Below are 230,686 nucleotides of genomic sequence, written 5' to 3' on the forward strand. Positions count from 1 at the left end.
AAACGCATCGGCGTCGAGCTGGTCGATCCCCTGATCCGGGTAGCTGTTTTGGAGTTCATACTGGAAAGCCGCGAGGCTGGCCCCGATGTTCAGGGTCCATGTCTTGTCCTGGCCCTGAACGAGAGCCATGGTAGAAAGCTGCGGATTATGGGCCCGGACGCCCAGCGACGCAGTGAGGAAAAGAAGTAGGACAATACGCGCCATGACCAGTTGATCGGATACGGGCTGCGCTGTTGGTGAGAGGCAGCTCCTGAGTTTCCTGAATTACAGACTGACGGAGAATGACCCCTGGGCACCTCTGAATCCTGTAATGAAGCGGTTGGCGCCGGGGGCCGCTACGTGGTAATGGTACCCTCGGGTTGCGTCGTAATGGCCCCGGTTGGCATCCAGATCGGCAGGTTCTTTACCGCTGGTATCGAGCAGTTCATACATACCGTATCCGTCCATGGCATACCCGATCATAGCCGCATGACCATCGGCCTGGGCTATTTTTTTGCTCTTGCCGGTAGCCGCATGATAATGGTAGCCCGCAGCCGTATTGACGTGCCCCCCCGCATCGTCCATAGGCGCCAGGGTATGAGCTCCTAATATGGCGGAGGTTGGCGCAGGCGGGTCGAAATTGACCCCGTTAAACGCGATGCCCACAACAGCTCCCATCCCCCCGATCGAAGCCGGGCTGCTCAGCTTCACGGGCTTCACCGGTATGTAATAGGTTTTTTTGATACCCGCCGAATAAGACGGCTGGCATTCTACGCAGTAGTTGTTGTAGGCCGGATCTACGTTGGGGCGGGCGGCTGCTTCACAGGCCGCTTTGGTAGTGGTCACTTTAATAGTGCCGTCGGCATTGTATAGTTTCCAGAACGCGTCGTTGTAGAAGGTAGCCAGATTCTGGATAAAAGCCCCGTCTACATCGTATAGCTTACCCCCTTCGAACCATATACCCCCTTTGCTGGCATCGTCGGTAATCGTAGTCGGACACCAGGGCCCCATCGTATGGTCTGTTGGGGTGTTGTTGGTCACAATTTTGTAGCATTCGGCCGAGGTGCCGTTGCTCAGGGTCCGGGTAACTTTGGTAATGGGTTCGGCAAGGCCGGCGGCTATGAACAGGGTGGGGTCAACGGCCACCGTAACCGCATCCGCTGTTGTATCGGACGGGGTTGGGTCGTTATCCTGACAACTAATTACGAATAAGGCAATGGTTGCGCTCAGCGTCAGGGTTGCCAGGCTCAATAAGGGTCGGTTCATGGTCTTGCAGGCAGGCGATTTAGTGTCGCTATACCTCCCTGGACGACTTTTCTCCGCAACTCCTACGGCCTCCCCCAAAAAATAGGGGCCGACACAGGTTTCATTCCGTGTCGGCCCACAAGCTGATTGCGTTGGTTTAGTCGGTTTCGAGCAGGCCCGCCGAGTAGAGCCGGCTTTGCATAACGGCCGCAATGGCCTGAGCACGCAGCAGCGCTTCGCGGGCGCGTTCGCCGGCAAAGCAGTCGGTCAGGGTTTGCGTAAAGAGGGCCAGCCACCGGTCGAAGTGGGCGGGGGTGATGGGGGTTTTGCGCGCCAGATCAACGTGAGCCCGCATGGGGTTTCCCTGGTAGCTGCCATCGCCCCCGAGCAGCAGATTGGTCCAGAAGGCATTGATGCGGGGCAGGTGCTCGGGCCAGTTGACCTGGGCTACACCATCGAAAATATAGCCCAGGTCGGGGTCCTGCCGAACGCGCTCGTAGAAACGATCCAGCAGATACGCGATGTCGGCTTTGGTGTCGATGTCGTGCAGGACGGGGGCTGTTGTATCAGTCATGAGGAAAAGGCTAGAACCCTAATACTACATATAAGCTTCGTCGCGGCCGAGCCGAAGCTTCAGCACGCCCATCCGGTCGAGGAGCCGGATAAGCGGATAAGCCGGGTCGAACTCGTGCCAGCGGAACCCGCCAAAGTTAGGGCGTCCGCCAAACTTGTGGTGGTTGTTGTGATACGATTCGCCCATCATCAGAAAATCGAACGGCAGCAGATTTTTAGCCGTATCGGCCAGTTCGAAATTGGTGTAGCCGTAGCGGTGGGCATACCAGTTGATAATAGCGCCGTGGACCGGCCCCATCAGGAAATGAACCGGCAGCAGCAGAAATAACCAGGGGGAGGTCGCAAACTGAATGTAGAACAGGGTGTAGGCCGTTCCCCAGGCGAGCCGCACGGGCCAACGATCGCCCAACCGTTCCATCCATTCCCAGTTCGGTACTCCCTTTTTGAACTTCGCCGGAATCGAGTCGCGGTTGTTCAGGATATCGTTGTAGAAAATCCGCGTTTTCCACATCATGTCGAAGAGGTTTTTGGAATACTCCGGCGAGTGCGGATCGTGCTCGGTGTCGGCATGGGCGTGGTGCAGGCGGTGCATGATGCCGTACGCGCGCGGACTCAGGAACGACGACCCCTGTCCGATAAAGGTCAGCACGTAAAAGAACCTCTCCCAGCCGGGACTCATGGTAAACATCTGGTGGGCTGCGTACCGGTGCAGAAAAAACGTTTGCATCAGCACCGAGAGGTACCAGTGGCCCAGAAAAAACGCAAGAATAAGCATGAAGTACAAAATGGTGTCGGCCGGGTGGGGGTACGCCATCACCACCGGACCGATCGGCGGTTAGATTAAGTTAAGCCGTACCAGCCCCGACAGGAACTGATAGCAGGTAGCGCGTACGGTATTGAATTCGTCGTTGAGGAGGGAAAAAGAAAGAGGAAGGGCTTCGTGACGACCAAACAGCTTCTCGTGGCAGATGGCCCCGCAGGTGCTGCTGGTGCATAAATACATACTGCGAATCTGTCTGAACCGGCCTTTCAGTCGAAACAGCTGTCCGTAATAGCGGACGGCCCGGCTGTGTACCGCCTGATAGGCAGGCTGCTCCAGCAGGTCGGCCAGCAGGCCCAGCAGCCCGTCAATGTCCGCTTCGTTCATCGACAGCGCAGCGGTCCAGCGCTGATTTTCCTGACGGCAGGTCAACAAAGCCGTTATGGCTTCGTCGGACGGAGGTGGGGTGGGGGCAGCTTGCATGGAGAGGTGGTTTCAGATCAATTCTGGCTGTAAAACTCCGCCCCCCGCCCAGCCTTATCCCTGATGTACGTCAGCCCACCGGATGAGTTTTGTTACGGCGCTGTTTCGATTGTCCGCACAAAACGTTCGTTTCTGAACAAGGCCTGTCCGATTCCGTACAGCGTATTAATGGGGTTTTGGCGATAAGACGTTGATAGTCAGTGGGTAAATTTTGTGGCACGTGGTTTGGCATATAAGAGGAGAACAGTAAACAACATTCAAAACACATAAAGCCATGATCACCACAATCCTCCAAACCAGCGCCCTGATGGGCTTCAAGAATCTGATGGGCGGCCTCCTTATCGGCGCCACCACCTTACTCGGCAATCCGGACAAACCGGCTAAGCCGATGTCGTTCGATGCCAGCGTATACGTAACGAAGCAGGGTAAGATCAAACTGTCTATTCAGAAGGTGGCTCCCGGCTCCGTATCCGTTGCGCTCCTCGACCAGAAGAACAACGTGCTGTTTGCGAACCGGGTCGCCAAAAAAGAGATGAAAGCCGCCCTGCTCTTCGACATGAGCGAGGTAGAAGATGGTTTGTACACGCTGGAAATAAGATCGGACGAAGGGGTTATTCAAAAGCAGGTCAACCTGGGCACATCGAAGTCAGAACGCCTGGTTGCGATTAACCTACAGTGACTGATTGCTCCTGTTATCGCCCTCCTCATCATTGACTACTGGCTAGCTCCCGACGGCCATCCCCATTGGAACAATAGTTTATCGTAGGTTAAGATTAACACTCGAAAGGTTGGCTCGCACTGCGGCCAACCTTTTTTTATGCGTTGTTTTCGCAGCCTGCCCCGTAGAGACGCGACCCTTCGCGTCTCGTGTCCGGATGGTTTTACCGTCTTGTCGGGCTGGTATTGTTGCTGAAGCGGATGAGACGCGAGGGATCGCGTCTCTACGGGGGAGATGGTTTTACCGTCTTGCTGGGTTGGTCTTGTTGCTGACGCGAATGAGACGCTAGGGCAGTCCGCCGTTGCGCCGGGCCGCCGTTGCGGTCGCGTCTCTACGGGGGAGATGCGACGCCTACGGTTAGGCTGCGTCGTTCCAGCAGGAGCACGTCGCGCCAGACGCCCTGCCGCTGGCCTAGTTTTTCGCGGTAGCCTACCGTACGGAAGCCCGCCCGGTGGTGCAGGGCAACGCTGGCCAGGTTCTCCGGGAAGATACCGGCCTGCAGCGTCCAGAACCCCTGGGCTTCGCTGTCGATAATGAGTTGCTCGAGTAGTTGGTGACCAATGCCTTTGCCGCGTTCGCTGGCCCGCACGTACAGGCTCACTTCGGCAACACCGCCGTATACGCAACGGCCCGATACGCCGGAGAGCAGCGCATAGCCAACGAGCGTGCCGCCCTGCTCCGCAACCAGCTGGGGAGCCGACAGGTAGTGCTGGGCCATTACATCGGGTGGGGGCGCTTTTGTCTCGAACGTAGCGTGGCCGGTGTCGATACCCTGTTGGTAGATGTCGGCCAGGGCGGGCCAGTCGGCGGGCTGTACGGGTCGGATGAGTAGCATAAACACATGTAAGGAAAGTAGGTGACGGGCGGGTAGGCTAAAGATAACGATTCTCTAAGGGATCGCAAGAAGGCAATACTAGCTGATTACCACTTCACAAGTGCGCGAGCCCCCAGCTGAATTTAATCAGCCCGATGTCTGATCAATCTCATCGTTGACCCGGTCAGCGACACTCACTTTTGTGACTGTCAAACGCCAATGGGTATGTCAGTTCTCTTTTTTATGATCGGAATTAGTCTGTTGATGGCCCTGGGGTTTCTGGGTGCTTTTGTCTGGTCGATGCGTACCGGACAGCAGGACGATCTGTATACACCGTCAATGCGGATGCTGCTCGACGACGCCCCGCCCGACCAACCGGCCGCGTCGGGTACCAAAAGCCCACTGCCCGCTGCGTCCCTGACGCCCAGCCCTACCTGTCGGATTACCTCTAAAATCACCGTTACTGCCGTATGAACGCTACGACGAACCAACCCCCTCTGATCATCTCTCCCGATAGGTCGGCTATTGGGCAGCCCCCGCCGGGGGAGCACCGCCCAGGCCAGCCACCTGTGGCCGAGCGATTTACCTACGACAATGCCATTGTCCGCAATTTTGCCGTGGCCACCATTATCTGGGGGGTTATTGGTATGCTGGTGGGCGTCATCGTGGCTACGCAGCTGTTTGCGCCAGCCGCCAACCTGGGTAACCAGTATACTACCTTCGGGCGTATCCGGCCGCTGCATACCAACGCCGTCATTTTCGCCTTTGTCGGCAATGCCATTTTCATGGGCGTTTACTACTCCCTGCAACGGCTCTGCAAAGCGCGTATGTTCTCCGATCTGCTCAGCAAGCTTCACTTCTGGGGCTGGCAGCTGATTATTCTGTCGGCGGTGGCAACGCTGCCCCTCGGCATCACGACCTCCAAGGAGTACGCCGAGCTGGAATGGCCCATCGATATTGCCATTACGCTGATCTGGGTGGTGTTTGGGATCAACATGTTCGGTACCATCATCAAACGGCGCGAGCGGCACCTCTACGTGGCCATCTGGTTCTACATCGCCACCTTCGTAACCATTGCCGTGCTGCACATCGTGAACTCGATGGAGATGCCCGTTACGTTCCTCAAAAGTTACTCGCTCTATGCCGGTGTGCAGGATGCGCTGGTGCAGTGGTGGTATGGGCATAATGCCGTAGCGTTCTTCCTGACAACGCCGTATCTGGGTATGATGTATTACTTCCTGCCCAAAATGGCCAACCGGCCCGTGTACTCGTACAAACTGTCGATTCTGCACTTCTGGGCGCTGATTTTTATTTACATCTGGGCCGGTCCGCACCACCTGCTGTACAGCTCGCTGCCCGACTGGGCCCAATCGCTGGGGGTAGTGTTTTCGATCATGCTCATCGCACCGTCGTGGGGCGGTATGATCAACGGGCTGCTGACCCTGCGCGGGGCCTGGGATAAGGTTCGTGAAGATGCCATCCTGAAGTTCATGGTCGTCGGGCTGACCGCCTACGGGATGGCCACCTTCGAAGGTCCCATGCTGTCGCTCAAGAACGTCAACGCGATTGCGCACTTTACCGACTGGATCGTGGCTCACGTACACGTTGGGGCCCTGGGCTGGAACGGCTTCCTGACGTTTGCCATGCTGTACTGGCTCATCCCGCGTATGTATCACACCCCGCTGCATTCCAAGCGTCTGCTCAACCTCCACTTCTGGATCGGCACGCTCGGTATTCTGTTCTATGCGGTGCCTATGTACATCTCAGGGTTCACCCAGGGTATGATGTGGAAAGAGTTTACGCCGGAGAGCACGCTACGGTACAGTAACTTCCTCGAAACAACGCTGCAGCTGTTGCCCATGCACCGGATGCGGGCCATCGGCGGAACGTTCTACCTGGCCGGGGCGATCATCATGGCCTACAACCTCTTCAAGACCATGGCCGCTGGTACCCTTACCGCCAACGAACCCGCCGAAGCCATGGCCCTGCCCAAAGCCTATACGCCAACGGGTGGCGATACCTTCTGGCACCGCTCGCTGGAGCGCAAGCCGTTCCCGCTGCTGGTTGGCTCGCTGGTGGTGATCCTGATCGGGTCGCTGATCGAGCTGATTCCGACCTTCATGGTCGAGAGCAATGTGCCCACTATCGTGGCGGTGCAGCCTTACACGGCGCTCGAAGTGGAAGGGCGCGATCTGTACATCCGTGAGGGGTGCGTCGGTTGCCACAGCCAGCTGGTTCGTCCGTTCCGCTCCGAAACCGAGCGCTACGGCGAGTACTCCAAAGCGGGCGAGTTCGTATATGACCACCCGTTTTTGTGGGGTAGTAAGCGAACCGGACCTGACCTCCACCGCGAAGGCAGCAAATACCCCGACTCCTGGCACTACCACCACATGCGTGACCCGGAATCGATGTCGCCGGGGTCTATCATGCCGCCCTACCCCTGGCTGCTCGAACAAAAGCTGAACGTGGCCAGCACCTCTGCCAAACTCAAAGCCCTGCAAAGCGTAGGCGTGCCCTATGACGACGTAACCGTTCGTTACGCGGACGAAGACCTCAAAAAACAGGCTGCCGAGGTCAGCAGCCGACTCGCTAAAGACGGCATCAAGGTACCCGCCGACCGCGAAATCATAGCCCTCATTGCCTACCTGCAACGCCTGGGCACCGACATCAAAAAAGCAGAAACCGCTGTAAAGTGAGTGATGAGCGATGAATGATAAGCGATGAGCGTCACCGTGGTCCGTGTCCCCACCGGGACGCGTAGTCGGACCACCCATTCATCGCTCATCACTCCTCACTCATCACTAAAAAATCGACTGCCATGTTCAAGCAATTCATTGACAAGATTCCCGGGGCCGACGTCTACATGGTCGCTTCGTTTCTGACCTTCTTCGTCTTTTTCGTATTGGTGGGGCTGTATCTGTGGCGGGTCGACAAAGGCCATATGGGACAGATGAGCCGCCTGCCGTTCGATGATTCTCCCACCGATTAACCGACTGTATTCCATGAACCTGCATTCTATTTTACTGGCTGCCGATCCGGGAAAATCCATCTGGAGCCTCCAGACCGGCGAAGAGCTCGTACTCCTTGTCGTGGTTATTTTGCTGCTGACCGGTATGGTTATCGTCGGCGTGGTGGCCCTGTATCTGCTGCTGACCCTGCGGAAGATGGTAACGCCACCGGCCGCCACCCAGCCCCGCGATACGCGTACGCTCTGGCAGCGCTTCACCGGCCTGCACGCACTCAGTCAGGAGAAAGACCTGATGATGGACCATGCCTATGACGATATTCACGAACTCGACAATCCCACTCCGCCCTGGTTCATGGGCCTGTTCTACGGGACGATCGCCTTCGGGGTCGTATACCTGCTCATCTTCCACGTTATCGGTACCGGCGATCTGCAAACGGCCGAGTATACGCAGGAAGTAGCCCTGGCCGACCGGCAACGCGACGCGTACATCAAAAAAGTAGCAGGCTCGATCAACGAAAATACGGTGGCCGTAGTCGGTGATGCCAAATCGCTCGACGCGGGCAAGGCGGTATTCATGCAAAGCTGCGTAGCCTGCCACGGGCAGCAGGGGCAGGGGGGCGTGGGACCTAACCTCACCGACGAATACTGGCTGCACGGCGGTTCTGTAAAGGCTATTTTCCATACCATCAACGAAGGCGTGCCCGAGAAAGGAATGATGTCCTGGAAGAAGCAGCTTAACCCGTTACAGGTGCAGCAGGTAGCCAGCTTCATCTTATCCCTGCAGGGTACCAAACCGGCGGGCGCTAAAGAACCACAGGGCGACAAAGAAGCTCCCGCTGCCGCCCCCGCCGATAAACTGGCAACCCGGTACTAATGCAGCCAGCTCCAGCGAGGCCCGCGCGTGACAGAATAGGCATCAGCGCCGGTCAGTAATCCATACTTCAGCCGCTCCTTCCATGGTAACTCAACAAACGCCCGTCGACGATTATTTCCGGTCCCATCTACCCAATCAGTACGAACAGGGCGGGCGGAAATGGCTCTACCCCCGCGCTACGTCGGGGTGGTATACGCGCTGGCGTACGGCGGTAGCGATTGTGCTGCTGCTGGCTCTGCTGGCGGGGCCGTTTGTCTGGGTCGATGGGCATCCGTTGTTTCTGTTCAACATACTCGAACGGCGGTTTATCTTTTTCGGGGTGACGTTCTGGCCGCAGGATTTCTACCTGGTAGCCATCGGGCTGATCACGTTTATTGTCTTCGTAACGCTCTTTACGGTCGTATATGGCCGCGTGTTCTGCGGCTGGGCCTGCCCGCAGACCATTTTTATGGAGATGGTATTCCGCCGGATAGAAAGCTGGATCGAAGGCGATTTCAAAGCCCGCCAGCGGCTCGACGCCGGTCCCTGGACTGCCGAAAAAATGCTGAAGAAGACCGCCAAGCATGCCCTGTTTTTCCTGATTTCGTTCGTCATCGGCAATACGTTTCTGGCCTACATCATCGGCCGTGACCAGTGGCTGACCCTGATTACCGACAGGCCTTCGCAACACTGGGCCGGCCTGACCGCCATGCTGGCTTTTACGGGCGTCTTTTATGCCGTTTTTGCCTACCTGCGCGAAATCGTCTGTACAACCATTTGCCCATACGGCCGCCTTCAAAGTGTGCTGCTCGATAAACACTCCCTCGTGGTGGCCTACGACTATGTTCGGGGCGAACCGCGCGGCAAGAAGCAACGGGAGCAGATAACACAGGATACGGGGTCTGGGGGAGGGCGTCTGGAGCCGCCTGTGGTAGCCGCCCACGCTTCTGCTCCGCGCCCCCTGCCCCAGACCCCCAAAGGCGATTGTGTCGACTGCAAGCTGTGCGTACAGGTATGCCCAACAGGGATCGATATCCGGAATGGCACGCAGATGGAATGTATCAACTGCACCGCCTGTATGGATGCCTGCGACGAGGTGATGCACCGGATCGACCGGCCGCAGGGCCTGATTCGGATGGATTCGCTGACGGGCATCGAAACCCGCGAGCCGTTTCGGTCTACGACGCGTATCAAAGCCTATTCGGGCGTGCTGCTGGCCTTGCTGGCGGTACTCGGCGGTCTGCTGGGTACCCGTCCGGCCCTCGATACAACGGTATTGCGGGCGCCGGGTCAACTGTTTCAGCGCGAGGCAAACGGACGAGTTGCCAACCTGTATTCGGTAGAGGTGATCAATAAAACCTACCAGCCGATGCCCGTACGGTTTCGGTTGAGCCATCCGGCCGCCCGGCTGCGGTTCGTACAGCCCCTGGCAGCGGTACGGCCCGGCGAGCTAACCAAAACCATGTTTTTTATCACCCTGCCCGAAACCGCCATTCGGCAAAGCAACACGCCCCTGACAATCGACATCCTGTCGGGCAACACCCTCATCGACCAGGTCGAAACCAACTTCCTGGGACCGGAGCATTGAGTGAATGGGTGATTGAGTGAATGAGTGAATAGACGGGCACGGCGCAGACATACACTCAATCGCCAACTCGCTTAATCACTCAACGAAACATTGACTCAAAAAATACCTACCAATATGAACTGGGGAAAAGCGATTGTACTTGTTTTTATTCTGTTTGCCGGCTTTATCGGCACGATGGTATTTCGGATGAGTCGCCAGCGCATCGATCTGGTGCGCGACGATTATTATCAGGACGAAATCGCCTATCAGCAACATATCGACCGCGTAGCGCGCACGGCTCATCTCAAGCAGGGCCCTGTGTTGCAGATTGACCATGTCCGGCAACAGCTCGCCCTCCGGCTGCCATCGGGCTGGACGCAGGGCCAGCTGACGTTTTACCGCCCGGCCGACCGGACGCAGGACCGGACCCTTACGCTCAGCCCCGGCCAGCAGACCGTGTCTACGGCAGACCTGGGCAGCGGGCGCTGGCGGGCTCAGTTCAGCTGGTCGGCCAACGGACAGACCTTCTATCACGAACAGTCCTTTACCAAACCCTGATGGCTATTACCTGGATACTGGCAGCTCTCACAACGGGCCTGGTAGGAAGCCTCCACTGCGTCGGTATGTGTGGACCACTGGCTATGGCGCTACCCGTTGGTCGGTTGCCCGTAGCTCGCCGGGGGCTGGGTATCGGTCTCTATCATCTGGCGCGGGTTAGTGCCTATGCTGGCATTGGGCTTGTAGTTGGGAGTGTCGGGCAGGGCCTGTTGCTGCTGAATCTACAGCGGCCTGTGTCCATCGGGGCCGGGCTGTTTCTGGTGGTCTGGACAATGGTGGCCCGGGGTAAATTCGGCAGTCTGTCGGGTCGACTGCCATCCCGATGGCTGGTTGGCTCCATGGCGCGCTTTCTGCACGAGCCGTCGCTGCGGGCGTTTGCCGCCCTGGGTTTGCTGAACGGGTTACTGCCGTGCGGATTCGTATACGTAGCCTTGGCGGGCGCTGTCGTCACCGGCAACGTAGGGCAGGGGGCGCTTTACATGATCCTGTTCGGGGCCGGTACGGTACCGGCTCTGCTGGCTGTTCGGTCCATTCCGGCATTGTTTCCGGTTGGGCTGCGTCAGCGCTTTGTTCGGATCATACCGCTGGCCACGCTCGCACTGGGCGTTTTGCTGGTTGTGCGCGGGGTCTACGTAGCCCCGCCCGCCAGCCCCGATCAGCCGCCTATTCCACTTTGCCACGGTAAAACGACGTCGGCGAAATAAGGTGCCGACCAGATGCCCGGTCAGCCTAGCGAAAGCAGCACCGGTTCATTCTCAGAACGAGTTTACGTTTTGGAGCAGACCGGGCAGGGCGGCCATCACATCGGTTGAGCAGACGCCCTCTTTCCGCCAGTACTCAATGCCACGCCGAACGAGAACAAAAGCCGGGAGCTGCTGCAGGTTGAAACTTTTAACGACCTCCGGATGCAGCGACTCGTCTACTTTTAAAATCCGTACGGTGCTGGGCAGCAGTTGCTGAAGCCGGGCCGTGAGCAACATCCGTTCCTGATACACCTCCGGCGAACTGGCCGTCGGTAAGAAACACAGCAACACCGCTGTGCTGGCCGGAATAAGAAGGGGAGAAGTGCGGTTCGCTTCCATACAGGTACGGACATTGGTCGGGCCAGCGCGCAGCCGAAAAAATTTATGTAAAAATGGTATTGTTACCAGCAGGTAGGTATGACGACTATCAGAATAGAAGTTGATTTTTGCTGGAGCAGCGGCTGTCTATAAAGTAAAAAAGACAATACCAGCCGTTATGCTACAAACCAGCCCGTTGTCTCATGCTAACATCCAGCGGTAATCCGGCCCTTACAGAGTTGCTTTTCGAGCAAAGTGAGGATTTCATTGGCCTATACGATGTCGATCTTGGGCGCTTCGTTCAGGTGAATACGGCGGGTATCCAACTGCTCGGATTCGAGACAAAAGAAGCGTTTCTGAACGATCCCGTCTGGTCGCGCTCGCTGCGGGCCAACCAGCTTAGCGAGTCTGAACGGACCCGCCTTCTTAATCTCATCGCCCGGGAAGGCCACTATGATGAGGTGACCGAACTGCGACGGGCCAACGGAGAGCTGTTTCTGGGTCGGCTAAAAGTCACATCGTTCAACAACGAAGGGCACCTGTTTGTAATGGTACGGATGCTGGATCAGGAACGGCTGCACCGGGCCGAGCGCGAACTCAAACAAAGTGTGCTGCGCTACGAAGCGGTGTTTACCAATGCCACCATCGGAATTATCGTCTCCAACCAGCAGGGCCGAATCGTATCACTCAATCAGATGGCCGGGCAGCTGTTCGGCTACGAGGGCGACGAGCTAACCGGGCAGTCGATCGATATACTGGTACCGATGGATGTCGAAAACTATCATGAGCGGCTTCGGCAGTCGTTCGTCGCTAATCCGCAGGTGCGCGCCATGGGGCACAACCGCGACCTCCACGCCCGCCGGAAAGACGGGTCGGTGTTTCCGGTTGAGGTCAGCCTGAGCTACTTCCGGCTCGACGACGAGCTGCACGTAGTGGCTTATATTATCGACATCACGTTCAAGAAAGAAGCCGAGCGCGAGCTAGTGGCGGGCCGGGACCGGATCGAGCGGCTCAATGCCGAGCTGGAGCAGAAAGTGGCCGATCGGACGCACGCGCTGCTCAACACCCTCGAACAGCTCGAGCAGTCGAAAAACGAGCTGGCCGTGGCGCTGGCCGCCGAACGGGAGCTGGGCGAGCTCAAATCGCGCTTTGTCTCGATGGCATCGCACGAGTTCAGAACGCCCCTGACCACGGTACTGACGTCGGCTACGCTGATCGAAAAATATCCCGGTGGCGACCAGCAGGACAAGCGGCAGAAGCACCTGTCGCGGATTCGGGCGTCGGTCAACCACCTGAACGATATTCTGGAAGAGTTTCTGTCGGTGGGGCGGCTCGAAGAGGGGAAAATCGAGGCCAACCCCGCTGTGGTCGATTTGCCGGAGCTGGTGGCCGACGTAGTGGCCGATATGCAGGGCATGCTCAAACCCGGCCAAACGGTGCAGCTGTCGCTGGGTAACCTGGGGCGGGCCTGGCTCGACCCCTCGTTGCTGCGCAAGGTGATGGTTAACCTGCTGTCTAACGCCATCAAATATTCCGGGCCCGACTCGGTCGTAACCGTTACGGGGGGGCAGGTCGATAAACAGATTACTCTCACGGTCGAGGATCAGGGCGTTGGCATTTCTGCCGATGATCAGGAGCATTTGTTCGAGCGCTTCTTCCGGGCCAAAAACGTGACCAATGTGCCCGGTACCGGGCTGGGGCTGCATATCGTAGCCAAATATATTGAGCTGATGGGCGGTACCGTTGCCCTCAGCAGTGAACTGGGTCAGGGAACCACCATTACCTTAACGCTGCCGTATGAAAACCATCCTGCTAATTGAAGATAACGACGCCATCCGCGAAAACACCGCCGAAATACTGGAGCTGACCGGCTATCGGGTACTGACCGCCGAGAACGGAAAAGTGGGCGTCGAAAAAGCCCTCGAGACCCGGCCCGATCTGGTCATCTGCGATATTATGATGCCCGTGCTGGATGGATACGGGGTGCTGCATATTTTCAACAAAAACCCGCAGCTGGCCAGTGTGCCGTTTATTTTTCTGACGGCGAAAACCGAACGAACCGATTTCCGGAAAGGCATGGAGCTGGGCGCGGATGACTACCTTACCAAACCCTTCGATGAGTCTGAGCTGCTCAGCGCTATAGAAGGGCGGCTGAACCGATTCCGCCACGTGGGGCCACCGCCGGGTCAGCCCGCCACCGCCGACGATTTGAACGAGTTTATCAACGAGGCCCGGCAGGTAGCCGACCTGAAAAGCCTCCCGGCCGACCGCAAGGTGCACACGGTTCGTAAGAAACAGTATATCTATACCGAAGGCGATGAACCGACGCGGCTGTATTTCGTGCAGTCGGGTAAGGTCAAAACCGTACGAACGAACGCCGACGGAAAGGAGCTGATCACCGGGCTCTACGGTCCGGGCGACTTTTTCGGGTACCTGCCGCTGCTCGAAACCACCGAATACACCGACTCGGCCGTAACGCTCGACGACTCGGAGCTGATCTATATCCCGAAAGAAGATTTTACCCAGCTGCTGACGGCCAACGTGGAGGTGGGCCAGCAGTTCATCCGCCTGCTGGCGGGGCGGGTGAGCGAGCGCGAAACCCAGTTGCTCGGTATGGCCTACAGCTCGCTGCGTCGGCGGGTGGCCGATGCGCTGCTGCGACTCCACGACCAGCATCCCGGCGAACTGATTCAGCTCTCGCGCGACGATCTGGCGTCGGTGGTGGGTACGGCTACCGAGTCGCTGATCCGCACGCTGAGCGAGTTCAGGCAGGATGGCCTGATTGAGCAGACAACGGTAACCGGTGGATCGGCCACGACGGGCATACGGGTGCTGCAACCCGACAAGCTGCGCCGGGCCAACTGGTGATCAGCGCTGCAGCTGACCAGAGTCAGCCGACCAACTGACAGGACTCATCAATGCTAACGGCCCGGAAACGTAGGTTTGTCTGACCATCTGTACGTCGTTCCGGTTTATGAAAAAAGCGCTCTTCGTTACCAACTGCTCGGTCGATTCGGCCCTGGCCCTCTGCAACTGGGCGGTCGAAAACGATCCGGAATCCATTGCCCTGACGGTAGTACATCCGTATGATCTGGAATCGTGGGAGCTGAACAAACAAGCGATCAAAGAAGCTAAGCAACGGGCTCAGGATCAGCTGGGCAGCTGGCTGAAACTGCTCGACGGTACCGACGGCTGGCCCGGTACCCTGCAAACCGAAACCCTCATGGCCTCGCCCCGGCTGGCGGCTACCATTCATCTGCTGCTGCGCACCTACGATTACGTAGTTGTCGAAGATCCCTGGCATCAGACGCCCCTAGTATCGGCCGAACTTCTGCGTCGGTCGGGGGCGCAGCTATGCCCGCTTGCCGAGTCGGCTGGCGTACTCCGGTAACTGAGGGCTGGCGCTAGAAATACGCTTTCATGGCTTTCGGGTACTGCGGAATCACCTGTTCCGGATCGGCAATGTCGGGGTGCCACAGCTTTTCCCATTCGAAACTATAGAACCCCTGATAGCCCCCGGCCCGAAGTGCGCCGATGGCCTCGCGCAAGGGAGCCACCCCCTGCCCAACCGCTACGTAGTGATGGGCCGCCCCCTCAATCCTGGCATCTTTGATGTGCACATGCCGGATAAACCGGTTTAGTTGCTGGTACACGGCCGTGGGCGTTTCGTGCGCATCGACCCACATATTGAACACATCCCAGATCAGTCCCACGTTCGGATGCTCGGCCGCGGTCATGATCTTAAGCAGCCAATCGCTTTTGGTCAGTTCGCCGTGCGATTCGAGCAGGACCGTGACGGAGCGATCCTTGGCATACCCGCCCAGTTCGAGGAGGCCCTGGCTGATGAGGTCGAGCGTTTTGGCGCGGTCCTGGTCGGGTGGTAGCTGATCGGGAAAAACGCGAACGAAGGGGCAGTCGAGTTGCCGGGCCAGATCGATAAACCGCCGGGCTTCGTCGAGGTGTTTGGCTCGTTTGGCGGGGTCGGCATGGTGGAGCTGGGTCGATGCGCCCAGGTTACAGATTCGAACGCCCTGGCTGGCAAAGCGGTTTTTGACGTCGGCAGCGCGTTCGGCCGTGCTGAAGTCCGGACTTTTGGTCAGGTCCAGCTCGCCCATGAGCCCCCGAAACTCGACGCCCTGATAGCCCCCGTCGACGGCTGTTTTCAGGATGGTAGCCAGCGACCATTTCGGGCAGCCCAGCGTTGAAAATGAAAACCGGGGCGCAGCTGCGTCAGTCCCGAAAGCCGGTGTCATCAGGGCGGTAGCCAGACTGGACAGGGTCGTTTTCAACGCCGACCGGCGGGTTATCGTGTGCATCGGAGTAGGAGAGTAGCGGGTGAAAACAGCGGTGAAATAGTCTACAGCTGGCGGGCTTTCAGCTGCCGAACCGCATAGTTGGCCGCCCGGGCGGTCAGCGCCATATACGTCAGCGACGGGTTCTGCGTTGAGGTGGAGGTCATACAGGCGCCGTCGGTCACGAACACGTTCTTGCAGTGATGCAGCTGGTTCCAGCTGTTCAGCAACGACGTTTTAGGGTCACGCCCCATCCGAACGCCCCCCATCTCGTGGTTCTCACTGCCGGGCAGCCGACCCGTATCGATGGGCTTTCTGGCCGTGAAGCCCGCCCGTTCGAACATCTCGCTAAACTGCTCGAAAAAATCGCGCAGCATTTTCGCGTCATTCTCATCGTAAGCGACCGATACCCGCAGCAGTGGAATCCCCCACGCATCGTTCTGCATCGGGTCGAGCCGGACGGTGCTGTGTTCTTTCGGGATCGTTTCGCCCATCATGCTGGCCATGACCGACCAGGGGCCGGGCGTGTACTGGGTGAGCCGGTCCTTGAGTTCGGCACCAAAGCCGTTTCGGTCGGGCTGCGAGGGTCGGCCGGCCGAGAAGGCCGTGGCGTAGCCGCGCAGGAAGTCCGTCTCCTGCCGATGTACGTTGCGGAAGCGGGGCAGGTAGCTGCTGTTGGGGCGCCGTCCCCAGGTAGTCGAGTCGGCAAACCCGTCATACTGGGCCGACATACGGCCGCGGTAGCTATGAAAAGCCATGAACTTGCCCAGCAGTCCGTTGTCGTTACCGAGCCCGTTGGGAAAGCGGTCGGAGGTCGAGTTGAGCAGAATCCGGTTGGTGCTGAGCGCCGACGCGTTCAGGAACAGCACGTCGGCAAAATACTCGGTCATGCTGCCCGTTTGCCGGTCAACAACCCGCACGCCCGTGGCCCGCTGTTTGGCTGCGTCGTATAGAATCGAGTGGACCACGGCGTCGGTTTGCAGAGTGAGTTTACCGGTTTTCATGGCCCAGGGGAGCGTTGACGAATTGCTGCTGTAGTAGCCGCCGTAGGGGCACCCCCGTTCGCAGAGCGTGCGGTGCTGGCACTGGGCCCGGCCCTGTTGGGTATGAATCGCGCTGGGTTGGGTCAGGTGGGCCGCCCGACCCATAATAACCGGTCGGGTAGGATAGTGCTGGCTCATCTGCTTCTGGAAGTATTTTTCCACGCAGTTCATCTGATGTGCCGGTAAAAACTCGCCATCGGGTAAGGTAGCCAGTCCGTCGCGGTTACCCGAAACGCCGATAAACCGTTCGACATAACTATACCAGGGCGCCAGATCAGCGTAGCGGATTGGCCAGTCGATGGCGAACCCGTCGCGGGCGGGGCCGGTAAAATCGAAGTCGCTCCAGCGCTGTGTCTGGCGACCCCACAGCAGCGAACGTCCACCCACCTGATTGCCCTGAATCCAGTCGAAGGGTTTATCCTGCAGGTAGGGGTTCTCGGCGTCGCTGGCGTAGAAATGCTTACTCCCTTCGTAAAAAGCGTAGTTTCGGCTGGCTACCGAATACGCCTGCCTGGTCTCCAGCGGAACCTGGCCCCGGTGGTCAAAATCCCAGGGGTTTAGCGTAGCGGTGGGGTAATCGGTAACGTGTTTTACATCCCGTCCCCGCTCCAGCAGCAAGGTGCGCAGGCCTTTGCCCGTCAGTTCTTTCGCAGCCCAGCCACCACTCATCCCCGACCCAACCACAATGGCGTCGAAGTGATTGGGCAGATCGGCATTGCCGCGCAGGTTACTCGTAATCAGGTGTGCCATGGTATCCTTATACGTCATCAGACCGAGCGTACCCGAACTCCGCCCGATGGCTATACTAACGTAAACAGCTGCCCGACCCTACAGGCCCCAGCAGCTGAAAAAGCATATTTTAGCTCATCTATACTACTGCCATTTTAACAGATAAGGTTGCTTTGAGAATACGATACGCACCTGTTGGCGTGTCTCCACGCCGACCCACGCGACACCAACAACTCCATCCGGTCAGGTTGGCTTGGAGACACGCCAACGGGCGAGAGCGCACCAACCAATGCATCAGCAAAAAAACACCCGGTACCGCGTGGACACGGTACCGGGTGAGTAGTTCATCAGTTACGCTGATCGGGGGCTACTGCTGCACTTTGTTCAGAAATTTGATGGACGATACAGACATCAGCGGCTGAATGGCTTTAGCCTGCTCGTTTTTAAAGACAAAATACACATCGTGAACGCCCTCCGTCGGCTGAAGCGTCAGGAAAACCGGCGGCCGCGCAAAAGGGTTGAAATTACCCCCGCCCTTGCCGCCAGCCGCTGGGCTTCCGGCTTTGGGAGCGGCACCCGAGGCTGGGGCGTTGGCTCCGCCAGCGGCTGGTGGTTTCTGACCAGACTCCATCTGAGCCATGAGTTTTTCAATGTCGACTTCAGGCGCCAGCTCCAGCGTGGTAGTACCAATGAGCGGACCCGTCGGCGAGTTTAGATGCACTTCAATAGTGCCGCCTGCGCTACCCTCGCGTCGCTGGGCCGAAGCTGCCAGCTCCAGCTGCCGGATACCGGTCAGGTCCAGTTTCTGGAAGCCGATGTAGCTATTCTGATAGGGGATAACATTTTCGCCTTTGCCCATACCCTTGGCTTTGACGTCGGCCCCTTTGATGACAGCTGCTGTTGACGCATCCATTTCGGGACTGCGCAGCACCAGCATCTGCTCGGCCGTCTGGGCCGGAACCGGTTTGCCGCCCTTCACCTGACTACCCCGGTCAGTATAGGCCGCCCGAATCAGCACCGACCCTTTACCTGGATCGCCCTCGGGGAGTTTAACCGTATAGCTGCCCTGCAGAGGCAGGCTGCTGAACGTTTTCTCGGTGCTGTGCAGGATGTAGTTGACCAGAATACGGGCATCGGCAACCGACATGGCCGGGTGCCCCGGCATGGCTACGTCGCCCCAGTTGCCAACGCCCCCCTGCCGGATTTTGGTGATCAGGCGGTCGGGTGCCGCTGCGTCGTTTTTGTATTTGGCCGCAATCGCCGTGAAGGCAGGCCCTACCGATTTGGTTTCGAGCTGATGGCAAACCTTACAGTCGCTCTGGTTGATCAGCGCCTGCGCTACGGCATACTGGGTCGACGCATCGACGCTGCGCTGGCGCTGGGCAACCTCGGCATAGTCGAAGCCCTCGGAGGTATAGTCGATACTCATGGCCACGCGTGCCGGGCTGATCTGGCCCGGAGCCGCCGTCGACCGGGCCAGGCTGCCATCTTCCTGATCCGTTACCTGAACGGCGTACTGGATGGGCTGGTCGGGGAAGAAGAACGTCTGGTTGCTGGTCAGGTTGACGGCTACGGTTGGGGCTTCGTTACCGGCAATGATCCGCACCGACTGGCTGTTGGCGGCTCCTTTGGCGTCGGTAACGGTCAGCGTCGCCGTGTATACCCCCGCTTTGTCGAAGGTGACGGCCGGGTTGGCGGTTGCCAGGGTGCGGGCCGGCTGGCCGGGCGACGTGATTTTCCACTGGTAGGTAAGCGGATCTCCGTCGCTGTCGCGGCTGCCGTCGGCCGAGAGGGTGAGCTGCAGTGGCACCTTACCACCGGGCTTGCTGGCCGATGCCTGTACAATGGGTTTGCGATTACCACTGTTGTACTCGATCCGGACCAGCCGGGCATTGTCGCTCTTGCGGAACCAGTTGCTGCCGTATTCGAGTACATAGAGATCGCCGTCGGGGCCGAACTTCATATCGATGGGCTCAACTGGGTGGTAGCTGGGTAAAAACCGTTCCATCGACTGGTAGTTACCGTCGGCATCCATGGTGATGGCCATGATCCAGCCGCGCGAAAAATCGGTCACGATCCATTTGCCTTCGTAATAGGCAGGCCAGGGCCGTTTGGCGTTTTTGAAATCGGCCTGCCGGTATACGGGCCCACCGGTAGCCGACCGCGAGCCGGTTCCAACCAGCGGAAACTCTTCGGAAACCGCGTATGGGTAGTAAACGAACGAAGGTGCCGTTGGGGGCAGCTCCGTGAGGCCGGTGTTGTTGGGCGAGTTGTTGATGGGGTGGGCGGGGTCTTTCTTCTCCAGGGGCTTCTTGTTGGCGTAATCATAGACCGGGAAGGCCTGGTTGTTTCCAACGAACCACGGCCAGCCGAAGTTACCTGGCTTGCGGGCCTGGTTCAGCTCATCGTAACCGCGCGGACCGATCTCCGAATCTTTGGTAGCATCGGGACCAACCTCGCCCCAGTAGATGTAGCCCGTCTGGCTGTCGACCGAGATTCGCCAGGGGTTACGGTGGCCCATGGAGTAGATTTCGGGCCGGGTTTTGGCGCGGTCGGCAGCGGCAGTACTTTTCGGGAACAGGTTTCCGTCGGGAATGGTGTAGGTGCCGTCGGCTTCGGGGTGGATCCGAAGAATTTTACCGCGCAGGTCGTTGGTGTTGCCCGCGTGGCCCTGGTCGTCCCAGCTGCTGCGGTCGGGGCGCTCATCGGTTTGGGCCGCCTGCTGGTTGCCGGTATTGTTGCCAACGGTCAGGTACAGATTACCGGCTTTGTCCCAGGTCATGCCTCCGCCCGTATGGCAGCAGACCTCGCGCTGGGTCGGCACTTCCAGCATCACCTTCTGCGAGTTCTCCACCAGCTTGTCGTTCCGGTATTCCCAGCGGGTCAGGATGTGTTTTTTCTCCGTCGGATGGGCGTAGTACAGGTACATCCAGTGGTTCTGATCGAACTTGGGGTCCAGCGCCAGGCCCATCAGCCCTTCTTCGGCCTCCGACACGCGACCCTGGGCGGAGGTGTATTTGGTGTTGACCGGAATCGTAGCGATGAGGTCTACCGATTTGGTGACGGGGTCGTACTTCTTCAGGGCTCCTTTGCGCTCGATGATGAAGGTAGTCCCATCATTGGCCACTTCGAAGACCATGGGTTCATCGAGGTCTTCGGCCAGCACGACCGGCGTAAAGCGGGTTTCGTCGGGTTTGGCGGGGTCGTCCTGGATGACGAAAGAGGCCAGGGCCATCAGCAGGCAGGCCTGCAGCGGCAGCATGGCCAGGCGCGACAGACGACCTGACCAGGGTGTTGAGGTAGCGGGTTGGTTCATAGCAGGGTCGGGTTATAGAATCTTTTTCAGATTGGTGTAGCTGGTGGTGATGCTGTCAATCCCGCCGGGTGCCATATCCTGTTCCACGAAAATGTATTTCAGGCCAGCTTTCCGGGCTGCGGTAAACGCTTTTTTGAAATCGACCACGCCGTTACCGACTTCGGTAATTGTTTTCAGGTCGCTCTTAATGTCTTTGATGTGCCAGAGCGGAAAACGGCCGGGCTGCTCGCTGAACAAGGCTACCGGGTCTTTGCCAGCTTTGGTGGCCCAGGCCAGGTCCAGCTCCATCTTGACCAGGTCTTTATCTGTCTGCGACAGAATCAGCTCGTAGGGCGTTTTGCCGCCGTCGACCGGATCGAATTCGGTGGCGTGGTTATGATACGCAAAGCCAATGCCGGCTTTTTTGGCGGCTTCGCCCGTTTTCTGGAATACCTCGATCGATTTATTGATCTCGTCAACAGTGCCAACCGGCGTACTGGAGCAGACCAGATAGGCCAGTCCGCCTTCTCCGGCTTCGTCGATCAGCTGCTGGTAGTTGTCGCGGAGGTTCAGCATAGGCGGCATCTTCGAGAAATCCATGGCCGGGCGCTGCGTTGTACCGGCAGGAGCACCCGCCGGTGGAGCCTGCTGCGGCCGCGGCCGGAACGGTGCGCCACCCGCGTGGTGGGCGCGCCAGGTCATGCCCAGGTCCGATACCAGCGCTCTGAAGTCTCTGGCCGAGTAGCCGTAATAGCCACCGCGCAGGTTAAACGCCGATTCGATTTCTTTATAGCCCGCTGTCGCCACTTTTGCCAGGGTCCCTTTCGGATCTTCGTTCATGGGACCAAATAGAGTAAACAATTGGATGCCGATGGGGTAGGCGGGGGCATTATCCAGTACATCCCGTACGCTGGCAAAACCAGGTAACACGGCACCGCCCAGGGTTAGGGTACCAGCCGTGCGTAGAAAATCTCGTCTTGTTGTCATAAAATCAGAAACCGGGAAAAGGAGCTAAGAAAACGAATTGAACGGCCGCCCCCTGTTACCAGGACGGAGCGGCCGGGAACTGTGCACTGACGCCTACTGCCCAGACCAGCCGGGCAGAGGTTATTTTTTGTCGGCAACCGTATTATCCTGCCGGGCAAACTCACCGTTTAGTTTAATCTCCACTTCGTCGCTAACGACCACTACGGGTATGGTACCTACGCCGAAGTCAGAACGCTTCAGGGTGCCCCCTACCTTAAAGCCTGCTTTGTCCTGTTCTTTACCGCCCATCCCTTTCATGGCAACAGGACCTGTCATAGTTATATCGAGCGTAACCGGTTTGGTAACGCCATGCATGGTCAGATCGCCGACCATCGTGTACTTTTTGCCCTCTACTTTCCGGAACGACTTACTCCTGAACGTTATGGCCGGGTATTTGGCTGCATCGAAAAAATCGGGTCCCTTCAGGTGCCCATCGCGTCGGTCGTTGTCGGTGTTGATACTGTTGACATCGGCCGTGAATTCAAAAACCGCATCCGACAGGTCTGCTTTTGCCGCAGTGATTTTTGCGTCAAATGTTTTAAAGTTTCCGTCGACCTCTGCCAGCAGATTGTGAGTGATTGTGAAGCCAGCCCGTGAGTGTGCTTTGTCGAGCGACCAGGTTTGGGCGTAAGCGGTTGAGAGGGTGAGCAGGGCTGCTACGGTGAATACAGACGATTTCATGGATGTTGGAAAATGGATTGGTGAACGATTTATTGAACTGGGCAAAGAACGGATTACTGCTGACCCTATCGGGGGCGTCCGCCCGCCGGGGCGGCTTGTGGCTGGCTGTCGCCACTACCCTCGCTCTTCACATCATCGTTGTTGACGGAGCGGACTTTACGCCGGGGTTCCTCAAAAGTCATTTTACCGATGCGATAGGTGAAGGTTACTTTCAGGTTCGAGTTGTAGAGATTCATCGTGCTGGACTGGGTCAGCAGGGGCGAATTCAGGTTGGTTCGTATGCTAATGCCATTACCCAGGAAGTTCTCGGCGGCCAGACCGATGCTGCCCCGCTTGTTGACCAGATCTTTCCGAAGGCCAAGCGAGTACATGTAAAAGCTGCCCATCGTTCCCTGCAACTGCGGCATGGGCCCACGCCAGAAGCTGAACAGCTGTGCGCTCCAGCCTTTGTTCATCTGCAACTGGCTCATTAGCCGACCACCAATGCTGACGCCCGAGTTGCTGATCGTGACCGACCGCCCATCGGCGCCGGGCGTAGCGCCCTGCATGTACACGTAGTAGCCGTCCAGCCCACCGTTCAGGCTCCATTTGGGTGTGATGTTGGTGTTGAAGAACACATTGGCACCGAACGTACGCTGCACACCGATGTTCTGAAAGGTGGTAATGATACCCCCGGCCAGCGTATCGGACGGAATCCGGATCTGCGTAATGGCGTTGTTGGTCAGTCGGCCGAAAAGGGAAGCGTTCAGGTAGGTTTTTTTGATGGTAGAGCTCAGGCTCAGCTCTACATTGTCGGTCAGCTCCGGCCTCAGGGTCGGGTTCCCAACCGAGATTGTCTGAGGATTGGCCGCGTTGGGGTTGGGGTTGAGCTGCTGCAGGCCGGGGCGCTGGATTCGGCGGTTATAGGCAGCTTTTACGGTAGTGCCACCCTTCAGACTTTTCGATATGTTCAGGCTTGGTACCAGATTGCCGTAGTCCGGAATAGCCAGTGGTGTATCGCCGTTGGCCGTAGCCGTTATGCCGGTAAATTCGTAGCGCGTGCCGGCTTTGATCGTGTATTTGCTGCGGGTTATGTACGTGTAGGAGAGATAGCCCGCGCCGATAGTCTGGCTGTAGGCCAGCGAACCGGGTGGATTGGTTGGGTCGATACTAAGTGCACCCGCATCGCTGCCGATCAGATATCGAAAGTCGCTGTCTACCTGGCGCATGATGGCTTTGCCGCCAAACTCCAGCAACTGATTTTTTCGGAGAGGAGTCTGATAATCGGTCTGGATCGTGAACTCCTGGTTGGTATTGTTATTAATATTCTGCTGCCGGGCGGCCAGACTGCCAGCGTTGTCGAGAATATCGGCGCTGAAATTATTGACCAGGCCCGTACGGCTGTACTGGGTCGAGATGGTCCACTCCTGCTGGGGTTTGAACGTGCGGATGTAGTCGAGATTCATATCGACCGAGTTCGACAGATCCTTCCGGTCAACGTCGCGGTTGGTGGCTCGCAGCAGCGAGTCGCCAATCGATGCGCTGGTGAGCTGGTTCTGCTGCTGGATGAAGTTACGGGTGCCAAACCGAATGTTGGCCGACAGGGACTGGTTCCTGGCCAGATCATAATCGAAGCCCAGCGTATACTGACCGAAAAGCGGATTGTCGAAGGCGGTTCCCTCCTGGCTGGTGCGCTGGAGCTGGTTGCCAACCCGGGTGGTCTGTTCCAGCGTCGATGAGGCCCGGTTGTACATAGCCCGGCCAAAACCGCCGAGCGTAATGCCCAGCTTACCCTGCCGGTACGAACCGTTCAGGCCCAGGTTGGACGCCCGCAACCCCACGCCCGCGTCGACGTTCAGGGTCAGGCCGTGTAGCGTGCTTTTCTTGGTGATGATGTTGATGATCCCCGCAGCACCTTCGGCATCGTACTTGGCCGATGGGCTGGTAATGACCTCTACCGACTTGATCATATCGGCCGGTAACTGTTTCAGCGCGTCGGCTACGTTGGCAGCCACAATAGTAGAGGGTTTGTTGTTGATGAGCACCCGGATGTTCTGGCTACCCCGTAGGCTGACGTTCCCGTCAAGGTCGACCGAGAGCATCGGTACCCGCTTCAGTACGTCTGATGCGTCTCCGCCCTTAACCGTAAGGTCCTTGTCTGCGTTGAACACGAGCCGGTCTACCTTTTCTTCAATGAGGGCTGCCTGACCCGTAACTACCACCTCGCCCAGCGTCCGCACATCGGGTGACAGCCTGACCGACCCCAGCTTCAGATCACTGCCTTTAGCCATGGTGAACGGCCGCGAATCCTGATTTTTGTAGCCGATAAACGAGTACTGGAGTCGGTAGTCGCCCGGGGCCAGTCTGGTCATCGTAAAATTGCCGCTGGCGTCTGACGTGGTACCGTCGATAGGCTTGTTGGTTCTGGTGTTGATAAGCGCAACGGTAGCGAACTCGATCGGTTTGCCCGAGAGTGAGTCGATGAGTAGCCCGCTTAGTTTGCCGTTGCCTTTGGGCGTGTCGTCAGCAACGCCGGTAAACTCTTTTTTGCGCTGGTCGTTCTGGCCGCCCATACCCGGTGGGCCACCCCCCGGCGGGCCAAACTGAGCAAAAGCCGTGAGTGACCCGGCCAGGCCGTATAACATGCCTAGTTGTACAAGCAAACGGAAACGGTGCATACTCATGAAATAGCGGATTGATCAGCCAAAACAACAGCCTGTTCTGTTCCCGTAAAAAGCCAATCGACCGTGAGCCGGAGAACGTCGGCAAACTGCCCATTTCTGCCGACGAAGCCAGCGGATAGAGACGCCGGTTTCGGGCAGGGCATTTCGTCGGCAGAAACGGGCTACCGGTCGGTAGATTCGGGTTTGTGGGCGATTGCTGGTAGACCGGGGCCGAATTTGATGTAAACTTGTTGTGTTTCTACGCTGGTATGGCCGTTGTTCCTTTTCCCCGCCGATACGTATCGATGCTGAGCCACCTGCTGGGCTGGGTGCTGCTGGGCTATCTGCTGTTTTTTTACAAACCGTTTAGCTCTGATGTGGTTCTGCCCAACCTGTTCTGGGTCCGGCAGGCTATCTTTTTCGGACTGATGGCGGCTATGTTTTACCTGAACGCGCTGGTACTGGTGCCGCGGCTGCTGCTGGCCGGCCAGACGAGTCGGTACCTGATAGCTCTGGCGGGGGTTATGGTGGTTATTTTTGCGATACTGACCGGTGTTGAATTCGGGTTCAATCTGCCCGTACTGGTTCACCGGGCTTTTCATCCAGATGGAAGCGGCACGCCCAAGCTGTACGGCTGGGTTCAGCCCAACCTGTTTACGGCCCTGCTCATGCTGGGGTCCAGTACCAGCCTGGCTATGTTGCAGAAGTGGCAGACCGATACCAACCTGCGGCTCATGCTCGAACAGGCCAAAACTACCTCCGAGCTCTCGTTCCTGAAGGCCCAGATTAACCCGCATTTCTTCTTCAATACGCTCAATAATATCTACGCCCTGACGCTGATCGATGGCGATACCGCCCGGGAAGCCCTGCACCGGCTGTCGCGCATGATGCGGTACGTACTTTACGAAACCCAGTCCGATGCTACCCTGCTCAGCAAAGAGCTGGCGTTTATCAGCGACTACATTCAACTGATGCAGCTCCGGCTCACCGATAAGGTAGATGTTGTTGTCGACTTTCCAGACCCCCTGCAGGACCGGCTTATTGCGCCCATGCTGCTGCTGCCCTTTGTCGAAAATGCGTTCAAACACGGCGTCAGTGCCAGCCAGGCCAGTCGTATCCATATTGTTCTGGGCCAGCATCCCGATCATCTGTCGCTGGACGTATACAACACCGTATTCAGTACCAATATGCTTTCGCTCGAAGCCGCCGGTGGCATCGGGCTGGCTAACACCCGTCGGCGGCTTGATCTGCTGTATCCGGAGCAGTATCTGTTGCAGATCGATGAACATACGCCCGCCGGCGAATACCATGTGCACCTGACCCTGACGCTGCCATGACCCTGACCTGCATTGCCGTCGACGATGAACCGCTGGCCCTGGGGCTGGTCTGCGCCTTCATCGAAAAAACGCCCTTTCTCAAACTGACAGGCCGGTACAGCAGCGCCGTTGAAGCTTTAGAGGGCCTGTTGTACCAGCAGGTAGATGTAATTTTTCTGGATATTCAGATGCCCGACCTGACGGGGCTGGAGCTGGCCCGGGTTCTGGAACGGACCGGCCGGGGAGCTCATACGACCCGCATTATTTTCACAACCGCTTTTGATCGGTTTGCCCTCGACGGGTTTCGGGTCGACGCGCTGGATTATCTGCTGAAACCGTTCAACTACGAGGAGTTTCTGCGGGCGGCCAGCAAAGCACGCCACTATGCGGAGCTGCTGCACCGGCCCGAACCGCTGCCCGCTGCGCCATCGCCCGAGCTGGCTGCCCTGCCTGCCGGAACAGAAGATTATCTTTTTCTGAAGGTAGAATATCAGCTGGTTCGGATTGCGCACAACGACATTCTGTACGTGGAGGGGCTGAAAGACTACGTGAAGGTGTACCGGCAAAGTGATCCCGACAAACCCCTGCTGTCGCTGACCAGCCTGAAAGCGCTCGAAGAAAAGTTGCCGAATCGGCAGTTTATGCGCATCCATCGGTCGTTTATCGTAGCCCTCAACCGCATCGATGCCGTAACCCGAAATTCGGTGCAGATCGGCCCGACCACCATTCCCGTGAGCGATCAGTATAAAGATGGGTTTAGTCAGTTTATCAGCCGCTGGCTGTAGCCCGGCCCGGGTGGTCGTATAACCCGGTCTAAATCGGGCTGGGGTTTCTGCTTTCTTCGGTTTTCTTTGCTGCTTACCTTTATGGCCAAACCAGTAAAAACCAATGGAAACAAATCCGAAACCCACCGCTGCTGAGCAATTACAGGCGGCCAAAGCGGCCGCTGCCGAAAAGCTGGATGCCTTCAAAACCGAAGCTGGTGAGCACCTGCACGCAGCCGCAGCCCACCTCGACGAACTCCGCGATCAGCTGGTCGCCAAAGCCCAGGAAGTCGGCAAAGACATCGATATCGAGAGCCTGAAAGCGCAGGCTACCCAACAGCTGGACGTCGTTAAAGCCACCGCGTCCGAAACCCTGTCGAATCTGCAGGCGCAGGCCGAGACTACCTTTGCGGCCGCGGCTGCCAAAGCCGACGAGCTATCCGATGTGGCCGAAGATAAAATTGATGAACTGAAAGCCGATGCAGCCGTACAGCTCGAAGCAGCGCAGGTCAAACTGGATGAGCTGAAAGCCGAAGCGACCCTGCGGATCGAAGAGGCCAAGGAAAAAGCCAAAGGCATGTGGGATCAGCTCTTCGGTAACTAGCCGTTATCGGGACAATTAGCTCATCCCCCGGGTCGGCTCTCTGCCGGGCGGACCCGGGGGATAAGCGGGTGTTTGTCGCGGCCAGGCTGGGCTCTTTCTCGCCGGGGGCTGCGTAGCTTCTGGCGTTTCCCGTAACTTTGCCGGTATGCGGCTCAGTCTTCGAAAACCCGCGCAGGCCCTTCATAAAGCCTATGCCAAACAATCGGTTCCCCAAGGCCGTCTGGACACGTTCAGGCGCGCACTGGCCCGGCTGTTTTCGCGGCTGGACGAACACGAATCCGAAGAATACCAAAAATCAATCGTAGCCGGTTTTCTGATCGACGCCTTCTCTGCCGAGGGCGATCCGGCCCATCCGTTTGCCCGCATCAGCCGCCATCCGTTTGGACTGGTTCTGCAACCAGACGACGCATCAGACCAATCGGCCCGTGTGGTCATCGGTACCAAAAAGGTGTTTGCGGGGGAGATGATGACAACCCTCAAAAACAACGTCAGAGCCCTCCACGAGCTGATTCTTTATTATTTCGACCAGCAGACCAGCCCGCCCGGCCCGCCGATCAGCCAGTTGATCATTACCGATGTCTACAACTGGTTCATCTTCGATGCGGACGACTTTCGGCGCTATTTTTACCAGAATACCCGGCTGCAGAGACTCAATCAGCTTCGGCAGCAGTCGAAGCGCGATCCGGCCTTTTTTTACGGCGAAGTGGCCAAAGTGCTGCGCGACATGCCCGACGAGGTACCCGTCACCTGCCTCGATCTGCGCAAGGTAGCCGATGCGCTCAACCTGCCGCCCGCCGAGGCTAACCCGCTGCTGATTCCGGTCTATAAGCTTCTCTCACCCCGGCACCTCTACCAATGGCCGGTTACGAACGAAGCACCCGCCATCAGCCCGGCCTTCTATCACGAGCTGCTGCATATTACCGGCCTTTACGACGCTACCCACGACCCGAACTCTGTGCCGGGACAGCCGCTCGTTGGGCGCCGACCCGAAGGCGACCGGCACGATGGGTCTCTGCTGGAGAGTCTGATCCGGCTGGCTCAGGCGCAACCCGCCCCCATCGATCCGGACCAGACCGCCGAGTCGGTTGCGCTGACGCTTTGCCTGACCTGGCTGGCCCGGATCCTGTTCGTGAAACTGGCCGAAGGACAGCTCATCAGCTACCACCGGGGCGACCGGTCGGTTCAGTTTCTGACGCCCCGCCATATCCGAACGTTCGAGGAGCTGGATGAGCTGTTTTTCGACGTGCTGGCCACGCCTGGCCTGAACCGATCGGCCAGTCTGGACGCGCGTTACGGGCCGGTGCCGTACCTGAACAGTGGCTGGATGGAGCCTACAGAGGCCGAACGGCAGGGGCTTCGCATCAGTGCGCTGACCAGCCAGCCAGAATTGCCTCTGTTCGGACAGACTATCCTGACCGATCAGCAGGGTAACCGGCTGACCGAACCACTGCCTCTGCTTCAGTACCTGCTGTCGTTCCTGAATGCACACGATTTCCTGGCCGACGGACCGGCGGGGGTGCTGCCGGAAAACAAGTCGCTGATCAGTCCGGCTACGCTGAACGATCTGTTCGAACGCTTCAGCGCCGAAGCTGGCCAGCCACCGCTGGTCCCCAGCCCGGCCATAGACTATCTGGTGCGGCAAACGATTCGTAAGCTGGTCATCAGCCGCTTCAACGAGCAGTTTGGATGGGATTGTACGGCGGTGGCCTCGCTGGCCGATCGGCTGAAAGAGGTCGATCTCAGCGAAGCCAACGCACTGGTGAACCGGGTGCGGCTGGTCGATCCGGCCGCGGGCAGTGGGCGCTGGCTCGCAGCGGCCCTGAACGAACTGGTGGCGCTCAAAGCGGAGCTGGGTATCCTGATCGATCCGGCTGGCCGGCGACTGAGCCAGTATGACATAACCGTTGCCGATACCGAGCTGATCATTGCCGATGCCAGTGGCGAACTGTTTCGCTATCAGGTGCCCCAGTCTGGCCCGACGGGAATTGGCGGGGCGCGGTCGACCGGCGCGACGCAAAGCCCGCGCCAGTCCGAAATTCAGCGCGTTCAGGAGGCTATCTTCTGGGAAAAACAAACGATGCTGACGCAGTGCCTGCTGGGCGTCGACAGCCGCATTCGGTCGGTGCTGGCATCCCGGCTGCGGCTGTCTGTCGAACTGCTGCGGCACAGCTACGTCATCATGCCAGCTGCGCTGCCAGCCACCGCAGTCAGTCGTACCAACGGCGCTTCGCCGTTATCGGCTACGCTGCTGAACGAGCCCGCCGGCGAGTGGCTCGAGCCCATTCCCAATCTGGACATGGTCATCTGGCACGGCAACGCGCTGGTGAGCCGGTTTGCGACTGATTTCCGGGTGGAGAGCGTACGAAACCAGCTGCTCCGCGATCGGTTTCCGGCGGCCTGGCAACAATACCGACACGATGTAAACGCCTTCGGGCAGGAGGCCGACCCGGTTCGGAAAGACCAGCTTCGCAACCGGCTCCGGCAGTTTCGGGAGCTGACCGAGCAGCTGGCCCTCGTCGATCAGAAAGAATATACTGACATCCGGCAGCTCGAAACCCGGCTGGCCCAGGCTACCCAAACGTTCGATTTCGTGACTCCGGACGAGGCTGTACAGGGGCTGACCCAACAGCTTACCCGTAAAAAACGGGCGTATCAGCAGAAACAGACCTTCTATCGGCAGGGGTTCGACTGGCGGTTCGAATGGCCGGCGGTACTTGATGAGGCAGGCACTTTTGTGGGGTTTGACCTGGTGATCGGGCAACCCCCAACCGGTCGACCAGACGAATCGGGCGAAGGGCGCTCGCTATTCAGGAAAACCTACCCTAATACCTACACCAGCCGGACCAGCCTGTATCAGCTATACATCGAACGAGGGCTGTCGCTCCTGCGTCCGAACGGCTGGCTGGCCTACGCTCTACCTGCTTCCTGGATGGAGGCCGATGCGGCTCTGCCGCTGCGCGCCTGGCTTCGGACCAAAGCGATTGAAGAGGTGGTGGAACTGCCCGGCCTGACGGCTGACACGATCCTGCTCACGGTTCGGCAGGCGTCGGCCTCCGAAACCTTCCGGGGCGCGCGCGTGGACACGGGCATGACTGACCTGGGGGAATATCTAGCGCGCCATGCTTTCCCTGTACGGCTGGATACGCTCTCCGGTGCGGGCTGGCAGCTGACGGATTCAACCCGGCAGGCCCTGCTGACCCGGCTCAGCAGTCTGGGTCAACCGCTGGGTGCGTATCTGGACGAGTCGCTGTTTGCCGGCCTGCGTACGGGCTTCGACCGTGCTTTCGTAATCGATGCGACTACCCGTAACCGGCTGCTGGCTGACGACCCCCGCTCGGCCGAACTGATCCGGCCCTACCTGACCGATCGAAACCTGCGGCCTTATCAGCCATTGCCTTCCGCAACCTACCTGATCGCGACCCGCCGGGGTGTCGATATTGGCCAATACCCGGCTGTTCTGGCGCATCTCGAAACCTATAGAGAGCGCCTTATGCCTAAACCAGACGGGTTGAAAGGGGGCTGGAAAGGACGCCAGGCGGGTGCCTATGCCTGGTACGAACTGCCCGACCTGCCCGAATATGATTCGGTTCATGATCAGCCGCACCTGGTGGTAGCCCCGTACGGACAAGGGCTGGTGGCCACATGGGCCGAAGCGGGTATGTATTCGGGGCATAAGACCACGCTGGTGGTACCTGCCAGCGCTTACGTGCTGGCTGTACTGAATGCCCGGGTGGCACAGTTTATGCTCCGTAGCCAAAAAGGCACCGTCACCCCCGAATGGCTGGCGCAGTTGCCGGTACCGCCGGCTTCAGAAACCCAGCTGGCGCAGGTCGAAACCCTGGTCGACACCATCCGGACGATGCTGCGTAACGATCCGAAGGCCGATACGTCTGTACCGGAGCAGGCGCTGGACGAGTTGATGGCTGAGTTGTACGGCCTGACCCGCGAGGAGCGGACGAAGCTGCTGAGCGAGCGGCCCAGCTCGTAAGCGGCTATTATTCAGAATTTGTCAATTAATTCTAGTGATAAAGAAGGTAATGGTGTTGGCAGGCCTTGGCTTAGCGGCTTCGTGTTGCGTTTGCGGGCCGAAATCGCTAATCTTGCCCCTTTCTTGCATATCCCATCGTGAAGTCAATAAACGTCTTTGCCCCGGCCACGGTCGCCAATGTAGCCTGCGGGTTCGATATATTCGGGTTCGCTGTCGATAACCCCGGTGATAAGATCACCCTCACCCTGCGCGAGGAACCGGGCGTCACCATCACCGACATCATCGGCGACGATGGCCGGCTACCTCGCGAAGCCCATCGAAATACGGCCGGTATCGCCATTCAGAGCTACCTGCAGCACATTGACCGAACGGATGTAGGGGTCGACGCGGTATTGCACAAGCAGATGCCGCTGGGTAGCGGACTGGGCTCCAGTGCCGCCAGCGCCGTAGCGGGAGTATTTGCGATCAACGAACTGCTGGACCGGCCGCTTACTACCCGTCAGCTGATTCCGTTCGCTATGGAAGGTGAACGAATCGCCTGCGGATCGGCCCATGCTGACAACGTAGGGCCGTCGCTGCTGGGTGGGTTTGTGGTGGTCAGAAGTTATCAGCCGCTGGATGTAATCCGCATCGATACAACGGCCAATCTGTTCTGTACGCTCGTTCACCCCGATATTGAGGTCAACACCAAAGATGCCCGGTTCATTCTCAAAAACGAGGTTTCGCTCAAGAACACCATTACGCAGATGGGCAATGTGGCCGGTCTGATAGCCGGCCTGATGACGCCTGACTATGATCTGATCAGCCGGTCACTGGTCGATGTGATTATCGAGCCGGTACGGGCTATTCTGATTCCTGAATTCAACGAAGCCAAGCAGGCGGCTCTGGAGAGTGGCGCGCTGGGTTGTAGTATTTCCGGTTCGGGTCCGTCAATGTTCGCTCTCAGCCGCGATGCTGACACCGCCAGCCGCGTCGGAGCAGCCATGCAGCAGGCGTTCCTGGGCGTAGGCATCACCAGCGAAGCTTATATTTCCGAAATTAACCGTCAGGGCCCCCGCGTAATTGCTTAGCGCATCATTTAACCCTGTCCGGGACTGCGACCACGGACAGGGATTCAAAGCACTTCCCAGTTCAGGCCCCAGCCATCGAGTCGCGGTGGGAGCGGAACACCCGGCTGGTGAGGCTCACCGGTCGCTATCATTCGTAACGGAATCGTTTCCTGAGTTTGGGCCGTTGTGAGCCGGTCGGTTCGCAGAAAAACCTGTCCTGATGTGGTGTTGATCAGCTCAACATGCGCGTGAATCAGGTCGCCGACGGCGAAGGTTCGTCCATTGAGGGTGAGGGGTTGTATGACCTGAAAGACACACAGCTGACCTTCTGACAGAGGCCCCTCGCTCAGACTCCGCGTAGCCAGACGACCCGCGCCGACAGCATCAACCGCCAGGCGGGTCGTCGCCACTGGCTGAACCTGTTCCGCTACGGTCGACGGGGCTGGCGCTTCATCTTCTTCATCCGTCAGCAGAACCACCGCCAGGGTTGAGTCCGTCACGAACGCCGGGCTGTCCAATGCGGGTGGGGCGGCCTCCCGACTGGCAAAAGAAGCCAGAATGGCCTGCTGCTCGGTTTGTGATAAAGCGGATGGTGTCTGGCTGGTCAGCATCGCGAAGTGCTGGTTGCTCAGGTGGTCTCTGTAGGCTTCGGGGCGCGTAATTAACTCCTTTACCGCAACGGCCTGATAAAGGTAGGCTTTGGTTTCGGCGGCCCGGTACGGCAGCGCCATGGGGTGCGTATCGGGGTGCTGGCGACTGAGCTGCTGGATGTAGCCCGGCCCTGCGTTATAGGCCGAAGCGGTCAGCATCCAGGACCCCAGCTGCTGATACAGCTGACGGATGTAGCGGCAGGCTGCGTGCGTTGCTTTCTGAAGGTTGAAACGCTCGTCTGTCCGACGCGACACGCGCAGGCCCAGCGACTGAGCCGTATGGGGCATCAACTGCCAGAAGCCGGCAGCCCCCCGGCGCGACACGGCCCGGTTGGTCACGGCACTCTCCAGTAACGGCAGATACTTGAAATCGGACGGAATCCGGTATTGTTTGAGGATCGGCTCGATCAGCGGAAAGACCACCTGCGCTCGTCGCTTCAGCACAACGAGGCTACTGGCCAGGGCGGCCTGACGGCTCAGCATCCGGCGCCAGCGGTGGGTAATGGACGGTTGGTCGACGGGCAGGCTTTCGCCACAAAAATCGACCGGTTCCGATAGGAGGGTGGTAATGGCGTCGGCGTTACGAGCCAGACTGTTGGTGGAGGATTGAGCCAGGACAGGGAGTTTGCAGAACAAACAGCCAAGTCCGGCTGCCAGCAGTAGACGGTTAGTCATGAACGACAGCGTTACGGATGGATATGCTCGTCGACACGTTCGCACACAATGCGATGGTCGGTACCCGGCGGCTTCTCCCTCCTTTTCTGTCCCCGCTGACTAATCCAGCAGCCGCATTACAAAATTCTTAATGGCGTTGTGCTTAATGACGCGTACCAGGCGTCCGCCTTCGTAAATGTATTCGTCTTCGCGATCCTTGAACTGGGCATTGAACTGGCCCGGCTTCCCTGGCGCAACCATAAAATAATCGCCGAAATACTCCGAATACACCCGATTTCTGGTGCCTGGATCGTAAAAGTACAACGATGATGTTGTAAAATCAATACTATTCCGTTCGGTGCCTTTGTGGTCGTATTTGTACTGGTTGGCTACAATGTCGTAATGATCGCCTTTCCATTCGGTGCGGGAGCTGTAGTTGCCCCGGTTGGTAGTAGCTTCTACCGTCGACAGCATGAGCTTCTTACCCTCAAATTCGTTGATGACTTTATAATAGATTTTGATCGTATAAACCAGCAGCCGCACCTTCACATCGCTGATGAGCGTATAGGTGGTGCGGTCGTTGGCCTGGGGCTGACGAACGGCCGTCATCGTACCCACGCGGATACCGGCAATTTCGATGGCGTAATGATGAGTTTCCGGAGCGGCCAGGGCTGGCATAGTCAGGTACGCGGGTTCATCGGTGTGGCTGGGTTGCGCAAACGAGCTGATTGTGGCAGTAAAAAGCAAAATAAAAAGCAGACGCATCATCAAAAGCAAAGGTTAATCGTTGACTAAGGCATGGCAAGAAAACCCGTATTTTTGGCCGAATCAAAAAACCTTATGCAATTGCGCCCCATTTTTCTCTTTTTTAGCTTACTTCTGACTACTTGTTTAAGCTACGGGCAGACGTCGGACCGATACTCGATTATTCCGCGTCCGGCTCAGCTCGAACCCCGGGCAGGTGATTTTGTCATCAGCCGGTCTACCGTTATCCAGGTGCCGGTGTCGGAGGCTGGCCTGAAAGCCATTGTCGATACATTTGCCAATACCATTAACCGCAGCACAGGGCTGGGCGTATCCGTTCGGGACCTGAACCCGTCGGCTGCCGCGTCGGGTAATCTGATCCGCTTTGCACCCGTCACCGATGCAGCCCTGGGCGAAGAAGGCTACCGCATCGATGCCACCGACCGGCTGGTAACTATCGAAGCCACCGGACCCAAAGGGTTTTTCTACGCCGTACAGACGCTGTATCAGCTCCTGCCACCCGATGTGCTACAAACAAAAGTAACCGCTACCGGCTCAGCTGAGCCGTCGCTGCGGATGCCCGCCTGCCGCATTCAGGACCGCCCGCGGTACGTATATCGGGGCCTCCACCTCGACGTCAGCCGACATTTCTTCCCGGTCTCGTTCGTGAAGCGGTATATCGACCTGATGGCCCTGCACAAGTTCAATACCTTCCACTGGCACCTGACCGACGATCAGGGCTGGCGCATCGAAATCAAGAAATACCCGAAGCTGACGCAGGTCGGGGCGCAACGACGCGAGACGATCGTAGGGCATTATGACGATTATGACCCGCAGGTGTTTGACGGGAAGCCGTATGGCGGGTTTTACACCCAGGATGAAGTAAGGGAGGTCGTTCGCTATGCCGCTACCAGACAGATTACGATTGTGCCGGAAATAGAAATGCCGGGTCATGCCCTGGCCGCCCTGGCGGCTTATCCCGAGCTGGCCTGCGCACCGGGCTCTTACACACCGGCAACCAAATGGGGGGTATTTACGGATGTTTTCTGCCCTACGGAACAAACGTTCACCTTTCTACAGCATGTGCTGACCGAAGTGATGGATCTGTTTCCCGGCAAATACATTCACATCGGGGGCGATGAGTGTCCGAAGGACGCCTGGCGTAAGAGTGCGTTCTGTCAGCAGCTGATCCGGCGCGAAGGGCTGAAAAACGAAAATGAGCTGCAAAGCTGGTTCATTACCCGCATCGATAAGTTCGTAACGGCCAAAGGTCGGCGGATCATCGGCTGGGACGAAATTCTGGAGGGCGGGCTGTCGCCGAACGCGACCGTTATGAGCTGGCGCGGTACGAAAGGTGGCATCGAAGCGGCCCGGCAGCGCCACGACGTCATTATGACACCCGGCGCGTTCTGTTATCTGGATCACCTGCAGGGCGACCCGGCCCAGGAACCCATGGGCTTCGGTGGTATCTTACCCCTGTCGATGGTGTATTCGTATAACCCAACGGCCGCTGAGCTGACACCCGATCAGCAGAAATACATCCTGGGCGTGCAGGGAAATGTCTGGACAGAATACCTGCCGACGGCGGCCCAGGTCGAGTATATGGTCTGGCCCCGCGCAGCCGCGCTGGCCGAAGTAGCCTGGACGCCACTGGCGCTGAAAAATTACGACGATTTCTCCAGACGGCTCCCGGCTTATTTCGACCGGCTCGACCGGTTGCGGGTCAACTACTCACGAACGATCTACGACCCGGCTTTTACGGCCAAACCTACGGCCGATGGACGAGTGGAGGTGGCTATGGCGGCCAATGCACTCAGTTCGGCTATCCGCTACACCGTAGATGGCAGCATACCATCTGGCGAGTCGCCCCGCTACGAGAAGCCGTTGTTACTCGACAAAAACACCTCTCTGCGGGCCGCTGCGTTCGCCGATCAGAAACCGCTGAGCCAGTTGGCCAAAGTCCAGAAAGAGTTCATTGTCTCGCTGGCGACGGGTAAGTCGTATACGCACCTGTATGCACCAACAACGGGTCGCCCGGATAAAGGAGCTATGCTGACCGACGGCAAGACAGGCGGTATGGGTGGCTACGAAGTGGCCGATGTTGTCTCGTTTGCCGGCGATTTCGGGATGGTTATCGATCTTGGGCAGGCGCAGACAGTACAAAGTGTACAGATCGGGTTTCTAAAATACACGGCCCGCAACATCTGCCTTCCCCGGCAGGTAGACATTGCCGTTTCGGATGATGGGAAGACGTTCCGGCCGGTGCTGACCAGCAAGACCAACGCGGCTGAAGGCGGCAAACGGGGTTTTGCGCGCCTACCTTTCGAATTTGCTCCGACCACAGCCCGTTACGTCCGGGTAGTAGCCCACAATGTCGGCACCGTACCGGCCGGTCTCCGTAACCCGGGTAAACCCGCACAGCTAGCCATCGATGAGGTAGAAGTCCGGTAGTTGTATTGATGGTTCATCACCGTGGTCCAACTACGCGTCCCGGTGCGAACACTGACTACGGAATCAAAATAATAAGGTTGTTAGTGAACCTGCTTACGGCCCCAGCCCATGTAGCAGAGGCTGGTGTCGCGGCCTTCGCGCATCTTCATGCGTTCGCCCAGTTGGCGGAATGTCCAGCGACCGGCTGTGCGCTGGCGAAGGTAATAGAGTGTTTTGAGTACGTTGTAATCGGCTACCATACCGCGGGTTTGCTGGTTGACTATGCCGACCTGCTTCAGGGTCTGGCTGAGTTCGGCGGGGGTGATAAAGCGGTCGTAGCGATGTTGATCGGGCTGCATAAACGACCAGCGCGGCCAGTCCTGCGCAATTTTGATCAGGAAGAGCCAGCTCAGCCACGTTCGGTTCACGGTGTCGTAGAAGAAGAGGCCACCCGGTTTCAGCACCCGGCTGATCTCGCGGATGACCGTATCGACATCGCGGACATGCTCGAGGACGTCGCAGCAGCTGACATAATCGAAAGACGCATCGGCAAACGGAAGGCGCTCCCCTTCGCCAACCACATAGGTGATAGGAAGCTCTTGCTGGCCGGCATGATGGCGTGCCGTATCGATGGCCGAAGCCGAGGGGTCGATGCCTACTACCTGCATATCCATCTGTGCAAAGGCTTCGGCCAGGATACCGCCCCCGCAACCTACGTCGAGTAAGGTGGCGTGTTTGACAAGCGCCTGCTGTTCCTGAAGAATACGCCGGAAATAGCCCATACGAGCGGGATTGACGGAGGTTTCGAGCATGAAAAATAACTCATCGGGATTCCACCAGATGTCGCGGTCGGCGTTGTATACGGTATTGTTCGTGACTGGTTGAGCAAGCATAGGTCGACAGAATGGCCAGCGGTTCGCCGGTACATACTAACCCGAACGGGCCCATCCTGTTCAGACGACTTGCTTTTTCGGCGGTTGCGATGCTTCTTGTATCACTTATCACCCCTGACGCATGGCCGAACAACTCCTGACCGAAGAGAAGACCGATTTCAAACGCTCGCTGAGCCTGCTTGATTCAACACTTATCGTTTCCGGCTCTATGATCGGTTCGGGGGTGTTTATCGTTACCGCCGACATGGCCCGCAATCTGGGGTCGTCGGGCTGGCTGCTCATGCTTTGGGTGCTGACGGGGGTGTTAACGGTAGCGGCAGCGCTGAGTTACGGTGAACTGGCTGGTATGATGCCCAAAGCGGGTGGGCAGTACATCTACATCCAGCGCGCGTTTGGCTCGCTGATGGGGTTTGTTTATGGCTGGACGGTTTTTACCGTTATTCAAACCGGCACCATAGCGGCTGTAGCCGTAGCGTTTACGAAATATACCGCCGTATTTATTCCGGCGCTTAGCCCCGATAACGTGCTCCTGGTGCTCGGGCCGATCAAGATTTCGGCGGGGTCGTTGTTTGCCATTGCCAGCCTGGTGCTGCTGACCTGGCTCAACAGCCGGGGAGTGCAGAGCGGGAAGCTGATTCAGAATGTGTTCACCTCGGCCAAACTACTAGCCCTGGTCGGGTTAATCGTGGTGGGCATTACGCTGGGTCTGAGTACCGGTTTGCTGGGTACCAACCTCGAAAACGCCTGGGAGGCCAGTACTACCACGGCTACTGGCGAGGTGCTGCCGCTGGCCGGTATGGCACTGCTGCTGGCTTTTGGCACGTCGATGATCGGGTCGCTGTTCTCGGCCGATGCCTGGAATAATGTAACGTTTATTGCGGGCGAGATCAAAAACCCCCGCCGGAATATTCCGCTGGCCCTGTTTTTCGGTACAGTAATCGTAACTGTTATCTATTTCCTGGCCAACGTCTCGTACCTGTCGCTGTTGCCCCTCAAAGGATCACCCCTGGCTACGGACATCGTCGGGCGCGGCATTCAGTTTGCCGAAGCCGACCGGGTGGCTACGGCGGCCGTATCGACACTGTTTGGCAATGTGGCTGTGGCCATCATGGCTGTCCTGATCATGATTTCAACCTTTGGCTGTAACAACGGGCTGATTCTGGCCGGAGCGCGCTTGTACTACGCCATGGCGAAGGACGGTCTGTTTCTGAAGCAGGGAGCCGAACTGAACCGCAACTCGGTGCCGGGTAAAGCACTTTGGTACCAGTGTATCTGGGGATCGCTGTTGTGTTTGTCGGGTAAGTACGGCGACCTGCTCGATTATTGTACGTTCGCGTCGCTGATTTTTTACATGATCACCATTGCCGGGCTGTTTCGGCTCCGGCGTACCGAGCCCAGCGCAGAGCGGCCCTACCGGGCATTTGGGTACCCGATCGTACCGGCTCTGTACATTGGCGCTACGCTGCTTATCTGCGCAATTCTGCTGTATACGAAGACGTTCAATACCGGCATGGGCCTGTTGATTGCGGGATTGGGCATTCCGGTTTACTACCTCACTAAACGAAGCCAAAATGCCTAGGCAAACCGCTGACGGCTTCGTGGGTCGGTAACCCGCCCCCCTTTTCCGTCTATATCCGTAGCCGACCGACCCGATAACGAGTTGGGCGCGTTGAGGTGCGCGCCATCATCGACGCCAACACCCAGTCGTTCCACCAGTTCACTGCCCATCCAGCCTGTCACCCCGGCCAGGGCAAAGGCAACAAATGACAGGCTCATGGCTACTACCGACGGTATGTGGCCCGCTTCGTCGCGCCGGAACAGCCAGCTGACGGCAAAAAGCAGCAGGACAACCACGTTCCCTACGCCATGCAGCAAACCAATGCGTTTGGCGCGGGTGCCGCCCGGAATAGCCAGCCAGTCAATCCAGCCGGGCAGAGCCGCAGCCACCCCGCCCAGCAGGCCCGCTACCACCATCCAGTACGATACCAGCGCAAACACCGAATTGTCGGTTAGCAGATAAACTACATCGAAAAGAACCGCCGTTGCCAGTAGGCCAAGCGGAAAAACAATGAGTATAGGGTGGGCCGCATGACCCGCCAGTTTAGCCCGGCTTTCCATAGAGTTTGCTGTTTACATATAATGCCTATCAACATACTTGATTTTTCTTTGTTCAGAATGTGATCGGTAGGGTAGGCGCTAGCTATTTACCGGTGCCGAGGGTTTACCGAATCCGCTGAAAATACCAGCGGTATAAAATTCGTTTACTACTATAGGTATAATATGATAAAGACACTTGTATCTCGTTATTGGTTGGCCCCCCTGCTGGCGGGGTGTTTAGGAGCTTGTACCGGCGTGGGGCCTACAGCCAGTCTGTTCCGGCCATCGTCGCTTCATGATCAGTATGGACAGTCGCTCAAAACGGCTAAACTCGATAAAACCGCTCTCGGTACCGACTGGATAACGGCTGGCGAACGGGCCCTGACCGACTCGCTTCGGATTGCGGTGCCGTACCGGGAAAGCGGCTACTTTTCGGCTTCCCGGGCATTTGCGGTTGGGTATCGGATGGATGCCCAGCGGGGCGATCGGATGCTGGTGCGGGTAGAAACGCAGGGCCGTTCAGACACGCAGGTGTTCATCGATATATTCGCGCTCGATTCCCGCAATCGAACCAGTCTGGTAGCCAGCTCCAAAGCCGATACGAACGTACTAGCCTGGGAGCCTCGTAAAACCCAGACCTATCTGATTCGGATACAGCCTGAACTGCTTCGGACCGGGCGTTATACCGTATCGATCACTCGTGAGCCGGCGTTGAGTTTTCCGGTACAGGGCCGCGACAGCCGGCAAATCAGTAGTTTCTTCGGGGCATCGCGCGATGCCGGGCGTCGGCGACACGAAGGCGTCGATATCTTCGCCCCCCGCGGAACTCCCGCCGTGGCGGCCGTCGATGGTGTGGTGACGGGCGTTGGAACCAATAGCCTGGGGGGCAACGTGGCTTTCCTGACCGACAACGAACGGAATATACGGCTCTACTACGCCCACCTCGATCGCTGGCATGTGACCAATGGGCAGCGCGTGTCGGTGGGGGATACAATCGGGTTTGTGGGGAACACGGGAAACGCCCGTACTACCGGTCCACACCTGCATTTTGGCATTTACGGCTTTAGCGAAGGCGCCACTGATCCGCTTCCATTTATCCGGCTGGGACGGGGGCCAGCCCGACAGACTCTGCTCGAGGATGCCAGACTGGGCGATTCGGTTCGGGTATCGGTAGCCCGGTCTGCTGTGCGGCTGTCACCCACCAGTGACTCGCCTGTACTGCGTGAGGTAGCCAGAGAGGCCGGGGCGGTAGTAGTAGGTGGTACACAGGCCTGGCTGCGGGTCGAGCTGCCCGACGGTCTGACGGGATACATAACCAGCAAAGCTACCGAATCCGTCAAACGGCCACTGCGGAGGCTGCGCCTGACTACGCCGGGTAACCTGCTCGATACGGCGGATGCATCGGCGGCTACGATCGAAACGCTGGCTGCTGGCACCCCGCTGGAGGTGCTGGCCACAACGGGTTTGTTTCAGCTTGTACGACGGCCAAACGGGCAAACCGGCTGGCTGTTGCGGTCGGCCGGTCCGTAACTGAATACAGCCAAAACCGGTACGTTATGATACAAAAAAAAGCCTCCTGAGTCAGGAGGCTTTTTCGTACACGTACTTGCCAGATTAGTGTGTAAATGGTGTCGTATAAGCTGGCATGGATGGATATATTGAGAGGATATTTACTGCATCTATATTGAGAGAACGTTCACTGCATGGTCCATGACACCTGCCGAAGCACATCAAGAGAATCTGCTTTGGGTACATATCCCCAGGAGGTGTCGACAGGGGCTTCTGACGAATTGGTATCGCAATCCTGCAGGCGTTCCTGCAGGGTTTTGATCTGTCCCTGTTGCTGGGTTAAGTTACGTCTGAGATCGGTCGTCTCGTCGGCCAGCCGCTGATGACGGTAGTAAGCAACCGCAAGCAGGCCCGCAATGCCCATCAGCAGCACTAACACGACTGTCAAAAGCGAATACACCACTCCTCGATTTACGGCAGACATAACACCCTTATGACCAAAAATTCATGAAAGGTCACCACAAAAAAAGTCTGCAACCTATTAAAGTTGCAGACTTTTCAATTGAGGTTCTATGCCTGTTAGCGGGCCGCGCCGTAGTCCTGTCCGGCACTCTCGGGGAAGTTCTTCATGATGCTGGTCACCGTTTCGCGGAACGCCTGATCGCGGTCGCGCTCTTTGTTCCGGTTGTTGAGCTGCCCCGTTGCCCATCCCTGCCATACGATATCGTTGGTACGGACGTCGATGACGTTGATCACAACCCGGTTCTCCTCATACTGCCGGGAGTAAACCTGGTTCGGCATGCCCCAGCCACCCCAACCCCAGCCCCAGGGGCTCATGGTGTTGTTCGACTGAATCTGCTGCCGGTCACGGGCGTCGGTAAAGAACCGGACAACCAGATCGGCTTCGCCCTGGGTAACGGGTTTGTAACCGCGTGCTTTGAGCGACTGATCGAGCGCGTCGGCAATCCGGCGCTGGTTCAGGTTGCTCCCTACAATCGGGTCGGCATTGCGCTGCCGGTCGGCTTCGATGCGGTAGGTCGTGAACTGACGAACGTTCACTTTGGGGTCGTAATCGTACTTGACCGTAATGGCCGGGGCGCAGGACGCCAGCGTACCGACGACGAACAGACTGCTGATTATGCCTTTAAGTTTCATGAGTTTTTTTATCGTTAAGCGGTGTCAAACCAACTACTAAACGCGCTACATTGTGTTGTTCGTATGTGACATGTAAATAACTAAATGGCCCTGGTATTGGTTCCGGAAATGATGCGCTTTATTTGCTCCTGAATGTCTTATAATTAACTGATAGTCAGTAGGTATAAAGGCGGTCTGCCGGCTATTGTTGTAAATGAACAGCCGGTGACGTCAGGCGCGGTTACATCCTCGGTAACAGTACGTGCTGGCCGGCCATTTCGTTGCAGAAAAGAAGCCAGGTAGTACGTCTTGTTTACCGCCGATGTCCAATAACGGTCTACTATAAACAGGACCCAAAAAAAGACCCTACCGTTTACTGGCAGGGTCTTTTTTTTTATGAAACCGGAATGGAAGTGGCTTAGGCATTGGCCAGAGCTTCGGCACCACCCACGATTTCGAGAATTTCGGTCGTGATGGCGGCCTGGCGGGTCCGGTTGTAAACCAGCTTCAATTCTTTCAACAGTTCACCGGCGTTATCGGTCGCCTTGTCCATGGCCGTCATCCGTGCCCCATGCTCTGATGCGTTGGAGTCCAGAACGGCTTTGTACAGCTGCGTTTTGAGCGTCTTGGGGATCAGTTCGGTAACGATCTCCTCTTCCGATGGCTCAAAGGTGTAGTTGATGGCAGCGGCCGCACCGGCTGCCGGGGGCGTCGCTACGATGGGCAACATCTGCTCGGCCCGTACGATCTGCACGGCCGCGTTTTTAAATTCGTTGTAGATAATCTCTACGGCGTCGTAGCGGCCGGCGGCAAAGCCGTCCATGGCTTCTTCGGCGGCTATTTTCACCGTTCCGAAATTCAGCGACCCAAAGGTGTTGACGTGCGTCGTGTTAACCCGGAAGCCCCGGCGCTGAAACGCTTCGGCGCCTTTCTTCCCGATCGCCATGATCTCTACATTGCCCGAACGAGCCTGGGCTGCATATTTCTGGTCGATCAGCGTCAACGCGCCTTTTACGGCATTGGTGTTAAACGCGCCACACAACCCGCGGTCTGAGGTAATCACAATCAACAGCACCCGCTCAACAGGACGCGCCTGCTTGTACGGGCTATCTGACGCCGTTTCGGCCCCGGCCGATACCGTGCCCAGCATCTGGCTCAGCTTCTGGGCGTAAGGCCGCAACTGCGTAATATTGTCCTGCGCCCGACGTAGCTTGGCAGCCGCCACCATTTTCATGGCTTTGGTAATCTGCTGGGTCGAGTTGACCGACGCTATCCGGTTGCGTACTTCTTTTAGAGATGCCATAGTTCAGTGAGCGGTATCCAGTCTTCAGTTTTCGGTTTACGATGGCTGACCGGCGGGCCGTTAACCATAAACCGGAAACTGAAGACTGTAAACCCAGATTAATAATTTGCCGACAGATCTGCTGCTACTTTCTTGATGGCAGCGGTGGCTTCGTCGGTCAGTTTGCCAGCCCGCAGGTCGGCCAGTACGTTGGGGTACTGAGCGTCCAGCACGGCGGCAAATTCGCCCTCGAAGGTTTTTACTTTGCTGACCGGCACCTTATCCATCATACCGTTAATCGATGCGTAGATGATGGCAACCTGCTGCTCTACCTTTACTGGCGAGTACTGCGGCTGTTTCAGGATCTCCTGGTTCCGCCGACCGCGTTCGATGGTCAGTTTGGTTGAGGCATCGAGATCAGAACCGAATTTGGCAAACGCTTCGAGCTCGCGGAACTGCGCCTGGTCGAGTTTCAGCGTACCAGCCACTTTCTTCATCGACTTGATCTGCGCGTTACCACCTACCCGCGATACCGAGATACCTACGTTGATGGCCGGACGGATGCCGGCGTTGAACAGGTTCGACTCGAGGAAGATCTGACCGTCGGTGATCGAGATTACGTTGGTCGGAATATAAGCCGATACGTCACCGGCCTGCGTTTCGATGATGGGCAGCGCCGTCAGCGAACCACCGCCTTTAACCTTGTCTTTCAGGACAGGGGGCAGGTCGTTCATGTTGCGGGCAATATCATCGTTGGCGTTGACTTTAGCGGCCCGCTCCAGCAGACGGCTGTGCAGGTAGAATACGTCGCCGGGATAGGCTTCGCGTCCTGGTGGCCGACGCAGCAGCAGCGATACCTCACGGTAAGCGACGGCCTGTTTCGACAGATCGTCATAAACAACCAGGGCCGGGCGACCCGTATCGCGGAAGTATTCGCCGATGGCAGCCCCCGTAAACGGAGCAAAGAACTGCATCGGTGAAGGGTCAGAGGCACTGGCCGATACGATCACCGTATATTCCATAGCACCTGCTTTGCGCAGCGTCTGCTCTACCTGCTTTACGGTCGACGCTTTCTGACCACAGGCTACGTAGATACAGAATACCGGCTCGCCTTTTTCAAAAAACTCTTTCTGGTTGATGATCGTATCAACAGCTACGGCGGTTTTACCCGTCTGGCGGTCGCCGATGATCAGCTCGCGCTGGCCCCGACCGATGGGGATCATGGCGTCGATAGCTTTGATACCTGTCTGCAGCGGTTCATTTACCGGCTGGCGATAGATTACGCCCGGTGCTTTACGCTCCAGAGGCATCGGATACAGCTCGCCCTGAATAGGACCGAGGCCGTCGATAGGCTGACCGAGGGTGTTAACAACCCGGCCCAGGATACCGTCGCCCACGTTTACGTAGGCAATCTGGTCGGTGCGCTTAACGGTGTCGCCTTCTTTTACTTCCGAGTAGTCACCGAGCAGTACGGCTCCTACGTTATCTTCTTCGAGGTTCAGCGCCATAGCCTGAAGCCCATTGTCGAACGACAGCAATTCGCCGGCCTGCACTTTCGAGAGGCCGTAGATACGCGCTACGCCGTCGCCGATTTGCAGCACCGTACCGACTTCTTCGAGTTCAGCTTCTGATTGTGTGCCGGCTAATTGCTGGCGCAGAATGGCCGATATCTCGTCGGGTCTTACGGATTCCATATGTATTGGGATGAGTTAAAACGATTGATTTTTCGGCCGCAAAGGTACGACTAAAATTTCATAAAAACGTGTTAATTCTCGTTTTCGCTTCCTGTAAATTAGACTTTTCCGATAAGTTCGGCCGATAGGGCCAGGCCGCTGGGCCGTGTGGAAAACCGTTCGTCCCGATTCAGCGTATTTTTACGGGTCCGGGATTGCAGCCTGGCGTGAAAAATGCTACTTTTATCAAACCCAAAATCGATCTGAAAAGGAGGTTAAAATTTCCCGGAAAGCAATCATTGCCAAACTTTTCCGTTATCCGTTCGTGTTTTACCAATAAATACATTTTTGTTACAATCACCCAGTTACTTGTTCGCATGAAGTTCAACCAATGGATGTTGGCCGGTATGGTATCGGCCGTTTTTGTGGCCGGTTCGGCCTCCGCGCAAACGAAAAAACCTGCTCCCAAACCGGCCGCCCGCCCGGCTGCCGCTCCGCCCCGGCCCGCTGCTGCCGGTGCCATTACCTCCAGTCGTGATTCCATCAGCTATAGCATAGGCCTGTTCATGGCGCAGAGCCTGAAGCAGCAGGGCATGACCGATCTGAATAACGCGCTGCTGGCGCAGGGACTGGAAGACGCGCTGAAAGGACAAAAAACCCGGTTGACCATTGATGAGGCTGGCGCTGTGATGAATGCTTTCCAGCAGAAGCAGTTTGCTGCCAAGAATGCCGAAGCCATGAAGGAGTCGGCTGAGAACAAGAAAATCGGGAACGCGTTTCTGGCCGAGAACAAGGCGAAGTCCGGGGTGACCACGACCGCCAGCGGACTGCAATACTCGGTCGAAAAAGAAGGCACGGGTGCTAAACCAACAGCCTCGGATCGGGTTAAAGTACACTACACCGGTAAACTGCTCGACGGTAAAGTGTTCGACAGTTCGGTCGAGCGCGGTCAGCCCGCCGAGTTTGGTGTTTCGGAAGTTATCAAAGGCTGGACAGAAGCGTTGCAGCTAATGCCGGTTGGCTCGAAGTGGAAACTATACATCCCGTCTGAGCTGGCCTATGGGGATCGGGCCGCCGGTCCTGACATCAAACCCGGATCAACGCTGGTGTTTGACGTCGAGTTGTTGGATATCGTTAAACAATAAATGAGCGAAAAGGTGAACCGATCAGAGGGCGTACCGACGACCAGATAATTCGTCCGCTGAGCTGTTCACTTTTTCATCAACGAAAGCGGATGAAAAAATATCTGGTAACCCTTATACCCGTGCTGATGCTGAGCTTTCAGCCGGATTCGCCTTCGGGAGCGTCTACCCCGGGCAGTGCATCCATGCGCACCGTCTCATCCGGCCCCATTGACGAACTCAAACCGTCGATGTCGCAGGAGAAAGTGGAGACACTGGTGGCTAAACTGCTGACGACCTACCACTATCGGAAAGTTCGGCTGAACGATTCGCTGTCGTCGGTTGTATGGGACAACTACCTGAAAGAGGTCGACAATAATAAAACGTACCTGCTGGCGTCTGATGTGGCCGCTTTCGAGAAATACCGGTATCAGATTGACGATGCCCTCGTCAACGGCGACCTGACGGCTGCCTATGATCTGTACAACGTATTCCGGAAGCGCTACCAGGAGCGGAGTGCGTTCATTAAAGAACAGTTGAAGAAGCCGTTCACGTTTACCGCCGATGAGAGCTTCAATACCGACCGCGAGAAAGCGGCCTGGCCAAAATCGGTCGATGAGCAAAATGACCTGTGGCGTAAGATTCTGAAGAACCAGGCCCTGGAACTGAAGCTGGGCAGCCGGAGCGATAGTGCGGTAACGGCTACCATGACGCAGCGTTACAACAACCTCGACCGGGCCATCAACCGGATCAAGAGCGCCGAAGTGTTTCAGCTGTACATGAACTCGTTTGCCGAAGCGCTCGACCCGCATACCAACTACCTCTCGCCCACCAACGCGGACCGTTTCAATCAGGAAATGAGCCAGTCGCTGGAAGGAATTGGCGCTATGTTGCAGGAAGATGGCGATTACATCAAAATCACGAGTGTACTGCCCGGCGGACCGGCTTTCAAGAGCAACCTGCTGAAGACCAACGATAAGATTGCGGGGGTGGCCCAGGGCGATAATGGGCCAATGGTCAACACCATGAACTGGCAGGTCGATGAAGTGGTCAAACTGATCAAAGGACCCAAAGGGACCGTGGTTCGGTTGCATGTGGTGTCGCCTGATGCGATTGCCGGTGCACCGCCGAAAGAGATCCGCCTGGTTCGTGAGAAAATCAAACTGGAGGAGCAGCGCGCCAAGAAAGAAACAATCGAGGTGTCGGATAATGGCCGCACGTTTAAGATCGGTGTGATCAACATTCCGATGTTCTACCGCGATTTTGAGGGCGCCCGCCGGCGTGAAGAAGGGTTCAGCAGTACGACTAGCGACGTGAAGAAGTTCGTTGAAGAGCTGAAAGGCGAGAAAGTAGACGGTATTGTGATCGACCTGCGCGATAATGGCGGGGGCTCCCTGACCGAAGCCATTGACCTGACCGGCCTGTTCATTCCGAAAGGGCCCGTTGTTCAGGTTAAAGAATCGACGGGCGAAACCGAGGTGTATTCCGATAAAGACGGTGGCTCGGTGTTCTACGACGGTCCAATGGCGGTGCTGGTAAACCGGTTCAGCGCGTCGGCATCGGAGATCTTTGCCGCGGCTATTCAGGATTACAAGCGGGGTATCATTGTCGGCGGACAGACCTTTGGTAAGGGTACGGTGCAGACGCTGATCGATCTGAACCAGTGGTTGCCGAAAGAGCCTGAGAAAGTAGGTCAGGTGAAAATGACAATTCAGAAGTTCTATCGCATCAACGGAAGCAGCACCCAGCACCGGGGCGTTACGCCGGATATCGAACTGCCCTCGGCTTTCTCGGCCGAAGAGTATGGCGAAAGCTCACAACCAAGCGCCCTGCCCTGGGATCAGATCAACGCAACCCGCTACGAACAGTCGCGCGGTATCGATGACAAGATTCTGACCCGGCTGCGGACCCGGTTCGATCAGCGGCTGAAGTCAGACCCTGAGCTGAAACAACTGGCGCAGGATCTGGCCGACTTCCGGAAAGCCAAGGAGAACACAGTTGTATCGCTCCTCGAAAGCAAACGCCGGAAAGAGCGCGAAGAGGCTGAGCGCAAGCGGGCCGCTGCCAGCAAAGTTTCGCAGGTGACGGCACCGATCGACGAAACCGGATCGCCCAATGCGCCCAAGAAAAAGAAAGACCTGTTTCTGAACGAAGCTGGTCTTGTACTGGCCGATTACATCCTGGCCGTTAATAAATAATCAGGGCCAATACTGGCTACCAACCCCGCGCAGCGAACCGTTGCGCGGGGTTTTTGTTACTACTCTACGCCAGCCATCCAGCTTCTTATGTGGTACTTCCTGATCAGACAAGCCAGTCTCGACACCGCCCAATACCAGGGCCTGCAACGGCAGGCTTCGCTTACCGAGGTTGAGCTCTTCAACGAGCCTTATAATAACTGGTACGTATTTTCGGTCGAAAAAGAACGGTACCGCGACTTCATCGATCACCTCGACCGGAACGGAATTGCCTACGATCTTACCGCCGACCGTCCCACCCGTGACGAACTGCTGGCCACGATGCGGTAACGCTAGTGCGGAGCCGATTCGGTCAGCACCGGCAAGCGACGTACCCGCTGGAAGAAACGCCAGGTTAGCAGTATGGCCGCCAGAGTCAGCCCGGCCAGCAGGCCTATCCAGACGCCTACCGCATCGAGGCCGAACGGGAAGGCCAGCACATAACTCATGGGCAACGCTACCACCCAGTAGGCAAACAGTGTAATAAGCGTCGGTACGTTCACGTCTGACAGACCCCGGAGGCTGCCCAGGGCCACAACCTGAATACCGTCTGACAGTTGAAAGAATCCCGCCATGATGACCAGCGTAGCCGCTATGGTGGATACCGCCGGATTGTCGCGGATGTATAACGACACCAGCCATTCGTTGGCCGTCAGGAACACTATGGCCGCCAGACTCATAAAGCCGATCGATAGCAGAAACGCAGCCACGCCCGCCCGCCGAACCCCGGCGCTGCTGCGTTGCCCCACGGCAGCCCCAACCCGGATGGCAGCCGCCGACGAGATGCCGGTGGCCATCATGTAGGTCACCGAGGCCATGTTGATCGCAATCTGATGGGCGGCCAGCCGGTCTTCGCCGAGCCAGCCGACAATCACCACGGCCAGCGAGAAGGTAGCTACTTCGAAAAAGAACGTAAGTCCCCCCGGTATGCCCAGCCGCAGTACGGTCCATACCTCTTTGGTTGTAGGCAGTACCGCGTAGGCCGACTCCAGAAACGGTCGGAACTTGCCCGACCGGTACATATAAAGTAGCATCGCCACCGCCATAAACACCCTCGACAGTAAGGTAGCCGTGGCTGAACCCATCAGGCCCATAGCCGGAAAGGGGCCCGCGCCCGTAATGAGCAGGTAGTTGAACCCGGCGTTTATGATCAGCGCCAGCAGCGTGATGGCCATAGCTACCCGCGGGTATCGAAGTCCATCGCACAGTTGCCGGGCGGCCACAAAAATCAACAGAGGAAGCAGCGATGCACTCAGAATCAGCATGAACGTCTGGGCCAGCGCGGTTACTTCGGCCGTTTGCCCGAACAGGTCGAAGAAGTAGGCCAGCAGGGCCGAGAGGCCGCCCAGGAGCACGCTCAGCAGTACCGCTACCCGCAGGCCCGCCCGAAACAGCCGGTTTACCGCGGCCGGGTCGTTCTGGCTTCGTGCCGTCGATACCAGCGCGGCTACCACCGTCAGGCCGCCTACGCCCACGCTCGACATCAGGAACGATAGCGAGTTGGCCAGCCCGGCTGCGCCCAGCGGTACCGCCCCCAGCAGCCGCCCCACAAACAGATTATCGGTAACCCCCATCAGCACCACCCCCAGCTGGGCAATTACAATCGGTATACTGAGCCGGAGCGTGTCAGTCAAATCGGAGCGCATATAGTTGGACAGATGTAAACAGTTGATCAGAATCTATGTTGTAGCTGGCAAAGGTACGGTTTCCTGTCTTGCCCTATGGACCATAGCCGAAGAGCGGTGTTCACTGATGGCGGTTTTTCGTACTTTTGCTTTCTTTATCACGAATCCGGCTACGTCCTTGAAAGAATACGGCAGTAGTATCCAGAAGTTAGTTGACAATATGGTCAACATAGAAGACCGGGAGAAGCGTACGCGCTATGCTCATATCCTGGTTGAGTTGATGCGGCAAATCCATCCGAATATGAAAGATGGGCAGGATTACTACAATAAGTTGTGGGACGACCTGTACATTATGTCCGGATTTACCCTCGACGTCGACAGCCCGTATCCTCCGCCATCGGAAGAAGCCCTGGGGAAGAAGCCGCAAACGGTACCGTACAATACCCATCACCTGCGGTTCAAGCACTTTGGCCGGAACATCGACCTGCTCATTGCCAAGGCCATCGCGCTCGAAGAACCCGAAGAACGCCGGGCCTTCGTATCGTACCTGACCCGGCTGATGCGTACCTTTTATCAGGCCTGGAACAAAGAATCGGTCGAAGACGAAACCATTTATCAAAGTCTGCTGGAACTCTCGAATGGGAAGCTGGGCCCCGATATCCAGCTGATTCGGGAAGAGGGTCTGGTCGAAGCAACCCCCCGCGAACGAACCGGCGACCAGGTACAGCCGCAGCGGATTGGTGGGGGTGGAAACAACAACGCCTACCGCAACCAGAATAACCGCAACCGCAACGACGGCCCCGGTCGGCCCAATAACTTTGGCGGACCTAACCGGAATCAGGGCGGCCGACCCAACAACCAGGGCGGGCAGCGCAACTTCGGCAACCGCAACGACCGCGATGGCAACTCGGGCCAGGGCGGGCAGCGGCCGAACAACAATCGAAACAATGACCGCAGAAGGCGGTAATTTCTGAACGATGAGTGATGCGCTAGGAGCGGAGCCCTACGTCCCCTCTTTGTTCGTTCATGGTCGCCGGAGTCACTCATCGCTCACCACTCATAACCCAGTATTACATAATGGCATCTTTTCAAATTACCGGTGGGCGTCGGCTCAACGGCGAACTCGTTCCCCAGGGGGCCAAAAATGAAGCCCTGCAGATTCTTTGCGCTGTACTGCTGACCAAAGAAGCGGTAACCATCCATAATATTCCGGGTATCCGCGATGTGAACCAGCTGATCGAGCTGCTGGGCGATCTGGGTGTATCGGTAACCAGCCTGGGCGAAGGGTCGTACCGGTTTCAGGCCAGTGATGTGAACCTGGATTACCTGGAAACCGAGCAATACAAGCGCAAAGCAGCCGCGCTGCGGGGGTCGGTCATGCTGCTCGGCCCGATGCTGGCCCGGTTCAAGAAAGGTCGTATTCCTCGTCCTGGTGGGGATAAAATTGGTCGTCGGCGGCTGGATACCCACTTCCTGGGCTTCGAAAAGCTGGGGGCTCAGTTCAATTATGATGCCAACGACGGCGGATACTACCGGGTAGATGCCAGCAACCTGCGCGGCACCTATATGTTGCTCGACGAAGCCTCGGTAACTGGTACGGCCAATGTGCTGATGGCCGCCGTTATGGCCGAAGGCATCACAACGATCTATAACGCGGCCTGCGAGCCGTATTTGCAGCAGCTCAGCAAGATGCTGAACTCGATGGGCGCCAAAATAACCGGCGTAGGCTCGAATCTGCTTACCGTTGAGGGCGTATCGGAACTGCACGGTACCGAGCATACGATGCTGCCCGATATGATCGAGATTGGCTCGTTTATCGGGATGGCGGCTATGACCCAGTCTGAAATTACTATCAAAAACTGCCAGATTCCGCAGCTGGGTATTATTCCCGATACGTTCCGGCGGCTTGGTATCCAGATGGAGTTTCGGGGCGACGATATCTTTATTCCGGCGCAGGAGCGCTACCAGATTGAAAGTTTTCTGGACGGCGGCATGATGACCGTAGCCGACGCGCCCTGGCCCGGTTTTACGCCCGACCTGCTCAGTATTGTGCTCGTAACGGCCGTACAGGCGCAGGGCACGCTGCTTATCCACCAGAAAATGTTTGAAAGCCGCTTGTTCTTCGTTGACAAACTGATCGATATGGGCGCGCAGATTATTCTCTGCGATCCACACCGGGCTACGGTAGTGGGGCTGAACCGCCAGTTGCCGCTGAAAGGCATCCGTATGTCATCGCCCGACATCCGGGCCGGGGTGGCTTTACTCATTGCCGCTTTGTCGGCCCAGGGAACCAGCATCATCGACAACATCGAGCAGATTGACCGCGGGTATCAGCATATCGACACCCGGCTCAACGCCATCGGGGCTGAGATCGTACGGTTGTAAGTAAGGCTACAGGCTTCGGTGGCGATCCGTCGCACCCGAGTGCGGTAGGGAAGAGGGGCGTTCCTGGCTGGGATCGATTGGCTGAAGAGCCGTCGCGGGCAGGAATGCCCCTCTATGTATAGGTAGCTTCCGCCGACTGGACGAGTCAGTAAGCGCCAACGGGCCAGTTTGTTACAGCAATTTTGTTTCCCGATAAACCTTTGCGCTCTTTTATGGTCTCATTAGTGTATTGAGAAATTGACAACGTCGCTTTTTCCTATGAAAACCGTACAGAAAACTATCCGCCATCAGGCCGCTATCCTGTTTGTTGGCGCCCTATCGCTCGGTTCACTGGCTGCCTGCGCGCAGGCCAAACCCATTTCGTCTACCGGCGCTGCCCGGGCTGCGAGCCAGCCTGAGCCCGCCAAAACAACGCTGCTTCAGCCCATGCAGCAGATGGTGGCGAAACTAAAAAAGCTACAGGCCACCGGTGATCCTGATTTTGACTATGCTTTCCAGGCCAAGGTGCATAACCAGGGCGTGCAGGATTTGCTGAAACAGGAGATTGCGAATGGTAAAGATTCGGTGTTGAAAACGATGGCCCAGTCGCTACTGACGGCGGCCCAGTCGGATATGAACACCATCGACGCCACGGTGAAACAGCTGAAGCCGTCGCGCCCGAACCAGACATTTACGCAGCAGCAGAGCCGCAATATCGAAGCGATGAACCTGAAGCTGCAACAGACTGGATCGAGCGACAAGCTGACGGGCGATATCGATAAGAATTTTAAGGTGCTGCTGCTCGACCAGCGGCAGGATGCCATCGATCTGGCAACGACCTATCTGCAATATGGCCGCAACAGCACCCTGCGGACCTATGCTGAGCAGATGACCGCCAAAGCCAAAGCTGAGATGGATCAGATCAAAGCCATGCCCTAAGGCAGTTGGCTCGCTGTTAGCAGGAAAGGCGTTTTGCCGAACCGATCGTCACTACTAGTGCTGATTCGTTCGGCAAAACGCCTTTTTGCGGAATTTCGGTTAAGCCAGGAATGGCTTCACAATGGCCAGGATTTCTTCTTTCGTCAGAATTTCGTCCCAGGCTTCGGTCGCGTTCTCGTAGGGAACACCGGGTAGCAGCGCCGATATTTCGAGGTGCTTAACGGCTTCGTCGCCGGCGTAAACCTGGGGCGGGATACCCGGACTCTGGTTGCCCGTGATCCATCCTTTCTGGCCGCGCAGGTCCCGAACCTTGGCCGCGTGCCGCGCTTCGACCGAGTGAATCTGCAGGGCCGCCGTCAGAATCGCGTCGTTGCTCATGAGCCGGGGGGCCTGGCCTTTATAAGCCCGAACGCCGGTATCTTCAAACGCCTGCGATACGGTCAGGTAGGTCTGGTAGTTTTTGAAGATATCCGGGAACATGCCTTTGGCCGTAAAGTCAAAAGCGGGTTTGGCGATGGCCGCGCTGCCGAGTACCGATTTCAGGACGGCCACGTGTGCGTTCTCGTGCTTCCGAATCTGCGTGAAGGCAATGCGGGCGGCACTGTCTGTGATCAGACCAGGCATGTCCAGACCAACGTTATAGAACTCAGCTTCCAGGTATTCGAGCGTGAGGGCAAAGTTGAGTACGTCGATGATGTCGGGGTTGAGCCCGGCGGCCTGCCCGTAGGCTTTGTTCAGGGCAGAAGCCAGCACCGTTGGGGCCGCCACGGCAGCGGCTTTCCGGCCGATCATGTTGAACATGCTGCGACGCGATACGTGCGCCAGACGGTCAACTACCTCGCCGTCAACTTTTTCTATTTCGGAGATAATATTCTGTAAATTCATGACAGTCAGGTCGGCTTATGCCATTGGTTTTGGCAGGGTGCTGGTGTTGAGTACTTCTTTGATAAACCGCGATGCCTGCGGTACAACCTGCTCGGGAAGCAGCGCCCGCTCCAGACCCGAAACCGGATCGATGACGTCGTCGCCCGCAAAGTCGGCGCTACCGGGGCTGATCAGCTCGCGGATAATGGATGCATGCCGGGCTTCTACCGATACAATGTTGCCGCTAATGGTCAGGTTGGTAGCACTCGTCAGCAGCTGGCCCGCCCCGTTATAGGCCGCCGTAGCCAGGTCGGCAAAACTTTTAGCGGTCTCCAGCACGCTTCGGCGACTGTTGAAATCAACACTGCTGTAATCGAGCGTCAGGGTAGGGATAGCGTAGCTGCCCAGTACCTGCTTGAAAAACTCGCGGTGGGTGATTTCCTGATTGCGCAGGTCCAGAAAAACCTGCCGCTCTTTCTGGCTTATGCCCGCGTAGGGCCGGTCGTTGACCAGTTCCAGAAAACGCAGTTCGGCCTGTTCAAGCGCGTAGGCATAGTTCAGGATGCCGATGTCGCCCGAGCCCAGCTCGATCAGGTCACCCGCCCGGGCTCCTGCCGTTGACCCACCGCCCGGCCCGGCCAGCGGGTCAACAATGGTGTTGGTGCAGGCGCTCATGACAACACCCGTTGCCGTGGCAACACCCACGTACCGCATAAACATCCGCCGTCCTGAGAATACAGGGAGAATTGGCAACACCGATAAGGGCCTCCCGGCCGGTGTCTGTGACAATTTTTCCATTAGTGGAACCAGTTATGTTGAGTAAGCTTTCCGCCCATCGGAAAAGCAACAGTATTACTGGATCGGCGACAAACAGTTTTGTATGATCTATAAAATATGTAGACTTACTTATTTTATTGAGTAAGCGGTAGGTGCCGGACCGAATCCTCACTGGCGGGTCGTTTTACGTACGGTCTGTAACCTATATACGTAGCCCTGCATTGGAGGCAATCAGAAGACCGTCTGCGACCGGGGTCTGTTCCGAAATAGGCCGAAAAACGACGGTGTGGGAGGCTCGTGGTGACGACTAATTTGCTTTATTTACAGTTGATCGTCTGCTGTTCTCCCACCTGCCCATGCTTACCCGCTTTCTGTTGGTGGCCCTGGTCTTTTGCTGTGGCTACCGGCCTCCCGTATCCGTTATTGACCGGCCCGACCTGGGCCGTTTTTTCGACGCCGAAAAGCTGAACGGCTCGTTTCTGCTGTATGATCTGAAAAAGGACAGGTACATAGCCTATCGGTACGCGCGCAGTCAGAAGGGGTTTCTGCCTGCGTCGACCTATAAAATCATCAACACCCTGATCGGACTCGAAACGGGGCTGTTAGCCGATGAAGCGACGATCATGAAATGGGATGGAGTCCGGCGCGCACGGGAGGTGCTGAACAAGGACATGACCCTCCGCGAAGCTTTTCAGGTATCCTGCGTACCGTGTTATCAGGAACTGGCCCGGAAGATTGGGCTGGAACGCATGCGGTCGTTCGTGCAAGAAGCCGACTACGGCCATATGGACATTCAGGCTGGCAACCTCGATACGTTCTGGCTACGCGGGAAATCGCGGATTAGCCCGAAAGAAGAGGTCGATTTTCTCCGCCGGGTCTATACGGGGCAGGTGCCGTTCTCGAAACCCAATCTGGCCACCCTCAAAAAGGTGATGCTGCTGGACGACCAACCCACCCACCGGCTGTACGGCAAAACCGGCTGGGCTTCAGAAATAGATGGTATCGGTATAGACGGGCCCGATATTGGCTGGTTTGTTGGCTACGTCGAGAAGGGCGACGACGTTTATTTCTTTGCTACCAATATCGAAAGCTCCCCGCCAGTTCCTGATACCTTTCTGGCGGGTCGCCGGCGGGTTACAGAGCGGATTCTGACTGAACTGGGCATTCTTTAAACGCTCTGCATGGTGCTGAGTTTCCGGTAAAACCCTTCGTCGAGGGTTAGCAGCTCGGTATGGCGCCCGCGTTCAACGATGCGTCCCTGGTTCACGACCAAAATCTCGTCGGCATGCTGAATGGTGCTGAGCCGGTGGGCAATGACGAGGGTAGTCCGGTTGGCCATCAGGCGCGTTAGGGCTTCCTGCACCAGTTTCTCCGACTCGGTATCGAGGGCCGATGTGGCTTCGTCCAGAATCAGAATGGGCGGGTTTTTCAGGATAGCCCGGGCAATGCTGATCCGCTGCCGCTGTCCGCCCGATAGTTTGCCGCCCCGGTCGCCGATAACGGTCTGGTAGCCATCGGGCTGCGCCAGAATGAAATCGTGGGCGTTGGCAATGCGGGCCGCTTCCATAACCGCAGCTTCGGTCGTGGGCGTGCCGAAGGCGATATTGTTGAAGATCGTGTCGTTGAACAGAATGCTCTCCTGGGTTACGATGCCCATCTGGCTGCGTAGCGAAGCCAGTGTACAGTCGCGGAGGTCGACTCCATCGATCAGGATGCGGCCGGCGGTGGGGTCGTAGAAACGCGGAATCAGGTCGGCAATGGTTGATTTTCCCCCGCCCGACGACCCGACCAGGGCAATGGTTTTTCCTTTGGGCAGGTCGAAGCTGACCTCGCGTAATACTTGTGTATCGGCGTTATAGGCAAAGGATACCTGCTGTACCGAAATTCGGTCGCTGAAGTCGCTGAGCGTTACGGCGCCGGGTTTGTCCTGAACGGCGGGCTCCGTATCGATCAGCTCCAGCACCCGTTCGCCCGAGGCCAGGCCGCGTTGCGAGCCGCTGAACGCATTGCTGATGTCCTTGGCCGGGCGCGTCACCTGCGAGAAGATAGCGATGTAGGAAATAAACTCGGCCGCGGTCAGATCAGACTGGCCGCTCAGCACCAGCGAACCGCCGTAGAGCAGGATACCGGCCACAACAGCCACGCCCATCACTTCCGAGAACGGGGAGGCCAGCTCGCGCCGGTTGGCCAGCGACCGGACGGCCTGTCGATAGCCTTCGTTCTCGGCCCTGAATTTTTCCAGGATAAACCCTTCGGCCACAAACCCTTTCACGACCCGCATCCCGCCAAATGTTTCATCGAGCAGGCTCACCAGCCCGCTCAGCCGTTGCTGACCCGCCTGCGCATCGCGTTTCATGCGCCGGACCAGCGTGGCAATAAACCCGCCCGATACCGGAATGACGATGATGGCAAACAGCGTCAGCTTAACCGATATGCTCAGGAGTGCGATGATATAGCCGATCAGCAGGAATACTTCTTTTGAAGCCGCCGATAGCGTATTGGCAATGGAATTTTCGACCTCCTGCACATCGGTCGTAGTCCGCGAAATGAGGTTTCCTTTTCGCTCGTTTGAGAAGAAACCCAGATGCAGCTCGAGCGTCCGGCTGAAAACCGCTTCGCGCAGACGGGCTACCATGCGGGCTTTGAACGATTCCAGCTGCCGCACCGACAGGTACTTGAACAGGTTGCTGAACAGGACCGAGGCCACAATAACCGCGCATACGAACTGGAGTGCGCCGACTTTTCCATAATCGCGGAACACCTGCGCAAAGTAATACCGGAAAAAATCGACGGGTCCGGAGGTCAGGTCCGGGGCAGGCTGGCTGAGAAAGGCCTGCATTTGGGCCGGGTCTACCTTATCGAAAAGGATGCTGAGGAGTGGAATCAGTAAGGTAAAGTTCAACACGCCAAACACACTGGCCAGGAGCGACGTCGCCACGAACGGCGTCAGGAAGCGGCCCAGCGGACTGGCAAACGAGAGTAAGCGGAGGTAGGTCTTCATTGGTCCTGCAAAGGTAGCACCCCCTCCTTATTTTTATACCTAAGATTTGTAGGTATATAATTTTTGGTTGTATGTTTGGGGTATGAACAACAGCAACAACGCTCAACTGCTTAAAGGAAGTTTATCGGTCATGATTCTGCGACTGCTGGAAGATCGCGACCGCATGTACGGCTACGAGATTACCCAGAAAGTAAAGGAGCTCACGGCGGGCGAGATGACCATAACGGAAGGCGCCCTATATCCGGCTCTGCACAAACTCGAAGCCGACGGCTTGCTGACTACCGAAACCCAGGTCGTTGAGGGCCGCGCCCGCAAATACTACTCACTGACCAAAACCGGCCATACCGAAGCGGCCAGCCGCGTAGCTGACCTGTCGGCTTTTCTGAATAATCTGAACCTGGTGCTTAACCTCAAACCGTCTGTATAACGATGGCGCTTACGACTATTCAGCTGAAAACACTGCGTTACGACCTGCAGGAGCTGGCGCATATCGAATACCACGACGTGCTGACCGAACTGCTCGATCACTACGCTACCCTGACGGAGCAGAAAATGGAAACCGGCCTTTCGTTCGAGGAGGCCAGCCGATGGGCCTGGGCCGAACTGGGGTCGGGGAAGGGGTTGCAGGCTATTCAGGCTGATTTTGTCAGGAACATCCGGCGGCAAATCCGACGTCAGCATATGGGCGTTCTGAAAAGCTATTTCCGCTGGCCCACCACCGTACTGACCGCCCTGGTGGGTGTGATTACTTATCTGGTGGTGCCCATGCTCTCCGGCAGTGCCTGCTGATCGGTTCGTTCGGGGTGACGCTGGTGCCGGTTGCCGTGCTTTTACTGGGCTACTGGCATGGCTATCACCAGCGGGAGAACGTCGATAAAATCGTCTGGAAATACATATATCGGGTAGGAATCCTGCCTGTCAACGTGTTTCAGATCGTAACAAACGGCAGCAATGCTGGCTTCTTCGGCGACGCTTCCTCCTCGGCGCGGGTATTTTTGCAGACGCATACCAGCGTGCTGGCCATGCTTTCGCTCCTGCTGCCGATCTATGCCGCCAGTTTTATTCAGTTGTATCAACAGAAATACGTCTACAAACCCGCCTGATTCTTCGGTGCCGGTAGGCGTTATATTATTTTGTTCGTTCCTGCTGTGCCTACTGTCAGGGGCTACGACTACCAACAGGGGTAAAAGAAAAACGGTCCCCGCTGTCAGAAGACTACTGGCAGCGGGGACTGTTTTTCACTTTTCTATTTATTCGTTGCCAATCTGGCCGGCCAGTGACCGCAGGGCCGAAGCCAGTCCTTCGAGTCGGGGGGCTATGTCGCCTTCCGAGCCCATCAGGGTGCTGAATTCGGTGGTTTGGGTGGCCAGCGTCTGGAGCAGGCCGCTCAGCTCCGATGCGTTGATCTGATCGCTTTTCAGCTGCGTCTTTACCCGTTCGAGCGTATCGGCTATCTCCGTAGCGTTGTCGGTCTGACGAAGCTGTTCGAGCCATTGGTCAATGACACCGGTGCCACTTTGGGGCGTTTCGTTGGTGACGTCGGCCTCCAGAACCCCCATCGTTGAGTCGAGGAGGTCGGTTGATTTTTCGTGATTGAGCATTGGCGTGAAAACGTATGGTTAATGAATAGATTGGTTAAAACTGGCTGCTGAAGTTGCGCAGGGCGCTGGCGAGCTGTACCAGCTGACCCGACGTGGCTCCGGTAGCTGAGGGTTCCTGCGCAATGGCCGATGTATGACTGGCAAGACTCAGGAGCAGATGTCGGATCGATTCTGGATCGGGGGTGTCCATTTTCAGCTGATCGCGCAGGGTGGTCAGTTCAGCCTGAATACGCTCCGTGCCGACATCGCCCCGCAGTGCGTTCAGCCAGCCTTCCAGCATCAGCATACCGCGTTCGGGCGATACAATGGCATCGCTGCCTTCACCAAATGCGCCGAGCGTATCGGCCAGCATTCGGTTTTCGAGTGAGGTTTGAGTTTCTTCCATGGTCTTGTGTAGTGTATTGATGAAAAAAACGGCAGCTGCTAGAGCTTGCTGCCAAAATTTCGTAGCATCTTCGACAGGCTTTCGAGCCCACCCGTCCAGGTGCCTTCGGCGTTAGGACCCTCGGCGGTTTGCTGAGCCTGGTCAGCCAGGCCTTCCATGAGCAGCCGAATCCGCTGGCTGTTGGGCTGGGCTGCCTGAAGTTCTGTACGCAGTTCATTCAGCTGGCCCTGGAGTTGACCCAGATTCGGGTCGCCCTGCAGGGCCTGTAACCAGCCATCGATGAGCATGACGCCCTGAGCAGGCGAAACTCCGCCCTGGTTGCCATCGCGAAAGGTGGTCAGTGTGTCTTCGAGCATGCGCTCTTCGAGTACGTTCGATCCCATAGTAGTTGTTGTTTTATACGCTGTTTCGGTCATGTCAACCTGCTTCGCTATAGTGCATTAAGCAAAGGCCGACATGACCGAATAGCGGTTATAACTGATCGGCAAACAGCCGCAGCGACGTGGCTACGTCTTCGAGTTTACCAGCTGTCTGTTCCTGTATGTTCCGGCCCTGAGCTACCTGCGAGGTGTGGTCGGCAATGATCATGAGCAGGTCTTTGATGCGGTCCGTGTCTGGTTGGGCCAGTTGCAGCTGACCGCGCAGTTCCCGGAGCCGCCCTTCAATAATTTCGGCGCTTGGGTTACCGTCAATTACCTTCAGCCAGCCGTCGATAAGTTTTACCCCGTCGGTAGGAGAGGCCGCATCGACGCTACCCAGGCCGTTGGCCGTCTGTTCGAACAGACGCTGATCCAATGCGTGTGAAGCCATAATTCGGTATGCTGTTTAGGGGTGATGTTGGCCTGGAGGGCTGCATTGACGGCCATTCAGGCCAGATATAGTGTGTCTAGACGGCTGTCGATAACTGACCGGCGAAGTTACGCAGGGCGGTAGCCAGCGTTTGCAGACCCGATTGCATGTCGCCCTCGGCTTTGGGGGCTGTCTGCTCGGTTTTGTCGGCGAGTTCGTTCAGCAGTTGCGTGAGCCGTTGATTGTCGGGCGCTCCCGTCTGCAGTTCATCGCGGAGCTGGGTGAGGGGGGCCATCAGGTCGCCGGTGAGGTGGTTATTTTTGATGGATGAGAACCAGTCGGTAATCAGCGACATGCCCTCCTGGGGCGATGCGGCCTGGCCCTGATCGAAAGCGGCTACCGTAGCGTCGAGCAAGGTAGCGGCCGAGGAACCGGCGGTTTGTGAATGTTGGTTTGCCATGATTCGTTGAGTAATGTATACAATGAAAACCGCCTGTGAAGCGGTTTGTTTCGTTTTGGCTCTTCTCTGGTTCGGATGAAAAAGAGAAGAGCCAAGGTGGTTTAATACTGTGACCGTCCACCCGACGAGCCGCTGCCGGAGTCGGCGGTGCCGCCCGAAACGCCCGAACGTTGGGTACCGGAGTTGGCGCTGTAGTCGTCGCCATCCGAACCGGTGCCGTAGCCCGACCCGTACGAGCCGCCGTCCTGCATCTGGGCACCGTCGCTGCCGGTAGTGTCGTCCATACCCATGGCCGAGCTGTTGCGATCTACCGTACCGCCGTTGCGATCCGAAAAATCATCGTCATTCTGCTGCGAGGGCGGAACACCCGATCCGCTCGTGGTCGATTCGCCACCAACGGTGCTGCTCATGGGTGCCTGCTGATTTTTGGCATCGGTCATATTGGCCGAGCCGCCGAGCTGGTTGCCAAATCCTTCGAGCGCTTCGATCAGGCTGTTGAGCCGGGTCTTCACGTCGGTATCGGCAGAGTTGGCTACCGCTCGCGCCTGTTCGGTCAGGTCGCTGAGTAGCTGCCGGATCTGCGAGCTGTCGGGGTTGCCGCTTTGCAGTTCGGCTTTCAGGTCGTTGAGGCTGCTGCTGACCGGGTTGGCGCTGTCGTCGGCGTCGCGCAGGGCGCTGGTCCAGCTGTCAATGAGTGATACACCGTCGAGCGGAGATACCGCTTTGGAATCGCCGTTGAAGGCATTGATGGTGGTCGTAATCAGGTTGGATGTCTGCTGATCGATTGCCATAGTTGTACAGATGTAAGGGTATGGTTTTGTTGAGTAAAGCCTGTTAGTCGACAGGGTATCAGAGGGTAGCCGCGATCTGCCGGTGCAGGTTTTCGAGGGTGGCTACCAGTTGTGAGAGTTCGGTCTGCTCGGCGCTGGCCTGGGCCGACTGCATAACGCCTTTTGTCTGAGCAATCAGGTCGTCGAGAATTTCGGCGATAACCTGTCCGTCGGGCTGGCCTTCGTTCTGATCGGGGTCGAGTTCGCTCCGCAATTCTTCGAGGGTATCAACGATCTCGTCGGTTTCGTCGTCACCGGCTTCGTCGATGCGGTCGAGCCATTTGTCGATGAGCGCAATGCCGTCCTGGGGCTCAAGGGTACTGATGCTGCTGTCAAAGGCGTTGACGGTTTCGTCGATCAGCGAAAGCTGGTTTGGGTCGTTAGAAATCATGAGTTGTGTTTGTTGATTGGTAATTGCTGTTCAGTCGCCAGGCGCTGCCCAAACGAGGTCAGGGCTCTGACGAGGTCAGTCAGTGCGGAGTAATAGAGGTCGGCTGCTTCCGGCATGGCCCGGGCCGTTAGCTCACCTAGTTTTTTCACCAATTCACGTACCCGGCTGGTCTGGGTAGATTCGCTGGCCAGTTCCTGCTGCAGGGCCTGCAGGGCGGTGATCAGCTCGTCGAACCCGTCTTCTTTTTTCAGGGCCGTGATCCAGTCTCTGGTCAGGCTGGCCCCGTCGGCCGGCAGCGCTGTGTTGAGGTTGCCATCGAGGAAATCGATCGTCACGTCAATCAGTTTGTCGCTGTGTTCCTGTACCATGTGGGTGTCGATTTTGGTGAACGAAGCGCGTCAGCTTGCCATACCCTGCGCAAAATCCTTGAGCGCTGTCGAGAGGTTTTGTAGATGCTGCTTGTAATCTCCTTCGGCGGTGTTGTTAGCCAGATCGATGGTCTGGCCCGACAAGTCGCGCAGGAGACGCTCTACGCTACGCATGTCGTTGGCGTTGAGGGCGTCGCGGAGTTTCTCCAGCGGTTCAGCTACCCACTGGGTGCTGACGTCGGAACGAACAATGCCAATCCAGTCCTGAATCAGGTTAACGCCCTGATCGGGGGTTGTGTCGGGTGCACCCCCGCCCAGCGTATGGAGCGTATCGGAGAGCATAGTAGCAATTTTCTGATCGTGATGTGCCATTGGGGTTGGGTTTTTAGTTTTCGGTTTTGGCCTGACCCGGTGCCCGACAGGCTGTGCCGGTTGCCAAGTAACCAGCGGCTTACGCCTGCTGCAGGTCGGTAGCAAAGGAGCGGAGCGAGTCGGCCAGCTGCCTGAGCGCATCCGCGTAGGGGCTGGCGGCCGAGCGCGACAGGTGTTCGGTCTGTTGAGCCACCCGGGTCAGCAGGTCCCGAATCCGGGATGCATCGGGTGTAATGTTGTGCAGCTCGTCGTAGAGCGCGGTAAGCGTTTCGGCGGCCGTTTCGGCGCCCTCCGTGTGTTTGAGAACCGAAATCCAGTCTTTAATCAGATCGGCGCCGGTGGCGGGTGGCAGATCGCGCTGTTGCAGCGATTGGAGCGTCCCGTCAATCATAGCCGATGGATGTGCATGTGCCATACCGTTGAATCCATTAGTTTTGGACTAGGAAAACCCGCTGTCCCGGCGATTGTTCGGTGGGTTATGTACATTTCATACTAAACCTACCTACTGAGTCTATTAATCATGGATGCAAGCCGCCTACAGCCCGAATTACGTTATCAGTTTGCCCGGAGCGGAGGAGCGGGCGGACAGAACGTTAACAAAGTGGCTACTAAAGCCGAGCTGCGGTTCAACGTTCGTACGTCGGCCCTGCTGACGGACGAGGAGCGGGCCATACTGAGTGCCAAACTAGCCGGCAAGTTAACGGCTGAGGGCGAGCTGGTGCTGACCCATCAAACCGAGCGGACGCAGCTGGCCAATCGGGAAAAAGTAACGAAGAAGTTTTACCGGCTGATCGAAAAGGCTTTTGAAGAGCCTAAACCCCGCCGGCAAACGAAGCCGTCGAAGGCCGCTGTTGCTGAGCGGATTGCGGAGAAAAAACACAAAGGCGACCTGAAAGCCAACCGAAAGCGAGTCGACTACTAGACCGGCCGTCGGCTCCGGCACAAAGAATACGTCGTGTTTGTTATGCAATTCCGTCCCTGGCTGCATCATACAATCAGGTAGCCGGGCCGCTCATGTTTCTAAAACGTTTTCGCAAAGCCAAATCCCAGACGGATCAGTACGATACCCCGGCTGGCTACATCGCGGCTTACCGGGCCACGGGCGATCTGGCTATTCTGGGCGAGCTGTATGAGCGGCATATGGATCTGGTCTACGCCGTTTGTTACAATTACCTGCGCGATGAGGAAGAGGCCAAAGATGCGGTGATGCATCTGTTCGAGCAGCTGATTACCGATCTGCTCCGGCATGACGTGCAGCAGTTTGTGCCCTGGCTCCACACGGTAGCGCGCAACTACTGCCTGATGCAGCTGCGCCGGAGTCAGGCGCACCCCAAAACGACTCTGGTCGGCCAGGACGATGCGGATGCGGATGAGCCCAGCCTGTCCGATTTTTCGGATGCCAGCCCGGAGCTGGAAGAAGACCTGACCCGCATGGAGTCCTGTCTGAAAACACTGCCCATGGAGCAGCAGACCTGTCTGACGTTATTCTACCTCGAACAGAAAAGCTATGTTGAGGTGGCCGAGCAAACGGGTTTCGATCTGAAACAGGTCAAGAGTTATTTGCAAAATGGTCGGCGAATGTTGAAAATTTGTATGAGTAAGTAAGCCATCAGCATGAACGATCAACTGACTTTCGATGAGTTACGGGCCTACCAGGCCGGACGCCTGAGTGGGTCGGCCCGCCATCGTGTGGAGCGATTACTACTCGAAGATCCGTTTTACGCCGACGCGCTGGCCGGGCTGGAGGCTATGCAGCAAACGGCCACCACCACCACGGCCGAGCAGCTTACCGACCTGCGCGATGCGCTCCACGAACGTATCCACGCATCGGCCAATAAAAAACGGCTCTGGCCGCTCTGGATCGCTACGACCACCGCTGCCATTCTGTTCATGCTGGCGATGGCCATCTATTTTATCTTCTTCCTGGCCCCCAGACGCCAACCGACCCCGCCGAAGCCCGTTCCTGTCGAGACGCACCTCCCGGCCCGCCCGCTACCGCCGGTTGTGGCCTGGCCGTTAACCTGAACGCGTTGTTTCCGTGGTCCGTGTCCTCACCCGGACTGCGCGTCCCGGACTACGCGTCCCGGTGCGGACACGGACCACATGATCGGTTTGTATCCGTGCCGATGTAGAGACGCGACCCTTCGCGTCTCATATGCGTCAGCGATACCATCCGGACAAGTGGACCCTTCGCGTCTCATACAGGATTATTTCGATTGATAGACGGGTTTGTAGGCGACGGCGTCGATGACGATTTTGGCGATGATTTCGCGCATGATCTCTGACGAGCCGCCGGCAATGGTGCCAACCCGCACATCGCGGTAGGCGCGGGCAATGGGGTAATCTTCCATGTAGCCGTAGCCGCCAAAAAACTGCAGGCAGGTGTCAACCACGCGCTTCTGAAGTTCGGATGTAGCCAGCTTGGCCATCGAGCATTCCTTGACGATTACGTCGCCCTGGGTGAAGAGCCAGCAAGTGTGGTAGACAAACTGGCGGGCCATCTCGATCTCGGTGGCTATGTTGGCAATCTGATGGCGAATGGCCTGAAAGGTGCCGATTTTCTTTCCGAAAGCTTCGCGCTCGTTGAGATACTGAAGCGTCCAGTCGAGGGCGAGCTGGGCCCCCGATACGGCTAGTATCGCAGCTACCAGCCGTTCGAGCTGGAGGCTTTCCATGAGGTAGTAAAAGCCCCGGTTCTCCTGCCCGATCAGGTTAGCAACCGGTACCCGCACGTCGTCGAAGCGGATTTCGGCGGTGTCGGACGAGTGCCAGCCGATCTTGTTGAGTTTGGTACGGGTAATGCCGGGGCTGTCGAGGTCCACGACGAGCAGGCTAATGGGATGGGTTCCTGCACCGGTCCCTTCTGCCGGATGGCCGGTTTTAACGACCAGCGTGACGAAATCGCCGTAGGTGCCGTTGCTGATGAACGTTTTGGTGCCGTTGACGATATAGGCATCGCCCGCATCGGTGCGGATCGCCGTAGTTCGGATGGCCGATACGTCCGAGCCTGCGTCGGGTTCGGTAATGGCCAGGGCGGCCACTTTCTCCCCGGCGATGGCGGGTTGCAGATAGCGCTGTTTGAGGTCGGCACTGCCAACTCTGGCAATGTGGTTGATGGCCATATACTCATGAACACTAACGGCAGTTGCGAAACCGCCCATACCGCAGCGGGCAAGCTCTTCCAGAAAAACGACGGAGTACCAGAAGTCAGCGTTTACCCCACCATATTCTTCCGGGAAAGGCAACCCCAGATAATCCAGCTCGCCCAGTCGCTGAAAAATCGACAGCGGTATCCGGCGGGCCGTCTCCCAGGCGTCGGTATGCGGAATGACCTCGTTGTCAATAAATTGTCTGACGCTCTGCCGAAACAGCTCGTGCTCGTCGCGGAAGTATAAGGAGGGTCGGTTCATAGGCTCAAGACCGGACAGCCACGCCCGGCGACACGACTGACTGGTCGGTATACCCAACCGTGGCCGTCTGGAGTAGGGAAACGTAAATCAAGACACTATTTCCTCAAAATTAACCTAAACCTTGCCCGTTCGCTAGTCAGCCATTCAGTAAGATGATCGCATGTTTTGCAAAACAATTCCCGCAGTGGGGCGTTAAGCGGTGAACTCATCATTTTTTTAAATCTATGTTTCGTTTACATTCGCTACGTGCAATTGTCCTCTCTGCTTTGTTCGCTACTACCTGTTTGTCAGCAGCTTCGGCTCAACAACGGTTTAGTGCTGGTCCGCGGGTAGGCTTGAATTTGTCTAAATTTGGCAAGGATGTCGTTGACAACAAGTTTCACCCGGGATTTACGGCGGGCGCGTTTTTGATGTACAGCTCGCTGAACCATTTCGGTATTTCGGTCGATGCTCTGTACAGCCAGCGGGGCGCTGCCTTCCGCAACCCGGATGGCTCATCGCTCAACTACAACCAGCGGGTCAACTACCTCGAAATTCCGGTGGCCCTGCGCTACTTCCTGACGCTGAACGGCAACTTCCGACCTAACGTTTTCTTCGGTCCGTCGCTGGCTTTCAAGCTGAACGCGAAGAACAACCTGGTGCCGGCGCCTAACAACGACAACTCGGCTGCGTTCAACTCGGCTGATCTGGGTCTGCTGGCTGGTTTTCAGCTCAACTGGCCGGGCTTCGGTGAGCGTCAGCGGTTCCTGATCGATGCGCGCTATACCTACGGGCTAACCGACGTAACGGCCCAGCCGATTCCGGGGGGTATCAACGGACAGAATATCAACAACTCCATGATTACCCTTACGCTGGGGTACGGGTTTGGCGTAGGACCGGAGTACCGCAGCCGGTATCGCCGTTAGGCTTAACTTGGGGCGTTTTACCAAACTTATTCAGGTATGTCTGTTCGGCTCATGGTCCGTCAATCCGTTCTGGCAACGGTTGGTTTTTTTATAGCAATGTCGGCGCTGATGGCGCAGCAGCGTTTCAGCGCTGGTCCGCGGGTGGGGGTGAACTACTCGACCTTTGCGGGCGACGCAGCGGGATATTCGTTCCGGCCGGGGCTGGTAGCCGGTGGTTTTCTGATGTACAGCTCGCTGAATCATTTCGGTATTTCAGTCGATGCCCTGTACAGTCAGAAAGGGGGTAATTATTCGGCAACGATTAACCCGCCACTGGTTGGCCCCATCACCACGACGTATAAACAGCGGGTCAACTACCTCGAAATTCCGGTAGCTCTGCGCTACTTTCTGACGCTGAGCGGCAACTTCCGGCCCAATATTTACTTCGGTCCGGCGCTGGGGTTCAAACTGAACGCGGAGCAGACCAGCAAAACGGTGCAGAACGCAGCGTTTCCGGCGGTCGATAACAGCGATCAGTTCCGGTCGGTCGATCTGGGTGGGTTGGCTGGTTTTCAGCTGAACTTTCCGGGCTTTGGCGCCCGCCAGCGGTTTCTGATTGATGCGCGTTATACTTACGGGCTCAGCGATATTACGATCGATAATAACGCTCGTATCAACAATTCGGCGTTTACGCTCACGCTCGGTTACGGGTTTGGCGTAGGTCCTGAATACCGGAGTCGATACCAGCGCAAATAAGTTTCTCAAGCCGAGTCGACGAGTAAGAAAAGCAATACAGGGCCTGTTGATGGGTAGTCACTTCATCCGAAGAAACCACCCACCAACAGGCCCTGTTGCCGTATAAACCCCGGGAGACGTGGCTAAACTTGACCGGACGGGCGCAGATTGAGGACCGCCGTGTGGGTAACGTTTCGTAATTTTGGAGCTTCACCTGCCACCAGCCATATTCCATGACCAAGCGCCGGTCCATTCTTTCTATTCTGTTCAGCGTTATTCTGTTCACGACTGCCTCTGCGCAGGCTCCCACTCCCGTTTTCCAACAACTCACCGAGCGTCAGAACCGCTGGGTCGATTCGGTCTTTGCGTCGCTGACGCCCGATGAGCGGATTGCCCAACTCATTATGGTGGCGGGCTACTCGAACCGGGGCCGGGCCAGCTACGACGATTCGCTGGTTACCCTTGTCCGGACCAACAAGCTGGGGGGTGTCGTTTTCTTTCAGGGCGGACCCGTTCGCCAGGCCAAACTAACCAACCGGCTGCAGGCCCTCTCGACGGTGCCGCTGCTGATCGCGATGGACGCCGAATGGGGACTGGCCATGCGGCTCGACAGCACCGTTCGCTACCCGTATCAGATGACGCTGGGCGCCATGCAGGGTACCGCCACCGACTCACTCATCTATCGGATGGGGGCCAACCTGGCCCGGCAGTCACGCCGGCTGGGCGTACACGTCAACTTTGCCCCATCGGTCGATGTCAACAACAATCCGAACAACCCGGTTATTAATTTCCGCTCCTTCGGTGAAGACAAATACGCCGTGACGCGTAAAGCCCTGGCCTACGTGCGTGGTATGCAGGACAACCGGCTGCTGACCAGCATCAAACACTTCCCGGGCCATGGCGACACCGGTACCGACTCACACTACGACCTGCCGCTGATCAGCAAAAGCCGCGCCCAGCTCGACTCGCTCGAACTATACCCCTTTCGGCAACTCATCAACGCCGGGGCCGCCGGGGTTATGGTGGCTCACCTGAGCATACCGGCGCTCGACACCACCCGCAACCGGCCCTCTACCTTATCGCCCGCTATCGTGACCGACCTGCTCAAGAACGAAATGGGCTTTCAGGGGCTGGTCTTTTCCGATGCCATGAACATGAAAGCCTTGACCAAGTTTTTTCCGTCGGGGCAGGCTGATCGGTACGGCATCGAAGCCGGTATGGACGTGCTGGAGTTTACCGAAGATGTACCGGCGGCCCTGCTACAGATCAAGCAGGCCGTTGCCGAGGGACGTATCTCGCAGGAGTCGCTGGACGAGCGCTGCCGGAAGGTGCTGCGGGCCAAAGCCTGGGCCGGGCTGGATCAGTACAAACCCATCGTGCTCGACAACCTGGTGCGCGACCTCAATCCGATGCAGGATGAGTTGCTCAACCGGCAGATGACCGAAGCCAGCCTGACGGTGCTCAAGAACGACCAAAATCTGTTACCACTGCAACGGCTCGATACACTCCGGATCGCATCAGTCGCCGTAGAGAGCGAAAAGATTACCGCATTTCAGCAGATGGCGGCCAACTATACGCAGGTCGATCATTTTAACATCACCTCCAAAACCCCCGATTCTACGCTGGCCCGCATGCGCGACTCGCTCCGGAACTACAACCTGTTGCTGGTCGATGTACACCTGAACAACATCCGGCCGGGCACCAACTACGGCCTGCAGGCCAAAACGGCCGGGCTGGTCAGTGAACTGGTGGCTACGGGTAAGGCGGTCGTTACGGTTTTCGGCAATGTATATGCCCTGAACAAACTGACCTTCCCGGCCGATACGGTGCAGATGAACCGCAACATCGAGCAGGCGCGGGCCATCGTGATGCCGTATCAGCTGACCAGCTATGCCGAAGACTTATCGGCTCAGCTGATTTTCGGGGCCATCGGTGCGTCGGGTAAATTACCCGTAACCGTCAACCAGCGATTCCGGGTAGGCGACGGCATTGCAGTACAGCCCATCGGCCGGATGAAATACACCATTCCCGAAGAAGTCGGTATCGACAGCCGGTTCCTGACCCGTCAGGTCGATTCGCTCGTGAACGTTGGGCTGACCCAGCGGGCTTTTCCGGGTTGTGTGGTCCAGATGGCTAAAGACGGCAAAGTGATTTTTCGCAAAGCCTACGGGAGCCATACCTACGATGCCAGTCTGGGTGCCGAACCCAAACCGGTCGACCTGAACGACCTCTTCGACATGGCTTCGGTAACCAAAGTAAGTACGTCTACCCCCGCCCTGATGCGGATGGTCGACGAAGGTAAGTTCAACGTAGACGGCAAGATGGCCGACTACCTGCCTTTCCTGAAGAAATCGAACAAGGCCAACCTCGTCTGGCGCGACGTGCTGACCCACCAGGCCCGGCTCAAAGCCTGGATTCCGTTCTGGCGCGATACCAAAAACGAAGACGGCAGCTGGAAACCCCGAACCTTCCGCAACGAGCGTTCGGCGCGGTATTCCATCGAAGTAACGGATAGCCTGTACCTGTTCAGAAACTACCCCAAAACCATTTACGAGCAGATCAGAGATTCGCCCCTCAACGAGAAGAAAGAATATGTTTACTCCGATCTGTCGTTCATCCTGTATCCGCAGGTCATTAAACGGCTAACGGGCGAGAACTTCGAAGACTACCTGAAATCGACCTTCTACAAGCCGCTGGGAGCCACCACGCTGACCTACAACCCGCGCCGGTTCTATAACCTCAACCGCATTGTACCAACCGAATACGACTCGCTCTTCCGGCAAACCCTGATCTGGGGGCGCGTGCATGATGAGGGGGCAGCCATGCTCAACGGCCTGTCGGGACACGCGGGCCTGTTTGGTACGGCCAACGACCTCATGAAGCTGGTGGAGATGTACCGTCAGCGGGGGCAGTATGCCGGTCAGCGGTTCATATCCGAGAAGACAATAGCCGAGTTTACCCGCTACCAGTTTCCGGAGCTGGGCAACCGGCGCGGGTTGGGCTTCGAAAAGCCGTCGTTCACGTTTACGGGTAATGCGCCCCGCTCAGCGACCAAAGACAGTTTTGGTCACTCGGGCTTTACAGGCACCTTTACCTGGATCGATCCAGACCCGAGCTATAACCTGAGCTATGTGTTTCTGAGCAATCGGGTTTACCCGACTCGAAACAACAATCGGATTAGCACGTTGAATACACGAACGAACGTTGCTGAAGCATTTTATCAGGCAATCAAGCGTGGTATCCAATGAAAAACTTTCTGATCCACCTGCTGAATTACGAATTGTGGGCCAATCGGCGCGTCATTCAGGCGCTCGAATCCCTCGATAAACCCCCGGCGCGGGCCGTAGCGGTGATGGGCCACATTCTGGCCGTACAACAGGTCTGGCTGGGCCGGGTCGAGCACGAAACCATTTTTGTATCGATCTGGGAAGATACGCCCGTTAGCTGGATGGAAGAAACCGCGCAGCGTCAGCATCGCAAGATTGTTAGCTATATATCGGGCCTGTCGGAGCCGGAGCTGCTGCTTCCTGTCGACTATGTGAGTACGGGCGGAGAGCCTTACAAGAGTACACTTGTCGATATTCTGACCCATATGTCGCACCATGCGGCCTACCACCGGGGGCAGGTGGTGCAGCTGATTCGCCCCATGCTTGCCGAGGCTCCCGTTACCGATTTCATCGTCTGGTCGCGCGAAGCCTGACCGGCGTCAGCCGCTTATTTCTTCCTGCACCGCTTTGTCGAGCCGGTGCTTCCTGACGTAGTCGGAGGGCGAGAGGCCGTGTAGCTGCTGAAACGCTTTCCGGAAGTACTTGATGTCTTCCAGCCCAACCAGCGCGCATACCTCCGATACCCGCAGCTGTCCTGACATAAGCAGCTGGGCCGCGCGTTTCATGCGTATGGCGTTGATAAACTCAACCGCCGACTGACCGGTAATACTTTTGATCCGGCGGTAAAAGACCGACCGGCTCATGGCCATTTCCTGAACCAGCCATTGTACCGAGAAATCGGCATCAGTGAGGTGGGTCTCGACCAGGTTCATGGCCGTTTCGAGGAACACTTTGTCGGCATCCGGAATCAGCAGTTCGGTTGGTTCGAGCAGCAGTTGCTGCTGGTAATAGTGCCGAAGTTTCAGCCGGTTCTGGACCAGCGTATTCACTTTGGCGAGTAGCAGGTCGGGGTTAAAGGGCTTGCCAACATACTCGTCGGCCCCGGTTTCGAGCCCTTCGAGTTCATGAACAGCCGCCACCCGCGCCGTTAGCAGGAGAACCGGAATGTGCATGGTTCGGGGGTGTTGCTTGATTTTTTTGCAAAACTCCAGCCCATCGCTACGCGGCATCATGATATCGCTGATGATGACATCGGGTAGTAGCCGCATGGCCTGCTCCCAGCCGTCGAGGCCATCAACAGCGGTAGATACGTCAAAGTCGGAGTCGAACAGGTGAGCCAGGTACTGCCGTACTTCATTGTTATCTTCAACGACCAGCAACCGCAGGGTACCCGCTGGCGCGATTGACTCGGAAGCGACATGACCGCTGGCCTGAGCCGGTTCGGCGGGAGCGTTCTCGGCGGTGGTAACGGGTTCGGTCGCCAGGTCAGTTTCAGGCAGGTGATCGGCCCCGAACGGTAAGCGGATCGTGAAGGTGGTGCCCTGGTTAGGCTGGCTGGTAATAGCTACGTCGCCCCCGTGTCGTTCTATAAACTGCCTGACCAGCGAGAGGCCAATGCCGGTACCTATCACCCGCATCGTATCCGTATGAGACGCCTGGTAATACACATCGAAAACGTGGTGTAACTCATCGGGCTTCATCCCGACTCCTTCATCCCGAACGGTAATGGTCAGGTAGTTAGTCTGGAGCTGACCGTTGCTGAACCGGGCGGGTTCGTCCGAGTGGCCGGTAACGCCTACCGCCAGCTCTACCCGCCTACCTGCCGGGGTGTATTTCAGCGCATTGGACAGTACATTGATAATGGCTACCTCCAGCTTGCTGCGGTCGAAGTACAGATAGATTGGGGTTTCGGGCCGGTGAAAGCTGTATCTAATGCCCTGCTCGTCGGCTTTCAGCCGGAACATCAGGAACAGTTCGGTCAAAAACGGAACCACATCCTCGCGGGCCGCCTGGAGCGGAATCTGCTGCGACTCCATCTTACGAAAGTCGAGGAGCTGGTTGATCAGCGAGAGCAGCCGGCGGGTTTGCTGATGCATCAGAAGAACCTTATCCTTCATGCCATTCAGTTTCCAGGCCGACGCGACCAGCTCTTCCATCGGGCCCAGAATGAGCGTCAGGGGTGTGCGCAGCTCGTGTGAAACGTTGGTGAAAAAGCGCAGCTTCAATTCGCTGAGTTCTTTTTCTTTTTCGTACTGAAAATGCTCGAAAGCGACCTTGTTTTTCAGCGCCTGCTGTTGCAGGACAACGCGCCGGGCCAGTAACAGCCCTCCGCCAATCAGGGTGCCATATAGCAGGTAAGCCCACCAGCTTTTCCACCAGGGTGGCAGTATACTCAGTTGCAGACTGGCCGGCTGATCGGCCCATCGGCCCTCGCCATTGTCGGCTTTGACCAGAAATGTATAGCTGCCGGGGGGCAGGTTGGCGTAGCTGGCGGTTCGCTGGCCGGGGGCTGGCCGAATCCAGGTGTCGTTATACCCGACGAGCCGGTAGGCGTAGTGGTGTTTTTTGGGATTGGCGAAGTTGAGTCCGACAAACGAGATCGAAAAATCGTTTTCGCTGGCGTTGATTTGAATAGACTGGGGCTTGTCCAGTGGTTTCTGAATCAGCACCCGCCCGTTAATCGTTTCGCCCACCGTAACGGGCCGGTTGGCCAGCGCCAGGCTGGTGATGCGAACAATGGGCGGGTATGGATTAGCCCGGATGTAGCGGGGTTTGAGGTAGGTGATGCCATTGATGCCACCAAAATAGAGGGTTTCATCGCTGGCTTTGCAGGCGGCTCCGATCTTGAAGGAGTTACTCTGCACCCCATCGGCCACGTCGTACCGCAGTACCTGCCGGGTTTGCGGATTGACGCGGATCAGGCCTTCGCTGCCGAGCCATAAATGTCCTTGGTTATCTTCCAGAATGCTTTCTACATCGCTGTTGGGTAGCCAGCTGTCGCAGCGCCGGACCTGTTCGGTGCCGCCAGATGTCGGAATAAGCTGGTGCAGCCCACCGCCAATGGTACCCACCCAGATTATACCCCGGCGGTCTTTGTGGAGTGGCCAGGTATAGTTAACGCTTAGGCTGTTTGGGTTGCGGGCGTCGTGTTTGAACTGATGCAGCAACTCGAAACCGGCCGGCAGCACCCGCAGCTTCAGCACGCCCGCATCCCGGGTGCTGGCCCAGAGTACGCTGGTGGCGTGGTCGTAAAGCAGAAACGTGAACCGGTCGGTGGGGAGGGGGCTGTTGCGGGGCGTGTAGGTAGCCAGTACCCGCCCATTGCGGTCCATCCGGATCAGACCGCCAATAAACGACGCCATCCAGAGGGTGCCGTACCGATCTTCCCGAATGCTTTCGAGGTGTTTGAAGGGCCCGCTGTCGTAGGGGTAGGTTGTCAGCACATCGCGGCCATTGCGTCGGCGGAGCGAGATCATACCGTCGTAGCGGGTGCCGAACCAGCGCGTACTGTCTGAGGCCTGAAAGATGCAGGAAACGTCCATGCCGGTCACGTTACCGGGCAGCTGGCGGCTGAAATAATTGGTGTAGGTTTTCTGGCTGAGGTCGTAACTGGAGAAGCCGTTTCGGGTAGCAATCCAGAGCAGGTTTCGGGCGTCTTCGTGGTAAACTGCGTTGATGTAGTTGTTGGGCAGGGTTGGCTGCTGACTCGTTTGCCGGCGCAGGTGGCCGAAGGGTTTTTGCCGAAGGTCGATCTTGTTAAGCCCCCCGGCCGACGCAGCCAGCCACAGCACCTGGAATCGGTCTTCGAGTATGCAGTGAACGCGCCCGGAGTTGATGCTGTTCGGATCGCTGTCGAGCGGCAGATACGTTGTCAGTTTACCCGTAATGATGGGCTTCTGGCCGTCTGCCGTCCGGATCGGCAGCACCGACAGGCCGAAGTCAGTACCGACCCAAAGCCGGTCGAACGAATCGCGGTACAGGTAATCGATACTCCGGAAGGTGGGGGGCAGTATATGCGCATCGGCTACCTGCCGGTTCTGTAGTTGCCGGGCCGATACCCACATAATACGGCTGCTGGTGCCGATCCAGAGGTCGCCCCGCCGGTCGAGCGAGAGAGCCAGCAGCTGAGCATTGGTATACGAAGCTGCGCGCCGGGCCGATGGGGTAGGCCCGCTGGCGTCGGCCAGGAAAAGACCTTCGTTGAAGGTGGCGATCCAGACGTTGCCCGACCGATCAATTACCAGATCCATAATCTCGCACTGGGCGCCCGGGCCGATAGCCAGCTGAACCCGCTTCAGCGACTGCAACTGTCCCTGCGCGTCTGCCCGGAGCAGAAACAGGCCGTGGTAGCGTGTGCCGGCCCAAACCTGTCCCTGCTGGTCGGTCGCTATGGTCGATATATCGGCTTGGGTCAGTGTCTGGAGCAGTGCCCGGTCGGCTGCGCCCAGGTGGGTACCCGTCAACCGGACAAAGCGGTCCTGGTTGGGGTTGTATACGTTTAGGCCACCGCCTTCAGTACCGGCCCACAGTGTACCCTGCCGACTTACGTGCAGGGTACGGACCCGGTTGTTAGATAACCCATTGTCGTTGTCGATAGGAAGCAGGTAGGGTTTCAGCTCGTAGCCGTCGTAGCGATTGATGCCTTTATTAGTGCCTACCCAGATAAAGCCGTCCCGGTCCTGCACAACGGCCATGGCATCGCTGTGCGATAGCCCCTCGTTGACCGTCAGGTGCTCGAACCGAAACTGACTTGGGTCGGCCTGCGCCCGGAGAATAGCTGGCAAGGCTATCATCAGGAGGAGCGAGAGGAGAAAAAAGTGTTTCATGTCGTTGATCAGTAGACCGGCCCGTACTGAATACAACGTGAAAAATACATACTTTTTACCACATTATCACAACCGTCTCTTCGAAAGGTTTCTGCACCGATTCCGTGCGGGTACGGCCTAATCAAACCGCATCTGGCCAGTTTGTCCCCTCTTTTTGGCCATTTACGCCCCCTGTTATTGTGTTTTGCCAATATAAGTTTGCACCGTGTTTAACGGGCAAGCCAAATCGGGTCTGGAAGACAGGGGGCTGACACTCCGGTACTGGTGAGGAACGGTCAGCTCGCTCTGGCTACGTACAAGCTGGTTCGGCCGGGCGGCAGACCAGTGGGGAGCCTGCCGGGTAGGCTCGTCTCAGGGCAGACCGGGCACCGTAAAATCATCTATCATTTGCATAACTATGACTATTTCAGGAACCCCCGCAATGTGGTCAATTTGCATCATTCTGGTAAATAATTGACCATAAGGTGTAGTCATACCTGGCCAGGTTCCTGTGTTTAGCCTGCGACCTCATCTCAATAAACAGTCGTATTCTCCCAAATTCAATGATGAACAAATTACTTCTTACCGGCTTATTGTGTCTGAGCGTGGTAGTCACAACAGTAGCTCAGGCGCTCACTGTCAGAGGCAGAATTATCGACGCCGACCGAAAAGGGATACCCGGCGTCAACGTACTGGTGAAAGGAACATCGCGCGGCACGACAACTACCGCCGATGGTGATTTCAGTCTCCAGGCCGATGCGAAAGACCGGCTCGTGATCAGCTACCTGGGCTATGCCACGCAGGAAGTAGCGGTCAACAACCAAACCCAGCTGGAGGTGACGCTGGCCGAAGACAACAAGATGCTGAACGAGGTCGTGGTTGTTGGGTACGGCGAAACTAAACGGCGCGACCTGGTCAGCTCGGTAGCATCGATTTCGGGTCAGGAAATCAACGAGTTTAAAACGGGTAATGCGGCTACCGCTATTCAGGGTAAGCTGCCGGGTGTGCGCGTGGTGACGCCCAGCGGTGGTCCCGGTGCCCAGCCTACGATTTATATCCGGGGGGTGTCGTCTTTGCAGGGCGGTACCTCTCCGCTGCTGGTGGTAGACGGGGTGCCCATCTACTCGGGGGGGCTAAACTCCATCAACCCGAACGACATTGCCAGCCTCGACGTACTGAAAGATGCGTCGGCAGCGGCTATCTACGGGGCCAAAGCCTCGGGGGGCGTTATCGTAATCACGACCAAGCGGGGTAAAATCAACTCCGGCCGACTCGATGTCGATGTAAACGTGCAGGCGCAGCAGTTGCAGCGTCCGTACCAGATGGCCAGCTCCGACGAGTACGTACAGTTTCAGCGGCTGAAGAACCCCAGCTTTTTCAACCCAGCGCCATCGGGTCAGAGTCTGACCAACAACACTGACTGGTGGGGAGCAGTGATCCGGCCGTCATCGCCGGTGTACAATGCCAATATTTCCTACACCGGTGGTAGCAACAAAAGCACCTACGCGGCCACGCTGGGCTACTTCCGGCAGGAGTCGCAGGCGCAGTTCGGCTACTGGCAGCGGGTCAACGCCCGCTTCAACGGCGACTTTGGTGTAACCGACTGGCTGAAGTTTGGCGTTGTCTTTGCCCCGCGGCTGGAAGACTGGAAAAACTACGCCGTATCGGATTTCCTGGGTCTGCTCGGCACCGACCCAACCACGGCGGTTCGGCGGGGTGATCTGAATCATATTCCCGCAGCCGACCGGAGCCAGTACGATCTGGAGTGGAGTGGCTGGGGATATCCGTACGCCCGCCCTTCCAACAACCCGGTCAACTATTACCTGGAGATGAAACGGGCGCAGCTGGGGCTGAACCGCGTTTATGGGATTCAGAGCAACGCCTACCTGGAAATCAAACCGGCCAAAGGCTTCACCTTTACGAGTAAAGTGGGAGGGAACGTCGATACCTACAACTACCAGAACTTCTCGCCCAAGTTTTATCTCGATCCGCAGAACTTCACGAACCTGGTCAGCGCGTCGTCGAGCTTCAATACCAATTATTCCTGGTCGTGGTTCAACACCCTCGGTTACGCCAACACGTTCAACGGGATTCATAACCTGAAGGCGCTGGTCGGTCAGGAGGCACAGTACATCGATGGCTATTACGGATCGGCTACGCGCTACTCCTCCCAGGGAACGAACGATCCGCTCTTCAACTCCATCGACAACCTGGTGTCAGACCGGTCGCCGGAGCAGATCAACCGGCAGTATCCGGGTACGGGGGGCGGTACAACGGACATTAATCGGCGCGAAGCGATCTCGTCGCTGCTGGGGCGGCTGGAGTATAACTACGACAATAAGTACTACTTCACGGGTAACGTTCGGCGCGACGGCAACTCCAAGTTTACCCGCGCCAACCAGTACGCGCTGTTCCCGTCGGCGTCTGTAGGCTGGCGGCTCAGCCAGGAGGGCTTCCTGAAAAACAACAAGCTGGTCAACGACCTGTTCCTGAAAGTGCGCTGGGGGCAGCGCGGCAACAGCAACGCCATTCCGCCAACGGCTACCTACGACATTGCCAAGGTCGACTGGCCCTATGCGTTTGGCGGCACAACCGTTTACAGCACCGGGCCCTGGCTGTCGGGCAATCCTAACCTGCAGTGGGAGGTCGACGAAGATTTCAGCATCGGTCTCGACGCTACAGCGCTGGATAACAAGGTGAGCGTCAACCTCGAATATTTCGACAACAACGCCCGCAAACTCCTGCTCAACGCGCCCATCCAGCTCAGCTACGGCACGCAGTACGGCTGGGGCAACAGCCAGTGGCTGAACGCCGGGGCCCTGCGCAACCGGGGCTGGGAGGCTACCATCAACTACGGCGACAAGAAGGGCGACTTCGGCTATAACGCCAGCCTGATCTTCAGCCACGTAAAAACGACGGTACGTCAGCTGTACGGTACGTTGGCCTACCTCGACGGCGGTGGCAACGACTACCGCGAAGCCGAGCGCTTTGGGACCATCTCCCGCACCTATGCCGGTGGTATTCTGGGCGCTTTCTATGGCTACAAAGCCGATGGTATTTTCCGGAACCAGGAAGAAGTGGATGCATACCGGGGCCCCGACGGACGACCCATCCAGTCCGATGCCAAACCCGGTGATCTGCGTTTTGCCGACGTGAACGGCGATGGCGTCATCAACAGCGACGACCGTACCATCATCGGCAACCCCTACCCGGATCTGACGGCTAACTTCAACCTGCGGCTGAGCTACAAACGCTTCGACCTGACGGCCGACATGTATGGCGTCTTTGGGCAGGACGTGTTCAATACCGTGAAGCGCTACTTCACCCTGGGCGATTACTTCTCGAACGTACAGGCGGGGTCGTACAACAACGTATGGCGGCCCGACAACCAGGACGCGCCCAACCCGAACCCCAACGCTACGGCGGGTAATTTTCAGTCGTCGAGCTACTACGTCGAGAAAGGCTCGTTCGTTCGGGGGCGTAACTTCGTCTTTGGCTACAACCTGCCCGACAACCTGATCAAAGGCATTCGGGCCTGCCGGGTATACGTGGGCGCGCAGAACCTGTTCACCATCACCAACTATACAGGGGTTAACCCGGAGGTGCAATCGAACAGCGGCAACGGCACCACGCCCCAGCTCGGCATCGGCATCGATCACGCCCAGTATCCAGTATCCCGCAACCTGCAGGTTGGTTTAAACCTGTCTTTCTAACCGTCTTCGCAGCAACTCCATATGAATACAATGCGGCTTTTTCAAACGTCAATCATAGCGGCTGCGCTGTCGCTCAGCGCTATCGGTTGTAAAGAAAGTTTTACCGATCTACCCCTCAACGGTATCCAGACCGTCGAGAACCTGAAGGTGTTCGACACGCCGGAGGGTACCGTCAACTACGTAAATTCCTGCTACAGCGCCCTGAACTGGGACGACTGGTGGCAGGTGCAATTCCGGCGGATGGTCTTCGAATCGGCCACGGACGATGGCTGGCTGGGAAATACGGACCAGTGGGGCAATGCCGCGGGCGATTTGCCCGTGGCCCACTTTCAGGGACTGAGTCCGAACGATGGTAACACCGAAAACTACTGGACCTTCAATTACTTTGGCGTGCAGCGGGCCAATGTGGGTATCGAGCGGGTGGCTACGGCGCCCGTCAATGACGCGCTGCGGAAACGGCTGGTGGCCGAAATGAAGTTTCTGCGCGGCTGGTTCTACTTCGAACTGGTCAAGAACTGGGGTGATGTGCCGCTGTATACCGTTCCCCGAACGGCCAATGATACGCCGGTAGCCCGTACGCCCAAAGCACAGGTTTATGAGCAGATCATGAAAGATTTTCAGGAAGCGGCCCAGGATCTGCCCCAGCGTAAAGATTATACCGGGCTCGACAAAAGCCGGGCCTCGAAAGGGGCCGCGCTGGCGTTTCTGGCTAAGGCGGCCTTGTGGGCCGAGAAATACGACGTAGCCGAGCAGGTGGCCAAACAGCTGATGGATCTCAACGAGTACTCGCTGGAGCCGGAGTTTGGCAACATCTTTCAGGCCAATTATTACAACGGTCCCGAGTCGATCTTCGAGATCAGCTCCAGCGTACTTAACGGCAACGTACGGGGCGTTACGGCGGGCTCCCGCAATGACGGCGGCTGGGGCTGGAACGTACCCAGCAGCAACCTGGAGAGTGCTTTCCTGGCCGAAAACGACACGGTTCGGCTGACCCGTACCATCATCAAACACGGACAGCGGGTATGGGGCGATCCGGCCGCTTCGGGAACGGGTATCTTCGACGCCCGGCCGAGCGGCAACAAGTCGGGTCGGATATGGCGTAAGTTCTACGTGCCGCGGGGCAAACGGATTGTGCCGAACCAGAGCTACCAGTCCGTCTGGGTACCGGTACCGTATATCTTTATCCGCTACGGTGAGGTGATGCTGATCTACGCCGAAGCGTCGGCCCGGCAGGGGAAAGCTGCCCAGGCCCTCGACGCCCTGAACGCTGTTCGTCGACGGGCGAAACTACCCGTCAGAACCGGTCTCTCGGGCGACGCCCTGACCGATGCTGTCATCGCCGAACGGCGGCTCGAACTGGCGGGTGAGCTGAGCTTCCGCTGGGATGACCTGCGTCGGGTGCGGAAAAACGGGAAACTGCTGATTACGTCGGTACTGGGCCCCAACGGCAGCTTTGTGCGCTACAACGCTACCAGCAAAGACCCGTTCGAAACGGCTACCAATACCGAGCCCCAGAATAAAGGCACTCTGTTCAGAGAAGGCGTGAACGAGTTGCTGCCCATTCCGGCGCGCGAGGTCAACGCATCAAACGGAGTGGTGACTCAGAATCCGGGCTATTAACCAGTAAGGCCGGGCAGGTGATGGCTGACAGCGCTCATCTGCCCGGTTTTTATCTTTTCTCTGATCTGTCTGTGACGATCGTAACCTAATGAACAAACTGCTTATCTATACATCGGCTCTGCTACTATCATGTTCCAAAGGGGGCGTTGTACCGGCTTTGCCGCCTGCCCAGCCGGAGCCCGCCAAAAAGGCCGTTATTGCGCTCAACAGTGAGTTTCAGACCATCCACAGCTTTGGCGCGTCGGATTGCTGGTCGGCGAAATTTATCGGTAAATGGGCCGACGAAGCCAAAAAAAACCAGATTGCTGACCTGCTGTTCAGCCTCGATACGCTTCCCAGTGGGCAACCCAAAGGAATCGGGCTGTCGCTATGGCGTATGAACATCGGAGCCGGGAGCTTCGAGCAGGGAGCCGCCAGCAACATTACCGACGAATGGCGCCGGGAAGAATGTTTTCAGAACGCGCAGGGCCAGTACGACTGGAGCAAACAGGCCGGTAGCCAGTGGTTTCTGAAGGCGGCCCGGCAGCGTGGAGTACCGTATACGCTCGGGTTCAGCATCTCACCGCCCGTTCACATGACTGTGAACGGAAAAGCTTTTTCGCCCGGCGGAGGTTCGCTGAACCTGAAAGCCGACCGTATGGCCGACTTCGCTGATTTTCTGGTGGAGGTCTGCCGGCATTTTGAGTTCACCTACCTCAGCCCAATTAACGAACCGCAGTGGGATTGGAAAGCAGGCAACGACGGCAAGGCCTCGCAGGAGGGGTCGCCCGCACAGAACAGCGAGCTGCTGGCCGTCAGCAAGGCCCTGTCTGACAAACTGGTCGCGACGGGAAGCAAAACAACCATTGTAACGGGCGAAGCTGGTCAGATCGACTACCTCTACCAGCGGGCCGAGTCGGGTCGGGGCAATCAGCTGGTGCAGCTGTTCGGCACCAGCGGCCCGTCGCTGGCGAACCTGCCCAAAACCGAGCGAGTACTGGCCTATCACAGCTATTTCAGCACCTGCGACGACGCCAATCTGGTCAACAGCCGCCAAACAGCGGTACAGGCCGCCCGGGCTGCCGGGAACACGGCACTCTGGCAGAGTGAGTTCGGCATTCTGGGCGATATCTGCGGGAAGTACAATGGCTATCCACGTAATACTGGTATCGATTATGGCCTGTACGTAGCCAAGGTTATTCATAATGATCTGGCGGTTGCCAACGTAACGTCGTGGCAGTGGTGGCTGGCTATCAACCCCTACGATTACAGCGACGGGCTGGTCTACATCAACGGCCTCGACGGTCAGTATAAAGATCATAACAACGCGCGCGAGTCGGGCCAGGTCATCGATTCGAAGCAGCTGTGGGCTTTCGGCAACTATGCGCGGTTTATCCGGCCGGGTATGAAGCGGGTGAATGTGCAGATCGAAAACAACCCGGATCCGGTTGCGCAGGCGGGTAGCTACATGTTATCGGCCTATAAAGACGAAACCAGCCGGAAAATTGTGCTGGTTGCCGTCAACATGAGCGATCAGGCGGTGTCGCTGCCGCTCTCGGGCCTGTCGGTAGCGAACAACCGGTTTACGACCTATACCACCAGTCAGGTCAAAAGCCTGGCCCGCGCCACCGCTGCTGCCGATGTGATTCAGATGGAGCCTAAATCCATAATGACCCTGGTCGGCACGTATAACTAAGCAACGGTATGCGTACTGGCTGGTTTTCGTGGCTGTATGTGCTGGTCGGCTTCAGCAGCGGGTGCGCGCCGGATTCGGACACCGCCAGCCGGTTCGTGGTGTTGTCGCCCGCTAAAACGGGGGTTCACTTTGCCAATCAGATTACCGAAACCGATTCGGTGAATCTGGTGGTGAACGAATACACCTACATGGGCGGGGGCGTGGGCGTCGGTGATTTCAACCGCGACGGCTTACCCGATCTGTTCTTTACCGGCAATCAGGTCAGCAGCCAGCTGTATCTGAACCGGGGGGGCTTCCGGTTCGAGGAGGTGACGAAGCGGGCTGGACTGCAAACCCGCAGCTGGTGTACCGGGGTTAGCGTGACCGATATCAACCAGGACGGCTGGCCCGATCTGTATGTCTGCACAGCCGGTGCTGACCAAACCCATCACAACCTTCTTTTTGTCAATAATGGCCGGATCGAACCCGGCGGTGTACCTACTTTTACCGAGTCGGCTGTGGCCTATGGGCTGGCCGACTCGGGCTTTTCGACCCAGGCCGCTTTTCTGGACTACGACAAAGACGGGGATCTGGACATGTACCTGCTGCGGCATAAAACCGGGGCCGAAAACCCGAACGACATCCGCCCCAACACCATCGACCCCGCCGACCCCTCGGCCGACCGGCTATTCCGTAACGAAGGGACGGCTCCGGGCACTCTTGCCCGGGGTGGTGCCCATCCGGTATTTCGGGACGTATCGGTCCGGGCGGGGATACAGGGCGGGGGCTACGGGCTTGGCATCGTGGTAACCGACCTCAACCAGGACGGCTGGCCCGATCTGTACATCGGTAATGACTACCTCGGCAATGATTTCCTATGGCTCAACAACCAGGACGGCACGTTCTCCAATACGGCCCCGACCAGCCTGCGCCATCAGAGCTACTCGACTATGGGCACCGATGCCGCCGATCTTAACAACGACGGTCGGCCGGATCTGGTCACGCTCGATATGATGCCGGCTACCAATGAGCGCAAAAAAATGATGTTCTCGTTTCTGAGTTTCGAGCGTCACGAGCTGGAACGGCGGGCCGGATACGCGCCTGAATTCATGCGTAATATGCTCCAGCTGAACATAGGCGCCCAAAACCAGGCCCGAAAGCAGGTGCCGCTTTTTGCGGAAGTGGGGCAACTGGCGGGCGTTGCCGAAACGGATTGGAGCTGGAGCGTACTGCTGGCCGACTTCGATAACGACGGCGCCAAAGACGTTTACATTACCAGCGGTATGGGCCGTGACCTGATCAACGCCGATTTTGTACAGTACCGCGCCGACATCCCCGACGATCCGCAGACGGGTGCTATGGGGCGACAGCGGGCCGTCCGGCAACGACTGGCCGAACTGGGCGAGGTGCCGCTGCCCAATCATTTCTACCGCAACCGCGGAGCAGCGGGCGGCAGTACGCCCCGGTTCGACGACGAATCGGACCGGATACGCGGTGCCGAACCGGCCCTGTCGAACGGAGCCGCTTATGCCGACCTCGATAATGACGGCGATCTGGACCTGATTGTCAGCACGCTCAACAAACCGGCGTCTATCCTGGAGAATACAGCCCCGCCGGCCGATGCGCACGCCATTACGCTGAGGCTCGAGGGGCAGCACCCCAACCGGCAGGGCATCGGCGCTACGGTGCGGGCCTATGTGGGCGGGCAACTGCAAACGCTGGAGCAACATCCTGTACGGGGCTTTCTGTCGACGGTCGACGATCGGCTGCACATCGGGCTGGGCCGCGCTACTCAGCTCGACTCGCTGGTCGTTACCTGGCCCGACGATCGGCAGCAGACCCTTCGCTACCTGCGCGCCGACAGCGTATATACCCTCCGGCAGGCCAGTGCAACCGCCCGGCCACCTGCCGGTCTGGAGCCTGCTGTACCCTGGCTGACCGACGTGACCGACCAGTTGGGCGTGGGGTACCGGCACCAGGAGACTTTCTTTAACGACTACTCGTTTCAGCGACTGCTGCCCCGCCGGTACTCGCAGCCCGGCCCCTATCTGGCCACCGCCGATCTCAATGCTGACGGGCGTACCGATTTTTATGTGGGGGGCGCTTTTCGGCAGGTGGGTCAGCTGGGCATTCAGCGGTCCGATGGTCGCTTTGCGTTACAGCCATTGCTAACCGGATTGAAGCTCGAAGAAGATACCGACTGCCTGTTTCTGGACGCTGACGGCGATACCGACCTCGATCTGCTCGTGACGAGTGGCAGCGTAGAATTCGCCCCCGACTCTCCGCATTATAAACCCCGGCTGTACCGGAATACGGGTTCGCTCCGGTCACCCCGGTTCGTACTGGATTCTACGGCTTTTCCGGCTAGTGTGCGCGTTAGTGCGGGTTGTGCGGTAGCTGCCGATTTCGACGCTGATGGAAAAACAGACCTGTTTCTGGGGGGGCGTATTGTACCAACCCGCTATCCCGAAGCGCCCCGCAGTTATCTGCTGCGAAATACCGGCCTGGCAGGTCAGTCGGCCCGTTTTGAAGACGTTACGGCCCGGCTGGCCCCTGCGCTGGTCGCGCCCGGTATGGTTACGTCGGCGGTCTGGACCGATACGAACCAGGACCACCGCCCCGACCTCGTCCTGGCGGGAGAGTGGATGCCGGTTCGGGTATTGGTGCAAACGCAACAGGGGACCTTTCAGGATACGGGCGCGGGCAGAAACGGACTAGCCGCCAGTGCGGGCTTCTGGCGTCGGCTGGCCGCTGCCGACCTGGATGGGGATGGCGATGCGGATATCCTGGCCGGGAATATGGGGCTCAATCACTCGCTCCATGTGACGGCCCGGCAACCAGCCTGGCTCTATGCCGCGGACTATGACGATAACGGGACCATAGACCCAATCCTCTGCCACTACATCCGCCACAGCAACGGCGCGTATACCCTTAGTTCGGCCCTCACCCGAAATCAATGGGCCGCCCACATGCCCGCCATCCGGCAGCGTTTCCCCGACAACAGCAGCTATGCGATGGCTTCGCTGGAGACCATCCTTCCCGAATCCATGCGTATGCGGGCGCGGGTACTGCGTTGCGAAGAAACCCGGACGGGCTATTTCGAGAACCGCGGCAACGGACGGTTTACGTTCCATCCGCTACCCGACGAGGCCCAGTGGGCACCCGTTAACGCCCTGCTGGTAGCCGACCTGACCGCTGATCAGATTCCGGATGTGTTGCTGGCGGGTAACGATTACCAGACGGAGGTAACCCAGGGGCAGCAGGATGCTTTGTATGGGCTGTTGCTGGCTGGGCAGGGGCGGGGCCGGTACGCGGCTGTATCGGCCCGGCGCAGTGGTCTCCGACTGCCGGGCGAGGTGACCGACCTGAAACTGGTTCAGATGCGTGGCCAGCAGGCGGTACTGGTGGCTACCAACAACGACCGGCTGCGCGTTCTTCGGGTTCGGCCCTAAGGGGAGCAGCAGGTCGGCCCGGCTACGGTCAGTAAAATCATAATATTCTCCATCTTTCTTTCAATTTATCCATTTTGTAACCAGCCACTATTGCTGAATTTTGACCTTCATTCAGTACCTGAAAAAATGGCAAGTATGACTACGGATGGTCAAGCAGTAAGGGCCTGGGAAGAGCCGGTATCCATTCCCACGTATGAAGTAGGGGCGCCTGAGAAAAACCCTATGTTTCTGGAGAAACGAGTCTATCAGGGCAGCAGTGGCGTCGTTTATCCGCATGCCGTGATCGAAACCATTGCCGATACCCCGGTCGACAAGACCTATCAGGCGGTTTATCTGGAAAATGCGTACCTCAAAATCATGATCCTGCCCGAGCTGGGCGGGCGCATTCAGATGGCGTACGATAAGGTTAAACAACGGCATTTCGTCTATTATAACAGTGTCATTAAACCGGCGCTGGTGGGCCTGACTGGCCCCTGGATTTCGGGCGGTATCGAGTTCAACTGGCCGCAGCACCACCGGCCCAGCACCTTTGAACCGGTCGACTTCAGCATAGAAGAGCAGCCCGACGGCGCCAAAACGGTTTGGGTGAGTGAAGTAGAGCGTATGTTCCGCACCAAGGGGATGGCCGGTTTTACCCTATATCCTGATCAGGCGTACCTCGAAATTCGCGGGGTGTTGTACAACCGAACCCCGGTACCACAGACTTTTTTATGGTGGGCCAATCCGGCCGTACGCGTCAACGAACACTATCAATCGGTATTTCCGCCCGATGTGTATGCTGTTTTCGATCATGGCAAACGCGATGTGTCGGCTTTCCCGATTGCGAAAGGCACCTATTACAAAGTCGATTATGCGCCGGGCACCGATATATCCCGCTACGTTACCATTCCCGTACCGACGTCGTACATGGCTATTGCCTCGAAATACAACTTCATGGGTGGCTACGAGCACGACAGCCGGGGCGGCCTGCTCCACGTGGCCGACCATCACGTATCGCCCGGCAAAAAGCAGTGGACCTGGGGTAACGGTGAGTTCGGCTACGCCTGGGATCGTAACCTGACCGATACCGATGGTCCGTATATCGAGCTGATGACCGGGGTGTATACCGATAACCAGCCTGATTTCTCGTGGATCATGCCGAACGAAGAACGGCGGTTTACGCAGTATTTTATGCCCTACAGCGAAATCGGTCTCGTCAAAAACGCCACCCGGGAAGCCGCCATCAACCTCGAGATTGAAGCGGGCAACGTCTATCTGAAAGCCTACGCTACGGCTTTGTATCCCGACGCTGTTGTCCGGCTAACGCAGGAAGGAGCGCCGGTTTTTGAACATACCGTAACCATATCGCCCGAGCGGCCTTTCCTGCATACGCTGGCCCTGTCCGTTAATCAGCCGGAAACCCTCCGGCTGAGCCTGGAAACCGCCGACGGCACCGAACTGGTTGCGTACCAGCCCGACGCGCCCGTCGAGAACGAGATTCCCAAACCGGCCGAAGCCGCCCGACAACCGCAGGAGATCGACAGTAATGAGCAGCTGTACCTGACCGGTCTGCACATTGAGCAGTATCGGCATGCCACCTACACAGCCACCGACTATTACGAAGAAGCCCTGCGCCGGGATGCTGCCGATGTGCGCTGTAACAACGCGATGGGGCTCTGGAATTATAAACGCGGGCAGTTTTCGCAGGCCGAGCCGTACTTCCGCCGGGCGGTGCAGACCCTGACGCAGCGCAACCCCAACCCGTACGACGGCGAACCGTACTACAACCTGGGCCTGTGTCTGCTCATGCTGAACCGACCCGACGAAGCGTATGACGCTTTTTTCAAGGCAACCTGGAACGGCGCCTGGCAGGATACTAGCTACCTCGAACTGGCCCGTATAGCCACCCACCGGAAGCAGTACCGGCAGGCGCTCGAGCTGGTTGATAAGTCGCTGATCCGCAACGGACACGGTCACCAGGCGCGGCATCTGAAGGCGGCTCTGCTCCGGAAACTGAACCGGCTGAACGAGGCCCGGCAGGCCAACGCCGACGCCCTGCAGCTGGATGCGTTCAACTTCGGGTGCGGGTATGAACAGGTGCTGCTTGGACAAACAGACGGGTCCGGCCTGAACGCACGGATGCGGCAGTATGTACACAATTACCTGGAATACGCCATCGACTATATGCGCGCCGGGCTGTATGACGAAGCCATTGGGTTATTGATGGAAGCCGTTCAGAACAACCGGCCAACGTACGCCCTGGTTTATTACTTCCTGGCCTACTGCCGGGCGCAGCAGGGACAGACCGACGCCGTAGCCGACTGGCTGCAGCAGGGCGCACAGGCGAGTCCAAACTTTGTTTTTCCGAACCGGCTCGAAGAGCTTGTGGTGCTGACCTGGGCCGTTGAGCAGCAGCCGACCGATGCCTTTGCCCACTATTACCTCGGAAACTTCTGGTATGCCAACCGGCAGTATAACAACGCCATTGCCCACTGGGAGCAGGCCGCAACGCTGAATCCAGCCTTTCCCACGGTTTTCCGGAACCTGTCGCTGGCTTATCATAACAAACGGCAAAATCCGGAAAAGGCCCTTCAGGTGCTGGAAAAGGCCTTTGCGCTCGACCCAGCCGACGCGCGCGTGCTGATGGAGCTGGATCAACTTTACCGGAAGCAGCAGGTGCCGCATAACCGGCGGCTGGCGTTGCTGGAGCAGCATCTGCCTCAGACAGAACAGCGCGACGACCTGTATCTGGAGCGGGTTACGCTGTACAACCAGCTGGGGCAGCACGAAAAAGCCCGGACCCTACTCGCCAGTCGTCAGTTTCATCCGTGGGAGGGGGGAGAAGGTAAAGTTGTTCGGCAGTACCTGATCTGTCATATCGAACTGGCTAAACAGGCGCTGCAGGCTGGTCACTACGAGCAGGCGCTGACCCTGCTGACGGCCGCCGAAACCTACCCGCCCAACCTGGGTGAAGGAAAACTGTACGGCGTGCCAGAGAACGATATTTTTTATCTGAAAGGGCGGGCCTATCAGGGACTGCATGATTCGCAGCGGGCTCAGTCGTATTTTGAACGGGCAACCCAGGGGCTGAGCGAGCCGGTGCAGGCTGTTTTTTACAACGACCCCCAGCCCGACACTATTTTTTATCAGGGACTGGCCTGGAGCGCGCTGAACCAGCCCGAGCGGGCCGAGCGGCTGTTTCGGCGGTTGATTCAGTTTGGTGAGGCTCACCTCAACGACACCATACGGCTCGATTACTTTGCCGTCTCGCTACCCGACCTGCTGGTGTTCGATGCTGACCTGAACGAGCGCAACCGGATTCACTGCTACTACCTCATCGGACTGGGTTATCTGGGGCTGGGGAGCGCTTACGCGCAGCAGGCGCTGGATGCCTTCGATCGGGTACTGCAACTCGACCGGAACCACCAGGGCGCGGCCCTCCACCGGAAAGGGGTAGGCCAGCCGTCCGCTGTCTCTGTCTTGTAAATTCGTTAGTTGCCCATCATAGCTGATTGTAGACTGGCAGCCAGCCTATCGCTTCCATCGGAGCAGGCATGGCTGTCAGTTTTGTTTACACCTGATCGGGGACGACTGGTGGTCAGCTGCCCGCTAGGTCGTTTCTTTTCGGCGGAAATCGCGGGGGGGGATGCCCATAACTCCCGTAAACACCCGGCTGAAGTGGTAAGGGTCACTGTAGCCGACCTGATAGGCTACTTCCTTGATGCGCAGGTGGCTGTACTTCAGCAGCTGACAGGCTTTCTGCATTTTGAGGTAGGTGAAGAAGTTGATGGGGGCGCTCTGGACTTTCTGGCGGAACAGGGCCGAGTAATGCGAGGCCGACATATTGGCTACCCCAGCCAGCTCATCGAGGGTGAGGCTCTGGCTCAGGTGCTGCTTCATGTAGGTAATGGTCCGGCTAACGGGGTCCTGGCTGGCCGAAGCGTCCTGGTCGGGGTTGTAGACCGAGGTTTTGAAGGTGGTCAGAAAATGGGCCAGGCTGTTGTTGGCATAGACCAGACTGTCTTCGTTGAACGACATTTCTACGTGGGCGATGATGTCTTCGAACAGCGAAAACCGCTCGTCGCGGGCCAGTACGGTAACCGGCCCTGGCTCCTGTTGCAGGAAGGTCAGAAAATGGGCCGATCGGGTGCCGGTAAAATGAATCCAGTAAATAGTCCAGGGGTTAAGCTGATCGGCTCCGTAGGCGTGGGATATATCGGCAGGCAGAATGAAAAACTGATTGGCAGTAACGGCGTATTTGCTGGCGCCAGTCCGGCACCAGCCTTCGCCCTGCACGCAATAAATCAGGATATGCTGCGGGCAGCCGCTGCGCCGTTCGCGGTCGTGAAACGCAGCCTTCGGGTAGTAGCCTATGTCGGTGATGTACAGCGATTCGCAGAGCGGGTGAGCGGCCATCTGGGTCAGTACGTCGACGGGTAAACTGGCACTGCGCTGGCCGGTGAAACCTTCCTGTTTTTTGAGCATGATTGAATACGTACAGTAATTTTGTCCATCTATTTCGTAAGAATGACTATGTAAAAGTACAATATGAACTGGTATTTTTGCTACTTTATAATTGAATAGTTTATGAACGCAGCCCTTACGACCTCTTCAGCAAAGACGCACTATTCACTCGGGATCTCGTTTATTTCGGCCTTGGGCGGGTATCTGTTTGGGTTCGATTTTGCCGTCATTTCAGGCGCTCTGCCGCTGCTGAGAGGCATTTTTGGGCTAAACGCCTGGTGGGAAGGGTTCATGACCGGCTCGCTGGCGCTGGGCTGTATGGTCGGCTGCGTCGTGGCCGGAAAACTGGCCGATCAGTACGGTCGCCGACCGGCCCTGATGGTAGCTGCGGGAATCTTTGCGGCTTCGTCGGTTTGGATGGCGCTTTCCAGCAGTTTATCTATCTTTATGTTGGCCCGGTTTGTAGCTGGTATCGGCGTCGGGATGGCGTCCATGCTCAGTCCGCTCTACATAGCCGAGGTCTCGCCCGCTGAAATTCGGGGGCGCAACGTGGCCATCAACCAGCTGACGATCGTAATCGGCATCCTGATCACTAACCTGGTCAACTACGCCCTGGCCGACAATGGGCCCGATGCCTGGCGCTGGATGTTCGGTCTGGGGGCTGTGCCCTCAGTGGCGTTTCTGGTGGGGGTAATCTGGCTGCCCGAGAGTCCGCGCTGGCTGTTGCAGAATGGCCACACCGCGCGGGGTACGGCTATCCTTCAGCGCATTGGTGGCCCGGTCTTCGCCGATAAAACCGTTGCTGATGTCAACAGTGCTCCGGCCGGGCAGACCAACGTATCCCTGTCGACCCTGCTCGAACCTGGTATCCGGTCGGCGGTGGGGGTCGGTATCGGCCTGGCTATCTTTCAGCAGCTATGCGGCATCAATGTGGTATTCAACTATACATCTACCATCTTCGAAACCGTGGGGGCCAACCTGGACCGGCAGTTATTCGAGACGGTAGCAATCGGGTTGGTAAACCTGGTTTTTACCGTCGTAGCCATGTGGCAGGTCGACCGACTGGGGCGCAAGCCGTTGATGCTGACCGGCGCCATTGGGCTAACGGTGCTGTACGTCGTCATTGCGATGCTGCTGCAGAACGGCGCAACGGCGGGGCTGCTGTCAGTATTCGTGCTGCTGGCCATTGCCACCTACGCCACATCGCTGGCTCCCGTAACCTGGGTGCTGATTTCCGAGATATTCCCGAATCGGGTTCGGGGGCTGGCCTCGTCGGTAGCTATTCTGGCCCTCTGGGGGTCCTACTTCGTGCTGGTGTTTACCTTCCCTATCCTGGCCGAGACACTGGGTACGTACGGCCCGTTTTGGCTCTATGCGGCCATCTGCCTGATCGGCTTTGTGTTCGTATTGCGTAATGTTCGCGAAACCAAGGGTAAAACGCTGGAAGAGATGGAAGACGTGTTCCGGCCCCACTGACTCCGATCCGCCAGCGCTCCGCTGTATCGCCCGTTCTGTAACGTGATCCGGGCCGAACGGCACGACCCGCCGGGAAGCGCCGGGCGTGGCATACTCATGTGGTACTCATTTCGATGCTTGTTATGAAAAAGATAGGTCTGCTACTGCTGGCTGCGCTGGCTGGCGTACCCGGATTGGCTCAGGATAAACTGTCGCTGGCAGGAACCTGGGAAGTAGCTTTTGATAAAGGCGATGATGCGGGGGCTCACCGGTTTCAGAACCGGCCCTTTCCGTATAAGATGCAGCTGCCCGGTACCACCGACGAAGCCCGGCTGGGCGACTCGCTGACGCTGAAACCGGCGCTGAACCGGGAGTCGCTGTATCAGCTGGCCCGGCGCCATAGGTACGTGGGTACGGCCTGGTATCGGCGCACCGTCACCATTCCGGCAGGCTGGCAGGGTCGTCAGATCATCCTGTCGCTGGAGCGGGTGCTGTGGCAAAGCCGGGTATTTGTTGATGGGCACGAAGCCAGCGGGCAGGAAGAAAGCCTGACAACGCCCCACCGCTACGACCTGACCCGATGGCTCACACCGGGCCAGCACACCCTGCTCATCCGCATCAACAACACCCGCCAGTACGACATCAGCTATCAGAATCTGGCCCACGCTTATACCGATGGTACCCAGACCATCTGGAACGGTGCTATCGGTACGCTGGCGCTGACGGCTCACGACCCGGTTTGGATCAGCCATGTGCGTACCGATCCTGATCTGGCCGCCAAACGCGTGAAAGCGCAGGTGCAGCTGCACAACGGCAGCAGACAACCCGTATCGGGAAAAATGCAGCTGGTAGCGCGGCTGAACGGTACGGACTTACCCGTATCGGAGCAGGTGGTAAGGCTGGACACCGGTCAGCAGCAACTGACGTTTACCTACGATCTGGGCCCGGCGGCCCGGCCTTGGGATGAGTTTTCGCCCAATGTGTACCAGCTGACCACCGTCTTTGTGGCCGACGATGGCAAAAGCCGGAGCCGTTACCAGACCTCGTTCGGACTGCGTCAGCTATCGACCGACAATAGCCTGCTGCACATCAACGGACGCCGGCTGTTCCTGCGCGGCACGCTCGAATGCGCCATCTTTCCGCTGACGGGACATCCGCCCACCGATCGTGCCGGCTGGCAGAATGTGTTTGTTACCGCCCGGCAGTATGGCCTCAACCACCTGCGTTTCCATTCCTGGTGTCCGCCCGAAGCCGCTTTCGACGTAGCGGACTCGCTGGGTTTCTACCTGCAGGTCGAGTTGCCGATGTGGAGTTTACAGGTTGGGCAGGACCCCAAAGCTGACCGGTTCATCCGCAGTGAGGCCCGCCGGATCAGCCAGGAGTACGGCAACCATCCCTCGTTCTGCTTCTGGGCGATAGGAAATGAGCTGGAAGGGAGTTTTGATTTTCTGAGCCAGCTCGTGACAGATCTCAAACAAAACGATGCCCGCCATTTGTACGCCACCACAAGCTACAGCTTTCAGCCACCACACGGCAGCTGGCCCGAAGCCGTCGACGACTACTTTATAACCCAGCAAACCCGGCTGGGCTGGGTGCGCGGCCAGGGTATTTTCAACCCCCAGTCGCCTGCCTTTACCGGCGATTACTCGGCTTCGCTCAAAGGGCTACCCGTTCCGCTGGTGACGCATGAAGTTGGCCAGTACGCCATGTTCCCCAACATGGCCGAAATAGACAAGTATACGGGCGTGCTGGCACCGGTCAACCTCATGGCCATTCGCGATGACCTGGCCCGAAAAAAACTGCTTCCGCTGGCCGATTCGTATTTGAAAGCGAGCGGCCGACTGGCGGCTATCCTCTATAAGGAAGAGCTGGAGCGGATTCTGCGCACTCGGGAGGCCAGCGGCATTCAGCTACTCGATCTGCACGATTTTCCGGGTCAGGGAACGGCGGACATCGGCTTGCTGGACGCTTTCTGGGCGAGTAAAGGCATCCTCACCCCCGAGGCTTTCCGGCAGTTCTGTTCGCCCGTGGTGCCGCTGCTGCGTTTTCCTAAGGCAACTTACACCAACCGGGAAACCTTCCGCGCCACGGCCGAGCTGGCCAACTTCGGCGCCGGGCCGCTGGTTGGCATAACCCCCGAATGGACGCTGCAGGACGACGGCGGGAAGCGGCTGGCTGGTGGGCGGCTGCCCCGCAGAACGGTAGCGGTAGGGAACGGACACGATCTGGGAGCAATCGAGGTGCCCCTGTCGCGTATCAAAACCGCCCGGCGGCTTACCCTGACGTTGTCGCTGCCGGGTACGCCCTACCGCAACAGCTGGTCAATTTGGGTATATCCGGCCGAGTTGCCCGCCGAACCGGCCGATGTACTCGTAACGCAGTCGCTTTCCGAAGCTGAGCAGGCACTTCGGGCGGGCCGGAAGGTGTTGTTCAACCCCGACTATACCGCGCTGGAAGGCGTTGCTGGCAAGTTCGTACCCGTATTCTGGAGTCCGGTGCATTTCCCCGATCAGGCGGCTACCATGGGTCTCCTCTGCGACCCAAAGCATCCTGCCTTCCGGGCCTTCCCAACCGATTTCCATACCGACTGGCAGTGGTGGGATCTTTGTACAAAATCGACCAGTATGCTTTTGCCCGACAACGGCCTGACTCCATTGGTGCGGCAGATCGATAATTTTGCCAACAACCGGCAGTTGACCAGTCTGTTCGAAGCCAACGTAGCCGGGGGGCAACTGATGGTGTGTAGTTTCGATATCAGCCATGACCTGGCCAGTCGACCGGTAGCGCGGCAGCTGCGGCATAGTTTACTGACCTACATGAGCTCGTCGGCCTTTGCGCCTTCAGTAGCGCTGGAATCTGGTCAGCTGGCGTCGCTGATGCGTACCAAGAAGGCGGAGGTACCTGAAAAAGCACCTGATAAGTAGCCCGGCAAACGGGTTTGTCGGGAAGCAGGTAGGCAGCGTGTTGAACAAACGAAGCCGTGAATGGGTAGTTATAAGAGCACTCAACACCATGAAAAACCTGCTTATACTACTGACGTTGCTGCTGATGGGAGTATCAGCGTCGGCGCAAAACAAACCGGCTACTACGACGCCACCCGCTGTGGTATCGCTGGTGGAAGGCATTACGGACAAGCGTTTTCTGCCCGATACCGCCTTCGCGGCCCTGTCGGAAGAAGACCAGACGCTGCTTGCCAAAGAACCCATCGCCAACTGGGGGCTCCCGCAGGAATCAGGCCAGTACATGACTTATTACAACCTGGTGATCGGCACCCGGTCGTACCAGCTGGTGGTTACCCGGGCTCCGCGATCGTCGTACCCCACGGCTACGCTGCTACGGTTTACTACCCCCAAATCCAAGCCGGAACCTATAGCACGAGGTACACTCAGGCCGAAAGAAGAGAAGCCGAAATAAGCAGGCACTATCCCCAAACGATTCCGGAGCAGGTTGCGAAGGTCCGAACAACGCTGCTTAAACGATGTTCGAACCCTTGGTCAATCATCGTTGCCTAGTTGATCCGAACCAGGTCGATGTCGAATACCAGAATCGAGTTGCCCGGTATACCCGGCTGGTCCTGCGGGCCATAGGCCAGCGAGGGCGGCAGGTAGAGCGTAATGCTTCCGCCGGGTGCAACGAGCGGAATCCCTTCCTGCCAGCCAAGAATCAACTGGTTGAGTCCGAAACTTACACCCGAGCCACTGTCGAAGGTAGTGCCGTTGGTGAGTTTGCCGACATAATTGACCGTTACATTCGAGCAGACCGTTGGTTTGGCGCCCGACCCCGGCGACTTAACGACGTAATAAAACCCCCGTTCGTCGGCGGTGGCGTTAATCCCTTTGCTGTCGAGGAACTGTTTGAGGGCCGTTGTTTCGGTCTGGGGCGCCCGGGTAGTTACGGCTGTCGCGTCGCAAGGGGTCTGATCGTTCTGGCCACAGCTGCCAGCCAGTAGGGCAAGGGCCAACAGGGCCACGGTGTAGTTCTTCATTCGGTTGGATTGGCTCAGTAGAGCTATTCGGTTTGGTTGGTATTTGTAAGTTATCGCGTAGGGATGCCGGTCAGAAAACCAGTCTGAACGTACTGCCCTGACCCGGTACTGAATCGGCGGTGAGTTGGCCGCCGTGCAGCTGCATAATCTGCCTCGACAGGCTCAGCCCAATGCCCGACCCGGTTTTTTTGGTGGTGAAAAAAGGAATGAAAATCTGTTCGAGCGCTTCGGGTTCGATACCGGGACCATTGTCCGACACCGAAATGACGACGTGTTGCCCGTCGGGTACGGCTTCGAGCTGAATACGGGGATCTGGCGTTTTCTCCAGACTCTCGACGGCGTTCTTGATCAGGTTGATCAGTACCATTTCGATCTGGCCCAGATCGGCTTTAACGATGAGGTTCGGCGAACTTGTGCTGAACTGAATGCCCAGCTTCTGGGCATTGGGCAGCACCAGCTGCTCGATATGGCGGAGCAGCTGCCCGACCGATACTTCGTCAAGTACCGGCTGTGGAATAGAAGTGAAATGTCGATACGCATCCACGAATCGCATGATGCCCTCGCCCCGCTGCTCAATCGTCATCAGGGCATCGCGCAGGTCGGTGAGCGCCCCGGTCATGGCCGACCCCGATGCCACTTCCGGCTGATCGGTGGGATCAGGCTCCAGGGCCGGAACGAGGTCTGTCTCCACAATGTCGCGCATGGTGCCAGCCAGCGACACAATCGGTGTAATGGAATTCATGATCTCGTGGCGCAGCACTTTGGTCAGGTTTTGCCAGGCTTCGAGTTCGCGTTGCTGCAGCTCGGTGCCGATGTTCTGCAGCGACACGACCGTTACCAGCCGCCCGCGCAGCCGAACCGATGTGCAGCGTACCGATAGCTCGTTGCCATTGCCGGGCTGGTAGACTACCGGTGCCGACGACTGCGTTTCGGAACGGAGTATGGTAACCAGATCCGGGTGGCTGGCGTTGAGGTCGGAGAGGGTGCGTAGCCGATAGATGCCCAGCAGCCGCAGGGCCGTCTGGTTCGTTAGCTCAACCTGACCGGCTGCATCGAAGGTAAGCAGCCCTACGCTGACGTGCTGAACAATGGTATTGACGTAATGCAGGTTCGCTTCTTTCTCGGCCCGTGCCTGCCGGAAGGCGCCCAGCACTTCATTGAACTGATCGTTGAGGCTATGAAAGGTAGGGCCCAGATCGCTGTCGGCCCGGAACGCCACCGCAAAGTCGGAGTACCGGACCGATTCCAGAAAGCGCGTTAACTTCCGGTTCAGGCCCGTCGTATAATGGTATAGGTTGACCGCCAGGACGAAGGCCGGAAACAGCAGGAGCGTCAGCCAGAACGAGTTCGCCTGCTGCCAATACAGCGTGACGATCGTGCCGGTGACGATCACGATGCCCGCAATACGCCAGCCAATGCCGAGGGCGAACCGGTTCATAATGGCTTACCCGATCCAGCTGAATTGATACTCGAGCGTCGGCACTTTGGTGCGTTCGGCAATCCGGCGCAGCCGGGCGGGCAGGGCCATCAGGTAGTCGCGGGCGCGCTGACCGGCATCGTTGAGGTCCGTCACGTTGGCAATGTTCCAGTCGGTCAGCAACGAGTCGGCAATATCGATGTAGTCGTGGGTGGTGTATACCCCCAGGCGCTGGGCCGCGTCGGAGAAGTGGCTGAACGTCTGGCCGATCTTTACGCCGGTTTCGCGCAGGAAATGGGCGGGCATCACGATTTTCTTGCGCATCATGTCCTCGAACGCCAGCATCATTTCTGACGGGTCTACGTCGAAGATCTGACCCACAAACGCCTTATACGCTTTGGCATGGCGCATTTCGTCAGACGCGATAACTCCGCATATTTTAGAGAGCTGGGGGCAGCCAGCCTGCTTGGCCAGGGTAGCGGTCCGGCGGTGCGAGACGTTGGTAGCCAGCTCCTGAAACGAGGTGTAAACAAAGTTGCGGTAGGGATCGCGGCCGGTACCGATGTCGAATCCGTCGGCAATCAGGTACTGGGTCGATACCTCCATCGCGCGCATGTTGACCCGGCCCGACAGATACAGAAACTTGTTGAGCAGGTCGCCGTGGCGGTTTTCCTCGGCCGTCCAGCCCCTGATCCACTGGGTCCAGTTTTCGGCTTTTCCCTGCTCGACGCCCTCCATCCCCATCAGCCACGACTCGTAGGTAGGCAGGGCTTCTTCAGTAATGGTGTCGCCAATCAGCACGGCTACGTAATCGTACGACAATTCGCGGGCGCTTTCGCGCAGTTGCCTGATATCATCCAGAAACGACTCTTTCGTGGCATCGGGCAGCAGATCGGCCGGTTGCCAGTTGGTTTCGATGGGTTTGAGGTAATCGCCGAGGAGCGTATCGATTTTTTCGCCCACGAAGCGCATGACTTCAATACGGGAGCCGGACAGTGTCATTGGGGAGGTCACGATATATCGGGGTAAGGGGTACTGGCTTACGCTTGTTTACCGAATCGGAAGGCAGTAACCGCTGTGAAGATTAGGTTAAATAAAAAGACAAAGTACGTTTAAAACGCGCGATCGTTCTATTGAATTCCACCTTTTATCTATGCGTAGCGACCTACGTTGCTAAATTTGGTCCAAAATGCATGTTCAGAACGAGTCTGTTCTGGTCGGGTGGTATGAAAAAACTTCTGGATTATGTGCTGAGCAGTGTCTATCTGCTCTATTTCGGGTTGGTCCTGCTGGTCTTCCATGTGCTTCAGGTTGGCGCGTTTCACCTGTTCGGCAAGTCGGCCCACAAGACGGTCGTCGACTGGCTGAACGCCAGTATTGCATTTGGGTGGTACCTGACCGGCTCCCGTATCCGGTTTAGCGACGTGAGTCACCTGCCCACCGACCGGCCCATCATTTTCGTAGCCAACCACCAGAGCATGTTCGATATTTCGCCGATGATCTGGTTTCTGCGTCGCCACACGCCCATTTTCGTGTCGAAGAAAGAGCTGGCCCACGGTATTCCCAGCATCTCGTACAACCTGCGCCGGAGCGGGGCCGCCCTCATCGATCGGAAAGATCCCAAGCAGGCCATCACCGAAATTGCCCGCCTGGCTAAACACATCCAGCAGACCAGCCACTCGGTGGTTATCTACCCCGAAGGAACCCGGTCGGCATCGGGCCAGATGCGGCCGTTTGCTACGGGTGGCATGGCGGTGCTGCTCAAACGGGCTCCTGCTTCGCTCGTAGTACCCATCGCCATTCGCGGTACGGGTCATTTTAACCCCACCGGCATCTTTCCGCTCCGGTCGTTCTCGCGGCTGTCGTGGACGGTGCTGCCCGCCATAGAGCCCGCCGGTAAATCGGTCGATGAAGTGGTTCGCCAGGCCGAAGAGGCTATTGCCCACGAGCTGAACGTAGCCGTACCCGGCACCCGGACGGGCGCTATCGACTGAGCTGGTTACAGGCCGAACTTCTCCAGCCGCCGGTACAGCGCCTGTCGCGACAGCCCCAGCTCCCGGGCCACATCGGTGATGCTCCCCTGGTATTTCAGCATGGCCTGCTGAATGGCTTTACGTTCCAGATCTTCCAGCTGCAGGGTTTCACTGACGGGCGAGGAGGCCGACGTACTTTTTCGGAACACAAAATCGCCCGGTTCGAGGGTAGCCCCTGCCGACAGGATGACGGCCCGCTCAACGGCATGTTGCAGCTCGCGCACGTTACCCGGCCAGCCGTACTGTTTCATCTCGGTCAGCAGCGCCGGACTCAGGCCCGTTACCGGCCGGTTATACTGTTTGGCATACTGTCTGACGAAATGTTCGGCCAGCGGTTTGATGTCGTCGGGGCGCTGGCGGAGGGGGGGCAGGGCCAGCTCGATGGTGTTGATGCGATAAAGTAAATCCTGCCGGAAGGTTTTCTCGGCTACGCGTTCGCTGAGGTCGGCGTTGGTCGCGCAGATCAGCCGCACATCGACCGGTCGGCCTTTGTTGCTGCCCACGCGGGTCACCTGCCGCTGTTGCAGAACGGTGAGCAGACGGGCCTGCTGCGACGGCGTCAGGTTGCCGATCTCGTCGAGAAAAATGGTGCCGCCTGCCGCTTCTTCAAACCGCCCGGCCCGGTCGTCGCGGGCATCGGTAAACGCCCCTTTAACGTGACCAAACAGTTCGCTTTCGAACAGACTTTCGGTCAGGGCGCCTACATCGACGCTGACAAACGGCTTGTTGTGGCGGTTCGACTGTTCGTGGATAGCCCGCGCAATCAGGTCTTTACCGGTGCCGTTTTCGCCCAGAATCAGTACGTTGGCATCGGTAGGAGCCACCCGCTCAACGGTGTCGAGAACAGGGCGCATGGCCGTTCCGATGATCGACGCGGCTTTACCGGCAGCCGGGCTACCTCCCGGGCCCGACCGGCTCCCGCGGTTGGCTCCGGGGCGGCCCGACGATTTGCCGACATCGCTGGATGAGCTATCATCGTCGGGTCGGTTGATGGCCGCCCGGATCGTTTCGAGAAATTTGTCGTTCTGCCAGGGTTTGAGTACGAAGTCGACCGCTCCGGCTTTCATGGCCCGTACGGCCATGTCGACATCGCCATAGGCCGTAAAAAGCACCACCCGCGCCTGCGGGTCGATATCCAGAATCCGCTCGAGCCAGGCAAATCCTTCGCGGCCACTGCTGACGTCGCGCTGGAAATTCATGTCGAGTACAATGGCATCATAGTGGTTGTTGTTGAGCAGGAAGGGTAGTTTTTCGGGGTTTTTCTCGATATCTACCGTACCCAGATGTCGTTTGAGCAGCAGCCGGGCCGCCAGCAACACATCCGGATCGTCGTCTACGACTAGGAGTTTAGCAGTTTGCATAGACCAAAGATAGGGTGATGAGGTATTTCGTTGCTTACTTTGGGAAAAAACGCTTACGGGCACTACCTGCCGAATGACCCAGACTTATGTTTTGCCGGACCGCTGGTTCTATGCCCTTACGGCGGTTGGCGTGTTGCTAAATGCCACGGGCCTGTTTCCGCCCATACTCGAACCCGACGGAGCGCTCTACGCCTGTATTGCCAAAACGATGGCGCAGTCGGGCGATTTTGTCAATCTCTACGCCGTAGGGGCCGACTGGCTCGACAAGCCGCATTTCCCGTTCTGGGTGGTAGCGGCCAGCTTTCGGCTGTTTGGTGTCAATACCGTGGCGTATAAACTACCCGCGCTGCTGTTTTTTCTGGCCGGGGTAGTCTACACCTATCGGTTTGCGCGACTTACATACACAAAAGGTGTGGCGCAGGTCGCCGTACTGGTGTTGCTGACGGCTTTTCACGGGGTACTGTCAAACAGCGATGTCCGGGCCGAGCCCTACCTGACGGGGCTTATTATTGGGGCAGTGTATCATTTCTGGCGGGTGTACCGCGGTGCCGACCGGGCATCTGGCCAGTGGCTCCAGCTGGGGCTGGGGTCGTTGCTGACGGGCTGCGCGCTGATGACAAAGGGGGTTTTTGTGCTGGTGCCCATCGGCGCCGGCCTGGTGCTGCACTGGCTGCTGACGGGCAACTGGCGCGAACTACTACGGCCGCGCTGGTACGGGGCGGTGGCGCTGTCACTGCTGTTCACCCTGCCCGAAATCTATTGCCTGTATCAGCAGTTCGACCTACATCCCGAAAAAGTAATTTTTGGGCAAACGGGGGTGTCGGGCGTGCGGTTTTTCTTCTGGGACAGCCAGTTCGGACGGTTTTTCAATACCGGTCCGATCAAAGGCGAGGGCGACAAGTTCTTCTTTGTTCACACGCTTCTGTGGGCTTTTCTGCCGTGGTCGTTACCGCTCTACCTGGGCGTTGGCCGGGCCGTAGCTGGGCTACTTAAACGCCGGAATCCGCTGCCGGAGTACGTATCGCTGGGGTCGGGACTGGCTACGTTTGCCCTGTTCTCGCTGTCGGGCTTCCAGCTGCCCCACTACATGAATATCGTCTTTCCGTTCTTCGCTATCCTGACGGCTCAGTATCTGGTAAGTCTCTCGCCTGCGGTGCTGCGCCGGTGGACCCTGGGCCAGTCGGTTATCGGGGGGCTGCTGGTGGTGCTGTCGGTTGGGTTGCTGCTGGTGGCGCAGCCCGACTACCTGAGCGGAGCGCTGGGCTGGGTGGCGGCTATGGTGCTGGCTACGATACTGCTGTTCCGGACAACGGATCTGCTGTCGCTGATGGGGCGTATGGTGGCGGCTGTGCTGGTGCTGTTCGGGGTGGTGAACCTGTTTTTGTATCCGGCCTGGCTCGATTACATGGCGGGCCGAACGGCCGCCCGGCTGGTCAATGAACAACTGGCCCGCCCCCGGCCGGTTACGCTGCTCTACATGCCGGGAACGGGCGTTGGCGGGGGCAGTTTCTGGTCGTACGAGTTTTACGCCAGCGGACCAACGCGCTACGTCCGGTCCGACTCGGCGGTGCAGGCGCAGCTCCGCCCGGGGCCACAGCTGACATTTACCACGGCTGCCGACGCTGACTCGCTGGCGGCCCGTGGATTCGGGATTCGTCGGCTGGCTACCTTGCCTTATTTCCACGTCAGCACCCTGTCGTACGAGTTTATCAACAAACAGACCCGCGCCAAAACCCTGGAGCCCTACGTGCTGGTGCAGGTCCGCAGCCGGGCTGACTAAAGACCGGGTGCTGAAAGCGGACAGGAAATGTCCGATAGCGGACAGCCAGGCTCGCGAATGTGTCAGTAACTAACTCGTTATCAGAGTTGTAGTAAAATTGGCATAGCATTGGCACAATCAGGGGTAAATGACCAGGTTCGAGTAGTTGCTGCTCGTTTGCCTTTTGACACGTTAACTTATGGATCGCGCCTTACCTAAACGCTTCTGGACTCAACAACGCCTGCTGCTTTCGGGCGGTAGTGTACTGATTCTGGGTTTGCTGGCTTACACGCTTTTTTTCGCCGACCGCCGTTCGAAACTGAACGTCGAGAAAGACAAGATCACCGTATCAGCCGTAACGACCGGCCCCTTTGAAGATTTTATTGCGGTAACGGGCGTGGTGATGCCGCTGAAAACGATCCGGCTCGATGCCATCGAGGGGGGCTACGTCACCGATAAACTGGTGGAGGGCGGTACCCAGGTGCAGAAAGGGCAGGTATTGCTCAAGCTGGAAAACCAGAACCTCAAGCTCAGCTTCCTGCAATCTGAAACGGAAGCCAACCGACTCGTCAACGATCTCCAGAACACCCGCCAGCGGCTGCAGATCGAACGCTTTACCCTCCGCAAAACCCTGGCCGACCTCGACGCGCAGATCGAGCAGGCCAAAGATGCCTACGACCGGCAGGTCAAGCTCTTCAAAGACAAGGTCGTTTCGGAAGAAGATTACCTGAAGGCCAAACGCACGTACGAGCGGCTGTCGGGGCAGCGGAAGATCGAGATCGAGTCGCAGAAATACCAGGAAGACAACGCCCGGATACAGATCAAACAGCTCGAAGAGACGCTGGCCCGCACGCAGCGCAACGTGGCGCTCTGGCAGCAAACCCTCGATAATCTGGTCGTGAAGGCACCCGTAACGGGCCAGCTGTCCAGCATCGACGTGGAGGTGGGGTCGAACATCAACCGGGGGCAGAATATTGGCCAGATCGATGACCTGAACGGGTTCAAGATGCGGGTCGGGGTCGATGAACACTACATCAGCCGGGTATTTGCCGGTCTGAACGGCTCTTTCGAGTTCAACGGTAAAACCCACGCCCTGACTATCAGCCGGGTGTATCCGGAGGTGAAAAGTGGCCGCTTCGAGGTCGATATGATTTTTCCGAACGGCGCACCGGCGGGTATCAAACGGGGGCAGTCGTCGCCGATTCAGCTGGAGCTGGGCAAAGCGGCTCAGGCTACGCTGTTGCCGGTGGGTGGTTTCTTCTCCGATACGGGCGGTAACTGGGTCTACGTAGTCGACAAGTCGGGCAAACGGGCTACCAAGCGCCCAATCACCCTGGGTCGCAAAAATCCCGAATATTACGAGGTGCTGGAAGGTCTCCAGCCCAGCGAGCAGGTCATCACCAGCAGCTACGAGAATTTCGGGGATAACGAAGTGTTGGAATTTTAATCGGTTGCCAGGAAAACCCAGTCTGTCTATCCCTGTCCAGAATATAACTATGATCCAGACAATTAACCTTCAGAAACTGTTTGCTACCGAAGAAGTAGAAACCACCGCCCTCAATGGCATTTCGATGGACGTCAAAGACGGGGAGTTCGTCGCCATCATGGGGCCGTCGGGTTGCGGCAAATCGACCCTGCTCAATATTCTGGGTCTGCTCGATAACCCTACCGACGGCGAATATAATTTCTACGGTACGGCGGTGGCGAGGATGACCGAACGCCAGCGCGCCCAGCTGCGTAAAGGCAGTATCGGCTTTGTGTTCCAGAGCTTCAACCTGATCGATGAGCTGACGGTCTACGAAAACGTCGAGCTGCCGTTGCTCTACCTGAAAACCCCCGCCGACGAGCGCAAACAGCGCGTGGAGGCCGCCCTGGAGCGGATGGCTATCATGCACCGCCGTAATCACTTCCCGCAGCAGCTGTCGGGTGGTCAGCAGCAGCGTACAGCCATTGCCCGGGCGGTCGTGGCCAAGCCCAAACTGATCCTGGCCGATGAGCCGACGGGTAACCTCGACTCGAAAAACGGCGAAGAGGTCATGAAACTCCTCGGTGAGCTGAACGACGAGGGTACGACCATCATCATGGTAACCCACTCGCCCTACGACGCCGGTTTCGCCCACCGCATCGTAAACCTGTTCGACGGTAAAGTCGTCACCGAGAACTTCCACGTGTAAAGATCGGCCCGGCCGGTTACGATCGCCCGCGCCTGTCACCGTGGTCCGTGTCCCCACGGACCACGGTGACAACGGCCTACGGTCAGGAGACCGCTTGATTCGCCTATAAACGTTACCCTTTATGTTTCGGAATTATTTGACAATCGCCCTGCGGACGCTGTGGCGTAACCGGCTGTTTACGGCTATCAACGTAGTGGGGCTATCGGTCGGGCTGGCTTGTGTGGTTGTGCTGGTGCTGTTTGCCCAGCAGGCGCTGACCTTCGACGGATTTCATGCGCAGATCGATCGGATCTATTCGGTGCAGACGCAGTCTGACGACCAGGCCTACAACCAGACCGTATACCCGATTCTCGATCAGATGCTTCGCGATTACCCCGAGATCGAGACCGGAACCCACGTGCAGAGCTGGAATAACCCCTGGATTCAGTATGGCGATAAATACATTCAGAAGCAGACGGCCTATGTCGACTCTACCTTCTTCCGCATTTTCAGCTTTCCGCTCAAGTATGGCGATCCGGCTACGGCCCTGCGCCAGAAACGATCGGTCGTACTCAGCGACGAAACAGCACAGAGCCTGTTTGGGGATGTGAACCCGGTTGGAAAGGCCGTCACCCTGGACGATTCGCTGTCCTATACCATTACGGGCGTGCTGGACAAAATACCGTCTAATTCGTCGCAGCAGTTCGAGGTGCTGATGCCAGCGGCCAACCTGATGGATTTTCCGGGCTTCAGCGAAAACGCCGACTGGTACAACGGCTTCGCTACGGTCTTTGTGCTGCTTCGGCCCGATGCCGACAAAGCCCGGCTGGAAGCCAAACTGCCGCAGCTCGTCAAAAAACACTTCGCGCCGGAAGGGCAGAAGCGCATCATCCGGCTGGGAGCCTATAAAGAGTTTATTCATACCGAAAATCCTACCTTTTCGAACCTGATTTACGGAGCCGTTACGATTGCTGCCTTTCTGCTGATTATCATCAGTATCAACCTGATCAACCTCAATACGGCGTCGGCGCTGCCGAGGGCCAAAGAGGTAGCCATGCGGCAGGTGGTCGGCGCCACGCGCCAGCTGGTGCTTCGTCAGTTCTGGGTCGAATCCGGGCTGGTGGTGCTGGCATCGCTGGCCTTGTCGGTCCTGTTTGCCATATTTTTCCTGATTCCGCGTTTCAACCAGCTGCGTGACGGTCGTATGCAGCTGGAAATTGCGTGGGCAACCGACTACCCGACCATACTGACGGTTGCCGGTATTGCCATTCTGGTGGCGCTGGTAGCGGGTACATACCCGGCTCTGTATCTGTTGGGCCTGAAAACGACTGAGGCCGTAAAAGGTAAACTCGCGGCCAGTCCCGGCCGGGGTCGCCTGCGGCAGAACGCTCTGATTGTACTCCAGTTCACCCTGGCAGTTATCTTTATCCTCGGCACGATCGGGTTGCGGGAGCAGATCCAGTTTATGAAACAGGCCGACCTGGGCTACGATAAAGACAAGGTGCTGATGTTTAAAACCGATCTGGCTTACCGGAACGAAGCGGCTGCCCGATCGCAGGGCCAGGCTATTCTGGCTAAACTCCGGCAGAACCCCAATGTGGTTTCGTTCACCAGCTCGGAGGTGACGCCGGTTGACTTCTGGAACAATTTCAACAGCTACTACCCCGACGGCGATGAGGCCCGGCAGGTGCGTATCCGACACGTAGCGGGGGCCGTCGGCTTTACCGAAACGTTTAAAATTCCGCTCCTCGAAGGCCGCAACTTTTCGGACAAGACACCGGCCGATTCGGTCAACCACGCGGTCATCCTGAACGAGTCGGCTATGAAAGCCTTTGGCTGGAAAACGGCGGTCGGTAAGAAGCTGCGCCAGCTGAATAATAACGAGGTTTTCACGGTTGTTGGTGTCACTAAAGATTATCATTACCGCAACCTGAAAGAGCGGGTCGAGCCCATGCTGCAGTGGTACGGCGGTCGGGAGCAGCTGAGCAGCTTCCTGTCGGTGCGGCTGGCTGATGAAGACAAGGCCCCGGCGCTGATCCGGGAGCTGGAAACGCAGTTCGGGAAAATACCGGCCCGCCGAACGCTGTCGTATGTCTATCTGGCCGACGAGATTGGAAAGGCTTACCAGTCGATCGAAAGTATCTGGCGGATGGTCAGCTTCGTGACTATAGTAGCCATCCTGATCGCGTGCGCGGGTATTTTCGGACTGATCTCGCTCGTGGCCCGGCAGCGAACCAAAGAGATTGGCGTTCGGAAAGTGCTGGGGGCCTCGGTGGTCAGTATAGCCGCGCTGCTCTCGTCCGACTTTATGAAACTGGTGGCGCTGGCTATCCTGATTGCCTCGCCCCTGGGCTGGTGGCTGGGGGTTAAACTGCTCTCTTATTTTGCCTACCATACCCAGGTACAATGGTGGTACATTGCGGTGGCGGCTTTGCTGGCGATCGGCATTGCGCTGGGGTCGGTTATTTTTCAGGCCATTCGGGCCGCACTCATGAATCCTGTCAAAGCCATTAGAACCGAATGAAAACCGATCTCACCACTGCCAGGTTCCTGGCAGTGGTGAGATCGGTCGCTGGGAGCGGAAACAGTAACTGCGAACAGGTGCCTTCTTTTCGGGGCAATGACATCGATTCGTACCACCATAGTAGTCGTTATGGGCGGCTGGCTGCTGACCGGCTGGGCTTCGGCGCAAAAACTGCCTTCTGCCCGCGCCATCCGGCAAACCATGACCCTGGCCAACGACTACTTTATGAAGACCTGGCCCGATCCCGGCCTCGACATCGTAACCAACAAAGTCCGGCCCAGCAACATCTGGACCCGCGCCGTGTACTACGAAGGGCTCATGGCGCTCTACGGCCTCGATCCGCAGCCGCGCTACCTCGACTATGCCCTGGACTGGGGGCAGAAACACCGCTGGGGACTTCGGTCGGGCGTTACTACCCGCAACGCCGACGACCAGTGCTGCGGCCAAACCTACATCGATCTTTACCAGCTTGACCGGCAGCCCGAACGCATCCGCGCCATAAAAACATCCATCGACGCCATGATGCAGAGCCAGACCGTAAGCGACTGGACCTGGATCGATGCGCTGCAAATGGCCATGCCGGTGTTTGCCAGACTGGGCGTGCTCGAAAAGAACCCGGCTTATTTTGAGGCTATGTATCGACTCTACTGGCATACGAAAACGGTGGAGGGCGGCAAAGGTCTGTACAATCCGGTCGATAAGCTGTGGTGGCGTGACAAAGACTTTGTGCCGCCCTACAAAGAGCCTAATGGTCAGGACTGCTACTGGTCGCGGGGAAACGGCTGGGTGGTGGCCGCCCTGGTTCGGGTGCTGGACATCATGCCCGCCGACGCCCCCCACCGCGACGAGTACCAGCAAACCTACCTCGACATGATGCAGGCTATCAAGCCGTTGCAGCGCCCCGATGGGTTCTGGAACGTCAGTCTGCACGATGCCAGCCAGTTCGGGGGTAAGGAGCTGACCGGTACCGCGCTGTTTGTATACGGCATGGCCTGGGGTATGAACCACGGTTTGCTGAGCCGCAAAGAATACGGGCCGGTGGTGGCCAAAGCCTGGAACGCCATAGCTACTGAGGCCGTGCATCCAACCGGTTTTCTGGGCTACGTGCAGGGAACTGGTAAAGAACCCAAAGACGGACAGCCCGTTACCTATACCAGCAAACCCGATTTTGAAGACTATGGGTTGGGATGCCTGCTGCTGGCCGGTACCGAACTCTGCAAACTGAACTAAACCTATGCTGCCCATTGCCTTTACGATGCAGCTCAAGCCCGGCAACGAAGCCGAGTACAAGCGCCGACACGATGAAATCTGGCCTGAACTGGCGGCTGCACTCCGCGAAGCGGGCATCAGCGACTACGCCATTTTTCTCGATCACCGCACCGGTACGCTGTTTGCCGTACAGAAGCGTACCGACGGGCATACGGCCGATCAGCTGCCCGACCTGCCGGTTGTGCAGCGCTGGTGGGCCTACATGGCCGATCTGATGGAGACGAACCCTGACCACTCGCCCGTTACGGCCCCGCTCGAGCCGGTGTTTTACCTGCCCTGACCGGCTGTCCGCAAACGAACGGCTCCGTCCGAATACGGACAGCTTAGTAATTTATTTTTAAAAATATCATCTGAAAATCAGTGTGTTATAGCCTGGTATGACATTTGGGAATGACGTTGACAGTTCAACTTTTGGTAGGCTGTCATGATTCGTAATTACCTCAAAATCGCCTTTCGCACGCTCTGGAAACACAAAACCCATACGGGCATCAATGTCGTTGGTCTGGCCGTGGCCTTTGCTACAGCCACGCTGCTTTTTCTGACATCCTGGTTCGAGTGGAGCTACGACCGGTTTCATACCGATGTTGACCGGATTTATCGGGTGTATCTGCAGGAGTCGACGGGCGATGTAACGAGTATTATGCCCTATCCGCTATCGCCGGCGCTGCAGGCCGAAATGGCCGATGCCGAATCGGTAACGCGGATGATGTGGTCCCAGACCGAATTTGTCGGGGAGAAACACGTCGCCAAGGATATCCGGTTTGCCGATCCGGGAGTGTTCAGGACATTTACTTTCCCGCTGCTGGCCGGCGACCCTAATACGGCCCTCAAGGATCTGAGCAGCATTGTCATTACCGAAGACATGGCCCGGGACCTGTTCGGGGATCAGAATCCAATCGGAAAACCGCTGCGTACCGACGGCCTCAACATGGGCCGCGATTTCATCGTCACGGGCGTACTGGCTAACATACCCACCAACTCGACATTCCGGTTCGACGCCCTCGTGCGCCCCGAAACCCGTGTAGATTACCAGGCTAACAAAGCTGAATGGGGTAATCGTAACCATGAAGTATTTGTCCGATTAAAGCCGGGTGTCGATGCGCAGACGGCCGAAAAGCGACTCCGCTCCTTTACCAAAAAATACTGGCAAAGCGAAATCGCCGAAGCCAAACAGCGCGGGCAGAAGCCCGATGCGCAGGGCGAATACATAAGCCTCCGGTTGCAGCCCCTGACCGACATCCGGTTCGATACCAAAGGGGTTATGGGCGGTGGGGTAAGCCGTACCTACGTGTATGCGCTGGCTCTGATCGGTCTGTTCATTCTGTTGATTGCCGGTATCAACTACGTCAATCTGTCGCTGGCCCGGTCGGTGACGCGGGCGCGGGAGGTAGGGGTGCGAAAGTCGCTGGGCGCGCAGTCGGGCCAGCTATTGGGGCAGTTCTGGGCCGAGTCGCTGGTGATTTGTCTGATTGCGCTACTGGCGGGGGTGGGCCTGGCCGTGGGGTTGCGGCCATACTACAACCAGCTGTTCGGCACGCGGCTGTCGTTCGATCTGCTGACGCATCCGATCACAGTAGGGTGTATTTTAGTTGCTTTTCTGTTCATTACGCTGCTAACGGGCGGATACCCCGCCTGGATCATGGCTCGGTTCGAAGCCGTTACGGTACTGAAGGGGAAGGTCAAAGGACCGAAGTCGGGCGGATTGCGGAGCATCCTGATCGTGGCTCAGTTTGCGCTGGCCAGCCTGCTGATCATCTGCACTTTGTTGATCGGCCAGCAGTTGCGTTACCTGCGCGAGCGCCCGCTGGGTTTTTCGGAAGAGCAGGTCATCAGTTTACCGCTGCGTAACCGCGACAACCTGACCGGAGCCCGGGCGCTGCAACAGCTGCGGGACCGGCTCCGGAACAACCCCGACGTGGTCAGCATCTCAGGAACGGCCACCAACCTGGGCAGCGGGCTGGATGGGTCCACATCGCGGAGCATGAGCGGCTGGACTTACAAAAACCGGGAGGTAGAAACGGACTGGCTGCGGGTCGATTTCGACTACCTGAAAACCCTGGGTATGAGCCTGAAAGCGGGCCGTGACTTTAACCCTGCCTTTAGTACTGATACGGTTTCGGCGGTGATCATTACCCAAAGTATGGCGAAGCAGCTGGGCGAGAAAGATCCGGTTGGCGTCGTGATTCAGCCCGATACGGCCGATCGCAAATACGAGATTATTGGCGTCATCCCGGACTTCAACCTGTTTTCGCTGCATCAGAAAGCCAAACCGATAACCCTCCACCTCGATAGCCGCAACGAAGTCAGTTATGCCCTGATCCGGACAACGCCCCAGGGGATGGTCCGGACGATGGACGCGCTGAAATCGCTCTGGAAAGAGATGGCTCCTTCGGCTCCCTTTCAGGCGTCGTTCGTGAATGAGAACACCAACCGCTGGTACGACAAGGAAGAGCGGTTCTCGACCATCTTCAGAATAGCGGCTGGCCTGACTATTCTGCTGTCGTGCATGGGTCTGTTCGCTGTAGCTTTGCTGACCATCGAACAGCGCACCAAAGAGATTGGCGTCCGGAAAGTGCTGGGCGCTTCGGTAACCAGTATCGTAGCCCTGCTGTCGAAAGATTTTTTGAAGCTGGTCGTAATCGCGATCGTGATTGCCTCGCCCCTGGCCTGGTATGCCATGAACCAGTGGCTGCAGGACTTCGCCTACAAGATCGACATCGAGTGGTGGGTGTTTGGGCTGGCGGGTCTGCTGGCGGTGGGCATCGCCCTGTTGACGGTGAGTGTTCAGAGTATCAAAGCCGCCCTGATGAACCCCGTCAGAAGCTTACGGTCTGACTAAAAAACGCCTGGAGCTGCACCGGTTCGCTGCTGTATTACTGTGGCCGTAGGTAGGTTCATTCTGTGTCACCCGAGGCAGTGTCCTCACGGCCTCCTATGCGTCAGCCATTGTCATCCGGACAGGGGTCCGTAAGGACACGGTTTTGGGTGGTTCGGGGTTGATTTTCACCCGGCCCTGGGCGGGTACATACAGGTTCTTTAGCTATCTTCTCTTATGCTTAAAAACTACATCCGCATCGCTATTCGTAACCTGTGGGCCCATAGAACCTTTACGTTGATCAACGTAGCCGGGTTAGCCACGGGAATAGCCACCAGTCTGCTTATTCTGGAGTACGTGAGTTTTGAGCGTAGTTACGATACGTTTCATCAGGATGCCGCCGACATCTATAGAATTCGGTATAATCAGCTAAACGGGGAGGGGGAGCTGGCGGCCAAAGCAACTACGGTAGCATCGGTCGGGCCGGGGCTGCAGCAGGCGTTTCCGGAGGTTGCATCGATAGTGCGGTTTCATCGTTCCCGCGCGCTGCTCAGCTACGAAACCCCGCAGCTGGTCAGGCGGTTTCGCGAAGACAACGTGCTGGCAGCCGACCCCTCGTTTCTGACCTTTTTTTCGTTTCCGCTGCTGAAAGGCAACGCGGCCACGGCCCTCCGGAACCCGACATCGATCGTTATCACGCAAACCCTGGCCAGGAAGTACTTCGGGCACGAAGAGCCCGTCGGTAAAACGCTGAAGATGACCGGCGGCTACGGCGACTGGACCGGGGGCAGCTACCGGGATGTTAGTTATTATACCGTAACGGGCGTACTGGCCGACAGTCCGGCCAACTCCCACCTGACCGTCAACGCAATTGTCTCGTTCACCCTCTTTTCGCGGGGCGAGGCCGAGCTGTCGAACTGGGGCGACTCGTTTTATACGTATGTACGGCTCAGACCGGGGGCATCGGCGGGGGCGCTGGACGACAAACTGCCCGGTTACATCCGGCAAACCCAGGGCGAGGCCAGCCAGGACGGGTTACAGCTCCAGCCGCTGAGCCGTATTCATCTGGACCCGCCCCTGCTGGGCGAACCGGGTACCAACGGCAGTCGGCTCATGGTGGGGATACTGCTCGTCGTGGCGCTGTTCACCTCCCTGATTGCGTGGATTAACTACGTCAACCTGGCAACGGCACGCGCTACCGAACGGGCTAAGGAAGTGGGGGTTCGGAAGGTGACGGGCGCGTCGGGTGCCGATCTGCTCCGGCAGTTTCTGCTGGAAGCGTTCCTGCTGAACGCACTCAGTATGGCCCTAGCGGTTGGGCTGGTCTCGCTGGTGCAGCCCACTTTCAACGAACTGGTAGGTCAGCCTTTATCCCTGCAGATACTGACCGATCAGGTATGGCTGCTGGTCTGCGCCGGATTTTTTGCGGGTGGCGTGCTCCTGTCGAGCCTGTATCCGATTTTTGTGAACATCACGGTTCAGCCCGCGGCCGTTTTGCGGGGGCAGTGGAAGGCGGCCGGCCGGGGGCTGTCGCTCCGGAAAGGGCTGGTCGTGTTTCAGTTTACACTGTCGATGCTGCTGATTGCCGGGGCGCTGGGTATGTATCGTCAACTGACGTTCATGCAACGGTACGACGTGGGTATCAGGCTGGACCAGCGGCTGGTCATCAACGGACCGGCCACAACCGACTCGACCTACCAGACCAAACTGAACCAAATCAGGGCTCGGCTGCTGAATACGCCCGGTGTTCAGCAGGTTACGGCCTCGAACCTGATTCCGGGTAAACCCATTACGGGCTTGTCGCGGGCGGGGCTGGTGCGTCGGTTGAACCAGCGGGAAGAGGAGTCGGCCGGGCGGTACTATTTTTCGGCGGTCGACTATTCGTTTCCGCAGACGTTCGGGGCCCGGCTGGCGGCTGGCCGCTGGTTTTCGCCCGCTTTCGGGGCCGATGCCGCCGGGGGGCAGTCGGTAGTAATCAACGAGACGGCGGCCCGGATGCTGGGCTACGCCCGCCCGGCTCAGGCCATCGGGCAGCGGATCAACTACCGGATGCAACAAACGCCAACGATCGTCGGGGTGCTCCGCGATTACCACCAGCTGTCGCTCCGGAAGGCGCTCGACCCCATTATTTTTGAACTGGGCGACGCCCCCGACGCCTACCTCACGGTCAGTCTCCGCCCGGATCAGCTGCCGCAAACGATGGCCACCATTCGGCAGATCTGGCAAAAAACGTTTCCCGACAGCCCGTTTTCTTCGTTTTTCCTGGACGAGTTTTTCAACCGGCAGTACCAGCTGGACTGGACATTCGCTCATCTGGCCGGTCTGTTTGCCGGGCTGGCCATCGTCGTGGCGTCGTTAGGTCTGTTCGGACTCGCCTACCAGACCACCGTGCAGCGCAACAAGGAAATCGGCGTCCGGAAAGTGCTGGGCGCTTCGGTAACCAGTATCGTAGCCCTGCTGTCGAAAGATTTTCTCAAGCTGGTCGTAATCGCGATCGTGATTGCCTCGCCCCTGGCCTGGTATGCCCTAGACCGCTGGTTGCAAAATTTCGCCTATAAGACCGACATCGAGTGGTGGGTGTTTGGGCTGGCGGGCCTGCTGGCGGTGGGGATTGCGTTGCTAACGGTGAGTGTCCAGAGTGTGAAAGCCGCCCTGATGAACCCGGTAAAATCGCTTCGTTCCGAATGATGAATACTAAACGATGAAGGCCACAATCGTTAGCAGCTCATTCATCATTCATCACTCATCATTTTTTTAGAATCATGCTCTCGAACTACCTCAAAATAGCCTGGCGGAACCTGCGCAAGCAGCAGGGATTCGCGTTTATCAACATCTTTGGGCTGGCCGTGGGGCTGGCGTGCTGCCTGCTTATTATGCTGTATGTGCTGGATGAGCTGAGCTTTGACCGATACAATGCTAACGCCAATCGCATCTATCGAATACAAACCGACATTGAGTTCGGGGACAACGACATGCATTTTGCCACGTCGCCCGACCCACTGGGAGCAACCCTGAAAAAAGACTACCCCCAGGTAGAACAGTTCGTTCGGCTACACCAGCGTGGAAACTGGCTGGTGAAGAGAGCCGGAGAGACAACCAGTTTGCGGGAGAGCGACATCACCTTTGCCGATTCTACGCTGTTCGATGTATTTACCCTGCCCTTTATTGCGGGCGATCCCGAACGGGCACTCACGGAACCCAATACGGTTGTGATCAGCGAATCGGCGGCAAAACGCCATTTCGGTAATCACAACCCCCTGGGTAAAACCCTCGTGTTTGCCAACACTGAGAACTACAAAGTAACGGGAGTCATGCGCGACATGCCCCTGAACTCGCATTTCCGCACGGACTTCTTCGTGACGATGCTCAGCGATAAGTATCCCTGGGGACAATGGCTCAGTACCAACTACCATACGTACATTCGGCTAAAGCCAGGCAGTGACCCCGCTGTATTTTCTAAAAACTTTGAGACCGTCATCGAGAAGTATGTAGGACCGCAATTGCTGCAAATGACCGGCTCGACGCTGGAGCAGTTCCGGAAAGCCAACAATAAGCTGAATTTCTGGCTTATTCCCCTCATCGATATTCATTTACATTCCAGACAACAAGTCGAGCTGGCTCCCAACGGCGACATTCAGTACGTCTATATTTTCTCGGCTATAGCATTGTTCATTCTCCTCATTGCCTGCATCAACTTCATGAATCTGGCCACCGCCCGCTCATCGAAACGGGCTAAAGAAGTGGGCGTTAGAAAGGTGATGGGCTCCGAACGGCAGCAACTGGTGGGTCAGTTCATGACCGAATCGATAGTAACAGCCGTGCTGGCTATGTTGCTGGCTATCAGTATGATCGCTGTTTTTATGCCCGGCTTTAACACTATTTCGGCTAAGGCCATCAGTTTGTCTCAACTAGTCTCCCCGCTGCTATTGCCGGTGCTTATTAGTCTGCCTATTGTCGTGGGTTTGCTGGCGGGCAGTTACCCGGCCTTTTTCCTCTCTTCCTTACAGCCCATTTCGGTGTTGAAAGGCCGAATAAACCTGAGTTTTCGCAGCGTCAGCCTACGGAGCGGACTGGTGGTGTTTCAGTTTATGATATCGGTCGTACTCATTGTGGGCACCATCATCGTCTATCGGCAACTCACCTACATTCAGACGACGAGCGTGGGCTTTAATCGGGATCATGTCTTGACCATCAACGGTTTGTATTCGGTGGGCAAGCAAGCCGAAACCTTTAAGCAGGAAGTGCTGCGCCTGCCGGGCGTGGTGAGCGGCAGCCTCTCCGGTTATCTGCCCACTCCCTCCGACCGGAACGATAATACGTTTTTTCCGGAAGGTCAGACGAACATAAACAAGGGAGTTAGCATGCAGAACTGGGGCGTCGATTATGACTACGTAAAAACGCTGGGCATTCATTTGATTGGGGGCCGGAATTTCTCGCCAGCCTTTGGCTCCGATTCCTCCGGTATGCTCCTCAACGAAGCGGCTGTCAAAATTCTGGGCTTCAAAGACCCAATCGGTCAGCGTGTCTGGCGGTTTGATAACTCCGATGGAAAAACCCGCAAAATGTACACGGTCATTGGTGTGGTGAAGAACTTCCACTTCGAGTCGCTCCGGCGCAATATCGGGGCGCTGTCGATGGTGCTGGATGCCAACTCGAGCGCGGCCTCTTTTCGGGTCAGCAGCACGAACCTGCCGGTACTCATGCAGCAGATTGAAGCCAAATGGAAGCAACTGGCCCCCGGTCAGCCGTTCAGCTATAAATTCATGGACGACAGTTTCGACGAAATGTACCGCGCGGAACAGCGCATCGGCACCATTGCCCTAACGTTTGCCGCCCTGGCTATTCTCATTGCCTGCCTGGGCCTGTTCGGGTTGGCTGCGTTCATGGCTGAGCAGCGGACCAAAGAAATTGGCGTGCGTAAAATCCTCGGCGCGAGTGTGCCCAGTCTCATCGGCCTGCTTTCCCGAGATTTCCTCCGGTTGGTGCTGATTGCCATCGTGATTGCCTCCCCACTGGCCTGGTATGCTATGCGCCGGTGGCTCAATGACTTCGCTTACAAGATCGACATCGAGTGGTGGGTGTTTGGGCTGGCGGGTTTGCTGGCGGTGGGCATCGCCCTGTTGACGGTGAGTGTTCAGAGTATCAAAGCCGCCCTGATGAACCCGGTAAAATCGCTTCGTTCCGAATGATGAATACTAAACGATGAAGGCCACAATCGTTAGCAGCTCATTCATCACTCATCATTCATCATTTTTTTAGAATCATGCTCTCGAACTACCTCAAAATAGCCTGGCGGAATATCGCCAAAAATCGGGTCTATTCAGGGATCAATGTGTTTGGCCTGGCCCTGGGTATGGCCTGCGCCCTGCTCGTAGGCTTGTGGGTGAGCGACGAGCTAAGCTACAATCGGTACGTTCCCGATGCTGACCGGGTATTTCTGGTGCGGGTCAACTATAATCTGAACGGGGGCGAAACCCAAACCGCTTACGCTACACCAGGTCCCCTACAGGCAGCTATTGCCCGCGATATACCCCAAGTAATGGGCACCACCAAGCTTACCTGGCCTAAAGAAGGTCTCGTGCGGGTGGGCAGCAGAATGGCCAAAGAGCAGGGGCAATACGCGTCGGCCAGTTTCTTCGATGTGTTCGACCTGCCTGCCGTGCAGGGCAACCCTAAAGTTGCGTTGGCTAACCCAAATCAGATCGTTATCAGCCAAACGATGGCTGCCAAATACTTCCCCGCCGGGCAGGCCATTGGCCAAACGCTTCAACTCGACAACAGCCGGGTTTTTGTGGTGGGGGCGGTGCTGAAAGACCTGCCCGCGACATCGACCATTGCGTTCGACTGGCTGGCCAACTTTACCGTGCAGGAACAACCGTGGCAGAATCAGTGGGGGTTCAACTCGGTGCAGACGTACCTTCGGCTCCGGCCCGACGTATCGTCGGCGCAAGCCGAAGCCGCCATGCGGGGCCTGTTTCGGCGGTATGCTACGTTCGACAACAAGGAGCGCATCGTACTGCAACCGATCACCGACCTGCATCTGTGGAGCGAGTATGAGAACGGCGTAGCGGTTGGCGGACAGATCGAGTACGTCCGGATTTTTGCGGTGGTGGCACTGTTTATTCTGCTCCTCGCCTGCATAAACTTTATGAATCTCAGCACGGCCCGGTCGGCGGTGCGGGCCAAGGAGGTGGGCGTTCGGAAGGTCATTGGCGCGGGTCGGCGCGGGTTGATGGGGCAGTTTCTGAGCGAGTCGGTACTGTTAAGTGCAGTAGGGGCCGTGGTGGCTCTTGGCATGGTGTGGCTCACGCTGCCCGAGTTCAATGCTGTTTTCGATAAACACCTCACGCTCGACCTGACTAATCCACTACGTTGGTCAGGCATTGCAGGACTGGTGCTGATTACGGGCGTACTGGCAGGCAGCTATCCGGCTCTATTTCTGTCGGGCCTTACCCCCGTTAGCATACTAAAAGGAGCGGGCTGGCGTCCGGCGTCCCGTGGGCCGGTGCAGCTTCGGCGGATGCTTGTGGTCTTTCAGTTTGCCTTGTCCACGTTTCTCCTGATCGGTATGCTGGGCATCGGTCAGCAGATGACCTACCTGCGCACCAAACACCTTGGTCTCGACCGCGAGAACATGATCTATGTACGACTGGAAGGCAAGTTAGAAGATTACGAAAAGACAGAAGCCTTCCGGCAGGTGTTGCTCCAGGCTCCATCCGTTGCCGGCGCTACCACCACGGCCCACCTACCGCTGAACATCCAGAGCAGCTCTACAGATCTGCAATGGCCAGGACGTAACCCTAAACAGCTGGTGGAGGTATCGGCGATGTCGGTTGGCAATGATTTTATTAAAACAACGGGCATCCGGCTTATCGCGGGGCGAGACTTCCGGCCCAACAGCTATGCTGATACGTCGGCCTATATCATCAACGAAGCGGCCGCAAAACTTATGGGTATGACTAAACCCGTGGGGCAGTCAATCACTTTCTGGTTTGGCAAAGGTCCGATCATCGGCCTGATGAAAGATTTTCACCTTAACTCCCTGCACCAGTCTATTGGACCTCTGGTGCTGACCTACATGCCGCCTAATGGGCAGTATCTGCTGGTGAAACCCCGCCATGGCCAAACCTCGCAGGCTCTTGCCGATCTCGAACGGTTGCTGAAACAGTTCAATCCAACTTACCCCTTCGCCTACCATTTTCTGGACGAGGCTTACGAAGACCTCTATCACCGTGAGCAGCAGGTGACTACGCTGGTGACGTATTTCGGGCTACTGGCCATTTTTATCTCGTGTCTGGGTCTGTTCGCACTGGCTGCGTTCACCGCCGAGCAGCGCACCAAAGAGATTGGGGTCCGTAAGGTGCTGGGAGCCAGCGTGTGCAGTATCGCTACTTTGCTCAGTAAAGATTTTCTGGTATTGGTGCTGATCGCCATTGCTCTGGCAGTACCGCTGGCGTGGTGGGCCTTGCGGGCGTGGCTAAGCTCGTTTGCCTACCGCATCGACACCGAGTGGTGGCTTTTTGCTCTGGCGGGTTTGCTGGCTATAACGATTGCCCTGCTGACGGTGAGTGTCCAGAGCGTAAAAGCGGCCCTGATGAATCCGGTAAAATCGTTACGATCGGAATGATCAGGTGTAGAGCCGCGACCCTTCGCGGCTCTACACCCGGATGGTTTTTACACCAGCTGGTATTCACTACCCCATTGCTGACGCACAGCAGAGACGCGGGGCCGGTGCGCCAGTGCGATCGAGTCTCTACAAAAAACAAAGCATATGCTAACCAACTACCTCAAAACCGCCCTTCGCAACCTTTGGAGAAACCGGGGGTATGCCGCTATCAATGTCGTGGGGCTGGGCGTAGCCTTCTGCATCAGCACCTTTCTGCTGCTGATGGCTTACCTGCATCTTACTTTTGATTCTTTTCATCAGGATGGCGACCGGATCTTTCAGGCGTACCTCTTCAGCAACGATCCCGAAAAGCCGACCAAAAGCGGAAACATGCCTTTGCCCTTTGCACCGGCCCTCCAGGCCGACTTCCCCGAACTGGAAGCCACCCGCATTATGGCTGGCCGGAAAAGTCTGGTCGAAGCCAATGGCAAGTATTATGATAAGCTGATCAACTTCACGGACCCGGCGTTCCTGAACATTTTCTCCTTTCCACTCCTAGCCGGAAATCGGGCAACGGCCCTGCGTGAGTTGAGTAGCATCGTGATTAGCGAGAACATGGCGAAGGACCTGTTCGGCGCGACAAACCCGGTCGGAAAGCGCCTGAGAATGGGGAACGATGGGCGTCAGAAAGACTACGTTGTGACGGGCGTGGTGGCCGATGTGCCCGACAACTCGTCGGTTCGGTTCGATGCCCTGGCGCGTATTGAAAATGCGCCCAACTACCAGGATGATAAGGACAGGTGGGAGGCAAATTCACACACCGTATTTGTAAAACTACCCGCGCAGGTCGATCAGGTGGCCTTTGAAGATCGGCTGAAATCCTTTGCGCAGAAGTATTATCAGGGCGCTATCGAAGAGCTTAAGAAGAAAAGGTCCCAACCTGACGCACGCGGTGATGTATTTGCCGTACGACTACAGAAACTGGCCAACGTCCATTTCAACCGGGATTTGAGCGACAGCAAAGGCACACCCATTGCGGTGATCTACGTGCTGATGGGCATGGCCTTTTTTATACTGGCCATTGCCTGTATCAACTTCATTAACCTGAGTATTGCGCGCTCCTTCACCCGGGCGCGGGAAATTGGCGTTCGCAAATCGCTGGGGGCGCTTAAAAGCAGCTTGTTCGTTCAGATCTGGAGCGAATCAGGCCTGGTTTGCGTGGCGGGTTTTGTGGCGGGAGCCGTGTTGGCTTACCTGCTCATGCCAGCCTTCAACGCTCAGTTTGGCGCCAAACTTCAGCTGGCCAATGCCCTTCAGCCCGGATTTATCGCTCTCTGCGGGTTCGTTATCGCGCTGGTTACGCTGGTGGCGGGTGGGTATCCGGCCTGGCAAATGGCCAGGTTCAATACGGTTGAGGTACTCAAAGGCAACGTGACGACGAAACGGCCGGGCGTGTTACGCAATGCGCTTATCGTTACCCAGTTTACGCTCTCCTGTTTGCTGGTTTGCTGTACCGTTATCGCCTTCCAGCAGGTGTGGCATTTGCGTCAAAGTCCGCTCGGTTTCGACAAGGAGCAGGTCATCAGCATCCCGGTGGGCACGCAGGTAGACGGTCGGCAGGTGTTGCAGCGGCTGCGGAACAAACTGGCCAATGACCCAACCGTTCTGTCCCTGACAGGAACCGGTATCAACCTGGGTAAAGGCAAAGACCGCGTGAGTTCGAGATCGACCGTTGGGTATACCAACAAGGGCAGGAAAATCCTGACCGATGTGTTGATGATCGACTACGACTACCTCAAAACCCTTAGGATCAAACTGCTGGCCGGACGTGATTTCAATCGGGCCTACGCCAGCGACTCGACCAACCGGGTGATCGTTACGCAGAGTATGGCCAACATGATGGGCGTGGCCAACCCGGTCGGTATGTTGCTCGGCGATGATGACGACACGACCGGCACCAAATCCCAGATCATTGGCGTCGTGCCTGATTTCCGACTCTATTCCGTAGCTGATAACGCCAATCCGATCACCATGTACCTCTCGGCAACCGAACCGATTCATTACGTTTTTGTTCGGGTAGCCCCGCAAAGTCTGGCTGGTGCGATGGAGAAACTGCAAAACGTGTGGGCCGAGGTGGCCCCGCAGTCGGAGTTTATGGGTTCGTTTCTGGACGAGAACGTCGATGCCTGGTATCAGAACGAAGAGCAGCTTTCGCAGATATTGAGTCTGGCGTCGGGCGTGGCTATTTTGCTGTCGTGCATCGGTTTGTTTGCCATCGCCCTGCTCATGGTCGAACAGCGCACGAAGGAGATCGGCATCCGAAAAGTGATGGGAGCCAGCATTCCCGGCATCGTGCTGATGCTCTCCCGAGGCTTTGTCAGGCTGGTGCTGATTGCGCTGTGCATCGCCGTGCCGTTGGCGTGGTTTGGGATGCAAACCTGGCTGAACAACTACTCGTACCGCATCGACATAAGTCCGTGGGTATTTATTGGTGTTGGCCTGTCGGCTGTACTCATTGCGCTGGCAACGGTGAGTTTCCAGAGTATCAAAGCCGCCCTGATGAATCCGGTAAAATCGTTACGAAGCGAATAAATTCTTACGGTTATGTTCCGAAATTATCTCAAAATCGCCTGGCGGAATCTGGTTCGCAACAAGGTTTATTCGGCTATTAATATCGGCGGGCTGGCCGTTGGTCTCACCTTTGCGATGCTAATCGGAAGCTACGTTTGGGGCGAATTTCAGGTGAATCGCCAACTGCGAAATACACGCCAGCAGTGCCTTGTGCAGAGCCGATGGAAACAAGAAAATCGGGGTATGGACATCACAACGCTGGCTCCCATTGGCCCAGCCCTGAAAGCCCAGTACCCATCGTTGGTGGCAAACTTCTATCGATTTTATGGGGTAAGTGCAACGGTATCGGCAGGGGCAAACCACTTCCGCGAGTTTATTCAGATTGGCGATTCGACGCTCATACCGATGTTCGGGCTGCCGGTGCTGCATGGCAACCCCCAAACGGCCTTGAGCCAGCCAAACTCGATTGTGATTACAGCCGCGAAAGCCCTGAAAATCTTCGGCAAAACGGATGTGCTTAACCAGATACTGACGGTTGAAACGCCACAGGCCGGGAAGAAAAACTTTCTGGTGACAGCTGTACTCAATCCGCTCTCGCCCAACTCTGTCTCGCACCTGCTCTCCGAAGCCAATGAGATCTTTATGCCGATTCAAAGTGCTGATTATTTCGGCACCACTATTTTTTCGTGGCAAAATCCGTACATCGTCAATTATGTCGAATTGCAACCGGGCGTAACTCCACAGGATGTAGAAAAACCACTCGCCCATGTATTGGCGACTAACACACCACCTGATGTTCGGCAGAACCTGACGGCTTACGTAACTCCGCTGACTGAGTATTACCTCCAAAGTAATAACGGCCTGATTCGTAAACTCATCATTACGCTGGCTGCTGTAGGGCTGTTTATCCTGTTGATGGCTATAGTCAATTTCATCAATCTGTCGTTGGGCACAGCCTCGACTCGACTCCGCGAAATCGGCGTTCGGAAAGTGCTGGGCAGTCTTCGTCAGCAACTAACGGCTCAGTTTCTGATCGAAACACTGGTATTGACCGCTATCGCTGGCCTATTGTCGGTGGGGTTGTATGGGCTGTTGAGGCCAATGTTTACTGAGATTGTTGGCAAATCGATTGCCGCTTTGACCGATTTGCCACCCTTGTTTGGCTGGCTATTCGTCGTGATGATTTTACTCGTTGGTGTATTGGCTGGGGGCTATCCGGCCTTGTATCTGTCGGCTTATTCATCGGTTGATTCGTTAAAAGGCAAGACCCGAACCGTGCAGGAAGGGCAGTGGTTTCGGCGCGGCTTAGTCACGGTGCAGTTTGCCCTTGCCGTGTTTGTGTTTGTGGGGTCGGTGATTGTATCGCGGCAAATCACCTATTTTTTCGATACGGATCTGGGATTCAAAAAGGAAGCCGTATTGACGGTCTCGTCGTTACCCCGCACCTGGACCAAAGAAGGCGTATCGCGTATGGAATCTGCCCGCGACCAGTTTGCCCGTCTGCCGGGCATTCAGTCGGCGAGTTTGTCGTTCGAAATTCCTAATGGCAATGCGGGGAATACCTTTAACGGCTATCGGCAGGGGCAGGATACCATGCAGGCCGTGGCGATGCAGGCCCTTACCACCGACGAGTATTTTGCCCAAACCTACCAGATCAAAACACTCTCCGGCCGGTATTTCCATCTGGGCCAGGGCGGCTATGATTCAACGGCGGTTGTGCTGAACCAGGCAGCTACGGCGGCCTTAGGCTACAAAACACCCGACGATGCCTTGGGGCAACCGATTCGTTTGCAAGGATTTCCGGCCACGTTGATTGTCAAAGGCGTGGTGCAGGATTTTCATTTTAGTACAATGCACAAAGCCATTCCGCCGATGTTTATCGGGCAGGTTCGGAACTTGCCGATTTACCGGTTTTTCTCGTTTCGGCTGGCTCCGGGCAGCACTCGCCAGACCATTGCTGGTATCGAACGAAAGTGGCATGATTTGTTTCCCGATGCCCCCTTCAACTATGCTTTCATGGACGAGACCCTTCAGAAGCTCTACCAGACCGAATTGCAATTACAACGAGCGGCCTACGTGGCTACTGGCCTGGCCTTATTGATTGTGCTGCTGGGTGTGGTGGGTTTAGTCTCGCTAAGTGTATCGCGCCGAACCAAAGAAGTAGGTATCCGTAAAGTATTGGGAGCGTCGGTGCCAGGTATTGTCGGGCTGTTTCTGCGAGAATACATCTGGACGCTATTGGTTGCCAACGCCATTGCCTGGCCCGTAGCGTATTGGGTGGTTACTGGCTGGCTGGCCGATTATGCTTATCACATTGCCGTAACAGCCTGGCCTTTTGTTCTGGTCGGTATAAATCTGGCCTTAGTGACAGGGCTTGTTATAGGTTTGCAGGTAATCCGGGCCGCGCTGATGAATCCGGTGAAGAGTTTGCGGAGTGAGTAGCACAGCATCTGACGCGTCAGCCATACGTTGCCGTTCGGAGAAGAGCCGTGTCCCCACGGCCCTGGGTGGTTCGGGTGTGGGGTGAGATTGGTGAGTTTACCCTGTTTTTCATGCCTCGATTGCGTACCTTGCTACTCTTGTGATCCCAAACCCGCCTGATCCCGGCAAAACCCATGGAACAACCGAAAGCGACCCTTCTGCAGGCCTGGCCTTACCAGCAGGATAAATTGAATTTGCCGGTGCAGAACCTGGAATCGGCACTGCCGTTTTACGAAACTGCCCTCGGCTTTCGGGTAGTCTCCCAGACCGATCTGCCGCAAAAATCGGCCCTGATCGTACGCGATGATCTTCAGATTGGCCTGGCCGAAAACGGCGGTGATCCCACCCAGGACGGCTGCTTTTTTGAGGTCGACGACGTATCGGCGGCCCTGGCCGAACTGAAAGCCAGGGGCCTGACCTGCGAACTCTCCGGACTGAGCTTCCAGCAGCATGGCAACGTAAGCTGGCAGGTGTTTTTCGTAGTAGCGCCCGATGGGCTGTGCTACAGTTATGGCCAGCGGCAATAACCGTTGTACGACCTGCCACACTAGCGGTGCGGAGCCGGGTAATTGGGTATGTTGCGGCCCAGGTAGATAGGCCGCTCGGCCTTGTACATGTTACCTACGTCTTTGAGCTTCAGAATGCCGCTGCCACCCCGGTTAGCCAGCTTCTGCCGTTTAGTAGCGGTGAGCAGCGGGTCGTCGTCGAACAGGAATTCGTCTATATAGTATTCGGTCAGGCCTGGCTCTTTGAGGGTGATATGAATATGAGCCGGCTCGTCTGCATGGGGGTAAGGGGCCGGGCGGAGCGTAACGAACTTGTATTCGCCCTGCTCATTGGTGCGCATCCAGCCGCGTAGGGACCCATGCCGACGTTCCCATCCCCTGGCGCCCTGCCTGGCCACATAACGGCCGGTCTGGTCGGTATGATAGACGTAGAGCACAACATCCGGCGCAGGGGTTTTGCCATCGGCTTTATAAACGGTTCCGTTGATACCCAGCGGCTTGTTGCCGGTCCAGGTAGCATCGGGCATCTTCAGAAAGCTGGTTAGTTTATCGAAGGGGACCGGACTTTCGTGAATGGCCTCGCAACCTTCGCAGGGGCCACCAACGGGTTGGACCTGCCCCGTGGCGTTCCGGACCACGAGGCAAATCAACAGCAGCAGTAAACGCCGGGTTTTCATTGGCAGATTGGTTTAGTTGACACCGGCTTCGGCCAGCAGGACCAGCAGGATCCGCTGCATACCCAGGTAGCCTTTGTCGTTGAGCCACCATTCGTTCAGCGAGTGGGCACCCCCGCCCGTACCCCCGCTGCCAATCGTGACGGTTGGTATCCCCTTGGCAATGGGCGTGTTGGCATTGGTAGAGCCTACGCTCAACTGGGGCGTAACGCCCATGAACCGCGCTACGGCCATAGCTCGCTGGACTAGCGGTACGGTTGGCTCGATCCGGCCCGATGGCCGGTCACCGACCTGTTTTACATCGACTGTTAAATCCGGCCCGGCGCGTTTCATCTGATTCTCTTCGGTGAGCGCCCGCTGAACGGCAGCCTGCAGGAGCTTGTCAATACCGTTCAGCTTGTCGGGGCTTTCTGACCGCATGTCGACCTCCATCCAGGATTCGTACGGCACGGCGTTGACCGACGTGCCGCCCCCGATCACGCTGACGCTGTAGGTAGTTTTAACCCCTTCGCGGGTAAACTTGTCGGCTTCCTGGGTGAAGTAGTAGATGGCTTTTCCGAGTGCGCCATGCGGGTTCACGATCCCGAACGCCCCGTAGGAGTGACCACCCGGTCCTTTGAAGGTAATCCGGTAGCGGTGCGAACCCAGTCCGCGATGAACAATGCCGTCGATCCCATCGCCATCAACGGCTATGTACGAGTCGATTTTCGGACCGTTGGGTTTGAAAAGGTTCTTCACGCCCCGCAGGTCACCCAGCCCTTCTTCGCCCACAGCCCCAACGAACAGCACATCCGCGTCGGTTTCGATGCTGTGTTTTTCGAGACCTTTCAATACCGTCAGTACGGCGGTCAGGCCGCGGGTGTCGTCGCCGATGCCGGGTGCATACAGGGTGTCTCCTTTCTGTTTCACCTTTACATCGGTACCTTCGGGGAACACCGTGTCCAGATGGGCTTCGAGCACTACGGTTTTCCGGCGGCCTTTTCCCCGGCGCAGGGCCAAAACGTTGCTGACCTCGTCGAGCCAGACCGAATCGGCCCCGGCGGCTTTCATCATGTCGGCGTATTTTCTGGCGCGTACCTGCTCTTTAAACGGGGGAGAAGCCGTTTCGGTCAGGTTGATGAGGTCCTGTTTTGTTTGTGGTTCCAGGTCCACAAACGTTTTGAAGGCACTCTGGACCGCCGGGCGCTTTGCCAGGTTTTGAATTTCGGTCTGGTAACGGGCGTCGATGGCTACCGGTTTGTCGTCCTGCGCCTGGATCAGACTGGCTGAGCCGATAAAAAAAGAAGCAATACAAGCAGCTAAAGTTGGCTTCATCGGGATGAGATAAAAATCAGTAAGACAGAATAAAGAAGAAATGATACTATTCTTTGGCCAAATTATATGGGCCGTATTTGCCTATAATACTACAATAAATATTGATTCTGTAGAGACGCGATCCCTCGCGTCTCCTTCGGGCCAGCCTTCCTCTCGGCTAGCCCTCCTGTCTCTACTCGCGACGGATGGCTTCGACGGGGTCGAGCCGGGCGGCCCGCAGGGCGGGGTAGGTGCCGAAGATGACGCCAATCAGCATGGCGATGATCATGATCAGGATGAAGGTGTTCCAGGTGTAGGCTACCTGAAACGATACGTCGGTCAGCGCTTTCACAATGGGAACAAAGGCCAGCGTGCTCAACAGACCCAGGCCCAGGCCCAACAGGCTGCCGAAGGTCGAAATCGTGATCGACTCTGACAAAAACTGCCACATGATATCCCGCCTTTTGGCGCCGAGCGCTTTCCGTACGCCAATCTCTACGGTTCGTTCCGTGACCGAAATCAACAGTACGTTCATCACGCCGATGCCGCCGACCAGTACCGAAATGCCTACAATCAGGCCCATGATCAGCCGGAACAACAAAAAGCCCTGGGTCGCCTGGCTGACGCGCTGCTCGTTGGTGAAGAGTATAAAATCGGCCGTCTGGTGCTTCATGTTGGCTTTCAGCCAGGTCTCTGCGTCGGTTTTCAGGGCCGGTACATCTTCTACGGTATTGGCTTCGATGACACCCATGGGGGGATTTTCCCGTAAGACACTGTCGGGGAGTAGCGTTATCGGTACCAGCAGCTGGCCAGCTTTGGCATCCTTATTGGCCAGGATGCCAATTACCGTCAGCGTTATTGCGCCGTAGCGTAGCTGGTGGCCGATGGCTGATTGTTCGGGCTGTTTGCCTGCCAGCTGACGGGCCAGGTGCTGGTTGATAACCGCCAGTCCCTGCGCGCTCTTGAGCTCCGGTTCGGTGAAGACCCGGCCGTGAACCAGCGTCAGGTCGGGGTGCAGGGGCAGGCTGGTCCCCGTAACGATCGTACCGATTTTGCCGGTATCGGACACCATGCTGATCTCGCTGTTCTGCCGCCATTGGAGGTAGGTTTCGGCAGGTTTGCTCAGCGATGACCGCATGGCGCCCCATCTTTTGGCGTCGAGGTAGTCGTACTCGCTTTTCCGGACTTGCACCTCGTTGACTACTTTATAAGGATTCGACTGCACCAGTATGGCTTTCAGCGAGGTCGTTCTGGTGATCTGCTCGCGCGCGTACTGCTCCATACCGTCAATCAGCGACAGAATAGCGACCAGAGCCGCTACCCCAATTACGATCCCCAGAATGGACAGCACCGTATGAAAAAAGCGAGTGCGGATGTTTTGCAGCGCATGGGCGAACGACACCAGTATTTTTTTCATCGGGAAGGGCGCCCGCGATTAGAGGGAGGCTATACAAAATAGCAGCGTCTGGTATAGGAAGCCAACCGGTATGTGACAAACGGTGAGGCTATTGGCAACCCCATCAGAATCCATAGGATTCATTTTTGCAACAATGTTGCAAAAATGAATCCCACCCTTTACCTTTGCCTATCGATCAACCCACTTGGTATGGCTACACACATACTCCGTCGCCGGGCCGACTACATCGGCATTACCGGCTCACTGCTCTGCCTTATTCACTGTATGCTGACCCCGGTACTGCTGATGACCTCTACCTGGCTCACGCACGATTCTCTTCGGGTCGGCTTCCTGAGTCTGGATTATCTGTTCATCATCGTCAATATAGGGGCGGTCTGGTCAGCTACCCGGCGTACCTCCCGCTCGATCCGGTTTGCCCTGTGGGGGTTTCTGGGACTGTTCGCTACCGGGCTGGTGTTCGAGGAACTGAACGAAGGATTCGAATACCTGGCCTACGCGGCCTCCCTGGGTCTGGTCGTGACGCACCTGGCCAATATCCATTACTGCCGTACGCATCACGTTCACTGAGCAGTCATTAATATCAACTAACAGACAACATGACAATCCGCCAGCAAAACGATGTAATTATAGTAGGGGGTAGCAGTGCCGGGCTTAGTGCCGCGCTGGTACTCGGCCGGGCCGTACGTCGGGTGCTGGTCATCGACGCGGGGCAGCCCTGCAACCGGCAAACGCCCCATTCGCACGGCTTCCTGACCCGCGACGGAGCAACCCCGACGGAGTTACTGACCGCGGCCCGCGAGCAAATCAGCCAGTACCCGGGCGTGCAATTCTGGTCGGGCACCGCTACCCGGGCCGCCCGCACCGAGCACGGATTCAGCCTTACAACAACGTCGGCCGACGGGGGCGAACTCCAATTTTCGGGTCGTGCGCTGCTGCTGGCAACGGGGCTGTTCGATATTATGCCTGAGCTGCCGGGCTTTGCCGAATGCTGGGGCCGGTCGGTGCTGCATTGTCCCTACTGCCACGGTTATGAAGTACACGGGCAGCCGCTGGGTATCCTGGCCAATGGCGATATTGGGTACGATATGGCCAGCCTGATTCAGCAGTGGAGCCGCCAGCTCACCCTGTTCACCAACGGACCGGCCACCCTGACTCCTGATCAACAGCAGACCCTGGCTCAACTCCAGATTCCAATTGTCGATACCCCCATCTCGGCTCTCGAACACGAAGAAGGTCGGTTAACCGCTGTGCTGTTCGCTGATGGGACACGGGCACATCCGGCGGCTGTTTTTGCGCGGGTGCCCTTCCGCCAGCATACTGATCTGGCCAGTCAGCTAGGCTGTACCCTGACCGAGCACGGTCTCATTAAGATTACTGAGGCCGGCGAGACGAACGTTCCCGGCGTCTATGCGGCTGGCGATGCAACAACCCTGTTTCGGCAGGTAGCTATCGCGGTGGCCAGCGGAGCCAAAACGGGCGCCTGGCTGAACCGGCAGCTGATCGATGAAGATATTCGTAGACAAACCCGACTGGCGGGAACCGACGCCTGACCGGCCGCTGCGCTGCGGATAAGGTCGCTTAGCTGAGCCCGGACCGCTTATTTGGTTGATTTGTTTTTGCAACGTAGTTGCAAATTGCTTACTTTGCTGGCTAAACTACCAGCCTATGCAACCGAATCGACTTGTTTACACGCTTTGCCTGATGGGCGCTTTATCCGCCTGTTCATCGTCTGACCAGCAAGATCCGCTGCTAAAGGAAGCGGCAGCCTACCACCAGCAGGCTACTACTATTCAGGCCGTACTGGAGCCGAAAATCGATCAGATCGATTCGCTGAAGGCGGTATATACGGCCCAGAGAAAGCCAGCTGCAGTAATGGCTTCGCTCGATAGCCTGAAAAAAGCCTTCGAAGACTGGGAGTCCAATCTGGTCGAAGTGCCCGGTATGCCTCATACCCATACGCATGAGCACGGACACCATAGCCACCAGCATGCCGACGCCACGCTGGCCGATCTGCCGGCCGAGCAGATGCGCGATCTGCAGCGCGAAACCCTGACCAGCATTAAACAGATACAGGTTCGGCTCAACGAGCTGACCCCAGCTCCGAATCCATAACTCATACCCCCACCGTCCGCTACCTACCAAGCCGTTATGAAGCCAATTGCTACCTTATTCCTTGTTCTTACATCCTGCTGCCTGCGGGCGCAGACCACTACCGGTCTGGTAAACGATGCCAGTACGGGCGCTCCCGTTGCGGGCGCATCGGTCAGGCTACTGCGTAGCGATAGCGGTACCGTTACCGACTCGACCGGGCGGTTTTCGCTGGCCGGGCAGGGCACGATTCAAGTATCGTATATAGGCTACCGGTCGTTCAGTGTCAGGGCAGACGGCCGCTTCATAACCGTTGATCTCGTACCCAACGCAACCGAGCTGCAAACCATCGAAGTTGTAGGCCGGGCGGCCCGGGATTACACGAGTGAGTACTCGTTTTCGGCCACAAAAATTGCGACCCGCAACAAAGACATTCCGCAGTCGATCAGCACGGTAACGAAGGAGCTAATCGCCGACCGGCAGGCGTTTCAGCTGGCCGATGCCGTAAAAATTGTCAGCGGGGTGATCCCATCCAGTTTTTACAACCAGTACGCCATTCGCGGCATCAGCCAGAACGAAGAAGGGCAGATCATCAACGGCATGCGTACCCGGCAGTATTATTTCCTGCAACCGCTGACTACCAACATTGAACGGGTAGAGGTGATCAAAGGACCAGCCAGTGCGTCGTTTTCGTCGGTCGATCCAGGGGGGAGTATCAACCTGGTGACTAAGAAGCCACTGGCTATTAACCGGAAAGAAGTGAGCCTGAGCGTTGGGAGTTTCAGCACCCTGCGCGGCACGATGGATTTTACGGGACCACTCAACACCAGCAAAACCCTGCTGTACCGGCTCAACGGCGCCTATCAGGAAGCCCGCAGCTACCGCGATCTGGTCGGTAATAAATCGTTCCTGCTCTCGCCCTCGTTTTCGTACATTCCCACCGACAGAACCGCCATCAATGCCGAACTGATCGTCAGCAACATGAATGGTAACCTGGACCGGGGCCAACCCATCTTCGGCGCTGTGGCCGGCGTGACCGACCTAAATAGTACGCCCATCAGCCTCAATCTGGGGGCGTCGAACGATTTCTTTCGGTCGAAGGAGCTGATCATGATGGGTAACCTGGCCCATAAATTTACCGATCGCATCAGCCTCAACGTGGCCTACATGAAGCAGACCTGGACCGAGAACTTACAGGAACATCGAACAACCAACGCCTTTGCCGTCGATATAGCAAACCGGCCGGTGCCGTCGCTGGCGGCCATGCAGTTTGTACAGCGCCAGCAGTTCTGGAACATCGACAACCTGAGCGCTTATGTCAACATCGATGGCAACACCGGCCCGGTCCGGCATAAACTGCTGATAGGATACGATCTGAACCGCTGGCAAAAGCTGAAAGGGGGTGGGCAGAACGCGGCCCGTGGTTTTCTGCTGAAAGACGGCTCGGTAGCCGCTTCGTTCGTACCGGCCAACGCGGCCAGCTACCAGACCCAGACCGTTGGCGGGGTAACGATGCCGCGGCCGAACGTCAGTCATTTCGACCTCAATAACCCGACCTATACCATCCGCAACCTGGACGATTACACGTTCAACGTTCGTACGGCCCTGCCGCCCGCCCTCACCACCACCAACGCCATCTACCTGCAGGAGCAGCTGACCTGGCGCGGGCTGACGCTGTTGCTGGGACTCCGCAACGAATGGTTCGAAGACATCACCAACTACGAAGCGCCTAACCCTCTGGTGGTGCATAAGTCGGCGCTGCTGCCCCGGCTGGGCGTTACCTATGCGCTGACGACGAGCGTAAACGTGTACGGTACCTACCTGCGAGGCTATCAGCCCCAGTCCAACACCGTTACCCTGCTGCCCGTTACGGCGCCGGCGGGCAGCACCTTCGACCCGCTCGAGAGTGATCTGAAAGAGCTGGGCGTGAAAGCCGACCTGTTCGGTAACCGCGTCCGGCTGACAACGGCCGTGTATGACATCAACCAGCGCAACCTGCTGATGAACGCCAACGACCCCGCTAACCCCGACCGGCTGGTGACGCGGGGTGCCGAACGGAGCCGAGGGTTCGAGCTGGACCTGGCCGGGTACCTGACGCCCAGCTGGCAAATCAACGCATCCTACAGTTTCATTGATGCCGTTATTGTCAACGACCGCGACGAGTCGCTCATCGGAGCCCGGAAGCAGAACACCCCCCGGCATAGCGGCAACCTCTGGACCCGCTATAACTTCTCCTCAAATTCGGCGCTGAGCGATCTGGGTATCGGGCTGGGCGTACAGCATAGCGGCAGCAAAATTCCGTGGTTCTCCCGCGCCTTTGAGGTGCCCGCCTATACCCTGCTCGACATGTCCCTGTACTACTCGCCCCAGCGGAGCAGCGTACAGGTAGCGCTGAACATCAACAACCTGACCAACCAGACGTACTGGGTAGGGGCGCAGAACTACCTGCGGCTGTTTCCGGGGGCTCCGCGCAACACGATGCTAACCCTAACTTACCGATTCTGAGCTGTATGAAGGCCTTACGTCCCGAACGACTCATTGCCCAACAGGTCTGGCATACGGCCCTGTTGAACCGGGCTGTTGTGTACCTGGGCCTGTTTGTCGGGCTGGTGGTGGTTTACGCGGTCTATACAGGCTGGGCCACCTTCCGGAAGCAGAACGGACTGCGGACCACCTACCAGCAGCAGGCCCGGCACGACTGGCTGAACAACCCCGACAAACACCCGCACCGGATGGCGCACTATGGCCACTTTGCGTTCCGGCCCAAACCGCCCCTGAGTATGTTCGACAGCGGGATGGAGAGCTTTCTGGGCAGCACTCTGTTTCTGGAAGCTCACAAGCAAAATGCCGTGAACTTTTCCGAAGCGGGGTTCTCGACGGGGATGCTGCGTTTTGGCGAAATCAGCCTGGCGCTGGTGCTGCAACTGCTGTTGCCGTTACTGATCTTTTTTCTGGGTTTTGGCAGCATCGCTTCCGAACGCGAAACGGGTACGCTGAAAATTGTGCTGAGCCAGGGCATTAGCTGGCGGCAGTTGATCGTGGGCAAGAGCCTGGGACTGATCAGACTTATGCTTACGCTGTTTATTCCGATCATGCTGGTGGCTGCGGTACTCTGGCTGACCGGGCAGGCGGGCGTTGTCAGCGCCGATCAGGTTGTCCGGTTCGGGTTGCTGGCGCTGGCCTACGGGCTGTACCTGAGTATGTGCTGCGTCGGTGCGGTGCTGGTGTCAGCGGTTAGCGCGTCGGCCAATGTGGCGCTGGTGAGGTTGATCGGTCTTTGGCTGATGTTTACCATCGTGCTGCCGAGGGCATCGCAGGCGCTGGGCTCGGCGCTGTTTGCGGCTCCTTCCAAAGTAGCTTTCTTTGACCGGATTCAGGACGATGTGCTGAAGCAGGGAGACAGCCACAACCCCAATGATCCGCACTACAGGGCACTGAAGGATTCGCTGCTGGCTGTCTACCGCATCGACTCGGTGGAGCAGCTACCGTTCAACTATAGCGGCTTCATCATGGCCGAAGGCGAGAAAATCAGCGCGACCCTCTACAACCGGCATTACGACGAGCTACTGGCGATCTACGACCGGCAAAATCAGTTTTCACGGGCTATGGCGTTTCTGAACCCGTTTATGGCCATCAAAAACCTGTCGATGGCGCTCTCGGGTACCGACTACGCCAGCTTCGTGGATTTCGGGCGGCAGGCCGAGCAATACCGTTACGACCTGGCCCAGACGATGAACGAGCTGCAGATCCGCTCCATCAGTAACCGCAAGCCCGGACCCGCCGATAAACCCGCCGTCATCGACAGAAAACACTGGGAAGATGTGCCCGAATTCAGATATACCGCTCTGGATGTTGGCCCGGTGCTGGCCTGCCAGACTATCTCGCTGCTGGCTTTCCTGTTCTGGGGGCTTGCTCTGGTTTACCTCATCCGAAAACTATCGAAAACCCTGCGCGCTGTCTGATATGATACTCCTTGCTGTCAAAAATTTCGTTCGGTCGGGCGGGGTTCGCATCGGCCTGCTGTTTCTGCTGGTGGCGGGTCTGGCCAGCCTGCTGGTGGGCCACCAGTTCCTGAACCGGCAACAGACGGCCGTTGCCGACGCCCGGGCTTTTCAGCAGAAAGATTTCCGGCGAAGTGCGGCTGTGCATAGCCACGAACTGGGTCTGCTGCTGTACTACCTGAAATTTTCGCTGGTCAACGAAACGTCCCCACTCAGTGGTTTGTCGATCGGGCAGCGCGACGTCAACGCGTCGGTACAGAGCGTAACGATTCGGGCGCTCGAAGGCCAGAAATACGATGCCGACCTGACCAACCCCACCAACCAGCTGCTGGGTAATCTGGATTTCAGTTTCGTGCTGATCTATCTGTTTCCGCTGCTGATCATTGCGTTTACCTACAACATCATCTCGGAAGAGAAAGAAAGCGGCACCTGGAGAATCGTGGCGGTGCAGAGCAACAACCTGCTGCGCTTCGTGGGGCAGCTGTTCCTGATCCGGCTGCTGACCCTACTGGGGCTGCTGCTGATCCTGCTGGCGCTAGCCGTTCCGCTGCTGGGTATTGCGCCCGATGCGTCGTTCGGGCTGTTTCTGGCTACGTCGGTGCTGTACGTGCTGTTCTGGTTTGGCGTGAGTGTCTGGGTGGCATCGCTGCAACAGCGGTCCAGCGTCAACGCCATGCTGCTGCTGGGGATCTGGCTGGGTCTGGTTGTTGTGCTGCCCGCCATCGTGAACACCTACATCACCACCCGCTACCCCGTTCCCGAAGCGCTGGCCACCACCCTGGCCCAGCGCAAAGGTTACCATGAAAAGTGGGACATGGACCGCACCCAGACCATGACCAGGTTCTATGCCCACTACCCGCAGTTTAAACATAATCCGGTACCCGACTCCGGGTTCAGCTGGCTCTGGTACTACGCCATGCAGCAGCTCGGCGATGATGAATCGGCTACCCAGGCCGACGAACTCAAAGCCCGGCTGCTACAGCGTGAAGCTGCCAGCCGGACCATTGCGCGGTTTATTCCAACGCTGCATACCCAGCTTCAGCTCAACGACCTGGCCCGGTCGGGACTGGGGAATCAGCTGCGGTTTCTGGACTATACCAGCCGGTTTCATGAAAAGAAACGACTCTACTTCTATCCTAAACTAATCAACAACGCGCCCGTCAGCGCCGAACGCTGGGATGCCTTTCCGGTAGAAACATTTACCGATCGGGCCCCCGTTGGCTACGTGGGTGTTCTGGCTCCCCTGCTGCTGTTTATCCTTGGACTGGCCGGGTTTGGCTGGGTCAATCTCAGCCGGTCGGTCTACCGGCTCTAACCTTTATTTAGCCGTTTTCCTATGTTGCAAGCCATTGAACTGACTAAACAGTATACCCCGAACCGACAGACTATACCGGCGCTGAACGCGTTGAACCTGCGGGTGCAGCCCGGCGATATCTACTGCCTGCTGGGTCAGAACGGCGCGGGTAAAACCACGACCATCAACCTGTTTCTGGGGTTTCTGGAGCCCACCTCGGGGCAAGCCCTGGTAGGCGGCATGAACGTGACCGACCATCTGTCCGAAACCCGCAGGCTACTGGCCTATCTGCCTGAAACGGTCATGCTGTATCCAAACCTGACGGGGCTGGAGAACCTGCGTTTTTTCTCCTCGCTGGCCGGGTTCCACTACAGCACCGATGAGCTGGCCGGGTTTCTGACAACGGCGGGTCTGCAGGCCAGTGCCCACACCAGCCGGGTCGGCAAGTACTCGAAAGGAATGCGCCAGAAAGTAGGTATTGCCATTGCCCTCGCCAAACGCGCCCGGGTGTTGCTGCTGGACGAGCCCACCAGCGGCCTCGATCCTAAGGCCGCCAACGAATTCTCCGACATCCTGCGCAGGCTCAGTGCCGATGGGGCTGCGATTCTGATGGCCACGCACGATATTTTCCGCGCCCGGGAAGTGGGTACGCACATCGGTATCATGCGGGCCGGCCGACTGGTCGAGACGCTGACCACCCCCGACCTGACGGCCCAGGAGCTGGAAGCCATCTACCTGCAAACGGTATAGCTGACCGATCAGGCGCTGGGTATGTGTTCTGTGGCTTTACAGCGGGATGACCCGGCCGCTGGGCTGCATGGACCGGTACTCGGTCATTACCTGGCCGGGCGCCATAGCGGGCCTACCGCGATCAGCAGAACCACCACATTGAACAAGACATTGGACGGGTTTCCTGATGCTATAGAACCGGCGCTGTCAATAACAAACCAGGCCAGAACCCCCGCCACAACGGTTCGTCGAACCCCCTCCGGTGCTTTGTCATAGACCCAGGCTGACAGTGCCCAGACCATAACACCCCACCCGCTGAGAAAACCACCCGTAAGCGCCGACAGAAATCGGGTATCGGGCGACGCATAGGTCGTGGCGCCATCGATGGGCCAGCTTAACAAATCCAGGGTCAGCCGGGCGGGTTCGGCCGTAGCGATCATGGTTCCCAAAAAGAAGACAGGTCCGAACGACCCAATAACGATGGCGGTGATTTTTAACCAGAATTTGTGAAATCGGTGCGACGCTTCTGTCGTCGGCTGGTGTGCTGTGTGCTCCTGCATAGTCGTTTGTCCGATACCGGTTTGTGTGCAGGTGCATAGTTAGCCATAGCAGCCCGCTGGTTTTAGACGCCACCGTCCAGAACGGCGGGGAGCGCTGTTCCGGTGGTACTGAACGCCCGGACCAGACCCTGCAGGTCGCTGAAATACTGCTTCAGCCAGCCGTGGTTCAGAGTTTCGTCGGTTATCTGAAGGTAGAAATTGTCGAGGCTCAGGGTGAGTACCAGCCCGGCCAGGTGCGACTGATCGGTCAGGCCCAGGATGGTGGCCCAGATGCCCATGATCGCGGGCACCGTGAGCTGGTTCGTTTTTACGAAACAGGCTTCAAAATCTTTGTTCGTCCGGTGAATCCGCAACTGTCGATTCACCAGCAGGTCCAGTTTGTGGGTAACGATAATATCGATCAGCTCGTCCAGCGATGCGCACTGCGATTCTTTCCGGGCAATCTGGCCAACCTGCTCCATGTGGTAGTCGAGCAGGATACTGGTGAATACTTCCAGATCGGCGAAGTGGTGATAGAACGACGATTTGTTCTTGCCCACAGCCGCGGCCAGCCGTTCTACCTTGAGTGCCTGAGGCCCGCCAAACGCGAACATCTGATACCCTTTTTCTATCCAGCTTTTCTGTATCTCTTTCATCGGCTATCAATCTAGGCGTTTTTCTATCATGATTGACAGGGACGCAAAAAACGGGGCGGTTGCCTGCGGCTCACCGGTGATGTATTTAGTGCTGTGTGCGGGTTTAGATCGATGTGCCCGTTGATAGGTAATTCATAACAATTACTGCATTTGGACGGTTACTTCGGGGTGATTCTATGCCCGATGAGGCTGTGCTGAGTAACCAGCCACAACGCTTTGACAAACTGCCCGATGGACCAAAACGAAAACCTGGACCTGTCCGACGACGAGAAAAAACTCTTCGAGGATCTGATGCCCGAAGACCTGAACGAAATTCTCGATACGGGCGTCAACCGGCGGCATTTCCTGAAGCTGATGACCCTGGCCGGGGGTGGGGTGCTGGCCGCTCAGTCGGCCGTGGCCGAGCAGCTGTTTACCAAACCGGTTAGTGGCGCCATGCCTGAGGAGCTCTCGGCCGCTGCCATTGAAAACGGCGTCAACCTGGCCCTGAACGTGAATGGAACCGCTCGAAAGCTGACCGTCGACTCGCGCATGACGCTGCTCGACACGCTGCGCGAACGACTCGACCTGACGGGCTCCAAGAAAGGCTGTGACCACGGCCAGTGCGGAGCCTGCACAGTACTGGTAAACGGCCAGCGGGTGCTGTCGTGCCTGACCCTGGCGGCCAGCTGCGAAGGAAAAACCGTACGAACGATCGAGGGCCTGGCCCAGACCGGGAGCAGCCGGTCCCGCGCGGGGGAGTCAGGCGCGCAGCTGCACCCCATGCAGGAAGCATTTCTGAAACACGACGGCTTTCAGTGCGGGTTCTGTACGCCCGGCCAGATTTGCTCGGCGGTGGCGCTGCTGGACGAAGCCCGGCGGGGCGATGCCAGCTACGTTACGGAAAACGTGCGCCGGAAAACAGGCCCGGTTCAGCTGTCGACCGAGGAGATTCGGGAGCGCATGTCGGGCAACCTGTGCCGGTGTGGGGCTTACCCCAATATTGTAGCTGCCATTCAGGAGGTTCACAGCGGCAAGCCCGTGGAGCAGACCTTCCGGTTTTCGGCCTAACCCTATACCCCGTATTCCATGAGACCGTTCACCTATACAAGGGCCAAAGACCCGGCCGCAGCCACGCAGGCCCTGGCCGGTAACCCGACGGCCCGCTTTCTCGCGGGCGGCACCAACCTCATCGACCTGATGAAGGAGGATGTCGAACGCCCCACGGCCCTCGTCGATATAACCAACCTCAGCCTGGCCGAGATCAAACCCATAACGGCGGGCGCCAGCAAAGGCGGTCTGTCCATTGGCGGACTGGGCAAGAATACCGAAGCGGCCAACCACCCGCTGGTGCGCCAGCACTACCCGTTGCTTAGCCAGGCCATCCTGGCGGGCGCGTCGGGACAGATTCGCAACATGGCTACCAACGGCGGTAATCTGCTACAACGCACCCGCTGTCCGTACTTCTACGAGGTGTCGATGCCTTGCAACAAGCGCGAACCCGGCAGTGGCTGTGGTGCCCTGGAAGGCATCAACCGGCTGCATGCCATCTTCGGCTGGTCCGAAAAATGCGTGGCCGTTTACCCCTCCGATATGGCTATTGCCCTGGCGGCTCTCGACGCGGTGGTCAGGGTCAGAACAGCCAGCGGGCAGGAGCGGAGCATACCCTTCGCCGATTTTCACCGGCTCCCCGGCAATACGCCCGAGCAGGATACCAACCTGGCCCACGGGGAGCTGATTACCGCCATCGACCTGCCGCAAAATCGCTTTGCCGACAGGTCATATTACCTCAAAGTGCGCGACCGGGCGTCCTACGCCTTTGCCCTGCTTTCGGTGGCAGCCGCCCTGGAGGTGAGCGAAACGGGCAACCGCATCGTTCAGGCCCGCATCGCGATGGGCGGGGTGGCTCATAAACCGTGGCGGGCGCTGACGGCCGAAAAAATGCTGATCGGTCAGGAAGCCACCCCCGCTAACTTTAAACGGGCCGCCGACGCCGAAATGGCCGCTGCCAAACCGCTGGAACATAACAAGTTTAAGGTCGAGCTGGGCAACCGAAGCATAGTGCTGGCGTTGCAGATGGCCCTGAACGGAGGCAAAGCCTGAGGATAACCGCACCAACCGCCATGCAAGACAAAAACAAACTAACCGGCACGCCCGTCAGCCGCATCGACGGCATTGCCAAGGTGACCGGAAAAGCGGCCTATTCGACCGACTACCCGGTGAAGAACCTGGCGTATGCCGTTCTGTTCAAAAGCACCATCGCGGCCGGCACCATTCGGTCTATCGATACGGCCGCGGCCGAAAAAGCCCCCGGTGTGCTGGCGATCATCACCCACCAGAACGCACCGAAACTGAACGTCGATGGCGGTATTCGGGGCGGGGCGCTGCTCCAAAGTCCGGAGATCGAGTTTCACGGGCAGCACATTGGGCTGGTCGTGGCCGAGACGTTCGAGCAGGCCCGGCACGCTGCGCACCTGATCAGCGTCACCTACGACCGCAGAGACCCGAAAGCCGATTTCGAGAAGCTGATGAAGAACGCGTCAGTACCAAAGGATAAGGACAAAGCCGATGCAAAACGGGGCGACGTCAAAGCTGCCCTGCGCGAGGCCGAAATCAAGGTCGAAGCGGTCTACGAAACCCCCATCGAGCACCACCACCCGCTGGAGCCCCACGCCACCATTGCCGAGTGGACCGGCGATCGCGTTACGCTGTATAACAGTTCGCAGATTGTAAACGGGGCGCAAACCGCAGCGGCCAAAACCCTGAACATCAAACCCGAGCAGGTGCGTATCGTTACGCCTTACATTGGCGGAGGGTTCGGCTCCAAAGGGGGGCAGTGGGCCAACCTGGTGCTGACAGCCGTAGCGGCCAGACAGGTTAACCGGCCGGTGAAACTGGCCCTGACGCGGCAGCAGATGGTCAACTCGGTCGGGCTGCGCCAGCGGAACCATCAGAAGGTAAGCCTGGCCGCTACCAAAGACGGGAAGCTCACCGCACTGGCCCACGAAACCACCACGCACGGCGCCATCAAAAACGAGTTCATCGAGCCCTGTGGCGACTGCTCGAAGATCATGTACGACGTGCCCAACTCGCTGATTACGTACCGGATCGTTCCGATGAACGTGATTTTGCCGACGTATACGCGCGGCCCCGGCAAATCGACCGGGAGCTTTGCGCTCGAGTCGGCTATGGACGAGCTGGCCCATACGCTGAAGATGGATCCGATCGAGCTGCGCCTTAAAAACGAGCCCGAACGTGACCCTTCTAACGGCAAACCCTGGTCGTCGCGCACAACGGTACAATGCCTGCAGGTAGGGGCCAAAGCGTTTGGCTGGGACAGGCGCAAGCCCGAGCCGCGTCAGAACCAGCAGGGTAACTACCTGATCGGTTACGGCGTAGCCTGCGGTACGTACCCCGCGCATCAGCGCCCCACCTCGGCCATCGTGAAGCTGAAACGCACCGGCAACGACGTGATGGCTACGGTCGAGCTGGCCGCGGCCGATCTGGGAACCGGCACCTACACAATTCTGGCCCAGACAGCCGCCGACGCGCTGGGCCTGCCGCTCAGCCAGGTAAAGGTCGTCATCGGCGATTCGGACCTGCCACCCGCGGCCGGGGCTGTGGGGTCGGTAGGGGCGTCGAGTTACGCCAATGCCGTCAACGACGCCTGCCAGAAAATTACCGACGAGTTGCTGGCCCGGTCCGGCAAGCAGTTTTTTGCCCGTCCGACGGCCTCGCAGCTGATGCTATCTGAAAAGCTGACCGACTTCCAGACCCGTATCGATGCCAAGCCGCTGGAAAGCGCGGAGGAGTATTCGGCCCATAGTTTCAACGCCAACTTTGCAGAAGTGGCCGTAAACCGGTTTACGGGCATGGTCCGGGTCAACCGGTTTCTGGCCGTAACCGGCGCGGGCGCGATCCTGAACCCGAAAACGGCCCGTTCGCAGATTATCGGTGGCAACATCTGGGGCATCGGCATGGCCCTGACCGAAGAGTCGGTGGTGGACCCGCGCTGGGGCAACTTCGTCACCCGCTCCTTCGCCGACTACCATGTACCGGCCAACCTCGACATTGGTGAGATGGAGGCTATTTTTATCCGGGAAGACGATCAGAAAGCGAACCGGATGGGGATCAAAGGCATCGGCGAAGTGGGCATCGTTGGGGTAGCAGCCGCCGTAGCCAACGCCATCTTTAACGCCACCGGCAAACGGGTTCGCGAACTGCCGATTACGCCGGATAAGCTGTTGTAAATCAACTGGCGTTATAAATAAATCAGTCCGGCATGAAACCATAACAATGGGTTTCATGCCGGACTGATTCGTTTCTGGTGAAGGTGTCAATCAGTATGTGGTAAAACGCCCCGTCGATGAACTGCCTGAGAAGCTGACTCGCGGGTTAGATGAAAAAAGACGAAGCTACCAATCCGCCATTATGCGCTGGAACGGATGAACGCTTCGGCGTCCCGGTTCGGTGTGGATGAATTCATGCGTCCGGCGAAGTCGCTCGCCGACAAAATCGGCCTGGTCCTTATTTAGCGTCGCGTTGAGTAGCGAATCCGTAGCCGTCCGGGCTGCCGCGCAACCTGGCAAACGTGCTCTCAAATAGTAATAGTTTGATAACAGCGAGCGGGCGTCCCGGGAAGGTAACTGCGCTTAACTTTCTTCCACCATTGATTTGCTCATGAGCTAAATCTGTTTTCATTGCCTGACCGACAAATGGATCATCAGGCATAATGAAAGTAGCTGAGCATCGCCCCCTGGCTGGTGGTCATAATTAGTAGGGCAGCCGGGAAACGTAGTCCATCACCAACCAGGCGGATTGATAACTAGTAACCATTAAATTGATAACTAGTAACCATTAATACGTTCGTTTATGACCTTCCAAAAATCGATTACCCGACGAAATTTTTTAGAGAAATCAGCTTTAGGGGTTGGCACACTCATCGTGTCAACGGTACTGGTAGGTGGCTGTGCGGACCACAACCTGCCCGACCCAAATGACCCAAACCAGGCGGGTAGCTTCGAGTACGGAGTGGCCAGTTTTGATCCCACCGACCATCAGATCATTCTCTGGACCCGGGTAACGCCAGCCACCGGGGCTGCCAAAGTGATGCTGACCTATCAGCTGGCAACCGACGCTTCGTTCAACACGGTAGTAAAAACCGAACGGGTCGATGCCAGCAGCGATGATGATTTTACGGTCAGTATTGATCTGAGCGGACTAGCCTCTAATACGACGTATTATTATAGGTTCTTTATCACGAATACAACAATCAGCTCAGTCATTGGAGAAACCAAAACGTTACCCAAAGGCAATGAACTGAATGAAGTGAATATAGCCTTCTGTTCCTGCTCGAACTATCCGGCCGGTCTATTCAATGTCTACAGCGCCATGGCCCGTTCGGAGGCTGATGTTATCCTGCATCTGGGCGATTACATCTACGAGTATGGCCTGGGACAATACGGTAGCAATCCAACCACAGTAGCTCTGGGCCGACTCCCTTCACCACCCCGTGAAATTATCGAACTGGATGACTACCGGACGCGGTTTAAACAGTATCGAAGCGACCCACAGCTGCAGCTAGCCCATCAAAAAAAACCGTTCATCTGCGTTTGGGACGACCATGAAGTGGCCAATGACGCCTATAAGGACGGGGCCGAAAATCACCAGCCCAGTGAAGGTAGTTTCAGCGTGCGCAAGGCAAATGCCATCAAAGCCTACAACGAATACATCGGCATTCGTACCAACACGGACTCGAAAATATACCGTAGTTTCTCCTTCGGAGCGATTCTGGATCTGCATATGCTGGACACCCGAATCATTGGCCGGGACAAACAGCTTGAGTACGGAACGTATTTTACCAGTTCGGGCCAGCTGGATGCGGCTGCGTTTCAGAAGGACTGGCTGGACCCTCAACGCACCATGCTCGGTAGCGAACAGCTAGCCTGGCTGGGTAAAGCGCTGGGCTCGGGTCAGGGAACCTGGCAGGTGTTAGGCCAGCAGGTGTTGATGGGTAAAATGTATGTACCGGCTGAACTGTTGCTGGCTATCGTACAGTTGATTGGCGAAGTCGATCAGCTGGGTTCAGCCCGGCCGGCCACCTTTGCCGCTTTCCAGACGCTTCTGCTGCAACTGAGCCAAATCAAAGCCCGCTCGCTGGCGAATGACCCTACGCTGACGCCAACGGAACTGGCCCGCATCAAAACGGTTTTACCTTATAATCTGGATGCCTGGGATGGCTATCCCGTTGAGCGCGAGCGGGTCTATGCGCTGGCCCAGGGAAAAAAATTAATAACCCTCGCCGGCGATACCCACAACGCCTGGTTCAATGAGTTGACGACAGCAGGTGGGACAAAGGTTGGACAGGAGCTGGCCGCCAGCTCAATCACTTCGCCCGGGTTAGAGACGTACCTGGGAACCAGTCCGCAGGCATTAGGCGGGTTTGAACAGGCCCTGGCGCTTCTGGTCGATGATTTGGTTTACCTCGATGCATCACGTCGGGGGTATACCCTGGCTACATTTAGTACTGGTAAAATCAAATCTGAGTGGCGTTTCGTGACAACGATATCCTCTCCTGATGTTAGTACGGTGGTTGGTCATACTGAAACCATCACTCGGTAGCTCAGAGGAAGATAAACGGATTGTAACGCTGTTGCGTCGATAAAATCAGGTATGTATATCTTTGGTTTCAGACATAGCCAGAGCCGGTTATACTGGCTTTGCGCTATGTCTTTTTTAGAATCGCATCGACTGTCTTTCGGGTAGCATGGATTAACGAATTGTTATTCTTTCAGGTCGGTCTGCGCAACTGTTGCGGTCCACCTAATTTTGTAAGCTCCCTGCCCATAGTTTAGGTAACCAGTGACGGGCATCACTCCAGAAGAGATGGATTTGGTGGCAGAGAGCTTAGCACGAAACGGATGTGGCAGATACGCCATACGTTTACTAGAAGCACACGTGATATGTGGCATCACTGGATGGACGAATTTTTAAACCTGGTGGCAGGCAACAGCCGGTATATCCGCTACTCAGCCCGTACCCATTGGCTGGCGCTACTGGTTCTAATAATCCTGATCGGCTTACCGCTTCTTTTATACTACGTCAGCTAGCGTAGATACTCGTCTGTTTGATGACTGAAGTTCTTACAAAACTCACCCTTCTTAATCGGAGCCATATATGCAGGCTTACTTACCCGTCCTGTTGCCCCTGCTTTCCGGTTTGGTGCTTTTTTTATTTGCCCTGAATTACCTCTCGGATGGCCTGAAAGCCATTTCAGGCGAACAACTTAACCAGTGGCTAAGCCGCTTCACCAGCAACGTGGCCACCGGTATTTTGACCGGTGTGGTTATTACGATACTGCTGGACTCGTCCTCGGCTGTCATTATCATGGCTATTGCCCTGGTCAACACCCGGGCGCTATCGTTTCGGCAGGCGCTGGGTGTGGTACTGGGGGCCAACATCGGTACGACGTTTTCCAGCCAGCTTATTGCGTTTGATGTAGGGCAGTGGGCAGGCCTGCCCATGGCGGTAGGCCTTGGGTTAATGGTGCTCAGCCACCGGGACTGGCTTACCCAATCGGGCCAGGTCCTGCTGGGGCTGGGTATGCTGTTCCTGGGTCTATACCTGATGGAGGATGCGGTAGAACCGCTCAAGCACATGCCGACCGTAACCCGGTGGATGCAGGGGCTGGACAATCCCGGGCGGGGCGCACTCGTAGGAGCCGGTGTTACGGTGCTGTTGCAATCCTCCTCGGCAACGGTAGGCATGGCGGTCGTTCTGGAAGGCCAGCAACTGCTGACGCTGCCGGCCGGCATTGCCCTGATGATGGGAGCCGAACTGGGCACCTGCGCTGATACGTTGGTAGCCAGTATTGGCCGGAGCCGGGCGGCTCTTCGAACAGGCTTGTTTCACTTGGTCTTTAATGTGTTCTCCATCGGGCTGGGCCTGCTACTGATCGACCCGTTCACGGCTTTGATCAAAATCCTGTCAGCGGGGGCGCCAGCGGGCCGTCAGTTAGCCAATGCTCACGTTCTTTTTAATGTGATTGGGGTGGCACTCGTCGTGGGTTTTGTCCCCATCATCGCTACCTGGCTGGAGCGGTGGCTGCCCGACGTTTCGGCAGATGGCGCTCAGCCAAAGATGAAGTGAGGAGGGGTGATTAGACGTTATCCATCTGGTTTTGATCGCGCTTGACCGATCTGATGACGTCCTCGCACTGATGCCGAACCGCTTACCGCTGCATGAACTCGTCGGAGTGTCAACTGGCGGAGCCAGCGTGAACCAGATTGGTTTGCTGACCGGCTCTTCCGGAGAGGTTATACAGCCCAGCCGAATAGCATACTGCGTAGTTTTGCGCTGTCAGAGGGAGAATAGGTAAAGATTTAGGTTAATGATTTGATTAATCGGTAGTTAGCGGTTTAGGTAACGGCAATGTACCCGTAAACATTATTGTTAGTTTTGACTTCTACTAAACCGTTTAACGCATGGAAATCACGTCAACTCTTTCGCCTGATGACGAGTACATATTGGGGCGTACATCGGCCGAGTATCAGCGTTTGCGCCAGCAGGCTATGTTGTGGGAGTTTGCAACACAACGGGTACTGAGCCGCCTGGGCCTTCGCGAAGGCATGTCTTGCGCCGATATCGGCAGCGGTCCCGGCGAAACTATGCGTCTGATGGGTGAACTGGTAGGGGCATCGGGCTACGTGCTGGGGGTCGATATGGATAACATTATTGGTCAGGAGAGCCTGATTATGCTTAAGACGGCCAATCCTGCCCGGTATGAATTTCTGCACGCGAATCTGTTGGAGCTGGACGAACTGACCCAGGGACCATTCGACCTGGTATTGGCCCGGCTAACCTTGTACCATATGAAGAACCCCGCCGATTTACTGAGAAAAATGAGTCGTTGGGTAAAGCCGGGTGGATACGTTGTTGTGCAGGACTATTACAACGACGGGGCGGCCCCCTCGGCGCCTTTCCCGGAGTTTCAGCACTACAAAGATGTTTTCTACGGGGTGTGCCGGGCAGCGGGTCTGGACCCCAATATTGGCGTTCGCCTGCCCGATCTATTTATTGAGGCAGGCCTTGGCTTTCCGGATGATACCGACGTTGCCGGCCGGTTAGTTTCGTTCGCTCAGGCTAAGTTGATGCTCAAGGCGGTTTACACCAGTGTGCTGCAGCCGGCCCTGCAACTGAAATTGACCACTCCCGAACGAGCCCAGGCCTACGCTGATGAGTTAGATCGGGTTGAGCAGACAGGCCAGGTGACGGCGGGCCTTTGGCCACTGATGATCAGTGCCTGGAAGAAGATGTAGGTAACAGGAGCCTGTCCGGCCTATTTTCATGCAGACCGATTTATAGCGTACCATAGATGTCAACAATCACCTGGTCGTAGCGTGTGTTTTGATGAAAGCGTAGGGAAAGCGCTGAATCAACCCCCATGGCAAACACATGACTGTAGGCTATCCGCCATGGGGGTTGTATAGTACCTTATTCGCCACCTTAGCGACCGGAGAATGGGCTTACAGTTGGGATGGGCGCTCCTACTGGATGCTCGCAGGTGAACGTATACCCCAGCAGTCGGGCGAGGGTAGCGGCAACCTGATGCTGAAAGATCACTTCTCCACCAGACTGCTCTCCACTCGGCGGTGTATCGGGACCCAGGGCCGCCAGCCATATCTGATACGAGTCGGGCGTTTTGGTGCCGTGATCTTTCCAGCGGGCTTTAGGCGTATGACCCCGTCCGTGGTCGGTAGTGATCAGGAAACTGGTTTTGTCCTTGTATTGGGGCATCGACTGGAGCGTCTGCCAGAGGTCGCCAATCAGCCGGTCGAGCGTTTGGAGCATACGCAGGTGGTCGGCATACCGGCCGGCATGGGCTAGATCATCGGTTTCATCGAATGAAAGAAAAAGCACCCGGGGCTGGTGCTGGCGTAGATGATTCCAGGCGGCATAGTACGTAAGCACATCAGGGCGTACGCCCGCAAAATCGGATCGTACATTGCTTACCATCGCGTTGAGTAACGAATCCGTGGCCGTCCGGGCAGGCTGAATAGCCTCTAAGGCCGAATTGGCGTAGATGCCACTGCGCTCTTCATTGACGGCCGCTTCGATGACGTCCCAGGAAGAAAAGACAGCTACCTTACCCTGCAAGGCAGGCTGTTTATTAAGAAACTCCAATACCGTTGTATTCGGGTTATTTTTCTTGTCGTTTGAGTTAATACGTTCATCAGCATAGCCCGATAGAATTTCGTTGTAGCCAGGATAGCTAAACCAGTAGAGATTGGATACGTTCATCCGACTGCCCTTCAGGCGGTTCCCGTATAGTTGTCCCTGCCTGGCCATGGTGTTCCAGAAGAAAGGCATCAGCCGGTTTCGCCTTTCCTCGGGTGTTGGCGCCCAAAACTGCTTTCGGGCACCGGCGGTGTCCTGATAATACGACTGATCGAATAGAAGGATTGAATCGGCGCCCGCAAAGACCTCCTGCCATCGGACACCATCCAGGGTGATGAGAACGATATTTTCGGTATGCCGGGAAACAGGTGCCGACGATTGTGCCCGTAGATCGAAACAACAAACTATTGCGACAACGATCAGGAAGCTGGTCTGCCAGCGCATGGTATAAATCAATTTGGTTTGATTAACGAGTATGGCGATTTACTGAAGAATTTCTGACAGATATACAGCCAATAATTGACGCGCGATAGATTGGTAACGGGGCTCAGGGTAAATACAGCCGCCTGTAATCGGTTTATCTCCCCTTGTTTACCCCGGTTGCCTGAAGCATAAGGGTGTGTAAGTCGGTGTTCTTAACCAGGGCTGGCATTGACATGCTGTCCCGCGTGAAGTTGCCCGGTGTAGACACGCCCGGTCCCAGGATGGCCAGTTCGACAAAGTCGGCCGTATGGTCCATGCCGGCCCAGCCCACAGATGTGTGGGCGGTTTGCAGACCCGCCAGCTGGCGATAGGGCAGCTTGTTGGGGTTGTAGATCCCGGTTTCATCCAGGCTTGTAAACTGAGCCAGCAACCTGTTGGCTTCGTCGGCCTTGAGCACTATACCCTGAGCCGCTTCGAGTCGTTCAATCAGTTGGCCAGCGGTCGTTTCCTTTGAGATTCCTTTCAACACCCACTCGTTGGTGTGCTTCACCGTATGCAGGGAGTCGAACTGGCGGCTCGCGGCACTCCCCGACAGCAGGCCCGGATTGGCGTTACCGTGGTCGGTAGTCACTACAATGAGCGTTTCCTGATCCTGCTCGGCAAACTGAATAGCCTCGCCCACGGCATCATCAAAGGCCAGCTGATCATACAGCAGGGCGGCCAGGTCGTTGGCATGGGCGGCCCAGTCAACCTTGCCACCCTCCACCTGCAGGACGAATCCCTTTGGATTGCCGCGCATCAGTTCGATAGCCGTTCGGGTCATCTCGGCCAGCGTAGGAATGGTTTTTTGTAAGTCAGGACTTTGAGCCCGATCGAGGGCGTAAGGAAGCCCGTCGGAATGGAATACCCCCAGAGCAGGCTTGCCCGCCCGGAACTGAAGCATCGCATCGCGGTTTCGGGCAACCTGGTAGCCCTGCGTGTCGAACTGCGCGAATACGTCTTTCTTGTCGGCTCGCCCCTCTGCACTAAACTGTTCGCTACCACCGCCCATCATCACGTCGAAGCGTAGCTCCAGGTACTGCTCGGCAATGGCGGCCATGCTGCCCCGGCTTTTACTGGCGACGCAGAATCCGGCCGGCGTGGCGTGCGTGATGGGTACTGTCGTTACGCAACCGACCGCCTTACCCGCCTTTTTGAACGTTTGCAAAATAGGCTCATAAGTCTCACCATTGGCCCCCACGTTGAGCGAACCATTCGGCACCCGAACGCCACCCCCCCAGGCCGACGAGGCAGCCGCCGAGTCGGTGACCAGCGACGAAGCCGAAGCCGTATCCATTAAAGCCCGATGAACGCGGTTATCTCGGTAAAGGCCCAGCCAATGGCTGGAGCGCCCTTCTTTTCGCTGCCGCAGCAGATCAGCCATATTCAGCGTACCCGTACTCATGCCGTCGCTGACCAGAAAAATAATGTTTTTAGCCCGTCCCGTCTTCTGAAGTAACGATTCGGTGCGGAGCTGCCACGGGTCGACCAGTGCGGTGCTGATAGTTGCCAGGGTGCTGCTGCGAAAAAAGTCCCGCCGTTTCATGTCTCTTTCGTGAAGTAGTTAACCGATCATTAATGAATACCAGCAGGGGAGCCCCTCGGAGCACGCTGCCGTATCGCCGACCGGCCTGTCGTTTGCTTATTCCTTGCCGGGCGTCGGCTGGGCCTCCGCCACTACCCGTAGCGCTGTGCTGGCCGTGAACGTACGGCCGTAGGCATCTTTTGCCTGCACCTCAATCGAATGCTCACCCACGGTCAGCTTACCACTCAATCGGGCTCGCCACAGATGGGTTGACACGACCGGAGTCGATGGGCGTGTGCCGGTAAGCGGCTTATTGGCGGTATCCCACCGGTAGCGCACGCCACTCATTACCGGATCGGGCTCCTCAACCCGTTGCATAGACCGCCAGCTGCCCCCATCAATGCGAAATTGTAAGGAATCGCGATCACTACCCTGATAGAAGTTGGCATACAGATCGTAGCGCCCATTCTGGCCTTCTGTCACCACACTGGGCGCATAGAGCCCAATCTTGTACTCGGCGGGTTGCCCGGCCACCCGGTAGTCGAACGAGTATCGGTTGCCCTCGAACGACAAAAAGCAGTAACCTTTGGGCGTGCCATCGCGCATGGTCGAGACAGGTACGCCCTGCTGGTTCATCTCACCGGAATACCAGTCGCCCGATGTAGTGCCTACGTTGTATTCGTGGTGTGGGGTAGCCCGGTCGAAGCCGTCTTTGGCTCCGTGGAAATAATGTTGCTGCACGTGCGTATGGGCCGACAGCGACAACGTATGAGGAAACGCTTTTAGTAGACTGAATAACCGCTGCCGGTCGGCGGTGCGAAAGCTTTCGCTGCCCCCTTCGCTAAACAGTGGGATGTGATGGCAGAGCACCACCAGGTAATCGGTAGGTACGTGCTTCAGGTCATTCTCGACGAACGCCAGTTGATCCGGGCGAAGGCCGCCCTGATACCCTTCGCCATCGCGGGGATCGGGGTACAGAATATCATCCAGCACGATAAAGTGGACTTTTCCCTGGTTGAGCGCGTAATTATTCGGACCATACATACCTTCGAAGCTCTCATCGGACAGTGTATCCGCTTTGACGTCGTAGTTCATGTCGTGGTTGCCGATCACTTGAAACCAGGGCAGGGCTAACCGCCGGATGGCCGCGTTATAAGCCGGGTACAGGGTTGGGTTGTCGCCTACCTGGTCGCCCAGACTGATACCGAACTGAAACGGTTTGGTTTTACCTTCCAGTTCGGTAATGATACCACGTTCAAAAAAGGTAACCTGTTGATTCGTATACACCTGCGGATCGCCAAAAACCAGAACCTGATAGTTGTCAGGTTCATCAGCCTTCCGGAGTGCAAAATCTACAGACTTCGGCAAAGGCCCGGTAGGTGCCACACCCGCGTATTTGAGAGTCGGTGATCCGGCAGGTTTATGCCGGTAGTAGAACTGCGGCAGATTCTGGTCATTTGTCGGCAGCTGGTAGCCCGTTGGCTTGATCACAAACAGGATATCATCGCTATCGACCGGCAACTGATAACGGCCGTTCTGGTCGGTGAGCGTTACGTCATGCCCGTTTGAAACGGCAACCTTCGCTACCCCTGGCTCGGCTCTTTCTTTTTTACCATTACCGTTCAGGTCCTCAAAAACCAATCCGCTGGCAGTTTGCTGCGCCCAGGACGATGCGCTGCTGACCAGCAACGCGCCTATTGTGATCCTATATATCAAAGAAAATTTCATACGTTATGTCGATACCGCAGATGGCCAGGTTAGTCGGGGCTGACTCCGGCAGCGTATCACGTGGGGCCGCTAATCAGACGTCCCCATGTTAACGCGACCCGTTTACCATAGCCCACTGTCTCGCAGGGCTCAAAACTACAATGCCCTGTCGGCAAAGAAGTGACGCCTATATTATCAAAATGTGGTTTTTATGGGATTACCTTGCCAGACACTGCCGATGAATGGCATCCGTAGCGAGCGCAATACTGGGCTATATGCTACTAAAGTCGGGCTAAGCTGTTTAGCCTTTTGATCACGTAGACAGCTGGCATTTTTGGCCGATCTTCCCAAGCGTAAAGCAGCTTCTGGCCTGCGTGCTGGCCACTTTCGGTCAGTATAAAATCGCAGTGTATAACGGCGTTATAAAGTGTAGCTATATTTCATAGTAGAAGACTATCTGGCTACAACCGGGGCCATGGGCTGGGCGCTTATTTCGTTGTTTCGAGCATCGACGCCAGGCCGTTTTTAAGCGAATAGTCCTGCGTGAACCGTACCGAATCCTGAAATAAAATCAGGTACGCGTCTTTGTAATAGCAGATTTTGAGCTGTTCCCCTTCGCTCTCGAAGAGCACAGGCCTGATTTCGCCCTCAACAACGGGGCGTTTCTCCAGTACTGCGGGTTTGTCGGTGCCCCCAAAAAAGATTTCTGCTTTCGATTGGTCGTTAGACAGCACCACGTAGGTGGCAATTTCAGCTTCGCCGGGCGCGGTAGCTTCGTAGTTCTTGAACGGGGTGCCTTCTTCAAATACCCGTATGCACCTGTTTTTCACAGCCGACCAGGTATAACCGGCTGAGCCTTTGCAGCCGTTGGGGTCCGCGTCATTGCCAACGATTTGTGTTTCTGCGGCCTCCTGTGAGCCGGGCTTTTTATCGGCGCAGGCCATGAGTAAACACAGGAGAGCAACAGATAGGGTCGATTTCATTGTTTCGGTTGGGGTATAGTGGCGCTGTTCTGAAACGACAGCTGCTGGTTTCCTGTCGGCTATTCTCGGGTGAAAATACTCATTCGGCTGACTTCGTATGGCTGCAAATCGTATGCCGTTCGTAAAAACTGACTGCCAGGTTGACCGTCAGCTCTATTAAAGAACGGGACGAACTGACTGGGGCTGTGAAAAAAAAATCGTCGGTGCTGTAATGTTTTCCCGGCTCGGTCGTCTTTGCTCATGAGATGGATCTACAGGCGTTCAAACAACGGATTCTGCCCATTCAGAATCGACTCTTCCGGCTGGCTACGATGTTTCTGCGCAACCGCGAAGATGCCGAGGATGCGTTGCAGGATGTGCTGATGCGGCTGTGGTCGAACCGGCAGCAGCTGGATACGTATCAGAGCGTAGAAGCCCTGGCGGTACAAATGACGAAGAATCTGTGTCTGGACCGGCTGAAGTCACACGCCCGGCAAAAGCCCGTCGACACGGCGGACCTGGGTAGCGTGGCCACCAGCCAGCTTTCGCCCTACCGGCAGCTGGAGCTGGCCGACAGTGCCGACCGGATGCGGCAGCTGATCGATCAGCTACCCGATGTGCAGAAGCTGGTACTCCATCTGCGGGATGTAGAAGAGTATTCCTTCGAGGAAATTGAGCAGGTAACCGGGCTGTCGATCAACGCGATTCGGGTTGCGCTCTCGCGGGCCCGGCAACGGCTGCGGGACGGTTACCTTAAACTGAACGACTATGAAGCCGACTATTGAGCAGTTGCTGGCGCGTTATTACGAAGGCGAAACCACGCTGGACGAAGAAAACCAACTGCGCGCCTATTTTCAGCATACCCAGCCGATACCAGATCATCTGCTGCCCCATGCGTCGCTGTTTCAGTACGTGACCGGCGCCAGGGCCGGACAGCTGTCGCCCGATTTTACCGCCCGGCTGGATCAGAAACTGGACCCACAACCCCTACGGACCATGGGCCGGGTTCGGCAACTGACCACCTGGGGTATGCGGCTGGCCGCCGGGGTAGCGCTGCTGCTGATCGGGTTTGCGGGCGGCCAGTTTTACTCGCGCCAATCGCCGGATGCCGCCGATTCGGTTGCGCTGACAACGACCGGGCATCCGGCTGGCGAGTCGATCCGGAAAACGCTGGCGTTCGATGCGGTGGCGCAAACGTCGGCCAGCGATCGGATTCACGCCATCAACCAGAGTGCCGAGCTGGACCGCGCCGACCGCGAGATTACGCAGTTGCTTATCAACACGCTCAACTTCGACGCGAATGTCAACGTCAGGCTGGCGGCCTGCCAGGCCCTTCTGCGCTTTGAGCAGGAAGAAGGCGTTCGCGAAGCGCTCATTCAGTCGCTGCGGATACAGAAAGACCCGAATGTGCAGCTCACCCTGATCGACGCGCTGGTGGCGATTAAGGAAAAACGGGCAGCCGCCGACATGCAGCGGCTGGCCCGCAACCAGCAGGTGCTCGACATTGTCCGGCTCAAAGCCGAAGAAGGCGCCGGTGCCCTGAGCCAGGTTGCCCGCTCGACATCGTGATCGGCCCCATCACCGTGGTCCGTGGGGACACCGGGACGCGTAGTCCGGGACGCGTAGTCCGGGACGCGTAGTCCACCTGACCGGATGGTCTTGCTGCCGCGTGAGTGGTCCGTGGGGATCGGAGCGCCGACCCCATCCATTACGGCGTGGCGGGACATCTGAACCTCATTTGTATTAACTAGTCAACCACATATTCTTATGAAAAAAATGCTGTTACTAGGCATCGGATGCCTATGGCAATGGACTGTGCTCTATGCGCAGGAGTACAAGACGAAACTGGCTAACAATGGCGATCAGAAAGTGACGATCATGCTGGACGCCACCAGTCTGAAAATTGAGGGTTACAACGGCAACGAACTGGTGATCCAGACCCAGAGTAAGATGGAAGCGCCCCCGGAGCAGGCAAAAGGGCTGCGGCCGCTGTACAATTCGGCCGTCGACAATACCGGTATCGGTCTGGCCGTGACAACAGAAGGCAATACCGTCAGAGTCGAGAAAGCGTCGCGCCGGCACATGGCGTATACGATCCGCGTACCCAACAAAGCGGCTATCCTGTACGAACAGGTCAACTGGGGTAGTACCGGCAATGTACACATTCAGAATATGGATGGCGACCTCGAAGTCAAAACCCTGAATGGCAACATCAGCCTGGTCAATGTGACGGGCCCTGTCGTGGCCAACTCGACCAACGGCGAAGTCAAAGTGGTGTATTCGACGCTGAATCAGAGCAAACCTACCGCCATTTCGACCATTAGCGGAAATATCGACGTCACTCTGCCGGCCAGTACCAAAGCCAGCTTTAAGCTGAACTCCATCAACGGCGAAATGTATACCGACTTCGACCTGGGTATGGCCAAAAAAGACGGCCTGAACCGCATGGGGGGCGGCCACGTCATCAACGGCACCGCAAACGGGGGCGGAGTGGAGCTACGGCTCAAAACCATCTCCAGCGACATCTTCATCCGCAAGCAGAAATAAGCGTTTGTTCCACTCTCTTTTCTTCCTTCTCCTGCAACTATGAAAAATCACCTGCTTCTGCTCCTGGTTCTGTTTCTGGCCAAACCCGTTTTCTCCCAGAAAATCATTACCAAAACGTTGCCGCTGTCGGCCGGTCAGGCTGTGTACCTTAATCTGAAGTTTGGCGACAGCATCGACGTGCAATACTGGGATAAGCCCGAGGTGTCGATGCGGATTGCGGTTACGATCAACAACGGCAAACTCAACGATGCGCTGGAGGTCAGTACCGAATCGACGGCCGACGCGGTCCGCATCACGACCGATTTTGACCGCGAACTGATCAAACAGGGGCGGTCCGAAGATTGCCCCGGCAACCGCCAATCAACCTGGCGGACCGACCAGGACGGCACCTCCCATACGATATGCAGCACGATCAACTACACGGTTTTTCTGCCCAAAAAAGCCCCCCTGCGCGTCGAAACTATTTCAGGTAACATCCACATCAAGGGCGCTACGAGTGCCGTGTCGGCCAAGTCGATCAGCGGGTTCGTCGATATGAGCTGGCCGGGCTCGAAAGGGGCCAACGTAGCCATGAAAACCATTACGGGCGAAGTATACTCGGACCTGACGATCGATTTTACCGGAAAGCGCCCGAAAAATCCGATAGTGGGCTATATGCTGGAAGGTACACTCCTCAGCGGTGGGCCGCAGGTGCGGCTGGAGTCGATCAGCAACAACATTTACCTGCGGAAAGAAAAATAATTGGCCGGTTCTCAGCCGCCGATGCAACACCAGGTAGTTTATCGTCTCTTTGGGTAAAAACCGATAAACACAGGTTCATGACAGCCTGAAAGGTCCTGCAGGCCTTTCAGGCCTGATAAGCCCCCGTCTCACCCCAGTTTAGCCAAGTTCTTATGAAACGTTTATGTACCGTAGCCGCCCTGGCGCTATGGGTTGGGAATGCTTTGGCTCAATCCAGCCCGACCGCCCGCGTAACCGGGTCACTCATCGACTCAACAACGGCTCAGCCCGTCCCGTTTGCGACAGTGGCTGTGCGGGATGCCGCCACCCTGATTGCGGGCGTAACGACCGATAGTGCCGGGGTGTTTGCGCTGCCCAACCTGCCGCTGGGCAACTATACCCTTACGCTTTCGTCGGTGGGGTACCAGGCCCGAAGTCAGTCGCTCGTGCTGCGGGCCGACCAGCCGTCGGTTCGGCTGAACGGGCTTCGGCTGCGGTCGGAGAGCCGTACGCTGGGTGAGGTAACGGTAGCCGCGCAGAAAGCGCTGATCGAAGAAAAAGGGGACCGGCTGGTCTACAATGCTGAAAAAGATATTTCGAACGCAGGCGGTTCGGCGGCCGATGTGCTGCGCAAGGTGCCGTCGCTGAGCCTGGATCTGGACGGTAATATTCAGATGCGGGGCAACAGCAACATCCGGGTCCTGATCAACGGTAAACCCTCGGCCATGATGGCCCGCAACCTGGCCGACGCGCTCAAACAGATGCCCGCCGACAATATCAAATCGGTGGAGGTCATTACCAGCCCCGGCGCTAAATACGATGCAGAAGGGGCCGCGGGTATTATCAATATCATCACCAAAAAGGCGCTGCAGGGTTTTAACGGGTCGGTCATGGCCTCGCTGGGGAACATGAACCGCAGCACGAATACCAAGCTGGCCCTGAAGACCAAAAAGATCGGCTTTTCGCTGTCGGCCAACGGCTACCAGTTTCGCAACATACGAGAGATGCAGACCACCCGTACGACCCTGCTGGATGGGCAGCCGCTGAACTACCTCTTCCAGCGCAGCACCGCCGACAATACCGGTACCGGTGGCTACGGCGAGCTGAGCCTCGACTACGACCCCGACTCAACCAGCCGCATCAACTTCTCGGCCAACGCCTGGGGGGGCTATTATCCCAATAACAGCACCCAGATCAACCGCCTGACCGACCCGTCGGGCGCTATCCTGCAAAACGTCCGCAACGACATCCGGTTCAGCAACCCCTACGGCAACAGCCAGTTCGATCTGGGCTATACCAAAACCTTTCAGAAACGGGCCGGGGTGGCTACGCCCGCCGAGTTTACCCTGCTGACCCAGTACAGCCGCATGCCGGACAACTATTTCTACGATACCGACCGCTATACGCTGGGGGAGAATGAACAGCTCAGTTTCCGGCAGCACAGCACCAACTACAGCCGCAACAAAGAGTATACGCTCCAGGCCGATTATACCTACCCCTTCCTGATCCGTACCGGCAGCGACACCACCCAGCTTAAACTCGAAACGGGTCTGAAGGCGATCCGGCGCGATATTGGTAGCGAATACCGGGTCGAGGAGTCGCTGGATGGGCAGTTGCCCCTGGTGCCGGACCCCCGCCAGTCGAACGACTTCGAGTATAACCAGCGGATCGTTTCGGGCTATACCGCGCTGCGGGTCGAGACCAAACAGAAATGGACGCTCAACCTGGGCGCCCGGCTCGAACGGACCTTTATCGACGGTAATTTTCTAACGACCCAGACCGCGCTGACCAACCAGTATACGAACCTGATTCCGAGCGTAACGATCTCGAAAGGGATAAAAACCCACACCCTGAAAACGAGCTACACCCAGCGGATTCAGCGGCCGCAGCTCTGGTTCCTCAACCCCTGGGTCAACGCCAGCGATCCGCGCAACCTCCAAACGGGAAACCCATATCTGGATCCTGAACTGAACCACGCCGTCGAACTGGGACATAGCGTGACCACCAAATCGAACCTATCGGTCAATACCGCCTTCTACTGGCGCATGACCAACAACGCCATTGAATACGTGCGGACGGTCGACGAAGCGGGGATTGCCCTCAGCAAACCGCAGAACATTGCCCGGCGCATCGCCTACGGCATGAACATGAACCTGTCGGGGCAGGCTACCAAAACCTGGACCCTGAACGGTGGGCTGGACGTTCGGTACGTCGACCTGAACAGCCCCATGCTGAACCAGCGCAACAGCGGTCTGGTGGGCAACGCCAACATCAGCAGCACGTACAAGATGCCACACAACTACACCTTCCAGGCCAACGGAAATTTTAACTCGGGCTGGGTCAATTTACAGGGAAAAGGGTCGAGTTTTTATTGGTATGGCTTCGCGCTGAAGCGGGAGATGATGAACAAAAAAGCGAGTCTGACACTGGGTGTCAACAACCCCTTCAACCGGGGCGTGTCGCAGAGCCTGCGCCAGTCGGCCCCCACATTCGAGTCGGATACACGGTTCTTCTTCGTGTCGCGCTCGGCCCGGCTGGCGTTCGAGTGGCGCTTCGGCCAGATGAGCTCGGGGGGTAAGCAGAGCCGCAAAGTACAGAACGACGACGCCGGAAGCCGCTAGAGCCAGGCTGCGTGACCGCAGCCGGTCGCCTGGCGCTGATTGCTGTCACGCAGCCTGGTAACTGAACGGGATGATCACCGGTTGCGGTTAGACCGGCGGGTTAGTCCGTGCCGAATCGGTCGGGGGTCAGTATAGGCCAGCCGTTCTGAAAGCTGAGCTGGCAGAAGGCCAGTTTGGCTTTTCCCCGATCGTTCGGGTCGTAGACGTGAATCGATACCAGGTTACGCCCTCCGTCCCGAAGCAGGCCTACGTGGCCGGGTCCCAGGTAGTTGCCTTCGGTGCGCAGCACGAGCGTACCGCCCCCGGCCGTCAGGTCGCGGCCCGACCGGTCGACAAACGGCCCGAGCGGACTCGACGACCGCCCGACTACCAGGTAATAGGTACTGTTGATACCCTTGCAGCACAAGCCATTGTTGGCAAACAGGTAGTAAAAGTTGCCTTCTTTGATCAGCGCAGCCGCTTCCCAGTCGGACTGACGCCCACCCGCCACCGTTTTTACCGGGGTGCCGGCTTTGATTTTTCCGGTTGTCGTATCGATTTCAGCCGCGCCAATGCCTCCGTGAAAGGAGCCGTAGACCATGTATACCCGACCGTCCGTATCGCGCATAAGGCTGGGGTCGATGGCGTTGATATCGGTTCTGACTTTGGAGGATACCACCATACCCTGATCGGTCCAGCGGTAGGCCGGCGACTGCGGGTCGAGCACCGGCGAGGTAACAACCCCGATGGCCGATACCGGCGAGCCAAACGTGGAGCAGGAGTAATAGAGGTAATAGCTTCCGTTCATTCGGATGGCGTCGGGTGCCCAGAAATGACCTTTAAATCCCCGCACGGTACTATCGACCCAGCTGGGCCAGGTGTTTTTTTCAAAGATCGGTTTTTCGGGTTTCCAGCTCCGCAGGTCAGTAGAGCTGACGACCTGAATGCCGTTTCCGGTCGAGAAGTACCAGTATCGGCCGGCTGCTTTCAGGATCGTACTCGGGTCGTGGGTGGTGATGGCCGGTTCCTGAGCCTGCGCAGCGACGCTTCCCAGCAGGGCCAACAGTACAAAAAGAGACACGTAGAATCTGGTCATGGCAGCACGTAGACAAAACAGAAAACCGGCTGAAAGCAAACGGGGTCACTTTCAGCCGGTTTTGTATCGGTTAATTTACAGCGTAATTTTCTGCACCGGTGTATAGATCATCTCGGCCACGCCAACGGTTTTGACGCCCAGCCGTGCGTAGCAGTATCCCTTGGCCACGACCGATGCGGGAGGGGTCATCGAGAACGACAGCGGCTTGGTCAGGTCGGCCAGGGCCGCACCGGTCAGACTAACCGACCCGGCGTTGTTGTTGATATCTACGTACTGGGTGGTGCTGACGTAGAGGGTGGCCCGCTCAATAGCGCGGCCAGCTACCACCTGCGCCACGGTGGCGGTAGCCGTCAGGCTGGTCCCGCTTTTCTGCATGGTCGGGTTGCGGATCACGAAGAACGGCTGTACCGGCACGTCGATCTGGGCCGCCCCGCGCACCTGTACCGGAATCGTGTCGGTATTGTCGACCCACGGCCCGTTGCCCCGCAGCCGAACCAGCTTGTAGTCGCCATCGAAGACAGTGGCCGAGAAGGTGCCATCCTGCGCGATGTATACCGGAATTTTGGTAAAGAGCTGAAATCCCGGTTGCCACAGCTCCAGCTGAACCCCGTTGGTACGAACCCCAACCGGCTGGTTGTCGTAGATGACCCGGCCCGTAATGGTGGAGGTAGGCGGCTCAAAATTGTCTTTCGCACAGCCGGCCAGCAGGGTCAGAGCCGCCAGCAGGCCAATATATATAGCTTTCATGATCGGTCGTTAATGGAAAGGATTACGAACAATTTTCGGGTTGTTGTTGATTACCGCCTGATCGATGGATGCGTAGTAATTACCTAGCTGGAACAGGCGCGGAGCCCGGAAACGGGGCGCTACCAGCTTCACAAACACATACTTGCCATCGCGCGGGTCGCCGGGACGCACGATGCGGTAGGGGTAGAGCGCGTACATGACGGCGTCGGGATTGGTGGCGTTGCCGTTCCAGATCTCGTGGGCAATGCGCCAGCGCTTCAGATCCCAGACGCGGTGGTCTTCGAAAGCCAGCTCGACCCGCCGTTCGTTCTGGAGCCGGGCCAGGGTGAGCGTGGTCAGGCTGTTGGCCGGGAAACCCGCCCGTTCGCGCACCTGGTTGACGTAAGTAAGCGCTTCGCCCGTCTGGCCTAGCTCAAAGGCTGCTTCGGCTGCGTTGAGCAGAATTTCGCCCAGCCGGAACCGTACCCACCACATATCGCTGCGGATACCGCGGGTGCTCGCCAGGGGCGTTGGATCGATGTATTTCCGCATGTAGAAACCCGTATTCGACACCTCGGTCTGCGACCGCTGCGGCCCCGACGTACCCGTCAGCAGTTTCCCGTCGGTATAAACCTGGCCCAGGGTATTGCCTTCTACCACCTGGTAGTTGTTGCTGGTGGCATTCCAGACCATGACGCCAGCCTGAATCTGCACCTCCTGCCCCCGGAAACTGGTGCCGGGGTAGATAACGGTACCGTAGAGCCGGGCGTCTTTGTTGGCAAACGGCCCGCTGAGGTTATCGTAATAGATGTAGTCGCGATCGTCGGGGGTGCGGGTTTTCAGTTCGCCCGAGCTGCCATCGAGATACTCGTAATCCTCGACCAGGTTCAGCGTGGGCGTAATATTCGACGATGAAAGGTTGTCTTCGCGGACGTTGCGGGCAATGTTGTCGTAGGTGAACCCGTGCCGTTTGTCTTTGGCCGTCAGGAAATCCTTGGCCAGGATAACTTCTGAGTTGTTCAGCTTCTTGGTGATGGCCTCGAAGAAGTTTTCGCCCAGGTTGGGATTGACCCGGTAGAGCCGATAGGGACCGGCAATCACTTCTTTGGCGGCTTCCAGCGCTTTGGTGTAGTACTCCTGCGCCCGGGCGGCCGGGATACCAACCTCCCCACCCGGTGTGCTGATGGGCGCACCCATGCGGTTGTTGTATTTGGCGATCGACCCGGCGTACAGCATGGCCCGGCTTTTCAGCGCCATGGCCGTATAGCGGTTGGCGCGGGTGTTGCTGCCCGCATTGCCCAGGTCGTTCTTCACCGCATCGAGTTCGCTGGCAATGAAGTCATACACCTCCGACTCTTTGTTGCGCGGAAACTGGAGCGAGCTTGGATTGCCGCTGAAGTCATAGATGAGCTGTTTGGTAATGATCGGCACGCCACCCATCCGCTTCACCAGTTCGAAGTACATAAAGGCCCGCAGAAACCGGAACTCGGCCGCAAACTGGGTTTTCTGAGCAGCCGTCAGCGCCGTACTCTTGGTGTCGATGTTCTCGAGCGCCAGGTTGATATCCCGAATCAGGCCGTAGTCCCAGAGCCGCCAGCGCTCGAACCCGTACGAGATGATGTTGTTGGGACCGTCGTTGTTGCCCGACCAGGACGCTTCGTCGTAGGCGGCAAACTGATCCCAACCGTTATCGATCTGGGTATGAGCGGGGAGCCGGTCGTAGTAGTTGGCCAGCAGGCTCGTGATCAGTTTAGGGTCGTTCCAGACCTGGCTTTCCAGAATGATGTTAGGCGGCTGGCGTTCCAGAAAGTCTTCTTTACAGGCTGTTAAGCTAAGGGTCAGCAGGCCGATCGACAGGAATTTATGAATAGGCTTCATGCGTAAAGTCGTTTGTGAGGGTTAGAAACTCAGCGCAAAACCGGCGTTATACAACCGCTGGGGCGGGTAAACCAGCGCGCCATTCGACGAGATTTCGGGGTCGACCTGAATGGCTTTCAGGTTGTCGAACGATACCAGGTTGGTGCCGTTGATGTAGACCTTCATGGCCGATACGCCAATCTTGCTCAGGAAGGGCTTGGGAATGTTGTAGCCGATTTCGAGGTTGCGCAGGCGCAGGTAACGTACGTTGGTGACCCAGAAGTCGCTCCGGCGGCTGTAGTTCACGTGGCTCGGGCTGTCTTTCCGAACGGCGGGATACGTACCGGCCACCCACGGGCTGTCGTTGTTGAACGGATCGGCGCGGTGCCAGCGGTCTTCGAAGAGGTAGTTGGGTGAGGTGCCGTTGTTCTGGAACGGAATCTTCTGCTCCACCTCGCGCCGGAACGTTTGCAGACCCGCGCCCACTACATCGACCTGGAGCGTAAAGCCCCGGTAGCCCAGCGTACCGTTGAAGGCGTAGTTGAAGTAGGGCGTAGCGCCTTCGGCATAGCCGATGGGCCGCTCGTCGAGACCGTTGATAACCCCATCGCCGTTGACGTCTTTGTAGATGAAATCGCCGGGGAGCTGGGTGCGGTTGCCCTGGCCGTCGTTATCGACGCGGTAATCGTCGATCTCCTGCTGCGACTGGAAACGGCCTACTACCTGATAGCCCCAGTTGATGGCCGACCAGCGGTCAACGGCCGAGTTGCGGTACTGATCCCAGGAGTTGCCGAAGCGGGGTTTGTAGATGTCCAGACTCCGCTGCCGCGCCAGGGTAGCGTTACCACCCACGGTATAGGTCAGTTCACCCGCTTTGCCCGTGTAGGACAGCGCTCCTTCTACCCCCCGAATGGCGTCGGAGTTGAGGTTGGCGTTCGGCAGGGTGTAGCCCACTTCGCTGGGGAGCAGTACGTCATACTGCGCGGCAGGCAGGCCCGACCGCTTCCGCTCGAACACGTCGAACTGACCCGAAATCTTGCCGCCCAGCAGCCCGAAATCGATCCCTACGTTGGTCGAGATGTTGTTGACCCACGATAGGGTGGTGATGGGCAGGCCGCGCGGCTGAACCCCGATTACGTAGTTGCCATTGAAGATGGCACTGCCCGCCAGGAAGTTGTAGCCGGGCAGGTAGCTGAACGGCGCCACAATGAAATTGTCGTTGATGAGGTCGCTACCGGTGCGGCCGTAGCTGGCCCTCAGTTTCAGCTCGCTGAGCGTATTGCCCAGGTTCTCCTTGAAGAACGGCTCCTCACTCACCCGCCAGCCCAGCGACGCGCCGGGGAAGAACCCGTACCGCCGACCGGGCGCAAACAGGAACGACCCGTCATACCGACCCAGCAGCTCGACCAGGTAACGCTGTTTGTAATTGTAGTTGAAACGGCCAATATAACCCGCCCGCGCCGTCACGTTCCACTCGTCGATGAGCAGATCCTGGTTGGCAAAGGACATCAGCGGGATATAGTTATTGGGCGGAACGGTATGTACGACCATGTATTTGTTGTCCGTGTCATAGCGTTCATAGGCAGCCACGGCGGCCAGGCTGTGATCGCCCAGCTGCTTGTTGTAGGTAGCCTGCATCTGCATGAACCGGTCGGCCACGTTGCGTTTCCGCCGTTCGCGCCAGGGGTTCTGGTTGCCCCCGCCCGGCACCGCGTTGTAGGTGTCGGTGGCCGCGTCGTACGTGTAGGCATCGTAGGTGTACTCGAAGCCGTCGAAGTCGAAGTTAGTGAAGTTGTAGGAGTACGTACCCTTAACGCTTAGGCCAAAATCGAAGTCGTACTGCGCGGTGAAGTTGGCTTTAACGGCCCGCCAGGTTTCGTTGATGTAGCCCGTTACTTCTTTTCGGTAGGTAGCCGGGTTTACGTTCACATTGTGCGTCTGGTTGATGTACTTCGGGTTGTCGTTGGCGTAGGGCCGCTCGGTAGGCCACATCGAGAAAATACTCAGGAACGGGTTGAAATAGTCGTCCAGTCCCGGTACCCCAACCTGAAAGCGGTCTTCGATCCGGCCGCTGATCTGCGTACCGATCCGGAGCTTCTTGCTGAGGCCGGCTTCGACGTTAGCCTGGAAGTTGCTCCGCTTGAAGTTATAATCCCGGATCAGGGCGTCCTGGGTCAGGTGGCTGGCCGATACGTAGTAGGTTACGTTCTCCGACCCGCCCGATACGCTGCCGTTCAGGTAGGCCTGCGGTACGTTGGGACGCATGACCATGTCGTAGTAGTCGAAGCTCTGGAACCCTTTTTCGGTGCCGATCCGCCATTTTTCCAGCTCGGTAGGGGTAATGGTTGTCGGAATGCCGCGGTTCTGGTCCGACTCGGCCAGGGCCCGAACGTGCTGATAGGCGTTGGCCGGGCGCGGGTAGCGGGTGAAGTTCTGCAGACCGTAGTAGCCCGACAGGCTGATAACGGGTTTTTGACCGGCTTTGCCCCGTTTGGTGGTAACCAGCACAACCCCGTTGGCGGCCCGTAGCCCGTAAATAGCGGCTGAGCCGTCTTTCAGAATGGAAATGTTCTCAATGTCGTTGATGCCTAAGTTGTTGAACTGCCCCACATCGGCTACGATGCCGTCGATGACGTAGAGCGGAGCGCCCATATTCCGGATCTGGATGTTGGTACCGCCACCGGGCCGGGCGTCGGTTTGCCGGGCCGTAATGCCCGGAACGCGACCCACCAGCGCACTGGTAGCTGCAACGGCCGGCGTCCGGATAATCTCTTCGGCTTTCACCGATGCTACCGAACCCGTTACGGTCCCGCGCGACTGGGTGCCGTAGCCCACTACCACCACTTCGTCGAGCGACTGATCATCGGCCACTAGTTTGATGGCGAGTCGGCTGGCGTTACCGGCAACGATCTCCTGGGTGCGGTAGCCTACGAACGAGAAAACGAGTACCGTGTTTGGGTCCGGTACCGTAATGGAGAAAAGTCCCTGCGCGTCGGTGGTGCTGCCGCGCGTCGATCCTTTGATCACCACGTTGACACCGGGCAGGGCTTCGCCCTTGTCGTCAGTCACTTTTCCTGAGACAACCACATCGGCGTGCCGGGGCAGGGCATGCAGACCTTCCGTCCGAAATTTCAGGGCCGTCGGTCTGGCCAGCGCGTCTTTACACGGCATGGCGCAGGCTAGCGGAATGAGGGCGTACGCTGTCATTTTACCGGCAGTGTACCTTGGTACTGATCGTCTCATAATGCTGACTGTTTAGGAGAGAGTAAAAAGTAGAAGAGAAAAGAACAGTTCATATTGGGTTGTTATCATTCAATTTACAAGTAGAATAATCCTAAAAATCAAAGCTATAGTGTTGGTATATTAAAAGGAAATTAAAATCAAAATACAGTCAGCATTAGTCAATCCTTGCCAAATAAACAGCACAATTTGTAGGTTAGATGTAAATAAAGAGAAGTTATTGACCTTAATTTGACATACGTATACTGAATCTAGTTTAAATACAGTCTATATTGATCAACTATGAATCAGTTGACGACGATTCGGTCGTCTGCTTGAGTCGATAAGCCTCGTAGTTATTCACCTTTGGCCCCTGTTCCAGATCGTATACGGGCGGCTTTGGAGTCTTGGTGAGAGTCGCTGGGCCGGGCAGCGTGTAACCGGCTGTTCAATGTTAGCCTTCTTCTTTTTAATGGGCGATCAACCCACCAGCCAACAGATTGAACAGTTTATCCGGGATAGTTTTGCTCGTACTGAACCTAAGCAACGGGCGCTGTGGCAACCGATGCCGGGTCGGCTGATTAATAAGACGGGAATTCGGTGCGGGCTTTGTTCAGGATAGCCACCGGTGCTGCTGCCTGGCCTGCGCACAGCTGTCCGCAACTGTACGGAACGCTGTCCATTTCCGGACAGAATACGCGCCTGTTCGTGTTGAATAGTGGCTGACTATCAGTAGATTGGCTTTGTGGTACAGGTTTTGGTGGTACAGGGACAGAGATGTCTACCTTAACGTCGAAGACTCATGGTTCGTAATTATCTGAAAATCGCGCTCCGCAACTTGTGGAAAAACCGGCTGTTCAGCGGGCTCAACATGGGGGGGATGAGCGTTGGCATTGCGGCCGTTGGGCTGATGAGTCTGTACGTTGTTCACGAGCTGAGTTACGATCGGTTTCATGCCAACGCCGACCGGATCGTTCGGGTGGTACACCACGCCAGCTGGCCGGGCGGGAGTCTGAACCTGGCACCTACCTCGGCCCGGTTTGCCGATGCGCTCAAAAGCGAGTACCCCGCCATCGAAAAAACGGTGCGGTTTCATCCCGAAGGCGGTGGCCTGATTACCTATAAGGACAAAAAACTGGACGTACCCACGATTCTGTTTGCCGACCCATCGGTGTTTGAGGTGTTCTCGTTTCCGTTTCTGTACGGTAACCCCGCTACCGCCCTGACGCGGCCGCAGACGATCGTCCTGACCAAAACCCTGGCCGAGAAACTGTTCGGCGATGCAGCCCGCGCCGTTGGACAAACGGTTTCCTTCTCCAACAACTTCCCCAATCAGGTTACCGGCGTTATCGACGACCTGCCCGCCAATTCGCACTTGCAGTTCAGCGCGTTGCGGTCATTGCCGGCCAACTATACCAGTGGCTGGCAAAATTTTGAACTCTATACGTATCTGTTGCTCAGTAAAGGTACGGACCCTAAGGCGCTTGAGTCGCGGCTGGGCAGTTTCTATCCCAAATACCTGAAGTCGGAAATGGGCGAGCTGAACTATCGGATGGCACTACAGCCAATTACCTCGATTCACCTGGAGTCGCATCTGGATTACGAAATCAGCCCGAACGGCAACCTCCGGACGATCTACACCTTTGCGCTGGTGGCCGCGCTGATCTTACTGATTGCGGGCATCAACTACGTAAATCTGTACACGGTTCGGGCGGTGGCCCGGACGCGTGAAGTGGGGGTCCGGAAGGCGATTGGCTCCCGACGCGGGCAGCTGATCGGCCAGTTTCTGACCGAGTCGATGCTGATGGCAGTACTGTCGTCCGGGCTGGGACTACTCCTGGCCAATTTGGTCCTGACGCTGTTCAACGAACTGGCCGGTACGAGCCTGACCCTGACCCAGTATGGCTGGCTACCTACGATGCTGGCGGGGCTGGCCTTCACCGTGCTGCTCGGGCTGGTGAGCGGGCTGTACCCGGCCCTGCTGATGTCGGGTTTCCGGCCGGTGGTGGCGCTGAAAGGGCGTATCAGCAGCCCGCTGGGCGGGGGCCTGTTCCGGCAGTCGCTGGTCGTGTTTCAGTTCGTAGCGGCTGTGGTGCTGATTGCCTGTTCGTGGGTTATTTACCGGCAGATCGGCTATGCGCTGCACAAAGATCTGGGCTTCAACAAAGACCAGGTGTTAACCTTTCACCTCGATAGCGACGACGTTCGGAAACAGGTTCAGGCCCTGAAAAATGAGTTGCGAAAAAGTCCGCTGATCGAGCAGGTGGCGGCTGCCAGCAATCCCATCGGCAATAACAATATTGGTGACAACGGGATGTTCTTCGAGCAGAACGGCGCCATCAGCAATACAGCGCAGGTGGTACAAACATTCTCCGTCGATGCGGATTACCTGCCTACGCTGGAAATCAGTCTGCTCGAAGGCCGCAACTTCAGAGAGTCGGCCAGCGACGGCCCGGGAGCGGTGCTGGTCAACCAGGCGCTGGTTCGGCAGATGGGGTGGCAGCGGCCGCTGGGTAAGCGGGTCAAATATTTCGTCGATAAAGAGGTGTCGTTCGAAGCGCGGGTGGTGGGTGTCGTCAGTGATTTCCATACCTATTCACTCCAGCATAAGATTCAGCCGCTGGTTTTGCAGATGCCCGCGCCGACCGAGAAAGACAACCTGTACGTGCGGGTCCGGCCCGACCAGACCACCGAAGCGCTGGCGTACATCCGGGCTGTCTATAAAACGTTCGATCCGTCGGCCGACCTGACGTTTCATTTTCTGGATGAGAACTTCTCCCGGCAGTATCAGGCCGAGCAGAAGCAGGCACAGGTACTGCTGTCGTTTACGGTGCTGGCGGTGCTGATTTCGTGTCTGGGTTTGTTCGGGCTGGCTGCCTTTGCGGCCGAGCAGCGGACCAAGGAGATCGGTGTTCGTAAGGTGCTGGGCGCTTCGGTGGCCAGCATTGTCGGCCTGCTCTCGCGGGATTTTCTGAAGCTGGTCGTGATCGCGATCGTGATTGCTAGTCCCCTGGCCTGGTATGCTACCAACCGCTGGCTGCAGGATTTCGCCTACCGGATTGAGGTCGAGTGGTGGGTGCTGGCTCTGACGGGTTTACTGACGGCAGTTATCGCGTTATTGACGGTTAGTTTCCAGAGTATCAAAGCGGCCCTGACCAATCCCGTAACGTCGCTGCGATCTGAATAGGATTGGGAATGATGAATGATGAGTGAGTTCAACACCCTGGTCCGTGCGGTCGGCGTCCCGATCCCCATGGACTACGGTGAAGAATGATACATGCTTGGGTTGGTGCGGTCGTCGTATCCTTTTTTTCTTTTTGCTATGCTAACGAATTATCTAAAGATTGCGCTTCGGAACATCAGCCGGAACAAAGGGTTTTCGTTCATCAACATTGCCGGGCTGGCGATGGGTATGGCGGCTACGCTGCTCATCATACAGTACGTTGCCTTCGAGCGAAGCTACGATCGCTTCCACGAAAAAGCCGACCGGATCTTCCGCGTCACGGCCGAGCGGTATGAACATGGTATCCTTTCGACCGAATGGGCGGGTGGCCCTTTTGCCGTGGGGAATCACCTGAAAAGCGCCTTCGACGAAGTAGACGAGTACGCGAAGGTGTACATGCGGGACAAGCTGCTGCTGGAGGTCAACAACCGGAAATACAGGGTAGATAAAGGCGCGTTTGCTACGCCTTCGTTCTTCTCCGTTTTTTCGTATTCGCTGCTTACCGGCGATCCCCGAACCGCCCTGGCCGAACCCAACACGGGGGTTATTTCGGCCTCCCTGGCGCAACGTCTGTTTGGAGCCACTAACCCCGTGGGTCAGGTGATCACGATTGAGCGGGAGTTCCCGATCCGGGTGACGGGTGTTTACCAGGACTTCCCCAAAAACTCACACCTGGCCGCTGACTACCTGATGTCGTTCAGCACGTTTCAGCGCATGGTCAACCCCAAAAACGAGCCCGACAAAAACTTCGACAACACCTGGGACTGGGACGGCTGCCTGACGTATGTGGTATTGAAAGAAGGCGCTAATCCTGCCCGGTTGGCGGCCAAATTCCCCGCCTGGCTTACGACCCTGGATCAGCGCGACCCCAAAACCAACAGCGGGCTGATGTTGCACCTGCAGGCCCTGCCCGATATTCATCTGTACTCGCATCTGATGTTCGAGGCCGGTGCCAACGGCGACGGCAATTCGGTGTATGTGCTGCTCTGCGTTGCTTTTTTCATCATCGCCATTGCCTGGATCAACTACATCAATCTGGCTACCGCACGGGCTATTGGCCGGGCCCGGGAAGTAGGGGTGCGGAAAGCCATTGGCTCGTACCGGCGGCAGCTGATCAGCCAGTTTCTGATAGAGTCGGCTCTGCTCAACTTCATCGCCGTTGTGGTGGCATTTGGGCTTATTCTGCTGGCCCTGCCGCTATTCAATCACTTCACCGATCAGGAGCTGACCTACTCGTTCGTTCGGTCGGGGCGCTTCTGGCTCGGTCTTGGAGTAATGTATACCGCCGGTACGTTGCTGTCGGGGGGGTATCCTGCCTTTGTGCTGTCGGGCTTCAACCCGGTTTCAGTCCTGAAAAATGGCGTTTCCGCTTTCCGGGAAGGGGTTATCCTCCGAAAATCACTCGTCGTTATTCAGTTTTCGGCCTCTGTTTTTCTGCTGGTCGGTACGATTACCGTATTCCGTCAGCTGCAGTTCATGCGGAGTCAGAATCTGGGCATCGACATTGGACAAACGCTGGTGCTGAACAGGCCGATGAATGATTCGACCCGTATCAGCCAGACCCGGGCTTTCAAGGATTATCTGCTTCGTCAGTCTGCCATCAGGCAGGTGGCGGTATCGGGGAGCATTCCGGGCGAAAAGGTCGAGTTCAACGCTGGCGGCATCCGGCTGGAGAGCGCCCCGCAGGATGAAGGCAAGCAGTACCGCGTTATCGGTGTCGACTACGACTTTGTCGACGCCTTCGGTATGAAGCTCATTGCGGGCCGTAACTTCGATGCCGGGCTGGGCGAGAAAGGCGCCGTTGTGTTCAACAAAACGGGAATCCGGCAACTGGGTTTCAGCGATCCGGAAAAGGCCCTCGGCAAAAAAATCGACTTCTGGGGCGACATTCTTACCATTGTAGGGGTCGTCGACGATTTTCACCAGCAGTCACTTCGGGAAGCTTACGAGCCGCTTATCTTACGGCTGGATCCGGGCGTCAATGGATCGATCTCGATCAAACTGGCTGACAGAAACCCCACCCAGGCCATTGCGGTGGTCCGCGAAGCGTGGACCCGTTTTTTTCCTACCGACCCGTTCGAATACTCGTTCCTCGACGAACGGTACGACAAGCAATATCGGGCCGACGAGCGGTTTGGGCAGGTGTTTGGCTTTTTCACCCTCATGGCCCTGCTGGTGGCGTGTCTGGGCCTGCTGGGCCTGGCTACCTTTACGGCTCAGCAGCGGACGAAAGAAATTGGCGTCCGCAAAGTGCTGGGCGCTAGCGTAGGCAGTATCATTTCGTTGCTCTCCGCCGATTTGCTGAGGCTGGTGCTGGTCGCCATCGTGCTTGCCTCACCGGTGGCCTGGTATGCCATGCACCAGTGGTTGCAGGGCTTTGCGTACAAAATCGACATGGAATGGTGGGTGTTTGCAGTAGCCGGCCTGCTGGCGCTGGCCATCGCGTTCCTGACCGTGAGTTTCCAAAGCCTGAAAGCCGCGCTGATGAACCCGGTGAAAAGCTTACGGTCGGAGTGATGAACGATGAGGTGAGGGTCGATCTTTACCAGCATTTTCTTTAGCATGATAGCGAACTATATAAAAATTGCCTGGCGGAACCTGCTCCGTAACAAAGCCTTTTCGGCCATCAACCTGGTCGGGCTCGCCATTGGGCTGGCTACGTGTTTGCTGATTAGCCTGTTCATTCTTGATGAGCTGAGCTACGATCGTTACAATGCGAAGGCCGACCGGATCGTGCGGGTGGTGTTCCGGTCCAGGATGAACGGGGAACCTATTCGTGAAGCCCACGTGATGCCACCCGTGGCGCAGGTGATGAAGGCCAGCTATCCCGAAGTTGAAGACGCTACCCGGCTGCGGTCGGCTGGAGTACAACTGGTGAGCTACGGCGATAAGTCGTTTCCGAACGAACGGGTCGTTTATGTCGACGCCAACTTTTTTCAGGTCTTTACCCTGCCGTTTGTGGCGGGCGATGCGAAAACGGCGCTGGCCCGGCCCAACACGCTCGTCATCTCAGCCGCTGCGGCCGAGCGGTATTTCGGAAACGCCAGTCCCATCGGAAAACGACTGACGGTGAAAAGCTGGAATGCCGACTTTGTCATCACCGGCGTTATGCGCAACGTACCGGCCAACTCACACTTTCATGCCGATTTCTTTGTCTCGCTGGCCAGTCTTCCCGATGCCCGGTCAACCTCGTGGATGACTTCGGAGTACCACACCTACCTGGTGCTGCCGACGGGCTACGACTACCGGAAGCTGGAAGCCAAACTGCCCGGGCTGGTGGCTACCCACCTGGGCCCGCAGCTGCAACAGGCGTTTGGTATGAGCCTGACTCAATTCCTGCAAAAGGGAAACCAGATTGGCCTGTTTTTACAACCCCTGACCGACATTCACCTGCGCTCTGACCTGACGCATGATCTGGAAGCGGGCAGCGATATTCAATACGTCTACATTTTTGGCGTCATTGCTGTGTTTATGCTGCTCATTGCCTGTATCAACTTTATGAACCTCAGCACCGCCGGGGCGTCGAAACGGGCGAAAGAGGTGGGGGTACGGAAGGCGCTGGGCTCGGCGCGGCTCAGCCTGGCGAGCCAGTTTCTGACCGAGTCCGTGCTGATGACCGTACTGGCCCTGGGGCTGGCCGTTGGGCTGGTTGCTCTGATGATTCCGTTTTTCGATGAGCTGACCGATAAGGTACTGAGCGCTGGCCTGCTGAGTACGCCCTGGTTGCTGGCGGGTTTACTGGGGCTGGGGTTGGTCGTAGGACTGCTGGCTGGCAGCTACCCGGCTCTTTTTCTGTCGTCGTTCCGGCCCGTTGCGGTGCTGAAGGGAGCACCAGCGGGATCGGCCCGGACGGGTGGGGGGCTGCGGAGCGGTCTGGTGGTTTTTCAGTTTTTTATCTCGATGTTGCTGATGGTAGGCACGGCGGTCGTTTACCAGCAGCTCAGCTACATCCAGCACAAAAAGCTGGGTTATAATAAAGAGCAGGTCATTGTGCTGCGGGATGCCTGGCGGCTGGGCCGTAGCCTGGCTTCGTTTCGGGAGCAGCTTGAGCAGGACGCCCGTGTGGCGCATGTGAGCGTGTCGGGCTACCTGCCTGCTGGCCCGTCCGACAATAACAATTTCATGTCGTACGCCGACGATCAGCGGGGGCAACTGACCAAGACCCTGCGCTACGATGTCGACCATCAGTACATTCCGACGATGGGTATGACCCTGGTTGCTGGCCGGAATTTCTCACCCGACTTTCCGACCGATTCGGCGGGCATTATCCTGAACGAAACCGCCGTACGGGCATTTGGCTGGACCGGAAATCCGCTGGGACATACCATCAGCAACCCCGACAACGAAGGCCGCATCACTACCTACCGGGTTATTGGAGTCGTGAAAGATTTCCACTTCCGGTCTTTCCACGAACGGATTGCGCCCCTGCTGATGGTCCTGCGCAACCAGGGTGGCTCAGTCATCATCAAAGCCAGAACCAAAGACGTTGGCAGCTTGCTGGCCAGTCTGAAACAGCGCTGGGAAACGATCCGGACCGATATTCCTTTCAGTTATCATTTCCTGGATGAGAGCGTGCTGGCTGCTTACCGGGCCGAGCAGCTCACCGGTCAGCTTCTGGGCGTCTTTGCGGGCCTGACCATCTTCGTGGCCTGCCTGGGCCTGCTCGGCCTGGCCATGTTCACGGCTGAACAACGCCGGAAAGAGATTGGGGTTCGCAAGGTACTGGGAGCCAGTACAACCAGCGTGGTGAGTCTGCTGTCGCGCGATGTGCTGAAACCGGTGCTGCTGGCCATTGCGCTGGCCTCGCCGGTAGCCTGGTATGCTATGAACCGCTGGCTTCAGGATTTTGCCTACAAGATCGATGTCGAGTGGTGGGTGTTTGCGCTGGCGGGTCTGATAGCCGTAACCATCGCGCTGCTGACGGTCAGTTTCCAAAGCGTCAAAGCCGCTCTGACCAACCCCGTAACGTCGCTGCGATCCGAATAGGATTGGGAGTGATGAATGATGAATGATGAGCGATGAGTGAGTTTGACACCGTGGTCCGTGTCCTCACCGAGAAGCGCAGTCCGGGACGCGCAGTCGGACCACCTGTCCGGATGGTTTTGTTGCTGACGCATGAGTGGTCCGTGCGGACACAGACCACGGTGAGGGGTGCCGACCGCACGGACCACGGAGGTGGGCAGGGTGGCTGTGAGTTTCTGCTGAATTCGGCAACGTCATGGCGGTTCGCGTGGCCAGACGCTTCTGTCATACGTAGTGTTTGACTATCTTGAGGGCAGGTTAAACACTAGGTCTCGCGGCTATGAAGTGTGCTGACATCAGGACAGGATTTGGTTGGCTGGGGGTTTCCCTTTGGCTATTGGTGGGGACGGCTATAGCGCAGCAGGGCCTGAAAGGAGAATACTACAACGGCAGCAACTTCGAAAAGAAAATCCTTACCCGCATCGACCCTGAACTGCGGTTCTCCTGGAAATCCAGCAGTCCGGCCCCGGGCCTCGACTATTCGTACTATTCCATACGCTGGACCGGAAAAATCCTGGCGCCGGTCTCGGGTCGGTATACGTTTTACGCCAAAGTCGATGACGGCATTCGGGTGTGGGTCGGTAACCGGAAGGTTATGGACGTCTGGCAACTCAACGACTCCAATCATTTTACGGGAACCGTGGTGCTGGAAGCCGGGCGTTACTATGATATGAAAGTAGAGTATTTCAACGCCATGCTCGGGGGCGTTCTGGAATTGTTCTGGCAACGACCCGATCCGAAAGCGCCCCTGTCGGTGGATATCAACCGGCCCATGGAGCCCATCGCGGCCCGTTATTTTCGGCAACAGGCTCCACCTGTTGTGGCAGCGCCCAAACCCGCTGCGCTGCCACCAGTGTCGGGGCTGGTGCGGGCCACCCCGCCCAAACCGGTTGCCCGGCCACCGGCGCTGGCTACGGTAAAGTCTGTCAAACCGGCTTCTGTTCGTCCGGTACCGCCCGTTACTGCCGTTCAACGGCCGGTGCCGTCCCCCGCGTCGTCGTCAGCGGTCGTTGCCAGGGTGGTGCCCAGGAATGAACCGCCCGTTTCTGAGTCGGCGGTTGCCATGCCCGTTACCCTGCGGCATGTCCAGTTCGAGCAGAGCAGCTATGTGTTGCTGCCCGAGTCGTTCCCCGAGTTGGACAAGCTGGTTGAGCGCTTGCGGCAGCAGGCCCACTGGCGTATCGAGGTGATGGGCCATACCGATAACGTGGGCGACCCGCGCCTGAACCAGGTGCTGTCGGAATACCGGGCGAAGGTGGTTATGAATTACCTGATCCGGCACGGTATTGCCGATAACCGTATCGAAGCGAACGGGTACGGCGGGTCGCGGCCCATTGCCGATAACGACACCGAAGACGGCCGGTCCCGAAACCGGCGCGTCGAATTTATCCTGAAATAAGGTGTATTATCCCCACCCACCGTCCCGTAGGGACGTAACAGCGCAGCGTCGGTAGCATGTCGGTAGCCAGGTTGCACAGACGCCCCCTCTACAATCCAAATTAGCCCAGGCCCATCGGTCTATTTACCCGGGCGGACGGTGTATTGCTCGAACCGGAATACTTCCTGCCGGACAACCTCGAACGTACGGGTCAGCTGCTTCTGGGCGGCTGCCAGCTTGGGGTCGGCGGGTTCGGCCAGGACGTTCAGGCCGGTCATGGGGCGGGCCATGGCGAAGCCGTATCCTTTCTCACTGCCGTTGGGGACCATCAGCGTCGAGAACGCCCAGCCACCGAGCCGTTTCTGACTGATCTGCGCAGCGCCCGCCTGCTTCAGCGACGCTACCGCCCCCGTCCCGTCGGCCAGCGGATCGCGGAGCTTGAGGAAGTCGACAACCACCGTTGAGGTTTTGCCGGGGCCGAAGTCAGGGCCGAACAGTGCATCGGTGTTTTCCCAGATTTCGATTTTTACCACCGGAGCCGTCAGCCGATCGCGCCGGTTGAGGTCGGCCATGCGTACCTGTACACTGTCGCCGTAGAGTTTAGCCATTGCAGCGGCCGACGCGCCGTTGATACCCATATTGGGCGAAACAATGCAGGTGACGTAATCGTACTCACTGGGGTTCGGATTTGAGCTGAACTGCTTTACCATCATGTGCCAGCCGATGAGTTTACCCTCGTCAACGGCAGCCTGGTTAATGGCTTTCCATTCGCGCTCGACCGGCAGGGCATCCTGAATGGTTTTGCCCGGTGCCAGCTTATGAAAAATCAGGTAAGTATACGTCTTCGGCGGTACGGACTGAGCCAGCGCAGTAGCTGCAAGAAAGAGACAGAAGAATAGGGAGGAAAGTCGGTGTTTCACAGAAAAAGAGTTTAGTGACAAAATCGAACATCGGTCGGCTTTCTACTTATTTCGGGTCGTTATAACCGGGATTTTTACCGGCTGCCTTCGGCCGGGTTGATGCCGTGGCAATCCGCCTGCGCAGTGCCCAATGCGGTGGGGAGCCGGGTCGGGCGTACCGCAGACGATGACGAATAGGGGTGAAAACGGGGTCAGAAACCGGGTTCGCCCCATTTTTGGGTAGGTCTGTCCCATTTCTTCCCGGCGTCGGCCGGACCCGCTTAGCTTTGATCAAAAATCGAATAAAGCAATGCGGAATGGACAGAGTATTCGGCGGTATGAGCTAATTTTTGTGGTGAGTGTTACGGTCCTTTACGTGGTCAGGCGACTCCTCGAAGAGGTTGACCGGATCGACGGCCTCGTTGGGTCAGCGGCTGGTAATGGGGTGGCGCCCGCTACGTTCTGGCGGCATCTGGGCTCGTATGACCATACCCTGCATACCAATGTTCCGCTCATAGCGGGGGCTTGCCTGTTGCTGGGTGCCTGGTATGTTCTTCACCAGTTGGCAGCACCCGCCCTGCAGCGTCAGCCTGACGACCCGCGTGCCTGGCTCTATGCCGTCCTGGCGGGCGTGATGATCCTTACCGCCGTTTTTATATACCACTACATGCGGCTCTACGTACGTTACCAGCACGACGAGAGCGGCCGGGTAATCGGCCTGGCTGTTTACTCGCTATACCGCAAACGGCTGGTGCTGGCCGATGCCATCGGGGTCGGTATTATACTAACCGCCTACGAAGCGGCCTTTGGCTACTACACCTTTCTGGCGCGCCGGATTGCCGGCGAGTCCGAAGGCCACTTCAGGATCGTGAGTTTTTTGCTGTTGATGGGGGTCAGCGTGCTGGCAACGTCGTTTGCGCTGACGGGAAACCTGCCACCGGTCTTATGGCGCGCCGGGCTTCGTGATGGGCTGCTGATGCTGGGCCTTGTGCTGGAGATTCTTTTTCTCCAGGCCTATATTTACCGCTACGTGCTGCCCGCGCTGAAGGCCCCCCAGTTGTCGGGTCTGTTTGTTCACATAGCCGCCGTACTGCTCCTGGCGGTAACGGCGACAACGATCCTATGGGGCGCCAGCACAAACTTCTATTACTACGCGTCGGATACCATCATCTCGTTTACGGCGGTGGTGGTGGTGGGGGCCGTAACGAGTGCTTACCTGCGCCGGGTGCTGACCCGGGAAAATCAGCTGTTACAGACGCAGGTGTCGGCAAAGTCGGCAGAGCTGGCGAGCCTGCGGGCTCAGATCAACCCGCATTTTCTGTTCAACGCCCTCAACAGCCTGTATGCTACGGCCCTGAAAGAAAACAGCGAAAAAACGGCCGATGGCATCCAGAAGCTGGGCGATATGATGCGGTTCATGTTGCAGGAAAACAACCGCGACCGTATCCCGCTCAACAAGGAAGTGGAGTATCTGCGCAACTACATCGAGCTGCAGCGGATGCGGATCGACCCAACTCACGACATTGACATTCGGGTTACCATTCAGGAGCCGGTCCGGGCTATTTATCTGGCGCCCATGATGCTGATTCCTTTTGTCGAAAACGCCTTCAAGCACGGCATCAGCCTGCGGCAGCCGTCCTGGATTTACATCACCCTGACGCTGGACGATACCCGGCTCTACTTTAAGGTTCATAACTCCCGGCCTGTCAGGTCAACCGACCCGGCATCGGCCGATCGACACGACCCGGAAGAAGACCGCTCCGGCGTTGGGCTCGACAACGTTCGCAAACGGCTCGACCTGATCTACCCCGGCCGCCACCAGCTCGCCATTCAGCAGTCGGACCAGGATTATTTTGTCTCGCTGACGCTGGTGTACTGGTAACGCGGGAAGGTTGCTCGCCAGGACACAAAAGTTGTATCTTGTTAGTCATATGCCAAACAGTGAAAAAACTAGCCTGTTATGTCCCTGACTGCGCTTGCTGTTGATGACGAGCCCCAGGCGCTGGATGTTATTCGGCTCCACGCGGCCCGGGTTCCGTTTCTGGACCTGAAGGCCAGCTTCACCGATGCGTTCGATGCCATTGCCTGGCTCCAGACGAACCGCGTCGATCTGCTTTTCCTCGACGTCAAAATGCCCGACATTTCGGGGATCGACCTGGTCAAATGCCTGCCCAGAGTGCCGATGGTTATTTTCACTACCGCCTATTCCGACTTTGCCGTCGAAGGGTTCGAGCTGGATGCCGTCGATTATCTGCTGAAGCCATTCTCGCTGGCCCGGTTTCTGAAAGCCTGTACCAAAGCGCTCGATATACACACGCTGCGGGCGGGGGGCGCGCCGGAGTTTATATTCGTCAAAACCGGGTACGAAGAAGAAAAAGTGCTGCTGGACGAGATCCTGTACGTCGAAGCGGAGGGTAACTACCTGTCGCTGGTGCTGACGGGCCGGAAGCTGCTCAGCCGCCAGACCATGGCCGACCTGCTCCAGCAACTGCCGCCCGACCGCTTTGTGCGCGTTCACCGGTCGTACTGCGTGGCCATCCCCAAGATCACCCGGCTGGCCCGTCAGGAGATTACAGTGGGGAGCCACGTTATTCCGATCGGAGCCTCGTACGAAGATGCCCTGGCCCTAATCCGAACCCGGCTGTAGCGCGCCCGGACGAAAATCAACAATAACGAGTCATCCTAGAGTACACTATGCTTTCACTACTCCTATGAAAAAACTAGCCGTTGCCTTGCTAATGAGTGTATTGGGCCGTCATGCGTGGACGCAGTCGATCGAGTCCATTGCGAAGGAGTTGCCTTCCCATTTTTCGGTACTAACCACCTGGGGGGTACGGCCTGAGTGGGACGAGACATCCGAAAACATCTATTTCCTGAACAAGCTGGTTGGCGATGTGTTCAGGATCAACATCAAAACCCGGGAGGTGACTGCCGTAACGGCCAACTTCTACCACGGTGGCATTTACCGGGCGCAGTGTCTGCCCAATGGCGATCTACTGCTGGCCATGGGCGGTACTACGTTCGACGCGACCAATCCCGAGAAGGACCGGCATACGGGGCTAGGGCTGTATATCCTCAAAAAAGACAACCTCAACAAGCCGTATCCGCTGGGTGCCTACTGCGATGAAGGCCCCGCCGTCTCCAAAAAAAAGATGCAGATTGCCTGGACCCTCCCCGGCCAGCGGGATATAAAAATGGGCCAGATCCGGTATGTGGACGGGGTGCCTGAACTGGCCGACGTCAAAACCATTGTATCCTACCGCGACTCGGCGGCCTACGTTCGGCTGGAGACGCAGGATTTCAGGCCTCCGCAGGATGAAGAACTGATCTATACCCACTACTGGGGCGATGCAAACGATCAGTATCATCACTCGCAGGCGTATGGGTTCAACCTGCGTACCGGAACCACCACCAGGTACACGAATCTGCCCGACAGCTACAACGAAGTAGAGGGTATCTTTCCGGATGGGCAGTATGTACTGATCGAAAGCGACCGGCATCAGCCCATGAACGAGCGGAACAAATACAAGCTGGATATTTACAGGTTGCGGCTGGATGGGAGCGGGGCCGTGGAGCGCCTGGCCGATTTTTCGACCCGCTATCCAAACCGGTTGCGGTCAGACAATCCCGTTGTTGACAAAACAGGTACGCTAATTGCTCACCAGTTCGGCTACCAGCGGGGAGCAGGCGATGGGAAAGGCATCTTCCTGTTCGACCTCAAAAAATACGAGCAGAACAAAGCCGCCCAGTCGGGTAAAGCTACCCGGCGCGCTAAGCCCGACTAGTATCGATACGACCCTCGATGAGTCTGGTATGTTTGTTTTCCAGCCAGATATGCCGGCGGATCGACAGCCCGATTTCCGCTCGATAATCGACACCCAAAAAAAAATCTGACTTTTTCGGTAACCTTGATCCCGATCGGCGGTTTTCACGCCAAATTCCTGAACCTCTTTTTACGAACGCTTGAACTCACTGACGGACAATGCCCTGATGCTTAAGGTTAAGGCGGGCGATTTGAACAAGATGGGCTTACTGTTTGAGCGGTACCATCGTGAACTTTTCGGCTTCCTGTACCACATGAGCAGCAACCCCGACGCCAGTGAAGACATGGTGCAGACGGTGTTTTACCGCATGCTCAAATACCGCCATACGTTCACCGGTGAGGGCTCGTTCCGCACCTGGATGTACCACCTGGCCCGCAACGTAGTGGTCGATTCGGCGCAGCAGCACAAACGGTCGGCTCACCACCATGACGTGGCCGATTATGCTGAACGAATCGGCGGAGGCCCGATGGCCGACGAGCCGTTGCAAAAAGAGCAGGAACTGGCCATGCTGGAAAAAGCGCTGGCCCGGCTTAGCGCCGAACATCGCGAAGTACTGGTGCTGAGCCGGTACCAGGAGTTAAAGTACGAAGAGATTGCCCGGATTCTGAACTGTACGGAAGGGGCCGTGAAGGTGCGGGTTCACCGGGCCATGAACGAATTGAAAAAGCTATATCTGAACAGTGAGTACAACCGATAAATCCATAGCCTGCGAGAGCGCCCGCCTGAGCCTGCCCGGCTGGCTGACCGACGAGCTGTCGATCACCGAACGGGCCGCCCTCGATGCCCACCTGGCTCAGTGTCCCGACTGCCGGGCCGAGCTGGCTGCCAGTCAGCAGCTCTGGCAGCAGCTGAAGGCCGTACCAACGCCTGCGCCGGGCCCGGCCATGCGTACCCGGTTCTACGCCATGCTCGACACCTTTGAGGCTACGGAGCCAGTGGCGCCACCTACCATCTGGGCCCGGCTCCGGTCGTGGGTGCCACCGATGGGGTCGGGTAGCGTGGGGTCGCGGCTGGCCTACGGATTACTTCTGCTCGGCGTTGGGGTGGGTATCGGGTACTGGCTACCGAATGGCCGGTCGGCCGACGTAGCGTACCAGCAGCGGATCGATACGCTGTCGGTGCAGATGCAGGAAATGCGCGAAATGATGATGCTCTCGCTGCTGGAGAACCCGTCGGCTACGGAGCGGCTGCGGGCGGTCAGCTACACCAAAGACATCGGCGAGGCCGACAGCCGGGTGGTCGATGCATTGCTGACAACGCTCAACAACGACCCCAATGTGAACGTACGGCTGGTGACGCTGGAGGCCCTGGCCGAACGGGCCCACGATCCGAGGGTGCGCGAAGGGCTGGTGCAATCGCTGACGCGGCAGGAGTCGCCCCTGGTGCAGGTAGCCCTGGCCGATGTGATGGTGAAGTTGCAGGAAAAACGATCGCTGAAACCGCTCCGCCAGATGCTCCGGCAGGAAGGTATCGACGATCTGGTGAAAACTAAGCTGGAAAAAACAATCCGCGAACTATCGTAAACCAACGGGCCGGTAAGCGGGTAGTCAGGCCCCGGTCATTCGTTCGCTGAGTCACTAACTCGTATCAAACCATGAAACAACTATTGCTCCCCGTTCTGGCGGGGCTGGTGATGTCTTGTGCCCAGTCGGTGGCGCAGTCACAGGAAGACACGGAGCGGATCAGCCGCGAGTTTAGCCTGCCCGGCGGGGCAGCCGCCAGTACGCTGGTGATCTACAACATCCACGGCTTTATCAGGGTCGATGGGACAACGGACAACAAGGTGACGTTCGAGGTGAACAAGCGCATCACGGCGAAGAACAAAGAAGACCTGGCCACTGGCAAACGGGAGCTAAAACTTCAGTTCGAGCAGAAGGGCGATACCATCATGGCCTACATAGCGGAGCCGTTCGATTCGCGACCCAACCGTAACAACCGCAATAATCAAGACATCGAGTATGACTTCACGCTCGACTTCACGGTTAAGGTGCCGCGTCAGATGAACATCAGGGTCTCGACCATAAACCGGGGCGACGTAACGGTGCAGAACGTGGCGGGTGCGCTGCGGGTTCGTAACGTGAACGGGGCTATTGCACTGACCAATGTACGCGGCACTACAGACGTCCATACCGTAAACGGCAATGTCGACGTCAACTACCTCGCCAGCCCACCCGACGAGTCGTCGTATTATACCCTGAACGGCAACATTCGGGTAAACTACCCGGCCAATCTGTCGGCCGATCTTCAGTTCAAGACGTTTCAGGGCGAGTTTTATACCGATTTTCCCGACGCCGAGATGCTCCCCGCCCAGGTCACCAAAAATGAAGAACGACGCGATGGTAAAACGGTCTACAAACTCAGCCGGACAACCGCCATCCGGCTGGGCAACGGTGGCAAGGTCTTTCGGTTCGAGACCTTCAACGGTAATGTGTACATCAAAAAGCAATCCTGATTTGTATGAATAAGCTAGTAAACATCCTCCTTGTTCTGTTCCTGGCCGGAACGGCACCTATCCTGGCCCAGACCGACGCCAAAGAGCGGCTGGTGGTGCCGCTGAGCGATCCGGGTAAACCGGGTATGCTGGAGGTTAACCTGATCAACGGGTTCATTCATGTAGTCGGTGCGTCGGGCAAAGACGTCGTTATTGAGGCCACATCCGGCTCCCGGTTGTCGGGGCGGAGCAATGGCGACCGATCCGGCGCCGACGGGATGCGCCGGATCCCGACTGGCAACTCGCTCGACTTGATGGCCGAAGAGCGGAACAACCGCGTTCGGGTCAGCGGCAACAGCCACCACAAAGCCATTGACCTGACCATTCGGGTGCCCCAGCGGTGCTCGCTCAAGCTGCACACCGTCAACAACGGCGACATAACGGTCGAAAACGTAGACGGCGAGCTGGAGATCAACAACGTTAACGGACCTATTACGCTGACCAACATCAGCGGGTCGGCCGTGGCGCATACGGTCAACGGCGAGCTGAAAGCCTCTTTCCGGGAGGTCGGCGCCAACGCCCCAATGGCGTTCTCGACGCTGAATGGCCGCGTCGACGTTACGTTTCCGGCTTCGATGAAAGCCAACGTGAAGCTGAAATCAGACATGGGCGAGGTGTTCAGTGACTTCGACATCGACGTTGAAAAAAGCCAGCCCAAAGCTACCCGCACCAGCCAGGGCGGCATGTACCGGGTTTCGGTCGAGGACTGGGTATACGGCAAGATCAACAACGGCGGCCCCGAAGTCATGATGAAAAACATGCACGGCAATATCTACGTCCGCAAAGCGAAGTAAGGTCCCGAAATCGTTAGGAACTGGCAGCGGAGCGGCAAGACCCGAAGCAGTATAACCCCTTCGCCAGTCCGAAACGCAGCGGATCGTTGCAACAAGTGATCATTCGCTCGTGCAACCCGGGCTGGCGGTTCTACATCTTTATGTCAATTCCTCACGCCAACAACTACTGGTCATGTTCCGCAATTACATTAAGATTGCCTGGCGAAATATTGTCAAGAGTAAGACGTTTTCGTTCATCAACGTGCTTGGCCTGGCGCTGGGCATGGCGTGTAGCCTGCTTATTCTGCTCTGGGTGCAGGACGAGCGCTGTGTGAACCGGTTCCACGCCAACGGACCGCGCCTGTACCAGGTGCTGGAGAACCAGCGATGGACCGGCAACGAGACCAATACCATTCCGGCTACCCCCGGCCCGATGGCTGCGGCCCTCACCGCCGAAATTCCGGAAGTGGAAAGATCGGTGAACATGACCTGGGAGGAAGAGCATCTGCTGGCTGTTGGCGCGACGGGTTTCAAAGAAAAAGGCCGGTTTGCGAGCCCTGACCTGTTTCAGATTTTTTCGTTCCCGTTTCGGCACGGCAACCCCAAAACAGCCATTGCAGGCCCGACGAGTATCGTTATCTCCGAAAAGGTAGCCCTGAAACTGTTTGGCAGGACCGATGTGCTGGGGCGGCTCGTTCGGCTGGATGCAAAAGAAGACCGACAGATAACGGGCGTGATGTATGACATACCGAAGACATCAACGCTGACGTTCGATTTTGTGATGCCGCTGGCTCCCTACGAGGCCAGGAATGAATGGCTCAAGGCCTGGGGCAACAATGGTATTCGCACGTTTGCGCTGCTGCACCCCAACGCCAGGGTAGAGCAGGTGAACGCCAAAATTCTGAACATGGTGCATCAGCACGACAAAGAAGTGACGACGGTTACCACCTTCCTGTTTCCCTTCGAAGACACCTACCTGTACTCTAAATTCACCAACGGTAAACCTGACGGCGGGCGCATCGAATACGTCCGGCTATTTACGATGGTGGCTATTTTTATGCTCATCATCGCCTGTATCAACTTCATGAACCTGGCCACGGCCCGGTCGGCCAGGCGCGCCAAAGAAGTGGGGATCCGGAAGGTGGTCGGCGCTGAGCGGGCGTACCTGATCGGGCAGTTTGTGGGTGAAGCCGTACTGATGGCCGGGCTGGCGCTGGTTTTCGCGGTGCTGCTGGTCCAAATACTGCTGCCTGTGTTTAACCGGCTGACCGATAAGGATATGGCTATTCAGTATGGTGACCCGCTGTACTGGCTGACGGGCCTGGGGCTGGCTCTGTTAACGGGAATTGTGTCGGGAAGTTATCCGGCCCTGTTTCTGTCGTCGCTTCAGCCGGTCCGGATTCTGAAGGGGACTCTTCGCTTCAGAGCGGGAGCTATCCTGTTTCGGCAGGGGCTGGTAGTGTTTCAGTTTGCGTTATCGCTGCTGCTCATTATCGGTACGCTGATTGCCGGTCGGCAGGTCGACTACATCCGCACCAAAAACCTCGGCCTGGACCGCGAGAATGTTATTTACATGACCCTGGAAGGCGATTTGCCGAAGCACTTCGAGGTGTTCAGGGAAGAGCTGCTACAGTCGCCCGGTATCCAGGCCGTAACCGCTTCGGGCTCCGACCCCATGGAAATCAGCAACTCAACGGCGGGCGTTACGTGGAAAGGCAAAGCTGAAGGTGACAAAACGCTCTTCACCCAGATGCCGGTCAGCTACGATTTTATTCGCACGATGCGGGTGAAACTGCTCGATGGCCGCGACTTTTCGAAAGCGATTGTTACGGACAGTGCCAACTACCTCATCAATGAAGAAGCCGCCCGGCGTATGGGTATGAAACAACCCGTAGGGCAGGAGCTGACCTTCTGGAACAAGCCGGGCCGTATTGTTGGTCTGATCAAAAACTTTCACATGAATTCGCTGCGGGTGGCCATCGATCCTCTCATCTTACGGCTCGACACGGCTAATACCAGCACGCTCCTGGTCAGAACCTATCCCGGCGAAACGGAGAAAGCGCTGGCGAGTATGCAGTTGCTGGCCAAACGCTACAACCCGGCTTATCCGTTCGACTACCAGTTTGCCGACGACAGTTTCGAACGGCAGTACAAGAGCGAAACGCTGATCGGGAAACTGGCCAACTACTTTGCCATTCTGGCTATTTTCATTGCCTGCCTGGGCCTGTTCGGGCTGGCCATGTTCACGGCCGAGCAGCGCAAGAAAGAGATTGGCGTAAGAAAGGTGATGGGCGCATCGGTAGCCAGTATCGTAGCCCTGCTGAGTAAAGATTTTCTGCGGCTGGTCTTGATTGCGATTGTGATTGCCAGTCCGGTAGGCTGGTACGCCATGAGCCGATGGCTGCGGGATTTTGTGTACCGTATCGATATTGAGTGGTGGGTGTTTGTACTGGCGGGCGGGCTGGCGGTGGGCATCGCGCTGCTGACGGTGAGTTTTCAGAGCATCAAAGCCGCCCTGGCAAACCCCATCAAATCGCTGCGGTCCGATGGAATATAAACCAGCCTGGTAGCCGCGTCCGTAAAACGGTTTCTACGTGACTGGCTATCAGAGAAATGGATGGCCTTGTTTGTGGCGCGGGTGGGTTGTCCGCTGTCGTACGAAACTGTCCGATATCGGACGTTTTGGAGATACGTAATTTTGATAAAAGTCTGTCTAACAGATTTTTATCAGGTGTGGCATGATCGTGGCGGTAAAAGGCCTACATGCTCGCTTCTGTTCCGTAAATCGACTCTAATTAATTGATACTCATGAGAACGCTGCTACTTCTCTTCTTCGCTACGGTCAGTTTCGGAGCCCTGGCACAACGCAGTTCCTACAACAAAAACGTAACGACCGACGGTCGGCGCTTACAGATTCGGGTAGACATTCGGGATGACGACCGATCGGTCCATTACAGCCGTTCGTTCGATGTGCGTCATATGAGCCGGGCGGAGGTACAGGCGCTGGAGAAGCACGTTCTCGACTCGCTCGACGTGGCCATGCAGGCCCCCGATCAGCGTAGCCCACCAGACAGTCAGTTTAGCCAGGCGGTGGCGGAAGTTCGGCAACCGTCCGCTTCTGGTCGGACCAATACGGTAGCCCTGGTGGCCAACAACCGGATTCCTTATCAGGAAACGGTAGAAGAAGACCTGGCCGAAGGGCGGCTTAAAGTGCGGTTTACCTTCAAAGCCGACGGGCAGGACAGCAGCGTGGAACGCTCGGCTACGATTCGCGACAACAGCGAGCGCGGCCTTCGAAAGCTGCTGGAAGACGTAAAGCAGCAACTGAAGGCCGAAATGGAAGAACTCGTGGCGTCGTCTGACGTATAGTTTTTCTCGTTACCTTCCTCTTTATACCATATGCTGCGTAGCTACCTGACCACAGCTCTGCGGGCTTTGCGTCGCAACTGGAATTATACGTTCATCAACGTTGTCGGCTTAACGCTGGGGCTGGCCTGTTGCCTGCTGCTGTTTCTGGCCATCCGGTATGAGCTGAGCTACGACCGGCATCATACCCAGGCCGATCGCCTGTACCGGCTCATCACGTACTATACCGATGCGGAAGACGACCAGCGTAACGTAGGGGTGCCGCTGCCTATACTGGCGGCTCTGCGAACGGACTTCCCGGACATAGGTCGTCAGCTTACCCTGGTTCACGAAGTCGAAGGGGTGGTTCGGGCCGCGAATGGCAACAAGTTCGACGAGCCCGCCGGCGTTATGGCGTTTATCGAACCGGCCTATTTTCGGCTGTTTGATTACCGCTGGAAAAAAGGAAGCGCCGAAACCGCCCTCTCGAATCCCAACACGGTGGTGCTGTCGGAGCGGATGGCGCAGAAATATTTCGGTACGGCCAACCCGATGGGGAAGACGATTCGGCTGAGTAACCGGATGGATTTTGTGGTAACGGGCATCGTACAGGCACCACCGGCTACCAGCAGTCTCCCCTTCGAGCTGATGCTGTCCCTGGCCTCGCTGAAAACGTTTGGCGCCAACACCCGCTGGGACGACTGGGGGTCGAACTCGAGTCAGGCGCAGCTGTATCTGATGTTGCCCGAGACCCGGACACCGGCGGCTATGGAGCGGCAATTGATTGGGTTCACTAACAAGTACCACAAACCCGACGACGCCAAACGCCTTCGCTACGAGCTACAGCCCCTCACCCAGATTCATGTCGACACTCGCACCGGCAACTTTGCCAACCGGACCGTGAGCCGACAAACCATCTGGGCCATGACGTTGATCGGGCTGTTTATTCTGGTTACGGCCTGCATCAACTTCGTCAATCTGGCTACAGCGCAGGCTATTCGTCGCGCCAAAGAAGTAGGGGTGCGGAAAGTGCTGGGTAGTTCGCGGGCGCAGCTGGTGCGGCAGTTCCTGGGCGAAACGGGCCTGCTGACGGGCCTGGCCGTGCTGCTGGCGCTACTAGTGGCTTACCTGTCGCTGCCCTACGTTGTCGAACTGCTCGATATCCGGCTCACGCAGGCGGTGCTGTTCGAGCCCGTTATCCTGGCGTTTCTGATCGGCCTGGCGGTTTGTACAACGCTGCTGGCTGGCTTCTATCCGGCCCTGGTCCTGTCAGGTTATCAGCCGGTGCTGGCGCTGAAAGGAAGAATACGATCGGTGGGGGGCAGCCAGCTGACGCTGCGCCGGAGCCTCATTGTAGGGCAGTTTGCCGTGTCGCAGCTGCTGATTATCGGTACCATCGTGGCCTATAGCCAGATGCGGTATTTCCGGTCGGCCGATCTGGGGTATAACAAAGATGCCGTGCTGACGGTACCCTTACCCGACGGGCCTAAAACGGGCCAGCTCGAAACGCTGAAGGCCCGGCTGGCCGGTCAGCCCGCTATCCAGTCGGTGAGTTACAGCCTGTCGACACCGTCGGCCAACGGGAACTGGTGGACCAGCTTTCGGTATGGCAATGCCGACAGGGAGGCTGATTTTTCGCTGGTGATGCGTCCGGCCGATACTGCCTACTTCAGTACCTACGGCTTAACGCTGGTGGCGGGTCGTATTCATCAGCCGGCCGATACCATACGCGAAGTGGTTGTCAACGAATCGTTCGTCAAAAAGCTGGGTCTGCGCGACCCACAGCAGGTAATCGGCACATTCATAACCCTGGGCGGTAGTTCCACCAAAAAGCCGATTGTCGGCGTCGTCAAAGACTTCAATACGTTCTCGCTGCATCAGCGGACGCAGCCCTGCGCGATAACGACCCTCCGCGATACCTATGGCCAGTTGAGCATCAAGCTGTCGACCCAATCCGGCGGAACGGAAGCCATCAGTCGGTTAATAAGCACCGTTGAGAAGGCATGGACGGCCACGTTCCCGGATTTTGTTTTCACCTACGAATTCGTCGACGAATCCATCGATGACTTTTATCGCAACGAAGAGCGGCTGTTTTTGCTGTTCCGATTGCTGGCCGGTATCGCCATCCTGATCGGTTGCCTGGGGTTATATGGGGTGGTGGCGTTCATGGCCGAGTCGCGCACAAAAGAAGTCGGCATTCGTAAAGTGCTGGGTGCCTCGACCCGCCATATTGTTAGGTTGTTTTCGGCAGATTTTGTTCGGCTGGTGCTCATTGCGCTGGTCATTGCATCGCCTTTGGCCTGGTATATCATGAGCGGGTGGCTCCAGGATTTCGACTACAAGATCGAGATCGAGTGGTGGATGTTTGCCCTGACCGGCGCCATCGCCGTCGGCATCGCCCTGCTGACGGTCAGCTTCCAAAGCCTGAAAGCTGCCCTGACCAACCCCGTCCAGTCCCTGAAATCTGACTAACTGTAGAGCCGCAACCCTGGCGTCTCCTGTCCGGAGGCTAATGTCTCCCGGAGGCCACTATCTCACCCATCTGTAGTCTGGCCTCTCCCGTCCCGAGACTAGTGCCTCAGTCCGTTGAAAGTCAGTCCTGTTTCGCACTTTTACATTTCCTTTACAAGGTTTTACAGCCTATTGACAGCGTGCGGAGTACGGCCGCCTACATTTGCTTCATCACCCAACGAACAATACCGATGAAGACAACAGCTTGCTTACTGCTCATCGGGCTGGCGTGTGCTGCGCCTGGCCTGACTTTTGCTCAACAACCTAACACCTGCTCGGCGGCTTTCGTAGGCAACCGCATGCTGGTCGATCAGTACACGACGACCGGAAGGTGCCGCCTGTCGGCCAAAACTACGGGCGAGCTGACCGTTCGCACCGTCGACCTGTCGCCGACAGCAACCCGGGCCATCGACAAAATCGGGTTTAAGGTAGCCATCCGCGATAAATCGACGGGAACCCTGCGCATGTATGCCGGCCATACGTTTCAGAAACTGCCCCTTCAGCGGGTGCTGGCCAGCTGCAGGAAAGGCGATCATATCGTGCTGCTCACCGTCGACAACCGGTACGCGCTGCCCCATAATGAGATTCTGGTTCATTAATCTTTAGCTTATAGATGCTCTATGAAGTCTGTAACTATTTACCGTAAACTGGTGCTGCTGGGCCTGATTGTCTGCGCTCAGGCTGCCTGGTCACAGCAGCAACCGGCCGGTCTGTACTGCAACCCAATCACCCTGAACGGTCACCCGCTCAATGTTGAGTCGTTCACCCTGTATACCCGGGGAGTGCTGGCCGTCGTACACGGCGACCCGGCCAGCACCAACCACAAACCGCTGCCGTTTCGGGTCTACCTCCGGCGGGCGGGCACCATCATCCGGCAGGGCGCATCGAACGACACCTACGATGTCTATTCGGTTCAGCTGCAGGAGCTGATGCCCGTGGCCCGGGCGGGCGACGAACTGGTCATTGATCTGGCGGGCGATGCGAAAGCCCAGGCTGGCGGTCGGCGTACCCAGCAGGTAATACGACTAAAACCGTTTGACCCCTTACTAAGCTGGTTCAGGCGGAACGACAATTGCTAGATCAGTGCTGCCATGAAAGGGTTATCCATTGCTGCCCCACTTATGCGCGTCCTGACAGGAGGAGCCTGCCTGCTCGGCCTGGCGCTGCTGTTGGCGCAGTTTATCGGCGCTACCCCCGGCGTTTCACCCTCGGAAGCCCGCAGCCGGGATGATAAAATCAACCTGGCTCTGCGCCGGACAGCGCATCATCTGCTGCGCGCAGCCGGCGACTCGACCTCGCGCATTCTGCCGGTGCAACGGACGGGCCCGCATACGTTTCAGCTCCGGCTGACTCAGGCGTTTGACTACGACACCCTGCCCGCCCTATTGCAGGCGTCGTTCCGGCTGCACCGGATTACCGAGGCCTACGACGTAGCAGTGCTGGACTGTACTACGGGCCAGGTGCAGCTGGGCTACAGCGTCACCGATCTGATGGATAACCAACCGGTACCCTGTAGCGGCCGGGCCAGGCGGGCCGGCTGTTATACCTTACAGGTCACCCTGGCTCCTCCGGCCGCGCCCGCTCCCCGCACCCATACGGGCTGGCTACTCGCGGCCGGGGGGCTGCTGATCGGTCTGCTGTATATTTCCTGGCAACGCGCCCTGGCTCCGCAGACCATACCGGCACAAACGATACCCACTGAACCGGCCGACGTAAACCCCGATCAGGTACGTTTCGGCAACACGATTCTCGACCTGGGGCGGCAGACGCTCCGGACGGCCGGTACCGAGCAGAACCTGACCTACCGCGAGGCCAAGCTGCTGCGGCTCCTGGTACAACATGCCAATCGGGTGCTGGAGCGCGACGCCATCCTGAAAGCGGTCTGGGAAGACGAAGGCATTACCGTTGGACGAAGCGTTGATGTATTTGTTTCGCGGTTGCGGAAGCTCGTACAGGCCGACCCGGCGGTGCGCATTGTGGCCGTACACGGAGTCGGCTACCGGCTGGAAGTCCGCACTGGTGAATAATCGGTAAGTAGCCGTGCAACCTTCTGTTAACGAAACGCATCTTTCCTCCGTAAACAAACCATCAGCCATGAAACGCAGCCAGTTTTTCCTGACCCTGCTCAGCGCAGCCACCCTAAGCCTCCCCGCTTTTGCTCTCGATACCCACCGCGACGATCGGGAAGAGCCGTTCCAGATCAAAACGTTTTCGGGTAATATCAACGCCGTACGGGCCGAAACATCGGGTGGAAGCCTCACCATCGAAGGCGGTACCGACCGGAACGCCAAGGTAGAAATGTACGTGCGCCCCAACAACTGGAACGGTCGCAACAACCTAGACAAAGCCGAGATCGAAGAACGCCTGAAAGAGTATGACATAACCATTACGCAGGAAGGGGGCACCATCGTGGCCATTGCCAAACGCCGGAACAACGACCGCGACCGCTGGAACCGGAGCCTCAGCATCGGCTTCAAGTTCTATACGCCCCGCAACGTAGCCACCGATCTGCGCACATCGGGCGGCAGCATCCGGCTGGCGGGCATCAGTGGCAAACAGCGCTTCCGGACCAGTGGCGGCAGCCTGCACCTGAACGATGTGCAGGGCGATATCAATGGCCAGACCTCAGGCGGCAGCATTCACCTCGATCGCTGCCGGAGTACAGCGGGTATCCTCGACCTGCAAACCTCGGGCGGCAGCATCCACGCCAGCGAATCGTCGGGCGATATGAGGCTCCATACGTCGGGTGGCAGTATTGAACTCAACGGCCTCAAAGGAGATATCGATGCCCAGACCAGCGGAGGCAGCGTACGGGGCCGCGACCTCGACGGCGACATCAAAGCTGGCACGTCGGGCGGTTCAATTCGGCTGGCCAACGTGGCCGGCAGTATCGACGCCAGCACCAGCGCCGGCAGCGTAGAGGTAAGCCTAAGCCAGCTCGGCAAATACGTTCGGCTGAACACCACGGCCGGCAGCGTTCGGGTACAGATGCCGCTGGATAAGGGCCTGGACCTGAACCTGAGTGGTAACCGGGTCAACATGCCCGAGCGGCTGGCTCGTTTTGAAGGAGACATCGAAAAGGACCGGGTGCGCGGCAAACTCAACGGGGGCGGTATTCCCGTCAATATTTCGGCCAGCAGCGGAAGCGTGTCGATCAACTAAGGAACGACCGCTGATTTTTTCATCACGAGCGCCGGCCGGATACAGGTAATTCCTCGTATCCGGTCGGCGCTCGTTTGGTGCAAGCAGGGTTGATGCGCAGGCCAGGCAACCGGTCAACGTCAGTTTATTCGTACTTTTAGGGGTCGATTGATCTCCGTTACGCATGTTCCGTCTTCCGTCTGTAGTGCCCTTTGCCAATCTGTTGCCCAGCTTTGAGGGTGACCTGTATTTCGATGAATCGCCGGCGCATACGGCCCAGCGGCTTCTGTATGCCACCGATGCGTCGGTTTATCAGGAGATTCCCGTTGCGGTAGCGCTGCCCAGAAACCCGGCCGACATTAAGCGGCTGTTGCGGTTTGCGCAGACGAACGGCCTGGGCCTGATTCCGCGAGCGGCCGGTACCTCACTGGCCGGGCAGGTGGTCGGTAGCGGTATCGTGGTCGATATCTCCAAATACTTCGGGCAGGTGCTGGAGATCAACGCGGCCGAGCGTTGGGTCCGCGTACAGCCGGGGGTGATCCGCGATGACCTCAACGCCCAGCTTCGCCCGTACGGGCTCCTGTTCGGCCCCGAAACCAGCACCGCCAGCCGGGCCATGATTGGCGGCATGATCGGCAATAACTCGTGTGGACTGCATTCCATCATCTGGGGCACCACCCGCGATCACCTCCTCGAAGTCCGCGCCGTACTCAGCGATGGAGCCGAAGTTACCTTCGGCCCACTCAGCCGCGATGCCTTCGAGGCCAAGTGCCGGGGCGAGAACGTAGTCAGCCCGCTTGAACAGCGCCTGTATAGCCAGTTTCGCGACTGGCTCAGCCAGCCCGGCATCCGTCAGCACATCCGCGACGGGTATCCCAAACCAACCGTTACCCGCCGAAATACCGGCTACGCCCTGGACGCGCTGGTGTCGACGTGGGAACAGGAGAACGACACGGCATCTGCGGCTTCTCCCTATTTCAACTTCGCGCCACTCATTGCCGGGTCAGAAGGAACGCTCTGCTTCATCACCGAAGCCAAGCTGAACCTGCTGCCGCTGCCACCCGCCGAAACGGCCCTGGTCTGTGCCCACTTCGAAACCATCCGTCAGTCGCTCGAAGCCAATCTGGTGGCGCTTGATCATCGGTGCGCGGCTTCTGAGCTGGTCGATGACTATATTCTGCAACTGACCAAAACCAACATCGAGCAAACCAAGAACCGGGCCTTCGTTGAAGGCGACCCCAAGGCGATTCTGATGGTCGAGTTTTTTGACGATACGGCAGCGGGGGTGCAGCAGCAGGCAACGGCCTTCGTACAGGCGCTACAGCAGAAAGGGCTGGGCTATGCCTACCCGATTCTGTTCGATGCCGACACCAAAAAGCCGTGGGCGCTGCGTAAGGCGGGGTTGAGCATCATGTACAACATTCCCGGCGATGATAAGCCGGCCAACGTCATCGAAGATACGGCCGTTGACGTACGCGACCTGCCGGACTACATCGACGAGCTGGACCGGATGGCCTGGGAGCAGCACGGCCTGAGGCTGGAGTATTCGGCCCATGCCGGGGCGGGTGAGATTCATGCGTTGCCGCTCATCAACCTGAAGTCGGGCGAAGGACGGCAGAAGTTCCGCGCCCTGCTGATGGATACGGCCCAGCTCGTGAAAAAATACGGCGGTTCGCTCTCCGGCGAGCATGGCGACGGTCGGCTGCGGGGCGAGTGCATTGCGTTCATGCTCGGTCCCGAAAACTACCAGCTCTGCAAAGACGTAAAAGCACTCTGGGACCCGCATAACACCTTCAACCCCGGCAAGGTGGTCGATACACCCGCCATGAACGAGTCGCTGCGGTCGGAAGCCGATATGCCTATTCCGCAGCCCCAAACCATTTTTGACTTCTCGAAAGACGGCGGTCTGCTCGAACTGGCCGAGAAATGCTCGGGCTCGGGCGACTGCCGAAAAACCCATCTTTCGGGCGGAACCATGTGTCCGAGCTACATGGCCACCCGGCGCGAGCGCGATACCACCCGGGCCCGCGCCAATATGCTCCGGCATTTCTACAGCCGACAGAGTAAGCCGACGGACCATGATTACGAAGCCGTAAAAGACGTGCTCGACCTCTGTCTGTCGTGTAAGGCCTGCAAGTCGGAGTGCCCCAGCAGCGTCGATATGACCCGGATGAAGGCCGAGTTTACCCAGCAGCAGTACCGCGAAAAAGGCGTTCCGATGCGGGCGCGGCTGGTCGGTAATTTCTCCCGGCTGATGTCGCTGGCCAGTCTGGCCCCCTGGGCCTACAACGCTATCTATAACACGCCAGTCCTGCGCCGGATAGCCAACCGCACCGTAGGCTTTCATCCGGACCGTACCATGCCCGAGCTGGGCCATACCACCGTACGGGCGTGGGCTAAAAAGGCGTTAGGGCGCACCAAATCGGCACCTGCCGCCAGCGCGACATCCCCCCGCCTTGTGCACCTGTTTCTCGACGAGTTTACGAACTACAACGACCTGTCGGTTGGCCAGAAAGCCATTCAGCTGCTGGAGCGGCTGGGCTACACGGTTTTCCTGCCAGACCACGCCGAAAGCGGGCGGACCTACCTGTCGAAAGGACTGGTCGAAGATGCCCGGGACCTTGTCATTCGGAACGTAACTGGCCTGCGCGACCTGGTTTCGGCCGAAACCCCGCTCGTTGGGCTGGAGCCGTCGGCCATCCTGACGTTCCGCGACGAATACCCAGACCTAGTACCTGCCGAACTGAAGGCCGATGCCCGGCGACTGGCTCAGCATACGTTCCTGTTCGAGGAGTGGCTCGCCCGCGAAGCCGAAGCGGGTCGCGTTGACCGGGCTCAGTTCACGACCGAAGCCCGGCAGGTGAAAGTACACGGCCACTGCCATCAGAAAGCCCTCTCGACCATGGAGCCGGTAAAGACGGTGCTGTCGCTGCCTGCCAACTATGCCGTTGAGCTGATTCCGTCGGGCTGCTGCGGTATGGCGGGCTCATTCGGATACGAAACCGAGCACTATGAGCTGTCGATGCAGATTGGCGAGCTGGTGCTGTTTCCGGCCGTGCGGCAAACGACCGGCCAGGTTATCATTTCGGCCGCTGGTACCTCCTGTCGGCACCAGATCAAAGACGGAACGGGTCGGCACGCCCAGCACCCCGCCGAGATACTGTTCGACGCGCTGGCGTAGGGTTCGATACGACAACGGATAGGCAACTGGTTTCCGGCGCCGATCGGACCACCCGCCGATGCGGCCCCAAACCTTTTCCGCTCCCGCTGGTTTTCCATAGACCTTAAACATTCACAACGGTTATGGAAAACAACGCGAATCTCAGCGATGGTGCACAACAGGCCGATATCGTATCGAGCGAACATGCCGAAACCATGTTCAGTGCCGATCAGGCCGAAACCAATATGGTTAAACTCGTTGACGGTAAACTGACGCCCATGGGCGACACCGAAGACGATGTATCCGACGATATGCCCCGCATCCGGGTCGGCTCCGACGAGGAGCGGGCACTAATGGGCGACGACAAAAAGAAATACGAGAACTCGGAAGCTGCGCTGCGGGCGGGGAATGTCATTGACCCGAGCGTGATGCCCAACGACCCGATTGCCGTGGGCAACATCACCGGCAATCCCGACGCCGGGTCGACGGTCAACACGGGCCTGTCGTCAGAAGATGAGTCTGGCAACGACCGCACCGACGCCGGAAAGGACGCTACGCCAACCCATGCATTCGGTATGTGGCAGGTAGGTAACGGCAGCTATATGCCCGGGAATCAATTTCATGGGTACGAAGCCGAAACCTACAGCGTACGGGCCGATATGGTGCCACCCACGCCGGGTACGCCAGACCCGATGCAGCCCGTCCCGGGTATTCCGGAAACCCCGCCCTACAACCCGGTGCCGGGCCCCGAAATTCCGGATCTGCCCGGCCAGCCCTCACCCGACGAACCCGAAATTCAGGAGCCGGACCAGCCCGACCGGTCGCACGAGATCAACGCCGGCTTCATTACGTTCACGTCGGGAGCCGCTGGTATTCTGGCGGCCGATGACGTTGAACCCGGTGAGGCCGTTCCCGGCAACCAGTATGAAGGTATGTCGGCAGGGCCGAACGACGAAGGCATGGACGAAAAACCCGACACCGGCGATTCGGCTCACCCTTACGACGTAAACGCCCGCGATGCCGACGAATACCAGCCCGGCGAGCGGCCCGAAGAAGGTCAGGAAGCCCGGCAGCAACCCCGCGAAATGATGGATGAAAGCAGCATTACGGCCCAGGATATGGTCTCTGGTCCTGATCGCTCGGATCAGAAATCGACCGACGGACTCGACCGGAAATACAACGATCCGGAAGCCGCCCGCGACATGGCGAGCTAGGTCCGGAAAAGTAAAGCGAGTGGGCACTGGTGCTTTGTACGATCAAACGGTCCTGCAAAGCGCTAGTGCCCACTCGCTTTTTTTATACCTTTACCCGGTTAACTCGTGAATTCCTATGAAAACCTTATTCATCTCATCGCTGCTGCTGGGAACCATGCTGGCGGCTACCCCTCCTGCCGAAAAACCCGGTAAATGGACATCGCTCTTTGACGGAAAAGCCATCAAAGGCTGGCACAGCTACCACAAAACGGGTGTAGTGGGCTGGTACGTCGAAGACGGCGCCCTCACCCCCGACGGTACCGGTGGCGACCTGGTAACCGACAAGGAATACGAAAATTTCGAGCTGGAGTTTGAGTTCAAGATCCCGAAAGGATCGAACAGCGGGGTGATTTATAAAGTGATCGACAGCCCCGATATCAAAAGCACCTACATGTCTGGCCCGGAATACCAGGTCATTGACGACCGTGGCTATGAGTGGAAAGACAAAGACGGCAAGCTCATGAAGCTCGATGATAAGCAGCTCAGCGGAGCCGCCTACGACATGGTGCCGCCAGCGGATAAAAACACGCTCAAGAACATAGGCGAGTGGAACAAAGGCCGTATCCTGGTCAACAACAATCACGTGGAGCACTACCTGAACGGCAAAAAAGTGGTGGAGTACGAATACGGCTCCGACGACTGGAAAGCCCGGCTGGCTAAAAGCAAATTTGCCAACTGGCCTTATGCAACGCCCCATGCCAAAGGCAAAATAGCCCTGCAAAACCATAGCCCCGAAGAGAAAGTATGGTACCGCGACGTAAAAATCCGGGAGTTATAACCAATTGATCGTTACTACGTGGAGCGCCCCGGCTGGAGCAGCGGTTGTAGATGCGTCTACATCGCTCGATACCCGCCGGGGCGCTCTGTTGATACCTACCCATGACTGATCGAAAACCGACTACCGGACCGCTGCTGGGTCTGCGGATTCTGGACCTGACGCGCCTGCTGCCGGGACCGCTCGGTACCATGCTGATGGCCGATATGGGCGCCGAGGTGATCAGGGTAGAATTGCCCGATGCCCCCGACTACGTACGGTCGTTTCCGCCCTATCTGAACGGCGAATCGGCTCATTACCTGGCCTATAACCGATCGAAGCGGAGCATCCTGCTCGACTACCAGACGCCCGACGGAAAGGCCCGGTTTATGGAGCTGGTAAAAACAGCCGATGTGGTGGTAGAACAGTTCAGGCCGGGCTACCTCGACCGGCTGGGCCTTGGGTACGCCCACGCCCGGGCCGAAAACCCACGGATTATCTACGTGTCCGTTACCGGTTTTGGCCAGACCGGGCCGTACGCTCACCTGGCGGGACACGACCTCAACTACCTGGCGCTGTCGGGCGTGCTGAGTCTGACCGGGCCCCATCCTGACGAGCCACCCGTCGTTCCCGGCGTTCAGCTGGCCGATATTGCGGGCGGTTCATACGGCTGCGTCATGGCTACCCTGGCCGCGCTCTACGCCCGCCAGCGAACCGGCGAAGGGCAGCACGTGGATGTCTCGATGACCGATGCGGTGATGCCGCTGCTGTCGGCGGCTTACGCGCTTCAGTCGGGCGGTGTCGACCAGCAGACGTCCGGGCCGGTGACGCGCGGGCAGCTGCCGCTGTCGGGGGGCTTACCCAACTACGGCGTATACGGGTGTCGGGATGGTGGTTACGTAGCCCTCGGCGCGCTGGAGCCGAAGTTCTGGCAAAAATTCTGCAGGCTGGTGGATAAGCCCGACTGGCTGGGTTTTCTGCTACCGTCGGACCAGGAGGAGCTCCGTTTGTTCAAAACCCAGATCGGGGCTTTGTTTCGGGAAAGAGACCGTGACGACTGGGCCCGCTTCGGGCTGGACCACGACCTACTGATCACCCCCGTTTATACGCTGGCCGAACTTGACCGCGATCCGCAGCTGTCGGCCCGGCAGATGATCGTGACGCAGCAGCATCCCGTAGCGGGTTCGTTTCGGAGCATCGGCGTTCCGCTCAAGTTTTCGGCCACGCCCGCCCGGCCGGCCTGGCCCGCGCCCCAGCTGGGTGCCGATACAGACGCGATCCTGGGAGCCACCCGCCCGGATGAATAACCTTATACCCGGGCCGTTCGTTAAACAGGTATACGCAACGATCAACGTTATGAAACGCACCCTGTTTTTCACCACCCTGCTTGGCGTAGCTGTGCTGGGGGCTGCTTCGGCCCAGAGCAACCAGTCGCCTACCATGCAGCAGTCGACCTCGACCGAAGAAACGCGACCGGCTAACCCGGTTCGGCCGAAAATACAGCGCCGGACCCGCCAGGAGCGCATGCAGATGGAAACCGGTCTGGACACTACCCTGCCCAAAAACCGGAAACAACGCCGGCTCCGGCCCGACTCGCTGCGCCGTGGTGGCGCTACCCGGGTCGATACCATACGGTAGTGCGCATTTGCATCTGAAAATACAACCAACCAACACGTTATGATTACGTATCTGATAGGGGCATGCCTGGCCGTATCGCTGGCGCAGGCTGACCCGCAATCGCCTAAAAAAACGGGTTCTACCAAGGCTGCCTCAGGATCAGCCACTGCCGCAACGGCAAAACCTGCATCGGCCACCGCCCCGGCGCGCCCGCTCCCCGAACATCCGCTGTCTACCAAGTTGCAGGATGAGAACAACAGTAACCCCTACTACCGAAAAGAAAAAGCCAGCGGCCGGGGTACCAAACGCGAGTACACCCCTCGCCGGACCGCATCGGGTGCCCGGAAAGATACCATGAACCAGCGTCGGCCTCAGGGCAACTAATGAACATGGCGCTGACTACACCGGCTCGTGTGGTCAGCGCCATTGTATTGATCAGCGCCTGCTGGTTCAGTTCGCTTTTTGTCGTTCTTCCTGGCGGGCTTCCCGTTTAGCTTTGCGTTCGGCTTTCCGCTCCTCACGCTTCTCTTTACGTTCGGCCTTTCGTTCGGCGCGCTTGGCTTTAAAGTCCTCTTTAAAATCTTTCAGCGCATCCTGCAGGGTGATATTGTTGTCGAATTCGCCCCGGAAGGCTTCGATGTACGCGTTGCGGAGCACGCCAAAGATCGTGGGCCAGACCGCCGTTTTCACGTCGTCGATGGTGCCGTTGAGTGGGATGCGCGTAGCTACCTGATCGAGCCGCTGATTTTTCAGGACCGCCGTTCCGCCCTGCGCCAGCAGCTCGGTAAAAAAACGACCCACCGACCGACCTTCATGTTCGTTCAGCTTGAAGATCTTCATGTCTTTGGTCAGGGGTTTGAGATAGCCGTTCAGCTTGCTGTCGAGCATAGCCATCTCACTGTAAATACTGACGGTACCGCGCTCAAAATCAATGTTGGCGTATTCGCGGGCCAGGTTATTAATCTTGACCAGCTGCACGTCGGTGAAGCGCATGTTATAATCAAAGTCAGGCACCACTTTCAGCAGATTCATATTGGCCGAGAAGTCCATTTTGCCGCTATAGCCCGGCGCATCGGCCGTAGCGACTACTGGCGAAGGCAGCTTCTTGTTGGCATCGTCTACATTGCGGATGTTCCGGATTTCGGCGTTGAAATGCTGAAGCGACAAATCGGCGCGGGGCTGGGTAACCAGGCTGGTCAGATCAATTTTGCCGTTGATGACCGCAAACCGGTTGATGTTGATCGGAAGCAGCTTTTTGAGATAGGCCGTCCAGTCGACCTCGGCACCGGTCTGGCTGCTGGCTTCATCGTCGCTGAAGGCGAAATTCAGCTCCGGTTCGTACGCTTCTACCTCGCTGACCAGTTTGCCTTTGAAGAGCGATTTCCACTCGACAGACAGATCGGTTTTGGGCATGTATAGGAAAGGCTCTTTGATTTTGCCGTTTACCTTTCTGATGCGGAGACCGTCGAGCTGGTAAGCGCCCCGAATCAGCTGGATGTCGATGTCGTCGACGTGGCCTGTGTAATCACCCATATCGGCCAGCGTTCTGTTCACGTACTTGAGTACGAAATAAGGCAGTAGCAGCCGGGCAATAATCAGCAGGGCTACCAGGGCCAGTACGATCTTTGTTGTGCGTTTCAAAACGTTGCGTGAATTGGTGTAACGTTTTGTTAACACATAAAAAAGAACTGGTGTTTAGCCCAGTACGTGAATAGGCCAGTTGATCACGTACTGGGCCAGGACGATGGAGACCTACCGGCCGAGCGAGAAACGACGGCCGTTGAGGGTGGTATATTTAAAGTCGGTGCCTCCGTTGAAGGCTACGTCGTCGAGGTTGGTCTGCCGCGGAAAGTGGACATATTTGAAATCGGCGTTGCCGTCGAAGCGGGCCGATTTAAAGGTTACGCCTTCGTCAAATTTGGTGTATTTGAAATCAGCCGAGCGGTCGAAATGGGCTTTGGCAAACAGGGCCTGCTCGTCAAATTTGGTGTATTTGAAATCGGCATAGCCCCGGAAGTTCGAACCGCTGAAGTCGGCCGCCGAGTTAAACTTGGTGTATTTAAACAGGGCTTCGTTCCGGAAGGTGTTGCCGGTGAACTGAGCCCGCTGCCGGAAGGTCGAGTACTTGAAGGCCGCTTCATCGCTGAAGGTGCAGTTCTCGATCGTGACGGCTTCGTTAAAATCGGCATTGTAAACCCGGTTGCTGATCTTCATAAATCGGCCTTCTTCGCTCCGATAGGCTAGAAACTTGCCATCGAACCGGCAGTTGCGGAAGGTAAGCGGTACCTCTACCGTGCTCAGGTACTCTTCTGACTCGCCCCGCCAGTTACCATCCCGAACTTCGCGCCGGTTGGCAAGGCTGGTCAGGTCGAGGTCACCGGTTATGGTGACGTTCTCGTACGAAACGGTCTGTTTCCGGTTAATCTTATCAATGATCTCCGAGGCAGAGACGGTACGCTGGGCCAGCGCCGGGGTCAGCAGTACGAGCGCCAGCAGGAAGGACGTCAGGATAGTTTTCATGGAGTCTGTGTTGCGTTTGCGGTAAAGATGCAGACGGGTGCACGAAGGTTGCGCCGGTAGCAACAAAAACGCCGAATCCGTTTCCAGATTCGGCGCCAGCAGCTTCGGCCGACTGTGGCTGTCCTTAATCCATCCACATCACTTTATCGTAAGCGATCTCGAAGTCCATCTCCTGAAGGGGGAGCAGCCCACTGAACCGCCCGTGTTCATCGGTCTGAACGGCGTTCCAGAGGCCCGACGCATCGCGCAGCAGTAGTTTATAGCCGTACAGCGGATGCAGCGTTTTCTGATCGGTGCGATGGTCCCAGCCGGTTTGCAGCTCGATAGCAAACCCGATCCGATCCAGCACATCGTCCATCTGGTTCGCCAGGCTATCGGCCCCGTCGAGTTCTTCAATCCACAGAACAAGCCCGTCGGTACCCCAGTCGAACTGAAGCGGAGTAGCTGTCAGGGTAATTACGGATGCATTCATAGAGTTGTTGGGTTGAAACGCGACTGAACGCGTCTGTTGTGTGCTAAGCGGTCAGGCTCTGCCAGGCTGTCCTGCCTGCCGGCTGGGGGAGTTGTTGCTCCTCACGCCATTTACGAAGCCAGAACCGGTACTTTTTGCGACCATAGTCGATGAAGCCGGGAATAGACGTGGCATCGACTGCAAACAATCGGTGAGGGCGCTGTTTCATCACACCTACGAAGACAAACCTGAACTGGCGGGTATCGACCCACTCGTCGGTTGATGCATGCCGCAGGCTATCGATGTAGAAAGCAGCCTGCCGGTCGTAATCGTAGGTGTAGCAGGACTCCAGAAACTGGGCCTGCGTGCGGGCCGAGGTGGTCTTTATGTCGATAATGAGGGCATGGCGTCGTTTGGGGCTGGTATATACCATATCCAGACGGGATTTGCAGCCAATCCCCGTTGCCGGATCGTCCCAGAGGATCACCCGTTCACGTTCAGACAGGCGCAGGTAGCGTCGGCAGAATGTATCCCGCCGGATGGTTTGCATCAGCGTTTCCAGCTTTCCGGTCTGCTGAAGGGCCTGCTCCGGCGAGTGGGCATCGAACAGACCCGGCACCAGATCGGGCAGCAACTGCGTCAGCACTGAGCCTACCGTTTCGGGTTCGAGCAAATGCTGGTGGAACGCCCGGCCAAACACTTTCGCTTTCTCAAAATTGGCCTGGGCCGCCGGAATACGCATGGGATGTCCCGTACCATAACCCAGGTGTTCTTCTTTCAGGCGTGTCAGATCGGAGTTCGACACCCGCGCCAGCGCCCGGTAGTCGTCATCGGTGCTGACCAGAGGTTGTATGATCATAAACGAAGGGGAGAGGGAAAGAATACGGAAAGCAAATAGGGCAGCTCGGAAAGCCGCCCTACTGACTTAGCCTGCTGCCAGCAGGTCTGGTTCGTCGGCCGTAATCAGGAACGGGTTGTAGTAGTTCATCGCCGTTTTGATGTTGGCAATGTCGGTCAGCGTCTCCTGCCGGAATATTTTGGTTTCCTGCGCAAACTGTTTCAGCGGAGCCGTTTGGGCAGGATCGGCCATCTTGTAGGAGAAGGTAGCGATGTAGTAAACACCCCGCGGCTGAATTTTGGTGTTCTCTTTTTTCTCGGCTACGGCGGTAATGACCACATCGGCCAGCGTCAGATCATCATAGTACAACGGTTCGATCAGCCGGAAGATATTGTCGACCGAATAGCCATGGAACAGGATCGCGGATACGCAGTTCTTATCGTCGATGAAGAAAATCTCTGCCCAGTTTTTGGTACCCATGTTCAGGATATTATCGGTAAAAATCCGCCAGGCAATGGGCTGAAACGTCAGGGTCCGTCCTACTTTTTCGGTGCCGTTGATGTTGAACACACCTTCCTTCGCATCGAAGCGATACTGACGCGGGTGCCCTTCCAGGTATTTGTAACGTCGGGGCAGGGCCGCAGTCGTTACTTCGTCTGGTTGTTCGTGTACCTTTTGATTCGCTTTCAGAGCGGTTTCGCTTTGAATTGTCGAAAGTTGGGTTTTGTTTTGTGTGTTCATTAGTATTTGTTGTTTACTGTTCAAGCAGGGGGCCCATTTTGCGGTCCCTTTTGCCTTTTATAAGGGTGTTGTTTATAGCATTAAATTTACACAGTTTTGCGTATAATACAAAGCCGTTTTGGCGATTTATTTGCCTGATTGTACAGGTAAATGTGTAAAATAAAGATTGTCACGCTTGCCCGTGTTTACGCATGCCTGGCAGGGTCCTGCCTGGTTGTATATCTCCCTTTTACTGCCCGTCTATGATTCATTCACGTCTGCAGGAGTTAATAGATGCGCTGAATGTGAGCGTTCTTGAATTTGCCCGCCAGCTAGGTGAACGCCGGGGCGAAAAAGTATACCATATCCTGCACGGCCGGCTGAAACCCCGCTACGATACGATCGAGAAAATACTCCTGGCCTACCCGCAGGTCAACGCCGACTGGCTGCTCCGGGGTGAAGGACTCATGTTCAAACAGCTAGACTCGCCGTCGGCTGCCATCACGACAGAAGAGCGATTGCGGAATATGGAATTTCTGTTGTTCCAGCTGGCGGAACGGGTTTCGCTCCTCCAGGAAACCAATGATCAGTTGCTGGGAGAATTACGCAAACTGAGGGGAAAGCTATAAATTATGTATTGTCTATATATATACTATTTTATTGAATTAATCAAAGATTATTTAAGGTATTTCTTTGAGTTGATAAGATTATTCTAGGATGTAATTATCCGTAATTGATATAGCTGAAAATTATGTGGTATTTTGCGTAAGTACAAATACGCATTTCTTAACCTAAACAATTGCTACACTTATGATGAACATCTTCTGTTCTACAGTAAGATCGTGTCTGCTGATGGGCTTATTACTCATCGGGACAGTGGTATACGGACAGGGCACCGTCCGAACAGGTCGGGTAACCGGCCAGGCCGATGGCGGGGGGATTCCCGGCGTCAACGTGTCCGTAAAGGGAACGACCCGGGGGGTAACTACGAACGCCAGTGGGGAGTTCAGCATTCCGGTCAACAACGGGCAGGTTCTGGTTTTTTCGTTCATCGGCTATAAAGCCCAGGAAGTGGCGGTTGGTAATCAGACTACCATCAATGTAACATTGGCCGAAGATGTTTCGACGTTGAGTGAAGTCGTTGTTACAGGATATAGCGCTCAGTCACGGCGCGACATTACGGGGGCAGTAGCTACTGTGAATACCAGGGAGTTACTGTCTATTCCGGCCACGGACGTGGCCCAGCAGCTGCAGGGCCGTGTGGCGGGGGTGACGGTTATCAACGATGCTACACCGGGCGGTAGTGCTACCGTACGTATCCGTGGTTTCGGTACGATTGGTAACAACGATCCGCTCTACATCATTGACGGTGTGCCTACCCAGAACCTCGGTACGATCAACCAGAACGATATCGAAACCTTCCAGGTGCTGAAAGATGCGTCAGCTTCGTCGATCTACGGGTCGCGGGCTGCCAACGGCGTTGTGATCATCACGACCAAGAAAGGGAAGGCCGGTGCCTCGAAGGTTACCTTCGATATGTACTACGGTTCGCAGCAGTGGGCCAGAAAAGGCGAAGTGCTGAACGCCGAGGAGCTAGGTCGGTATTTATACTTAGCTGACGTAAACGCCGGTAAAACGCCAGCTCACGGTCAGTATACGTACGGAACCAACGGCCAGGTAACGATTCCGGCGTATGTATTCCCCAGCAAAGGGGCTGAAGGGTCGGCTGGTGTAAACCCCAACCTGTACTCGCTCACGCCGAGCAACATCTACCCGATTACCCGTTCAGCCAATACCAACTGGTTCGATGAGGTATCGCGTACGGCGCCCATTCAGAACTATCAGCTGGGTGCTACGGGTGGTTCAGAGACGGGCCGCTACGCGCTGTCGGTTAACTATTTCAACCAGCAGGGTACGGTTAAGTATATCGGCTATGACCGGTACTCGGTTCGGGCCAATACGGAATTCAACATCAAAAAGCGGATTCGCGTGGGCGAAAACCTGACGGTGGCCTATAGCAGCCGGAAAGGTGGTTTCAACAACAACGAAGAACAGAACGCCGTATCGGGTTCGTATAAGCACCACCCGCTGCTGCCCGTGTACGATATCGCTGGTAACTTCGCTGGTAGCCGTGGTCTGAACCTGGGTAACAACGAGAACCCAGTAGCAACGCTCTTCCGTCAGCAGGATAACCGCTACAACAGCCTGCGCGTATTTGGTAACGCCTATGCAGAAGTTGACCTGAGTTCAGGTCTGACGGCCCGCTCAACCATTGGTATCGACGCCAATGGCGACCGCGCCAAATACCTGGGCCGGGCTAACCCCGAATACATCGAAGGTAGCTTTAACAACAACCTGACCGACCAGAATCGGTACGCCTACCAGTGGGTATGGACCAACACCCTGAACTACTCGCGCACGTTCAATACCGTGCATAAAGTGGATGCCTATGTAGGTACCGAAGCCATCCGTCAGTACCAGGAGTTCTTCGGAGCAGCCCGGAGCGGTTTCTTCAATGAGCAGCTGGCTATTCAGAGCTACCTGGATCTGGGTACCCAGTCATCGGCCAGTAACGAAGGTCGCCTGGAGCAGGATTATACGCTGTTCTCGATTTTTGGTAAAGTCAACTATGCATTCGGTGACAAGTACCTGATTCAGGGTATCATCCGTCAGGATAAATCGTCGCGCTTCCTGTCGGCTTCGAACAGTGCTCTGTTCCCGGCTGTATCGGCAGGCTGGCGGATTTCGCAGGAGAATTTCTTTAAAAACAACGTGGCCTTCGTTAACGACATGAAGCTGCGTTTCGGATACGGTCTGACGGGTAACCAGGCCATTGGTGACTACAACGCGTATACGACCTACCAGTCGAACACCTTCAACTCGGGCTATCCGATTGACGGAAGCACCAGCACCGCAACGGCCGGTTTCGATATTCGTCGTTTCGGTAACCCCAACGCCAAATGGGAAGCAACGGCGTCGACCAACGTCGGTCTGGACGTAACCCTGTTGTCGAACAAACTGGAGGTGAACTTCGACGTATGGAGCCGCAAAACAACCGACATGCTCTTCACGACGCCCTTTACCTTCACAGCGGGTGATGCTGAAGTACCAGCCTTCAACGTAGGTAGCATGCAGAACCGCGGTGTCGACCTGGCTATCAGCTACCGGGACCGGGTTGGTGATTTCCGCTACGGGGTTAGCGCTAACGTGGCTACCTATCGGAACAAGGTGCTGAAACTGGACGAAAGCGATAACACCCGCTACTTCGGTTACGGCTCGCGCGTACCGGCTGTAACGGTAACGCAGGCCGGTCTGCCCATCTCGTCGTTCTTCGGCTATAAAGTGCTGGGTATCTTCCAGTCAGAGGAAGAAGCAAAAGCCTGGGCTCCCTACGGCGACTATAACCGGGCCGGTAAATTCAAGATTGCCGACATCAACGGTGATAACGTCATTACCGATGCTGACCGGACGGTTATTGGCAGCCCGCACCCTGACTTTACCTATGGTCTGAACGTGAACCTAGGCTACAAGAACTTCGATCTGACCATCTTCGGCAGCGGCTCGCAGGGGAACGATATCTTCAACTATACCCGCTACTTCTCGGATTTCAACACCTTCCAGGGTAACCGCTCACGCCGGGCGCTGTACGATGCCTGGTCGCCAACGAACCCCGGTGGTACGGTCCCCATTCCGGATGCCAACGACCAGGTTAGCAGCCGCCCTTCGTCATACTTCATTGAAGATGGCTCGTATTTCCGCCTGAAAAACCTGCAACTGGGCTATACGCTGCCAACGACACTGCTGTCTAAGATTGGTCTGAGCAGCGCTCAGGTGTATATCCAGAGCCAGAACCTGCTGACCTTCACCAAGTACGAAGGCCTGAACCCAGAGATCAGTATCTCCAACAACTCTAGTGCGGATAGAAACCGGAACCTCGGCTTCGATGGTGGTTACCTGCCCGTATCGAGAACGCTGTTGTTCGGCCTGAGCTTAGGTTTCTAATTCAACTACTACCATTCGAAAAACGCATAGATTCCATGCAGACATTTCATAAAAAAATAGCTACGACGGCCCTGACACTAGCTGGTGTGTTGGTGTTGAACGCTTGTAACGACAAATTCCTGACGCGGGAGCCACAGGGCCAGTACAGTCCGGCGTCGCTGACCAACGGCAAAGGAATTGAGGGACTCCTGATCGGAGCCTACGGGATGCTCGATGGCGAAGGAATTGGTGGCCAGGCATCGTGGGAAAACGAAGTCCAGAACTGGGTATTCGGCGGTATCCCGTCCGACGATGCCTACAAAGGCACTGACGCAGGTGACCAGCCTGAACAGTCATTCATCGAGCGTTATGACTTTCAGGCCACTAACGGCCACATCCGTAACAAATGGCGGGGACTGTACGAAGGCGTAGCTCGGTGCAACGATGTGCTCGACAACCTGACCAACGTGAAGGATATCAGTGACGCTCGCAAGAAGCAGATCGAAGCCGAAGCAAAATTCCTCCGTGGCTACTACCATTTCGAGGCCCGTAAGATTTTCCGCTACGCGCCGTACATCGACGAGAAAGCGTACGATGCCAACGACCCGAACTCGACCAAGCTGCCCAACACAGCCGAGATCTGGCCAAATATCGAAGCTGACTTCACCGCTGCCGCTGCCACTCTTCCCGAAACGCAGGCAGAACCCGGTCGTCCAACCAAATGGGCCGCACTGGCTCACCTCGGAAAGACCTATATGTACCAGGGCTTCGACATAGCTACGGGTGCGCCAAACGCAGCTAAACTGCAGCAGGCCAAAACGGTTCTTGACCAGGTCGTGAACAGCGGTAAGTTCAGCCTGATCGACAACTTCTCGCAGAATTTCGATTCTGATACGCGTAATAACCGGGAGTCGATCTTTGAAGTGCAGTATGCCAAGTCAGCTTCGGACGATGGCGCGTCGACCCGCGGTATGGGTCTGGCTCACCCGTATGCGTCGCCCTGGGGCTGCTGCGGATTCTATCAGCCCTCGCAGAACCTGGTTAACGCCTATAAAACCGATGCCAACGGCCTGCCGCTGTTCGACACGTTCAACAATGTCGACGTGAAAAACGACCAGGGCATCCCGCTCGATGGAGCCTTTACGCCCGACGCGGGTACCTTCGACCCACGTCTTGACTGGACGGTTGGTCGCCGGGGGATTCTGTACAAGGATTTCAAAATCCACAACAGCGACTTCATCCGGGATCAGACCTATGCCGGTCCCTACTCGCCGAAAAAGCACGTGGCTTCGAAGAAAAATACGCTGCTGGGCGTTGGCTGGCAGAACCTGACGGCTAACAACTACCGGCTTATCCGCTATGCCCACGTACTGCTGTGGCTGGCCGAAGCAGAAGTTGAAATCGGTAGCCTGTCGCGCGCTCGTGACCTGACGAACCTGGTTCGGAAACGGGCCGCCAACCCGGCTGATTTCGTGAAGAAAGCGATTCAGGGGTCGACCCGCGACGCGTATACCGAAACGGCGGAGCCTGCTGCCAACTACGTAATTAAGGAATATCCGGCGTCTGTATTTGCCTCGAAAGAGTCGGCCCGTAAAGCCGTTCGCTTCGAGACCCGCCTGGAGTTTGCTATGGAAGGCCACCGTTTCTTTGACCTGGTTCGCTGGGGTATCGCTGCCGATGTGCTGAATACCTACGTCACGAAAGAAGGCGAAAAGCGCACCTATCTGAAAGGCGCTCGCTTCACCAAAGGTAAACACGAGTACTACCCGGTGCCGCAGGAAGCAATCGACAACGCGTTCAAAAATGGCCAGCCAACGCTGGTGCAGAACCCGGCTTACAAATAGTATACACTACTTAGTCAGTTTTTACCCAAAGGGGCTATCCTGTTAACAGGATAGCCCCTTTGGGTTGTTTATAAGCATACGGGTATCACTTTGTATATTAATGATAGGGAAGGTATATATTTATATTGCTACAGGATAATTATAAGATGAATTAGGACTCCTCAAGAGCGCATAAATCCGGTCAATTGTTGGCGTATTTCAGATTTACCAATAAGTTGTCATAGTTAACTATGCTACTTAAGCAATTATACGTCAACCTATTAAACCGTTTGCTCAATAAAAAACTTCTTGAGGACTACCGTCCGTCTGGGGGTGCTGATGGGGCTACCACTGGCCGGTCTTACCGCCCTGGGGCAGGGAACACCTACCGGTCAGCCCAGTACAACAGCCACGCAGGGTACAGCCCAGCCACCAGCTACTACACCAACACCGGCAGAACGAGCCATCATGGGTGGGGAACCATCTTCCCCGCAGAGCAGTACGCCGATTACCAGTACAGCCACCACACCGTCGGCCGCTACGCCTGCTCCACAGCCTGCTGCTCCGGCACCTGCCCCGGGTCAGGGAGCGGGCGCTACCCAGCCCGGGCCCGGTGGTAACCGAACCGGCAAGGTGATTGACCGGGCGTCTGGAACGGGCCTGCCCGGCGTAAACGTAGCCATCAAAGGCACCACGCGGGGCGTATCGACCGATGCGGAGGGCAACTTCCGGCTCCAGGCACCCGATGATGCAATACTTGTCTTTTCGTTCATTGGCTACCGACCCCAGGAGGTGGCCGTTGGCGGACAAACCAGTCTGAACGTAACGCTGGTCGAAGACGTATCGACGCTGAATGAAGTTGTCGTTACCGGATACGCCACCCAGGAGAAAAAGGACATCACCAGCGCCGTAACAGTTATCCAGACCAAGGAACTGCTGTCGGTGCCGGCGGCCAACCTGGGGCAACAGTTACAGGGACGCGCGGCCGGGGTGCAGGTGCTTCAGGATAACTCGCCCGGTGGAGGAGCCAGCATCCGTATCCGGGGGTTCGGCACGCTGGGCAACAACAACCCGCTCTACGTGATTGACGGCGTGCCAACCCGCGAAAATTTAAATAACCTAAACCAGAACGACATTGAGAGTATTCAGATTCTGAAAGATGCCACGTCGGCGTCGATTTATGGATCGCGGGCCGGGAATGGCGTCGTTATCATCACGACCAAGAAAGGGAAATCGGGCGAGCCGCGTCTGACATTCGACTCCTATTACGGAACCCAGCAGCCAACCCGCTACCTTGACCTGCTCAACACCCGCGAATACGGTGAGTACCTGTGGGCCAGTAAGCGGAATGCGGGGGTCGTTAATCCGGCCAACGGGAATCCGCAGCAGGCGCAGTACGGTAACGGTCCCGAGCCTGTCATTCCGGCCTTTATCGTTCCGGACGGAGCCTCGGCCGATGATCCGCGCGTGGCCCGCAATCCGGATGGCACTTACCGAAATTACAGCATCGATCGCTTCAATGATCCGCTCTTCGGGTCGCAGCGGTTTCAGATCACCCAGGCCAATGCCGAAGGTACCGACTGGCTGCGTGAGATCATGACGTCGGCGCCCATCCAGAACTACAACATTGGGCTGTCGGGCGGTACGGAAAAAGGGCGATACGCCCTCTCGGTAGGATATTTCAACCAGGAAGGAATTATCCGGTCCAACGGGTTCAAGCGCTACACGCTGCGGGCCAATACCGAGTTTACTATCAAGAACAAAGTACGCGTCGGCGAAAACCTGCAGCTGGTACTGGCGCAGCGGAACGGGGGTTTCGGAACGAAGGCACTGAAGGAAACGGTATCCTGATGGCGATCCGGATGCAGCCTATCGTTCCGGTATATGATGTGGCCGGTAACTATGCCGGTACGCTCGGTAGTAACCTGGGTAACGCAAAAAATCCGGTGGCGTTGCTCGAGCGGGCCGGGCAGAACGGCTACCGCGATCTGCGGGCGCTGGGTAACGTATATGCTGAAGCGGACATTCTGAAGGATTTCACCCTCCGCAGCAGTTTTGGCCTCGACGGCACCATCGCCTACGGTACCTACTACGGCATTCCCGAGCCCGAAGCCTCGGAGCCGGTGCGTACCTACAGCGTGCGGAAAGATGGCCAGTATCGGTATTCGTGGACATGGACCAATACGCTTTCGTATAAGAAAACCTTGGCGAGCGTACACAACGTAAATGCATTCGTAGGGCTTGAATCTATCTCGGCCTTTGGCGAATTCATCGAAGGCTTCCGCGATCGATATTACAGCGGAGACCCCTCGCTGCTGTACCTCGACATAGGCGATCAGGCTACCCAGACGAACCGGAACTACGCCTTCAACGACTACCGGCTGTTCTCGTACTTCGGGCAGGCCAACTATTCGTATCGCGATAAATACCTCTTCCAGGCTACCCTGCGCCGGGATGCTTCGTCGCGCTTCCTGGCGGCTCAGCGGTATGCTACCTTTCCGGCCGTATCGGCGGGCTGGCGCATCACGGGCGAACCATTTATGAAAGGAATTTCAACCATCAGCGACCTGAAACTGCGGGCGGGCTGGGGCCAGACGGGTAACCAGGAGATTGGCGATTACAACGCCTACACCACCTATGCGGCCGACTTCGACCGGGGTGGCTACAGCCTCAACGGCAACCCGAATGCCTATAATACCGGATTTGCCATTCAGCGCTTCGGCAACCCCAATGCCCGCTGGGAAACCACGACCTCTATCAACGTAGGGCTCGACGCCGGTCTGTTCAACAACGCACTCGAAGTAAACCTCGACGTGTACGAACGGAAGACGACCGGACTCCTGTACACCCGCCCCCGGCCAGCAACGGTAGGTCAGGGCGATCTGCCCGCCGAGAACGTGGCTGCCATCCGGAACCGGGGTGTCGACCTGCAGGTCAGCTACCGCGGCAAAGCCCTCGATAACAACATTCGTTACACGGTGACGGGTAACTTCTCCACCTATCGGAACGAGGTGCTGGAGCTGAACCCGGCCAGCCCGAACGAGCCGCTGCTGGGCCTTGGGTCGCGTTTGCCCGCCGTAACCCGGTCGGTGGTAGGGCAGCCGATTTCGCTGTTCTGCGGCTATATCATCGACGGTATTTTCCAGACGGCCGAAGAAGCCGCAGCGGCCCCGCAGTTTCCGGGCTACAACGACGCCGAGGTCGTGATCAACGGCCAGCGCGTCAAGGGTGTGGGTAAGTTCAAATATCGCGATATCAACAACGATGGCCAGATCACGGCCGACGACCAGGCGTTCATCGGTAATCCGCACCCCAAATTCAACTATGGTCTGAACGTGTCGGTCGGGTATAAAAACTTCGATCTGACGGTGTTCGGGCAGGGTGTTGTCGGCAATGATGTCTTCAACTATGTTCGCTACTGGACCGATTTCAACACCTTCCAGGGCAACCGGACCAAAGACGTGCTCTACAACTCCTGGACGCCCGAGAATCCCGGAGCCAAGCTGCCGATCCTGGACGAGAACGATGCCATCAGCAGCCGCGCATCGAGCTATTTCATCGAAAAAGGGTCGTACTTCCGGATGCGCAACATCCAGCTGACCTACTCGCTACCCAAAGGTTTTGGCAGTCGGTTAGGGCTCAACGGTGGTAGTATCTACGTGCAAACCACCAATGCGTTTACCATTACCAACTACAGCGGACTGGACCCCGAAATCACCCTGCGTAATTCATCGGCCACCGGCGAAGATCGCCAGCTCGGCGTTGACGAAGGTCGTTACCCAACACCCCGGCAGTTTCTGGTTGGTCTCAATCTGGCATTTTAACTCTTGCTGTACATACTCATGAAAACTATAAAGAAATGGGGCTATGCCGGTATGCTATCGGTACTGGTCATGACAATGAACGGCTGCGGTGAAGATTTTCTGACCCGTACGCCACAGGGTACCTTCAGTCCCGACGCCGTAACCGACGCCCGCGGTATCGAAACGTTGCTGACGGGCGCCTACGGCCTGCTGGATGGTATTCCGGCTAGCGGCTCAACCTGGCACGGAGCGGTTTCGAACTGGGTGTTTGGGGGCCTTACATCCGACGATGCCTACAAAGGGACCGATGCGGGTGACCAGCCCGAGCAGACCGCCCTCGAACGCTACGTATGGGTGGTTACCAACGAACACGTGCGGGGCAAATGGCGAACCCTCTACAATGGGGTGTCGCGGACCAATGACGTGCTGGACAATCTGGCCCAGGTCCAGAATCTGGATACGGCCCGTCGGCGGGTCATTACGGCCGAAGCCCGGTTCCTGCGCGGCTTCTACCACTTCGAAGCCAAAAAGATGTGGAACAACATTCCGTATATCGACGAGCAGGACTACAACAAGGAAGTGCCCGACAGCGCCAAGGTGCCCAATACCGAAAATGCCTGGCCGCGGATCGAAGCAGACTTTCAGTTTGCCATGCAGAACCTGCCCGATCAGTTTCCGGGCGAGCCGGGCCGGGCTACCCGCTGGGCTGCCATGGGTATGCTGGCCAAATGTTACATGCATCAGGCGTTTGATCCGTATACGGGCGCGCCCAACAGCGCCAAGCTTCAGCAGGCGCAAACCCTGCTGAACCAGGTTATTGCCAGCGGCCGGTTTGCGCTGATGCCCAACTTCGGCGACAATTTCTCGGCGGCACCGGCCAATCGGAATAACCGCGAATCGTTGTTTGAGGTGCAATACTCGGTTACGTCGTCGGCCGGTGGGGGCGGGGGCCTGGGCGATGAGCTGGCCTGGCCCTACAATACCGGGCCGGGGGGCTGCTGCGGATTCTACCAGCCCTCGCAGAATCTGGTCAACGCCTATAAAACCGACGCCAACGGCCTGCCGCTGCCGGCGACTTTCAACAATACCGATGTTACCAGCGATCAGGGCATTACGTCGGACCAGCCGTTTACGCCCTATGCCGGCACCCTGGACCCGCGCCTGGATCATACGGTAGGGCGCCGGGGTATTCCGTTCAAGGACTGGGGCGTTCATCCGGGTCGCGCCTGGATTCGGGATCAGGCCTATGCGGGGCCGTACTCGCCGATTAAGCACATTCCGGAGCGGCAGTTTTTTGGGGTAAACCCCGGCAACAACCGGCTTCACTCCAACAATTATCGGTATCTGCGGTACGATCATATTCTGCTGTGGGCCGCCGAAGTTGAAGTCGAAATCGGTAGCCTGGCTAAAGCCCGCGATTATGTGAACCAGATCCGGCGCCGGGCCGCCAACCCCGACGGCTTCGTTAAAACCGCTGCGGGGCAGCCAGCGGCCAATTACGTAATTAAGGAATACCCGGCTACGTCAACGGCTTTCGCTACCAAAGAAGCAGCCCGGCAGGCGGTGCGGTTCGAAAACCGGCTGGAGTTTGCCATGGAGGGGCACCGCTTCTTCGAGCTGGTGCGCTGGGGTATTGCCGAGCCTACCCTGAATGCTTACCTGACCACGGAGCGAACCAAACGGACTTACCTCACCGGGGCTACGTTCGTGAAGAACCGGAACGAGTTTTTTCCGATTCCGTTCGAGGAAATCCTGAACAGCAACCTGAACGGTCGGCCCACGCTGACGCAGAACCAGGGATATCAATAGCCACTGTCGGCAGATATGGTATAAAAGCAGGCACCCCTTACCCGGGTGCCTGCTCGGTTTAGCCGCAAACAACCCAGGCTGTTTGCGAGTTATAGCTGGTAAAAAACACACAACGTTATGGCTACTACATCACCATTCGATCCCGATAAAGTTGACTCTGAGTTTTATTCAAATGATCCCAACCAACACGGCGACTCTGATTTCGGCCGCGAGTCGGAGGGCGTCGGTAACAATACCTACAGTGCTTCTACCTCGGGTATAGACATGGAGGGCGAAAACCGGGAAGAAACACGGGAGTCCCGCGAGGCCAATGTCAATGTTGGCAAGGCTGAAGAGCCCAAAGGCGAGTCGTACGGCTCTACACAGGCCTGGGACGTCGAGGCTGATTCGGTAAACGATACTGACCTGCCGAAAGGGAAAATGATGAGCGACGAAGCCGGCCGTAAGCTGGATCAGGTGGCCGAAAACCCGTCTGACGATGCGCTCTTTCACCGGGGCGATGCGACCTACCTCGAAGAAGGCGACGACCCGAGTAAAGGCTACGATCCGCACAATAAGGGCTACGACGGCAAAGACAAAGAATCAGCCCAGTAACTCACTATATACCGTATTTTACGGCCAGCGACCGCGTCTGACAGACCGGTCGCTTTTTTTGTGCGTGCCGCTCAACGGGATTTCTGCAGGGTGTGTGCGATTCTTTCGTAAACTTGCCCCGCATCATTCGTTGGGCTAGTACTCCTATCGCGTTACAACCTTGCTTATTGAAACCCGTGCCTATGCCCGGGCGGGCCTGCTTGGCAACCCGTCCGACGGCTTTTTCGGCAAAACCATTGCCATCAGCGTCCGTAACTTCGGCGCATCTGTTACCCTGTATCCGTCGCCGGAGCTGACCATCGAGCCGCAGCTGCAGGATACCAACGTATTTCGGAGTCTGCATCACCTGCGCGATGCGGTGGGCACGCTGGGGTACCATGGTGGCGTTCCACTGCTGAAAGCGGCCATCAAAAAATTTGCTGAGTACTGCGAAAACGAAGGCATTCGGCTACCGAACCACAACTTTTCAATTCGGTACAACACCTCCATTCCCCGGCAGGTGGGTCTGTCGGGATCGAGCGCCATCATCGTGGCTACTTTCCGGGCGCTCATGCAGTTCTACAACGTCGAGATTCCGCAGCCGGTGTTGCCCAATCTGGTCATGGCTACCGAAACCGAAGAGCTTGGTATTGCGGCTGGCCTCCAGGACCGGGTTATTCAATGCTACGAAGGCTGTGTGTACATGAACTTCGACCGGCCAATCATGGAACAGTACGGGTACGGACAGTACGAACCGCTCGATCCGCATCTGCTCCCCAAACTCTACATTGCCTACAATACCGATCTGGGCAAACAGTCGGGTCGTATCCATAACGACGTACGGGCCCGCTGGCTGGCTGGCGAACCACTGGTGATCGACACCATGAGCGCCATTGCCGACGTAGCCCGCGAAGGCCACGACGCCCTGCTTCGGCGCGATACCGAGGCCCTCCACGAACTTGTTAACCGCAATTTCGATTTGCGGAGCCAGATCTATTCCATCAGTGATCGGAACCGGGCGCTGATCAATACCGCGCGGGCCTGCGGGGCGTCGGCGTCATTTACCGGTTCGGGCGGGTCGATTATTGGCATATACCGCGACGATGCCATGCTGAACCGACTCTTCGTTGCCCTGAAAGCCATTAATGCCCGCGTTATAAAACCATACGTCGTATAGCGACGCCACCGACTACCGGTCTCTACCAGAGAAATCATGATCAAAAAAGCTGTTATACCCGCTGCCGGGCTGGGAACCCGGTTTCTGCCTGCCACCAAGGCACAACCCAAAGAGATGCTGCCGATCATTGACCGGCCTACGATTCAGTATGTGGTGCAGGAAGCTGTCGATTCAGGAATCGAAGACATTCTCATCATTACCGGAAAGGGAAAACGCGCCATCGAAGACCATTTCGATCGCAACTTCGAACTGGAAACCCGGCTCGAAGAAAAAGAAGATCAGCTGTTGCTCGACGAGATGCGCCGGTTGTCGGACATGGCCAACCTGCACTACGTTCGTCAGCGTGAACTGAACGGACTCGGCGATGCCATTCGGTACGCGCGGCATCACGTAGGCAATGAGCCGTTTGCGGTGCTGCTGGGCGACACCATCATGGATTCGGTCATTCCGGTTACGCAGCAGCTGATCGATACCTACGCCCAGTACGGCGGATCGGTCATTGCCGTTGAAGAGGTTCCTCACGACAAAGTAAACCGCTACGGTATTGTGGGCGGGCGTTCGATGAGCGACCGGATTCTGGCTATCGATACGCTGGTCGAGAAACCGGCGCTGAACGAGGCTCCTTCCAACCTGGCCATTGCGGGTCGCTATATTCTAACGCCCGATATTTTTACCATGCTTGAACAAACGCCGGCCGGTAAGAACAACGAAATTCAGCTGACCGATGCCATGCTGCTGCTGCTCAAGCGCGAAAACCTGTACGCGCACCATATTGAGGGAAAACGCCACGACATCGGCAATAAGCTCGACTTCCTCAAAACCACTGTCGAGTTTGCGCTGAAGCGCCCCGAGTTTGCCGATAAATTCCGGGCCTTCCTCGAAGAAATCGTCCAAAAAGGCTGATTGCAACGGCAGCGCCCGGCGTATGAATCGCCGGGCGCTGCCGTTACCTCATCTGTCTGTCAGCGAACCCGAAGCGTCAGGCTGGCTGTGTCATCTTCGCCGTTGGCGTAGCCGTTGCCCGGCGTGCTGTCAGGATCTTGTTCTGTAACCTCCTGAATTTGCGCCTGTAATGTAGCTGAGCCAGCTACCCGAACGGCCAGTACCAACGTGAACGACTGACCGGCGGCCAGTTTATTGACGTATCCCCGAAGCTGTTGGCCGTTTGCAGCCCAGCCGTTGCTATTGGTTACGACCCAGTTAGCTGGCAGTTGGGTTTGAATGACAATCGAGTTTGCCGATGCGCCACCCCGGTTACTGACAGTTAGCGATAGACTGACCACCTCGCCGGGCTGCGGAGTGAGCGTGTTGATCTGCGATGACAGGCTCAGGTCGGCTTTAGTGGGGTCGGTTGCTGGCTGACTGGTGGTAACCCGCGGCAGAGGCTGCTGGTTCGGGTTCGCCGATGCAACCAGGGGGCCACTCGCATCGGTCGTTCGCAGGTCTGTCGTGACGGCATCATCCTGGCCGTCGCCGGTGCCGGAGTTGGGCTGGCTGTCGGGGTCGGGTGTTTGGGTAGCCGTTATCTGGGCCGATGTAGCAAAGACGCCCGGCTGAGTGGTTTTGGCCCGAAAGAGAAAGCTTCGGCTACTGCCCACTGGTACTGTACCTACCTCCGCCGTTACAATCCCGTTTGCGGCACTGATACCCGGCGAGGGTGAATCGACAAACACCAGCCCGGCTGGCAGTACGCTCCTGACCTGTACCCCTGCCGACTCCTGGGGGCCAGCGTTGGTCAGAATAAGTGTATAGCTGACAATCTCATCGACTTTAGGAACCCGGTTGCTGACCTGCATCTGTAACGCCACATCGGCGCTGCCCGTACCAACGGTAACCGTGGCCACGCCCGATACCGCGCCGGTACTACAGGCGTTTGTCAGCGCCGACAGACTGTACGTGGTTGTACTGGTAGGCGATACGGGCATCAGATACGGGTTCTGGTAAATAGCCGACGCCGACTGGCCATTGGTGAGCGTAACCGACCATGGCGCCGGACCGCTGAAGGTGATGGGCAGTTGAGCCGTTTGCCCGCTGCTAATGAGCGCGCCCCCCGTCAGTGTAGCCGCCGTTGGCTCCCCAATCCTGACCTCAACCGGGTCCGACTCTGCAGAACAGGCTCCCTCAATCTGCACAACACTGTAGAGACCCGACTGGGTAGCATAGTATTGATTACCAGTGTAGATAGCTGTTCCATTGCGTTTCCACACTAGGGTTCCATTGTTCTGCCCCGCCTTTTTTAGCAAAACAGCGTTATCTGCACACACCTGCCCGGAGGCTGGTATCAACTGAACAGTAGGTTTACTCAGGCTCCCAAACCGGACCAGCAGGCCTTTGGATAGTCCGCTGCAGGCACCATTAGTCACGCTGACAGAATAAACGCCTGCCTGGTTCGTGTATACGAAAGAGTTGTTTTGTCCGGGCATAGCGACTCCATCTTTGAACCACTGAAAGGTGGTGCCTGACAAGGTGTTGGGCTGACTGGCATAGAAATAGCGGTAGGAACACGCTTCCTGACCCTCTTCAAAGTAGAAAGCCACTGGCTGAATGGCGTTGGTAAACGTGAGCGAAACCGGATCAGAAACAACCTGACATGAGCCACGCGTTACCTGAAGGGTGTACGTTCCTGATGTCTGCGCCGTATAGCCGGAACTGGTAGCTCCCGGCATATCGACGCCATCTTTCTGCCACTGATAACTGCCACCGCCAACGTATGGGTTCGCGTATAGTTGGCGTGAATCGCCGGGGCAGGCTGTTTTGTCGATGATTGAATTTATTTGGGGCTTAACGGGAGTTCCCTGCCGAATTACAAACGCATTGCTCCGTGTGGTACATGTTCCCTGCATTAGCTGGAACCAGTACGTACCCGGCTGGGAAGCATAATAATCATATCGATTGGCACCGCTTATGGCAACATTATCCCGATACCATTGAATGGTATAAAGGCCCGCAGTATTCTGATTACTGGACAAACCATCGCCAACGAGGTAAATGCTGGCAGCACCTGTGCAAAGTATAGAGTCTCCAGCCGGATAACTGTTTAGGCGGGCGTACAGAGACTGACCGAAATTTAAATTTCGGTTAGAAACTATTGGGGAGCAGGTTCCATCCGTTATCCGGAAGCTGTACTGCCCGGTTTCTGATACAGTAAGTGTGCTGGCCGTAGCTCCCGCAATATCGACTCCATTGCGGGTCCACTGGTAGGCAGCCGTTTCGCCAATATAAGAGGAACTGAGTGACTGAGGCTGGCTGATACACAGCGGCTGGTCCTGAACCAGAGCATTTAAGCTTACGGAAGGGTTAGTCGACGTAGAAAGTTGATAACTGTTGCTTTGTACGGTACAACCTGCCTGCCAGACAGTGGCCGAGTAGGTGCCGGCCTGCTGCGCCGATACAGTCTGCGAGGTGGCCCCGGTAAGCGGACTTCCGTTCAGCAGCCACTGATAGCGCTCGGCGCCTGTCGGGCTATAGTTGCCCTTACGAGAAAACAATGAAAGAGTCGCACGGCTGCCGGTGCAAACCTCTCCACTGCTAGAATAACTACGTAAAGTACCCCGCCGGTCTGTGGCGACGGCTCCGGCCAGGTCTCCAATAGCCAGCGAAGTGCTGGAATTACTCGTTGCTTCGGCTACCGGTGCCATCAGTTGCAGGCGATAGCCAGTGCCGAAAGGCAAGGCATTGGAACCCGATGGGAGCGTTACTGAAATGGGGCTGCTGGTGCCGCTTCCAATTTTGCGCTGATCGGCAAAACTACCGCTTGCGTCCGATACCCAGACCTCAACGGTCGCTCCCGTTGGCAACCCCGGGCCGGTTGTTGTGTAGGAAATATTGACCACGTTGCCCGCGCAGAGTGTCGTGTTCGATACACCGGTCAGGGTAATAGTTAATGGCGTATAGGGTACGGCCAGCGCATCGGTTTGCCAGACACCTCGCCCCTGAGTAGCCGCCACCACACGGCCGTCCGACGCCCGGTACCGTAGCTGATTGATGCGAAACGGTCCCATTCCTGTACCCGAGTACGTCCAGCCGGGGTTGGTCAGCGTAATATCTGACGTAGACCAGATGCCGGCATCGGTGCCCAGCAGCACCTGTTTCCGGTTCTGGGGGTTGAAGAGTACCGTACGCACCGGTACATCGGGCAACCCAAAATTGGTTTGGTCTTTACCCGTCCAGGTAGCGCCCCCGTCCTGGGTGTACCAGACCGACTGCACCCCGTAATTCGATACCGTTACGAGCAGTTCGTTATCATCGGCCCCCACATCGATGCAGGAAATGACGGCGTTGGGCGGTAAAGCACCATTGTCGATGTTAGTAACGGTCGGCGTCGCCTGATCGAGGTTGGTTACCTTCACCAGTTTTCCGGAGTAATTGCCCACGAACAGAGCGTCGCGATTACGCCCCAGCTTCAAGGCTGACACGGAGTTGGTAAAACCCGTCAGCGGGAGGGTTGTACTGACGGGTGTGGTCCCCACCCCGGTTACTCGCCGAATACTGTACTGACTGTTGGCATAGTTAGCCGTGTACAGAATATTGGCCTGACTGTCATAATCCGAAGGATTAGGAATCAGAGAATTATTTAGCGAAGTAAGGAGTGTTACCGATGAGCCAATATATATGTAAAAATTCGAATACCACTGAACGATTTGCTTAGCAGGCTCATCGTCATCAATAAAGACTGAGCCAGGAGACGATAGAGGTAAAAAATGATTTCTAGCGGCAATACCTTGTGCATTTACCTCAAAATAGCCAAGCCCTGTGATTCCGGCTAGCATATATGAACTACCTGGAATGTCTCTTAATGCAATGAAGCCAATATCACTAATCCGATGATTGTTGTAAAGATGTAAAAGTGTTGGATTTGCCGTTGTGGTATCGCCCCAGTTGGCCGACCAGTGTATACCGATGTCGTCGGCAAAAGCGGCTCCGGCACTGCCCGGCTGAAACCAAAGTCCCTGCTGGCTCGCAAAGCGATAAGCCAGTGGGTCGTTCCAGGTGCTGCCGCCATCGGTAGAGCGAAACCAGTCGTAGCCGCCCGCGTAGACTGTATTAGGATCGGTGGGGTGAACGGCCAGACTAAGCCCTGCCGAACCATTTCCTTTGGTAAAATGACTACCCCCGCTGGACGTCGGGATAACGAGGTCCGTCCAACTGATACCGCCATTACTGCTTTTCTTGAACCACTTTATATCCTGGCCATAATTCAAGCTGTTGTACGCCCGAGATACGGCGTATAGTACCTGGCTGCTGCCGCCGGTTGTAGGGGCCAGTGCCAGCTCGGTGCGTTCACCACTGGTATTGGGCGGGGTGATCTCGGTCCAGCTTGTACCGGCAGTGGTGGTCGACCGGAATACCCGACTGGGGTTAAACGCTGCGTACAGAATACCGTCCGATGCCAGTTCGAGGTCTGTTACCAGATCGTTGTAATAATTCCCGGTATTGCTGCCTGCCCCAATGCCCTGATTAGGTGCCAGCACAAACGCCCAGCTCGCCCCGCCGTCAGTGGAGCGCACAAGGCCGTAACGGGTTGCTGCAAAAACCTGGCCGCTGGCCGTAACCACCAGGCGTTGAATATAGGTAAAGGATTGCCCGATGGAGGGGTAATTACCGCCCGGAATAGTGCTGCTTAGCCGGGCCCAGGTGGTGCCTCCGTTGGTCGTTTTCCAGATGCCGCCCCCGTTAATGCCTCCATAACCATCGCCCGTACCGGCATACATAATCTGCGGGTTCGACGGATCGGCGGCCAGGGCGGTTACTATCGTGTTTTCCCAGTTGTCGCTAACGGGCGTCCAGCCCGCGTTGCTATCGGTGATGTCAGTGGTGTACCACAGGCCGCCTGCCGGGCTTCCGGCCCATACCTTTTTACGAGCCGGATCATTGGGGTCGAACAGCAGCGCCCGGGTACGACCAGCCGCATTGCTGGGCCCGCGCTCCTGCCAGGTTATGCCCGGAATAGCAGCCTGCGTACTTATGCCGCCCGATAGCTGCTGTCTGTTAAGCAGACGCCGGGCCTCGTCGAGCCGTTCGGAGGGTACGCGACCCAGCGCCGGGTCGAGCGTTCGTAATCGTTCATCTTCGGCCAGGCGGGCCAGGGTATCGCGCGGATCAACTGGTAAAGGAGATTGCGCGCGGGCAATGACGAAGCAGAGCAGAAACGCGATGGTCGTCTGCAGCCGAAAAAATGGATAAAGCAAAATAGTTACGGTTGTTGATTTTGACAATAGGTTACAAGATACGTACCAATATCAAATCAATCATGGCGATACTTACTTTTTTGTTTGCCCTAACGAACCCGGAGCGTCAGGCTGGCTGTGTCATCTTCGCCGTTGGCGTAGCCGTTGCCGGGGGTGCTGTCGGGATCGGTGGGGGTGCTACTTTGAATTTGGGCTTGTACTGTGCCTGCCATACTGGCCTGAAGCGGTAAAACTACAGTAGTCTGCGCATTGGCTCCCAGCGATGGCACGGTTCCTGATACAACCTGGCCGCTAACGGTCAGACCCGTATTACTGGTCAGTTGCCAACCGGCGGGTAGTTCGGTCTGCACCGCCACATTGCTGGCTGCAGCCCCACCCCGGTTGCTGATAACCAGACTCAGGCTGAAGGGCTGGTCAGGCAATACCGCCAACTGACTGCTGACGAGGGCCAGGCTTATATCTGCCTGGTTGGGGTCAGTGGGCGGTTGATTGGATAGAACGGGGGGGAGTGGGGTCTGGTTGGGGTTAGCCGAAACAAATAGACTAACCGAACTGCCCACCCGAAGGTCGGTTTCGGCCATGTCGTCCTGGCCGTCGCCGGTGCCGGAGTTGGGCTGGCTATCGGCGTCGGGCTGGCTGGCCGAAATAATCTGAGCTGCATTACGGAACGTTCCCTCTGCAGTAGCCTGCACGGTATAGCTGAACAGCATGGTTTGACCCGCTGCGAGATTAGTACCGGTCATAGAAACCACATCGTCAACAGCCGTTACGCCCGGCATCGGGCTACCAGTGAAGATAAGATTCGGAGGCAGGCGGTTCTCGAGTTGAACCAGACTAACCGATTCGGGGCTACTGTTTGTCAGGGCCAACTGCAACTGGATCGGTTCTCCAACCGAAGCTGTCCGCCGGTCGCTCGAGAACGCCAGCGAGAGGTCAGCGGGCATCAGGACCGTTATAACGGCCGTACCCGACGCCGTACCGGTTCCGCATCCGTTGCGGATAGCCGTCAGGGTGTAGGTAGTCGTAGCGGTTGGCTGAACGGTCAGGGTAACCGGACTGCTAACCGCTGAGCCGCTTAGACCCGGCGAGAGGGTGTACGACCACGGCCCCGAACCGGTAAAGGCTAGCGTCAGCTGGGCGGTCTGGCCCTGGCCAATGGCCGAGGCCGTTGTAGACAGGGTGCCCGTTGCCAGTGGCTCCACCAGCAGGGAGTTGATGTGGGCATCCATCCAGGCCAGTCGGTTGGTCAGCCACGTTTTTACCTGATTGACTTCATCAAGCTGGGTGGCCCCCACGTAGGATGGCTGGTCATTCCAGACCTGTACGCCGAGGATGGGCCATTTGGTGAAGTTGCGGTTCAGCGAGCCCTGGTTTAGCAGCGCGTACTGTGCATCGACATACGCCAGTAGCGTACTCGTTTGCCAGACGGTCTGGCGGAGTTGCTTATACCGGGTAACCAGCTTGTTGGCATACTGGCAGCAGGTCAGTAGCCTGGCCCACCAGAACGGTACCGGAAAGTTACCGTCGCCGGGTGCCGTGTAGCGCCAGCCCTCATACGTTTGGGCATTGCCGTCGAACGGGGTTGTCAGAAACCCGTAGGCCAGGTTGAAATCCCAGGCTGGTCCGGCCGATAGCCGGCCCCCGTCGGCGTCGCGCTGCTTCGACAGGTAGGCACTAATGCGAAACCCGTCGGCATTGCTGGTCGCTTCCTGAAGCAGGAAATAATCAATAAATGTATCCTCAACGATGAATTTCGAGTAGCCGTTGGTCGCGTTGCAGCAGGAGGTGCTGTTGACCGTAGTTTCAAACTCGTCGACGTAGCCCTGTATGTAGTTGAACTGCTGGGCGGTGATGTCATCGTCGTTCGGGTAATGGGTGGCCCACTGGTGTGGAATAGTGCCGCCCGGACTCATGTAGTTCGATAACCAGACATGGTTCGGGTCGAAGTCGCCACAGTTTTTGTCGACCTTGACAATATAACCACCGGTAATGCGGGCGGGGCTGGTGTCGTCGGGGTTCAGGCTTCTGACATTGACCCGATTGGCGTCACGCTTTACCCGCTCCTGGAAAATATAAATACCCTGGTATACACCGTTGATAATCAGCTCGACGTATTTGACCCGGGAGGCATAGCGCCCCGACTGGTTGGCCATGTAATAGGTGAGCGGGTCGCGGACGAATGACTTATCGGTGTAGGAGGCATTGAGTACCCAGTCGCTTTCGGCCGGAAAGCCGAACAGGGCCCTGTCGATGGATTCTGTTACCAGCGTGGAATTGCGGAGTTCGATCCCGTACGGTTTTTTCGGAAAGTTCTGGCTGGAACATCCTCTGAACTCGACTTTGGCCTTTCCCTGGTACTCGTTGGGGACATCGGTAATTGAGTTGATGCCGCTAGCGTTGTTGATGATACTCAGGCTGGTGACGATACCTGGTTCGTCGTTAATGGTTTGCCCTTCGGTGTCGATAATGATGATGGGCAGGTTGGAGGTGGTTAAGGTTTGTGCATTACTCTGAAGGCCTAACAGGCACAGCAGAGTAACCACTAGTGTGGCTATCTGGCTTGGTGTGGTCATGGTCAATAAGGAGGTGTAGTAGAGGGGTAGCAACCCAGGCCGGTTTATAAACTGGCCTGGGTTGCTACTATATAAAGTAGACGAATTGACCCAGATACGTCACGTTGTTTTTATTAATCGGCAGATGAAATTGGATTAAAATGAGTAAATTATTTATTTATATAATGCTATTTCGGGTTTAGTTAGGAATAGTTAGAAACAGGCTGGCTGTATCGTCTTCGCCATTGAGGTATCCGTTACCAGGGCGGGAGTCGGGGTCGGCTACCGATGCGGCTATGATCTGAGCCTGAACGAGGGCCTGAGCGGCTTGCATAGCAGTAGCTCTGAACCAGAAGGTACTCGACTGCCCCGGCGCTATGGAGGCAAATGTACCCGCTACAAATCCATAGCCGCCACTCAGCGCAGGACTGTCCAGAAAGGCGAGGCTGGGTGGAAAAGAGCACCCAATCCGTACGGAGTTTGCGGATAAACCACCCTGGTTGGTAACGATAATACTTACGCTTACAACCTGGCCGGCCTGGATCAGCAGGCGGTCACTGACAATCGACAGGCTCAGGTCGGCTTTGGTCGGATCGGGCGCTGGCTGGTTAGGTAGTACAGTCGGCAGGGGCGTCTGAGTAGGGTTGGGCGATTCGAACCGGCTGGTACTGTGGTCCGGGGTGCGTATGTCGAGCCGGGCGGCATCATCCTGGCCGTCGCCGGTGCCGGAGTTGGGCTGGCTGTCGGGGTCGGGGGCACTGCTGTTGGTCAGCTGAGCCGAGGTTACATAGCTGCCGGGTTGGGTAGGGCGTAACCGAAATACAAAGTCGGCCGTAGCGCCTGTCGGCAGGCTGGCCACACTGGCGGTAAGCGTCTGGTCAGTTACGCGAATAGCCGGCGATAGTATCTCGACAATCTCTACGTTGGCGGGCAGCAGACTCTGGACGGCCACATCCGCAGCGCTGGCTGGGCCGGCGTTGGCTACCGTCAGCGTAAACGTGACCGGTTTTCCAACCGCTACCGTGCGGCTGCTGCTTGTCATTGACAGCGACAGGTCGGCCTGGCTACAAAGCGAGAAGTAGGGGCTGGGCGCGCTGCTCACGGCCGGGTTGGTAGCTGTTATCCGCAACCGGTACTGATTGCCCGCTGGCGTTGCCGCCGGTATAGGCACCGACATCGTTGCGGGGTTGCTGGCGGCTGAACTGAACTCCTGAAGGGTGATGGGATTGGCAAAAGATCCGCTTGCATCGGACAGCTGAAGCCGGTAGCGGTTACCACTGTTCATTGGGCCGCCTTCGACCAGCATCTCAACCAGCAACGGGCTGCTGACGCAGGTGGGGCTGGCCGATGCCATACCTATGTTCAGCACCGGCGGAATAGCACTTACCGGCTCCGGAGCTGCGTAGAGGATGACACGACCGTTGAGTAGCTGGGTTTCGAAGAAAAGCCCGGCTCCGCTGCTGCCCTGTTGCCGGACAGATACCCGATACCGGCCGGGTTCGACCCCACCAACGCCCCCGGCAATGGGCGGGTAGTTGCGCAGGTAGTTGAAATCGGCAAACTGTTCATAGTCGGGGGCCTGGCTGCTGGGCGGGGCCAGGGTCCAGCCCGAATCGCCGAAACTACCACCGTCGATCCGTTCCAGCCGCACTTCTACGGCCGCTGTTGCCTGTACCATCAGGTAAAAACTATGGCTGGCCGTTTCGTAGCGGTAACCAACCCGCTGCAGGATAGCCGCCGGGCTTCCGCCTACAACGGGTTGGGTAAGTGCAGACTGGGTCGGCGTTGGCGTTGCGAAGTAATTGACCGTAAACGGTTCTCCCGGCTTACCAATGAGCGCCGGGCTGGTCGAAACGGTTCGAAACTGGTACTGTCCGTCAGGTAGGTTGCTGGGTAAGGTCAGCGGAATGGGGTTGACGGTGCTTCGGGCCGATTCTGTCACGACTTCACCCGTGCCGGTTCGGATCAGCTGAACAAAATAGCTGTTATCTGTCAGCTGCGGATTGCTCCGCAACGAGGCTGCCATGATCGTTTCGCCCGGGCGTCGGGCCAGGGGCAGGGTGTAGCCGCTGGTGATGAGGGGAGCGTCGGCAGGGGGGAGATAGGGCTGGGCCTGCTGAAAGAAAGCAGGAGTCAGCGATTGTAGCCAGGTGGTGATAAACTTGGTGGCACCCGTACCTGCCAGATGAATGTTGTCGGGCCGGTTGGCGGAGCCGACGAGACTATCGGTGGCCGGGCCGGGAAAAACGGCGGGTAGTTCGGTAATGAGCCGGTTCTGGGCGGCAATGACGTTGGGAAACGTTTGCCCATTGATATAACTCACCCGCGACATGACCCAGGGCAACGTGAAGCCGGTCTGCTGTCGGCTCTTTTCAATAACCTGTCGGATGTTATCGAAATAGGTCTGCGTATCGGTATAGGAGTCGCTCTCGCCCTGGTGCCAGAGTACGGCCCGGGCCCCGGTGCGGCTTACGTAATGCAGCAGCGCCACCCCCAGCCGCCGGTAGACGGCGGTGTTCTGCGTAGGCCCAATAATCCCGGCGGCCGATTGCTGCCATTGACTGCTGGAGGTGCCGCCGAGGGCCGCTCCCAGAAACAGAACCGGTACGTTGAGCTGTTGTACGAGCCGGTCGCCGAGGGTACTCCAGATGTGGGGAGGCTGGCTGGGCCCGATGCTGCTACCGTAACTCGCCCGGCTGAACCGGAGTGGAAGCAATTGCTCGCTCAGACTATCCTGCTTGAAATCCAGACACGACACCCGATCTTCGGCTGAGTTGCTGGCTCGCTGGAACCCGCCATATACATTCGACTGGCCGGCAATGACGAAGACTTCGCCCACACCCACCCGGTCAACGTTGGTCTGGGTCAGCAGGCTGCTGCCGTTTTTGGCCCGCACCTCCAGCCGGTACCAGCCCCCCGTCGCCAGCACGGAGCCCCGAAAGGCTTTGGTGGTGGCCAGAAAGGGCAGATTTGTCCAGGCCGTGAGCTGTCCCTGGCCCAGGGCGAGGGGCACCAGGCGGGCTTCGACGGCGGTGGCGTTGGAGGGGGCCAGTCCGGCCACCAGGATGTTGGCTTCGTTGTAGAGGTTGCGCTGGAGGACCATGCGGGCCACCGGGCTGCTGATACTCAGCTGGGCGGATACACTAATAGGAAGTAGACAGCCGACCAGCAGCCATCTATAGCGGGATAAAGCCATGAAGGTGTACAAGTAAGAACGGTGGGTCTTTTATAACTCACGTTGTACACAAATGAAAGGGCTTAGGGCAGTAGCGGAAAATAAAGTAACTGAACGGTGTATTTATGTATATATAAAAAGTATGCCTGTAGGAATTGAGTATTGAGTAAGTCGATAAGAATACTGAAAGCTATTGAGTACGCAGATTTAGCGAGGCTTCATCGTCTTCTCCAGTCTGGTAGCCGTTGCCGGGAGTGGAGTCCGGGTCGGCCTGGGTAGCCGTCTGAATCTGGGATCGCACGGTACCGGAGGTGTTGGCCTGAACGGATAAAACGACGGTATTGGCGCTGTTGATCAGGATGTTGTTCAGGGTAGCCGTGACGGTTTGCCCGCTTACGACCAGACCCGCGTTGTTGGTCAGCTGCCAGCCGGTGGGGAGCTGAATCTGTACCGTTGCCACACTGGCGATAGTACCTCCCCGGTTACCGACGGTGATGCTGAGGCTAAACGCCTGGCCCGACTTTGGCGCCAGCGTGCTGCTGGCCATGATCAGGCTTAAGTCGGCTTTGGCCGGGTCGGTTGGCGGCTGGTTCGACTGAACGGCTGGCAGCGGTGTCTGATTGGGGTTGGGCGACACGTATACAGCTGTCGAACTGTCGGGGGTGCGCAGGTCGAGCTGGGCGGTGTCGTCCTGGCCGTCGCCGGTGCCGGAGTTGGGCTGGCTGTCGGGATCGGTAATGGTGCTGGCGGTGAGCTGGGCGGTGGTGATAAACCGTCCTGGCTGCGTTGGCTTAAGCCGGAAGGTGTACCGGCGCGTTGATCCGCTGTTGAGCGATCCGGTATTGATGGTAACGGTATTGTTGGCTGCGCTCACCTCGGCCGACCCGGCGTCGATAAAGGATAGGCCCGTAGGCAGCACAGACGCCACTACGATACCGGCTCCCGCAAACGGCCCGGAATTGGTAACTGCAGCCGTGACGGTGACGGGCTGTTCGATTCGCGGGGTTCGGTTGCTGACACTGAGCGTTAAAGACAGGTCGGCCAGGGGCGTACACAGGTCGATGGGCAGGGGAGCACTGGCAACCGCTGGGTTACTCGCTACAATCCGGATGCGGTAATTGGAGCCGGGTAAGGATGCGGGTAGGGTAGCCGTCAGGGGGCTGCTGGTACCCGTACCAATGGTCGTTTCGTCGGCAAAGGAACCGTCGGCGTCCGATAACTTCACCGAGAAGACATTGCCGTTATTGACCGGGCTTTCGGTCAGATCGAAGGCAACCGTAAACGCATTACCCCGGCAAGGTACCGCTGGCGACAAAACCGTTGGGGTAATAACGGTAGGAATATTCGAAACGGGTTCGTTGCCAATAAAAAGGGTGTTCCGGCCTTCCTGTAAGGTCGTTTCAATCCACATACCCGCTCCGCTGTCGCCCTGTTTCCGGACGGAGATGCGGTAGCGGCCGGGCGG

At 57.2% G+C, this 230,686-nt stretch carries 175 protein-coding genes (2 of these 175 only partly in view); 109 read left to right on the forward strand and 66 right to left on the reverse strand.

The features are described 5' to 3' along the window. The 5 genes from FBR45_RS18145 to FBR45_RS18165 form a co-directional block, all read right to left on the reverse strand. A protein-coding gene (locus FBR45_RS18145; RefSeq protein ID WP_138504879.1) for a hypothetical protein crosses the window boundary here: on the reverse strand, positions 1-204 show its 5' portion. It extends 417 nt beyond the left edge of the window; the window shows 204 of its 621 coding nt (coding positions 1-204); its start codon is at positions 202-204; its stop codon lies off the left edge, out of view. Positions 205-264: 60 nt separating this feature from the next. After that, the gene (locus FBR45_RS18150) at positions 265-1,245 is read right to left on the reverse strand and encodes a YHYH protein (protein ID WP_138504881.1); all 981 of its coding nucleotides are present in this window, start codon (positions 1,243-1,245) and stop codon (positions 265-267) included. Positions 1,246-1,381: 136 nt separating this feature from the next. Next, positions 1,382-1,798, reverse strand: a complete 417-nt coding sequence (locus FBR45_RS18155) for a group III truncated hemoglobin (protein ID WP_138504883.1) — start codon at positions 1,796-1,798, stop codon at positions 1,382-1,384. 24 nt (positions 1,799-1,822) lie between these two features. Continuing rightward, positions 1,823-2,572: an acyl-CoA desaturase gene (locus tag FBR45_RS18160; RefSeq protein ID WP_138504885.1), complete on the reverse strand. Its 750-nt coding sequence runs from the start codon at positions 2,570-2,572 to the stop codon at positions 1,823-1,825. Positions 2,573-2,632: 60 nt separating this feature from the next. Continuing rightward, positions 2,633-3,040: a hypothetical protein gene (locus tag FBR45_RS18165; RefSeq protein WP_138504887.1), complete on the reverse strand. Its 408-nt coding sequence runs from the start codon at positions 3,038-3,040 to the stop codon at positions 2,633-2,635. Between the two features lie 274 nt (positions 3,041-3,314). Between FBR45_RS18165 and FBR45_RS18170 the strand changes: the two genes are divergently transcribed. Next, positions 3,315-3,719, forward strand: coding sequence for a hypothetical protein (locus tag FBR45_RS18170; protein ID WP_138504889.1), 405 nt, complete (start codon positions 3,315-3,317; stop codon positions 3,717-3,719). 370 nt (positions 3,720-4,089) lie between these two features. Here FBR45_RS18170 and FBR45_RS18175 read toward each other — a convergent pair whose 3' ends face one another. After that, complete coding sequence (locus tag FBR45_RS18175; protein ID WP_138504891.1) at positions 4,090-4,593, reverse strand: GNAT family N-acetyltransferase; 504 nt, start codon at positions 4,591-4,593, stop codon at positions 4,090-4,092. A gap of 204 nt (positions 4,594-4,797) precedes the next feature. Between FBR45_RS18175 and ccoS the strand changes: the two genes are divergently transcribed. From ccoS to FBR45_RS18205, 7 genes are all read left to right on the forward strand, one after another. Continuing rightward, positions 4,798-5,046, forward strand: a complete 249-nt coding sequence (gene ccoS / locus FBR45_RS18180; protein ID WP_138504893.1) for a cbb3-type cytochrome oxidase assembly protein CcoS — start codon at positions 4,798-4,800, stop codon at positions 5,044-5,046. Next, the gene (ccoN, locus tag FBR45_RS18185; RefSeq protein ID WP_138504895.1) at positions 5,043-7,268 is read left to right on the forward strand and encodes a cytochrome-c oxidase, cbb3-type subunit I; all 2,226 of its coding nucleotides are present in this window, start codon (positions 5,043-5,045) and stop codon (positions 7,266-7,268) included. The genes ccoS and ccoN overlap by 4 nt, the downstream gene beginning before the upstream one ends. Positions 7,269-7,390: 122 nt before the next feature. After that, entirely contained in the window at positions 7,391-7,561 is a 171-nt protein-coding gene (locus tag FBR45_RS26425; protein WP_165358915.1) for a hypothetical protein, read from the forward strand. A 13-nt stretch (positions 7,562-7,574) separates the two neighbouring features. After that, positions 7,575-8,414, forward strand: a complete 840-nt coding sequence (locus FBR45_RS18190; protein ID WP_138504897.1) for a cbb3-type cytochrome c oxidase N-terminal domain-containing protein — start codon at positions 7,575-7,577, stop codon at positions 8,412-8,414. Between the two features lie 82 nt (positions 8,415-8,496). Next, positions 8,497-9,981, forward strand: a complete 1,485-nt coding sequence (gene ccoG, locus FBR45_RS18195) for a cytochrome c oxidase accessory protein CcoG (protein WP_138504899.1) — start codon at positions 8,497-8,499, stop codon at positions 9,979-9,981. Between the two features lie 114 nt (positions 9,982-10,095). Next, complete coding sequence (locus FBR45_RS18200; RefSeq protein ID WP_138504901.1) at positions 10,096-10,518, forward strand: FixH family protein; 423 nt, start codon at positions 10,096-10,098, stop codon at positions 10,516-10,518. Continuing rightward, the gene (locus FBR45_RS18205) at positions 10,518-11,222 is read left to right on the forward strand and encodes a sulfite exporter TauE/SafE family protein (protein WP_138504903.1); all 705 of its coding nucleotides are present in this window, start codon (positions 10,518-10,520) and stop codon (positions 11,220-11,222) included. Before FBR45_RS18200 ends, FBR45_RS18205 begins: the two co-directional genes overlap by 1 nt. Positions 11,223-11,273: 51 nt before the next feature. Here the strand turns inward: FBR45_RS18205 and FBR45_RS18210 are convergent, their stop codons facing one another. After that, complete coding sequence (locus FBR45_RS18210) at positions 11,274-11,600, reverse strand: YbbN family protein (RefSeq protein WP_138504905.1); 327 nt, start codon at positions 11,598-11,600, stop codon at positions 11,274-11,276. A gap of 182 nt (positions 11,601-11,782) precedes the next feature. Here FBR45_RS18210 and FBR45_RS18215 point away from each other — a divergent pair, with 182 nt between their 5' ends. The 3 genes from FBR45_RS18215 (at position 11,783) to FBR45_RS18225 (ending at position 14,970) form a co-directional block, all read left to right on the forward strand. Next, on the forward strand, positions 11,783-13,399 hold the full coding sequence (locus tag FBR45_RS18215) for a sensor histidine kinase (RefSeq protein ID WP_138504907.1): 1,617 nt from the start codon (positions 11,783-11,785) through the stop codon (positions 13,397-13,399). Beyond that, positions 13,377-14,447, forward strand: a complete 1,071-nt coding sequence (locus tag FBR45_RS18220) for a response regulator (RefSeq protein ID WP_138504909.1) — start codon at positions 13,377-13,379, stop codon at positions 14,445-14,447. Before FBR45_RS18215 ends, FBR45_RS18220 begins: the two co-directional genes overlap by 23 nt. 106 nt (positions 14,448-14,553) lie before the next feature. Further along, a complete protein-coding gene (locus FBR45_RS18225; RefSeq protein WP_138504911.1) occupies positions 14,554-14,970 on the forward strand; it encodes a hypothetical protein in 417 nt (138 codons plus the stop codon). Between the two features lie 13 nt (positions 14,971-14,983). Here the strand turns inward: FBR45_RS18225 and FBR45_RS18230 are convergent, their stop codons facing one another. From FBR45_RS18230 to FBR45_RS18255, 6 genes are all read right to left on the reverse strand, one after another. Next, complete coding sequence (locus FBR45_RS18230) at positions 14,984-15,895, reverse strand: sugar phosphate isomerase/epimerase family protein (RefSeq protein ID WP_138504913.1); 912 nt, start codon at positions 15,893-15,895, stop codon at positions 14,984-14,986. Between the two features lie 41 nt (positions 15,896-15,936). Beyond that, on the reverse strand, positions 15,937-17,664 hold the full coding sequence (locus tag FBR45_RS18235; RefSeq protein WP_138504915.1) for a GMC oxidoreductase: 1,728 nt from the start codon (positions 17,662-17,664) through the stop codon (positions 15,937-15,939). A gap of 346 nt (positions 17,665-18,010) precedes the next feature. Then, entirely contained in the window at positions 18,011-20,959 is a 2,949-nt protein-coding gene (locus tag FBR45_RS18240) for a PQQ-dependent sugar dehydrogenase (protein WP_138504917.1), read from the reverse strand. Between the two features lie 12 nt (positions 20,960-20,971). Further along, the gene (locus tag FBR45_RS18245; protein ID WP_138504919.1) at positions 20,972-21,925 is read right to left on the reverse strand and encodes a sugar phosphate isomerase/epimerase family protein; all 954 of its coding nucleotides are present in this window, start codon (positions 21,923-21,925) and stop codon (positions 20,972-20,974) included. A gap of 120 nt (positions 21,926-22,045) precedes the next feature. Next, positions 22,046-22,645, reverse strand: a complete 600-nt coding sequence (locus tag FBR45_RS18250; RefSeq protein ID WP_138504921.1) for a YceI family protein — start codon at positions 22,643-22,645, stop codon at positions 22,046-22,048. 65 nt (positions 22,646-22,710) lie between these two features. Then, a complete protein-coding gene (locus FBR45_RS18255) occupies positions 22,711-25,308 on the reverse strand; it encodes a TonB-dependent receptor domain-containing protein (RefSeq protein WP_138504923.1) in 2,598 nt (865 codons plus the stop codon). Positions 25,309-25,556: 248 nt separating this feature from the next. Between FBR45_RS18255 and FBR45_RS18260 the strand changes: the two genes are divergently transcribed. From FBR45_RS18260 to FBR45_RS18280, 5 genes are all read left to right on the forward strand, one after another. Beyond that, complete coding sequence (locus tag FBR45_RS18260; RefSeq protein ID WP_138504925.1) at positions 25,557-26,624, forward strand: sensor histidine kinase; 1,068 nt, start codon at positions 25,557-25,559, stop codon at positions 26,622-26,624. Beyond that, positions 26,621-27,388 (forward strand): LytR/AlgR family response regulator transcription factor, encoded by a 768-nt coding sequence (locus tag FBR45_RS18265; protein WP_138504928.1) that lies wholly within the window; start codon positions 26,621-26,623, stop codon positions 27,386-27,388. Before FBR45_RS18260 ends, FBR45_RS18265 begins: the two co-directional genes overlap by 4 nt. 103 nt (positions 27,389-27,491) lie before the next feature. Next, positions 27,492-27,971 carry a hypothetical protein gene (locus FBR45_RS18270; RefSeq protein WP_138504930.1) on the forward strand — a complete coding sequence of 160 codons (480 nt, stop codon included), beginning with the start codon at positions 27,492-27,494 and terminating at the stop codon, positions 27,969-27,971. A 145-nt stretch (positions 27,972-28,116) separates the two neighbouring features. Continuing rightward, positions 28,117-31,959, forward strand: a complete 3,843-nt coding sequence (locus tag FBR45_RS18275; RefSeq protein WP_138504932.1) for a DUF7149 domain-containing protein — start codon at positions 28,117-28,119, stop codon at positions 31,957-31,959. 137 nt (positions 31,960-32,096) lie between these two features. Then, complete coding sequence (locus tag FBR45_RS18280) at positions 32,097-33,029, forward strand: homoserine kinase (protein ID WP_138504935.1); 933 nt, start codon at positions 32,097-32,099, stop codon at positions 33,027-33,029. Between the two features lie 44 nt (positions 33,030-33,073). Here FBR45_RS18280 and FBR45_RS18285 read toward each other — a convergent pair whose 3' ends face one another. Together FBR45_RS18285 and FBR45_RS18290 are read right to left on the reverse strand one after the other, a co-directional pair. Continuing rightward, positions 33,074-34,333 carry a lytic transglycosylase domain-containing protein gene (locus FBR45_RS18285; protein WP_138504937.1) on the reverse strand — a complete coding sequence of 420 codons (1,260 nt, stop codon included), beginning with the start codon at positions 34,331-34,333 and terminating at the stop codon, positions 33,074-33,076. A 99-nt stretch (positions 34,334-34,432) separates the two neighbouring features. After that, positions 34,433-35,080, reverse strand: a complete 648-nt coding sequence (locus FBR45_RS18290) for a DUF6134 family protein (RefSeq protein WP_246082297.1) — start codon at positions 35,078-35,080, stop codon at positions 34,433-34,435. Positions 35,081-35,152: 72 nt separating this feature from the next. On the opposite strand from FBR45_RS18290, the gene FBR45_RS18295 reads away from it, so the two are divergent. Then, on the forward strand, positions 35,153-37,507 hold the full coding sequence (locus FBR45_RS18295; RefSeq protein ID WP_138504939.1) for a beta-N-acetylhexosaminidase: 2,355 nt from the start codon (positions 35,153-35,155) through the stop codon (positions 37,505-37,507). Positions 37,508-37,587: 80 nt separating this feature from the next. Here the strand turns inward: FBR45_RS18295 and ubiG are convergent, their stop codons facing one another. Then, a complete protein-coding gene (gene ubiG, locus FBR45_RS18300; protein WP_138504941.1) occupies positions 37,588-38,379 on the reverse strand; it encodes a bifunctional 2-polyprenyl-6-hydroxyphenol methylase/3-demethylubiquinol 3-O-methyltransferase UbiG in 792 nt (263 codons plus the stop codon). 121 nt (positions 38,380-38,500) lie between these two features. Between ubiG and FBR45_RS18305 the strand changes: the two genes are divergently transcribed. Beyond that, a complete protein-coding gene (locus tag FBR45_RS18305) occupies positions 38,501-39,958 on the forward strand; it encodes an APC family permease (protein ID WP_138504943.1) in 1,458 nt (485 codons plus the stop codon). Here FBR45_RS18305 and FBR45_RS18310 read toward each other — a convergent pair. After that, positions 39,955-40,497: a DUF2231 domain-containing protein gene (locus FBR45_RS18310; RefSeq protein ID WP_138504945.1), complete on the reverse strand. Its 543-nt coding sequence runs from the start codon at positions 40,495-40,497 to the stop codon at positions 39,955-39,957. The genes FBR45_RS18305 and FBR45_RS18310 overlap by 4 nt on opposite strands. Before the next feature lie 162 nt (positions 40,498-40,659). Here FBR45_RS18310 and FBR45_RS18315 point away from each other — a divergent pair, with 162 nt between their 5' ends. Then, positions 40,660-42,006: a peptidoglycan DD-metalloendopeptidase family protein gene (locus tag FBR45_RS18315; RefSeq protein ID WP_138504947.1), complete on the forward strand. Its 1,347-nt coding sequence runs from the start codon at positions 40,660-40,662 to the stop codon at positions 42,004-42,006. Positions 42,007-42,172: 166 nt separating this feature from the next. Here FBR45_RS18315 and FBR45_RS18320 read toward each other — a convergent pair whose 3' ends face one another. From FBR45_RS18320 to atpA, 4 genes are all read right to left on the reverse strand, one after another. Further along, complete coding sequence (locus FBR45_RS18320; protein ID WP_246082311.1) at positions 42,173-42,424, reverse strand: hypothetical protein; 252 nt, start codon at positions 42,422-42,424, stop codon at positions 42,173-42,175. Between the two features lie 140 nt (positions 42,425-42,564). After that, a complete protein-coding gene (locus tag FBR45_RS18325; RefSeq protein ID WP_138504949.1) occupies positions 42,565-43,140 on the reverse strand; it encodes a DUF4136 domain-containing protein in 576 nt (191 codons plus the stop codon). A 397-nt stretch (positions 43,141-43,537) separates the two neighbouring features. Next, positions 43,538-44,422, reverse strand: coding sequence for an ATP synthase F1 subunit gamma (gene atpG, locus FBR45_RS18330; RefSeq protein WP_138504951.1), 885 nt, complete (start codon positions 44,420-44,422; stop codon positions 43,538-43,540). Between the two features lie 98 nt (positions 44,423-44,520). Beyond that, a complete protein-coding gene (gene atpA / locus FBR45_RS18335; protein ID WP_138504953.1) occupies positions 44,521-46,095 on the reverse strand; it encodes a F0F1 ATP synthase subunit alpha in 1,575 nt (524 codons plus the stop codon). Between the two features lie 356 nt (positions 46,096-46,451). Here atpA and FBR45_RS18340 point away from each other — a divergent pair, with 356 nt between their 5' ends. The 3 genes from FBR45_RS18340 to FBR45_RS18350 all read left to right on the forward strand — a co-directional run bounded on the left by FBR45_RS18340 (position 46,452) and on the right by FBR45_RS18350 (position 49,720). After that, positions 46,452-47,219: an FKBP-type peptidyl-prolyl cis-trans isomerase gene (locus tag FBR45_RS18340; protein ID WP_262709533.1), complete on the forward strand. Its 768-nt coding sequence runs from the start codon at positions 46,452-46,454 to the stop codon at positions 47,217-47,219. An 89-nt stretch (positions 47,220-47,308) separates the two neighbouring features. Beyond that, positions 47,309-49,393 (forward strand): carboxy terminal-processing peptidase, encoded by a 2,085-nt coding sequence (locus FBR45_RS18345; protein ID WP_138504955.1) that lies wholly within the window; start codon positions 47,309-47,311, stop codon positions 49,391-49,393. 87 nt (positions 49,394-49,480) lie between these two features. Then, a complete protein-coding gene (locus FBR45_RS18350) occupies positions 49,481-49,720 on the forward strand; it encodes a hypothetical protein (RefSeq protein ID WP_138504957.1) in 240 nt (79 codons plus the stop codon). A 2-nt stretch (positions 49,721-49,722) separates the two neighbouring features. Here FBR45_RS18350 and FBR45_RS18355 read toward each other — a convergent pair whose 3' ends face one another. After that, positions 49,723-51,075, reverse strand: a complete 1,353-nt coding sequence (locus FBR45_RS18355; RefSeq protein ID WP_138504959.1) for an MATE family efflux transporter — start codon at positions 51,073-51,075, stop codon at positions 49,723-49,725. Positions 51,076-51,232: 157 nt separating this feature from the next. Between FBR45_RS18355 and FBR45_RS18360 the strand changes: the two genes are divergently transcribed. From FBR45_RS18360 to FBR45_RS18370, 3 genes are all read left to right on the forward strand, one after another. Further along, the gene (locus FBR45_RS18360) at positions 51,233-52,021 is read left to right on the forward strand and encodes a DUF4290 domain-containing protein (protein ID WP_138504961.1); all 789 of its coding nucleotides are present in this window, start codon (positions 51,233-51,235) and stop codon (positions 52,019-52,021) included. Positions 52,022-52,131: 110 nt separating this feature from the next. Continuing rightward, positions 52,132-53,439: a UDP-N-acetylglucosamine 1-carboxyvinyltransferase gene (gene murA / locus FBR45_RS18365; protein WP_077923289.1), complete on the forward strand. Its 1,308-nt coding sequence runs from the start codon at positions 52,132-52,134 to the stop codon at positions 53,437-53,439. A gap of 258 nt (positions 53,440-53,697) precedes the next feature. Further along, a complete protein-coding gene (locus FBR45_RS18370; RefSeq protein ID WP_138504963.1) occupies positions 53,698-54,357 on the forward strand; it encodes a DUF305 domain-containing protein in 660 nt (219 codons plus the stop codon). Between the two features lie 99 nt (positions 54,358-54,456). On the opposite strand, the gene FBR45_RS18375 is transcribed toward FBR45_RS18370, so the two are convergent. Both FBR45_RS18375 and FBR45_RS18380 read right to left on the reverse strand, forming a co-directional pair. Next, positions 54,457-55,242, reverse strand: coding sequence for a ferritin-like domain-containing protein (locus FBR45_RS18375; RefSeq protein WP_077923287.1), 786 nt, complete (start codon positions 55,240-55,242; stop codon positions 54,457-54,459). 15 nt (positions 55,243-55,257) lie between these two features. Then, complete coding sequence (locus FBR45_RS18380) at positions 55,258-56,019, reverse strand: ferritin-like domain-containing protein (RefSeq protein WP_138504965.1); 762 nt, start codon at positions 56,017-56,019, stop codon at positions 55,258-55,260. Between the two features lie 335 nt (positions 56,020-56,354). Between FBR45_RS18380 and blaOXA the strand changes: the two genes are divergently transcribed. After that, positions 56,355-57,170, forward strand: coding sequence for a class D beta-lactamase (blaOXA, locus tag FBR45_RS18385; RefSeq protein WP_138504967.1), 816 nt, complete (start codon positions 56,355-56,357; stop codon positions 57,168-57,170). Here blaOXA and FBR45_RS18390 read toward each other — a convergent pair. Further along, complete coding sequence (locus FBR45_RS18390; RefSeq protein WP_138504969.1) at positions 57,167-58,999, reverse strand: ABC transporter ATP-binding protein; 1,833 nt, start codon at positions 58,997-58,999, stop codon at positions 57,167-57,169. The two genes, blaOXA and FBR45_RS18390, sit on opposite strands and share 4 nt — an antisense overlap. Before the next feature lie 82 nt (positions 59,000-59,081). Between FBR45_RS18390 and FBR45_RS18395 the strand changes: the two genes are divergently transcribed. Genes FBR45_RS18395 through FBR45_RS18405 form a run of 3 tightly spaced genes read left to right on the forward strand, consistent with a single transcriptional unit; the run spans position 59,082 to position 60,102 of the window. Further along, positions 59,082-59,426 carry a PadR family transcriptional regulator gene (locus FBR45_RS18395; RefSeq protein ID WP_077923283.1) on the forward strand — a complete coding sequence of 115 codons (345 nt, stop codon included), beginning with the start codon at positions 59,082-59,084 and terminating at the stop codon, positions 59,424-59,426. Between the two features lie 2 nt (positions 59,427-59,428). Then, positions 59,429-59,788 carry a hypothetical protein gene (locus FBR45_RS18400; RefSeq protein ID WP_138504971.1) on the forward strand — a complete coding sequence of 120 codons (360 nt, stop codon included), beginning with the start codon at positions 59,429-59,431 and terminating at the stop codon, positions 59,786-59,788. 35 nt (positions 59,789-59,823) lie between these two features. Then, entirely contained in the window at positions 59,824-60,102 is a 279-nt protein-coding gene (locus FBR45_RS18405) for a hypothetical protein (protein WP_138504973.1), read from the forward strand. Between the two features lie 147 nt (positions 60,103-60,249). On the opposite strand, the gene FBR45_RS18410 is transcribed toward FBR45_RS18405, so the two are convergent. The 10 genes from FBR45_RS18410 to FBR45_RS18455 form a co-directional block, all read right to left on the reverse strand. After that, positions 60,250-60,600: a hypothetical protein gene (locus FBR45_RS18410; protein ID WP_138504975.1), complete on the reverse strand. Its 351-nt coding sequence runs from the start codon at positions 60,598-60,600 to the stop codon at positions 60,250-60,252. A gap of 34 nt (positions 60,601-60,634) precedes the next feature. Then, positions 60,635-60,985 carry a hypothetical protein gene (locus tag FBR45_RS18415; protein WP_138504977.1) on the reverse strand — a complete coding sequence of 117 codons (351 nt, stop codon included), beginning with the start codon at positions 60,983-60,985 and terminating at the stop codon, positions 60,635-60,637. Positions 60,986-61,023: 38 nt separating this feature from the next. Then, the gene (locus FBR45_RS18420; protein ID WP_138504979.1) at positions 61,024-61,368 is read right to left on the reverse strand and encodes a hypothetical protein; all 345 of its coding nucleotides are present in this window, start codon (positions 61,366-61,368) and stop codon (positions 61,024-61,026) included. A gap of 88 nt (positions 61,369-61,456) precedes the next feature. After that, on the reverse strand, positions 61,457-61,795 hold the full coding sequence (locus FBR45_RS18425; protein ID WP_129602583.1) for a hypothetical protein: 339 nt from the start codon (positions 61,793-61,795) through the stop codon (positions 61,457-61,459). Between the two features lie 76 nt (positions 61,796-61,871). Further along, positions 61,872-62,234: a hypothetical protein gene (locus tag FBR45_RS18430; protein WP_171044918.1), complete on the reverse strand. Its 363-nt coding sequence runs from the start codon at positions 62,232-62,234 to the stop codon at positions 61,872-61,874. A 101-nt stretch (positions 62,235-62,335) separates the two neighbouring features. Then, on the reverse strand, positions 62,336-63,025 hold the full coding sequence (locus FBR45_RS18435) for a hypothetical protein (protein WP_138504983.1): 690 nt from the start codon (positions 63,023-63,025) through the stop codon (positions 62,336-62,338). Between the two features lie 58 nt (positions 63,026-63,083). Then, positions 63,084-63,455, reverse strand: coding sequence for a hypothetical protein (locus FBR45_RS18440; protein WP_138504985.1), 372 nt, complete (start codon positions 63,453-63,455; stop codon positions 63,084-63,086). Next, complete coding sequence (locus FBR45_RS18445) at positions 63,452-63,823, reverse strand: hypothetical protein (protein ID WP_138504987.1); 372 nt, start codon at positions 63,821-63,823, stop codon at positions 63,452-63,454. The genes FBR45_RS18440 and FBR45_RS18445 overlap by 4 nt, the downstream gene beginning before the upstream one ends. Before the next feature lie 30 nt (positions 63,824-63,853). Further along, entirely contained in the window at positions 63,854-64,195 is a 342-nt protein-coding gene (locus FBR45_RS18450) for a hypothetical protein (RefSeq protein WP_138504989.1), read from the reverse strand. 79 nt (positions 64,196-64,274) lie between these two features. After that, positions 64,275-64,610: a hypothetical protein gene (locus FBR45_RS18455; protein WP_138504991.1), complete on the reverse strand. Its 336-nt coding sequence runs from the start codon at positions 64,608-64,610 to the stop codon at positions 64,275-64,277. Between the two features lie 105 nt (positions 64,611-64,715). Here FBR45_RS18455 and arfB point away from each other — a divergent pair, with 105 nt between their 5' ends. The 3 genes from arfB (at position 64,716) to FBR45_RS18470 (ending at position 66,220) form a co-directional block, all read left to right on the forward strand. Continuing rightward, complete coding sequence (gene arfB / locus FBR45_RS18460) at positions 64,716-65,117, forward strand: alternative ribosome rescue aminoacyl-tRNA hydrolase ArfB (protein ID WP_138504993.1); 402 nt, start codon at positions 64,716-64,718, stop codon at positions 65,115-65,117. A 92-nt stretch (positions 65,118-65,209) separates the two neighbouring features. Continuing rightward, complete coding sequence (locus FBR45_RS18465) at positions 65,210-65,800, forward strand: RNA polymerase sigma factor (protein WP_138504995.1); 591 nt, start codon at positions 65,210-65,212, stop codon at positions 65,798-65,800. 9 nt (positions 65,801-65,809) lie between these two features. Then, positions 65,810-66,220 (forward strand): hypothetical protein, encoded by a 411-nt coding sequence (locus FBR45_RS18470; RefSeq protein ID WP_246082298.1) that lies wholly within the window; start codon positions 65,810-65,812, stop codon positions 66,218-66,220. 182 nt (positions 66,221-66,402) lie between these two features. Here the strand turns inward: FBR45_RS18470 and FBR45_RS18475 are convergent, their stop codons facing one another. After that, on the reverse strand, positions 66,403-67,605 hold the full coding sequence (locus tag FBR45_RS18475) for an acyl-CoA dehydrogenase family protein (protein ID WP_138504997.1): 1,203 nt from the start codon (positions 67,603-67,605) through the stop codon (positions 66,403-66,405). A 224-nt stretch (positions 67,606-67,829) separates the two neighbouring features. Between FBR45_RS18475 and FBR45_RS18480 the strand changes: the two genes are divergently transcribed. The 4 genes from FBR45_RS18480 (at position 67,830) to FBR45_RS18495 (ending at position 72,924) form a co-directional block, all read left to right on the forward strand. Further along, the gene (locus tag FBR45_RS18480; protein ID WP_138504999.1) at positions 67,830-68,510 is read left to right on the forward strand and encodes a porin family protein; all 681 of its coding nucleotides are present in this window, start codon (positions 67,830-67,832) and stop codon (positions 68,508-68,510) included. 36 nt (positions 68,511-68,546) lie between these two features. Continuing rightward, on the forward strand, positions 68,547-69,245 hold the full coding sequence (locus tag FBR45_RS18485; RefSeq protein WP_138505001.1) for a porin family protein: 699 nt from the start codon (positions 68,547-68,549) through the stop codon (positions 69,243-69,245). 212 nt (positions 69,246-69,457) lie between these two features. Continuing rightward, positions 69,458-72,472, forward strand: coding sequence for a glycoside hydrolase family 3 N-terminal domain-containing protein (locus FBR45_RS18490; protein WP_138505003.1), 3,015 nt, complete (start codon positions 69,458-69,460; stop codon positions 72,470-72,472). Next, positions 72,469-72,924, forward strand: a complete 456-nt coding sequence (locus FBR45_RS18495; protein ID WP_138505005.1) for a DinB family protein — start codon at positions 72,469-72,471, stop codon at positions 72,922-72,924. The genes FBR45_RS18490 and FBR45_RS18495 overlap by 4 nt, the downstream gene beginning before the upstream one ends. 6 nt (positions 72,925-72,930) lie before the next feature. Here the strand turns inward: FBR45_RS18495 and FBR45_RS18500 are convergent, their stop codons facing one another. Then, positions 72,931-77,157, reverse strand: coding sequence for a hybrid sensor histidine kinase/response regulator transcription factor (locus FBR45_RS18500; RefSeq protein ID WP_138505007.1), 4,227 nt, complete (start codon positions 77,155-77,157; stop codon positions 72,931-72,933). 542 nt (positions 77,158-77,699) lie between these two features. Here FBR45_RS18500 and FBR45_RS18505 point away from each other — a divergent pair. From FBR45_RS18505 to FBR45_RS18525, 5 genes are all read left to right on the forward strand, one after another. Beyond that, a complete protein-coding gene (locus FBR45_RS18505; protein ID WP_138505009.1) occupies positions 77,700-80,849 on the forward strand; it encodes a SusC/RagA family TonB-linked outer membrane protein in 3,150 nt (1,049 codons plus the stop codon). 30 nt (positions 80,850-80,879) lie between these two features. Continuing rightward, the gene (locus FBR45_RS18510) at positions 80,880-82,469 is read left to right on the forward strand and encodes a RagB/SusD family nutrient uptake outer membrane protein (RefSeq protein ID WP_171044919.1); all 1,590 of its coding nucleotides are present in this window, start codon (positions 80,880-80,882) and stop codon (positions 82,467-82,469) included. Between the two features lie 88 nt (positions 82,470-82,557). Continuing rightward, a complete protein-coding gene (locus tag FBR45_RS18515; RefSeq protein WP_138505013.1) occupies positions 82,558-84,144 on the forward strand; it encodes a glycoside hydrolase in 1,587 nt (528 codons plus the stop codon). Positions 84,145-84,152: 8 nt separating this feature from the next. Continuing rightward, a complete protein-coding gene (locus tag FBR45_RS18520) occupies positions 84,153-87,575 on the forward strand; it encodes a VCBS repeat-containing protein (protein ID WP_138505015.1) in 3,423 nt (1,140 codons plus the stop codon). A 135-nt stretch (positions 87,576-87,710) separates the two neighbouring features. Next, on the forward strand, positions 87,711-91,040 hold the full coding sequence (locus tag FBR45_RS18525) for a DUF5107 domain-containing protein (RefSeq protein WP_212748636.1): 3,330 nt from the start codon (positions 87,711-87,713) through the stop codon (positions 91,038-91,040). A gap of 123 nt (positions 91,041-91,163) precedes the next feature. Here the strand turns inward: FBR45_RS18525 and FBR45_RS18530 are convergent, their stop codons facing one another. Then, positions 91,164-92,039 carry an AraC family transcriptional regulator gene (locus tag FBR45_RS18530; RefSeq protein WP_138505019.1) on the reverse strand — a complete coding sequence of 292 codons (876 nt, stop codon included), beginning with the start codon at positions 92,037-92,039 and terminating at the stop codon, positions 91,164-91,166. A gap of 102 nt (positions 92,040-92,141) precedes the next feature. On the opposite strand from FBR45_RS18530, the gene FBR45_RS18535 reads away from it, so the two are divergent. The 3 genes from FBR45_RS18535 (at position 92,142) to FBR45_RS18545 (ending at position 96,887) form a co-directional block, all read left to right on the forward strand. Next, entirely contained in the window at positions 92,142-93,494 is a 1,353-nt protein-coding gene (locus tag FBR45_RS18535; protein ID WP_138505021.1) for a sugar porter family MFS transporter, read from the forward strand. 122 nt (positions 93,495-93,616) lie between these two features. Further along, positions 93,617-96,397, forward strand: coding sequence for a sugar-binding domain-containing protein (locus FBR45_RS18540; protein WP_138505023.1), 2,781 nt, complete (start codon positions 93,617-93,619; stop codon positions 96,395-96,397). A gap of 88 nt (positions 96,398-96,485) precedes the next feature. After that, the gene (locus FBR45_RS18545; RefSeq protein WP_138505025.1) at positions 96,486-96,887 is read left to right on the forward strand and encodes a hypothetical protein; all 402 of its coding nucleotides are present in this window, start codon (positions 96,486-96,488) and stop codon (positions 96,885-96,887) included. Positions 96,888-96,981: 94 nt separating this feature from the next. On the opposite strand, the gene FBR45_RS18550 is transcribed toward FBR45_RS18545, so the two are convergent. The 3 genes from FBR45_RS18550 to FBR45_RS18560 all read right to left on the reverse strand — a co-directional run bounded on the left by FBR45_RS18550 (position 96,982) and on the right by FBR45_RS18560 (position 99,877). Then, complete coding sequence (locus tag FBR45_RS18550; RefSeq protein WP_138505027.1) at positions 96,982-97,458, reverse strand: FKBP-type peptidyl-prolyl cis-trans isomerase; 477 nt, start codon at positions 97,456-97,458, stop codon at positions 96,982-96,984. Between the two features lie 70 nt (positions 97,459-97,528). Next, on the reverse strand, positions 97,529-98,896 hold the full coding sequence (locus FBR45_RS18555; RefSeq protein WP_138505029.1) for a sensor histidine kinase: 1,368 nt from the start codon (positions 98,894-98,896) through the stop codon (positions 97,529-97,531). A gap of 6 nt (positions 98,897-98,902) precedes the next feature. Continuing rightward, positions 98,903-99,877, reverse strand: a complete 975-nt coding sequence (locus tag FBR45_RS18560) for an acyl-ACP desaturase (RefSeq protein ID WP_236648877.1) — start codon at positions 99,875-99,877, stop codon at positions 98,903-98,905. A gap of 224 nt (positions 99,878-100,101) precedes the next feature. Here FBR45_RS18560 and FBR45_RS18565 point away from each other — a divergent pair, with 224 nt between their 5' ends. Then, entirely contained in the window at positions 100,102-100,869 is a 768-nt protein-coding gene (locus tag FBR45_RS18565; protein ID WP_138505353.1) for a lysophospholipid acyltransferase family protein, read from the forward strand. 5 nt (positions 100,870-100,874) lie between these two features. Here FBR45_RS18565 and FBR45_RS18570 read toward each other — a convergent pair whose 3' ends face one another. After that, positions 100,875-102,269 (reverse strand): sigma-54-dependent transcriptional regulator, encoded by a 1,395-nt coding sequence (locus tag FBR45_RS18570; RefSeq protein ID WP_138505031.1) that lies wholly within the window; start codon positions 102,267-102,269, stop codon positions 100,875-100,877. A 73-nt stretch (positions 102,270-102,342) separates the two neighbouring features. On the opposite strand from FBR45_RS18570, the gene FBR45_RS18575 reads away from it, so the two are divergent. From FBR45_RS18575 to FBR45_RS18635, 13 genes are all read left to right on the forward strand, one after another. Then, positions 102,343-104,049 (forward strand): ArnT family glycosyltransferase, encoded by a 1,707-nt coding sequence (locus tag FBR45_RS18575; protein ID WP_138505033.1) that lies wholly within the window; start codon positions 102,343-102,345, stop codon positions 104,047-104,049. 178 nt (positions 104,050-104,227) lie between these two features. Further along, the gene (locus FBR45_RS18580; RefSeq protein ID WP_138505035.1) at positions 104,228-105,475 is read left to right on the forward strand and encodes an efflux RND transporter periplasmic adaptor subunit; all 1,248 of its coding nucleotides are present in this window, start codon (positions 104,228-104,230) and stop codon (positions 105,473-105,475) included. A gap of 49 nt (positions 105,476-105,524) precedes the next feature. After that, positions 105,525-106,202: an ABC transporter ATP-binding protein gene (locus tag FBR45_RS18585; RefSeq protein WP_077923249.1), complete on the forward strand. Its 678-nt coding sequence runs from the start codon at positions 105,525-105,527 to the stop codon at positions 106,200-106,202. A gap of 121 nt (positions 106,203-106,323) precedes the next feature. Then, complete coding sequence (locus FBR45_RS18590) at positions 106,324-108,705, forward strand: ABC transporter permease (protein WP_138505037.1); 2,382 nt, start codon at positions 106,324-106,326, stop codon at positions 108,703-108,705. Positions 108,706-108,801: 96 nt separating this feature from the next. Next, positions 108,802-109,935, forward strand: coding sequence for a glycoside hydrolase family 88/105 protein (locus tag FBR45_RS18595; protein WP_138505039.1), 1,134 nt, complete (start codon positions 108,802-108,804; stop codon positions 109,933-109,935). A gap of 4 nt (positions 109,936-109,939) precedes the next feature. Further along, the gene (rhaM, locus tag FBR45_RS18600; protein ID WP_138505041.1) at positions 109,940-110,254 is read left to right on the forward strand and encodes an L-rhamnose mutarotase; all 315 of its coding nucleotides are present in this window, start codon (positions 109,940-109,942) and stop codon (positions 110,252-110,254) included. Between the two features lie 144 nt (positions 110,255-110,398). After that, positions 110,399-112,813, forward strand: a complete 2,415-nt coding sequence (locus FBR45_RS18605; protein WP_138505043.1) for an ABC transporter permease — start codon at positions 110,399-110,401, stop codon at positions 112,811-112,813. A gap of 213 nt (positions 112,814-113,026) precedes the next feature. Continuing rightward, entirely contained in the window at positions 113,027-115,477 is a 2,451-nt protein-coding gene (locus tag FBR45_RS18610) for an ABC transporter permease (RefSeq protein WP_138505046.1), read from the forward strand. A 74-nt stretch (positions 115,478-115,551) separates the two neighbouring features. Beyond that, complete coding sequence (locus FBR45_RS18615; protein ID WP_138505048.1) at positions 115,552-117,978, forward strand: ABC transporter permease; 2,427 nt, start codon at positions 115,552-115,554, stop codon at positions 117,976-117,978. Between the two features lie 74 nt (positions 117,979-118,052). Next, entirely contained in the window at positions 118,053-120,416 is a 2,364-nt protein-coding gene (locus FBR45_RS18620) for an ABC transporter permease (RefSeq protein ID WP_138505051.1), read from the forward strand. Between the two features lie 144 nt (positions 120,417-120,560). Continuing rightward, positions 120,561-122,987, forward strand: coding sequence for an ABC transporter permease (locus tag FBR45_RS18625; protein WP_138505053.1), 2,427 nt, complete (start codon positions 120,561-120,563; stop codon positions 122,985-122,987). Positions 122,988-122,999: 12 nt separating this feature from the next. Beyond that, entirely contained in the window at positions 123,000-125,408 is a 2,409-nt protein-coding gene (locus tag FBR45_RS18630) for an ABC transporter permease (protein WP_138505055.1), read from the forward strand. Between the two features lie 173 nt (positions 125,409-125,581). Continuing rightward, positions 125,582-125,974, forward strand: coding sequence for a VOC family protein (locus tag FBR45_RS18635; RefSeq protein ID WP_138505057.1), 393 nt, complete (start codon positions 125,582-125,584; stop codon positions 125,972-125,974). Between the two features lie 20 nt (positions 125,975-125,994). Here the strand turns inward: FBR45_RS18635 and FBR45_RS18640 are convergent, their stop codons facing one another. The 3 genes from FBR45_RS18640 to FBR45_RS18650 all read right to left on the reverse strand — a co-directional run bounded on the left by FBR45_RS18640 (position 125,995) and on the right by FBR45_RS18650 (position 129,337). Beyond that, on the reverse strand, positions 125,995-126,630 hold the full coding sequence (locus FBR45_RS18640) for a dioxygenase family protein (RefSeq protein WP_138505059.1): 636 nt from the start codon (positions 126,628-126,630) through the stop codon (positions 125,995-125,997). 12 nt (positions 126,631-126,642) lie between these two features. Then, the gene (locus FBR45_RS18645) at positions 126,643-127,941 is read right to left on the reverse strand and encodes a M20/M25/M40 family metallo-hydrolase (RefSeq protein ID WP_138505061.1); all 1,299 of its coding nucleotides are present in this window, start codon (positions 127,939-127,941) and stop codon (positions 126,643-126,645) included. 172 nt (positions 127,942-128,113) lie between these two features. After that, entirely contained in the window at positions 128,114-129,337 is a 1,224-nt protein-coding gene (locus FBR45_RS18650) for an ABC transporter permease (RefSeq protein WP_138505063.1), read from the reverse strand. Positions 129,338-129,526: 189 nt separating this feature from the next. Between FBR45_RS18650 and FBR45_RS18655 the strand changes: the two genes are divergently transcribed. The 7 genes from FBR45_RS18655 to FBR45_RS18685 all read left to right on the forward strand — a co-directional run bounded on the left by FBR45_RS18655 (position 129,527) and on the right by FBR45_RS18685 (position 137,470). After that, the gene (locus FBR45_RS18655) at positions 129,527-129,904 is read left to right on the forward strand and encodes a MerC domain-containing protein (protein WP_138505065.1); all 378 of its coding nucleotides are present in this window, start codon (positions 129,527-129,529) and stop codon (positions 129,902-129,904) included. 29 nt (positions 129,905-129,933) lie between these two features. After that, positions 129,934-130,887, forward strand: a complete 954-nt coding sequence (locus FBR45_RS18660) for an NAD(P)/FAD-dependent oxidoreductase (protein ID WP_138505067.1) — start codon at positions 129,934-129,936, stop codon at positions 130,885-130,887. 115 nt (positions 130,888-131,002) lie between these two features. Then, a complete protein-coding gene (locus FBR45_RS18665; RefSeq protein ID WP_246082300.1) occupies positions 131,003-131,449 on the forward strand; it encodes a hypothetical protein in 447 nt (148 codons plus the stop codon). 36 nt (positions 131,450-131,485) lie between these two features. Continuing rightward, positions 131,486-133,930, forward strand: a complete 2,445-nt coding sequence (locus tag FBR45_RS18670) for a TonB-dependent siderophore receptor (RefSeq protein WP_138505069.1) — start codon at positions 131,486-131,488, stop codon at positions 133,928-133,930. Between the two features lie 5 nt (positions 133,931-133,935). After that, a complete protein-coding gene (locus tag FBR45_RS18675; protein ID WP_138505071.1) occupies positions 133,936-135,387 on the forward strand; it encodes a DUF3526 domain-containing protein in 1,452 nt (483 codons plus the stop codon). Between the two features lies 1 nt (position 135,388). Continuing rightward, the gene (locus FBR45_RS18680) at positions 135,389-136,741 is read left to right on the forward strand and encodes a DUF3526 domain-containing protein (RefSeq protein ID WP_138505073.1); all 1,353 of its coding nucleotides are present in this window, start codon (positions 135,389-135,391) and stop codon (positions 136,739-136,741) included. Positions 136,742-136,762: 21 nt separating this feature from the next. Further along, positions 136,763-137,470: an ABC transporter ATP-binding protein gene (locus FBR45_RS18685; RefSeq protein ID WP_138505075.1), complete on the forward strand. Its 708-nt coding sequence runs from the start codon at positions 136,763-136,765 to the stop codon at positions 137,468-137,470. An 86-nt stretch (positions 137,471-137,556) separates the two neighbouring features. Here FBR45_RS18685 and FBR45_RS18690 read toward each other — a convergent pair whose 3' ends face one another. Continuing rightward, on the reverse strand, positions 137,557-138,009 hold the full coding sequence (locus FBR45_RS18690; protein ID WP_138505078.1) for a hypothetical protein: 453 nt from the start codon (positions 138,007-138,009) through the stop codon (positions 137,557-137,559). A gap of 62 nt (positions 138,010-138,071) precedes the next feature. Continuing rightward, on the reverse strand, positions 138,072-138,644 hold the full coding sequence (locus FBR45_RS18695; RefSeq protein WP_138505080.1) for a TetR/AcrR family transcriptional regulator: 573 nt from the start codon (positions 138,642-138,644) through the stop codon (positions 138,072-138,074). A gap of 231 nt (positions 138,645-138,875) precedes the next feature. Between FBR45_RS18695 and FBR45_RS18700 the strand changes: the two genes are divergently transcribed. From FBR45_RS18700 to FBR45_RS18710, 3 genes are read left to right on the forward strand one after another with little or no spacing between them, the layout of a single operon-like run. Next, entirely contained in the window at positions 138,876-139,694 is an 819-nt protein-coding gene (locus FBR45_RS18700; RefSeq protein ID WP_138505082.1) for a 2Fe-2S iron-sulfur cluster-binding protein, read from the forward strand. An 18-nt stretch (positions 139,695-139,712) separates the two neighbouring features. Next, positions 139,713-140,726, forward strand: coding sequence for an FAD binding domain-containing protein (locus tag FBR45_RS18705; protein WP_138505084.1), 1,014 nt, complete (start codon positions 139,713-139,715; stop codon positions 140,724-140,726). 20 nt (positions 140,727-140,746) lie between these two features. Continuing rightward, positions 140,747-142,873 (forward strand): xanthine dehydrogenase family protein molybdopterin-binding subunit, encoded by a 2,127-nt coding sequence (locus tag FBR45_RS18710; RefSeq protein WP_138505086.1) that lies wholly within the window; start codon positions 140,747-140,749, stop codon positions 142,871-142,873. Between the two features lie 277 nt (positions 142,874-143,150). Here FBR45_RS18710 and FBR45_RS18715 read toward each other — a convergent pair whose 3' ends face one another. Beyond that, entirely contained in the window at positions 143,151-143,354 is a 204-nt protein-coding gene (locus tag FBR45_RS18715; RefSeq protein ID WP_138505088.1) for a hypothetical protein, read from the reverse strand. 141 nt (positions 143,355-143,495) lie between these two features. Between FBR45_RS18715 and FBR45_RS18720 the strand changes: the two genes are divergently transcribed. The 3 genes from FBR45_RS18720 to FBR45_RS18730 all read left to right on the forward strand — a co-directional run bounded on the left by FBR45_RS18720 (position 143,496) and on the right by FBR45_RS18730 (position 147,940). Then, the gene (locus FBR45_RS18720; RefSeq protein ID WP_138505090.1) at positions 143,496-145,244 is read left to right on the forward strand and encodes an alkaline phosphatase D family protein; all 1,749 of its coding nucleotides are present in this window, start codon (positions 143,496-143,498) and stop codon (positions 145,242-145,244) included. 555 nt (positions 145,245-145,799) lie between these two features. Continuing rightward, a complete protein-coding gene (locus tag FBR45_RS18725; RefSeq protein WP_138505092.1) occupies positions 145,800-146,771 on the forward strand; it encodes a Na/Pi cotransporter family protein in 972 nt (323 codons plus the stop codon). Positions 146,772-147,106: 335 nt separating this feature from the next. Beyond that, positions 147,107-147,940: a class I SAM-dependent methyltransferase gene (locus FBR45_RS18730; RefSeq protein ID WP_138505094.1), complete on the forward strand. Its 834-nt coding sequence runs from the start codon at positions 147,107-147,109 to the stop codon at positions 147,938-147,940. A 187-nt stretch (positions 147,941-148,127) separates the two neighbouring features. On the opposite strand, the gene FBR45_RS18735 is transcribed toward FBR45_RS18730, so the two are convergent. From FBR45_RS18735 to FBR45_RS18750, 4 genes are all read right to left on the reverse strand, one after another. Beyond that, complete coding sequence (locus tag FBR45_RS18735; protein WP_138505096.1) at positions 148,128-149,243, reverse strand: alkaline phosphatase family protein; 1,116 nt, start codon at positions 149,241-149,243, stop codon at positions 148,128-148,130. Between the two features lie 133 nt (positions 149,244-149,376). Then, on the reverse strand, positions 149,377-150,807 hold the full coding sequence (locus tag FBR45_RS18740; RefSeq protein WP_138505098.1) for an alkaline phosphatase: 1,431 nt from the start codon (positions 150,805-150,807) through the stop codon (positions 149,377-149,379). A 96-nt stretch (positions 150,808-150,903) separates the two neighbouring features. Next, the gene (locus FBR45_RS18745) at positions 150,904-152,514 is read right to left on the reverse strand and encodes a calcineurin-like phosphoesterase C-terminal domain-containing protein (RefSeq protein ID WP_138505101.1); all 1,611 of its coding nucleotides are present in this window, start codon (positions 152,512-152,514) and stop codon (positions 150,904-150,906) included. Positions 152,515-152,981: 467 nt separating this feature from the next. Further along, the gene (locus FBR45_RS18750) at positions 152,982-153,476 is read right to left on the reverse strand and encodes a hypothetical protein (RefSeq protein ID WP_138505103.1); all 495 of its coding nucleotides are present in this window, start codon (positions 153,474-153,476) and stop codon (positions 152,982-152,984) included. A gap of 245 nt (positions 153,477-153,721) precedes the next feature. Between FBR45_RS18750 and FBR45_RS18755 the strand changes: the two genes are divergently transcribed. The 5 genes from FBR45_RS18755 (at position 153,722) to FBR45_RS18775 (ending at position 159,343) form a co-directional block, all read left to right on the forward strand. Continuing rightward, entirely contained in the window at positions 153,722-154,240 is a 519-nt protein-coding gene (locus tag FBR45_RS18755; protein WP_138505105.1) for an RNA polymerase sigma factor, read from the forward strand. Beyond that, positions 154,224-155,024: a HEAT repeat domain-containing protein gene (locus tag FBR45_RS18760; protein WP_138505107.1), complete on the forward strand. Its 801-nt coding sequence runs from the start codon at positions 154,224-154,226 to the stop codon at positions 155,022-155,024. Before FBR45_RS18755 ends, FBR45_RS18760 begins: the two co-directional genes overlap by 17 nt. A gap of 198 nt (positions 155,025-155,222) precedes the next feature. Next, positions 155,223-156,002: a DUF4097 family beta strand repeat-containing protein gene (locus tag FBR45_RS18765; protein WP_138505109.1), complete on the forward strand. Its 780-nt coding sequence runs from the start codon at positions 155,223-155,225 to the stop codon at positions 156,000-156,002. 39 nt (positions 156,003-156,041) lie between these two features. Continuing rightward, positions 156,042-156,743 carry a DUF4097 family beta strand repeat-containing protein gene (locus tag FBR45_RS18770; RefSeq protein ID WP_138505111.1) on the forward strand — a complete coding sequence of 234 codons (702 nt, stop codon included), beginning with the start codon at positions 156,042-156,044 and terminating at the stop codon, positions 156,741-156,743. A gap of 152 nt (positions 156,744-156,895) precedes the next feature. Further along, a complete protein-coding gene (locus tag FBR45_RS18775) occupies positions 156,896-159,343 on the forward strand; it encodes a TonB-dependent receptor domain-containing protein (protein ID WP_138505113.1) in 2,448 nt (815 codons plus the stop codon). A gap of 100 nt (positions 159,344-159,443) precedes the next feature. On the opposite strand, the gene FBR45_RS18780 is transcribed toward FBR45_RS18775, so the two are convergent. The 4 genes from FBR45_RS18780 to FBR45_RS18795 all read right to left on the reverse strand — a co-directional run bounded on the left by FBR45_RS18780 (position 159,444) and on the right by FBR45_RS18795 (position 166,208). Further along, positions 159,444-160,418 (reverse strand): arabinan endo-1,5-alpha-L-arabinosidase, encoded by a 975-nt coding sequence (locus FBR45_RS18780; protein ID WP_138505115.1) that lies wholly within the window; start codon positions 160,416-160,418, stop codon positions 159,444-159,446. A 75-nt stretch (positions 160,419-160,493) separates the two neighbouring features. Then, on the reverse strand, positions 160,494-161,165 hold the full coding sequence (locus FBR45_RS18785; RefSeq protein ID WP_138505117.1) for a DUF3823 domain-containing protein: 672 nt from the start codon (positions 161,163-161,165) through the stop codon (positions 160,494-160,496). A 9-nt stretch (positions 161,166-161,174) separates the two neighbouring features. Next, the gene (locus tag FBR45_RS18790) at positions 161,175-163,022 is read right to left on the reverse strand and encodes a RagB/SusD family nutrient uptake outer membrane protein (RefSeq protein ID WP_138505119.1); all 1,848 of its coding nucleotides are present in this window, start codon (positions 163,020-163,022) and stop codon (positions 161,175-161,177) included. Between the two features lie 21 nt (positions 163,023-163,043). Further along, a complete protein-coding gene (locus tag FBR45_RS18795; protein ID WP_246082301.1) occupies positions 163,044-166,208 on the reverse strand; it encodes a SusC/RagA family TonB-linked outer membrane protein in 3,165 nt (1,054 codons plus the stop codon). A gap of 814 nt (positions 166,209-167,022) precedes the next feature. On the opposite strand from FBR45_RS18795, the gene FBR45_RS18800 reads away from it, so the two are divergent. The 4 genes from FBR45_RS18800 (at position 167,023) to FBR45_RS18815 (ending at position 175,864) form a co-directional block, all read left to right on the forward strand. Further along, positions 167,023-169,407 (forward strand): ABC transporter permease, encoded by a 2,385-nt coding sequence (locus tag FBR45_RS18800; protein ID WP_138505123.1) that lies wholly within the window; start codon positions 167,023-167,025, stop codon positions 169,405-169,407. Positions 169,408-169,542: 135 nt separating this feature from the next. Continuing rightward, positions 169,543-171,960, forward strand: coding sequence for an ABC transporter permease (locus FBR45_RS18805; protein ID WP_138505125.1), 2,418 nt, complete (start codon positions 169,543-169,545; stop codon positions 171,958-171,960). 45 nt (positions 171,961-172,005) lie between these two features. Next, complete coding sequence (locus FBR45_RS18810; protein ID WP_138505127.1) at positions 172,006-174,429, forward strand: ABC transporter permease; 2,424 nt, start codon at positions 172,006-172,008, stop codon at positions 174,427-174,429. Between the two features lie 316 nt (positions 174,430-174,745). Further along, entirely contained in the window at positions 174,746-175,864 is a 1,119-nt protein-coding gene (locus tag FBR45_RS18815; RefSeq protein ID WP_138505129.1) for a PA14 domain-containing protein, read from the forward strand. Between the two features lie 119 nt (positions 175,865-175,983). Here FBR45_RS18815 and FBR45_RS18820 read toward each other — a convergent pair whose 3' ends face one another. Beyond that, positions 175,984-176,763, reverse strand: a complete 780-nt coding sequence (locus tag FBR45_RS18820) for a hypothetical protein (RefSeq protein WP_138505131.1) — start codon at positions 176,761-176,763, stop codon at positions 175,984-175,986. 289 nt (positions 176,764-177,052) lie between these two features. Between FBR45_RS18820 and FBR45_RS18825 the strand changes: the two genes are divergently transcribed. The 20 genes from FBR45_RS18825 (at position 177,053) to FBR45_RS18920 (ending at position 199,995) form a co-directional block, all read left to right on the forward strand. Continuing rightward, the gene (locus FBR45_RS18825) at positions 177,053-178,624 is read left to right on the forward strand and encodes a sensor histidine kinase (protein ID WP_138505133.1); all 1,572 of its coding nucleotides are present in this window, start codon (positions 177,053-177,055) and stop codon (positions 178,622-178,624) included. A gap of 78 nt (positions 178,625-178,702) precedes the next feature. Beyond that, positions 178,703-179,389 carry a LytR/AlgR family response regulator transcription factor gene (locus tag FBR45_RS18830; protein ID WP_138505135.1) on the forward strand — a complete coding sequence of 229 codons (687 nt, stop codon included), beginning with the start codon at positions 178,703-178,705 and terminating at the stop codon, positions 179,387-179,389. A gap of 64 nt (positions 179,390-179,453) precedes the next feature. Beyond that, entirely contained in the window at positions 179,454-180,527 is a 1,074-nt protein-coding gene (locus FBR45_RS18835; protein WP_138505138.1) for a TolB-like translocation protein, read from the forward strand. A 205-nt stretch (positions 180,528-180,732) separates the two neighbouring features. Beyond that, positions 180,733-181,263 carry an RNA polymerase sigma factor gene (locus tag FBR45_RS18840; protein ID WP_138505357.1) on the forward strand — a complete coding sequence of 177 codons (531 nt, stop codon included), beginning with the start codon at positions 180,733-180,735 and terminating at the stop codon, positions 181,261-181,263. Then, complete coding sequence (locus FBR45_RS18845) at positions 181,247-182,089, forward strand: HEAT repeat domain-containing protein (RefSeq protein WP_246082302.1); 843 nt, start codon at positions 181,247-181,249, stop codon at positions 182,087-182,089. The genes FBR45_RS18840 and FBR45_RS18845 overlap by 17 nt, the downstream gene beginning before the upstream one ends. Positions 182,090-182,160: 71 nt before the next feature. After that, the gene (locus FBR45_RS18850) at positions 182,161-183,018 is read left to right on the forward strand and encodes a DUF4097 family beta strand repeat-containing protein (protein ID WP_138505140.1); all 858 of its coding nucleotides are present in this window, start codon (positions 182,161-182,163) and stop codon (positions 183,016-183,018) included. A 5-nt stretch (positions 183,019-183,023) separates the two neighbouring features. Then, positions 183,024-183,851 carry a DUF4097 family beta strand repeat-containing protein gene (locus FBR45_RS18855; protein WP_138505142.1) on the forward strand — a complete coding sequence of 276 codons (828 nt, stop codon included), beginning with the start codon at positions 183,024-183,026 and terminating at the stop codon, positions 183,849-183,851. A gap of 172 nt (positions 183,852-184,023) precedes the next feature. Beyond that, the gene (locus tag FBR45_RS18860) at positions 184,024-186,387 is read left to right on the forward strand and encodes an ABC transporter permease (protein ID WP_138505144.1); all 2,364 of its coding nucleotides are present in this window, start codon (positions 184,024-184,026) and stop codon (positions 186,385-186,387) included. 251 nt (positions 186,388-186,638) lie between these two features. Beyond that, positions 186,639-187,199, forward strand: a complete 561-nt coding sequence (locus FBR45_RS18865; RefSeq protein ID WP_138505146.1) for a hypothetical protein — start codon at positions 186,639-186,641, stop codon at positions 187,197-187,199. 30 nt (positions 187,200-187,229) lie between these two features. Further along, complete coding sequence (locus FBR45_RS18870) at positions 187,230-189,647, forward strand: ABC transporter permease (RefSeq protein WP_138505148.1); 2,418 nt, start codon at positions 187,230-187,232, stop codon at positions 189,645-189,647. Between the two features lie 230 nt (positions 189,648-189,877). Next, a complete protein-coding gene (locus FBR45_RS18875; RefSeq protein WP_138505150.1) occupies positions 189,878-190,285 on the forward strand; it encodes a hypothetical protein in 408 nt (135 codons plus the stop codon). Positions 190,286-190,306: 21 nt separating this feature from the next. Beyond that, positions 190,307-190,765: a hypothetical protein gene (locus tag FBR45_RS18880; RefSeq protein ID WP_138505152.1), complete on the forward strand. Its 459-nt coding sequence runs from the start codon at positions 190,307-190,309 to the stop codon at positions 190,763-190,765. A 42-nt stretch (positions 190,766-190,807) separates the two neighbouring features. Then, positions 190,808-191,713 (forward strand): winged helix-turn-helix domain-containing protein, encoded by a 906-nt coding sequence (locus FBR45_RS18885; RefSeq protein ID WP_138505154.1) that lies wholly within the window; start codon positions 190,808-190,810, stop codon positions 191,711-191,713. 67 nt (positions 191,714-191,780) lie between these two features. Then, positions 191,781-192,848 (forward strand): DUF4097 family beta strand repeat-containing protein, encoded by a 1,068-nt coding sequence (locus tag FBR45_RS18890; RefSeq protein ID WP_138505156.1) that lies wholly within the window; start codon positions 191,781-191,783, stop codon positions 192,846-192,848. A gap of 163 nt (positions 192,849-193,011) precedes the next feature. Beyond that, positions 193,012-196,008 (forward strand): FAD-binding and (Fe-S)-binding domain-containing protein, encoded by a 2,997-nt coding sequence (locus tag FBR45_RS18895; RefSeq protein ID WP_138505158.1) that lies wholly within the window; start codon positions 193,012-193,014, stop codon positions 196,006-196,008. 122 nt (positions 196,009-196,130) lie between these two features. Then, on the forward strand, positions 196,131-197,201 hold the full coding sequence (locus tag FBR45_RS18900; RefSeq protein WP_138505160.1) for a hypothetical protein: 1,071 nt from the start codon (positions 196,131-196,133) through the stop codon (positions 197,199-197,201). Positions 197,202-197,316: 115 nt separating this feature from the next. After that, on the forward strand, positions 197,317-198,018 hold the full coding sequence (locus FBR45_RS18905; RefSeq protein WP_138505162.1) for a 3-keto-disaccharide hydrolase: 702 nt from the start codon (positions 197,317-197,319) through the stop codon (positions 198,016-198,018). Between the two features lie 101 nt (positions 198,019-198,119). Next, positions 198,120-199,301 (forward strand): CaiB/BaiF CoA transferase family protein, encoded by a 1,182-nt coding sequence (locus FBR45_RS18910; RefSeq protein WP_138505164.1) that lies wholly within the window; start codon positions 198,120-198,122, stop codon positions 199,299-199,301. A 49-nt stretch (positions 199,302-199,350) separates the two neighbouring features. Next, positions 199,351-199,632 carry a hypothetical protein gene (locus FBR45_RS18915; protein WP_138505166.1) on the forward strand — a complete coding sequence of 94 codons (282 nt, stop codon included), beginning with the start codon at positions 199,351-199,353 and terminating at the stop codon, positions 199,630-199,632. Between the two features lie 39 nt (positions 199,633-199,671). Further along, entirely contained in the window at positions 199,672-199,995 is a 324-nt protein-coding gene (locus tag FBR45_RS18920) for a hypothetical protein (RefSeq protein ID WP_138505168.1), read from the forward strand. A gap of 66 nt (positions 199,996-200,061) precedes the next feature. Here FBR45_RS18920 and FBR45_RS18925 read toward each other — a convergent pair whose 3' ends face one another. From FBR45_RS18925 to FBR45_RS18945, 5 genes are all read right to left on the reverse strand, one after another. After that, the gene (locus FBR45_RS18925; protein WP_138505170.1) at positions 200,062-201,252 is read right to left on the reverse strand and encodes a DUF748 domain-containing protein; all 1,191 of its coding nucleotides are present in this window, start codon (positions 201,250-201,252) and stop codon (positions 200,062-200,064) included. A 111-nt stretch (positions 201,253-201,363) separates the two neighbouring features. Beyond that, a complete protein-coding gene (locus tag FBR45_RS18930) occupies positions 201,364-202,131 on the reverse strand; it encodes a pentapeptide repeat-containing protein (RefSeq protein ID WP_138505172.1) in 768 nt (255 codons plus the stop codon). Between the two features lie 124 nt (positions 202,132-202,255). Next, complete coding sequence (locus tag FBR45_RS18935; protein WP_138505174.1) at positions 202,256-202,603, reverse strand: hypothetical protein; 348 nt, start codon at positions 202,601-202,603, stop codon at positions 202,256-202,258. Between the two features lie 43 nt (positions 202,604-202,646). Further along, a complete protein-coding gene (locus FBR45_RS18940) occupies positions 202,647-203,441 on the reverse strand; it encodes a PD-(D/E)XK nuclease-like domain-containing protein (RefSeq protein WP_138505176.1) in 795 nt (264 codons plus the stop codon). 66 nt (positions 203,442-203,507) lie between these two features. Then, positions 203,508-204,161 carry a hypothetical protein gene (locus tag FBR45_RS18945; RefSeq protein ID WP_077921705.1) on the reverse strand — a complete coding sequence of 218 codons (654 nt, stop codon included), beginning with the start codon at positions 204,159-204,161 and terminating at the stop codon, positions 203,508-203,510. A 242-nt stretch (positions 204,162-204,403) separates the two neighbouring features. Here FBR45_RS18945 and FBR45_RS18950 point away from each other — a divergent pair, with 242 nt between their 5' ends. The 9 genes from FBR45_RS18950 to galU all read left to right on the forward strand — a co-directional run bounded on the left by FBR45_RS18950 (position 204,404) and on the right by galU (position 218,209). Further along, positions 204,404-204,769: a helix-turn-helix transcriptional regulator gene (locus FBR45_RS18950; RefSeq protein WP_138505178.1), complete on the forward strand. Its 366-nt coding sequence runs from the start codon at positions 204,404-204,406 to the stop codon at positions 204,767-204,769. A 181-nt stretch (positions 204,770-204,950) separates the two neighbouring features. Further along, complete coding sequence (locus tag FBR45_RS18955) at positions 204,951-208,142, forward strand: SusC/RagA family TonB-linked outer membrane protein (RefSeq protein WP_138505180.1); 3,192 nt, start codon at positions 204,951-204,953, stop codon at positions 208,140-208,142. Positions 208,143-208,177: 35 nt separating this feature from the next. Then, complete coding sequence (locus tag FBR45_RS18960; RefSeq protein ID WP_138505182.1) at positions 208,178-209,965, forward strand: RagB/SusD family nutrient uptake outer membrane protein; 1,788 nt, start codon at positions 208,178-208,180, stop codon at positions 209,963-209,965. Between the two features lie 288 nt (positions 209,966-210,253). Continuing rightward, positions 210,254-211,795 (forward strand): SusC/RagA family TonB-linked outer membrane protein, encoded by a 1,542-nt coding sequence (locus FBR45_RS26770; protein WP_262709534.1) that lies wholly within the window; start codon positions 210,254-210,256, stop codon positions 211,793-211,795. Then, entirely contained in the window at positions 211,795-213,768 is a 1,974-nt protein-coding gene (locus tag FBR45_RS26775; RefSeq protein ID WP_262709535.1) for a SusC/RagA family TonB-linked outer membrane protein, read from the forward strand. Before FBR45_RS26770 ends, FBR45_RS26775 begins: the two co-directional genes overlap by 1 nt. Positions 213,769-213,786: 18 nt before the next feature. Next, positions 213,787-215,556: a RagB/SusD family nutrient uptake outer membrane protein gene (locus FBR45_RS18970; RefSeq protein ID WP_138505184.1), complete on the forward strand. Its 1,770-nt coding sequence runs from the start codon at positions 213,787-213,789 to the stop codon at positions 215,554-215,556. Between the two features lie 117 nt (positions 215,557-215,673). Further along, a complete protein-coding gene (locus FBR45_RS18975; RefSeq protein WP_138505186.1) occupies positions 215,674-216,150 on the forward strand; it encodes a hypothetical protein in 477 nt (158 codons plus the stop codon). Positions 216,151-216,310: 160 nt separating this feature from the next. Continuing rightward, positions 216,311-217,306: a mevalonate kinase family protein gene (locus tag FBR45_RS18980; protein ID WP_138505188.1), complete on the forward strand. Its 996-nt coding sequence runs from the start codon at positions 216,311-216,313 to the stop codon at positions 217,304-217,306. A 36-nt stretch (positions 217,307-217,342) separates the two neighbouring features. Beyond that, on the forward strand, positions 217,343-218,209 hold the full coding sequence (gene galU / locus FBR45_RS18985; RefSeq protein WP_138505190.1) for a UTP--glucose-1-phosphate uridylyltransferase GalU: 867 nt from the start codon (positions 217,343-217,345) through the stop codon (positions 218,207-218,209). Positions 218,210-218,268: 59 nt separating this feature from the next. Here galU and FBR45_RS18990 read toward each other — a convergent pair whose 3' ends face one another. The 4 genes from FBR45_RS18990 to FBR45_RS19005 form a co-directional block, all read right to left on the reverse strand. Next, the gene (locus FBR45_RS18990) at positions 218,269-223,494 is read right to left on the reverse strand and encodes a hypothetical protein (RefSeq protein ID WP_246082303.1); all 5,226 of its coding nucleotides are present in this window, start codon (positions 223,492-223,494) and stop codon (positions 218,269-218,271) included. A gap of 89 nt (positions 223,495-223,583) precedes the next feature. Next, entirely contained in the window at positions 223,584-226,067 is a 2,484-nt protein-coding gene (locus tag FBR45_RS18995) for a CotH kinase family protein (protein ID WP_138505192.1), read from the reverse strand. Between the two features lie 178 nt (positions 226,068-226,245). Further along, positions 226,246-229,242 (reverse strand): sialate O-acetylesterase, encoded by a 2,997-nt coding sequence (locus FBR45_RS19000; RefSeq protein ID WP_246082304.1) that lies wholly within the window; start codon positions 229,240-229,242, stop codon positions 226,246-226,248. Between the two features lie 169 nt (positions 229,243-229,411). Then, a protein-coding gene (locus FBR45_RS19005) for a sialate O-acetylesterase (protein ID WP_246082305.1) crosses the window boundary here: on the reverse strand, positions 229,412-230,686 show its final stretch. Its footprint extends 1,707 nt past the window's final position; 1,275 of the gene's 2,982 nt are visible here — the last part of the coding sequence; the start codon falls outside the window, past its right edge; its stop codon occupies positions 229,412-229,414.

It is taken from the genome of Spirosoma lacussanchae (assembly GCF_005870035.1).
Lineage (GTDB): Bacteria > Bacteroidota > Bacteroidia > Cytophagales > Spirosomataceae > Spirosoma > Spirosoma lacussanchae.

Bases quoted from the DNA above. Each gene is read 5' to 3' on its own strand.
- FBR45_RS18685 (WP_138505075.1), top strand. From the start codon at position 136,763: ATGTTGCAAGCCATTGAACTGACTAAACAGTATACCCCGAACCGACAG.
- FBR45_RS18350 (WP_138504957.1), top strand. From the start codon at position 49,481: ATGTGGTACTTCCTGATCAGACAAGCCAGTCTCGACACCGCCCAATAC.
- FBR45_RS18425 (WP_129602583.1), bottom strand. From the start codon at position 61,795: ATGGCTTCACACGCATTGGATCAGCGTCTGTTCGAACAGACGGCCAAC.
- FBR45_RS18260 (WP_138504925.1), top strand. From the start codon at position 25,557: ATGGCCGTTGTTCCTTTTCCCCGCCGATACGTATCGATGCTGAGCCAC.
- FBR45_RS18275 (WP_138504932.1), top strand. From the start codon at position 28,117: ATGCGGCTCAGTCTTCGAAAACCCGCGCAGGCCCTTCATAAAGCCTAT.
- FBR45_RS18815 (WP_138505129.1), top strand. From the start codon at position 174,746: ATGAAGTGTGCTGACATCAGGACAGGATTTGGTTGGCTGGGGGTTTCC.
- FBR45_RS18310 (WP_138504945.1), bottom strand. From the start codon at position 40,497: ATGGAAAGCCGGGCTAAACTGGCGGGTCATGCGGCCCACCCTATACTC.
- FBR45_RS18570 (WP_138505031.1), bottom strand. From the start codon at position 102,269: ATGCAAACTGCTAAACTCCTAGTCGTAGACGACGATCCGGATGTGTTG.
- FBR45_RS18640 (WP_138505059.1), bottom strand. From the start codon at position 126,630: ATGAAAACCCGGCGTTTACTGCTGCTGTTGATTTGCCTCGTGGTCCGG.
- FBR45_RS18380 (WP_138504965.1), bottom strand. From the start codon at position 56,019: ATGGAAAAATTGTCACAGACACCGGCCGGGAGGCCCTTATCGGTGTTG.
- FBR45_RS18710 (WP_138505086.1), top strand. From the start codon at position 140,747: ATGCAAGACAAAAACAAACTAACCGGCACGCCCGTCAGCCGCATCGAC.
- rhaM (WP_138505041.1), top strand. From the start codon at position 109,940: ATGCTGCCCATTGCCTTTACGATGCAGCTCAAGCCCGGCAACGAAGCC.
- FBR45_RS18740 (WP_138505098.1), bottom strand. From the start codon at position 150,807: ATGAAACGGCGGGACTTTTTTCGCAGCAGCACCCTGGCAACTATCAGC.
- FBR45_RS18540 (WP_138505023.1), top strand. From the start codon at position 93,617: ATGAAAAAGATAGGTCTGCTACTGCTGGCTGCGCTGGCTGGCGTACCC.
- FBR45_RS18885 (WP_138505154.1), top strand. From the start codon at position 190,808: ATGCGCGTCCTGACAGGAGGAGCCTGCCTGCTCGGCCTGGCGCTGCTG.
- FBR45_RS18340 (WP_262709533.1), top strand. From the start codon at position 46,452: ATGAAGTTCAACCAATGGATGTTGGCCGGTATGGTATCGGCCGTTTTT.
- FBR45_RS18860 (WP_138505144.1), top strand. From the start codon at position 184,024: ATGTTCCGCAATTACATTAAGATTGCCTGGCGAAATATTGTCAAGAGT.
- FBR45_RS18555 (WP_138505029.1), bottom strand. From the start codon at position 98,896: ATGAACCGGTTCGCCCTCGGCATTGGCTGGCGTATTGCGGGCATCGTG.
- FBR45_RS18500 (WP_138505007.1), bottom strand. From the start codon at position 77,157: ATGAAACACTTTTTTCTCCTCTCGCTCCTCCTGATGATAGCCTTGCCA.
- FBR45_RS18470 (WP_246082298.1), top strand. From the start codon at position 65,810: ATGAACGATCAACTGACTTTCGATGAGTTACGGGCCTACCAGGCCGGA.
- FBR45_RS18410 (WP_138504975.1), bottom strand. From the start codon at position 60,600: ATGCTCAATCACGAAAAATCAACCGACCTCCTCGACTCAACGATGGGG.
- FBR45_RS18970 (WP_138505184.1), top strand. From the start codon at position 213,787: ATGAAAACTATAAAGAAATGGGGCTATGCCGGTATGCTATCGGTACTG.
- FBR45_RS18170 (WP_138504889.1), top strand. From the start codon at position 3,315: ATGATCACCACAATCCTCCAAACCAGCGCCCTGATGGGCTTCAAGAAT.
- FBR45_RS26775 (WP_262709535.1), top strand. From the start codon at position 211,795: ATGGCGATCCGGATGCAGCCTATCGTTCCGGTATATGATGTGGCCGGT.
- FBR45_RS18165 (WP_138504887.1), bottom strand. From the start codon at position 3,040: ATGCAAGCTGCCCCCACCCCACCTCCGTCCGACGAAGCCATAACGGCT.
- FBR45_RS18655 (WP_138505065.1), top strand. From the start codon at position 129,527: ATGGCTACACACATACTCCGTCGCCGGGCCGACTACATCGGCATTACC.
- FBR45_RS18940 (WP_138505176.1), bottom strand. From the start codon at position 203,441: ATGATCATACAACCTCTGGTCAGCACCGATGACGACTACCGGGCGCTG.
- FBR45_RS18395 (WP_077923283.1), top strand. From the start codon at position 59,082: ATGAACAACAGCAACAACGCTCAACTGCTTAAAGGAAGTTTATCGGTC.
- FBR45_RS18695 (WP_138505080.1), bottom strand. From the start codon at position 138,644: ATGAAAGAGATACAGAAAAGCTGGATAGAAAAAGGGTATCAGATGTTC.
- FBR45_RS18535 (WP_138505021.1), top strand. From the start codon at position 92,142: ATGAACGCAGCCCTTACGACCTCTTCAGCAAAGACGCACTATTCACTC.
- FBR45_RS18950 (WP_138505178.1), top strand. From the start codon at position 204,404: ATGATTCATTCACGTCTGCAGGAGTTAATAGATGCGCTGAATGTGAGC.
- FBR45_RS18505 (WP_138505009.1), top strand. From the start codon at position 77,700: ATGATGAACAAATTACTTCTTACCGGCTTATTGTGTCTGAGCGTGGTA.
- FBR45_RS18750 (WP_138505103.1), bottom strand. From the start codon at position 153,476: ATGAAATCGACCCTATCTGTTGCTCTCCTGTGTTTACTCATGGCCTGC.
- FBR45_RS18565 (WP_138505353.1), top strand. From the start codon at position 100,102: ATGAAAAAACTTCTGGATTATGTGCTGAGCAGTGTCTATCTGCTCTAT.
- FBR45_RS18575 (WP_138505033.1), top strand. From the start codon at position 102,343: ATGACCCAGACTTATGTTTTGCCGGACCGCTGGTTCTATGCCCTTACG.
- FBR45_RS18890 (WP_138505156.1), top strand. From the start codon at position 191,781: ATGAAACGCAGCCAGTTTTTCCTGACCCTGCTCAGCGCAGCCACCCTA.
- FBR45_RS18415 (WP_138504977.1), bottom strand. From the start codon at position 60,985: ATGGAAGAAACTCAAACCTCACTCGAAAACCGAATGCTGGCCGATACG.
- FBR45_RS18840 (WP_138505357.1), top strand. From the start codon at position 180,733: ATGCTTAAGGTTAAGGCGGGCGATTTGAACAAGATGGGCTTACTGTTT.
- FBR45_RS18610 (WP_138505046.1), top strand. From the start codon at position 113,027: ATGCTTAAAAACTACATCCGCATCGCTATTCGTAACCTGTGGGCCCAT.
- FBR45_RS18770 (WP_138505111.1), top strand. From the start codon at position 156,042: ATGAAAAATCACCTGCTTCTGCTCCTGGTTCTGTTTCTGGCCAAACCC.
- FBR45_RS18355 (WP_138504959.1), bottom strand. From the start codon at position 51,075: ATGCGCTCCGATTTGACTGACACGCTCCGGCTCAGTATACCGATTGTA.
- FBR45_RS18230 (WP_138504913.1), bottom strand. From the start codon at position 15,895: ATGCACACGATAACCCGCCGGTCGGCGTTGAAAACGACCCTGTCCAGT.
- FBR45_RS18595 (WP_138505039.1), top strand. From the start codon at position 108,802: ATGACATCGATTCGTACCACCATAGTAGTCGTTATGGGCGGCTGGCTG.
- FBR45_RS18880 (WP_138505152.1), top strand. From the start codon at position 190,307: ATGAAGTCTGTAACTATTTACCGTAAACTGGTGCTGCTGGGCCTGATT.
- FBR45_RS18400 (WP_138504971.1), top strand. From the start codon at position 59,429: ATGGCGCTTACGACTATTCAGCTGAAAACACTGCGTTACGACCTGCAG.
- FBR45_RS18490 (WP_138505003.1), top strand. From the start codon at position 69,458: ATGACCAAGCGCCGGTCCATTCTTTCTATTCTGTTCAGCGTTATTCTG.
- FBR45_RS18580 (WP_138505035.1), top strand. From the start codon at position 104,228: ATGGATCGCGCCTTACCTAAACGCTTCTGGACTCAACAACGCCTGCTG.
- ccoN (WP_138504895.1), top strand. From the start codon at position 5,043: ATGAACGCTACGACGAACCAACCCCCTCTGATCATCTCTCCCGATAGG.
- FBR45_RS18190 (WP_138504897.1), top strand. From the start codon at position 7,575: ATGAACCTGCATTCTATTTTACTGGCTGCCGATCCGGGAAAATCCATC.
- FBR45_RS18780 (WP_138505115.1), bottom strand. From the start codon at position 160,418: ATGACCAGATTCTACGTGTCTCTTTTTGTACTGTTGGCCCTGCTGGGA.
- FBR45_RS26425 (WP_165358915.1), top strand. From the start codon at position 7,391: ATGTTCAAGCAATTCATTGACAAGATTCCCGGGGCCGACGTCTACATG.
- ccoG (WP_138504899.1), top strand. From the start codon at position 8,497: ATGGTAACTCAACAAACGCCCGTCGACGATTATTTCCGGTCCCATCTA.
- FBR45_RS18605 (WP_138505043.1), top strand. From the start codon at position 110,399: ATGATTCGTAATTACCTCAAAATCGCCTTTCGCACGCTCTGGAAACAC.
- FBR45_RS18670 (WP_138505069.1), top strand. From the start codon at position 131,486: ATGAAGCCAATTGCTACCTTATTCCTTGTTCTTACATCCTGCTGCCTG.
- FBR45_RS18725 (WP_138505092.1), top strand. From the start codon at position 145,800: ATGCAGGCTTACTTACCCGTCCTGTTGCCCCTGCTTTCCGGTTTGGTG.
- FBR45_RS18375 (WP_077923287.1), bottom strand. From the start codon at position 55,242: ATGAATTTACAGAATATTATCTCCGAAATAGAAAAAGTTGACGGCGAG.
- FBR45_RS18900 (WP_138505160.1), top strand. From the start codon at position 196,131: ATGGAAAACAACGCGAATCTCAGCGATGGTGCACAACAGGCCGATATC.
- FBR45_RS18450 (WP_138504989.1), bottom strand. From the start codon at position 64,195: ATGGCACATCACGATCAGAAAATTGCTACTATGCTCTCCGATACGCTC.
- FBR45_RS18345 (WP_138504955.1), top strand. From the start codon at position 47,309: ATGAAAAAATATCTGGTAACCCTTATACCCGTGCTGATGCTGAGCTTT.
- FBR45_RS18800 (WP_138505123.1), top strand. From the start codon at position 167,023: ATGGTTCGTAATTATCTGAAAATCGCGCTCCGCAACTTGTGGAAAAAC.
- FBR45_RS18550 (WP_138505027.1), bottom strand. From the start codon at position 97,458: ATGAAGAACTACACCGTGGCCCTGTTGGCCCTTGCCCTACTGGCTGGC.
- FBR45_RS18785 (WP_138505117.1), bottom strand. From the start codon at position 161,165: ATGAAAGCTATATATATTGGCCTGCTGGCGGCTCTGACCCTGCTGGCC.
- FBR45_RS18660 (WP_138505067.1), top strand. From the start codon at position 129,934: ATGACAATCCGCCAGCAAAACGATGTAATTATAGTAGGGGGTAGCAGT.
- FBR45_RS18155 (WP_138504883.1), bottom strand. From the start codon at position 1,798: ATGACTGATACAACAGCCCCCGTCCTGCACGACATCGACACCAAAGCC.
- ccoS (WP_138504893.1), top strand. From the start codon at position 4,798: ATGTCAGTTCTCTTTTTTATGATCGGAATTAGTCTGTTGATGGCCCTG.
- FBR45_RS18630 (WP_138505055.1), top strand. From the start codon at position 123,000: ATGTTCCGAAATTATCTCAAAATCGCCTGGCGGAATCTGGTTCGCAAC.
- FBR45_RS18245 (WP_138504919.1), bottom strand. From the start codon at position 21,925: ATGACAACAAGACGAGATTTTCTACGCACGGCTGGTACCCTAACCCTG.
- FBR45_RS18665 (WP_246082300.1), top strand. From the start codon at position 131,003: ATGCAACCGAATCGACTTGTTTACACGCTTTGCCTGATGGGCGCTTTA.
- FBR45_RS18160 (WP_138504885.1), bottom strand. From the start codon at position 2,572: ATGCTTATTCTTGCGTTTTTTCTGGGCCACTGGTACCTCTCGGTGCTG.
- FBR45_RS18705 (WP_138505084.1), top strand. From the start codon at position 139,713: ATGAGACCGTTCACCTATACAAGGGCCAAAGACCCGGCCGCAGCCACG.
- FBR45_RS18865 (WP_138505146.1), top strand. From the start codon at position 186,639: ATGAGAACGCTGCTACTTCTCTTCTTCGCTACGGTCAGTTTCGGAGCC.
- FBR45_RS18390 (WP_138504969.1), bottom strand. From the start codon at position 58,999: ATGAAGACCTACCTCCGCTTACTCTCGTTTGCCAGTCCGCTGGGCCGC.
- FBR45_RS18960 (WP_138505182.1), top strand. From the start codon at position 208,178: ATGCAGACATTTCATAAAAAAATAGCTACGACGGCCCTGACACTAGCT.
- FBR45_RS18735 (WP_138505096.1), bottom strand. From the start codon at position 149,243: ATGCGCTGGCAGACCAGCTTCCTGATCGTTGTCGCAATAGTTTGTTGT.
- FBR45_RS18495 (WP_138505005.1), top strand. From the start codon at position 72,469: ATGAAAAACTTTCTGATCCACCTGCTGAATTACGAATTGTGGGCCAAT.
- FBR45_RS18560 (WP_236648877.1), bottom strand. From the start codon at position 99,877: ATGACACTGTCCGGCTCCCGTATTGAAGTCATGCGCTTCGTGGGCGAA.
- FBR45_RS18225 (WP_138504911.1), top strand. From the start codon at position 14,554: ATGAAAAAAGCGCTCTTCGTTACCAACTGCTCGGTCGATTCGGCCCTG.
- FBR45_RS18690 (WP_138505078.1), bottom strand. From the start codon at position 138,009: ATGCAGGAGCACACAGCACACCAGCCGACGACAGAAGCGTCGCACCGA.
- FBR45_RS18265 (WP_138504928.1), top strand. From the start codon at position 26,621: ATGACCCTGACCTGCATTGCCGTCGACGATGAACCGCTGGCCCTGGGG.
- galU (WP_138505190.1), top strand. From the start codon at position 217,343: ATGATCAAAAAAGCTGTTATACCCGCTGCCGGGCTGGGAACCCGGTTT.
- FBR45_RS18765 (WP_138505109.1), top strand. From the start codon at position 155,223: ATGAAAAAAATGCTGTTACTAGGCATCGGATGCCTATGGCAATGGACT.
- FBR45_RS18305 (WP_138504943.1), top strand. From the start codon at position 38,501: ATGGCCGAACAACTCCTGACCGAAGAGAAGACCGATTTCAAACGCTCG.
- atpA (WP_138504953.1), bottom strand. From the start codon at position 46,095: ATGGAATCCGTAAGACCCGACGAGATATCGGCCATTCTGCGCCAGCAA.
- FBR45_RS18625 (WP_138505053.1), top strand. From the start codon at position 120,561: ATGCTAACCAACTACCTCAAAACCGCCCTTCGCAACCTTTGGAGAAAC.
- FBR45_RS18720 (WP_138505090.1), top strand. From the start codon at position 143,496: ATGACCTTCCAAAAATCGATTACCCGACGAAATTTTTTAGAGAAATCA.
- FBR45_RS18755 (WP_138505105.1), top strand. From the start codon at position 153,722: ATGGATCTACAGGCGTTCAAACAACGGATTCTGCCCATTCAGAATCGA.
- FBR45_RS18175 (WP_138504891.1), bottom strand. From the start codon at position 4,593: ATGCTACTCATCCGACCCGTACAGCCCGCCGACTGGCCCGCCCTGGCC.
- atpG (WP_138504951.1), bottom strand. From the start codon at position 44,422: ATGGCATCTCTAAAAGAAGTACGCAACCGGATAGCGTCGGTCAACTCG.
- FBR45_RS18905 (WP_138505162.1), top strand. From the start codon at position 197,317: ATGAAAACCTTATTCATCTCATCGCTGCTGCTGGGAACCATGCTGGCG.
- FBR45_RS18870 (WP_138505148.1), top strand. From the start codon at position 187,230: ATGCTGCGTAGCTACCTGACCACAGCTCTGCGGGCTTTGCGTCGCAAC.
- FBR45_RS18285 (WP_138504937.1), bottom strand. From the start codon at position 34,333: ATGACTAACCGTCTACTGCTGGCAGCCGGACTTGGCTGTTTGTTCTGC.
- FBR45_RS18635 (WP_138505057.1), top strand. From the start codon at position 125,582: ATGGAACAACCGAAAGCGACCCTTCTGCAGGCCTGGCCTTACCAGCAG.
- FBR45_RS18485 (WP_138505001.1), top strand. From the start codon at position 68,547: ATGTCTGTTCGGCTCATGGTCCGTCAATCCGTTCTGGCAACGGTTGGT.
- FBR45_RS18930 (WP_138505172.1), bottom strand. From the start codon at position 202,131: ATGAAAACTATCCTGACGTCCTTCCTGCTGGCGCTCGTACTGCTGACC.
- FBR45_RS18730 (WP_138505094.1), top strand. From the start codon at position 147,107: ATGGAAATCACGTCAACTCTTTCGCCTGATGACGAGTACATATTGGGG.
- FBR45_RS18675 (WP_138505071.1), top strand. From the start codon at position 133,936: ATGAAGGCCTTACGTCCCGAACGACTCATTGCCCAACAGGTCTGGCAT.
- FBR45_RS18480 (WP_138504999.1), top strand. From the start codon at position 67,830: ATGTTTCGTTTACATTCGCTACGTGCAATTGTCCTCTCTGCTTTGTTC.
- FBR45_RS18805 (WP_138505125.1), top strand. From the start codon at position 169,543: ATGCTAACGAATTATCTAAAGATTGCGCTTCGGAACATCAGCCGGAAC.
- FBR45_RS18650 (WP_138505063.1), bottom strand. From the start codon at position 129,337: ATGAAAAAAATACTGGTGTCGTTCGCCCATGCGCTGCAAAACATCCGC.
- FBR45_RS18745 (WP_138505101.1), bottom strand. From the start codon at position 152,514: ATGAAATTTTCTTTGATATATAGGATCACAATAGGCGCGTTGCTGGTC.
- FBR45_RS18545 (WP_138505025.1), top strand. From the start codon at position 96,486: ATGAAAAACCTGCTTATACTACTGACGTTGCTGCTGATGGGAGTATCA.
- FBR45_RS18910 (WP_138505164.1), top strand. From the start codon at position 198,120: ATGACTGATCGAAAACCGACTACCGGACCGCTGCTGGGTCTGCGGATT.
- FBR45_RS18520 (WP_138505015.1), top strand. From the start codon at position 84,153: ATGCGTACTGGCTGGTTTTCGTGGCTGTATGTGCTGGTCGGCTTCAGC.
- FBR45_RS18810 (WP_138505127.1), top strand. From the start codon at position 172,006: ATGATAGCGAACTATATAAAAATTGCCTGGCGGAACCTGCTCCGTAAC.
- FBR45_RS18875 (WP_138505150.1), top strand. From the start codon at position 189,878: ATGAAGACAACAGCTTGCTTACTGCTCATCGGGCTGGCGTGTGCTGCG.
- FBR45_RS18270 (WP_138504930.1), top strand. From the start codon at position 27,492: ATGGAAACAAATCCGAAACCCACCGCTGCTGAGCAATTACAGGCGGCC.
- FBR45_RS18590 (WP_138505037.1), top strand. From the start codon at position 106,324: ATGTTTCGGAATTATTTGACAATCGCCCTGCGGACGCTGTGGCGTAAC.
- FBR45_RS18235 (WP_138504915.1), bottom strand. From the start codon at position 17,664: ATGGCACACCTGATTACGAGTAACCTGCGCGGCAATGCCGATCTGCCC.
- FBR45_RS18465 (WP_138504995.1), top strand. From the start codon at position 65,210: ATGTTTCTAAAACGTTTTCGCAAAGCCAAATCCCAGACGGATCAGTAC.
- FBR45_RS18530 (WP_138505019.1), bottom strand. From the start codon at position 92,039: ATGCTCAAAAAACAGGAAGGTTTCACCGGCCAGCGCAGTGCCAGTTTA.
- FBR45_RS18920 (WP_138505168.1), top strand. From the start codon at position 199,672: ATGATTACGTATCTGATAGGGGCATGCCTGGCCGTATCGCTGGCGCAG.
- FBR45_RS18475 (WP_138504997.1), bottom strand. From the start codon at position 67,605: ATGAACCGACCCTCCTTATACTTCCGCGACGAGCACGAGCTGTTTCGG.
- FBR45_RS18760 (WP_138505107.1), top strand. From the start codon at position 154,224: ATGAAGCCGACTATTGAGCAGTTGCTGGCGCGTTATTACGAAGGCGAA.
- FBR45_RS18250 (WP_138504921.1), bottom strand. From the start codon at position 22,645: ATGAAATCGTCTGTATTCACCGTAGCAGCCCTGCTCACCCTCTCAACC.
- FBR45_RS18855 (WP_138505142.1), top strand. From the start codon at position 183,024: ATGAATAAGCTAGTAAACATCCTCCTTGTTCTGTTCCTGGCCGGAACG.
- FBR45_RS18445 (WP_138504987.1), bottom strand. From the start codon at position 63,823: ATGGTACAGGAACACAGCGACAAACTGATTGACGTGACGATCGATTTC.
- FBR45_RS18680 (WP_138505073.1), top strand. From the start codon at position 135,389: ATGATACTCCTTGCTGTCAAAAATTTCGTTCGGTCGGGCGGGGTTCGC.
- FBR45_RS18790 (WP_138505119.1), bottom strand. From the start codon at position 163,022: ATGAAGCCTATTCATAAATTCCTGTCGATCGGCCTGCTGACCCTTAGC.
- FBR45_RS18945 (WP_077921705.1), bottom strand. From the start codon at position 204,161: ATGAACACACAAAACAAAACCCAACTTTCGACAATTCAAAGCGAAACC.
- FBR45_RS18295 (WP_138504939.1), top strand. From the start codon at position 35,153: ATGCAATTGCGCCCCATTTTTCTCTTTTTTAGCTTACTTCTGACTACT.
- FBR45_RS18240 (WP_138504917.1), bottom strand. From the start codon at position 20,959: ATGAACCAACCCGCTACCTCAACACCCTGGTCAGGTCGTCTGTCGCGC.
- FBR45_RS18205 (WP_138504903.1), top strand. From the start codon at position 10,518: ATGGCTATTACCTGGATACTGGCAGCTCTCACAACGGGCCTGGTAGGA.
- FBR45_RS18210 (WP_138504905.1), bottom strand. From the start codon at position 11,600: ATGGAAGCGAACCGCACTTCTCCCCTTCTTATTCCGGCCAGCACAGCG.
- FBR45_RS18150 (WP_138504881.1), bottom strand. From the start codon at position 1,245: ATGAACCGACCCTTATTGAGCCTGGCAACCCTGACGCTGAGCGCAACC.
- FBR45_RS18895 (WP_138505158.1), top strand. From the start codon at position 193,012: ATGTTCCGTCTTCCGTCTGTAGTGCCCTTTGCCAATCTGTTGCCCAGC.
- FBR45_RS18850 (WP_138505140.1), top strand. From the start codon at position 182,161: ATGAAACAACTATTGCTCCCCGTTCTGGCGGGGCTGGTGATGTCTTGT.
- FBR45_RS18915 (WP_138505166.1), top strand. From the start codon at position 199,351: ATGAAACGCACCCTGTTTTTCACCACCCTGCTTGGCGTAGCTGTGCTG.
- FBR45_RS18370 (WP_138504963.1), top strand. From the start codon at position 53,698: ATGAAAACCGTACAGAAAACTATCCGCCATCAGGCCGCTATCCTGTTT.
- FBR45_RS18515 (WP_138505013.1), top strand. From the start codon at position 82,558: ATGAACAAACTGCTTATCTATACATCGGCTCTGCTACTATCATGTTCC.
- FBR45_RS18795 (WP_246082301.1), bottom strand. From the start codon at position 166,208: ATGACAGCGTACGCCCTCATTCCGCTAGCCTGCGCCATGCCGTGTAAA.
- FBR45_RS18255 (WP_138504923.1), bottom strand. From the start codon at position 25,308: ATGAGTATGCACCGTTTCCGTTTGCTTGTACAACTAGGCATGTTATAC.
- FBR45_RS18645 (WP_138505061.1), bottom strand. From the start codon at position 127,941: ATGAAGCCAACTTTAGCTGCTTGTATTGCTTCTTTTTTTATCGGCTCA.
- FBR45_RS18935 (WP_138505174.1), bottom strand. From the start codon at position 202,603: ATGAATGCATCCGTAATTACCCTGACAGCTACTCCGCTTCAGTTCGAC.
- FBR45_RS18315 (WP_138504947.1), top strand. From the start codon at position 40,660: ATGATAAAGACACTTGTATCTCGTTATTGGTTGGCCCCCCTGCTGGCG.
- FBR45_RS18835 (WP_138505138.1), top strand. From the start codon at position 179,454: ATGAAAAAACTAGCCGTTGCCTTGCTAATGAGTGTATTGGGCCGTCAT.
- FBR45_RS18830 (WP_138505135.1), top strand. From the start codon at position 178,703: ATGTCCCTGACTGCGCTTGCTGTTGATGACGAGCCCCAGGCGCTGGAT.
- FBR45_RS18975 (WP_138505186.1), top strand. From the start codon at position 215,674: ATGGCTACTACATCACCATTCGATCCCGATAAAGTTGACTCTGAGTTT.
- arfB (WP_138504993.1), top strand. From the start codon at position 64,716: ATGGATGCAAGCCGCCTACAGCCCGAATTACGTTATCAGTTTGCCCGG.
- FBR45_RS18200 (WP_138504901.1), top strand. From the start codon at position 10,096: ATGAACTGGGGAAAAGCGATTGTACTTGTTTTTATTCTGTTTGCCGGC.
- blaOXA (WP_138504967.1), top strand. From the start codon at position 56,355: ATGCTTACCCGCTTTCTGTTGGTGGCCCTGGTCTTTTGCTGTGGCTAC.
- FBR45_RS18220 (WP_138504909.1), top strand. From the start codon at position 13,377: ATGAAAACCATCCTGCTAATTGAAGATAACGACGCCATCCGCGAAAAC.
- FBR45_RS19000 (WP_246082304.1), bottom strand. From the start codon at position 229,242: ATGGCTTTATCCCGCTATAGATGGCTGCTGGTCGGCTGTCTACTTCCT.
- FBR45_RS18510 (WP_171044919.1), top strand. From the start codon at position 80,880: ATGCGGCTTTTTCAAACGTCAATCATAGCGGCTGCGCTGTCGCTCAGC.
- FBR45_RS18420 (WP_138504979.1), bottom strand. From the start codon at position 61,368: ATGGGATCGAACGTACTCGAAGAGCGCATGCTCGAAGACACACTGACC.
- FBR45_RS18290 (WP_246082297.1), bottom strand. From the start codon at position 35,080: ATGATGCGTCTGCTTTTTATTTTGCTTTTTACTGCCACAATCAGCTCG.
- FBR45_RS18585 (WP_077923249.1), top strand. From the start codon at position 105,525: ATGATCCAGACAATTAACCTTCAGAAACTGTTTGCTACCGAAGAAGTA.
- FBR45_RS18455 (WP_138504991.1), bottom strand. From the start codon at position 64,610: ATGGCACATGCACATCCATCGGCTATGATTGACGGGACGCTCCAATCG.
- FBR45_RS18825 (WP_138505133.1), top strand. From the start codon at position 177,053: ATGCGGAATGGACAGAGTATTCGGCGGTATGAGCTAATTTTTGTGGTG.
- FBR45_RS18615 (WP_138505048.1), top strand. From the start codon at position 115,552: ATGCTCTCGAACTACCTCAAAATAGCCTGGCGGAACCTGCGCAAGCAG.
- FBR45_RS18620 (WP_138505051.1), top strand. From the start codon at position 118,053: ATGCTCTCGAACTACCTCAAAATAGCCTGGCGGAATATCGCCAAAAAT.
- FBR45_RS18325 (WP_138504949.1), bottom strand. From the start codon at position 43,140: ATGAAACTTAAAGGCATAATCAGCAGTCTGTTCGTCGTCGGTACGCTG.
- FBR45_RS18435 (WP_138504983.1), bottom strand. From the start codon at position 63,025: ATGGCAATCGATCAGCAGACATCCAACCTGATTACGACCACCATCAAT.
- FBR45_RS18440 (WP_138504985.1), bottom strand. From the start codon at position 63,455: ATGATTTCTAACGACCCAAACCAGCTTTCGCTGATCGACGAAACCGTC.
- murA (WP_077923289.1), top strand. From the start codon at position 52,132: ATGGCATCTTTTCAAATTACCGGTGGGCGTCGGCTCAACGGCGAACTC.
- ubiG (WP_138504941.1), bottom strand. From the start codon at position 38,379: ATGCTTGCTCAACCAGTCACGAACAATACCGTATACAACGCCGACCGC.
- FBR45_RS18700 (WP_138505082.1), top strand. From the start codon at position 138,876: ATGGACCAAAACGAAAACCTGGACCTGTCCGACGACGAGAAAAAACTC.
- FBR45_RS18715 (WP_138505088.1), bottom strand. From the start codon at position 143,354: ATGCCTGATGATCCATTTGTCGGTCAGGCAATGAAAACAGATTTAGCT.
- FBR45_RS18215 (WP_138504907.1), top strand. From the start codon at position 11,783: ATGCTAACATCCAGCGGTAATCCGGCCCTTACAGAGTTGCTTTTCGAG.
- FBR45_RS18525 (WP_212748636.1), top strand. From the start codon at position 87,711: ATGACTACGGATGGTCAAGCAGTAAGGGCCTGGGAAGAGCCGGTATCC.
- FBR45_RS18430 (WP_171044918.1), bottom strand. From the start codon at position 62,234: ATGGCAAACCAACATTCACAAACCGCCGGTTCCTCGGCCGCTACCTTG.
- FBR45_RS18995 (WP_138505192.1), bottom strand. From the start codon at position 226,067: ATGACCACACCAAGCCAGATAGCCACACTAGTGGTTACTCTGCTGTGC.
- FBR45_RS18955 (WP_138505180.1), top strand. From the start codon at position 204,951: ATGATGAACATCTTCTGTTCTACAGTAAGATCGTGTCTGCTGATGGGC.
- FBR45_RS18775 (WP_138505113.1), top strand. From the start codon at position 156,896: ATGAAACGTTTATGTACCGTAGCCGCCCTGGCGCTATGGGTTGGGAAT.